The organism is Pseudomonas sp. LBUM1673 (assembly GCF_059695645.1).
The window spans coordinates 1540279-1770964 of sequence record NZ_CP166780.1; the positions used below are offsets into that span (position 1 = coordinate 1540279).

Annotated in this window: 190 protein-coding genes, 5 tRNA genes and 4 pseudogenes (2 of these 199 running past the window's edge); 122 read left to right on the plus strand and 77 right to left on the minus strand. The window is 58.9% G+C overall.

What is annotated here, in order from left to right:
- On the minus strand, positions 1 to 435 hold the start of the coding sequence (gene nadB, locus ACA044_RS07015; protein WP_497445721.1) for an L-aspartate oxidase. 1182 nt of this gene lie to the left of the window's left edge; the window shows 435 of its 1617 coding nt (coding positions 1–435); it begins with the start codon at positions 433 to 435; the stop codon falls past the left edge of the window.
- Positions 436 to 993: 558 nt separating this feature from the next.
- On the opposite strand from nadB, the gene rpoE reads away from it, so the two are divergent.
- From rpoE to ACA044_RS07035, 4 genes are all read left to right on the plus strand, one after another.
- Positions 994 to 1575: an RNA polymerase sigma factor RpoE/AlgU gene (rpoE, locus tag ACA044_RS07020; protein WP_003172477.1), complete on the plus strand. Its 582-nt coding sequence runs from the start codon at positions 994 to 996 to the stop codon at positions 1573 to 1575.
- Between the two features lie 30 nt (positions 1576 to 1605).
- The gene (locus ACA044_RS07025) at positions 1606 to 2193 is read left to right on the plus strand and encodes a sigma-E factor negative regulatory protein (protein ID WP_497445722.1); all 588 of its coding nucleotides are present in this window, start codon (positions 1606 to 1608) and stop codon (positions 2191 to 2193) included.
- A gap of 8 nt (positions 2194 to 2201) precedes the next feature.
- Positions 2202 to 3164 (plus strand): MucB/RseB C-terminal domain-containing protein, encoded by a 963-nt coding sequence (locus tag ACA044_RS07030; protein ID WP_497445723.1) that lies wholly within the window; start codon positions 2202 to 2204, stop codon positions 3162 to 3164.
- A gap of 248 nt (positions 3165 to 3412) precedes the next feature.
- On the plus strand, positions 3413 to 4843 hold the full coding sequence (locus ACA044_RS07035) for a DegQ family serine endoprotease (protein ID WP_497445724.1): 1431 nt from the start codon (positions 3413 to 3415) through the stop codon (positions 4841 to 4843).
- Between the two features lie 75 nt (positions 4844 to 4918).
- On the opposite strand, the gene ACA044_RS07040 is transcribed toward ACA044_RS07035, so the two are convergent.
- Complete coding sequence (locus ACA044_RS07040; RefSeq protein ID WP_048394060.1) at positions 4919 to 6352, minus strand: M48 family metalloprotease; 1434 nt, start codon at positions 6350 to 6352, stop codon at positions 4919 to 4921.
- A 98-nt stretch (positions 6353 to 6450) separates the two neighbouring features.
- Here ACA044_RS07040 and ACA044_RS07045 point away from each other — a divergent pair, with 98 nt between their 5' ends.
- Entirely contained in the window at positions 6451 to 6690 is a 240-nt protein-coding gene (locus tag ACA044_RS07045) for a sulfurtransferase TusA family protein (protein WP_007898654.1), read from the plus strand.
- 31 nt (positions 6691 to 6721) lie between these two features.
- Entirely contained in the window at positions 6722 to 7792 is a 1071-nt protein-coding gene (locus tag ACA044_RS07050; RefSeq protein WP_497445725.1) for an AI-2E family transporter, read from the plus strand.
- Between the two features lie 143 nt (positions 7793 to 7935).
- Here ACA044_RS07050 and ACA044_RS07055 read toward each other — a convergent pair whose 3' ends face one another.
- Both ACA044_RS07055 and ACA044_RS07060 read right to left on the minus strand, forming a co-directional pair.
- Positions 7936 to 8409, minus strand: coding sequence for a peroxiredoxin (locus ACA044_RS07055; RefSeq protein ID WP_497445726.1), 474 nt, complete (start codon positions 8407 to 8409; stop codon positions 7936 to 7938).
- A 10-nt stretch (positions 8410 to 8419) separates the two neighbouring features.
- Complete coding sequence (locus ACA044_RS07060) at positions 8420 to 8980, minus strand: glycine cleavage system transcriptional repressor (RefSeq protein ID WP_253551533.1); 561 nt, start codon at positions 8978 to 8980, stop codon at positions 8420 to 8422.
- 328 nt (positions 8981 to 9308) lie between these two features.
- Between ACA044_RS07060 and dapA the strand changes: the two genes are divergently transcribed.
- The 8 genes from dapA to ACA044_RS07100 all read left to right on the plus strand — a co-directional run bounded on the left by dapA (position 9309) and on the right by ACA044_RS07100 (position 15048).
- Positions 9309 to 10187, plus strand: a complete 879-nt coding sequence (gene dapA / locus ACA044_RS07065) for a 4-hydroxy-tetrahydrodipicolinate synthase (RefSeq protein WP_497445727.1) — start codon at positions 9309 to 9311, stop codon at positions 10185 to 10187.
- A gap of 17 nt (positions 10188 to 10204) precedes the next feature.
- A complete protein-coding gene (gene bamC / locus ACA044_RS07070) occupies positions 10205 to 11320 on the plus strand; it encodes an NlpB/DapX family lipoprotein (protein ID WP_497445728.1) in 1116 nt (371 codons plus the stop codon).
- Between the two features lie 2 nt (positions 11321 to 11322).
- Positions 11323 to 12081 carry an MBL fold metallo-hydrolase gene (locus ACA044_RS07075; protein ID WP_497445729.1) on the plus strand — a complete coding sequence of 253 codons (759 nt, stop codon included), beginning with the start codon at positions 11323 to 11325 and terminating at the stop codon, positions 12079 to 12081.
- Between the two features lie 28 nt (positions 12082 to 12109).
- Positions 12110 to 12823, plus strand: a complete 714-nt coding sequence (gene purC / locus ACA044_RS07080; protein WP_497445730.1) for a phosphoribosylaminoimidazolesuccinocarboxamide synthase — start codon at positions 12110 to 12112, stop codon at positions 12821 to 12823.
- Positions 12824 to 12907: 84 nt separating this feature from the next.
- A tRNA-Ser gene (locus ACA044_RS07085) sits at positions 12908 to 12997 on the plus strand.
- 343 nt (positions 12998 to 13340) lie between these two features.
- A complete protein-coding gene (locus tag ACA044_RS07090) occupies positions 13341 to 13532 on the plus strand; it encodes a YegP family protein (RefSeq protein WP_095630958.1) in 192 nt (63 codons plus the stop codon).
- Positions 13533 to 13698: 166 nt separating this feature from the next.
- Positions 13699 to 14625, plus strand: a complete 927-nt coding sequence (locus ACA044_RS07095) for a LysR substrate-binding domain-containing protein (RefSeq protein WP_497445731.1) — start codon at positions 13699 to 13701, stop codon at positions 14623 to 14625.
- A gap of 57 nt (positions 14626 to 14682) precedes the next feature.
- Entirely contained in the window at positions 14683 to 15048 is a 366-nt protein-coding gene (locus ACA044_RS07100; RefSeq protein ID WP_497445732.1) for a 5-carboxymethyl-2-hydroxymuconate Delta-isomerase, read from the plus strand.
- A gap of 3 nt (positions 15049 to 15051) precedes the next feature.
- On the opposite strand, the gene ACA044_RS07105 is transcribed toward ACA044_RS07100, so the two are convergent.
- From ACA044_RS07105 to ACA044_RS07115, 3 genes are all read right to left on the minus strand, one after another.
- A complete protein-coding gene (locus ACA044_RS07105) occupies positions 15052 to 15987 on the minus strand; it encodes a LysR family transcriptional regulator (RefSeq protein ID WP_497445733.1) in 936 nt (311 codons plus the stop codon).
- Positions 15988 to 16135: 148 nt separating this feature from the next.
- Positions 16136 to 17071, minus strand: coding sequence for a DMT family transporter (locus tag ACA044_RS07110; protein ID WP_497445734.1), 936 nt, complete (start codon positions 17069 to 17071; stop codon positions 16136 to 16138).
- Between the two features lie 14 nt (positions 17072 to 17085).
- Entirely contained in the window at positions 17086 to 18270 is a 1185-nt protein-coding gene (locus ACA044_RS07115) for a cyanate transporter (RefSeq protein ID WP_497445735.1), read from the minus strand.
- 421 nt (positions 18271 to 18691) lie between these two features.
- Between ACA044_RS07115 and ACA044_RS07120 the strand changes: the two genes are divergently transcribed.
- The 5 genes from ACA044_RS07120 (at position 18692) to ACA044_RS07140 (ending at position 23677) form a co-directional block, all read left to right on the plus strand.
- The gene (locus ACA044_RS07120; RefSeq protein WP_497445736.1) at positions 18692 to 20341 is read left to right on the plus strand and encodes a phosphoethanolamine transferase; all 1650 of its coding nucleotides are present in this window, start codon (positions 18692 to 18694) and stop codon (positions 20339 to 20341) included.
- A 73-nt stretch (positions 20342 to 20414) separates the two neighbouring features.
- Positions 20415 to 21077, plus strand: coding sequence for a class I SAM-dependent methyltransferase (locus ACA044_RS07125; RefSeq protein WP_497445737.1), 663 nt, complete (start codon positions 20415 to 20417; stop codon positions 21075 to 21077).
- A gap of 123 nt (positions 21078 to 21200) precedes the next feature.
- Entirely contained in the window at positions 21201 to 22334 is a 1134-nt protein-coding gene (gene rnd / locus ACA044_RS07130) for a ribonuclease D (protein ID WP_497445738.1), read from the plus strand.
- Entirely contained in the window at positions 22331 to 22624 is a 294-nt protein-coding gene (locus ACA044_RS07135) for a YcgL domain-containing protein (protein ID WP_008036150.1), read from the plus strand. Before rnd ends, ACA044_RS07135 begins: the two co-directional genes overlap by 4 nt.
- A gap of 120 nt (positions 22625 to 22744) precedes the next feature.
- Complete coding sequence (locus ACA044_RS07140; RefSeq protein WP_497445739.1) at positions 22745 to 23677, plus strand: D-2-hydroxyacid dehydrogenase; 933 nt, start codon at positions 22745 to 22747, stop codon at positions 23675 to 23677.
- Positions 23678 to 23873: 196 nt separating this feature from the next.
- Here the strand turns inward: ACA044_RS07140 and ACA044_RS07145 are convergent, their stop codons facing one another.
- Entirely contained in the window at positions 23874 to 24467 is a 594-nt protein-coding gene (locus ACA044_RS07145; protein ID WP_497445740.1) for a nitroreductase family protein, read from the minus strand.
- Positions 24468 to 24747: 280 nt separating this feature from the next.
- Between ACA044_RS07145 and ACA044_RS07150 the strand changes: the two genes are divergently transcribed.
- Together ACA044_RS07150 and ACA044_RS07155 are read left to right on the plus strand one after the other, a co-directional pair.
- Positions 24748 to 25197: a YcgN family cysteine cluster protein gene (locus ACA044_RS07150; protein ID WP_497445741.1), complete on the plus strand. Its 450-nt coding sequence runs from the start codon at positions 24748 to 24750 to the stop codon at positions 25195 to 25197.
- 143 nt (positions 25198 to 25340) lie between these two features.
- Positions 25341 to 26570, plus strand: coding sequence for a hypothetical protein (locus ACA044_RS07155; RefSeq protein WP_497445742.1), 1230 nt, complete (start codon positions 25341 to 25343; stop codon positions 26568 to 26570).
- 128 nt (positions 26571 to 26698) lie between these two features.
- On the opposite strand, the gene ACA044_RS07160 is transcribed toward ACA044_RS07155, so the two are convergent.
- From ACA044_RS07160 to ACA044_RS07175, 4 genes are all read right to left on the minus strand, one after another.
- Positions 26699 to 27076 carry a YgaP family membrane protein gene (locus ACA044_RS07160; protein WP_497445743.1) on the minus strand — a complete coding sequence of 126 codons (378 nt, stop codon included), beginning with the start codon at positions 27074 to 27076 and terminating at the stop codon, positions 26699 to 26701.
- 93 nt (positions 27077 to 27169) lie between these two features.
- Complete coding sequence (locus ACA044_RS07165) at positions 27170 to 27640, minus strand: RNA methyltransferase (RefSeq protein ID WP_032830521.1); 471 nt, start codon at positions 27638 to 27640, stop codon at positions 27170 to 27172.
- A gap of 212 nt (positions 27641 to 27852) precedes the next feature.
- Positions 27853 to 28227 carry a YajD family HNH nuclease gene (locus ACA044_RS07170; RefSeq protein WP_123360399.1) on the minus strand — a complete coding sequence of 125 codons (375 nt, stop codon included), beginning with the start codon at positions 28225 to 28227 and terminating at the stop codon, positions 27853 to 27855.
- A gap of 224 nt (positions 28228 to 28451) precedes the next feature.
- Positions 28452 to 29138 carry a spermidine synthase gene (locus ACA044_RS07175; RefSeq protein WP_007898703.1) on the minus strand — a complete coding sequence of 229 codons (687 nt, stop codon included), beginning with the start codon at positions 29136 to 29138 and terminating at the stop codon, positions 28452 to 28454.
- Between the two features lie 96 nt (positions 29139 to 29234).
- Here ACA044_RS07175 and ACA044_RS07180 point away from each other — a divergent pair, with 96 nt between their 5' ends.
- Positions 29235 to 29525 carry a hypothetical protein gene (locus tag ACA044_RS07180; RefSeq protein WP_497445744.1) on the plus strand — a complete coding sequence of 97 codons (291 nt, stop codon included), beginning with the start codon at positions 29235 to 29237 and terminating at the stop codon, positions 29523 to 29525.
- Here the strand turns inward: ACA044_RS07180 and ACA044_RS07185 are convergent.
- Positions 29522 to 29995 (minus strand): cyclic nucleotide-binding domain-containing protein, encoded by a 474-nt coding sequence (locus ACA044_RS07185; RefSeq protein WP_497445745.1) that lies wholly within the window; start codon positions 29993 to 29995, stop codon positions 29522 to 29524. The genes ACA044_RS07180 and ACA044_RS07185 overlap by 4 nt on opposite strands.
- 215 nt (positions 29996 to 30210) lie before the next feature.
- A complete protein-coding gene (locus ACA044_RS07190) occupies positions 30211 to 32265 on the minus strand; it encodes a S9 family peptidase (RefSeq protein ID WP_497445746.1) in 2055 nt (684 codons plus the stop codon).
- Between the two features lie 288 nt (positions 32266 to 32553).
- On the opposite strand from ACA044_RS07190, the gene ACA044_RS07195 reads away from it, so the two are divergent.
- From ACA044_RS07195 to ACA044_RS07205, 3 genes are read left to right on the plus strand one after another with little or no spacing between them, the layout of a single operon-like run.
- Positions 32554 to 33051: an MFS transporter gene (locus ACA044_RS07195; RefSeq protein ID WP_497445747.1), complete on the plus strand. Its 498-nt coding sequence runs from the start codon at positions 32554 to 32556 to the stop codon at positions 33049 to 33051.
- Positions 33052 to 33083: 32 nt separating this feature from the next.
- The gene (locus tag ACA044_RS07200) at positions 33084 to 33860 is read left to right on the plus strand and encodes a class II glutamine amidotransferase (protein WP_497445748.1); all 777 of its coding nucleotides are present in this window, start codon (positions 33084 to 33086) and stop codon (positions 33858 to 33860) included.
- Between the two features lie 13 nt (positions 33861 to 33873).
- Positions 33874 to 34416, plus strand: a complete 543-nt coding sequence (locus tag ACA044_RS07205) for a DUF2937 family protein (RefSeq protein WP_497445749.1) — start codon at positions 33874 to 33876, stop codon at positions 34414 to 34416.
- A gap of 153 nt (positions 34417 to 34569) precedes the next feature.
- Here the strand turns inward: ACA044_RS07205 and ACA044_RS07210 are convergent.
- A pseudogene (locus ACA044_RS07210) lies at positions 34570 to 34731 on the minus strand (LysR family transcriptional regulator); the annotation flags it as partial.
- A gap of 220 nt (positions 34732 to 34951) precedes the next feature.
- Between ACA044_RS07210 and ACA044_RS07215 the strand changes: the two are divergent.
- The 4 genes from ACA044_RS07215 (at position 34952) to ACA044_RS07230 (ending at position 38681) form a co-directional block, all read left to right on the plus strand.
- Positions 34952 to 36229, plus strand: coding sequence for an MFS transporter (locus tag ACA044_RS07215; RefSeq protein ID WP_497445750.1), 1278 nt, complete (start codon positions 34952 to 34954; stop codon positions 36227 to 36229).
- A gap of 75 nt (positions 36230 to 36304) precedes the next feature.
- Complete coding sequence (locus tag ACA044_RS07220; protein ID WP_497445751.1) at positions 36305 to 37057, plus strand: 5-oxoprolinase subunit PxpA; 753 nt, start codon at positions 36305 to 36307, stop codon at positions 37055 to 37057.
- Positions 37054 to 37758 carry a 5-oxoprolinase subunit PxpB gene (gene pxpB / locus ACA044_RS07225; RefSeq protein ID WP_497445752.1) on the plus strand — a complete coding sequence of 235 codons (705 nt, stop codon included), beginning with the start codon at positions 37054 to 37056 and terminating at the stop codon, positions 37756 to 37758. The genes ACA044_RS07220 and pxpB overlap by 4 nt, the downstream gene beginning before the upstream one ends.
- On the plus strand, positions 37755 to 38681 hold the full coding sequence (locus ACA044_RS07230; protein WP_497445753.1) for a 5-oxoprolinase subunit C family protein: 927 nt from the start codon (positions 37755 to 37757) through the stop codon (positions 38679 to 38681). The genes pxpB and ACA044_RS07230 overlap by 4 nt, the downstream gene beginning before the upstream one ends.
- Before the next feature lie 47 nt (positions 38682 to 38728).
- Here the strand turns inward: ACA044_RS07230 and ACA044_RS07235 are convergent, their stop codons facing one another.
- Together ACA044_RS07235 and ACA044_RS07240 are read right to left on the minus strand one after the other, a co-directional pair.
- Positions 38729 to 39907, minus strand: a complete 1179-nt coding sequence (locus tag ACA044_RS07235; RefSeq protein ID WP_030132618.1) for a vWA domain-containing protein — start codon at positions 39905 to 39907, stop codon at positions 38729 to 38731.
- Positions 39908 to 39932: 25 nt separating this feature from the next.
- On the minus strand, positions 39933 to 40778 hold the full coding sequence (locus tag ACA044_RS07240; RefSeq protein ID WP_038979370.1) for an AAA family ATPase: 846 nt from the start codon (positions 40776 to 40778) through the stop codon (positions 39933 to 39935).
- Positions 40779 to 40980: 202 nt separating this feature from the next.
- Between ACA044_RS07240 and ACA044_RS07245 the strand changes: the two genes are divergently transcribed.
- Positions 40981 to 41211 (plus strand): DUF4160 domain-containing protein, encoded by a 231-nt coding sequence (locus ACA044_RS07245; protein ID WP_497445754.1) that lies wholly within the window; start codon positions 40981 to 40983, stop codon positions 41209 to 41211.
- A complete protein-coding gene (locus tag ACA044_RS07250) occupies positions 41199 to 41702 on the plus strand; it encodes a DUF2442 domain-containing protein (protein WP_497445755.1) in 504 nt (167 codons plus the stop codon). The genes ACA044_RS07245 and ACA044_RS07250 overlap by 13 nt, the downstream gene beginning before the upstream one ends.
- On the opposite strand, the gene ACA044_RS07255 is transcribed toward ACA044_RS07250, so the two are convergent.
- Positions 41699 to 42775, minus strand: coding sequence for a DUF748 domain-containing protein (locus ACA044_RS07255; RefSeq protein WP_497445756.1), 1077 nt, complete (start codon positions 42773 to 42775; stop codon positions 41699 to 41701). The genes ACA044_RS07250 and ACA044_RS07255 overlap by 4 nt on opposite strands.
- 126 nt (positions 42776 to 42901) lie before the next feature.
- Between ACA044_RS07255 and cysK the strand changes: the two genes are divergently transcribed.
- The 4 genes from cysK (at position 42902) to ACA044_RS07275 (ending at position 46618) form a co-directional block, all read left to right on the plus strand.
- Positions 42902 to 43879 carry a cysteine synthase A gene (cysK, locus tag ACA044_RS07260; RefSeq protein ID WP_497445757.1) on the plus strand — a complete coding sequence of 326 codons (978 nt, stop codon included), beginning with the start codon at positions 42902 to 42904 and terminating at the stop codon, positions 43877 to 43879.
- Positions 43880 to 44256: 377 nt separating this feature from the next.
- Complete coding sequence (locus ACA044_RS07265) at positions 44257 to 45195, plus strand: aspartyl/asparaginyl beta-hydroxylase domain-containing protein (protein ID WP_497445758.1); 939 nt, start codon at positions 44257 to 44259, stop codon at positions 45193 to 45195.
- A 296-nt stretch (positions 45196 to 45491) separates the two neighbouring features.
- Entirely contained in the window at positions 45492 to 45641 is a 150-nt protein-coding gene (locus ACA044_RS07270; protein WP_497445759.1) for a hypothetical protein, read from the plus strand.
- A 113-nt stretch (positions 45642 to 45754) separates the two neighbouring features.
- The gene (locus ACA044_RS07275) at positions 45755 to 46618 is read left to right on the plus strand and encodes a DMT family transporter (protein ID WP_497445760.1); all 864 of its coding nucleotides are present in this window, start codon (positions 45755 to 45757) and stop codon (positions 46616 to 46618) included.
- Positions 46619 to 46732: 114 nt separating this feature from the next.
- Here ACA044_RS07275 and ACA044_RS07280 read toward each other — a convergent pair whose 3' ends face one another.
- The gene (locus ACA044_RS07280) at positions 46733 to 47641 is read right to left on the minus strand and encodes a DMT family transporter (RefSeq protein ID WP_497445761.1); all 909 of its coding nucleotides are present in this window, start codon (positions 47639 to 47641) and stop codon (positions 46733 to 46735) included.
- Positions 47642 to 47770: 129 nt separating this feature from the next.
- Here ACA044_RS07280 and aceK point away from each other — a divergent pair, with 129 nt between their 5' ends.
- From aceK to ACA044_RS07315, 7 genes are all read left to right on the plus strand, one after another.
- A complete protein-coding gene (gene aceK / locus ACA044_RS07285; RefSeq protein ID WP_497445762.1) occupies positions 47771 to 49492 on the plus strand; it encodes a bifunctional isocitrate dehydrogenase kinase/phosphatase in 1722 nt (573 codons plus the stop codon).
- Positions 49493 to 49773: 281 nt separating this feature from the next.
- Positions 49774 to 53685 carry an ATP-dependent RNA helicase HrpA gene (gene hrpA / locus ACA044_RS07290; protein WP_497445763.1) on the plus strand — a complete coding sequence of 1304 codons (3912 nt, stop codon included), beginning with the start codon at positions 49774 to 49776 and terminating at the stop codon, positions 53683 to 53685.
- A 383-nt stretch (positions 53686 to 54068) separates the two neighbouring features.
- The gene (locus ACA044_RS07295; RefSeq protein WP_497445764.1) at positions 54069 to 55190 is read left to right on the plus strand and encodes a beta-ketoacyl-ACP synthase III; all 1122 of its coding nucleotides are present in this window, start codon (positions 54069 to 54071) and stop codon (positions 55188 to 55190) included.
- A 154-nt stretch (positions 55191 to 55344) separates the two neighbouring features.
- A complete protein-coding gene (locus ACA044_RS07300) occupies positions 55345 to 55956 on the plus strand; it encodes an RNA polymerase sigma factor (protein WP_497445765.1) in 612 nt (203 codons plus the stop codon).
- Complete coding sequence (locus tag ACA044_RS07305; RefSeq protein WP_123501124.1) at positions 55950 to 56186, plus strand: anti-sigma factor family protein; 237 nt, start codon at positions 55950 to 55952, stop codon at positions 56184 to 56186. Before ACA044_RS07300 ends, ACA044_RS07305 begins: the two co-directional genes overlap by 7 nt.
- Before the next feature lie 235 nt (positions 56187 to 56421).
- A complete protein-coding gene (locus ACA044_RS07310; RefSeq protein WP_497445766.1) occupies positions 56422 to 57765 on the plus strand; it encodes an OprO/OprP family phosphate-selective porin in 1344 nt (447 codons plus the stop codon).
- A 148-nt stretch (positions 57766 to 57913) separates the two neighbouring features.
- Positions 57914 to 59038, plus strand: a complete 1125-nt coding sequence (locus tag ACA044_RS07315) for a GNAT family N-acetyltransferase (protein ID WP_497445767.1) — start codon at positions 57914 to 57916, stop codon at positions 59036 to 59038.
- 177 nt (positions 59039 to 59215) lie between these two features.
- On the opposite strand, the gene ACA044_RS07320 is transcribed toward ACA044_RS07315, so the two are convergent.
- The 4 genes from ACA044_RS07320 to ACA044_RS07335 form a co-directional block, all read right to left on the minus strand.
- Positions 59216 to 61048, minus strand: coding sequence for an ABC transporter ATP-binding protein (locus ACA044_RS07320; protein ID WP_497445768.1), 1833 nt, complete (start codon positions 61046 to 61048; stop codon positions 59216 to 59218).
- 85 nt (positions 61049 to 61133) lie between these two features.
- Entirely contained in the window at positions 61134 to 61685 is a 552-nt protein-coding gene (locus ACA044_RS07325; RefSeq protein WP_497445769.1) for a peptidylprolyl isomerase, read from the minus strand.
- A 3-nt stretch (positions 61686 to 61688) separates the two neighbouring features.
- Positions 61689 to 62492, minus strand: a complete 804-nt coding sequence (locus ACA044_RS07330) for an alpha/beta fold hydrolase (RefSeq protein ID WP_497445770.1) — start codon at positions 62490 to 62492, stop codon at positions 61689 to 61691.
- Positions 62493 to 62506: 14 nt separating this feature from the next.
- On the minus strand, positions 62507 to 63430 hold the full coding sequence (locus ACA044_RS07335) for a PA3225 family LysR-type transcriptional regulator (RefSeq protein ID WP_497445771.1): 924 nt from the start codon (positions 63428 to 63430) through the stop codon (positions 62507 to 62509).
- Between the two features lie 49 nt (positions 63431 to 63479).
- On the opposite strand from ACA044_RS07335, the gene ACA044_RS07340 reads away from it, so the two are divergent.
- The 3 genes from ACA044_RS07340 to ACA044_RS07350 all read left to right on the plus strand — a co-directional run bounded on the left by ACA044_RS07340 (position 63480) and on the right by ACA044_RS07350 (position 65886).
- Positions 63480 to 63794 carry a 3-phosphoglycerate kinase gene (locus tag ACA044_RS07340; protein WP_497445772.1) on the plus strand — a complete coding sequence of 105 codons (315 nt, stop codon included), beginning with the start codon at positions 63480 to 63482 and terminating at the stop codon, positions 63792 to 63794.
- 280 nt (positions 63795 to 64074) lie between these two features.
- Positions 64075 to 64674 carry an FMN-dependent NADH-azoreductase gene (locus tag ACA044_RS07345; RefSeq protein WP_497445773.1) on the plus strand — a complete coding sequence of 200 codons (600 nt, stop codon included), beginning with the start codon at positions 64075 to 64077 and terminating at the stop codon, positions 64672 to 64674.
- A 345-nt stretch (positions 64675 to 65019) separates the two neighbouring features.
- On the plus strand, positions 65020 to 65886 hold the full coding sequence (locus ACA044_RS07350; protein WP_497445774.1) for a carboxylate/amino acid/amine transporter: 867 nt from the start codon (positions 65020 to 65022) through the stop codon (positions 65884 to 65886).
- A 107-nt stretch (positions 65887 to 65993) separates the two neighbouring features.
- On the opposite strand, the gene ACA044_RS07355 is transcribed toward ACA044_RS07350, so the two are convergent.
- On the minus strand, positions 65994 to 67292 hold the full coding sequence (locus ACA044_RS07355) for a mechanosensitive ion channel family protein (protein WP_497445775.1): 1299 nt from the start codon (positions 67290 to 67292) through the stop codon (positions 65994 to 65996).
- A gap of 193 nt (positions 67293 to 67485) precedes the next feature.
- Here ACA044_RS07355 and ACA044_RS07360 point away from each other — a divergent pair, with 193 nt between their 5' ends.
- Positions 67486 to 68832, plus strand: a complete 1347-nt coding sequence (locus ACA044_RS07360) for a DEAD/DEAH box helicase (RefSeq protein ID WP_223484381.1) — start codon at positions 67486 to 67488, stop codon at positions 68830 to 68832.
- 110 nt (positions 68833 to 68942) lie between these two features.
- On the opposite strand, the gene ACA044_RS07365 is transcribed toward ACA044_RS07360, so the two are convergent.
- Positions 68943 to 69221: a hypothetical protein gene (locus ACA044_RS07365; protein WP_497445776.1), complete on the minus strand. Its 279-nt coding sequence runs from the start codon at positions 69219 to 69221 to the stop codon at positions 68943 to 68945.
- A gap of 382 nt (positions 69222 to 69603) precedes the next feature.
- Between ACA044_RS07365 and ACA044_RS07370 the strand changes: the two genes are divergently transcribed.
- The 14 genes from ACA044_RS07370 (at position 69604) to ACA044_RS07435 (ending at position 103742) form a co-directional block, all read left to right on the plus strand.
- Entirely contained in the window at positions 69604 to 81309 is an 11706-nt protein-coding gene (locus ACA044_RS07370) for a two-partner secretion domain-containing protein (protein ID WP_497445777.1), read from the plus strand.
- A 3-nt stretch (positions 81310 to 81312) separates the two neighbouring features.
- Positions 81313 to 81669, plus strand: coding sequence for an immunity 8 family protein (locus ACA044_RS07375; protein WP_497445778.1), 357 nt, complete (start codon positions 81313 to 81315; stop codon positions 81667 to 81669).
- Between the two features lie 175 nt (positions 81670 to 81844).
- A complete protein-coding gene (locus tag ACA044_RS07380; protein WP_497445779.1) occupies positions 81845 to 82387 on the plus strand; it encodes a hypothetical protein in 543 nt (180 codons plus the stop codon).
- A 175-nt stretch (positions 82388 to 82562) separates the two neighbouring features.
- On the plus strand, positions 82563 to 82634 hold the full coding sequence (locus ACA044_RS07385; RefSeq protein ID WP_497447179.1) for a toxin C-terminal domain-containing protein: 72 nt from the start codon (positions 82563 to 82565) through the stop codon (positions 82632 to 82634).
- 427 nt (positions 82635 to 83061) lie between these two features.
- Entirely contained in the window at positions 83062 to 83421 is a 360-nt protein-coding gene (gene cdiI / locus ACA044_RS07390; protein ID WP_497445780.1) for a ribonuclease toxin immunity protein CdiI, read from the plus strand.
- A 417-nt stretch (positions 83422 to 83838) separates the two neighbouring features.
- On the plus strand, positions 83839 to 85014 hold the full coding sequence (locus ACA044_RS07395) for a tetratricopeptide repeat protein (protein ID WP_497445781.1): 1176 nt from the start codon (positions 83839 to 83841) through the stop codon (positions 85012 to 85014).
- Positions 85015 to 85734: 720 nt separating this feature from the next.
- The gene (locus tag ACA044_RS07400) at positions 85735 to 87441 is read left to right on the plus strand and encodes a ShlB/FhaC/HecB family hemolysin secretion/activation protein (RefSeq protein WP_497445782.1); all 1707 of its coding nucleotides are present in this window, start codon (positions 85735 to 85737) and stop codon (positions 87439 to 87441) included.
- Between the two features lie 24 nt (positions 87442 to 87465).
- The gene (locus ACA044_RS07405; RefSeq protein WP_497445783.1) at positions 87466 to 97560 is read left to right on the plus strand and encodes a two-partner secretion domain-containing protein; all 10095 of its coding nucleotides are present in this window, start codon (positions 87466 to 87468) and stop codon (positions 97558 to 97560) included.
- An 8-nt stretch (positions 97561 to 97568) separates the two neighbouring features.
- Positions 97569 to 97949 carry a barstar family protein gene (locus ACA044_RS07410; protein WP_497445784.1) on the plus strand — a complete coding sequence of 127 codons (381 nt, stop codon included), beginning with the start codon at positions 97569 to 97571 and terminating at the stop codon, positions 97947 to 97949.
- Between the two features lie 228 nt (positions 97950 to 98177).
- Positions 98178 to 98738 (plus strand): hypothetical protein, encoded by a 561-nt coding sequence (locus ACA044_RS07415; RefSeq protein WP_497445785.1) that lies wholly within the window; start codon positions 98178 to 98180, stop codon positions 98736 to 98738.
- A 600-nt stretch (positions 98739 to 99338) separates the two neighbouring features.
- Complete coding sequence (locus ACA044_RS07420; RefSeq protein ID WP_497447180.1) at positions 99339 to 102710, plus strand: DUF637 domain-containing protein; 3372 nt, start codon at positions 99339 to 99341, stop codon at positions 102708 to 102710.
- Positions 102707 to 102913, plus strand: coding sequence for a hypothetical protein (locus ACA044_RS07425; protein WP_497445786.1), 207 nt, complete (start codon positions 102707 to 102709; stop codon positions 102911 to 102913). Before ACA044_RS07420 ends, ACA044_RS07425 begins: the two co-directional genes overlap by 4 nt.
- Before the next feature lie 174 nt (positions 102914 to 103087).
- The gene (locus ACA044_RS07430) at positions 103088 to 103297 is read left to right on the plus strand and encodes a hypothetical protein (RefSeq protein ID WP_497445787.1); all 210 of its coding nucleotides are present in this window, start codon (positions 103088 to 103090) and stop codon (positions 103295 to 103297) included.
- Complete coding sequence (locus tag ACA044_RS07435; protein ID WP_497445788.1) at positions 103281 to 103742, plus strand: hypothetical protein; 462 nt, start codon at positions 103281 to 103283, stop codon at positions 103740 to 103742. The genes ACA044_RS07430 and ACA044_RS07435 overlap by 17 nt, the downstream gene beginning before the upstream one ends.
- A gap of 61 nt (positions 103743 to 103803) precedes the next feature.
- Here ACA044_RS07435 and ACA044_RS07440 read toward each other — a convergent pair whose 3' ends face one another.
- The gene (locus tag ACA044_RS07440; protein ID WP_497445789.1) at positions 103804 to 104076 is read right to left on the minus strand and encodes a hypothetical protein; all 273 of its coding nucleotides are present in this window, start codon (positions 104074 to 104076) and stop codon (positions 103804 to 103806) included.
- Between the two features lie 334 nt (positions 104077 to 104410).
- Between ACA044_RS07440 and ACA044_RS07445 the strand changes: the two are divergent.
- Together ACA044_RS07445 and ACA044_RS07450 are read left to right on the plus strand one after the other, a co-directional pair.
- Positions 104411 to 109303: pseudogene (locus tag ACA044_RS07445) on the plus strand (hemagglutinin repeat-containing protein); the annotation flags it as partial.
- Entirely contained in the window at positions 109300 to 109608 is a 309-nt protein-coding gene (locus tag ACA044_RS07450; protein WP_497445790.1) for an immunity protein CdiI family protein, read from the plus strand. The pseudogene ACA044_RS07445 and the gene ACA044_RS07450, both read left to right, overlap by 4 nt.
- Before the next feature lie 863 nt (positions 109609 to 110471).
- Here the strand turns inward: ACA044_RS07450 and ACA044_RS07455 are convergent.
- Positions 110472 to 110744 (minus strand): hypothetical protein, encoded by a 273-nt coding sequence (locus ACA044_RS07455; protein ID WP_497445791.1) that lies wholly within the window; start codon positions 110742 to 110744, stop codon positions 110472 to 110474.
- 731 nt (positions 110745 to 111475) lie between these two features.
- Here ACA044_RS07455 and ACA044_RS07460 point away from each other — a divergent pair.
- The gene (locus ACA044_RS07460) at positions 111476 to 112633 is read left to right on the plus strand and encodes an MFS transporter (protein WP_497445792.1); all 1158 of its coding nucleotides are present in this window, start codon (positions 111476 to 111478) and stop codon (positions 112631 to 112633) included.
- A gap of 74 nt (positions 112634 to 112707) precedes the next feature.
- Here ACA044_RS07460 and ACA044_RS07465 read toward each other — a convergent pair whose 3' ends face one another.
- Entirely contained in the window at positions 112708 to 113442 is a 735-nt protein-coding gene (locus ACA044_RS07465; protein WP_497445793.1) for a DUF899 domain-containing protein, read from the minus strand.
- A 202-nt stretch (positions 113443 to 113644) separates the two neighbouring features.
- Here ACA044_RS07465 and ACA044_RS07470 point away from each other — a divergent pair, with 202 nt between their 5' ends.
- Positions 113645 to 114037: a transcriptional regulator gene (locus tag ACA044_RS07470; RefSeq protein WP_497445794.1), complete on the plus strand. Its 393-nt coding sequence runs from the start codon at positions 113645 to 113647 to the stop codon at positions 114035 to 114037.
- A gap of 120 nt (positions 114038 to 114157) precedes the next feature.
- On the opposite strand, the gene ACA044_RS07475 is transcribed toward ACA044_RS07470, so the two are convergent.
- From ACA044_RS07475 to ACA044_RS07485, 3 genes are all read right to left on the minus strand, one after another.
- Positions 114158 to 115027, minus strand: coding sequence for a DUF6279 family lipoprotein (locus ACA044_RS07475; protein WP_497445795.1), 870 nt, complete (start codon positions 115025 to 115027; stop codon positions 114158 to 114160).
- 78 nt (positions 115028 to 115105) lie between these two features.
- Positions 115106 to 115822, minus strand: a complete 717-nt coding sequence (locus ACA044_RS07480; protein ID WP_497445796.1) for a TorF family putative porin — start codon at positions 115820 to 115822, stop codon at positions 115106 to 115108.
- 221 nt (positions 115823 to 116043) lie between these two features.
- Positions 116044 to 116232: a PFL_1563 family small protein gene (locus ACA044_RS07485; RefSeq protein WP_017337097.1), complete on the minus strand. Its 189-nt coding sequence runs from the start codon at positions 116230 to 116232 to the stop codon at positions 116044 to 116046.
- Positions 116233 to 116583: 351 nt separating this feature from the next.
- Here ACA044_RS07485 and ACA044_RS07490 point away from each other — a divergent pair, with 351 nt between their 5' ends.
- The 3 genes from ACA044_RS07490 (at position 116584) to ACA044_RS07500 (ending at position 120460) form a co-directional block, all read left to right on the plus strand.
- Complete coding sequence (locus ACA044_RS07490) at positions 116584 to 117420, plus strand: CvfB family protein (protein ID WP_030131899.1); 837 nt, start codon at positions 116584 to 116586, stop codon at positions 117418 to 117420.
- Between the two features lie 413 nt (positions 117421 to 117833).
- A complete protein-coding gene (locus ACA044_RS07495; RefSeq protein ID WP_497445797.1) occupies positions 117834 to 119279 on the plus strand; it encodes an NCS1 family nucleobase:cation symporter-1 in 1446 nt (481 codons plus the stop codon).
- Between the two features lie 248 nt (positions 119280 to 119527).
- Complete coding sequence (locus tag ACA044_RS07500; RefSeq protein WP_497445798.1) at positions 119528 to 120460, plus strand: DMT family transporter; 933 nt, start codon at positions 119528 to 119530, stop codon at positions 120458 to 120460.
- On the opposite strand, the gene ACA044_RS07505 is transcribed toward ACA044_RS07500, so the two are convergent.
- Positions 120396 to 121586 (minus strand): MFS transporter, encoded by a 1191-nt coding sequence (locus ACA044_RS07505; RefSeq protein WP_497445799.1) that lies wholly within the window; start codon positions 121584 to 121586, stop codon positions 120396 to 120398. The two genes, ACA044_RS07500 and ACA044_RS07505, sit on opposite strands and share 65 nt — an antisense overlap.
- Before the next feature lie 104 nt (positions 121587 to 121690).
- Here ACA044_RS07505 and ptrR point away from each other — a divergent pair, with 104 nt between their 5' ends.
- Together ptrR and ACA044_RS07515 are read left to right on the plus strand one after the other, a co-directional pair.
- Positions 121691 to 122584, plus strand: a complete 894-nt coding sequence (ptrR, locus tag ACA044_RS07510) for a putrescine utilization regulator PtrR (protein WP_427626030.1) — start codon at positions 121691 to 121693, stop codon at positions 122582 to 122584.
- A gap of 139 nt (positions 122585 to 122723) precedes the next feature.
- On the plus strand, positions 122724 to 122855 hold the full coding sequence (locus tag ACA044_RS07515) for a PA1414 family protein (protein WP_256580670.1): 132 nt from the start codon (positions 122724 to 122726) through the stop codon (positions 122853 to 122855).
- Positions 122856 to 123050: 195 nt separating this feature from the next.
- Here the strand turns inward: ACA044_RS07515 and ACA044_RS07520 are convergent, their stop codons facing one another.
- From ACA044_RS07520 to speB, 6 genes are all read right to left on the minus strand, one after another.
- On the minus strand, positions 123051 to 123302 hold the full coding sequence (locus ACA044_RS07520) for an acyl carrier protein (RefSeq protein ID WP_497445800.1): 252 nt from the start codon (positions 123300 to 123302) through the stop codon (positions 123051 to 123053).
- 55 nt (positions 123303 to 123357) lie between these two features.
- On the minus strand, positions 123358 to 124083 hold the full coding sequence (locus ACA044_RS07525) for an MBL fold metallo-hydrolase (protein WP_497445801.1): 726 nt from the start codon (positions 124081 to 124083) through the stop codon (positions 123358 to 123360).
- Positions 124084 to 124170: 87 nt separating this feature from the next.
- A complete protein-coding gene (locus ACA044_RS07530) occupies positions 124171 to 125550 on the minus strand; it encodes a sodium:solute symporter family protein (protein WP_497445802.1) in 1380 nt (459 codons plus the stop codon).
- Between the two features lie 190 nt (positions 125551 to 125740).
- A complete protein-coding gene (locus ACA044_RS07535) occupies positions 125741 to 127252 on the minus strand; it encodes a purine-cytosine permease family protein (RefSeq protein ID WP_497445803.1) in 1512 nt (503 codons plus the stop codon).
- 54 nt (positions 127253 to 127306) lie between these two features.
- Complete coding sequence (locus tag ACA044_RS07540; protein ID WP_497445804.1) at positions 127307 to 127729, minus strand: YybH family protein; 423 nt, start codon at positions 127727 to 127729, stop codon at positions 127307 to 127309.
- A gap of 9 nt (positions 127730 to 127738) precedes the next feature.
- Complete coding sequence (gene speB / locus ACA044_RS07545; protein ID WP_497445805.1) at positions 127739 to 128689, minus strand: agmatinase; 951 nt, start codon at positions 128687 to 128689, stop codon at positions 127739 to 127741.
- Between the two features lie 355 nt (positions 128690 to 129044).
- Here speB and ACA044_RS07550 point away from each other — a divergent pair, with 355 nt between their 5' ends.
- Entirely contained in the window at positions 129045 to 129938 is an 894-nt protein-coding gene (locus tag ACA044_RS07550) for a LysR family transcriptional regulator (protein WP_258620607.1), read from the plus strand.
- A gap of 13 nt (positions 129939 to 129951) precedes the next feature.
- Positions 129952 to 130548: a tRNA-uridine aminocarboxypropyltransferase gene (locus ACA044_RS07555; RefSeq protein WP_497445806.1), complete on the plus strand. Its 597-nt coding sequence runs from the start codon at positions 129952 to 129954 to the stop codon at positions 130546 to 130548.
- Between the two features lie 148 nt (positions 130549 to 130696).
- Here ACA044_RS07555 and ACA044_RS07560 read toward each other — a convergent pair whose 3' ends face one another.
- The 3 genes from ACA044_RS07560 to ACA044_RS07570 form a co-directional block, all read right to left on the minus strand.
- Positions 130697 to 132061 carry an HlyD family type I secretion periplasmic adaptor subunit gene (locus ACA044_RS07560; RefSeq protein WP_497445807.1) on the minus strand — a complete coding sequence of 455 codons (1365 nt, stop codon included), beginning with the start codon at positions 132059 to 132061 and terminating at the stop codon, positions 130697 to 130699.
- A 233-nt stretch (positions 132062 to 132294) separates the two neighbouring features.
- Entirely contained in the window at positions 132295 to 134454 is a 2160-nt protein-coding gene (locus ACA044_RS07565) for a type I secretion system permease/ATPase (protein ID WP_497445808.1), read from the minus strand.
- Positions 134455 to 134487: 33 nt separating this feature from the next.
- Positions 134488 to 135846, minus strand: a complete 1359-nt coding sequence (locus tag ACA044_RS07570) for a TolC family outer membrane protein (RefSeq protein ID WP_497445809.1) — start codon at positions 135844 to 135846, stop codon at positions 134488 to 134490.
- A 582-nt stretch (positions 135847 to 136428) separates the two neighbouring features.
- Between ACA044_RS07570 and ACA044_RS07575 the strand changes: the two genes are divergently transcribed.
- On the plus strand, positions 136429 to 144285 hold the full coding sequence (locus ACA044_RS07575; protein ID WP_497445810.1) for a retention module-containing protein: 7857 nt from the start codon (positions 136429 to 136431) through the stop codon (positions 144283 to 144285).
- A gap of 317 nt (positions 144286 to 144602) precedes the next feature.
- On the opposite strand, the gene ACA044_RS07580 is transcribed toward ACA044_RS07575, so the two are convergent.
- Positions 144603 to 144962: a DUF6124 family protein gene (locus ACA044_RS07580; RefSeq protein ID WP_497445811.1), complete on the minus strand. Its 360-nt coding sequence runs from the start codon at positions 144960 to 144962 to the stop codon at positions 144603 to 144605.
- A 490-nt stretch (positions 144963 to 145452) separates the two neighbouring features.
- Positions 145453 to 148383: an immunoglobulin-like domain-containing protein gene (locus ACA044_RS07585; RefSeq protein ID WP_497445812.1), complete on the minus strand. Its 2931-nt coding sequence runs from the start codon at positions 148381 to 148383 to the stop codon at positions 145453 to 145455.
- 135 nt (positions 148384 to 148518) lie between these two features.
- Between ACA044_RS07585 and ACA044_RS07590 the strand changes: the two are divergent.
- A pseudogene (locus ACA044_RS07590) lies at positions 148519 to 148623 on the plus strand (helix-turn-helix domain-containing protein); the annotation flags it as partial.
- Positions 148624 to 148768: 145 nt separating this feature from the next.
- Here ACA044_RS07590 and ACA044_RS07595 read toward each other — a convergent pair.
- Both ACA044_RS07595 and ACA044_RS07600 read right to left on the minus strand, forming a co-directional pair.
- Positions 148769 to 149263, minus strand: coding sequence for a SprT family zinc-dependent metalloprotease (locus ACA044_RS07595; RefSeq protein ID WP_123509976.1), 495 nt, complete (start codon positions 149261 to 149263; stop codon positions 148769 to 148771).
- Between the two features lie 159 nt (positions 149264 to 149422).
- Positions 149423 to 150025, minus strand: a complete 603-nt coding sequence (locus ACA044_RS07600) for a Yip1 family protein (protein WP_030131100.1) — start codon at positions 150023 to 150025, stop codon at positions 149423 to 149425.
- A gap of 394 nt (positions 150026 to 150419) precedes the next feature.
- On the opposite strand from ACA044_RS07600, the gene ttcA reads away from it, so the two are divergent.
- A complete protein-coding gene (gene ttcA / locus ACA044_RS07605; RefSeq protein WP_497445813.1) occupies positions 150420 to 151244 on the plus strand; it encodes a tRNA 2-thiocytidine(32) synthetase TtcA in 825 nt (274 codons plus the stop codon).
- A gap of 175 nt (positions 151245 to 151419) precedes the next feature.
- A complete protein-coding gene (locus ACA044_RS07610) occupies positions 151420 to 152094 on the plus strand; it encodes a DNA-3-methyladenine glycosylase I (RefSeq protein WP_497445814.1) in 675 nt (224 codons plus the stop codon).
- A gap of 116 nt (positions 152095 to 152210) precedes the next feature.
- Here the strand turns inward: ACA044_RS07610 and ACA044_RS07615 are convergent, their stop codons facing one another.
- From ACA044_RS07615 to arsC, 3 genes are read right to left on the minus strand one after another with little or no spacing between them, the layout of a single operon-like run.
- Entirely contained in the window at positions 152211 to 152636 is a 426-nt protein-coding gene (locus tag ACA044_RS07615) for a DUF2069 domain-containing protein (protein WP_497445815.1), read from the minus strand.
- A gap of 1 nt (position 152637) precedes the next feature.
- Positions 152638 to 153234 carry an NAD(P)H:quinone oxidoreductase gene (wrbA, locus tag ACA044_RS07620; protein ID WP_476214699.1) on the minus strand — a complete coding sequence of 199 codons (597 nt, stop codon included), beginning with the start codon at positions 153232 to 153234 and terminating at the stop codon, positions 152638 to 152640.
- Positions 153231 to 153584 (minus strand): arsenate reductase (glutaredoxin), encoded by a 354-nt coding sequence (gene arsC / locus ACA044_RS07625; protein ID WP_497445816.1) that lies wholly within the window; start codon positions 153582 to 153584, stop codon positions 153231 to 153233. Before arsC ends, wrbA begins: the two co-directional genes overlap by 4 nt.
- A gap of 114 nt (positions 153585 to 153698) precedes the next feature.
- Between arsC and ACA044_RS07630 the strand changes: the two genes are divergently transcribed.
- The gene (locus ACA044_RS07630; protein ID WP_497445817.1) at positions 153699 to 154166 is read left to right on the plus strand and encodes a TlpA disulfide reductase family protein; all 468 of its coding nucleotides are present in this window, start codon (positions 153699 to 153701) and stop codon (positions 154164 to 154166) included.
- A gap of 172 nt (positions 154167 to 154338) precedes the next feature.
- On the opposite strand, the gene ACA044_RS07635 is transcribed toward ACA044_RS07630, so the two are convergent.
- Positions 154339 to 154743, minus strand: coding sequence for an META domain-containing protein (locus ACA044_RS07635; RefSeq protein ID WP_497445818.1), 405 nt, complete (start codon positions 154741 to 154743; stop codon positions 154339 to 154341).
- A complete protein-coding gene (locus ACA044_RS07640; RefSeq protein WP_497445819.1) occupies positions 154743 to 155177 on the minus strand; it encodes a hypothetical protein in 435 nt (144 codons plus the stop codon). Before ACA044_RS07640 ends, ACA044_RS07635 begins: the two co-directional genes overlap by 1 nt.
- Before the next feature lie 134 nt (positions 155178 to 155311).
- Here ACA044_RS07640 and ACA044_RS07645 point away from each other — a divergent pair, with 134 nt between their 5' ends.
- Complete coding sequence (locus ACA044_RS07645; protein ID WP_497445820.1) at positions 155312 to 155707, plus strand: hypothetical protein; 396 nt, start codon at positions 155312 to 155314, stop codon at positions 155705 to 155707.
- Between the two features lie 5 nt (positions 155708 to 155712).
- Here ACA044_RS07645 and ACA044_RS07650 read toward each other — a convergent pair whose 3' ends face one another.
- The gene (locus ACA044_RS07650; protein ID WP_497445821.1) at positions 155713 to 156702 is read right to left on the minus strand and encodes a 2-hydroxyacid dehydrogenase; all 990 of its coding nucleotides are present in this window, start codon (positions 156700 to 156702) and stop codon (positions 155713 to 155715) included.
- A 179-nt stretch (positions 156703 to 156881) separates the two neighbouring features.
- The gene (locus tag ACA044_RS07655; protein ID WP_497445822.1) at positions 156882 to 159629 is read right to left on the minus strand and encodes a response regulator; all 2748 of its coding nucleotides are present in this window, start codon (positions 159627 to 159629) and stop codon (positions 156882 to 156884) included.
- A gap of 205 nt (positions 159630 to 159834) precedes the next feature.
- On the opposite strand from ACA044_RS07655, the gene ACA044_RS07660 reads away from it, so the two are divergent.
- The 8 genes from ACA044_RS07660 to ACA044_RS07695 all read left to right on the plus strand — a co-directional run bounded on the left by ACA044_RS07660 (position 159835) and on the right by ACA044_RS07695 (position 169439).
- Positions 159835 to 160554, plus strand: a complete 720-nt coding sequence (locus ACA044_RS07660) for a response regulator transcription factor (RefSeq protein WP_497445823.1) — start codon at positions 159835 to 159837, stop codon at positions 160552 to 160554.
- Positions 160541 to 161971, plus strand: a complete 1431-nt coding sequence (locus tag ACA044_RS07665; protein WP_497445824.1) for a sensor histidine kinase — start codon at positions 160541 to 160543, stop codon at positions 161969 to 161971. The genes ACA044_RS07660 and ACA044_RS07665 overlap by 14 nt, the downstream gene beginning before the upstream one ends.
- Before the next feature lie 182 nt (positions 161972 to 162153).
- Positions 162154 to 163197 carry a PDDEXK nuclease domain-containing protein gene (locus tag ACA044_RS07670; RefSeq protein WP_497445825.1) on the plus strand — a complete coding sequence of 348 codons (1044 nt, stop codon included), beginning with the start codon at positions 162154 to 162156 and terminating at the stop codon, positions 163195 to 163197.
- 86 nt (positions 163198 to 163283) lie between these two features.
- Entirely contained in the window at positions 163284 to 164186 is a 903-nt protein-coding gene (gene cysM, locus ACA044_RS07675; protein WP_497445826.1) for a cysteine synthase CysM, read from the plus strand.
- On the plus strand, positions 164186 to 165538 hold the full coding sequence (gene rlmD, locus ACA044_RS07680) for a 23S rRNA (uracil(1939)-C(5))-methyltransferase RlmD (RefSeq protein ID WP_497445827.1): 1353 nt from the start codon (positions 164186 to 164188) through the stop codon (positions 165536 to 165538). Before cysM ends, rlmD begins: the two co-directional genes overlap by 1 nt.
- 128 nt (positions 165539 to 165666) lie before the next feature.
- Positions 165667 to 167910 carry a GTP diphosphokinase gene (gene relA / locus ACA044_RS07685; protein ID WP_497445828.1) on the plus strand — a complete coding sequence of 748 codons (2244 nt, stop codon included), beginning with the start codon at positions 165667 to 165669 and terminating at the stop codon, positions 167908 to 167910.
- A 124-nt stretch (positions 167911 to 168034) separates the two neighbouring features.
- Positions 168035 to 168868 (plus strand): nucleoside triphosphate pyrophosphohydrolase, encoded by an 834-nt coding sequence (gene mazG / locus ACA044_RS07690; RefSeq protein ID WP_497445829.1) that lies wholly within the window; start codon positions 168035 to 168037, stop codon positions 168866 to 168868.
- A 28-nt stretch (positions 168869 to 168896) separates the two neighbouring features.
- Positions 168897 to 169439: a DUF2058 domain-containing protein gene (locus ACA044_RS07695; RefSeq protein ID WP_030130085.1), complete on the plus strand. Its 543-nt coding sequence runs from the start codon at positions 168897 to 168899 to the stop codon at positions 169437 to 169439.
- A 163-nt stretch (positions 169440 to 169602) separates the two neighbouring features.
- Here the strand turns inward: ACA044_RS07695 and ACA044_RS07700 are convergent, their stop codons facing one another.
- The 6 genes from ACA044_RS07700 to ACA044_RS07725 form a co-directional block, all read right to left on the minus strand.
- A complete protein-coding gene (locus ACA044_RS07700; protein WP_030130084.1) occupies positions 169603 to 169791 on the minus strand; it encodes a hypothetical protein in 189 nt (62 codons plus the stop codon).
- A gap of 402 nt (positions 169792 to 170193) precedes the next feature.
- A complete protein-coding gene (fabB, locus tag ACA044_RS07705; RefSeq protein WP_497445830.1) occupies positions 170194 to 171414 on the minus strand; it encodes a beta-ketoacyl-ACP synthase I in 1221 nt (406 codons plus the stop codon).
- A gap of 11 nt (positions 171415 to 171425) precedes the next feature.
- Positions 171426 to 171941 (minus strand): 3-hydroxyacyl-[acyl-carrier-protein] dehydratase FabA, encoded by a 516-nt coding sequence (gene fabA / locus ACA044_RS07710; RefSeq protein ID WP_476214684.1) that lies wholly within the window; start codon positions 171939 to 171941, stop codon positions 171426 to 171428.
- A gap of 246 nt (positions 171942 to 172187) precedes the next feature.
- Positions 172188 to 174089 carry an ATP-binding protein gene (locus tag ACA044_RS07715; protein WP_497445831.1) on the minus strand — a complete coding sequence of 634 codons (1902 nt, stop codon included), beginning with the start codon at positions 174087 to 174089 and terminating at the stop codon, positions 172188 to 172190.
- Positions 174086 to 175018 carry an ABC transporter substrate-binding protein gene (locus ACA044_RS07720; protein ID WP_497445832.1) on the minus strand — a complete coding sequence of 311 codons (933 nt, stop codon included), beginning with the start codon at positions 175016 to 175018 and terminating at the stop codon, positions 174086 to 174088. The genes ACA044_RS07715 and ACA044_RS07720 overlap by 4 nt, the downstream gene beginning before the upstream one ends.
- A gap of 1 nt (position 175019) precedes the next feature.
- Positions 175020 to 177143, minus strand: coding sequence for a TonB-dependent receptor plug domain-containing protein (locus tag ACA044_RS07725; protein WP_497445833.1), 2124 nt, complete (start codon positions 177141 to 177143; stop codon positions 175020 to 175022).
- A gap of 196 nt (positions 177144 to 177339) precedes the next feature.
- Here ACA044_RS07725 and ACA044_RS07730 point away from each other — a divergent pair, with 196 nt between their 5' ends.
- The 10 genes from ACA044_RS07730 to ACA044_RS07775 all read left to right on the plus strand — a co-directional run bounded on the left by ACA044_RS07730 (position 177340) and on the right by ACA044_RS07775 (position 186184).
- Positions 177340 to 178365 carry an NAD(P)H-dependent glycerol-3-phosphate dehydrogenase gene (locus ACA044_RS07730; protein WP_497445834.1) on the plus strand — a complete coding sequence of 342 codons (1026 nt, stop codon included), beginning with the start codon at positions 177340 to 177342 and terminating at the stop codon, positions 178363 to 178365.
- Positions 178366 to 178400: 35 nt separating this feature from the next.
- Positions 178401 to 178748 carry a DUF4389 domain-containing protein gene (locus ACA044_RS07735; RefSeq protein ID WP_497445835.1) on the plus strand — a complete coding sequence of 116 codons (348 nt, stop codon included), beginning with the start codon at positions 178401 to 178403 and terminating at the stop codon, positions 178746 to 178748.
- Entirely contained in the window at positions 178745 to 179197 is a 453-nt protein-coding gene (gene sixA, locus ACA044_RS07740; RefSeq protein ID WP_497445836.1) for a phosphohistidine phosphatase SixA, read from the plus strand. Before ACA044_RS07735 ends, sixA begins: the two co-directional genes overlap by 4 nt.
- A 231-nt stretch (positions 179198 to 179428) precedes the next feature.
- On the plus strand, positions 179429 to 181096 hold the full coding sequence (locus tag ACA044_RS07745) for an AMP-binding protein (protein ID WP_497445837.1): 1668 nt from the start codon (positions 179429 to 179431) through the stop codon (positions 181094 to 181096).
- A gap of 32 nt (positions 181097 to 181128) precedes the next feature.
- Positions 181129 to 181572, plus strand: coding sequence for a hotdog fold thioesterase (locus ACA044_RS07750; RefSeq protein ID WP_497445838.1), 444 nt, complete (start codon positions 181129 to 181131; stop codon positions 181570 to 181572).
- A 301-nt stretch (positions 181573 to 181873) separates the two neighbouring features.
- Entirely contained in the window at positions 181874 to 182680 is an 807-nt protein-coding gene (locus ACA044_RS07755; RefSeq protein WP_497445839.1) for an alpha/beta fold hydrolase, read from the plus strand.
- The gene (locus ACA044_RS07760) at positions 182677 to 183531 is read left to right on the plus strand and encodes an alpha/beta hydrolase (RefSeq protein WP_497445840.1); all 855 of its coding nucleotides are present in this window, start codon (positions 182677 to 182679) and stop codon (positions 183529 to 183531) included. Before ACA044_RS07755 ends, ACA044_RS07760 begins: the two co-directional genes overlap by 4 nt.
- Before the next feature lie 50 nt (positions 183532 to 183581).
- Positions 183582 to 184244 (plus strand): glutathione S-transferase family protein, encoded by a 663-nt coding sequence (locus ACA044_RS07765; RefSeq protein ID WP_497445841.1) that lies wholly within the window; start codon positions 183582 to 183584, stop codon positions 184242 to 184244.
- Between the two features lie 8 nt (positions 184245 to 184252).
- On the plus strand, positions 184253 to 185059 hold the full coding sequence (locus ACA044_RS07770) for a DUF4892 domain-containing protein (protein WP_497445842.1): 807 nt from the start codon (positions 184253 to 184255) through the stop codon (positions 185057 to 185059).
- A gap of 69 nt (positions 185060 to 185128) precedes the next feature.
- Positions 185129 to 186184, plus strand: coding sequence for an AI-2E family transporter (locus ACA044_RS07775; RefSeq protein ID WP_497445843.1), 1056 nt, complete (start codon positions 185129 to 185131; stop codon positions 186182 to 186184).
- A gap of 126 nt (positions 186185 to 186310) precedes the next feature.
- Here the strand turns inward: ACA044_RS07775 and xopAW are convergent, their stop codons facing one another.
- The 3 genes from xopAW to ACA044_RS07790 form a co-directional block, all read right to left on the minus strand.
- On the minus strand, positions 186311 to 187162 hold the full coding sequence (gene xopAW, locus ACA044_RS07780) for a XopAW family type III secretion system calcium-binding effector (protein ID WP_497445844.1): 852 nt from the start codon (positions 187160 to 187162) through the stop codon (positions 186311 to 186313).
- Positions 187163 to 187395: 233 nt separating this feature from the next.
- Positions 187396 to 188448 carry a sensor histidine kinase gene (locus tag ACA044_RS07785; RefSeq protein ID WP_497445845.1) on the minus strand — a complete coding sequence of 351 codons (1053 nt, stop codon included), beginning with the start codon at positions 188446 to 188448 and terminating at the stop codon, positions 187396 to 187398.
- A complete protein-coding gene (locus ACA044_RS07790; protein ID WP_310659789.1) occupies positions 188448 to 189206 on the minus strand; it encodes a response regulator in 759 nt (252 codons plus the stop codon). Before ACA044_RS07790 ends, ACA044_RS07785 begins: the two co-directional genes overlap by 1 nt.
- A 292-nt stretch (positions 189207 to 189498) precedes the next feature.
- Between ACA044_RS07790 and pyrF the strand changes: the two genes are divergently transcribed.
- Complete coding sequence (gene pyrF, locus ACA044_RS07795) at positions 189499 to 190197, plus strand: orotidine-5'-phosphate decarboxylase (RefSeq protein ID WP_027621111.1); 699 nt, start codon at positions 189499 to 189501, stop codon at positions 190195 to 190197.
- Positions 190198 to 190310: 113 nt separating this feature from the next.
- On the opposite strand, the gene ACA044_RS07800 is transcribed toward pyrF, so the two are convergent.
- The gene (locus ACA044_RS07800; protein ID WP_497445846.1) at positions 190311 to 191315 is read right to left on the minus strand and encodes an NADP-dependent oxidoreductase; all 1005 of its coding nucleotides are present in this window, start codon (positions 191313 to 191315) and stop codon (positions 190311 to 190313) included.
- Between the two features lie 236 nt (positions 191316 to 191551).
- Here ACA044_RS07800 and ACA044_RS07805 point away from each other — a divergent pair, with 236 nt between their 5' ends.
- The 4 genes and pseudogenes from ACA044_RS07805 to ACA044_RS07820 all read left to right on the plus strand — a co-directional run bounded on the left by ACA044_RS07805 (position 191552) and on the right by ACA044_RS07820 (position 196096).
- Positions 191552 to 192313 carry an SDR family oxidoreductase gene (locus tag ACA044_RS07805; protein ID WP_497445847.1) on the plus strand — a complete coding sequence of 254 codons (762 nt, stop codon included), beginning with the start codon at positions 191552 to 191554 and terminating at the stop codon, positions 192311 to 192313.
- Between the two features lie 282 nt (positions 192314 to 192595).
- A complete protein-coding gene (locus ACA044_RS07810; protein WP_497445848.1) occupies positions 192596 to 193975 on the plus strand; it encodes an aminotransferase-like domain-containing protein in 1380 nt (459 codons plus the stop codon).
- A 1035-nt stretch (positions 193976 to 195010) separates the two neighbouring features.
- A pseudogene (locus ACA044_RS07815) lies at positions 195011 to 195187 on the plus strand (HAMP domain-containing protein); the annotation flags it as partial.
- Positions 195188 to 195391: 204 nt separating this feature from the next.
- Positions 195392 to 196096 carry a methyl-accepting chemotaxis protein gene (locus ACA044_RS07820; protein ID WP_497447181.1) on the plus strand — a complete coding sequence of 235 codons (705 nt, stop codon included), beginning with the start codon at positions 195392 to 195394 and terminating at the stop codon, positions 196094 to 196096.
- A 231-nt stretch (positions 196097 to 196327) separates the two neighbouring features.
- On the opposite strand, the gene ACA044_RS07825 is transcribed toward ACA044_RS07820, so the two are convergent.
- Positions 196328 to 197086, minus strand: coding sequence for a hypothetical protein (locus ACA044_RS07825; protein ID WP_497445849.1), 759 nt, complete (start codon positions 197084 to 197086; stop codon positions 196328 to 196330).
- 391 nt (positions 197087 to 197477) lie between these two features.
- Between ACA044_RS07825 and ACA044_RS07830 the strand changes: the two genes are divergently transcribed.
- From ACA044_RS07830 to ACA044_RS07845, 4 genes are all read left to right on the plus strand, one after another.
- Positions 197478 to 197553, plus strand: a tRNA-Glu gene (locus ACA044_RS07830).
- 2 nt (positions 197554 to 197555) lie between these two features.
- Positions 197556 to 197631 (plus strand) — tRNA-Gly (locus ACA044_RS07835).
- Positions 197632 to 197736: 105 nt separating this feature from the next.
- Positions 197737 to 197812: transfer RNA gene (locus ACA044_RS07840), tRNA-Glu, on the plus strand.
- Between the two features lie 3 nt (positions 197813 to 197815).
- A tRNA-Gly gene (locus tag ACA044_RS07845) sits at positions 197816 to 197891 on the plus strand.
- Between the two features lie 73 nt (positions 197892 to 197964).
- Here ACA044_RS07845 and ACA044_RS07850 read toward each other — a convergent pair.
- On the minus strand, positions 197965 to 198831 hold the full coding sequence (locus ACA044_RS07850; protein ID WP_497445850.1) for an AraC family transcriptional regulator: 867 nt from the start codon (positions 198829 to 198831) through the stop codon (positions 197965 to 197967).
- Positions 198832 to 199243: 412 nt separating this feature from the next.
- On the opposite strand from ACA044_RS07850, the gene ACA044_RS07855 reads away from it, so the two are divergent.
- From ACA044_RS07855 to ACA044_RS07910, 12 genes are all read left to right on the plus strand, one after another.
- Entirely contained in the window at positions 199244 to 199438 is a 195-nt protein-coding gene (locus ACA044_RS07855; RefSeq protein ID WP_497445851.1) for a Flp family type IVb pilin, read from the plus strand.
- A gap of 149 nt (positions 199439 to 199587) precedes the next feature.
- Entirely contained in the window at positions 199588 to 199782 is a 195-nt protein-coding gene (locus ACA044_RS07860) for a Flp family type IVb pilin (protein WP_497445852.1), read from the plus strand.
- Positions 199783 to 199812: 30 nt separating this feature from the next.
- Positions 199813 to 200343: an A24 family peptidase gene (locus ACA044_RS07865; protein ID WP_497445853.1), complete on the plus strand. Its 531-nt coding sequence runs from the start codon at positions 199813 to 199815 to the stop codon at positions 200341 to 200343.
- A gap of 2 nt (positions 200344 to 200345) precedes the next feature.
- Positions 200346 to 201674: a DUF8689 domain-containing protein gene (locus ACA044_RS07870; protein WP_497445854.1), complete on the plus strand. Its 1329-nt coding sequence runs from the start codon at positions 200346 to 200348 to the stop codon at positions 201672 to 201674.
- A 15-nt stretch (positions 201675 to 201689) separates the two neighbouring features.
- Entirely contained in the window at positions 201690 to 202508 is an 819-nt protein-coding gene (cpaB, locus tag ACA044_RS07875; protein ID WP_497445855.1) for a Flp pilus assembly protein CpaB, read from the plus strand.
- A gap of 76 nt (positions 202509 to 202584) precedes the next feature.
- Positions 202585 to 203925 (plus strand): Tad domain-containing protein, encoded by a 1341-nt coding sequence (locus ACA044_RS07880; protein WP_497445856.1) that lies wholly within the window; start codon positions 202585 to 202587, stop codon positions 203923 to 203925.
- An 8-nt stretch (positions 203926 to 203933) separates the two neighbouring features.
- Positions 203934 to 204413 carry a TadE/TadG family type IV pilus assembly protein gene (locus ACA044_RS07885; RefSeq protein ID WP_497445857.1) on the plus strand — a complete coding sequence of 160 codons (480 nt, stop codon included), beginning with the start codon at positions 203934 to 203936 and terminating at the stop codon, positions 204411 to 204413.
- Entirely contained in the window at positions 204413 to 204907 is a 495-nt protein-coding gene (locus ACA044_RS07890) for a TadE/TadG family type IV pilus assembly protein (RefSeq protein WP_497445858.1), read from the plus strand. Before ACA044_RS07885 ends, ACA044_RS07890 begins: the two co-directional genes overlap by 1 nt.
- Entirely contained in the window at positions 204901 to 206121 is a 1221-nt protein-coding gene (locus tag ACA044_RS07895) for an AAA family ATPase (protein ID WP_497445859.1), read from the plus strand. Before ACA044_RS07890 ends, ACA044_RS07895 begins: the two co-directional genes overlap by 7 nt.
- A 3-nt stretch (positions 206122 to 206124) precedes the next feature.
- On the plus strand, positions 206125 to 207558 hold the full coding sequence (locus ACA044_RS07900; RefSeq protein WP_497445860.1) for a TadA family conjugal transfer-associated ATPase: 1434 nt from the start codon (positions 206125 to 206127) through the stop codon (positions 207556 to 207558).
- Entirely contained in the window at positions 207555 to 208541 is a 987-nt protein-coding gene (locus ACA044_RS07905) for a type II secretion system F family protein (RefSeq protein WP_497445861.1), read from the plus strand. The genes ACA044_RS07900 and ACA044_RS07905 overlap by 4 nt, the downstream gene beginning before the upstream one ends.
- Before the next feature lie 29 nt (positions 208542 to 208570).
- On the plus strand, positions 208571 to 209533 hold the full coding sequence (locus tag ACA044_RS07910; RefSeq protein WP_497445862.1) for a type II secretion system F family protein: 963 nt from the start codon (positions 208571 to 208573) through the stop codon (positions 209531 to 209533).
- A 200-nt stretch (positions 209534 to 209733) separates the two neighbouring features.
- Here the strand turns inward: ACA044_RS07910 and ACA044_RS07915 are convergent, their stop codons facing one another.
- The 8 genes from ACA044_RS07915 to ACA044_RS07950 all read right to left on the minus strand — a co-directional run bounded on the left by ACA044_RS07915 (position 209734) and on the right by ACA044_RS07950 (position 218634).
- Positions 209734 to 210003 carry a hypothetical protein gene (locus tag ACA044_RS07915; RefSeq protein WP_497445863.1) on the minus strand — a complete coding sequence of 90 codons (270 nt, stop codon included), beginning with the start codon at positions 210001 to 210003 and terminating at the stop codon, positions 209734 to 209736.
- 372 nt (positions 210004 to 210375) lie between these two features.
- The gene (locus ACA044_RS07920; protein WP_497445864.1) at positions 210376 to 211080 is read right to left on the minus strand and encodes a DUF2931 family protein; all 705 of its coding nucleotides are present in this window, start codon (positions 211078 to 211080) and stop codon (positions 210376 to 210378) included.
- Entirely contained in the window at positions 211067 to 211774 is a 708-nt protein-coding gene (locus tag ACA044_RS07925) for a DUF2931 family protein (protein WP_497445865.1), read from the minus strand. The genes ACA044_RS07920 and ACA044_RS07925 overlap by 14 nt, the downstream gene beginning before the upstream one ends.
- Entirely contained in the window at positions 211761 to 212432 is a 672-nt protein-coding gene (locus ACA044_RS07930; protein WP_497445866.1) for a DUF2931 family protein, read from the minus strand. The genes ACA044_RS07925 and ACA044_RS07930 overlap by 14 nt, the downstream gene beginning before the upstream one ends.
- Entirely contained in the window at positions 212425 to 215862 is a 3438-nt protein-coding gene (tssI, locus tag ACA044_RS07935) for a type VI secretion system tip protein TssI/VgrG (protein WP_497445867.1), read from the minus strand. The genes ACA044_RS07930 and tssI overlap by 8 nt, the downstream gene beginning before the upstream one ends.
- A 433-nt stretch (positions 215863 to 216295) precedes the next feature.
- Positions 216296 to 216565, minus strand: a complete 270-nt coding sequence (locus ACA044_RS07940) for a DUF3613 domain-containing protein (RefSeq protein WP_497445868.1) — start codon at positions 216563 to 216565, stop codon at positions 216296 to 216298.
- Positions 216566 to 216583: 18 nt separating this feature from the next.
- Positions 216584 to 217291, minus strand: coding sequence for a tetratricopeptide repeat protein (locus ACA044_RS07945; RefSeq protein ID WP_497445869.1), 708 nt, complete (start codon positions 217289 to 217291; stop codon positions 216584 to 216586).
- A gap of 119 nt (positions 217292 to 217410) precedes the next feature.
- Entirely contained in the window at positions 217411 to 218634 is a 1224-nt protein-coding gene (locus ACA044_RS07950; RefSeq protein WP_497445870.1) for a type II and III secretion system protein family protein, read from the minus strand.
- Between the two features lie 691 nt (positions 218635 to 219325).
- On the opposite strand from ACA044_RS07950, the gene ACA044_RS07955 reads away from it, so the two are divergent.
- Positions 219326 to 220849 carry an MATE family efflux transporter gene (locus tag ACA044_RS07955; RefSeq protein WP_497445871.1) on the plus strand — a complete coding sequence of 508 codons (1524 nt, stop codon included), beginning with the start codon at positions 219326 to 219328 and terminating at the stop codon, positions 220847 to 220849.
- A gap of 78 nt (positions 220850 to 220927) precedes the next feature.
- Here the strand turns inward: ACA044_RS07955 and ACA044_RS07960 are convergent, their stop codons facing one another.
- From ACA044_RS07960 to ACA044_RS07970, 3 genes are all read right to left on the minus strand, one after another.
- On the minus strand, positions 220928 to 221566 hold the full coding sequence (locus ACA044_RS07960) for a LysE family translocator (protein ID WP_497445872.1): 639 nt from the start codon (positions 221564 to 221566) through the stop codon (positions 220928 to 220930).
- Position 221567: 1 nt separating this feature from the next.
- Positions 221568 to 222338 (minus strand): 2OG-Fe(II) oxygenase, encoded by a 771-nt coding sequence (locus ACA044_RS07965; protein ID WP_497445873.1) that lies wholly within the window; start codon positions 222336 to 222338, stop codon positions 221568 to 221570.
- Between the two features lie 92 nt (positions 222339 to 222430).
- Positions 222431 to 223057: an alanyl-tRNA editing protein gene (locus ACA044_RS07970; protein WP_497445874.1), complete on the minus strand. Its 627-nt coding sequence runs from the start codon at positions 223055 to 223057 to the stop codon at positions 222431 to 222433.
- Between the two features lie 90 nt (positions 223058 to 223147).
- Between ACA044_RS07970 and ACA044_RS07975 the strand changes: the two genes are divergently transcribed.
- Positions 223148 to 224146 carry a LysR family transcriptional regulator gene (locus ACA044_RS07975; RefSeq protein ID WP_497445875.1) on the plus strand — a complete coding sequence of 333 codons (999 nt, stop codon included), beginning with the start codon at positions 223148 to 223150 and terminating at the stop codon, positions 224144 to 224146.
- Between the two features lie 188 nt (positions 224147 to 224334).
- On the opposite strand, the gene ACA044_RS07980 is transcribed toward ACA044_RS07975, so the two are convergent.
- Positions 224335 to 224742 (minus strand): PA2817 family protein, encoded by a 408-nt coding sequence (locus ACA044_RS07980; protein WP_007905217.1) that lies wholly within the window; start codon positions 224740 to 224742, stop codon positions 224335 to 224337.
- A 118-nt stretch (positions 224743 to 224860) separates the two neighbouring features.
- Positions 224861 to 227308 carry an acyl-CoA dehydrogenase gene (locus ACA044_RS07985; RefSeq protein WP_497445876.1) on the minus strand — a complete coding sequence of 816 codons (2448 nt, stop codon included), beginning with the start codon at positions 227306 to 227308 and terminating at the stop codon, positions 224861 to 224863.
- Between the two features lie 249 nt (positions 227309 to 227557).
- Here ACA044_RS07985 and ACA044_RS07990 point away from each other — a divergent pair, with 249 nt between their 5' ends.
- The 4 genes from ACA044_RS07990 to ACA044_RS08005 form a co-directional block, all read left to right on the plus strand.
- Positions 227558 to 228217 carry a transglutaminase-like domain-containing protein gene (locus tag ACA044_RS07990; protein ID WP_497445877.1) on the plus strand — a complete coding sequence of 220 codons (660 nt, stop codon included), beginning with the start codon at positions 227558 to 227560 and terminating at the stop codon, positions 228215 to 228217.
- Between the two features lie 43 nt (positions 228218 to 228260).
- Positions 228261 to 228884: a glutathione S-transferase family protein gene (locus ACA044_RS07995; RefSeq protein ID WP_497445878.1), complete on the plus strand. Its 624-nt coding sequence runs from the start codon at positions 228261 to 228263 to the stop codon at positions 228882 to 228884.
- 133 nt (positions 228885 to 229017) lie between these two features.
- Positions 229018 to 229950: an ABC transporter ATP-binding protein gene (locus ACA044_RS08000; protein ID WP_123494600.1), complete on the plus strand. Its 933-nt coding sequence runs from the start codon at positions 229018 to 229020 to the stop codon at positions 229948 to 229950.
- Positions 229947 to 230686 carry the 5' portion of an ABC transporter permease gene (locus ACA044_RS08005; RefSeq protein ID WP_497445879.1) on the plus strand. Its footprint extends 40 nt past the window's final position, so the window shows 740 of its 780 coding nt (coding positions 1–740); its start codon is at positions 229947 to 229949; its stop codon lies beyond the right edge, outside the window. The genes ACA044_RS08000 and ACA044_RS08005 overlap by 4 nt, the downstream gene beginning before the upstream one ends.

Sequence of the window (230686 nt, forward strand, 5' to 3'; positions counted from 1 at the left end):
CAAGGTTCTGAAGATCGCCGCGCCCGTCGCATCGGCAGCGTGGATGATGCGCCGATGGCTGTGACCGCCTTCGCGGGTCAGGTGAAACTCGAAACCACCGTCGTCAGTGCCGGACTGTTCATCGCGGGTAAAGGGCACGCCTTGGTCGATCAGCCATTGAATCGCCTCCCTGCTGTGCTCGACAGTAAAGCGCACGGCGTCTTCATGGCACAGGCCACCGCCGGCGTTGAGGGTGTCATCGACGTGGGATTCGACAGTATCGGTGTCATCCAGAACGGCAGCGACACCGCCCTGGGCCCAGAAGGTCGAGCCGTTGGCGAGGTCGCCTTTGCTCAATACGGCGATGCGCAAATGACCGGGCAAGGTCAGCGCAAGGCTCAAGCCGGCAGCACCGCTGCCAATTACCAGAACATCGTGTTGAAACTGTTGGCTCATTTCAGGATTCCGCTCAAAGCGACCCGGGTCGGGGGTGGCGCAAGACAGCTGGATCGGCGAGTCAAGACAGCCACACAGCCCACTAGTATATAGAGGGGGGGAGCGGCACAATAGCCGGGCTCACATGGCATTGTGAAACTACTGTCACGGAAAAGACTGGACGCTTCGTCGGAAGTTTTTTGACTGCTTTGGCAACGAGGCGACTGTATCGTGGATTTAACAGTCTTTTTCTCTTCACGGTTGCACAATGTCGGTTTGGCGCAGCTATAAATATGGAACTTTTGCCAAAGGCTCAAGATCAATAGACGGTTGCCTGAAACAAGGGACAGTGTCGGCTTCGGTGCGGGACTTGCGATATTGGGTCCTTGCAGGCGAATCCGATGACAAGATTATTCGCGCAGCCGGGTCATGCCGCACTGCGCTTTTCGTGCGTGCCAAATCAGAGCCCGCAGGAAACTTGCTTGGAGGGGGAGAACTTTTGCGAAAAGCCCGAGTCTATGTTTGCAAGTCTGGTCGTTCAGTTATGCAAGCCTCCTCCGAGCTTATCGAGGAGTGTTCATGCTAACCCAGGAAGAGGATCAGCAGCTGGTCGAACGCGTTCAACGCGGCGACAAGCGAGCTTTCGATCTGCTAGTGCTGAAATACCAGCACAAAATTCTCGGGTTGATCGTGCGTTTCGTGCACGACACCCATGAAGCCCAGGATGTCGCACAGGAAGCCTTTATCAAGGCATACCGTGCACTTGGTAATTTTCGCGGAGACAGCGCGTTTTATACGTGGCTTTACCGCATCGCCATCAACACGGCGAAAAACTATCTGGTTTCACGCGGCCGCCGGCCGCCGGATAGCGATGTCAGTTCCGAGGATGCAGAGTTCTACGATGGCGATCATGGCCTCAAGGATCTCGAGTCGCCAGAACGTGCATTGCTGCGGGATGAGATCGAAGGCACCGTCCATCGAACCATTCAGCAACTTCCAGAAGATTTGCGTACGGCTTTAACTTTACGTGAATTCGATGGTCTGAGTTACGAGGACATTGCCAGCGTCATGCAGTGTCCGGTGGGTACCGTGCGCTCCCGGATTTTCCGCGCCCGGGAGGCCATCGATAAAGCCCTGCAGCCGTTGTTGCAGGAAAACTGAGACAGCGGCGACAGCCAAGAGAGGAACGCCATGAGTCGTGAAGCCCTGCAGGAATCGCTGTCCGCAGTGATGGATAACGAAGCGGACGAACTGGAATTGCGTCGGGTGTTGAATGCCTTCGACGATGTTGAAACCCGCGAAACCTGGGCTCGTTACCAGATCGCTCGGGCAGTCATGCACAAGGACTTGTTGCTTCCTCGCCTGGACATCGCTGCGGCAGTCTCTGCTGCGCTGGCTGACGAAGCCGTACCGGCAAAAGCCTCTCGCGGTCCATGGCGTAGCCTGGGTCGTCTGGCAGTCGCTGCTTCGGTGACCGTTGCCGTGCTGGCGGGTGTTCGTCTGTACAACCAGGACGAGATCGCCGGTGTCGAGCTGGCCCAGCACTCCAATCAACCGGGTCTGACCGCTCCTCAGGTCAAGGGTCCCGCTGTATTGGCAGGCTACAATGAGAGTTCGGAAGCCACGGGCCCTATGGCCAACGGCGTATTGCAAGGTCAGCCAGGCTGGCACGATCAGCGTTTGCCAGGTTACTTGCGCCAACATGCTCAACAGGCTGCACTGAAAGGTACTGAGAGCGCTCTGCCTTACGCTCGTGCAGCAAGCCTGGAAAACCGTTAAGGAGGATCATGCGCGCCATACCTCTACTTACGCTTCTGCTCAGTGGCTGGTTTGTTGTTCCAGCCCACGCCGATGAAGCCCAGGACTGGCTGAAGCGTCTGGGGCAGGCCGAGCATACGCAGAGCTTTCACGGTACTTTCGTCTACGAGCGTAACGGTAGTTTCTCTACCCATAACATCTGGCATCGCGTCCAGGATGGCCAGGTCCGCGAGCGTTTACTCCAGCTCGACGGCTCGGCTCAGGAAGTCGTGCGCATTGATGGGCATACTCAATGCGTCAGCGGCATCCTGATAGCAGGGCTGGGGGACTCACCCAACTCCACCGCTCGTGCGCTCGATCCACAAAAACTAAAGAATTGGTATGGCCTTGCCGTCATCGGCAAGTCGCGTGTGGCTGGGCGTGCGGCGGTGATCGTGTCATTGACGCCCCGCGATCAGCACCGCTACGGTTTTGAGCTGCATCTGGACAAGGAAACCGGCTTGCCGTTGAAGTCATTGTTGCTCAATGACAAAGGGCAACTGCTGGAGCGGTTCCAGTTCACCCGACTGGACACTGCCGAGGTGCCTTCCGATAGCGATTTGCAGGCAGGTTCCGATTGCAAACCCATTACCCTCGACAGTGACAAGGCTTCCGCCGTCAAGACCGCGCAGGTCTGGCATTCGGACTGGTTACCGCCAGGTTTCGAGCTGACCAGCAGCACCTCTCACAAGGACCCGGAGACCGAAGCCCAGGTCAACAGTCTGATGTTCGACGACGGCCTGGCCCGATTCTCGGTATTCCTTGAGCCATTGAATGGCGCAACAGTCACTGACACGCGCACCCAGCTAGGGCCAACCGTCGCTGTCTCCCGGCGATTGACTACTCCGCAAGGCGAAATGATGGTGACCGTGGTCGGTGAAATACCGATTGGCACCGCCGAACGGATTGCGCTGTCCATGCGCAACGATGCTGCGGCTACCAGCAAGCAATGAGCTGATCAGCGATGCTCATCAATCGGGGGGTTGGATGGTGCGGGAGGTCGACAATGCCTGTCCCGCCGTTGATGCCTCGAAATGTTTTGCCGAGCATTTTCATTTGCAAATATTCCGAAAATTTTTTATAGGTCAGAGCCCCTCGGCTCTGGCCTTGTTTGTTGTTCCCGGAACAAAAATACCGGCGTATCGTTTCCGGTGTTCCTTGCTCCATATCGCTTAACCATGCTCGTCGTAACGGGAGCCGTATGTCGATACCACGCTTGAAATCTTATCTCTCCATTTTTGCCACCGTGCTGGTGCTCGGTCAGGCGGTCGCTGTGCAAGCGGTCGAATTGCCTGACTTCACGCAGTTGGTCGAGCAAGCCTCTCCGGCGGTGGTGAATATCAGCACCACCCAGAAGCTGCCGGACCGCAAGGTGTCCAGCGAGCAAATGCCGGACCTTGAAGGTTTGCCGCCGATGCTGCGCGAGTTCTTCGAGCGGGGCATGCCGCAGCAGCCACGTTCCCCCCGCGGCGATCGTCAGCGTGAGGCTCAATCCCTGGGCTCGGGTTTCATCATTTCGCCTGACGGCTACATCCTGACCAACAACCATGTGATCGCCGATGCCGACGAGATTCTCGTGCGCCTCGCCGATCGCAGTGAGTTGAAGGCCAAGCTGATCGGTACCGATCCGCGTTCCGACGTAGCCTTGTTGAAAATCGAAGGCAAGGACCTGCCGGTTCTGAAGCTTGGCAAGTCGCAGGACCTGAAAGCCGGTCAGTGGGTCGTGGCCATCGGTTCGCCGTTCGGCTTTGACCACACGGTGACCCAAGGTATTGTCAGCGCCATCGGCCGTAGCCTGCCGAACGAAAACTATGTGCCGTTCATCCAGACCGACGTGCCGATCAACCCGGGCAACTCCGGTGGTCCGCTGTTCAACCTGGCCGGCGAAGTGGTCGGCATCAACTCGCAGATCTATACCCGCTCCGGCGGCTTCATGGGCGTGTCGTTCGCAATCCCTATCGATGTGGCGATGGACGTTTCCAATCAGCTGAAAAGCGGCGGTAAAGTCAGTCGTGGCTGGTTGGGCGTAGTGATCCAGGAGGTGAACAAGGATCTGGCCGAGTCGTTCGGTCTCGAGAAGCCGGCCGGTGCGCTGGTGGCTCAGATCCAGGAAGACGGTCCGGCTGCCAAGGGTGGTCTGCAAGTGGGCGATGTGATTCTCAGCATGAATGGTCAACCAATCGTCATGTCCGCCGATTTACCACACTTGGTGGGCGCGCTGAAGGCTGGCTCGAAAGCCGATCTTGAAGTGATCCGCGAAGGCAAACGCAAGAACGTCGAACTGACTGTCGGCGCTATCCCCGAAGAAGGCAAAGAGCTGGACGCCTTGCCTAAATCCAGCGTCGAGCGCAGCAGCAATCGCCTGGGTGTTTCCGTGGCCGAGTTGACCGATGAGCAGAAGAAAACCCTCGACCTCAAAGGTGGCGTAGTGATCAAGGAAGTTCAGGACGGTCCTGCTGCCTTGATCGGCTTGCAGCCGGGGGATGTGATCACTCACCTGAATAATCAGGCGATCGGCTCCTCCAAGGAGTTCACGGACATTGCCAAGGCGCTGCCGAAGAACCGCTCGGTATCGATGCGGGTTCTGCGTCAAGGTCGCGCCAGCTTCATCACCTTCAAACTGGCTGAATAAACCGGTTGTCGGCTGAATAAAAAACCGCCTCGAAAGAGGCGGTTTTTTTGTGTCTGAATTTTTGTCTAGAAAGAATCAGCCCATCATGTCCTTGACCATGCGTTCCTGTTCCATCAACTCACGTTGCCGTGCGTCGATCCGTGATGATAACGGGAAGTTGCTGCCAGCCTTACGCTTGGCGAAGTCCAGTTGCTGGATTGCCTGGCGATAATCACCGACCAGTGCAAAGTACTCCGCGCGAGCCTGATGCAGGCCGATGATGTTGCCCGACAAGCCGCGGGTTTCGGCCACCATGTACCAGACGTCTGGATCATCAGGTCGGCTCTTGAGCAGGTTCTCCAACGCCTTTTCCGCATCGGCTGCTCGATTCTGCTTGAGCAGCAGGTCGACACGCACCTGATTCAGCGGGTAGTTGCCGGGATATTGAGTGAGCATCCGGTCGACCCGTGACTGAGCATCGGGCAGACGATTATTAGTGATGTCCAGATCGACCTGCGCCAGGTTGTAGATGATCTCGTTCGGCGATTTGGCCAGCAGCAGCTTGAGGTTCTCGCGAGCCTCATTCAACTGACCGCCCTTGATCTGGGCAATCGCCAGGCCATAGCGGGCGACGTCGTTTTTCGGGTTTTCATCGAGTTGGGCACGGAAGCGCTTGGCGCCCAGGCCTGGGGTTTCTTCATAGATCAGCTGCACGCGTGCCCGAATCAGCTGATAACGCATGCTGTCTTCGATACCACCCGGCTTGGCCTGTTCGGCGCGGTTGCGGGTGTCGGCGATCCGCGATTCGGTCACCGGGTGAGTCAGCAGGAATTCTGGTGGCTTGGCGTCGAAGCGGTACTGGCGCATCAAGCGTTCGAACATGGTCGGCATCGAGCGCGGATCGTAACCGGCCTTTTCCAGATTCATGATGCCGATACGGTCGGCTTCCTGCTCGTTCTGGCGTGAGAAACGTCGTTGTTCCTGAATAGCCGCCGCTTGAGTGCCGGCAATGGCTGCGATCCCGGCATCGCCTGCGCCGGCTGCGGCAATCACAATGCCGGCCAGCAGCGCAGCCATCATGGGCACTTGCATGCGTTGCGACGCTTCGACGCCACGAGCGAAGTGACGCTGCGACAAGTGAGCCAGTTCGTGGGCCAGTACCGAGGCATATTCGCCCTCGGTCTGGGCATTGAGGAACAAGCCACCGTTGACGCCGACGATCCCGCCCGGCGCGGCAAAAGCGTTGAGCTGCGGGCTGTTGATCAGGATGAACTCCAGGCGCCGGTCATTGACCTGGCTGGTCTCCACCAGTCGGTAGACGCTGGATTCGACGTAATCCTTGAGTTGCGGATCGTTGAGCTGCGACACCTGGCTGCGCAACAGCGCCAGCCACGCGCGGCCCAGTTGGTGTTCCTGTTGCGGCGAGACGATGGCAGAACTGGCGTCACCGAGTGACGGCAAGTCGTCGGCGAAGCCTGGTGAGGCGAGCAGGCAAGCGAGCGTCAGCAGGGTAGGGCGCAAAAAAGTCATGCACAAAGCCTTAGTCGACAAAGACCTTACTGTAGCCGGACACTACGCTTGGGACCAGATATTCTAAGCAGCTTAACCCTCTGCCCCGGAGTGATTCGATGACTGACGCTGTAACCCACGACGCCGAGCTGGACGCCAGCGGTCTGAATTGTCCGTTGCCATTGCTAAAGGCCAAACTGGAACTCAACCGATTGGCCAGCGGTGCGGTACTCAAGGTGATCGCTACCGATGCGGGCTCCCAGCGCGACTTTCGCACCTTTGCCCGATTGGCCGGTCATACGCTGCTTCGTGAAGAAGATGAGGCGGGCGTTTACCGCTACTGGTTGAAAAAAGCCTGAAACCGGCTGTGTTCGTTTCTAAGGATTATTGATGTTCAAAGTGTTACGCGACTGGATTCAGCGCTATTTCTCGGATGAAGAAGCTGTGGTGCTGGCGGTGTTGCTGTTTCTGGCATTTACCGCGGTGCTTACCCTGGGAGGAATGCTTGCGCCAGTACTGGCCGGGATGGTGCTGGCGTACCTGATGCAGGGGCTGGTGGTGACCCTCGAGCGCATGCGTGTGCCAGGTGGCGTAGCGGTGGGGCTGGTCTTTGCGTTGTTCATGGGGTTGTTGCTGGTTTTTATCATCGTCGTGGTGCCATTGCTCTGGCATCAACTGATCACACTGTTCAACGAATTACCCGGCATGCTCGCCAAGTGGCAGTCGCTGCTGTTGTTGCTACCCGAGCGCTATCCGCACCTGGTGTCGGATGAGCAAGTACTGCAGGCCATTGAAGTGGCGCGGGGCGAGATCGGCAAGTTCGGCCAGTGGGCGCTGACATTCTCGCTGTCGAGTCTGCCGCTGCTGGTGAACATCATGATCTACCTGGTGCTGGTGCCGATCCTGGTGTTCTTCTTTCTCAAAGACCGGGAGATGATCGGCCTGTGGGTGCGCGGTTATTTGCCGCGGGAGCGAGCGCTGATCACCCGGGTCGCCCAGGAAATGAACCGGCAGATCGCCAATTATATTCGCGGCAAGGTCATCGAAATTTTCATTTGCGGCGGCGTGACCTATATCGCGTTCGTGGCGCTGGGGCTCAACTACGCGGCGTTGCTGGCGTTGCTGGTGGGTGTGTCGGTGGTGGTGCCCTACGTCGGGGCGGTGGTGGTGACCGTGCCGGTGCTGCTGATTGCGCTGTTCCAATGGGGCTGGAGCGATCAGTTCATCTATTTGATGGCGGTCTACGGGATCATCCAGACGCTGGACGGCAACGTGCTGGTGCCGCTGTTGTTCTCGGAAGCGGTCAACCTGCACCCCGTGGCGATTATCTGCGCGGTGCTGTTGTTTGGCGGGTTGTGGGGCTTTTGGGGGGTGTTCTTTGCGATTCCCCTGGCGACGCTGTTCAAAGCCGTGCTGGATGCCTGGCCACGCAAGGAGCCGGTGGTGGCGCCGTTGCTTTAACGGTCAGTGCGGGTTATGCGGTGGGGCAGAGGGCCTCTTCGCGAGCAAGCCCGCTCCCGCAGTTGACCGAGTTGTCCAGGCAAGCACGGTCTAATGTGGGAGCGGGCTTGCTCGCGAAGGCGTCCGAATAGACGCCGATAAACTCAAGCCTTGTTCAGCGCCTGAGCCGCAGCCAAAACCGCATCCACATGCCCTGGCACTTTCACGCCGCGCCATTCCTGACGCAGCACGCCGTTCTTGTCGATCAGGAAAGTGCTGCGATCCACGCCCATATATTCTTTGCCGTAGAGCTTTTTCAGCTTGATCACGTCGAACAGCTGGCAGAGCGCTTCTTCCTTGTCGCTGATCAGCTCGAAAGTGAACGCCTGCTTGGCCTTGAAGTTTTCATGGGATTTCAGGCTGTCGCGAGAGACGCCGAAGACTTCGGTGTTGGCGGCTTTAAAGGCTTCGAGCTGATCACGAAAACCCTGCCCCTGGGTAGTGCAGCCCGGTGTGCTGTCCTTCGGATAGAAGTAAATCACCACTTGCTTGCCTTTAAGGCCCGCGAGGCTGACGGTCTGCCCGTTGGTGGCTTGGGCTTCGAAGTCGGCAACCGGTTGGTCGATGGCAACGGCCATGAGTGTTTCCTTACATTGGGTTTTGTGGGCGCCACGGCTCGATCAAGGCATCCAGGTTCAGCGCATCGGCGAAATCCAGGAACTGATCGCGCAGCCAGCTGATTTGCACGCCGGCCGGCAAAGTCACGGTAAATGTGGCGTTGAGCATGGTGCCGCCGGTTTGGGGAGCCTGATAGGTGTCGCAGGTCAGGTTTTCCAGTTCGACGTTGTGGTCCATGAAAAACTGGCACAGTTCGTTGATGATGTCCGAGCGATAGGCCGAGCTGACATAGGCGACATACGGTAGGGCCTGGGGACGATTTTCCAGCGCCGCGCTGCGCACCACATTGACGGTGAAGGCGTGCCGTTTGGCCAGCACTGGCAGGCTGCCTTCCAGGCGCGCCAGGGCGTCCCAGCTGCCGGAGATCTCGAGGATCAGCGCGCTGCATTCGCCATGACGCGTCAGGCGAGAGGTGACCACGGCGCAGCGGTTTTCATGGCTGGCGCGGCACAGGACGTTAGTCAGCTCCATGGGGTTGGCGCCGAGGGCACTGATGACAAGGAATTGTTCGCGAACTGTGGGGGTGGACATGCAGCATTCCTAAAGCGATGAGCGGTCGATACTTCTACGGGCTTTTTTTACCGGAGACGAGCCTGCGGATGCGAACTCAGAAAGCCCCAGCCGAAGGTTGCAACCTGCTCCAGTATGGCGGGAGCGAGCGGTGGCAACGCTGGATCAGGGCTTGTGATGCCGAAAATGGAGGCTGGAACCCGGCGTAAGAGCTTATCAGTACCGATCAAAGTCTGAAGGGTAGCGAAAAGCAGCGCCAAGGGGAATGGCAGCAGCGCAGTACTTCGCTTGTACAAGCATCTTGGCGCCAGTACCATTACCGCTCTCTTTTTCCGGCAGGAGCGGTTGCATGATTGCGGGCAGTATGGTGGCACTGGTCACACCCATGGATGCACAGGGACGTCTGGACTGGGACAGCCTGAGCAAACTGGTGGACTTCCACCTGCAAGAGGGCACCAACGCCATCGTGGCGGTCGGCACTACAGGTGAGTCGGCCACGCTTGACGTGAACGAGCACATCGAAGTGATTCGTCGCGTGGTTGCCCAGGTTGCAGGGCGTATTCCGGTGATCGCCGGTACGGGCGCCAATTCGACGCGCGAAGCGATCGAACTGACCACCAACGCGAAGAACGCCGGCGCCGACGCGTGCCTGCTGGTAACCCCTTATTACAACAAGCCGACGCAAGAAGGCCTGTACTTGCACTTCAAGGCAATCGCCGAAGCCGTCGACATCCCGCAGATCCTTTACAACGTACCGGGCCGTACCGCATGCGACATGCAAGCCGAGACGGTGATCCGCCTGTCGACCGTGAAGAACATCATCGGCATCAAGGAAGCCACGGGCGACCTGCAGCGCGCCAAGGACATCCTGGCCGGCGTGAGCAGCGACTTCCTGGTTTATTCCGGTGACGATGCGACCGCGGTCGAGCTGATGCTGCTCGGTGGCAAGGGCAATATTTCGGTGACCGCCAACGTCGCTCCGCGCGCCATGAGCGAGCTGTGCGCCGCGGCCATGGCCGGCGATGCCGCCAAAGCCCGGGCGATCCACGAAAAGCTGATGCCGCTCAATAAAACCCTGTTTATCGAATCCAACCCTATCCCCGTGAAATGGGCACTGCATGAAATGGGCTTGATGCCGGACGGTATCCGTCTGCCGCTCACCTGGCTCAGCGCTGCCTGTCACGAACCGCTGCGGCAGGCCATGCGCCAGTCCGGCGTCCTGGTTTAATTGAGGAAGTACTACGCATGAAGCGATTGGCCGGACTTTCCGCACTTGCCTTGATTATCTCCAGCACCAGTGGCTGCGGATGGATCTGGGGCCCGGAAGGTTACTTCCGTGACCGTGGTAGCGATTACCTGGAAGCGCAACAGACTGCACCGATGCAACTGCCACCGGACGTCAGCACCGCCAAGCGTCTGGATCCGCTGTTGCCGATCCCGCGTAACGTGGCCGACGACACCGCCAAGGGCGAATACATCGTGCCTCGTCCGCAGCCGCTGTCGGCAGCGGCTGATGCCAGTGCCTACTCACTGCAGAAGAGCGGTGATTCACGTTGGATCGTGGCTCAGAATCCGCCGGCCGAAGTCTGGCCAGTGGCCGTGCAGTTCTTCCAGGACAACGGTTTCCGTCTGGACGAGCAACGCCCGCAAACCGGCGAATTCACCACCACCTGGCAGCATTCCGACGAACTGTCCGCAGCAATGGCCAAGCGCCTGAGCGCGGCCGGTGTCGACGCCAACAGCGAAACCCGCGTGCGGGTGCGTATCGAGCCGGGCGTGCAGCGCAACACCAGTGAAGTCTACGTGGTCAGCGCCGAGCGTCCTGCCGGCAGCACCGCCAACGTGGATTTCACCAATCGTTCGGTCAACACTGGCCTGGACGCAGCACTGGTCGACGACATGCTCGCGAGCATGAGCCGCATCTCGGAGAAGGGCGGTTCGGTCTCCATGCTGGCGTCCCGTGATTTCGATACGCCAAGCCGTGTCAGCCTGACCGAAGACGGCAGCGGCAACCCGGTGCTCAACGTCGGTTCCGACCTGGATCGTGCCTGGTCGAGCGTCGGTCGCGCGCTGGAGCAGGGCGAGTGGCGTGTTGAAGACATCAACCGCAGCCTGGGCCTGTACTACATCAACCTTGCCGAAAAAGCCGAGAAAAAGGACGAGAAGCCAGGTTTCTTCAGCGGTCTGTTCGGCAGCAAACCGGACAAGGAAGAAGTTGAAGCCCGCGCCGAGCGTTATCAGGTTCGCCTGAGCAAGGTTGGCGAGAACGTACAAGTCACCGTCGAGAAAAATATCAATACCGTGGCGCCAGCAGACGTGGCGCGCAAAGTGTTGACCGTGATTCAGGACAACCTGGGCTGATCATGCGTTTTGCCGTTCTCGGCAGCGGTAGCCAAGGGAACGGCACGCTGATAGCCAGCGACGACACGTATGTACTGGTGGATTGTGGTTTCTCCCTGCGGGAAACCGAAAAACGCCTGCTGCGACTGGGTGTGAACCCTTCGCAGCTGAGCGCGATACTCGTGACCCACGAACATGCCGACCACGTGCATGGCGTGGGTTTGCTGTCTCGGCGTTACAATCTGCCTGTCTACCTCAGTCGCGGGACCCTGCGCGGGATGCGCAAACCGATTGAACCCGCAGGCCTTTTGGCTGGCGGCGAGCAACTACAAATCGGTAACCTGAGCATTGGTGTCATTGCCGTGGCCCATGATGCGCAGGAGCCGACGCAGTATGTCTTCAGCGACGGTCAGCGACGTTTCGGCCTGCTGACCGACCTGGGTTCGTACTGCAACAAGGTACTGGACGGCTATCGGGACCTCGATGCATTGATGATCGAGTCCAACCATTGCCGAGACATGCTGGCTCGCGGTCACTACCCGTACTTTCTCAAGCAGCGGGTGGGCGGTGAATTGGGACATTTGAACAACCATCAGGCGGCATTCCTGGTGGCCGAGTTGGGCTGGCAAGGCCTGCAACACCTGGTCCTGGCCCATCTGAGCAGCAAGAACAACCTGCCGCAGCTGGCCCGGCAATGTTTTGTCGACACCCTCGGGTGCGACCCGGACTGGCTGCAACTGGCCGATCAAGATTCAGGGCTCGACTGGCGACACATCGCCTAGCCCACCTACTTAGCAAGCGGAGCCCATCATGGAAAAACGTGAAGAACTCTACCGCGGCAAAGCCAAATCGGTTTACAAGACCGACGACGCTGACCGCTTGATCCTGCTGTTTCGCAACGACACCTCGGCGTTCGACGGCAAGCGCATCGAGCAGCTCGACCGCAAAGGCATGGTGAACAACAAGTTCAACGCCTTCATCATGCAGAAACTCGAAGCAGCCGGCGTGCCGACTCAATTCGACAAACTGCTGGGCGACAACGAATGCCTGGTGAAGAAACTCGACATGATCCCGGTCGAATGCGTCGTGCGTAACTACGCTGCCGGCAGCCTGGTCAAGCGCCTGGGCGTCGAAGAAGGCATGAAGCTCAACCCTTACACCTTCGAACTGTTCCTGAAGGACGACGCCAAGGGCGACCCGTTCATCAACGAATCCCACGTCGTGGCATTCGGTTGGGGCAAGGCCGAGCAACTGGTTCGCATGAAAGAACTGTCGCTCAAGGTCAACGAAGTCCTGAGCAAACTGTTCGACGACGCCGGCCTGCTGCTGGTCGACTTCAAACTCGAATTCGGCGTGTTCTCCGACGGCTCCATCGTTCTGGGTGACGAGTTCAGCCCGGACGGCTGCCGTCTGTGGGACAAGGCCACCGGCAAGAAAATGGACAAGGACCGCTTCCGTCAGGGCCTCGGTGACGTCATCGAAGCTTACGAAGAAGTCGCCAACCGTCTGGGCGTACCGCTTTAATCGACGCAAGCATCTGATAGCACGGAAAAAAATCGATCAAGGGGGTTCGCTTCCGGCGATTGTGCTGTTATGATGCGCGCCGTTGGAGAGATGCCAGAGTGGCCGAATGGGACGGATTCGAAATCCGTTGTACCTTCACCGGTACCTAGGGTTCGAATCCCTATCTCTCCGCCATTACATAGAAAAAAGCCCCGTAGATGAAAATCTACGGGGTTTTTTCGTTTGCGCAGCTTTTTCCATTGGGCCATTTTTCGCGCTCACCCGACTTTTACCCCAAGTCTTTGGTGTCGGATAAATCAGGCCAATAGCGTAAGAAAAATATGCCTGTTCACGGGAAAAATAACTCCACTGAGTCGCTTTAATTACCGCCCCCCGTATCTATTGGTCGTCCCGCGAATCAAGGGTTTTTCTTCGAAATATCCCCTGACATTGAAAGACATTGCCTCAAAAAATCCTCATCTATTCTGGTTTCGCAGGTCACAGACCTGTCGTAATCAGCCATCGCAAGGAGCGATCAATGTATTTTGAGATTTACAGGCAAACCCGTGGCACCGCACAGACCGGCAAGGGCCAATGGCGCTGGCGTTTGCGGGCGGGGAATCATGAAACGATTGCCAGCGGGGAGGCGTACGTCAACAAGTCTGATTGCGTGCATGCCATCAGTTTGATCAAAGGGACTCACGATCAGACCCCGGTCAGGGAAATCTAGGCCCCAGGCGGTGAAGCTGCTCAGTCAGAGCAGCTTCGTTTTTACCGGGCGGTCTGGGGTATAAGTGCCCCGGGTTTTTATGGATCAGGTCATTTGCCAGCCTGCATAGACGCCGATTGCGACACCTACCTAAACTGTCGGCAGATTTGGGACCGGGGTGCAACGGATGAATCGCAACGAACTGCGCAAGGCCGACATCAACCTGATGGTGGTGTTCGAGACATTGATGCTCGAACGCAACGTCACACGGGTGGCGGAGAAGCTGTTCCTCGGTCAGCCGACCATCAGTGCGGCGCTGAACCGCTTGCGGACGATGTTCAACGATCCGCTGTTCATTCGGGTCGGCCATCGCATGGAGCCGACGGCGCGGGCCGAGGAGATTATTCTGCACCTGTCGCCGGCATTGGATTCGCTGTCGATGGCGTTGAGCCTGACCCACGATTTCGATCCGCTCAGCAGCACCATGACGTTTCGCATCGGGCTGTCGGACGATGTCGAGTTCGGCCTGTTGCCGCCGCTGCTGCGTGCTTTGCGTCAGGAAGCGCCGAAGGTGGTGTTCGTGGTCCAGCATGTCGACTACTGGCGCATTCCCGACCTGCTGGCGTCTGGCGATATCACCGTTGGCATCAGCCAGACCCGCGGCCTGCCAGCCAACGCCAAGCGCAAATTGCTGCGACACATCCAGCCCAGTATTTTGCGTGCAGACGCATCGGACACGCCGTTGACCCTCGATGAATATTGCGCGCGGCCGCATGTGCTGGTGTCCCACACCGCCAACGTCAGTGGTTACGCCGATGAATGGCTGGCGGAGATCGGTCGTACGCGCCACGTAGTGCTGTCCGTCCCGCAATACAGTTCGTTGCCGGCTTTGCTCGCCGGCACCGATCTGATCGCCAGCCTGCCGGATTACGCGGCCGAGGCGATGGCCGCGTCCGGCCAACTGTTTAACGAGCGGTTTCCGTTCAAGACGCCGACCCTGGACCTGTCCATGGTCTGGCTCAGTCATGTCGACAGCGATCCGGCCGAACGCTGGCTACGTTCGCGCCTGGAGGAGTTCATGAGTGAGCGTCCGATCCTTCCGCTGTCCCAGTGAACAGGCCGGCTCTGTGTTATATGTACGACCTTTCTGCCAATCCTCAGGAGCCCCGTTATGCCTCACCTGCACATGGAATACACCGCCAACTTGCCCGAATTGAATGCCGATGTGGGGTTGATGCGACTCAACAACGCGCTGGTCGCCTCAGGGCAGTTTAGCGCTGAGTTCGACATCAAGGCCCGTGCGGTGAAGGTCGAGACTTTCAGGGTGGGCACTGCATTGGGCGAGCGGGCGTTCGTGCACGTGAAGCTGGCGCTGTTGAGTGGTCGTTCGCCGCAGATCAAGAGCCAGTTGTCTGAAAGCCTGCTGGCAGTGGTGCAGGATCTGTGTGAATGGCCCGCCGGGGTTGAGGTCCAGCTGTGTGTGGAAATCCTCGACATCGATCGAGACTCCTACACCAAGACTGCCATCGGCCACTGAGTTTCAGGCCGTTTCCGGCTCGGCGCAGGCCTTGATCACCTGCTCGCGCAGCCAAGTATTGGCGCTGTCCTGGTCGACGCCTTGACTCCACTGCATGTCCAGGGTGAAACCCGGCAAGCCGTTGGGCGCTTCGCAGTGATTGAAGATCGCCTCGTTGGCCAGCAATCGCTGGATGCGTCGGGGCAGGGTCAGGATGAAGTCGGTGCCGGTGATCATCTTCAGCGCCGCGCTGTAGCTGTTGGAGCGCGCGACAATCTGTCGTTTGTGGGCCTGCTGAGCCAGCCAGCCGTCAACCATGTTGGTGGTGGATGTCCAAGGCGTGGGGAACACATGCCGGCGTTGAATGAACGCTTGCAGGCTCAAGCGCGGTTCCGGCTGCGTGGCGCGTTTGTCGAAGACGCAGACCAGATCATCTTCGAGCAGCATTCTGGAATTGAAATCGGTATGGCTGCGATGAAAGTTTGGGCCGAAACAGATCACCAGGTCGAGGCTGCCGTCGCGCAGTTCTTCGGCTGGAATGTCCGTTTCGAACTTGTGCATGTTGACCATTACCGGCAGGTCGGCGAAATCAAAGCTCTTTAACAGGCGCGGCAGGATCAACTGTTCGAAGTATTCCGGTGCACAGATATTGAAGGTGACCGGTTGCAAGGTCGGATCGAACGTCGGTGCCCCGGAGTGGCACAGGTTGATGCTTTCGAGAATCTTCAGCACATGGGTATACATGGTGCTGGCTTTGTAGGTGGGGCGCATACCCGTGCGGGTGTTGATGAATAAGTCGTCTTCGAAACTGGTGCGCAGTTTTTTCAGGCAGTAACTCACGGTGGACTGGCTGACGCAGAGTGCCTCCGACACACCGGTGACGCTGCTTTGCTCATACACGGCGACAAACACCATGAGGTCCTGCATGTCGAGCTTTCTAAGCAAGTTACTGTTCAGCATCCGTTCTGTCTCGCTGTGCTCCTTGCGCTGACGATGCGCAAACGTGTGCGAACGATGCTAACGGAACGATGGTGCCAAGAGAATGCCCTGTAGGGCGTTTCATGGTCAGTTGTGGGACAGAAAATGTTATGAACACGACCCTATGAGTTCAATCCACCGAAACATGGCCAGAGGCCTTTAACGCAGGCATCGCGTAGCGGCTGGATATTAGCAGCGCCAACATGCCGACGCCCACCAATAATGCGCCGATGATTTCCAGGGCCAGTGGCGACTGGCGTAGCCAGAACCAGTGGAACAGCGTGATGAACAGGGTGCTCAGGTAGATGTAGGAAATGACCGAGGAAGGGGCGATGACGCCAATGGCTCGATGCAGCAGCCAGAAGGTCGCCAGCGTGGCGAACAGTGCCAGGTAGATCAACCACCAAAGATCGCTCGCGGTCAGCCACGACGCCGATCGCCAGCCGCCGCTGAACCCACAGAATGCCAATAGAAACAGCGCGCCGAACAGCATGTTCCAGAAAGTCATGCCCACTGGCCCGCGCCCCTTGAGGCTGTTGGCCTTGAGCCGTTGACTCAGGGGCGAGTAGAGCGCCATTGCCAGACAACCGACCCCATACACCGATACCGCATACAGCGACGGCAGTTTTTCGGGGCCTGCGCCTTTCAACACCAGCAGCACGGCGCCAGCGGCAGCGATCAACATGGGCAATACGCGCTGTTTCAGGCTGCTGCCGGGTATCAGGACGGCTTCGAACAGCAACGTCAGCAACGGCACCAGAGTGAACATCGTCCCGGTATTGACCACCGAGGTGTGGCGCAGCGCTTCGAACAACGAGCCGAAGTACAGCGCCAGCAGCATTCCGAGCACGGCATGACCGAACAGGCCGCGGGCGGTCATGGCGGTATCGCCCTTGAGCAGCAACAGGGGCAAAAACACCAGGGCGCAAAACAGCAGGCGTAATCCGGTCAGCAGAATCGGGTCGATGGCCTGGCTGACCTGGGCTGCCGCGGAAAACGAGACGGCAATCAACAGCGCCCAGAGCAGCATGCCGACGTGAGCGGCAGCAAAACCTATGCGTTTCATAGTGGGGTTCCGGGTCAGTGAATGTGTTTGGCGTAATGCCGCGGATCGAAACGCAGAACCATCAAAATCATCAGCGCCATGACACCGGTCAGTGCCCACCAGGCCCCTTCGAAACTGCCCAGTCGATCGCGAATCATCCCGGCCATCAGCGGCGAGAGGCCGGCGATCAGGTAGCCGATACCTTGTACGAAGGCGGTCAGCCCACCCGCGCGCTGGGGATTGTCCAGATGATCCAGCGACACAATCAGGCTCATCGGGAACAGCCCGCCAATTCCCAGTCCTAGCAGGCACGGCCACAGCAGGCTCAGGTGGTGTGGGCTCAGAATAAGCCCGCAGAAACCGGTCATGATCAACGTCAGCAACACCACCAGCACCAGGCGCCGGTCGCGGCTGCGATTGGCGATAGCGGGTGTCAGTAGTCCCGACAACACTTCCATGGCGGTCAAAAAGCCCAGCAACAAACCGGCCTGTTGTTCGCTCCAGCCTTTTTCCACGTAGTACGGTGCCAGCCACGCCAGTACACAGGTGTAGGACGCTGTGCCCAGGCCAAAGAAAATCGCGAGTAACCAGGCGCGGGCGTTAGTGAAAAAGGATTCTTTGCCTGATGATTGGGTACTCAGCGTCGGCATTCCCGAGCGTTGGGCGCACCAGAACAGCAATGCCACCAGCGCCAGCGCCGCCCAGATCGCCAACCCCACTCGCCAGCTGCCGGTGCGGGTCATCACCAGCGGCGCAAACGACGCCGCGATTGCCGCGCCGCCCATGATCGACGTCACGTAGAGGCCCATGCACATGGAAACGTTATCGCTGAAACGGGACTTGATCAGGGCAGGCATCAACGCCTGAATCAACGCAATGCCGATGCCGGCCAACACGGCACTCAGGATCAGTTCCGCCACCGAATCGAGGAATAGCCGCGACACCGTGGCCAGGCCGATGATCAGCAGCGACAGCACCACGGTGCGCTGCTCGCCCAGGCGCTGACTGACGCCGATACCGAAGAACATCGCCAGCCCCATGGCCATGACTGGCAGCATGGTCAGCAGCGAGGCGAGGCTGAAACTCAGCGGGATGTCACCGCGAATGGCTGACAGCAAAGGACCGACAGCGGCCATGGACGGACGCAGGTTCAGGGCGATGAGAACAATGCTGAACATGAGCCAGAAGGCAGGGCGGGAGGTTGCGCGAACGTTTTCCATAATCGGACCTTCAGGAACAAGGCGCTGATTAGGCGCGCGAGCCCTGAGGGTCGCAAATCAGAAAGTCTGGGGCAGTATTTAAAAATTAAATACCTGTGGTGCGATGGAGGTCCCATGTGGGAGCGGGCTTGCTCGCGAATGCGATCTGACATTCAACATCGATGCTGACTGTTATGGCCCCTTCGCGAGCAAGCCCGCTCCCACATGGGTATGTGGTGTTTGGGTATTTGCATCAAGCCTGAACAGAGCCTGAATCATTCTCAAATAAGTTAAAAATCTTGATTTAGTGCATTGAGCCAACTAACTGTTGGCTTATTTTTCACGAAAAATTGATGGTGGGCTGCTTAAGATTTGTGTTGTCGCGATCAATGAATTTTTCACATTTACCGCGGGCACTTCTTTTCAGGAACAGCCGTTCATCATGTTGAAGTTCAAAGCCGTACGCCCCGAGTGGGTGACGTTGATCGCCAGCGCCTTTTTATTGGCAGGGTTCAATTCAGTTCTCTGGCAACACCTCTTCGATATCACCGCAGCAGACGGTCAAGGCATCGCCATGCGTATTGCGTTCGGGGTGATGATCCTGGCGGCCTTCAACATTGTGTTGACCTTGCTGGCATTGCGGCCCGTGATGAAACCCCTGTTGACCCTGATCTTTTTGATCAGTGCTGGCGTGGCTTATTTCATGAGCCAATACGGTGTACTGATCGACGCGGGTATGTTGCGTAACTTCGCTGAAACCAATGCGACGGAAGTGCGCGATTTACTCTCGTTGAAGTTGTTTGTTTATCTTCTGCTGCTCGGTGTTTTGCCCTCATGGTTGTTGTGGAAGACGCCGGTTAGCTACCGTCGCTGGCACCGTGAGTTATTAAGTAAAGTGCTGGTAAGTGTCGCCTCGATTTCGGTGATTGGCGGTGTCGCATTGGTCAATTATCAAGGCCTGTCGTCGTTGTTTCGTAATCACCATGAATTGCGCCTGATGGTGGTGCCGAGCAACTACATCGGTGCCTCGGTCGGCTATCTGCGCGAGCAAGTGATGTCAGCGCAGCAACCCTTTATCAAACTCGGCGAAGATGCCCGGAGAAATCCTGCCTGGCAGACCCATGGCCGTAAATCCCTGACGGTATTGGTGGTGGGCGAAAGTGCCCGGGCCGAGAACTTCGGCATCCTGGGTTATGACCGCGACACCACCCCCCAACTGGATAAGGAAGCCGGCCTGATTGCTTTCACCGATGTGCATTCCTGCGGTACGGAAACAGCCGTGTCGGTGCCCTGCATGTTCTCCAACATGGGCCGCAAGGATTACAACGCCAGCAAGGCGAAGAACGAGGAAGGTCTGCTGGACGTGCTCAAACATGCCGGTCTTGAGGTGATCTGGCGGGATAACCAGTCGGGCTGCAAAGGCACCTGCGACCGGGTCACTGTCGACGACGTGAGTAACCTCAAAGACCCGGTGCTGTGTGCCAACAGCGAGTGCCGCGATGAAATTCTCCTGCAAGGTTTGCAGCACTTCATCGACACGCTGGATAAAGACACCGTGCTGGTACTGCACCAGATGGGCAGTCACGGGCCGGAGTACTTCAAGCGCTACCCGAAAGAGTACGAGCACTTCACCCCGGTGTGTGAAAGCAATGCACTGAACAATTGCAGCCGCGAAAGTATCGTCAATGGCTACGACAATACGCTGGTGTACACCGACCACGTGCTGTCGACCCTGATCGATCTGTTGCGCAGCAACCAGGACAAAGTCGATACCGCGATGCTTTATCTGTCGGACCACGGCGAATCGCTGGGTGAATACAACCTGTTCCTTCATGGCACGCCTTACATGCTGGCGCCGGAACAACAGAAGCATGTCGCGATGCTGGCGTGGTTCTCCGACAGCTATCAAAAGTCGTTCTCGGTGGACACCCATTGCCTGCAACTGAGTCGCGAAAAGCCCTTGAGCCAGGACAATTTGTTCCATTCGATGCTTGGCCTGCTGGAGGTCAACAGCAAGGTCTACAACCCGGGGCTGGACATGTTTGCCGGTTGCCGCGGTGCGGTGATCGACGGTGTGCTGGCCAAAGAGTGAGTCCGTCGACCTTTTTTTCACGCGCCCGTCGTTAACCTGTCGTCAGTCGATATCCCAACAAGAGCCATTGCACATGTCTGCGCAACCCCCATCCGCCATCGAACTCGAGTTCGCCCGGCGCTACGATCAGGAGCACAGCCGTGTCTGCCTTCAGTCGCGACCGCGTGGCCTGACGAGGCGTTTGACGTTCTGGCGCGAAGAACGATTGGTGCGTAACGCGCTTGAGGTCGCTGGCGAACCAGGATTGATTCTTGATGTGGCCTGCGGTGCCGGGCGCTTCTGGCCGGTGTTGGCCGAGCATGCGAACCGGGTAATTCTTGCGGCCGATCCGTCTCAGGACATGCTCGATCACGCCCGCACCCACCATCCGCAGCACCTGCTGGAGCGGGTCAAGACCTTTCAGAGTTCAACCTTCACCATCGGCTTGTCGGCGAATGCGGTGGACTGCATTTTTTGCATGCAACTGTTTCAACACATCGCCAGTCCCGAGCATCGGTTAGCCATGCTGGGCGAGTTCCACCGGGTCAGCCGCGATACGGTGATTGTGGCGGTGCGAGTAGCTGCACATTTCAAGCTCCGCCGATCGGACGTGGAGGGTGCGCGGGTCCAGCCGCAGGCCAGCAAGGCCGAGCTTGAGGCCGAGTTCAGGCAGGCGGGTTTCCGCTTGCTCAGCCATCAGGACTTCCTGCCGGGTTGTGCGCGGATGCGGGTCTATGTGCTGCGTAAGGGAAGCTAGTCTCCTTCTGTCAGACAATTCTTGCTGTCCGGCAGGCATTTTCGCTAAAGCTCTTGTTCAGTGGATGCGCGGAAATCGCCGGGGGCGATATATACTGCGCGCCATTCTTCAAGGGAGAGCCGTGTGGCCATCGATATTCACTGGATTCGCGACAACGATAGCCTCGGTCAGTTTTGCGCCGAGTGGCAGCAGCTGCCATTCGTTGCCCTCGACACCGAATTCATGCGGGTCGACACCTTTTACCCGATCGCAGGCCTGCTGCAGATCGGCGATGGCGTACGCGCTTACCTGATTGACCCACTGACCATCGACAACTGGCAGCCTCTGGCCGCGTTGCTGGAAAACCCGGCCGTGGTCAAGGTCGTGCATGCGTGCAGCGAAGACCTCGAAGTCTTGCTGCGCCTGACCGGCAGCCTGCCGGCGCCGTTGTTCGATACCCAACTGGCCGCCGCTTATCTGAACCTGGGTTTTTCCATGGGCTATTCGCGGCTGGTGCAGGAAGTGCTCGGCATCGACTTGCCCAAGGGCGAGACCCGTTCTGACTGGCTGCAACGCCCGCTGTCCGACACTCAGATCAGCTACGCCGCCGAAGATGCCTTGCACCTGGCGGAAGTTTTCGTACAGCTACGTCCGCAGCTTTCTGACGACAAGTACGCCTGGGTGCTGGAAGACGGTGCCGAGCTGGTGGCCAACCTGCGCCGCGAAATCGATCCGTATGAGGTCTATCGTGACGCCAAACTGGCCTGGAAGCTGTCCCGTGCCCAACTCGCCGTGTTGCGTGAGCTCTGCGCCTGGCGTGAACGCGAAGCCCGCGCCCGTGATCTGCCGCGCAACCGCATTGTCCGTGAACACTCCCTATGGCCGTTGGCGCGCACGCAACCGGACAACCTCGGCGCACTGGCGAAAATCGACGACATGCACCCGCGTACCGTGCGTCAGGACGGCGAATTTCTGCTTGATCTGATCAAACGCTCTGGCAGTGTGTCGCCTGATCAATGGCCGCCGGCGGTGCCGGAGCCGTTACCGGTGGACGCCGCCGCGCTGGTCAAACAGCTGCGCGCCATCGGCCAGGCTGAAGCCGAGCGCCTGAACATCGCGCCAGAGTTGATGCTGCGCAAGAAAACCCTGGAAGCGCTGCTCAAGAGCGGCTTTCCCAATGGTCCTTACCAATTGCCTGATTCGCTGCGTGGCTGGCGCCGCGAATTGATGGGCCAGGCGCTGCTCGACAGCCTGGCCACCGCCGGAGAACAGCCTTGAAACGTATTTGCTCCATCTATCGAAGCCTGAAGAAAAACGAGATGTACCTCTACGTGCTCAAAAGCGATGCACTGGAGCGCGTCCCGGAAAGTCTGATGGCGGCCTTCGGCAAACCTCACCACGCTTTCGATCTGGTGCTCACGCCCGAGCGCAAGCTGTCGCGCGAAGACATCACCGTTGTGCTGGAGAACCTCGACAAGCAGGGATACCACCTGCAAATGCCGCCGGCCGAAGACGAATACATCGAACACTTGCCGGAAGAATTGCTGCGCCGCAACGACCCGATGTGATCGGCAGACAGGCTCTATTCAGAGCCTTTATGAAACACTGGAATGATTTTGGCGATGGCCAGGGCGATGGGGTGATACTCCGTCGGCGGCCGTCTGCACTGTTTTTGAAAGGTTTGAACCATGCGCGTTCTGATTGCTGAACACGACCACCCTGTGTATGCCCAACTGTTGCGTCAGGCAGCGCCTGATCTGGAAGTACTGACCAGCGGTGACTCCGCCGAACTGGCCCGTCAGGCGGCCGACTGCCAGGTCTGGCTCGGCCAGCCGGACCTTCTTGCGACACTGTTGCGTCAAGGCCACACGCCGGCCTGGCTGCAGTCGACCTGGGCCGGCATCACGCCGTTGCTGGCCGACGGCCTGCCACGGCACTATCGCCTGACTCGCGCGGTAGGGATTTTCGGTCAGGTGATGGCCGAATACATACTGACTTACATGCTCGGCCACGAGCGCGAAGTACTGGCGCGGCTGGTCAGCCAGGTCGAGCGCAAATGGGACAACCGCCAGGGTCAAAGCCTGGCGGGACGTAAGGTGTTGATCGTCGGCACCGGTGACATCGGGCAGACGGTGGCGCAGTTTCTGCTGCCGTTTGGCGTCGAGTTATATGGCATCGCCAGCACCGCCCGGGAGCAGGCGCCCTTTGTTGAAGTCGGCGCGCTGAGCGACTTGCCGCGTCTGGTCGGCGAAGTGGATTACGTGATCAATTTGCTGCCGAACACCCCGAATACTCACGACCTGTACGACGCCGCCCTGTTCAAGCAGTTCAAGCCGACCGGCTTGTTCATCAACGTCGGGCGTGGTGTGGCGGTGGTCGATGCGGACCTGGTGGAAGCCTTGAAAGAAGGGCATCTTGCCGGGGCCGTGATCGATGTCTGCCGTCAGGAGCCGCTGCCGCAACGCCATCCGTTCTGGACCGCGTGGGGGCTGTTGCTGACCGGCCACAGTTCGGCACCGACTTCGCCACCGATGATGGTGAAGTTGTTTATCGAAAATTTGCGGGCGTATCAGGCGGGCGAAGCGTTGCGCGGGGAAGTGGATTTCTCGCGCGGGTATTAAATCCACCACCAACCCAATGTGGGAGCAGGCCTGTGGCGAGGGGGCTTGCCCCCGTTGGGTCGCGAAGCGGCCCCAAAATCGACTACCTTGATGCATCATGTAAACCGCGTTTACCGGTTTTACGACTGCTGCGCAGCCGAACGGGGGCAAGCCCCCTCGCCACAGGCCCGCTCCCACATTAGTTTTATGTTGTTGCTTAGAGGGTGAAATCGCCTTCAGCCGCCAATTCGCTCAACGGACGACGCGGGCTTGGCTCTTCGCGCGCTTGCAGGTAGTCCGCCAGCGTCGCCTTGTCGCCCAGCTTGCCGATCGCCACCGCCGCGTGCAGCGCATAATCCTCAGGAATATTCAGCTCTTTGCGGGTCAGGTCCTGATCGAAACCGGCCATGCCGTGGGTGTGCCAGCCGCTGATGCTTGCTTGCAGGGCCAGGTGGCCCCAGGCCGAACCGGTGTCGAAGGTGTGCGAAAGCGCCGGAGTTTCTTCGGTGGCGCCAGGTATCGCAAAGGTGGTTTTCGAGATCACGATCACCAGCGCCGAGGCGTGCTGCGCCCAGCTGCGGTTGAACTCGTTCAGCAGGCCCAGGTAGCGTTCCCAATTCGGCGTGTCGCGACGAGCATAAAGAAACCGCCAAGGCTGCGAGTTGTACGCCGATGGTGCCCAACGTGCGGCTTCGAAGAAGCTCAGCAGCGTCTCGATGGCAATGGTTTCGCCGGTGAAGGCGCGGGGCGACCAGCGATCGGTGAACTGAGGGTGAATGGCGTAGTCGGCAACGCGTGGATTAGCACTCATCAAGAGATTCCTTTACGTCTGAAAGTGAGGGTCGTCTAAAAACCGGGCGGGCGCAGTTGAGCTGAGCGATGGGGTTTTCCGAGAGCCTGGGCCGTTCACCTGAATGCAACGCGGTTGAGCGTTAATGGCATGTAGGTAGGGCTTTTTGCGACTGGTAACGCTACCGGGCGGCGCAAGAACTGACAAGTGCCGTTGTACCGACAGTCGCCAATGCTTGGCCCGCCGGTGCCTTGGCACTAGACTGGCGGCCTTTTCACCACCTGATGTTGATGCTTGAGCCATGGCCGCCAAAGTCGAACCGTTCTGGATACGCAAAACCCTCGATCAACTCGATCAAGAGGAATGGGAATCGCTGTGCGACGGCTGTGGCCTGTGCTGCCTGCAAAAGCTCGAAGACGAAGATGACAACTCCGTCTACTACACGCGCATCGCCTGCAAACTGCTGGACCTCAAAACCTGTCAGTGCACCGATTACCCCAATCGCCGCGACTTTGTGCCTGACTGCATCCAGCTCACGCCAGGCAAGGCCGATGAATTCAAATGGCTGCCACCGACCTGCGGTTATCGATTGGTCAGCGAAGGCAAAGACCTGCCGCTCTGGCATTATCTGGTGTGCGGTGATCGCGATGCAGTGCATCACGAACGTATTTCCCAGTCCGGGCGCATGCTCGCCGAAGGCAGCGTGGCTGAAGACGATTGGGAAGACCATCTGATTTTTCGCGCGGGTTAATTTGTGGCGAGGGAGCTTGCTCCCGCTTGACCGGGCTGGCGCTCCAGTGCGTAGCACTCACAAAATCGGCAGTGATGACAAGAATTTAGGGGCCGCTACGCAGCCCAGCGCGAGCAAGCTCGCTCGCCACAATAGGAGTGTGTATGGCTGTGGGAGTGCGGCGGGCGTTGGCTGTCGGGCTGCTGGCCCTGAGTTTGCCCGTGTGGGCGGCGAAGAAAGTCGATCTGGATTATCACGTGCGCCTGTTGCCGCAAAGCGATCAGGCCGAAGTGCGCCTGACCCTGGCCCAAGGCTCGGCGGTGCGCAGTCTGGATTTCGACTTGGGTGACAGCAGTCACTACAGCGATTTCAAGGCCGATGGCCAATGGCAGCTCACGCCCGGCAAGCAGGCCCGTGGTGTCTGGCGCCCGGCCGCCGACAAGGCCAGCCTGACCTACCGCGTGCGCATCAGTCATGGGCGCAAGAGCGGCAGCTTCGACACCCGCATGACCCCAAGCTGGGCGCTGATACGTGGGGACGACCTGGTGCCCGCGGCCAGACTCGATCAGCAGGATGGCATCGAGCTGGTTTCACGCCTTGAGTTCGAATTGCCCACTGGCTGGAAAAGCGTCGAAACCGCCTGGCCACGGATCGGCAAAAACAAGTTTCGGATCGATAACGTCTCGCGCCTGTTCGACCGACCCACTGGCTGGATGCTCGCCGGCCACCTCGGCAGCCGTCGCACGCGGCTGGGTGAAACCGAAGTCACCGTCGCCTCGCCTCAGGGGCAGGGCATGCGCCGCATGGATGTGCTGACGCTACTGACCTTTGTCTGGCCGCAAGTGCAGGCAGTTTTTCCGCGTCACCCCAGCAAGCTGCTGATTGTCGGCGCCAATGACCCGATGTGGCGCGGCAGCCTGGCCGCGCGTGAATCGATCTACCTCAATAGCCGCCTGCCGCTGGTCAGCGAAAGCGGCACCAGTGCGCTGGTGCGTGAATTGGCTCAGGTGTTCGGGAGGATCAACGACAGCCGGCGCAGTGACTGGATCAGCGAAGGGTTTGCCGAGTATTACGCCATCGAACTGGTGCGTCGCGCAGGCGGCATGAGTGATGAGCGGTATGAGAGCTTGCACGGCAAGTTGGCCAAAGACAGCCAGAAAGTCACGACTTTGCGTGGTGAGCAGGCCAACCCGGCGCAGGTGGCCAAAGCGGTGGTGTTGCTACAGGAACTGGATCGCGAGATTCGCCTGAAGACCCGCAACAAGCGCTCGCTGGATGATGTGTTGCGTGGGGTGATGCGTTTGGAGAGTGTGGATACGAAGGAATTCGTACAGCTCGCGGAAAGCGTTATTGGCGAGTCGTCCAAAGTGCTCGATACCGAGTTGCTTCAGTAATACGGCCTTCGCGGGCAAGCCTCGCTCCTACAGGATTTGTGGCGTACACAATATGTGTGAACACCGCCAATTACTGTGGGAGCGGGCTTGCCCGCGAAGAGGCCCTAAGCCTCTGCATCGATTCCGGATCAGACCCCAGCCTTCGGCGAGTTCAACGAATCATTACCCGTCACGGTCGCCGTGCTGGTCGCCGCTTCGGCATTGGCTTTCATGCGGGCCAGCTCATCCCCGGCGCGCTCGATTCTCACGCGTGCGTTTTCCATGTCCTGACGATTCTTTTCCAACAGTCTTTTCGCCGAACAATGCCCGGTGATTCCCCGGGCCAGGGCCATGCCGCCGATAGCAATTTCGATCAATCCGAACACGCCGCCGCGTCGCAGACCTTTACTCAGCATGACCACGCCACCCGCCAGCGAGCCGGCGCGTTCCCAACCATGAACGTTCTGTACGGAAGGGCTCTGGAACGGGGTGGTTTCGATACGTTCTACAGGATTGAACTCGCGCATGATCTGTCTCCAGGCAGGGAAGGGGTGCTTTCAGTAATAGATATTTAGCTGACTGCCTGGGCGAGCGGCTTGTTCCATCGAATATGCGGCAATTCAGCGGAATTTCGGCCCAGAGCGGGTGTTATTGCCCTTGGCCATGCGGTCATACAGCACAACGTTGACGGTGGCCGCCAGGTTCATGCAACCGGTGGTCGGGATGTAGACCACGTCTTCGCACCAGTCGCGGATCTCTTTATCCAGCGAGCCGTCTTCCGGGCCAAAGATGTAGAGGGCGCGATCCGGGTGGGTGTATTCCGGCAGCGAACGTGCACCGTCGACCAGTTCGACGGCGACCGGCACACAGCCCAGGGGCAGGATTTTCTTCAGGTCGTCGATGCCGATCAGCGGGATGTCGTAATGGACGCGCTTGGTGTCGGTGACGAAATCGGCGGCGCGTTCATAGCGCTTGCCGGTGTAAAACACCGATGCCACGCCATAGCAACCGGCGGCGCGCATCACCGAACCGACGTTCTCCGGTGATTTGGGGTTATACAAACCAATGCAGCTGTACCGTTTGTCTGCCACGAGCGGGGTGCCTTCGGGGAAAAAACGGCGATTATACGGGGATTGGGGGAGGGGTGTTCAGTTTGGAGATTGGTGGTGTTTGGGCAATAGCAATCGCGAGCAGGCTCGCTCCCACATTGGATCCTGGGTGTTCACAAATACTATTGTGCACAGAAAATCCCCTGTGGGAGCGAGCCTGCTCGCGATGAGGCCAGTTGGGGCACTGAAGATCTTTAATCTTCTTTCTTCATCAACCCGGCCAACGCCGCAAACGGGTTGTGCGTCGCCTTGGCAATCTTCGGCGTACTCAGCGAGCCTTCGTCGAAATACTGCTGATCGGTATAACGCGAGTGTTCGTTGTCATGGCAATACAGGCACAACAGCTCCCAGTTCGAGCCATCCTGAGGGTTGTTGTCGTGGTTGTGGTCGCGGTGGTGCACGGTCAGTTCGCTCAGGCGTTTGCCGGAGAACTCACGGGCGCAGCGGCCGCACACGTGCGGGTACATCTTCAGGGCCTTGTCGCGGTAACCCATTTCCTTGTCGCGCTGATTGTCGGCAAGGATGCGGTCCAGCTTCGACGTGTTGGACGGAGGCGTTGACGAACTCATGGGTTCACCTTTGTAAAAAGACTAATGACGGTTATGAGCCAAGTGTAGGGCCTGTCATCACTTATTTCCTAGGCCGCGCCGGGTCTGCTGTGGTGCAGGGCAAGGCGCGAGAAGCGTGGTTTGGTCATTCCAAACGAGCTCCGAGCAACGCAGCCCTGCGCCACAGCAGGCCCGGCCCTTCAGGCGCAACGCGGCCTAGGAAATAAGTGATGACAGGCCCACGCTCAGCCCTTGAGCTTTTCGGCAATCCAGATGGTGTGGCGGGTGCCCTTGTTGCCGTGGGCGAAGACTTGCACTTCCTCGGCCTTGAAACCGGCTTTTTTCAGCTTGTCGGAAAACTGCCGGTCGGCGCTGGCCGACCATACCGCCAGCACGCCTTTTGGTCGCAGGGCTTTGGCGCAAGCGCTCAGGCCGCCGGCGGAGTAGAGCCAGCTGTTGGCCTTCTGGGTCAAACCTTCGGGGCCGTTGTCGACGTCGAGCATGATCGCATCGAAACCTTGCGGCTCGGCTTGCAGCACCTTGGCCACATCTTCCATACGGATCACCGTGCGCGGGTCGAGCAGCGGGTTTCCGGCTTTTTCCCCCAGCGGTCCACGGTTCCACTCAACCACGCCAGGTACCAGTTCAGCGACCACCACTTCAGCCGTTTTGCCCAAATGCTTGAGTGCCGAGGCGAGGGTGAAGCCCATGCCCAGGCCACCGATCAACACGCGCGAATTCGGCCGGCCGGCGACCTTGCGGCAGGGGATTTCGGCCAGGGCATCTTCGGAGCCGTGCATGCGGGTGTTCATCAACTGCCCGCCGTCACCGCCCTGAATCTTGATGACGAAATCCTCGCCGTATTCGAACAGGCACAGGGCACCGCCGTTTTCAGGAATGGGGGTGGTGTCGAGCAGAACGAAACGTTTCATGGGGCTCTCTTGAGGAGAAATTGACATACGGAGGAAGGCAAACACGCGCAGTTGGGAGTAGCCTGCAAAAAGACAACAAGGCCAACGGAGCCATTGATGAAGCGCACCATTCTAACGGTCATTGCCCTGGCCGCGCTCTCGATAACTGCAGTGCAGGCCCAGGAGCTGCAAACCATCCCCACCAGCCCTGCGCCGATACCCGGTTCGCCCGGCACCGCCACCCCGACGCCGTACCCGCAGATCACCCCGGCCAGCGTGCCCAAGGCCGGTTCCGGCAGTGGCGGGCCACCGCTGTTGCCGCCGATTGAAATGCCCAACCCACCCAAGGATCAGACCTTGCCGGGCCTTGAGCCGAGCACGACGAAAATCAAAACGCCGGGTGGTTAAATTTGTTGTGAGAGCAATTGCCCGTCGGCCATGCGCAAGCGCTTGGAGAGGGAGACGGCGAGGGCGCGGATGATCTTGGCGGCGATTTTCGGCGCGTCGTTGAGCATCTTGTCCAGGGAGTCCTTGCCCAGGTTGAGCAACTGGCAATTGCTCGCGGCCACGCAACTGGCCGAGCGCCGTTCGCCGTCGAGCACGGCCATTTCGCCGAACGCCCGGCCGCTGCGCAAAGTGGCCATGGTCACCCGTTGCCCGTCGCTGTTGGTCTTTTGCACCGCGACCTGGCCGGTGTGGATGATGCACATGAAACTGCCGGCATCGCCCTCATGGAAAATCTCTTCGCCTTCGGCGATGGTGCTGATGCTGAAGTAGCCGGAGGCGGCTGCGAAGTCCGCTGGCAGCAGTTGATCGAACAGGCCGCAGTCCATCAGCCAGTCGCGAATTTCGTTGTTCAGTAAGGTCGGTTCTGACATGTCGTCACGGTCTTTTTCTTGTGTCTGTGTCTGTTCCGGGCTTTCAGTCACCCATCATCCCCTGTGGGAGCGGGCTTGCCCGCGATGACGATGTCACAGCCAATGTTGATATTGAATGTGATGGCCTCATCGCGGGCAAGCCCGCTCCCACAGGGATGTGTGTTGTTTCGGGCCCCGGTGTCTGGTGTTAAGACCGGCACACCGGGCCAAGTTCCTCAGGCGATGCCCAAAACCTTGAAAACAAATGCGTATTCGAGGGCTACGTCACGTAATCCCTGATAGCGACCGCTCATCCCGCCATGCCCGGCGCCCAATTCGGTCTTGAGCAGCAGGGGATTGGTATCGGTTTTGGTTGCACGCAATTTCGCCACCCACTTGGCCGCTTCCCAGTACTGCACGCGACTGTCGTTGTAACCGGCAATCACCAGCGTCGCCGGATACGCTTGCGCGCTGACGTTTTCGTACGGGGCGTAAGCTTTGATCCGATCATAGACGTCCGGCTCATCAGGGTTGCCCCACTCGTCGTATTCCGTGATGGTCAGCGGCAGTTCCGGATCGAGCATGGTGTTGAGCACGTCGACGAACGGCACTTCGGCAATCGCCGCACCGAACAGCTCCGGCCGCTGATTGAGTACCGCGCCGATCAGCAAGCCACCGGCGCTGCCACCGCTGATCGCCAGCTGCGATGGGGTCGTGAAGCCGTTGGCGATCAGGTGTTCGGCACAAGCGATGAAGTCGCTGAAGGTTTTGTGCTTGTGTTCCTGCTTGCCGGCGCGGTACCAGGCTTCGCCCAGCTCACCGCCACCGCGTACATGAGCGATGGCAAACGCCATGCCGCGATCCAGCAGGCTCAGGCGCGCGTGGGAGAACCACGGGTCGAGGCTTTCGCCATAGGCGCCGTAGCCGTACAGATAAAGCGGCGTTGGCTTACCGAGGAACTCGCGTTTGACCACAAGACTGATCGGCACTTGCGTACCGTCCGGTGCCGTTGCCCAAAGTCGCTGACTGACGTACGCATCGGCATCGAACGGGCCGAGCACCGGGGTTTCCTTGAGAACTTTCTGCTCGCCGGTGGCCAGAACCAGTTGGCGGATCTGCGCCGGACGGTTCAAGGCTTCGTAGCGCAGACGGATCCTGTCGCTGACAAATTCCAGGCTGTTCTGCACATGCAGGCTGTAGGCCGCGTCCGGTAGTTGCACGCGATACGGCACCAAGTCCCGTGGGCGGACTTCGATGATCGGCAGGCCACCTTCACGCAGGCTCAGGGTCATGGCCTCGGCGTTCAGGCTTATGCCTTCGAGCATCACCGTGTCGCTGTGGGGAATCAGGTTCTGCCAGTCGGCTTCGGTCGGCGCGACGCCGGTATCGACGGCCTGGTACAGGGCGAAGTTGATACCGTCGCGGTTGGTGCGGATCAGCCACGTCCACTCACCATCGAGTTTGCCGTGGTCGACATCGTACTCATGCTCTTCGACCCTCGGCGCCAGGCAGGTAAAGGCCTGATGTGGCAGCGAGGCGTCGAGCACCCAGACTTCGCTGGTGGTCTTGCTGCCCAGCGACAACAGCAGTTGCCGTTCGGAGCTCGAGCGGTAGCAATGCAGGAAGAATCGGCCGTCCGGCTCATGGAACACTTCATCGGCCGCGGTGCCGTCCAGCCGATAGCGGAACAGTTTATGCGGGCGATGAGTCTCGTCGAGTTCGCCGAAGAACAGCGTCAGGCTGTCGTTGGCCCAGGTCATGCTGCCGTCGCAGTCCTGGAATTCCAGTTCGCTGACGCGTCCGTCGGATAATTCCTTCACGAACAGCGTGTAAATCTCCTCGCCCGAGGAATCGATGCTGTAGGCCAGACGCTGGTGGTCCGGGCTGATGCTGAACGCGCCCAGGGAAAAGAAGCCGCCCTTGGCCAGCACGTTTGGATCAAGCAGCAGGAGTTCCTGGCTTTCGTCGATGTGCAGACTGCCATCGGCCGGGCGCGGGCAGCGGTAGTGGCGGGCGTATTCGTCACCGGCGGTGGTGCGGGTGTAATACAGGTAGGGGCCCCAGGGCGAGGGCAGCGACAGGTCGGTTTCGAGGATCCGGCCCTTGATCTCTTCGAACAGGCTTTCGCGCAGCCCGGCCTGATCGGCGGTTTGCGCCTCTTGATAGCGGTTTTCAGCTTTCAGGTAATCGAGCACCGCGTCGGTGTCGCGTTCCTGCAGCCAGGCATACGGGTCAGAGCCGTCGGCCTTGTGGGCAATCGGGGCGCTGGTGACGTTGGCGGATAGGGGCATGAATGGCTCTCGGACGATGTACGGAATAGGGGCTTCGCAACCTCTGGAAGCGGGCTTATGTGGCGAGGGGGCTTGCCCCCGTTGGGTCGCAAAGCGACCCTGAAACCAGTCACCGCATTTTTAGCCAACAACGCGGTGTCTGGTTTACGACTGCTTCGCAGCCGAACGGGGGCAAGCCCCCTCGCCACAAAAGCCCGCACACAGGGTCTGTGTCTTGCCCGACTGGTATTGGGGCAAGCCTGACGTGCGAAAAGTCGTTACTATAAGCGCCTCTTTGCCTGCCTTGCCATGGACACCATGACCGAGAACGACTATCTGATCGCTTGGGGCCTCTACGCCTTCGCCGCTTTAGGCTGCCTGTTGGTGTGGATGCGCATGACCCGCTGGATGTGGCGCTGGCTGCGTGAGCCGTTGCGCCTGCTGGTTGCAGTGTTGCTATTCACCCCGACCATCATCGACCCGGTGAAGGAAAAGGTCGCCCCGGCCATCGCCATTACCGCCCTCGATCTGCTGTTCAAGGTCGGCAACAACGCCTGGCGGGCGGTTTCCGATCTGTTCATGTACGGCATGATTGCCTTCGGTATTTACCTGGTTTTTGTGGCGATCCGTTTTCCCATCGAGCGCGCCTCCAACGCTCGCAAGGAACAGGCGGCTGCCGCCAAGGCTGCGGCGCAGGCCGACGAACCTGATGACGATCAGCCTTTCGGCGGTGCTGGCGATGATCGTTACGGCCGGCCACCGGTGCCGAGCAACCCTCAGCGTTTGCGGGTTGAACCGCGTCTATAACCGTGCCCCTGTATTGAATCGAGAGTCCGAGCATGTGTGAGCTATTGGGCATGAGCGCCAATGTCCCGACCGATATCGTGTTCAGCTTCACCGGGCTGATGCAGCGCGGCGGTCGCACCGGGCCGCACCGTGATGGTTGGGGCATCGCATTCTATGAAGGCCGTGGCCTGCGGCTGTTCCAGGACCCGGCGGCGAGCAGCGAGTCGGAAGTGGCAAACCTGGTGCAACGCTATCCGATCAAGAGCGAAGTGGTGATCGGGCACATCCGTCAGGCCAACGTCGGCAAGGTCTGCCTGTCCAACACCCACCCGTTCGTGCGTGAGTTGTGGGGGCGTAACTGGTGTTTCGCCCACAACGGCCAGCTCGCGGACTTTCAGCCGATCACCAGCTTTTACCGCCCCGTCGGCGATACCGACAGCGAAGCGGCATTCTGCGATTTGCTCAACCGGGTGCGCGCTGCGTTCCCTGAACCGGTAGAGATCGAAGCGTTGCTGCCAGACCTGGTGGCCGCCTGCGCCGAGTACCGCAGCAAAGGCGTGTTCAACTGCTTGCTCAGCGACGGTGACTGGCTGTTCTGCTATTGCTCGAGCAAACTGGCGCAGATCACCCGCCGCGCCCCGTTCGGCCCGGCACGCTTGAAGGATGTCGATGTGATCGTCGACTTCCAGGCCGAAACCACGCCCAACGACGTGGTCACGGTGATCGCCACCGAACCCTTGACCGAAAACGAAACCTGGACCCGCTACGAACCGGGCCAATGGAGCCTCTGGCGACGCGGTGAATGCGTCAGTCAGGGCAAGACCGAATAAGGATCTCTCCCCCATGTTGCTCAGTTATCTACGGCTGGTGTTGTTTGCGGCAGGCCTGTTGATCGGTGTCCAGGTGCCTGGGTTCATCAATGACTATGCCAAACGGGTCGAGGCGCATCTGATCGAGGCTCAGACCGGTTTGAGCGGTTTTCAGGGCACTGCCAATCAGTTTTTCAAGGGTGACATGCAAGCGCTCGTGGCCCATTACCGTGCCAGCGAAGACCCGATCTTTCGTAGCGATGCCGACAGCCTGAGCACCTTGCTCAACCGTCAATTGGCCCTCGATAAACAGTTCCAGGCCATGCAGGGCCCGTGGTACATCCGCTTCCTGCAAGTGGTGCTGGCGGCCGACCCGGATATTCGCAAGGAAACCTGGAACGGCTACAGCTACCAGATTCTGCTGACACCGGAAGCGATGATCTGGGGCATGAGCGGCGCGTTGCTGCTGTCGTTCGGCATCGAATGCCTGTTCCGACTGATCGACTGGGTAGTGCTGGGCGGCAAACGCCTGCGCCAGAGCCGGCCGATCGAAGAGCGGGATTTGCGGGGACTATAAGATTCTGGATGAATGAGTTTCTGTGGCGAGGGAGCTTGCTCCCGCTCGGCTGCGCAGCAGTCGTAAATCCGGCAACCGCGGTTTACCTGGCCATTTGGGGCTGCTGCGCAGTCCAGCGGGAGCAAGCTCCCTCGCCACAGGATTTACGGTGTATCAGGCTTTGAGGGTTGGCTTGCTGAGTTCGATGTAATCCTCACCCACCTTGCGCGCATACCTCCCCAGCATCTGCTGACACACCGCAATACTCTCCTCGACCCACTCCACGCCCAACCGCCACGACACTATCTGCAAATTCAGCGGCCGTTGATCGATGGAGCCTGCCTGCCGCCAGGCGAAAATTCTTGAGTCGGGCGACCCAGACAGACGCCCCATGAACCTTCAGGTTCATGGGATCAAGTTTTTCTTATGTCTGGGTCGGGGTTTTATTAGTTGGACGTAGCAGGGCCGGGCGCCCAAAAATCAGGCTACCTGGTTCCCACGATAGGCATCGTCGGGGTTCAGAACAATTCTAATAAAACTCGCGCGGAGATTTGCCATGAGTGCGCTCGACATCCCCAAGGCCCAGGCTCGTCCGGGACCTTTCGACTGGTACCACAACATCAATAAGCAGGAGCGTCGCACGTTCTGGAGCTGCAAGATCGGCTATGCCCTGGACGGTATGGACACCCAGATGCTCAGCTTCGTGGTGCCGACCCTGATTGCCATGTGGGGCATCACCACCGGCGAGGCCGGGCTGATTCACACCAGCACCCTGATCGCCTCGGCCATCGGTGGTTGGGTGGCGGGGATTCTCTCTGACCGCATCGGCCGTGTGCGCACGTTGCAACTGACTGTTTTGTGGTTCGCCTTCTTCACCTTCCTCTGCGGCTTCGCCCAAAACTATGAGCAACTGCTGATCTCCCGCACCTTGATGGGCTTCGGCTTTGGCGGCGAGTGGACTGCCGGCGCGGTGCTGATAGGCGAGGTGATCCGCGCCAAGGATCGCGGCAAAGCGGTTGGCATGGTGCAATCGGGCTGGGCACTGGGTTGGGGGGCGACCGCGATTTTGTACGCGCTGCTGTTCTCGTGGTTACCACCAGAAGATGCCTGGCGTGCGCTGTTCCTGCTGGGGATCGTGCCGGCAATTTTCGTGATTTTCGTCCGTCGACTGGTCAAGGACCCGGAAATCTACCGTGAAGCCAAGGCCCGGCAGGAACAGAGCAATCCGGCAAAGTTCTACGAGATCTTTGCTCCGGGCGTCCTCAGCACTACCTTGCGTGCCTCGATGCTGACCACCGGCGCTCTGGGCGGTTACTACGCAATCACCTCGTGGCTACCGACCTTCCTCAAGAATGAGCGCGGTTTAAGCGTACTGGGCACCGGCGGTTATCTGGCGATGGTGATAGTCGGTTCCTACATAGGGTATGTGATCAGTGCCTACCTGACCGACATTCTCGGTCGCAAAAAGAACTTCATTCTATTCGCGGTCGGCTCCTTCACCATCGTCCTGCTTTACACCCAACTGCAGGTCAGCAATAACGTGATGCTTTGGCTGGGCTTCCCGCTGGGGTTCTTCGCCTCGGGGATTTTCAGCGGCATGGGTTCGTTCCTGACCGAGTTGTTCCCGACGCGGATTCGTGGCTCGGGCCAGGGCTTCTGCTACAACATCGGCCGGGCGCTGGCGGCATTCTTCCCGCTGCTGATTGGTCTGCTCAGCCAGAAAGTGCCGTTGAGCATGGGGATCGGAGCCTTTGCGGCGGTCTCTTACGGTGTGGTGATTCTGGCAGCCTTGAGCCTGCCGGAAACTCGCGGCAAGCAACTCGAAGCCGAGTAACTGATAATCTGCGGGGCTGTCCTTACAGATATGTCCCGCAGCTAAAACGATAAAGAGCCTACAGGAGTGTTCAGCGTGAACCGCCTGCTATTGAACTGCGACATCGGCGAGAGTTTCGGCCACTGGACCATGGGTCTGGACGCCGAGGTCATGCCTTTCATCGATTGCGCCAACATCGCCTGCGGCTTCCATGCAGGCGACCCGAGCATCATGCGCAAGACCGTCAGCCTGGCCTTGAGCCACGGCGTGCAGATCGGTGCGCACCCGGCCTATCAGGATCTGGTGGGGTTCGGTCGTCGATCCATGGCTTATACCGCTCAGGAACTGCAGGACCTGTTGCATTATCAGATCGGCGCCCTCGACGGCATTTGCCGGGCTCAGGGCGGGCGGGTGAGTTACGTCAAACCCCACGGCGCGATGTACAACGACATGATGGCCAACCCGGCGCAATTGCGTGCGGTAATTCAGGCCGTGGCGGCCTACGACCGGACACTGCCGCTGATGCTGATGGCCACCCGCGACAACAGCGCCGCCCAGCAATTGGGCGATGAGTATGGTGTGACGTTGTGGTTCGAAGCTTTCGCCGATCGCGCTTACGACAGCGCAGGCATGCTCGTTTCGCGGCAACTGCCGGGAGCCGTGCATCACGACCCCGAGAAAATCATCGAACAGGCACTGATCATTGCCCGCGGTGACAACCTCACGGCCAGTGACGGCAGCATCTTGTATTTGCAGGCCAACACCCTGTGTGTACACGGCGACAACACCAGTTCGGTGGCTGCCGTGAAACGCATTCGCGAGGCCTTGAATCAGCGGAGCGCGTCATGAATCCACGGGTGGAAGTGGTGGCGCTGGATTGTCTGATGGTGCGTCTGTTCGATGAAATCAGCGAAGCCAACATGCCGTGGATGCTCGCGGCCAGCGAGCGTCTGCGAGAGGCGTTCGCTCGCCATTTGATCGATCTGGTGCCGTCCTACACGACGTTGATGGTGCATTACGATCTGACAGCGCTGAGCCCGGCCCAGGCCCGGGAGTTGATCGCTGAAGCCTTGATCGATCTGTCGCCCAACGCTCGTGCCAGCGGCAAATGCCATGTGCTGCCGGTCTGGTATGACCTGAGCGTCGGCCCGGAACTGAGCTTGCTTTCCCGGCGCAGTGGATTAGCCGTGGAAGAGGTGATCCGTCGTCACAGCGAACACGAGTATCAGGTGTTCGCGTTGGGCTTCGCTCCGGGGTTTGCCTTCATGGGATTGGTGGAAGAAGTGCTGGCATCGCCGCGCCTGAGTACTCCGCGCAAAAAAGTGCCTGCTGGCAGTGTCGGTATCGCCGAACGCCAGACGGCGGCTTATCCGGTGGTGTCCCCCGGTGGCTGGAACCTGATCGGCCGCACCCCGGCCAAATTATTCGACCGCGAGCGCGACGGTTATAGCTTGATGCAACCAGGCGACACGGTGCGCTTTGAAGCGGTCAGCCATGCCGAGTTCATCAACCTGGGCGGTGACGATACGCCGTTGGAGACCTTGGCATGAGCCGACTGACGATTGAAGCAAGTACGCCGCTGTGTCTGTTGCAGGATGCCGGGCGATTTGGCGTGCGGCATCTGGGCGTGACCCAGGGCGGGGCAGCGGATTGGCGATCGATGTCGTGGGCCAACTGGCTGTTGGGCAATGGGTTGGATGCGCCGGTGATCGAAATCACCCTCGGTGGGTTCAGCGTGGTGGCCGAAGAGGATTGTGTGCTGGCACTGGGCGGAGCGGATCTGGGGGCGCAAATCGATGGCGAGGTGTTGGCGCCGTGGCGCAGTTTCAGGCTGCACAAAGGTCAGCAACTGCAATTCACTCAGCCGTTACTCGGGGCGCGGGCCTATCTGGCGGTGCCGGGCGGATTCGATGCGCCCAAGGTGCTGGGCAGCCGGGCGACGGTGGTGCGCGAGGAACTTGGCGGTCTCGATGGCATGGGCCATCCGTTGGCCAAGGGGCAGTCGTTGAGCTATTCGGGCAACTCGGTGATGCTGCTGCGGGAGTTGCCGGCGGACCTGCGACCGGACCTGGGTCTCGCTGCACCGCTGGACCTGGTGATCGGTGCACAGATCGGTGAATTCAGCGGGCAGAGTCTGTTCGACGCGTTCAACAGCGCCTGGACCCTCGACAGCCGCGCCGATCGCATGGGGATTCGCTTGCTGGGAACGGCGCTGGAGTACCAGGGCAAGCCGATGATTTCCGAAGGCATTCCGCTGGGCGCGGTTCAGGTGCCACCGGATGGGCAGCCAATTGTGCTGCTCAATGATCGGCAGACCATTGGCGGTTATCCGCGACTGGGGGCGTTGACGCCGTTGGCGCTGGCTCGGTTGGCGCAGTGTTTGCCGGGGGCGAAGGTGCGGTTGAAGCCGGTGGTGCAGGACGTGGCACATCGGGAGCAGGTCGAGTATTTGCGCCGGTTTTTAGGCTGCTAAAAGCATCGCGGGCAAGCCCGCGATGGCGTCAGTCCAGACAACAGAGATTACTTGGAAAGAAACCGCATCCCTTCCTCCAACCCCCGCAAGGTCAGCGGATACATCTGGTCGTCGATCAAATCCCGCACGATGTTGGTCGACGAGGTATAGCCCCAGGTGTCTTTCGGGTATGGGTTGATCCAGATGAGCTTCTTGTACTTTTCCTTGAAGCGCTGCATCCACACGTAACCGGCTTCTTCGTTCCAGTGCTCGACGCTGCCGCCGGCCTGGGTGATTTCATAGGGCGCCATGGCGGCGTCGCCGATGAAGATCACTTTGTAGTCGGCGCCGTACTTGTGCAGCAGGTCCTGGGTGGCTGTGCGCTCGGAGGTACGGCGCATGTTGTTCTTCCACACTGATTCATAAATGAAGTTGTGGAAGTAGAAGTACTCCAGATGCTTGAACTCGGTCTTGCAGGCCGAGAACAGTTCTTCGCAGATCTTCACATGGGCGTCCATCGAGCCGCCGATGTCGAACAACAGCAACAACTTGACGGTGTTGCGCCGCTCCGGACGCATCTGGATGTTCAGCAACCCGGCGTCGCGCGCGGTGTGGTCGATGGTGCCGTCGATGTCCAGTTCTTCCGCCGCACCCTGACGGGCGAATTTACGCAGGCGACGCAGGGCGACCTTGATGTTGCGTGTACCCAGCTCGACCGAATCGTCGAGGTTCTTGTACTCGCGCTGATCCCAGACTTTCACTGCTTTGCCCTGGCGCTTGCCGGCATCGCCGACCCGAATGCCTTCCGGGTTGAAGCCACCGGAGCCGAACGGGCTGGTGCCGCCGGTGCCGATCCATTTGTTGCCGCCGGCGTGGCGTTCCTTCTGTTCTTCCAGGCGTTTCTTGAACTCTTCGATCAGCTTGTCCAGGCCACCCAGGGACTGGATCGCGGCCCGTTCTTCATCGGTCAGGGAGCGTTCGAACTCCTTGCGCAGCCAGTCTTCGGGGATCAACGCCTGAAGGTGATCGTCGAGCTTTTCCAGGCCATTGAAGTAGGCACCGAACGCCCGGTCGAACTTGTCGAAATGCTTTTCGTCCTTCACCAGAATCGCCCGGGACAAGTAATAGAACTCGTCCATGTCGGCGAAGGTCACACGCTGTTTCAGCGCGTTGATCAGGTCCAGCAACTCACGTACCGAAACCGGCACCTTGGCGGCACGCATTTCATTGAACAGGTTGAGCAGCATGGCGATCGCCTCTCTCTATCGGGGCTTAGCGAGAGCCGCGACGGCTCATGAACGCCAGGCGCTCAAGCAATTGCACGTCTTGTTCGTTCTTCACCAGGGCGCCTGCCAGTGGCGGAATGGCCTTGGTCGGATCGCGCTCACGAAGCACCGCTTCGCCGATGTTGTCGGCCATCAGCAGCTTCAGCCAGTCCACCAGTTCCGAGGTCGATGGCTTCTTCTTCAGACCCGGCACTTTGCGCACATCGAAGAACACGTCCAACGCTTCGCTGACCAGGTCTTTCTTGATGTTCGGATAATGCACGTCGACGATCCGTTGCATCGTGACGCGATCCGGGAAGGCGATGTAGTGGAAGAAGCAACGGCGCAGGAAGGCGTCCGGCAGCTCTTTCTCGTTGTTGGAGGTAATGATGATGATCGGGCGCTTCTTGGCCTTGATGGTCTCGTCGATTTCGTAAACGTAGAACTCCATCTTGTCGAGTTCTTGCAGCAGGTCGTTAGGAAACTCGATGTCGGCCTTGTCGATTTCGTCGATCAGCAGGATCACCCGCTCTTCGGACTCGAAAGCCTCCCAGAGCTTGCCCTTTTTCAGGTAGTTGCGAACGTCGTGGACCTTCTCTGTACCCAGCTGCGAGTCCCGCAGGCGGCTGACCGCGTCGTACTCGTACAGGCCTTGATGCGCCTTGGTGGTGGACTTGATGTGCCAGGTGATCAACTTGGCGCCGAAGGATTCGGCCAGTTGCTCGGCGAGCATGGTCTTGCCGGTGCCTGGCTCGCCCTTGACCAGCAGTGGCCGTTCCAGAGTGATGGCGGCGTTGACCGCCAGCTTCAGGTCATCGGTGGCGACGTAGGCCTGGGTGCCTTCGAACTTCATCTGCTAATCCTCGAACGGTAACGCCGACCTGAACGAGGCAGGGCGGGGCGCAATAATGGTCAGGCTCGACTATAACGCGCTGCCCGGTCGACTGTGAACGCAGACGGCTTATTCAGTCTCTGAATGGGGCGTCACATCTTGACTCAGTCTCGGCCGCTAGCCAGTATTGAGCTATCGCCATTTTGGCGATAGCTTGCTGGGCATGTCTACTAAATATCGATTTCGCGATACATACCGCATTCAGTTGCGCGAGAAGGATCATCCGCCGCCCCATGTACATCTGGCAGGTGGCGGGCTGGATGTGATGCTCAGCCTGGAAACCGTCGAAGTGATGGTCGGCAAGGCGCCGCCGCTGATTATCAAGGAAGCGCTGGAGTGGGTCAGGGCCCATCAGGTGCAATTGCTGGAGGATTGGAAACAATGTTACCCATGAAACGACCTCGGCTGTCGGTCGTGCAGGTACTGCCGGATTACAGGCTGGCGCTGACTTTTATCGATGGGCAGCAGCTGAGCCTCGATTTAAGTCGCGACCTGCGTTCATACCCGGGGCTGCAACCATTGCTGGAGGACCGAGCTTTTGAAGGAGCGGCTTTGGGTGACGATGGCTGGAGCGTGGAGTGGCCGGAGCTGGATATCCAGATTGGCGCAGATACGCTGTATCTGGATGCCCTTGCACAAAACGCGGTAGATGAAAACACCCGTATTTTCATCGATTGGCGTGCGCGCACCGGGTTACCGCTGAATCAGGCGGCCGAGGCGCTGGGAGTCAGTGCCCGCAGTATCAGTCGCTACAGCAGTGGTCGTGAAGCAGTCCCGCGGTCGTTGGCCCTGGCCTGCCTGGGTTGGGACTTTCTGCAGCAGCAATCAACCCCGGCGCGGGCGGCGGAAGAAACCGGTCGTTACACCGTCACACGCAAGTTTTAGTCGGTATCCGGCTTGGGCCGTTCGTACTGGGCATTGAACGCCTGAATGAAACCGTTGCGTAAAATCTGCCAAAACGCCTGAAACGCGCTGATATCTCGCTGATGCACGTTGCCCCTGAGCTCGACGCGAGTGGCGAACTGGTTTTTCGGCTGGTTCTTCAGCACGTTCTCGGTGCCTCCGACGAGTGCTTCCCAGATCGAGCGAAAAAGCCCTTTGTTCTTGCTCTCCACGTCCTGTTGCCAATTGAACACATCGACGTCCCGCAACAGTGGCTTGATGTAGCCGGTGAGTTGACCCTTGTTGGCTTTGGCTTCGATAACCACATCGCCATGGCCGGCATTGAAGTCGAACTTGCCGTAGGCTGAGGCGAAGTCGTTCATGCGTTTGAGTTCCAGGTCCTTGACCCGCAGGCGGAATTCGAAGTCCTGGAAGTCACTCAGGGGATCGAAGGTTGCCGTTGTTTCCAGCGGTGCATGCCCCAGCAACAGCGCCTTGCCGTCGAACCGGGCATCGCGTTTGCCTTTGGTGTCGACCACGTTGGTCAGGTTGTAAATGCTGGCATTGACCTGAGTGGCATTCATGTTCACGGGCGGTTTTGAATTGAAGTTTCGAAAGGTGACCCGGCCGTCGTTGATCCGCACTTCGTTCAGGGTAATCGGCAGCAATTTGTTTAATTGTGCCCGCCAGTCGGTGCCCTGACCGGTCTGGGAGTTTTTCTTGTTGGCGCCGCCATCGACGAAGTTCACCTCGGGTTTGTCGAACTGCACCTCGGCCACCACGGCGTGGTCGTACCAGAGCGAGTGCCAACTGACGGACAGGTCGATCAATGGTGCGTTGACGAAAGGCACCGGGACCTTACCGTCGACCTTGACGATTTTCAGTCCGTTGATTTTGTAGGCGCCGCGCCACAGGGCCAGGTCTACGTCGGTAATCTGCCCGTGGTAGTCACCCATGTTCGCCAATCTTTCGTTGAGGTAATCGCGCACCACGTAGGGCAGGGCAATGTGCAGGGCAACGAGCAGCAGAACGAGGCCGGCGAGGGTCCACAAGGGCCAACTGTATCGACGCTTCATGGCGGCAAATCTCTGGCGGTATAAAGCGATTGACTGCTGGGGTACGCGGACGTTCGACTGACTGGACGACCACGGGTAACAGGCATACCTTGGAGCGCTAATTCAACGCTGTATAAGGACTCAGCCATGAGCCGTATTTTCGCTGACAACGCCCATTCCATAGGCAATACGCCGCTGGTGCAGATCAACCGTATCGCCCCGCGCGGTGTGACCATTCTGGCCAAGATCGAAGGGCGCAATCCCGGTTATTCGGTCAAGTGCCGGATCGGCGCGAACATGATCTGGGAGGCCGAAAGCACTGGTAAACTCAAGCCCGGCATGACCATCATCGAACCGACCTCGGGCAATACCGGTATTGGCCTGGCGTTCGTTGCCGCCGCCCGCGGTTACCGGCTGGTGCTGACCATGCCGGCGTCCATGAGCATAGAGCGCCGCAAGGTGCTCAAGGCCCTTGGCGCCGAACTGGTGTTGACGGAACCGGCCAAAGGCATGAAAGGCGCGATCGAGAAGGCCGCCGAAATCCTCGCCAGTGATCCATCCACCTACTTCATGCCGGGGCAGTTCGATAACCCGGCCAACCCGGCCATCCACGAAAAAACCACCGGGCCGGAAATCTGGAACGATACCGACGGCGCGGTTGATGTGCTGGTAGCGGGCGTCGGGACGGGAGGAACCATTACCGGGGTTTCGCGGTATATCAAGAATACCCAGGGCAAACCGATTATCTCGGTGGCTGTAGAGCCGGTGTTGTCACCAGTCATCACCCAGGCGAGGGCCGGGGACGAGATCAAGCCCATTGCCCCCCACAAAATCCAGGGCATTGGCGCTGGTTTTGTGCCGAAGAACCTGGACCTGTCGATGGTCGATCGGGTGGAGCTGGTCAGCGATGACGAATCCAAGGCGATGGCCCTGCGCCTGATGCAGGAAGAAGGGATTTTGAGCGGTATCTCGTGCGGCGCTGCCATGGCGGTGGCTGTGCGGTTGGCCGAAACCCCGGAAATGCAGGGCAAGACCATCGTGGTGATCCTGCCCGACTCCGGTGAACGCTACTTATCGAGCATGCTGTTCAGTGATCTGTTTACCGAACAGGAGAATCAGCAATAACATTTTTCGACTGCTTTGCAGCCGAACGGGGGCAAGTCCCAATGCCGGCAAGTCAAGAAATTTGAGTGACGAAAGTCCTGTGGGAGCGTGGCTTGCCCGCGAAGAATGCACCGCGGTTTTTCAGGTATTACGCGTCATCGTTCTTCGCGGGCAAGCCTCGCTCCTACAGGTATTGGGGCAAGCCTCCTTGTCATAGGGGTTGATTCAGGTCAGCCCCCGTTCAGGAACCTTGTGTTAATAAGTGTTTATTGCGTAATCCTTAACACTGAATGTTGAGTTATGCGGGTTTTTCCCGAGGCCGGTAGTGTTTATCATGGCCGATTGCCACGTCGGGTAAATGGCGTTGTGCGGAGTTACCTACTATCAAGGAGTTGTAGATGAGCTTTTCCTTTGTCGCGAAGGCTTCGGTGTTGTTGCTGTTCCTGGGCAGCACGCTCTATGTGCACTTGCGTGGCAAGGCGCGTTTGCCGGTCCTGCGTCAGTTCGTCAACCACTCGGCTCTGTTTGCACCCTATAACGCCTTGATGTACCTGTTCTCCGGCGTGCCCTCCAAACCCTACCTGGACCGCAGCCAGTTCCCGGAACTGGACGTGCTCAGGGACAACTGGGAAGTTATCCGCGATGAAGCCATGCACTTGTTCGACGAGGGCTATATTCGCGCCGCGGAAAAGAACAACGATGCCGGTTTCGGTTCATTCTTCAAGAAGGGCTGGAAGCGTTTCTACCTCAAGTGGTATGACAAACCCCTGCCGTCGGCCGAAACCTTGTGCCCTAAAACCGTGGCGTTGGTCAGCGGTATTCCCAACGTCAAGGGCGCCATGTTTGCGCTGCTGCCCGGTGGCAGCCACCTCAACCCGCATCGCGATCCGTTCGCCGGCTCTTTGCGTTATCACTTGGGGCTGTCGACGCCGAACTCCGACGATTGCCGCATCTTCGTCGACGGTCAGGTCTACGCCTGGCGTGACGGTGAAGATGTGATGTTCGATGAAACCTACGTGCACTGGGTCAAGAACGAAACCGGGCAAACCCGGGTCATCCTGTTCTGCGACATCGAGCGACCGCTGAGCAATCGCTTCATGACCCGTATCAACCGCTGGATCAGCGGTTTGCTGGGGCGCGCCACGGCACCACAGAACCTTGATGATGAGCGCGTTGGCGGGATCAACCAGGCCTATGCCTGGAGCAAGAACTCCAGCGACAAAATCAGCGGTGTCGTCAAACAGTGGAAACGCCGCAACCCCAAGGCCTACCGCGTACTGCGGCCGGTGCTGGCGGTGGTGGTGTTGACGCTGCTGGGGTACTGGTTGTTTGGTTGAGGCCGGTTTCTGCACAAAAAAGCCATCCCCAGTCAGTTAAGCCGTAATGCGATCTGTAGCAGCTGGCGAAGCCTGCGTTCGGCTGCGAAGCAGTCGTAAATCAGCCAATGCGGTGTTTCAGGTAAACCAAGGTGATCGGATTAACGACTGCTTCGCAGCTGAACGCAGCCTCGCTGGAGCTCGACAGCTGCTACAGCCCTTTGTCCAAGTCATTGCAATCGATGTCATGTGCTGGTTATAGTCGGCGCTCGGTGGTTTCCTGAGCCACCCTTTCACCCATCAAAAAAGATCAGCCCATGCCAGCTTCCCTCATCAACGCGGTAGTCGATTCAGCGATCAGCGCTGGCGTCGTGCCGTGCGGGAATCAGCAGCCTGCGCAGATCAGTCATTACCCCCCACCTGTCAGTAGCACGCCGGTGTGCGCAGTCGTTGGCTTCTCGGGCTGATCAGCTTTTTTCTGCTGTTCCCATGCCCGTCTGAAAAAGCGCCCGCCTGAAAAAACTACTGAATTTCAGCTTCGGCTGAGTTGGCTTTTTTTGCCTGACTACAGGTGGTATTCATGTTTGTCCTTTCGAAAAAAACCGCGCTCGCGGCGGCGTCCACGTGCCTGTTCGTTCTGCTGTGGAGCAGCGGGGCGATCTTCTCCAAATGGGGCCTGGCCCACGCGTCACCGTTTGCCTTTCTGCTGGTGCGCTTCGCCATCGCCTTGTGCGGGTTGGTGCTGCTGATGCCGTTGCTCAAGTTGAAACTGCCCAAGGGCGGCAAGCCAATGTTGTATGCGATGGCCACGGGTGTGGTGTTGCTGGGGGCTTATCAGATTTTCTATCTGCTGGCCCTCGACCTGAAGGTCACCCCCGGAGTGATGGCAACCATCATGGGGGTTCAACCGATTCTCACTGTGGTGCTGATGGAACGTCAGCGTTCCTGGAGCCGGCTGTTCGGTCTGGCGCTGGGCTTGGCCGGGTTGATCATGGTGGTCTATCAGGGCATCGGGTTGGCTGGCATGTCATTGGCCGGAATGCTCTGCGGCCTGTTGGCGCTGGCGAGCATGACATTCGGTTCGATCATGCAAAAACGCATCACCGACAATCCCCTGGGCACACTGCCGGTGCAGTACCTGGCCGGGCTGTTGTTGTGCGGGGTGTTTGTGCCGTTCCAGCCGTTTCACATCGAACACAGTACCGGGTTCATCGTGCCGGTGTTGTGGATGGGGTTGGTGGTGTCGGTGCTGGCGACGCTGCTGCTGTATCGACTGATCGCCCGGGGCAATCTGGTGAATGTCACCAGCCTTTTCTACCTGGTGCCGGCGGTGACGGCGGTGATGGATTACCTGTTTTTCGGCAACCGACTGGCGGCGTTGAGCTTGCTGGGCATGGGGCTAATCATCGTCGGCCTGGTGTTTGTGTTTCGTAAGACCGCTTGAAACCGAAAGGCCTGGCGCATTGCTCCAGGCCCCGCTTCCACATTGGATTTTCGTCGTAACACCAACCCAATGTGGGAGCGGGCTCGCGAAGGCATTAGCAGCCGCACCACAACACTATCTGGCAACCACCTCTGCCGTCTTCAACACCGCCGGCTTCAACACCAGCCACAACGCCACCGCAATCAACACCCCGCCATAGAGGTGCGCCAACGACAGCGGCTCATCCAGCAACAGCGCCCCCCACAACACCCCGAATGGCGGAATCATGAAGGTCACGGTCATGGATTTCACCGGGCCGATCGAGCTGAGCAAACGGAAGTAAATAATGTAGGCAAACGCGGTGCACCCCAAACCCAACCCCAGCAACGACAACCAGACACTCCAGCCGCCCCAGCTCGCCGGAGGCTGGCTGATCACGCTGTAGCCGAACAGCGGCAGCAAAAACAAGGTCGCGCCGAGCATGCTGCCCAGGGCCGAAAGGCGACTGTCGAGGCCGCCGGCCTGGTCGAGCCAGCGGCGGGCGAGGAACCCGGCAAAGCCATAGCAGGTGGTGGCCATCAGGCACGCCAGTGCGCCCATCAGCAGTTCCATGTCGAACGCCACTGGACCTGCGCGGGTGAGGATGCCGACGCCGAACAGTCCGAGAAACACCCCGCAGACCTTCGCCCCGGTGAGTTTTTCACTGAAGAACAGGCCGCCGATCAACACTCCCATCAACGGCGTGGTGGCGTTGAAAATCGCTGAGTAACCGGCCGGCAGTACCTGGGCGGCCACGCAATAGAGGGTTGCTGGAATCCCGGAGTTGATCAGCCCGAGCAGCATCACTGTCTTGAGCTTGCCTTTGAAATCCCAGCTGATACGCATCAGCCCGAGGATCACCAGCAGGCCGACAGCGGCAATCGATACGCGGAAAAAAGCAGTGGGGATTGTGCCAATCACTGGGGCAATAATGCGCATGAACAGAAAGCTCGCGCCCCAAATGGCGGCAAGTGACAACAAACGCAGGATATCGACGGGGTTCACAGCACTTTCCTTCCTTGATTGGCGCGCAAGTGTCGCGCCAGTCGGGGCACAAGGCAATGGCTTGCGTTGCGTAACACAGGGCCACTAAGCTCAGGCTCCAACGATAAGAACAGCCGCAGAGGTCTCACCATGCCGCAGCAATGGCCAGCCGCCGACATCGCCCGATTGATCCTCGATGGCTTTGACGATTACCGCGAGCATTTCCGTCAGATCACCGACGGCGCCCGAGCCCGCTTCGAGCAGGCCCGGTGGCAGGAAACGCAAGTTGCGTCGGCAGCGCGGATCAACCTCTACGAAGAAAAAGTCGGCGAAACGGTGGGGCGCTTGCATGCGTCGTTCGCGACCGATGTGTTGATGGATGTCAGTTGCTGGCCGCTGGTCAAAAGCGCTTACATCAGCCTGATCGACCTGCGTTTTGACGATGAACTCTCCGAGACCTGGTACAACTCGATTTTCTGCGGGCTGTTCAGCCACGACCTGATCAGCGACGGCTGCATGTTCATCCACACCACCAGGCCGAGTCTGCGCCGCGCCCGGGCCGCGCAGACCCGCACCTACAAGCCGCAGGGTCAACTGTCTGGCATGCTCACGAGCATCTTTGCCGACTACCGCTTCAGCGAGGACTACGCCGATTTGCCTGGCGACCTGCGCCGCCTCGAAGCACAATTGCGCGAGAACCTGCCGGACTGGGTCTGCAAGGACCCGGAATTGAGTGTCGAGCTGTTTTCCTCGGTGCTTTACCGCAACAAGGGCGCCTACCTGGTGGGGCGCATTTACACCCAGGACGAGCAGTGGCCACTGGTGATTCCGCTGCTGCACCGCGAAGGTCGGGGCATCCAGATCGATGCACTGATCACCGACGAGGCGGAGGTGTCGATCATCTTCTCCTTCACCCGTTCGTACTTCATGGTCGATGTACCGGTTCCGGCGGAATTCATCGGCTTTCTCAAGCGCATTCTGCCGGGCAAGCACATCGCCGAGCTGTACACCTCGATTGGCTTCTACAAACATGGCAAGTCCGAGTTCTATCGGGCGCTGATCAATCATCTGGCCCACACCGACGATCAGTTCATCGTGGCCCCCGGCGTACGCGGGATGGTCATGAGCGTGTTTACGCTGCCGGGCTTCAACACCGTGTTCAAGATCATCAAGGACCGCTTCTCACCGTCGAAAAACGTCGACCGCGCCACGGTGATCGAAAAGTATCGCCTGGTGAAAAGCGTCGACCGGGTCGGGCGCATGGCCGACACCCAGGAGTTCGCCGACTTTCGTTTCCCGTTGAGCAAATTCGATCCGGCATGCCTGGAAGAACTGCTTGAGGTGGCAGCCTCCACGGTGTCGGTAGAAGACGATACGGTGCTGATCCGCCACTGCTGGACCGAACGCCGGATGACGCCGCTGAACCTCTATCTGGAGCATGCCAACGAAGCGCAGGTGCGCGAGGCGCTGGAGGATTACGGCCTGGCGATCAAGCAACTGGCGGCGGCGAACATTTTCCCCGGCGACATGTTGCTGAAAAACTTTGGCGTCACCCGTCACGGTCGTGTGGTGTTTTATGACTATGACGAGATTTGCTTCCTGACCGAAGCCAACTTCCGCCACATCCCGCAACCGCGTACGCCGGAAGACGAAATGGCCTCCGAGCCGTGGTACTCGATCGGGCCGCTGGATGTGTTCCCCGAGGAGTTTCCACCGTTCCTGTTTGCCGATTCGGGGCAACGCAAGTTGTTCGATCAATTGCACGGTGAGCTGTACAACGCCGATTACTGGAAGAGTTTGCAGGAGGCGATTCGGGCGGGGAAGGTGATTGATGTGTTTCCATATCGGCGCAAGGGCCTCGATAACGAATAAGGCCCCGAGTGACCCCTGTGGCGAGGGGCTTACTGTGGCGAGGGGGCTTGCCCCCGTTGGGTGGCGAAGCCGCCCCAAAATCAGCCAGCGCGGTGATTCAGACAAACCGCGAGTACCGGGTTTACGACTGCTGCGCAGCCGAACGGGGGCAAGCCCCCTCGCCACAAAAGCCTCTTGGCTACAGTAACCCTCTGGCCACAAAAGCAGGTTGCATTCGTCGCCATGCGCCCAAATCTGCGACAATCGCGCCCCTGCGCCACTAGACGACTTTTGCGTACCTGATGACTGACGAATCGCCCTCCATCGACAAACTGCTGAAAAACCTCGATCACGCCATGCTCGCCGACCGCCACCGGCTGCGGCGGCAGTTGCTTGAGCTGCGCAAGAAACCTGACGAGGCCAAACTGGCCCAGTGGGTGACGCGCACGCAGGCGTCCTGCGATCAGGTGTTGGCGCGGCGGGCCAGCCTGCCGGTGATTCGTTACGACGACAGCCTGCCGATCGCCGCCAAGCGCGATGAAATCAAAGCAGCGCTGCTCAAGCATCAGGTGCTGATCATTGCCGGCGAAACCGGGTCGGGTAAAACCACTCAGTTGCCGAAGATCTGCCTGGAAATCGGTCGCGGCCAGCACGGCCTGATCGGCCACACCCAGCCCCGTCGAATCGCCGCTCGCAGCGTGGCGAGCCGGGTCGCCGAAGAGCTGGCGACGCCGTTGGGCGCGCTGGTCGGCTATCAGGTGCGGTTCGAGGATCAGAGCGATGCCAACACCCTGATCAAACTGATGACCGACGGCATCCTGCTGGCAGAAACCCAGAACGACCGCTACCTCGAACGCTACGACACGATCATCGTCGACGAAGCCCACGAACGCAGCCTGAACATCGACTTCCTGCTCGGTTACCTGAAAACCCTGCTGCCGCGCCGCCCGGACCTGAAAGTCATCATCACTTCGGCGACCATCGACCTGGAGCGTTTCTCCAAACACTTCGATGATGCGCCGATTGTCGAGGTCTCCGGACGTACCTTCCCGGTAGAAACCTGGTATCGCCCGCTGACCCTGGAGCAGGATGAAGAGGGCAACCGCGTCGAGGATGACTTGACCGTGGATCAGGCGATCCTCGCCACCCTCGATGAAATCGCCGCGTTCGAACGCAGTGAGCGCAAGAGCCCCGGCGATGTGTTGGTGTTCCTGCCCGGCGAACGCGAGATTCGCGACGCGGCGGACATGCTGCGCAAGGCGCAACTGAAACACACCGAAATTCTGCCGTTGTATGCACGGTTGTCACCGGCCGAGCAACAGCGGATTTTCCAGTCGCACCCAGGGCGCAGAGTCGTACTGGCGACCAACGTTGCCGAAACCTCGCTGACGGTGCCGGGCATTCGTTACGTGATCGACAGCGGCACCGCGCGCATCAGCCGTTACAGCTACCGCGCCAAGGTCCAGCGCCTGCCCATCGAAGCGATTTCCCAGGCCAGTGCCAATCAGCGTAAAGGTCGCTGCGGGCGGGTCGAGCCGGGCATTTGCGTGCGCTTGTACAGCGAAGAAGATTTCATCGGTCGGCCGGAATTTACCGACCCGGAAATTCTGCGAACCAACCTCGCGGCGGTCATTCTGCAGATGCTCCATCTGCGTTTGGGCGAGATCACCGATTTCCCGTTCATCGAGCCGCCGGACGGCAAAGCCATCAGCGACGGTTTCAACCTGCTGCAAGAACTCTCGGCGGTGGATCGCAACAGCCAGTTGACCCCGCTCGGTCGCCAGTTGGCGCGGCTGCCGGTGGACCCACGCATGGGCCGTATGCTGCTGGAAGCGGCCAAACTCGGCAGCTTGCAGGAAGTGCTGATTGTCGCCAGTGCCATGTCGATTCAGGACCCGCGCGAACGTCCGCCGGAGCGTCAGCAAGCCGCCGATCAGGCCCACGCGCAATGGAAAGACGTGGACTCGGACTTCGCCGGGCTGGTCAATCTGTGGCGCGGTTTTGAAGAACAACGTCAGGCCCTGACGGCCAGTCCGCTGCGTAACTGGTGCCGCAAGAATTTCCTGAATTACCTGCGTCTGCGCGAGTGGCGCGACTCCCATCGCCAGTTGAGCCTGATCTGCCGCGACATGCAGCTCGGCCTCAATAAAGAGCCGGCGGATTACCCGAAACTGCACAAAGCCGTACTCTCGGGCCTGCTCAGCCAGATCGGCCAGAAAACCGAAGACGGCGATTACCTCGGCGCCCGTCAGCGGCGCTTCTGGATTCACCCATCGTCGGGCCTGGGCAAGAAGCGTCCGCAATGGCTGATGACCGCCGAACTGGTGGAAACCACCAAGCTTTACGCGCGGATGGTCGCCAAGATCGACGCCGACTGGATCGAGCCACTGGCCGGGCACCTGATCAAGAAAAACCACTTCGAACCCCATTGGGAGAAGAAGCGCGGTCAGGTCGTGGCTTTCGAACAGATCACCCTGTTCGGGCTGATCGTGGTCGGACGCCGGCCAGTGCATTACGGGCCGGTTGACCCGGTGGTGTCCCGCGAGTTGTTTATCCGCGAAGCTTTGGTGCGCGGTGAGATTCAATCCAAAGCCAAGTGTTTGTCTGCTAATGCACAGTTGTTGGAACAGCTCGACGAACTGGAAGCCAAGGCGCGCCGCCGCGACATCCTCGCCGACGAAGAAACCCTGTTCGCCTTCTACGATGCGCGGTTGCCGGCAGAGATTCACCAGACCGCGACCTTCGACAGCTGGTATCGGGTCAACAGCCAGAAAGACCCGCAGCTGCTGATCATGCGCGAAGAAGACGTGCTGGCCCGCGAAGCCAGCGAAGTCACCGCCACGCATTACCCGGACACCCTGCACATCGGCGATCTGGAACTGGCGCTGAGTTATCACTTCGAACCCAACCATCCTCGCGATGGCGTGACCTTGCGCGTGCCGGCGCCGCTGTTGCCGATGCTGCCGCCGGAACGCCTGGAGTGGCTGGTGCCGGGGGTGATCGAGGCCAAGTGCATCGCGCTGGTGCGCAACCTGCCCAAGGCCTTGCGCAAGAACTTCGTGCCGGTGCCGGACTTCGTCAAAGCCGCGTTGCAGCGCATCACGTTTGCCGAGGGCTCGTTGCCTCAGGCGCTGGGCCGTGAGTTGCTGCGCATGACTGGCGCGCGGGTCAGCGATGAGGCGTGGGCCGAAGCCTCGCAGCAGGTCGAAAGCCATTTGCGGATGAACCTGGAAATCGTCGACGGTCAGGGCAAGTTCCTCGGCGAAGGCCGTGACTTGGCCGAGCTGACCGCACGCTTTGCCGAGGCCAGTCAGGCTGCTTTGGCGGTGCCGCAGACTGCGAAAAGCCAGCAACCGGTGGAGGCGAAAGTCTTTGCCGCCGTCGCCGAGAAAACCCAGCAGAAAATCGCCGGGCTGTCGATGACGGTGTATCCGGCGTTGGTGGAAGAGGCCGGCACGGTCAAGGAAGGACGTTTCTCGACCCCAGCCGAAGCCGAATTCCAGCATCGCCGGGCTTTGCAGCGTTTGTTGATGCAGCAATTGGCGGAACCGGCGAAGTTCCTGCGCAGCAAGTTGCCGGGGCTGACCGAGTTGGGCCTGATGTACCGCGAACTGGGGCGCATCGACAGCCTGGTGGAAGACATTCTGCTGGCCAGTCTCGACAGTTGCATCCTCGACGGCGAAGACCCGTTGCCGCGCGATGGCGCCGGGCTGGCATCGCTGGCCGAGCGCAAACGCGGCGGCTGGACCGAGCACGCTGAACGGCTGGCCAGGCTGACCCTGGAAATTCTCAAGCTATGGCACGGCCTGCAAAAGCGCTTCAAGGGCAAGATCGACCTGGCGCAAGCCGTGGCCTTGAACGACATCAAGCAGCAGCTCAGCCATCTGGTGTATCCAGGGTTCGTGCGTGAAACGCCGATGCCGTGGCTCAAGGAACTGCCGCGTTACCTCAAGGCCGTCGAGCAACGTTTCGAAAAACTCGGCGCTCAGGTGCAGAAAGACCGGGTCTGGAGCGGCGAATTGTCCGGCCTCTGGGCTCAATACCAGACCCGCGCCAACAAACATGCCCAGGAAGGCAAGCGCGATCCGCAGCTGGAGCTCTATCGCTGGTGGCTGGAGGAATACCGGGTCTCGCTGTTCGCGCAGCAATTGGGAACCAAGGTGCCGATCTCCGACAAACGCCTGAACAAGCAATGGAGCCAGGTCGAGCCATAACCCCTGTGGGAGCGGGCTTGTGTGGCGAGGGGGCTTGCCCCCGTTCGGCTGCGTAGCAGTCGTAAAACCAGCGCACTCGGTATATCTGATACACCGAGGCTGCAGGTTTTGGGGCGGCTTCGCCACCCAACGGGGGCAAGCCCCCTCGCCACACCGGCTCCCACGTTAGGTACGCTGTTGCTCTCGCAAAAGGGGCCAAAAGCCGGCGTTTATGGCAAACTTCGCGCCTATAAACGCCGGCCCCGCGGTTTTGAGCCTCCAAGGGCCTGGGCGGATCGGAATAAAGCGATGCCAGGTTTGCGTCAGGAACCTGGAGTAGACCCTTTGTGTGTTGGTACGTCGGTGCCAGCGCTTTCTGCCTGAACAGGATTAGAGAAACGACCATGCATAACGTCGTCATCAGCGGCACCGGCCTGTACACCCCGGCCAACAGCATCTCCAACGAAGAGCTGGTGCAGTCTTTCAATACCTATGTGGCGCAGTTCAACGCCGACAATGCCGAGGCCATCGCCCGCGGCGAAATCCAGGCATTGACCGAGTCCAGCGCAGCGTTTATCGAAAAAGCGTCCGGCATCAAAAGCCGCTTTGTCATGGACAAGGACGGCATCCTTGACCCGCAGCGCCTGGCGCCACGCTTGCCCGAGCGCTCCAACGACGAGTGGTCGGTGCTTTGCCAGATGGCCATCGGTGCAGCCGAGCAAGCCTTGCAACGCGCCGGCAAGACCGCCGCAGACATCGACGGTGTGATCGTTGCCTGCTCCAACCTGCAACGCGCCTACCCGGCCATCGCCATCGAAGTTCAGGAAGCGCTGGGCATTCAGGGTTTCGGTTTCGACATGAACGTGGCCTGCTCTTCGGCGACCTTCGGCATCCAGGCCGCCGCCAACAGCGTGCAACTGGGCCAGGCCCGGGCGATCCTGATGGTCAACCCGGAAGTCTGCACCGGTCACCTGAACTTCCGCGACCGCGACAGCCACTTCATTTTCGGCGACGCCGCCACCGCGGTGATTATCGAACGTGCGGATCTGGCGACGTCCAAGTACCAGTTCGACGTGGTCAGCACCAAACTGCTGACCAAGTTCTCCAACAACATCCGCAACAACTTCGGTTTCCTCAACCGCGCCGCGGAAGAGGGCATCGGTGCCCTCGACAAACTGTTCGTCCAGGAAGGCCGCAAGGTGTTCCGCGATGTCTGCCCGATGGTCGCCGAGCTGATCGCTACGCACCTGGAAGAAAACCAGCTCAACGTCAGCGACGTGAAGCGCTTCTGGTTGCACCAGGCCAACCTCAGCATGAACCACCTGATTGTCAAAAAGCTGCTGGGCCGCGAAGCCACCGAAGCAGAAGCCCCGGTGATTCTCGACACCTATGCCAACACCAGTTCTGCCGGTTCGGTGATTTCGTTTCACAAGAATCAGGACGATCTGGTCAGCGGTTCGCTGGCTGTACTCAGCTCGTTCGGCGCCGGTTACTCGATCGGTAGTGTGATTCTGCGCAAGCGTTGATCTGGGCTGCTGTCGTTCTTTCCTGCTACTTGTGAGGAATGTTCCTACATTCGAAATAGCCAGGACGCTGTAATTTTCGGAAATGCCAGCAGGACGACGCCTACGGCGAAGTCCTGCTGTATTCATTTTCGAGGTCAGGACAAGGGGTTTGTTAATGGCGGCTGACGATGCGCAACTGCTCGAGCGCCTGCTGGCGGGCGAACAAAAGGCTTTCAAAGAGTTGGTCAGCACCTATCAGAGCGCCATGCGTGCGGTGGCTTATGCGATCGTCGGCAACCGGCATGCCGACGAAATCGTTCAAGATGCCTGGCTGTCGGTTGTGCGTAACCTCGGCGGGTTCGAGGGGCGTTCAAGCCTCAAGACCTGGCTGTTGACCATCACCGCCAACTCGGCCAAAAGCCGCTACAAGCAAAACCGCCGGGAAGTACTGCTCGATGACCTGCCGTCGCCTCACGGCACGGTCGATGACGATCGTTTTTCATCGAGTGATGGTCATTGGCTGGTGGCGCCGTTCGCCTGGCATCAGGACACGCCAGAGGCCCTGTTGACCGAAAACGAGCTGCGCGAATGCCTGGAGCACACATTGCTCAGCCTGTCGGAACTGCAAAGCAGTGTTTTGCTGTTGCGCGAGCGACAAGGGATGGAGTTGGAGGAGATCTGTAATCTTCTGGAGATCTCGCTCTCCAATGTTCGTGTGCTGCTGCATCGGGCACGGTTGAAGGTCTTTGCGACCGTAGAACATTTTGAGGAAACCGGCGAATGCTGACCTGTAAGGAACAAGTGGCGCGCTCCAGTGATTATCTCGATGGCCAGTTGAGTTTTCGTGAGCGCCTGATGATGCGGCATCATTTGATGTTTTGCCCCAATTGCCGACGGTTCATTCGGCAGATGCGGTTGATGCAGGCCACCCTGAAAGTGATGCCCGAGCCGCCTGTGCCTGATCTGGATGCGCTGGCTGAACGGCTTGCCAACGAACATCTGAAGAACAAACCGTAGTTTTCCCGCCCGTAACACACCCCTTCATCCGCTCTGGTTTGCCGCCTTGCAGCTCATCTCCTGCGGCGGCAGTTCTGTTATTTCAATTCGAAGTAAAAAAGTTCCCCTGTCATAAAATCTTTATCTATCAGCAACCCGGCTGAAATACCCCATCGCCAAGATCCCCTCCCAACACCAGCGGGCCAGTTCCGCGTGTTTTCTTACGCCAAAGACCACCAATTAGGGGAACTCTTCGATGATCCGTAAGCACTTCGCCGGTTTTGCCGCCAGCGCATTGGCCATGGCAGTAACCGCCCAGGCTTTCGCTGGCACCGTCACCACTGACGGTGCCGATATCGTAGTCAAAACCAAGGGCGGCCTTGAAGTCGCCACCACCGATAAAGAATTCAGCTTCAAACTCGGCGGTCGCTTGCAGGCTGACTACAGCCAGTTCGATGGTGTCTACACCAGAAACGGCGATACCGCCGACGCTGCCTACATCCGTCGTGGGTTCCTGGAACTGTCTGGTGTGCTGTACACGGATTGGGCTTACACCCTCAACTACGACTTCTCCCACAACAGCGGTGACTCCGACAACGGTTACTTCGACGAAGCGTCGCTGGCCTACAACGGCTTCAAACCGGTCTCGATCAAAGTCGGTCGTTTCGACCCGGACTTCGGCCTGGAAAAAGCCACCAGTTCCAAGTGGGTCACCGCGCCAGAGCGCAACATGGCGTACGACATGGTCGATTGGGCGAACAGCCACCAGAATGGCCTGGGCCTGCAAGCCTCCAGTACCTTCGCCGATTCGTTCTACGCTTCCGCCGGCGTGTTCAGCAAAGACACCGACGATACCGATGGCAACAGCGTCAAACAGGTCAACGGCCGCTTTGTATTCGCCCCAATGCATGACGCCGGTAACGTGCTGCACTTCGGTGTGAACGTGGCTTCCCGTGATGTCTCCGACACCGCCTTCGATTCGCGTTATCGCACCCGCATGGGCATGCGTGGCGTCGAAACCCTCGGCGGCAACGATGCCGGTACCAATGGCAACCGTCCGGTGCTGGGCGGCAGTTCCTCTTCGGCTGCGGGCTCCTATGACCGTGACGACGCTTACGGTCTGGAAGCCGCATTCGCCATGGGCCCGGCCTCGATCCAAGGTGAATACATCGCCCGCAAAACCAAGGCCGATGCCAGCAACCTTGAAGACATCAAAGGGCACGGCTTCTACGTTCAGGGTGCCTACACCCTCACCGGCGAAGCCCGTGGCTATAAAGTCGGCAAGTTCGACGCGATCAAGCCAGCCAACAAGTCCATCGGTGCCTGGGAGCTGTTCTATCGTTACGACAGCCTGACCGTCGAAGACGACAACATCACCACCGCCAGCCTGACCCGCGATGTCGGCGATGCCGAAGCCCAAGTGCACACCCTGGGTGTCAACTGGTACGCCAACGAAGCGGTGAAAATCACTGGCGCCTACCTCAAGGCCAAGACGGACAACGTGACCAATGCCACGGCTGCCAGCGGTACTACCCCGGCACGTCGTACCGGTGATGACAGCGGTGACGGCTTCGTGGTCCGCGCTCAATACGTGTTCTAAATCGCAGTAAACGCTGTAAGAGCTCTTTCTTCATCCGTTAAAGCTCCTCTCGTTTAACCCCGCTTCGGCGGGGTTTTTTTGTTTCGGGTTAGGCAATCAGATAAGCGATACTCGCCCCATCTGTAGAAAATGATGGTCGGGGATACTGATGCCGCTGCAACGTCTGGAAAGCCTGTCCGAAATTGCGCCGCACACCTGGGACGCGCTGGTGCCGGAAACTCAGCCGTTTCTGCGCCATGCCTTTCTGAGCGCGCTGGAAGACAGCGGCAGCCTCGGCCCGCATTCAGGCTGGCAGCCCGAGCATTTGCTGCATGTCGAAGGCGATCGCCTGATCGCCGCGCTGCCCAGTTACCGCAAATGGCATTCCTACGGCGAGTACGTGTTCGACCATGCCTGGGCCGATGCCTGTGAGCGTGCCGGCATTGATTACTACCCCAAGCTGTTGACGGCAGTGCCGTTCAGCCCGGTCAGCGGGCCGCGATTGCTGGCTGCCACGATCAAGGACGGTTTCGAATTACTCAAGAGCCTGCCGGGCTATCTTGAGATCGAAGAACTCTCCAGCGCCCACATCAACTTCACCGATCCGTTCACCGACGCGGCATTGGCCGAACAGCCAGGCTGGTTGCAGCGTATTGGCTGTCAGTACCACTGGCATAACCGCGGTTATCGGGATTTTCAGGATTTCCTCGACGCCCTCAGTTCGCGCAAACGCAAGCAGATGCGCAAGGAGCGTGAGCAAGTGGCCGGGCAGGGCATCGACTTCGAATGGCTGGAAGGACGGCAACTGGACCAGGTGCAGTGGGATTTTGTGTATGCCTGCTACGCCAATACCTACGCAGTACGTCGGCAAACGCCGTATCTGACCCGGGAATTTTTCGGTCTGCTGGCAGAACGCATGCCGGAGTCAATTCGCGTGGTGCTGGCCAAACAAGGCTCACGGCCGGTGGCCATGGCCTTCAGTCTGGTCGGTGGCGACAGCTTTTATGGCCGTTACTGGGGTTGTCTGGCGGAATTCGATCGCCTGCACTTCGAGACCTGTTTCTATCAGGGGATGGATTACGCGATTGCCAACGGCTTCCAGCGTTTTGACGCTGGCGCTCAGGGCGAGCACAAATTGATTCGTGGCTTTGAGCCTGTGATCACCCATTCCTGGCATTACCTGCGCCATCCGGGCTTGAAGTCGGCGGTGAAAGATTTCCTTGAGCGGGAACGTGTCGGGGTATTGGGGTATGCCGAAGACGCGAAAACCGCCTTGCCTTATCGGCAAGCCTGAACCGTGTGGTTAAAGGTTACGGCTGTTTTGTGTTGGACGAAATCTTTCGGATATCGTCGATCAAAGGTGTAAGCGGGCTTGCTCGCGAAGGCGGTTTAACATTCAACAATGATGTTGACTGAAAGTCCGCTTTCGCGAGCAAGCCCGCTCCCACAGGGTCGGTGTTGATCGCAAGGCTCAATCGATCCCGACAAACCCGCCGGTCTGGTGCTGCCACAACCGCGCATACAAGCCGCCATGGGCCAGCAGTTCGGCGTGGCTGCCGGTTTCGGCGATCTTGCCGTTTTCCAGCACCACCAGCCGGTCCATCCGGGCGATGGTCGAGAGGCGGTGGGCGATGGCGATCACGGTTTTGCCCTGCATCAAGGTTTCGAGGCTTTCCTGGATCGCGGCTTCGACTTCCGAGTCCAGCGCCGAGGTGGCTTCGTCCATGATCAGGATCGGCGCGTCCTTGAGTAGCACCCGGGCGATGGCAATCCGCTGACGCTGGCCACCGGAGAGTTTCACTCCGCGTTCTCCGACATGCGCATCGAAACCGGTGCGGCCTTCGGCGTCCGACAGCAGCGGGATGAACTCGTCGGCGCGGGCCTTGTGCGCCGCTTCCCAGAGTTCTGCGTCGGTGGCGTCGGGTTTGCCATACAGCAAGTTATCGCGGATCGAGCGGTGCAGTAACGAGGTGTCCTGGGTGATCATGCCGATGCGTTCACGCAGGCTTTCCTGGCCGACTTCGGCAATGTTCTGGCCGTCGATGAGGATCCGCCCGCCTTGCACGTCATACAGGCGCAGCAGCAGGTTGACCAGCGTCGATTTGCCGGCACCGGACGGGCCGATCAAGCCGATTTTTTCACCGGGTTTGATGGTCAGGTTGAGGCCGCCGATGATCCCGCTCTTCTTGCCGTAGTGGAAATCGACGTGCTCGAAACGCACCTCGCCACGGGCCACCGCCAAGGGTTTTGCCTGTTCGCGGTCGGTGACGCTGACGGGTTGAGCGATGGTCTGCAAACCATCTTGCACCATGCCGATGTTTTCGAAGATGCCGTTGACCACCCACATGATCCAGCCGGACATGTTGACGATGCGGATCACCAGCCCGGTGGCCAAGGCAATTGCGCCCACCGTGATCAGCGACTGCGTCCACAGCCACAGGGCCAGCCCGGTGGTGCCGACGATCAGCAGGCCGTTCATGCTGGTGATGACCACGTCCATGCTGGTGACCACGCGACCGGCCAGTTGAGCCTTTTCGGTCTGGTCTTCGATGGCTTCACGGGCGTACTGCTGTTCGAAGTTGGTGTGGGCGAACAGCTTGAGGGTGGTGATGTTGGTGTAGCCGTCGACGATTCGCCCCATGAGTTTGGAACGCGCATCGGAGGACACCACCGAACGTTCCTTCACCCGCGGCACGAAGTAGCAGAGCGCGCCGATGTAGGCGGCGATCCAGATCAGCAGCGGGATCATCAGGCGCCAGTCGGCTTCGGCGAACAGCACCAGTGAGCTGATCGCATAGATCAGCACGTGCCACAGCGCATCCACCGCTTGTACGGCAGAGTCGCGCAGGGAATTGCCGGTCTGCATGATGCGTTGGGCGATGCGCCCGGCGAAGTCGTTCTGGAAAAAATTCAGGCTCTGTTTGAGCACGTAACTGTGGTTCTGCCAGCGGATCAGGCTGGTCATGCCGGGGCTCAGGGTCTGGTGCACCAGCATGTCATGCAGGGCGAGGAACAGCGGCCGCAAGATCAGCGCTACCGCCGCCATCCAGGCCAATTCCACGCCGTGGATCTTGAAGAAATCGACGTTGGGTGTGCCCTGGGTCAAGTCGATGATGCGACTCAGGTAACTGAACAACGCCACTTCGATCAGGGCGCCAAACAGGCCGACGACCAACAAAACGGCGAAGATCGGCCAGACTTGCTTCAGGTAATAGGTATAGAAGGATAGAACCCGGCTCGGTGGAGCCGCCGTCGGGGCGTCGCGGAAAATGTCGATCAGTTTTTCGAAACGGCGATAAAGCATCAGTTCTCCGCCCGCGCACGGGCTCTCCTTTAAACGATATGAGCGGTACCGGATACCGGCAGCCGCTCAAGCACTCCTGTGCAGATTAGTCGATGCGCTTGGCCGACTTGATGAAGACAGGATCGGCCGGCACGTCTTTCATGCCGCTTTTGGTGGTGGTCTGGGAGTTGACGATGATATCGACGATGTCCATCCCTTTAACGACTTTACCGAACACGGCATAGCCGTCGCCCTGGTCCAGGAAGTCGTTGTCTTTGACGTTGATGAAGAACTGGCTGGTGGCCGAGTCCGGCACGGAAGTACGGGCCATGGACAGCGTGCCACGCACATTATGCAGACCGTTTTTGGATTCGTTCTTGATCGGCGCCTTGGTTTCTTTTTGCTGCATTTGTTGAGTGAAACCACCGCCCTGGACCATGAATCCAGGAATTACACGGTGAAAAATCGTGTTGTTGTAGAAGCCGCTGTCGACGTACTCAAGGAAGTTCTTGGTACTGATGGGCGCCTTGACCGGGTCCAGTTCGATTTCGATCTGGCCATTGGTGGTTTCCAGCAACACGTGCGGCGCCGGCGTGGCGGCCATCAGGTTGGCGGCAAACAGAACGGAGCCGGCGACGAGGGCGATTTTTTTCAGCATGGGTCAGTGATCCTGATTGGTGGTGTCGACTGCGGTGAGAAACTCGAGCAGCGTTTGGTTGAAGCGTTCGGGTTGATCCAGCGGGGTGGCGTGGCGCGAATCGGCGATCACCACCAGCCGCGCATCGGGCAGCAGTTTTACATAGGTTTCTTTCAGCGCGACCGGGGTGTAGTCACGGTCGGCACTGACGATGAGGGTTGGACAGGACACCCTGGAAAGTCGTTCCTGAACCCCCCAGCCAACAATGGCATCGAAGCTGGCGAGATAAGCATGTTTGTCGTTTTTTGCCCAGCGCGCAGCAATTTTTTGTCGTAACGAAGCTTGTTCCGGCTTGGGGAACAGTTTGGCGCCCAAGGCCTTGCCGATGGTGCCCATGCTCAGCACGCGCATCAGGCTCCAGCGTTTGAACCACTGCCAGTCGTCGTTGCGGCTGCGCCGTTTGACCTCGGGCGCGCTGTTGACGATGCACAGGCTCTTGAGCAGTTGTGGCTGGTCCACCGCCAGTTGAAAGGCGATCATGCCGCCCATCGAAAGTCCCACAAGATGTGCAGGGCCGAGGTTCAAGTGCTCGATCAGCGCGATCAGGTCGGCGCTGAACCCGGCGATGCTGTAACGCTCGCGGGGCTTGTCGGAGCGCCCGTGGCCGCGCACATCCGGGACGATCACCCGGTGGTGGGCCGAGAGCGCCGGGATCTGCATTTCCCAGTCCAGGGTGCTGGAACCCAACCCGTGAACCAGCAGCAACGGTGTGCCGTGGCCATATTCCTCATAGTGCAGGTTACAACCTTCATGTTCGAAATAGGCCATGGGTACACTCCGTGTCAGGCTTGTTCGGGGGCGGCGAAGGGCGCATCCAGCGGCGCGGTATCAAAGGTGCGCAGCAGTTCGATGAGAATCTGCGTGGCCGGGCCCAAGGGTTTGTCCTTGTTCGAATACAGATAGAAGCTGGGGTTGCGGCTGCCGCCCTGATCCAACGGTAGCACTTTGAGCGTACCTTCCTTGAGTTCGCGCTCGATCATGTGCCGGGGCAGCCAGGCGAAACCCAGGCCGCTGCTGACGAAGGTCGCGGCGGTGGCCAGGCTGCCGACGGTCCAGCGCTGTTCGGCACCCAGCCAGCCGACGTCGCGCGGTTGCTGGCGGCCGGAGTCGCGGATCACCACTTGCATCTGGCTTTCCAGGTCCTGGAAGCTCAGTTCGCGGTTCAGCCGATGCAGGGCATGCTCGGGGTGGGCGACCGCGACGAACTCGACGTCGCTCAATTCCGCGCCCAGATACCCGGGAATGCTGAAACCGGTAATGGCCAGATCGGCCACGCCTTCGAGCAGCACTTCCTCGACCCCCGACAACACCTCTTCGCGCAGGCGCACCCGGCAGCCGCGGCTTTGTGGCATGAACGCGGTCAAGGCGCGGACGAGGCGGGCGCTGGGGTAGGCGGCATCGACCACCAGCCGCACTTCTGCTTCCCAGCCTTGTTCCATGTGATGGGCCAGGTCTTCCAGTTGGCTGGCCTGTTTCACCAATTGCCGGGAACGGCGCAGCAGTACGCCGCCGGCTTCGGTGAGCACCGCTTTGCGGCCGTCGATGCGTAACAGCGGCACGCCGAGCTGGTCCTGCATGCGCGCTACGGTGTAGCTGACCGACGATTGCGAACGGTGCAGCGCTTCGGCGGCCTGGGCGAAACCGCCGTGATCGACCACGGCCTGTAACGTTCGCCATTGATCAAGGGTCACGCGGGGCGCTTTCATGTTGAGCTCCTCTTGTCCTAAGCTGGCAGTCCTTATTGGAGACTGCCGAATGAAAAAATTCTGTTGTGTGGTGCTGGCGCTGCTGCCGCTGACGGCGTTTGCGTATCCGATCGATGTACAGAAAGAGCTGAACGGCTTGAGCATCGATTACAACGCATTCGACACAGATGCCGATATCGCCTCGATTCAGGTGAACAACTACGGCACCACCGATGCGATCTGTAAGGTAGTTTTCAACAATGGCCCGGAAGCGCCCCGGACCCGCAACATCGAAGTGGCCGCCGGAAAACACAAAAATGCTACCGCCAAGTTCAACCGGACCATTATCAAGATGCGTATCAACCTGAGTTGCTCGTCTAAATAGATCCCACCCCTGTGGGAGCGGCCTGTGGCGAGGGGGCTTGCCCCCGTTGGGCTGCGAAGCAGCCCAAAAATCTGATATACCAAAAATCTTGTGAGTGCTATGCACTCAAACGGGGGCAAGCCCCCTTGCCACAGCCCGCTCCCACAGGTACAGGGCATGCTCTGCTTATAAACGAATTTATCGATGCTTTGTAGCAGTTATTTGCGCTTTTTCATCGATATGACTCTGTTTAACCTTCACTCCATCGACCTACAGCATTCTCAGATGGAGGCTACATCCCATGTCCCGCGTTCTGATCATCGAAAGCAGCGCCCGTCAGCAAGACTCGGTTTCCCGCCAGCTGACCCAGACCTTCATCAGCCAATGGAAAGCTGCACACCCGGCTGATCAGATCACCGTCCGAGACCTGGCCACCACACCGGTGCCGCACCTGGACATCAACTTGCTGGGCGGCTGGATGAAACCTGCCGAACAACGCAATGAGATCGAACAGGCTTCCCTGGAACGTTCCAACCTGCTGACCGACGAACTGCTGGCCGCCGACGTGCTGGTGATGGCAGCTCCCATGTACAACTTCGCCATTCCGAGCACCCTCAAAGCCTGGCTCGACCACGTGTTGCGGGCTGGCGTGACCTTCAAGTACACCGAAACCGGCCCGCAAGGTTTGCTCAACGGCAAGCGCGCCTATGTGCTGACCGCTCGCGGCGGGATTTACGCCGGCAGCACCGCGGATCACCAGGAACCCTACCTGCGTCAGGTCATGGGCTTCATCGGCATCCACGACGTAACGTTCATTCACGCCGAAGGCATGAACCTGGGCGGTGACTTCCAGGAAAAGGGCTTGAACCAGGCCAACGCCAAGCTTTCCCAGGTCGCCTGACACGTTAATCGCCAGATAATCGCTGGGTGGTCTAGTGACCTGGCGCAACCCTTCAAGCCTGTACGCGCATCGAACCTCCCTTTGCACTTGTTGCTCCTGAGTGCTCTAGCCCGATTGAACGCATTAGCGAGATCGGGCTTTTTTTTGCCTGGGATTTGCTGAGCGCAACATAAACCTGTGGGAGCGAGCCTGCTCGCGATAGCGATGTGTCAGCCAACATCAATGTTGAATGTAACGCCGTCATCGCGAGCAGGCTCGCTCCCACAGGGGATTTGTGTGTGGCCTGACTGTTCGCGATGAAAGGCAAAAAACGCTATCGTCGCCGCCATTCGAAATGAGGCGACCATGGGCTATCTACTTTTTGTCACGCTGATCCAGGCGTTTTCCTTCAGCTTGATCGGCGAATACCTCGCCGGGCATGTCGACAGTTACTTCGCGGTGTTGGTGCGGGTGCTGCTGGCGGGGCTGGTGTTCATTCCGCTGACGCGCTGGCGTCAGGTCGAGCCGGCGTTCATGCGTGGGATGTTGCTGATCGGCGCGTTGCAGTTTGGGGTGACTTACGTTTGTTTGTATCTGAGCTTCCGGGTGCTGACGGTGCCGGAAGTGTTGCTGTTCACCATCCTCACGCCGCTGCACGTGACCCTGATCGAAGACGCGCTGAACCGGCGCTTCAATCCGTGGGCCTTGATTGCTGCGCTGGTGGCGGTGGCGGGTGCGGCGGTGATTCGCTATGACCGGGTCAACCCGGATTTCTTCATGGGCTTTTTGCTGCTGCAACTGGCCAACTTCACCTACGCCGCCGGGCAGGTGCTCTACAAACATCTGGTGGCCCGCCATCCGAGTGATCTGCCGCATTACCGGCGTTTCGGCTATTTCTACCTGGGCGCGTTGGCGGTGGCATTGCCAGCGTTTCTGCTGTTCGGCAAACAAAACTTCCTGCCCGAAGCACCGCTGCAATGGGGCGTGCTGCTGTTCCTCGGCCTGGTCTCGACTGCATTGGGGTTGTACTGGTGGAATAAAGGCGCGTGCCTGGTGAACGGCGGGACGTTGGCGGTGATGAACAATTTGCATGTGCCGGTGGGGTTGCTGATCAATTTGCTGATCTGGAATCAGCATGAGGAGTTGGGGCGGTTGTTGTTTGGCGCGATGGTGATTCTGATGGCGGTGTGGATCAGTCGGTTGGGTGTACGCCAACCAGCAGTCGCACACTGAACCTGTGGGAGCGAGCCTGCTCGCGATAGCGGTGGTTCAGACAAATCAATGTTGACTGACACGCCGCCATCGCGAGCAGGCTCGCTCCCACATTTGATTTGCGGGGGTTACATGACGTGTTTTTCGGGCTCGGGAATGTGGCTCGCGCCCAACACCGCCGGGAGCAACCCGGACCGCAGATCACCACCGCTTGGCTGCTGATAAAGGCTCAAGCCAAACTCCGGCAGCACCGCCAGCAGGTAATCGAAAATATCCCCCTGAATCCGCTCGTAATCGGCCCACACGGTGGTGCGGGTGAAGCAGTAGATTTCCAGCGGGATGCCTTGGGCGGTGGTTTGCATCTGGCGAACCATGCAGGTCATGTTCGGCTGAACCTCCGGATGGCTCTTCAAATACGCCAGCGCATAGGCGCGGAAGGTGCCGATGTTGGTCATCCGCCGACGGTTGGCTGCCATTGCCGCGACGTTGCCCTGGGCTTCGTTCCAGGCCTTGAGTTCGGCTGTCTTGCGGCTCATGTAGTCGGTCAGCAGATGCACCTGGGACAGTTTTTGCTCTTCATCATCGCGAATAAACCGCACGCCGCTGGCGTCGATGAACAGGCTGCGCTTGATCCGGCGTCCACCGGACTGCTGCATGCCGCGCCAGTTCTTGAACGACTCGGACATCAGGCGCCAGGTCGGGATCGACACAATCGTCTTGTCGAAATTCTGCACCTTGACCGTGTGCAAGGTGATGTCCACCACGTCACCGTCGGCACCGACTTGCGGCATTTCGATCCAGTCGCCGACCCGCAGCATGTCGTTGCTGGTCAGTTGCACGCTGGCGACGAACGACAGCAGGGTGTCTTTGTAGACCAACAGAATCACCGCCGACATGGCGCCCAGGCCCGACAGCAGCAACAGTGGCGAACGGTCGATCAGCGTGGCGACGATGATGATCGCGCCAAACACGAACAACACCATTTTCGCCAGTTGCACGTAACCCTTGATCGAGCGGGTGCGGGCGTGTTCGGTGCGGGCATAGATGTCCAGCAGGGCATTGAGCAATGCGCTGACGGCCAGCACCAGGAACAGAATGGTGAACGCCAGCGCCACGTTGCCGAGGAAGTTCAGGCTGGTCTTGCTCAACTCCGGCACCAGGTGCAGGCCGAACTGAATCACCAGCGATGGCGTCATCTGCGCCAGGCGATGAAACACCTTGTTGTGGCGAAAGTCGTTGATCCAGTGCAACGCCGGCTGGCGGCCGAGCATTTTGGTCGCATGAAGAATGAGGTAGCGCGCCACTCGTCCGAGCACCAGCGCCACCACCAGCAGTAACATCAGCGCGAGCGTGGAATGCAGGAACGGGTGCTGATCGAGGGCACCCCAGAGGTCTTGGGCGTTGAGCCAGAGCTGTTTGATATCCATGGGGGAAAACGGTTCTTCTGTAGGATGCGACGGGGCGATTAGAGCATTTAAGACGTTGCCGATGACGTTTGGTGACAAATCAGGCAACAAAAAAACCACTGTTTGCAGCCGTTTGTATAAAGAAACTCGGCCTTCGCGCTCGAAACCGTTACCCTATGCAGCTGTTTTTTTGTATTTCTTCGAGGTAGCACCCGTGTTTTCCCAATTCGCCCTGCACGAACGCCTGCTCAAAGCCGTGGCCGAGCTTAAATTTGTCGAGCCAACGCCTGTGCAAGCAGCGGCTATTCCGCTGGCGCTCCAGGGGCGTGACCTGCGGGTGACAGCGCAAACCGGCAGCGGCAAAACCGCGGCTTTCGTTTTGCCAATCCTCAACCGTCTGATCGGCCCGGCCAAAGTCCGCGTCAGCATCAAGACCCTGATCCTGCTGCCGACCCGCGAACTGGCCCAGCAGACCATCAAGGAAGTCGAGCGCTTCGCTCAGTTCACGTTCATCAAGTCCGGCCTGATCACCGGCGGTGAAGACTTCAAGGTCCAGGCCGCCATGCTGCGCAAGGTGCCGGACATCCTGATCGGTACGCCGGGCCGGATGATCGAGCAACTGAACGCCGGCAACCTCGACCTCAAAGAAGTCGAAGTGCTGGTGCTCGACGAAGCCGACCGCATGCTCGACATGGGCTTTGCCGAAGACGTGCAGCGTCTGGTGGAAGAGTGCACCAACCGTCAGCAGACCATGCTGTTCTCCGCCACCACTGGCGGCTCGGGCCTGCGCGAGATGGTCGCCAAGGTCCTGAACAACCCTGAGCACTTGCAGCTGAACAACGTCAGCGATCTGAACGCCACCACTCGTCAGCAGATCATCACCGCTGACCACAACCAGCACAAAGAACAGATCGTCAACTGGCTGCTGGCCAACGAGACCTACCAGAAGGCCATCGTGTTCACCAACACCCGGGCCATGGCCGACCGTATTTACGGCCGTCTGGTGGCGCAGGAATACAAAGCGTTCGTGCTGCACGGTGACAAAGACCAGAAAGACCGCAAACTGGCCATCGACCGTCTGAAGCAGGGCGGCGTGAAGATCCTCGTGGCCACCGACGTCGCCGCTCGCGGCCTGGACGTGGACGGCCTGGACCTGGTGATCAACTTCGACATGCCGCGCAGCGGCGACGAATACGTTCACCGTATCGGTCGCACCGGCCGCGCCGGCAACGATGGCCTGGCCATCTCGCTGATCTGCCACGGCGACTGGAACCTGATGTCGAGCATCGAGCGCTACCTCAAGCAGAGCTTCGAGCGCCGTACCATCAAAGAAGTCAAAGGCACCTACGGCGGACCGAAAAAGGTCAAGGCCTCGGGCAAAGCCGTTGGCGTGAAGAAGAAAAAGGTCGACGCCAAGGGCGACAAGAAGAAAACCGGCGCCAAGGCCCCGACCAAGCGCAAGATCGCCAACCGCCCGAAGACCGACGCCCTGTCGCTGGTCAGCAAGGACGGCATGGCCCCGCTCAAGCGCCGCAAGCCAGAAGCGCCGGCTGCTGAATAAGGCGCGGTAGCGATCCAATAAAAACCCGGACAGCGTCCGGGTTATTTATTCCGTAAAAAAAGATCGCAGCCTTCGGCTGCTCGGCAATTGCGATCTTTTGATCTTGCCGTTTAGCTCTCGGCTTTTTTCTCTGCTGATTGCAACTCCTTGAGACGCTGATCGATCAACTGGCACTTGTCCGGCAAATCCTTGCTGGCCGTCTCCAGGTCCATTTTCTGCAACTCGTCATTGATCTCCTTGGCCTTGGCCGGGTTCTGCTCAGTGATCTTGGCGACTTCCTTGGCCAATTGTTCGCGCTTGATGGTGGCTTCCTCGGGAGGGCAGGCCCAAACGGGGAGGGCGCAGGCGAGGGTGGCGGCGAAGAAGAGTTTCAGCAGGGTGGTTTTCATGAGTGGGGCCTCATTGATCAATGTCCACGACGTTATTGAGTTGAGGGTTCCTCGATCCAGAAAGTTCAGGCAATGGACCCAAACCTGCGCGCTAGAGCGTTCGCCAAAAACATCCAGAACGGCTTATTGACGTCAGAATGATGGCAACTTAACATCGCGCCATCAAATTGATATCACTTTGCCGTTTCGAGGGATCGAACAGACCATCCGTATGCTGATGTGATGGTTGTTTACGCCACGCTTTGGACCTTCTGACCCAAGCGCGCAAGTCTCCCCTTATGACGTATTCGCTCTGCAAACGCCCCTGCGTCTGCCGTGTCGGGACGGCTGTGCCTTTGAATTGCTCATTCCATTCTTGCCGTTCGCAACGAGACTTTTTGACATGGACGTTCGCCACTACGCCTTCCTCGCCGGCCAGCCTTCTGCTGCGGTCAAAAACCGCGAGCACTTCTGGGGCATGCCCAAGCGCGGGTTGGCGTTCCTGTTGGCCAACGTCATGTTCTGGCAGCCGATGTGGGCCCAGGCCGACGGAATTGTGGTGGCCTCGCCGGGCACCAGCCTCGGGCAGGCCGGCAATGGTGTGCCGATCGTCAACATCGCCACGCCCAACGGCACGGGGCTGTCGCATAACCAATTCCATGATTACAACGTCGGCACCCAGGGCGTGATCCTCAACAACGTTGCCAACCAGACCGGCGCGACGCAACTGGGCGGGATCATCGTCGGCAACCCCAACCTGACCAACCGGGTCGCGGCACAAACCATCCTCAACGAAGTGGTCGGCGGCAGTCCGAGCCAGTTGCGCGGTTACACCGAAGTGGCGGGGCAGTCGGCGCGGGTCATTGTGGCCAACCCCTACGGCATCAGCTGCAATGGCTGCGGTTTCATCAACACCCCACGCGTGACGTTGACCACCGGCAAACCGGTGTTGGACAACGGTCGTCTGGATCGCTTCCAGGTCGATCAGGGCAGCGTTGCCATCGACGGTGCCGGGCTCAACGCCAGCAACGTCGACCGCTTCGAAATCATCACCCGTAGCGCGAAGATCAACGCCGAGATTCAAGCGAAGAACCTGACCATCGTCGCCGGTCGCAACGACGTCAACGCCGACAGCCTCAACGCCACCGCCCGCGCCGATGACGGCAGCGGCAAACCGGGGTTGGCCATCGACAGTTCGGCCCTCGGCGGCATGTACGCCGGGGCGATCAAACTGGTGGGCACCGAAGCCGGGGTCGGGGTGAAACTCGACGGCAAACTGATCGCCAGTGGTGGCGATATCCAGCTCGATGCCAACGGACATCTCAGCCTCGTGCAGGCGTCGGCCACGGGCTCGGTCAACGTCAAAGCGGCCAGCCTCGATGCACGCGGCCCGGTCTACGCCGGCACTTCGATGAACGTGCAAACCCAGGGCAACCTGACCAACCAGCAAACCCTCGCCGCCCGGGACAGCATCACCCTGACGGCCGGTGGTGTGCTGAGCAACAACGGCATCATCGAAGCCGGGGTCAACGCCGACACCAGCCGCAACACCAACGGCGATGTGAGCCTGAGCGCGCAGAACCTCACCAACACCGGCAAGAGTGTGGTCGCCAGCCGCAACCTGACGGTCAATACCCGCCAGACCCTGGGCAACCAGAACGGCACGCTGAGCGCCGGGCAAACCGCCAACATCACCGCCGCAACCCTGGATAACCAGAACAACGGCCGGGTCTTGAGCAGCGGTGCGCTGAACGTGACGGCCAATCAGGTGCTCAACAACAACGGTGAGATTTCCAGTGCCGGCATCACTCGGCTTGACGCAACCGCACTGAACAACCGCAGTGGCCAGGTCCTGGGCGACCTGGGGTTGAACATTGACCTCAGCGGCGCCCTGGATAACCGCGACGGTGTATTGGGTTCGGGCAAGAGCGTGGATCTCAAAGCCGCCAGCCTCGACAACCGCGACGCCGGTGTGGTGGTCAGCGACGGCAGCCTCACCGCGCGCATCAGCGGTGTGCTGGATAACCAGAACGCGGGTGAAATCAGCGCCAAGGGCGCCATCGATGTGCGCGCCGGCAGCCTCGACAATCGGGGTGGCAAAGTCAGCGGGAAAGATACGCTGACCGTCAGCAGCCATTCTGCCGATAACCGCGGCGGGGTGATCCAGGCCGACAAACATTTGAAACTGCAGATTGGCCAACTGGACAGCCGCGACAAAGGCTTGATCAGCGGCAAGGCCGGTATCGCCTATGACGGTACTCGCCTGGACAACAGTGGCGGCTTGCTCAGTGCCATCGGCCCGGTCACCCTCAACGCCGATGAAGTGCAAAACGCGGCGGGGCGGATCTCCAGCCAAAGTGACCTCACCGCCACCATTGGCCTGTTGCAACAACAAGGCGGGGCATTGGTCGCCCAAGGCAATCTGAGCCTGACCGGCACGACCCTCGATAACCGCAATGGCGGCCTGGTCGGCACCACTAAAGCGCTGACGCTGAAAGTCGACGACATCGACAACCGTGCAGGCGAGCTCTCCAGCAGCCTGTTGCTGAACATCAAAGGTCAGCGCCTGGACAACAGCGATGGCGGGAAAGTGCTGGCCGCGACCGATCTGGAAATGGTCGTTGCCAACCTGATCAACCAGAATAAAGGCCTGATCGTCGCCAAAGGCGCAACGACGCTGACTGGCACCACGCTGGATAATACCGGCGGCACCTTCGACAGCCTCAATGGTTTGGTGATCACCCTCGACGATGCCTTGCTCAATGGTCAGGGGCTGATCAGCAGTGAAGGAACGTTGACCGTCGACGCGGCCAGCCTCGACAACAGCGCCGGCAGCCTGGGCAGTGCCGGTGCGTTGTCCGTGACCAGTCGTGGCGCCTTGCTCAATCTGGGCGGCTCGATCAGCACCGACAACACCTTGATCCTTGACAGTGCCAGCCTGGATAACAGCCAGAAAGGCCTGATATCCGGTAAAGAGGCCACCCAGGTCATCAGCGGCAACGTTGATAACAGCCAGGGCGGTCGTCTCATCAGCGGCACCACCCTGGAGCTCATCGCCAAGCAGGTCAACAACGCCGCCGGGCGAATTGCCAGCCAGCAAGCGTTGACCGCTTCGGTCACCGGGCTCGATCAACAGGGCGGTGAACTGTTCAGCCAAACCAGCCTGAGCCTGGACCTGAACAACGGCCAACTGAACAACCAGAACGGTCTGATCAACGCGCCGTTGCTGGTGTTGAAAAACCTCAAGGACGTCAACAACCAGCACGGTGAAATCTCCAGCGCCCAAGCCTTCACACTCGCCGCTCAGAGCCTGGACAACAGCAACGGCAAATTGCTGAGCAATCAGGGCCTGACCCTGCGCATCGCGCAAGCCCTGAACAACCTCAAAGGTGTGATTTCCGCCGCGTCCCTGGATAGCCACAGCGACAGCCTCAACAACAGCGAAGGCTTGATCAGCAGCCACGACCGGCTGGAACTCACCACCGACAACACACTGGATAACCAGCAAGGTGCGGTCATCGCCGACGGTGAACTGCTGCTCACCGCCGACACCCTGGACAACCGTGGCGGCGATATTGCCGGCAAGGCCGACGCCACCGTTCAGGTCAAAACCCTGGACAACCAGAAAGGCCAATTGATCACCACCGGTGTGCTCAAGCTGACCGCCGACACCCTCGACAACCGCCAAAAAGGCCTGCTCGGTTCCACCAGCGCCATGACCCTGACGGTCGATGACCTCGATAACCAAGGGGGTGAAATCAGCACCAACGCCGACTTGTCGGTCACCGGCACAAAACTCGACAACAGCGATGGCGGTCAGGTTTTCACCGGTCAGGCGCTGACCCTCACCGTGGACCAGTTGCTCAACCGCAACCAAGGCCTGCTCAGCGCCACCACCGCGCTGAACCTGCAAGGGCGTTTGCTGGATAACAGCGGCGGTCATCTGCTCAGCGTGCAAAACATGCACTTGAACCTGACCGGCGCCTTCGACAACAGCCAGGGCCAGGCCAGCAGCGAAGGTGCGTTGACCGTCAAAACCACGCAGCTGACCAACACTGAGGGCAGCCTTTCCAGCGCAGCGAATTTGACGCTCACCAGCGACGGCAGCGTCAGCAACCAGGGCGGCGCAGTGGTCACCGATGGCGCGCTCACCCTCACCAGTGCCAGTCTTGACAACCGCCAGCAGGGCATCATCAGCGGCAAAGGCGCGCTGACGGTCACCACCGGCGCATTCGATAACAGCCAAGGCGGCCGCCTCAACAGCGCCAGTACCCTGAACCTCGTCGCGGGCCAGGTCACCAACCAGGACGACGGCCGTATCGGCAGCCAAGGCGCCTTGACCGCTTCGGTCACCGGGCTGGATCAGCAGGGCGGCAAACTGTTCAGCAACACCCGCCTCAGCCTGGACCTGAACAACGGCCAACTGAATAACCAGAACGGTCTGATCAATGCTCCCGGTGCCTTGCTGCTCAAACAACTCAAGGGCGTAAACAACCAGGGCGGTGAAATCTCCAGCGCCGAAGCCTTCACGCTGACCGCGCAAAGCCTGGACAACAGCAACGGCAAATTGCTGAGCAATCAGGGCCTGACCCTGCGCATCGCCAACGCGCTGGACAACGTCAAAGGCCTGATCGGCGCTGCGTCCCTCGACGTGCGCGCCGCCAGCCTGAACAACAGCGGCGGCAGCCTGACCAGCCGCGGCGATCTCGAACTGACCGTCGATGGTTTGTTGCGCAACGATGCCAAGGGCCTGATCAACGCGGCTCAACTGCTCAAAGTCGGTAGCGCCGAATTCAATAACCAGAGCGGCACGGTGCTCGGCGCCAGCGCCGTCATCCTCAACGCCATGGCGCTGAACAACCGCGATAGCGGGTTGATCAACAGCCAGGGCAAGCTGACCCTGACGGCCACCAACCTGGACTCCAGCAACGATGGCGAAGTCTCGGCCAAGGGCGATATCGACCTGACCCTGACGTCCCTGACCCAGGACGGTGGCCGCCTGCTCGGCGAAAAAGCCGTCACCGTGGAACTGGCCAACGGCGACCTGGACAATCGCAACGGCCTGCTCACGGCCAAGGGACCACTGACCCTCAAGCACCTGCGCGATCTCAACAACCAGAGCGGCGAAATCTCCAGCAACCTCGGTTTCGATGTGATTGCCCGCGCCGTGGATAACAGCGCTGGCAAACTGATCAGCAGTCAGTTACTGACGGTCAACGGCACCACTCTGGACAACCAGAAGGGACTGATCTCCGGCTTGCAGGGCCTGACCGTCAACGGCGACAGCCTCGATAACCGCGACAGCGGCACACTCTCGAGCAGCAACGGTGATGTGGCCGTGGACCTCAAGGGCGCCTTGCTCAACAGCGATGCCGGGGCATTGGTTAGCAAGGGCAGCCTGAGCGTCAAATCAAAGAGTTTGGACAACAGTAACAAAGGCATTCTCAGCAGCGCGGCGGGGCAGACCCTGACCCTGAGCGAGGCCCTCAACAACAATCAGGGCGGCCTGATCGACAGCGGCGCCGCACTGGACATCACCGCCGGCGCATTGACCAACGCGGGCGGTACGATCAACGCGCAACAGGCGATCAACGTCACGGCCACCGGCCTGGATAACACGGCCGGGAGCATCGCCGGCAATGGCGCGGTGACGCTGGATCTGCTCGGTGCATTGACCAACACCAGCGGCAAACTGGTCGGCGCCGGCCCTGTGCTGATCACGGGCGTTACCGACCTCGCTAACCAGAACGGTCAACTCGCCAGCCAAAGCACGCTGACCCTCCTGACCGGCTCGCTGGACAACAGCAACAACGGCACCCTCGCCGCCAGGGACGCCTTGCAGATCACCGCCAGCGGCGCGGTACGCAACGACGCCAACGGCTTGATCTACAGCCAGAACGCCGGCCTGAACGTGCAAGCCGCCAGCCTGGCCAACGGCAAAGGCGCGATCCAGAGCCAGAACGGCCTGACCCTCGACGTCAGCGGCGACCTCGATAACCAGAGCGGCAAAGTCATTGCCCAGAACGGTGTCGCGACCGTCAAAGCCGCCAACATCGACAACCGCGGTGGCGTGCTGTCGAGCATCAAAGGCGCCCTTGAAGCGCGAACGGTCGGCGTGTTGCGCAACGGCTACGACCTCAACAACAGCCGCCAGGGCGGGATCATTCAAGCCCAGGGCCTGACACTGTCGGCACTGGCCGGTCTGGACAACAACGGCGGACGGATCTCGGCGCAAGCCGCTGACGCGAGCATCACCACCGCCGCGTTCGACAACCGCAATGGCGTGCTCTACGCCAAGGGGCTGGCCGGTGTAACTGGCTCCAGTCTGGACAACAGCGACGGTCGGATTGCTGGTAACCGCATCGACCTCAGCCTCAGCGGGGCCCTGAACAACCGCTCCGGTATCGTTGAAAGCAATACCACGCTGACGGTCAAAGCCGCCAGTCTCGATAACCAGACTGGCAAATTGCGTGCGCTGGGTGTCACCGGGAAAACCAACTTCCAGATCGGCAGCCTGTTCGATAACCGCAATGGTTTGCTGGAAACGGCCAACACTGACCTGACCCTCGCGACGCCAAGCTTCTTGAACGCTGGCGGTACCGTGACTCATGTCGGTGTTGGCGAGTTCGACATTTCGACGGGTAACGTCATGAATGCCGGCGGTTCGCTGGTGACGCGTGGCGGGCTGACGTTGAACGCCGACAGCTGGACTAACAGCAGTGTGATTCAGGCGGGGCGGTTGAAAGTTAACGTCAACAATTTCGTGCAAACCGCGAGCGGGCAACTGTTGGCTTCGGACCACCTCGAAGGTCGGGGCGTGAATTGGACCAATGATGGGTTGATTGCCAGTGATGGCGGGTTGAGTTTGCAGTTGACCGGGCGCTATAGCGGGAATGGGCGGGTCTCCAGCTTGGGCGACATGGCGGTGGATGCCGCTACGATCGACTTGAACGGCGTGGCAAGTATTGCCGGTGGCGGAACCACAACCATTGGTGGGCGTGGTGGCCTGACCAGCCTGAACAACTATGGGCGGCTGACATCGGCCGGTGCGTTGAATATCAATGCTGCCACCGTCAATAACTACGGGACGGTGGCCGGTGCCGATGGGCTGAAAGTGACGGCTTCGACATTGCGGAACGACCAGGGCGGATTTTTGTTCAGCGGCGCCGATATGAAATTGCGGGTGGGGCGTTTTACCAACCGTAAGTCTGATGTTTATGGTTTGGGTAATATTGATATAGCACTCAATGATCTGGGTGGGCGATCAGCGTTGATGGAGAATGATTCCGGAACCATGGAAAGTGGGCAGGATTTCTCTATTAATGCGGATTCGATTATTAATAAGCGTGGGGATTTCAAGACCGAGGCTGAGTTGTATTCTTCGGCGATAGGGTTTGGTTGCTATAGCTGTGATTCGCTTCCTGGTTACGGGGTCGAGCGGCAACCCGCCTCGTATTACGTGTATGAACAGAAATATCGGGTATCGGTTTCGGGAGATAGCACTTCCAATGCGGCTTCGTTGAGTTCTTCTGGGAATTTGACTGTTAGAGGTGGCTCATTTTTAAATTCAAACTCAACGGTTGCTGCTGCAGGAAATATAGATATTTCCGTGAGCAATTTTGAAAATTCGGGTTCTGCTTTAGGTGATTATGTCAGTAGGGAGTATTTCTCATATGACAGGCCTAGTTATAATGATATGGCTGAGCTTGTAAAATACAATATATATAATGATGCCGATTATAATGGTGGTATGCATTTTTGGAATGCGTCAGGCGTCGAGTCGACTACCTATACACAAATAAGTCGGGACGCAGCCAAGCCGTTTGAAACAGAATATTATCAACGGTTCGGTCCGGTTGTTATAAATATTGGCATGCTTGCGGAAAGGGTCCGTACAGAAATAAAGTTTACAGACTCTCAATATTCGACCGGCACCCGTATGGAGTTGCCTGATTTCATAGAAAACTCAACCCCGTTCAATCAAATAGTTGTCTCATCTACTTCATCCGACAACTTGGTGCCCGCGATCATCCAGGCCGGCGGCAACGTATCCATTTCCGCAACAAACACAATCACCAACGGCGTCGAGCGCCCGTTCTCCGCTGGCCTATCAAACTCATCGCGTAGCGCCACAACCACGGCTTCAGGAGCAGGTAAAACCACGGTCGTCACACTTAACAGCCAACTTCCACCGGACCTGGCCCAGCAGCAAGTCAACCCGCTGACATTGCCGGGCTTTAGCCTTCCCACCGGGGAGAACGGCCTGTTTCGTCTGAGCACTCAGGACACGAGTGACCTGACGCCGCTTGCAGGCACACTGAATCCGCCGGGTTGGACGGTGGGTGGTGAAAACGTCAGCACCCAGGGACACGTGGTCGCCGCTAGCAGCGGTGGCCCGCGCATCTTGCTGGTAGACACCCCGGCGGTCCTCTCCAGCAGTGATCACGCCGTAATCCCCGTCGGACATCTACCAACGGTGGCAACGGACGTCGCCAGCACAGTCGACGCTTCCGTGACGTCGGTCACTCCTCGCAGAGGCGGGCTCGGCAACGACACCAGGTCGACGATCAGCATTCTTCCTGTGACTCGCGTCACCGGCCTGCCGGACGTGAAAGCGCCGGCCAACGGCCACAAATACCTGATCGAAACCAATCCGGTACTCACCAACCTCAAGCAGTTCATGAGTTCGGATTACCTGCTGAGCAACCTCGGCTACGACCCGGACACCAGCGCGAAACGCCTGGGTGACGGCCTCTACGAACAGCGCCTGATCCAGCAAGCAGTCGTCGCTCGCACCGGCCAACGCTACATCGACGGCCAGACCACCGACGAAGGCCTGTTCAAGTACCTGATGAACAACGCCATCGCCAGCAAGGACGCACTCAATCTGTCGATGGGTGTCAGCCTGACCTCGCAACAAGTCGCGGCGCTGACCCACGACATCGTCTGGCTCGAAGAGCATGAAGTGAACGGCGAAAAAGTCCTGGTGCCGGTGCTGTATCTGGCACAAGCCGAAGGCCGCCTCGGCCCGACCGGGGCGCTGATTGCAGGTAAGGACGTAACGCTGATCGCCGGTCAGAACCTCGATAACGTCGGTACGTTGCGCGCCACCAATAACCTGTCGGCGACGGCGGGCAAGGACTTGGTCAACAGCGGGCTGATTCAGGCGGGTAACCGTCTGGATGTGCTGGCGGGTAATGACGTCATCAACAAGTCGGGTGGCATCCTTGCCGGTCGTGACGTGAACGTGAACGCGATCATGGGGGACGTGCTCAACGAGCGCACCATTACTTCACAAGACAACAACACTCGCTTTAGTACGCAACATCACGATTTCGCTGACAGTGCCGCGCGCATCGAAGCCGCCAATGATCTCAGTGTATCGGCGGGGCAGGACATCAACAATATTGGTGGTGTACTGCAAAGCGGCCGTGACATGGATCTGAATGCCGAACGGGACCTCAACGTGTCCTCGGCGCAGGTCATCAACAGCGTGGTCCGCGACAGTAAACACAACAGCAGCGACATCACCCAACTGGGGGCCAGCATCAGCGCGGGACGTGACCTGACGGCCCAGGCGGGCCGCGATATCAGCGTCATCGCCAGCCAGGTCGATGCCAAGCGCGACATCGCCATGACGGCGACCGAAAACCTGATCATCAGCTCTGCGGCGGATGAGGAACACTCCCTGTCCAAGAGCAAAAAACTCACCGTGCAGGAAGATCACGTCAGCCAGGTCATGTCGGGTATCACGGCGGGCGGCGATGTGGCGTTGAGTGCCGGTGATAATCTCGCCGTGGTCTCCAGCCGCATCACCGCAGGCGACGAAGCGTACCTGGTAGCGGGCGACAGACTCGACATCCTCGCGGCGCAAGACACTGACTACTCGCTATACGACAAAAAGAAAAAAGGCTCCTTCGGCTCGAAGTACACCAAGCGTGATGAAGTCACCGATGTGAAAAACATCGGCAGCGAAATCACCTCCGGCGGCAACATGATGCTCGTCAGCGGCGGCGATCAACATTACCAGGTTGCCAAGCTCGACAGCGGCAACGACTTGATCATTAGCAGTGGCGGGGCCATCACGTTTGAAGGCGTGAAGGACCTGCATCAGGAGAGCCACGAGAAAAGTGATACCAGCCTGTCCTGGAACTCAATATCGGGCAAAGGCAATACCGATGAAACCCTGCGGCAAAGTCAATTGGTGGCTCAGGGGCAATTGGTGATCAAGGCGGTTGATGGCCTGAACATCGATATCAAACAGATTAACCAGAAATCGGTTAGCCAGACCATTGATGCAATGGTCCAGGCGGATCCACAACTCGCGTGGCTCAAAGACGCTGAGAAGCGCGGTGATGTGGACTGGCGTCTGATCAAGGAAACCCACGAGTCGTTCAAATACAGCAGTTCGAGCCTCGGTCAGGGCGCGATGTTGGCGATCATTATCATTGTCACCGTGTTGACGGCCGGGGCTGCAAGCGCTGCGGTAGGTGCCGCAGCAGGTGCCGGTGCCGGCTCCGGTACTGCAATGGCAGCGGCGGGCAGTACGGCAATGGTGTCGGCGGGAACGGCTGTGGGTACCGCGGCGGCAGGGATCGGCAACATCGCCGCCTCCGCCGTTTTGACCTCCATGGCGAGCACAGCGGCAGTCAGCACGATCAACAACAAAGGCAATGTGGGAGCAGCTTTCAAAGACGTCTTCTCTTCTGAGAACCTCAAAGGTTATGTGCTCGCAGGTGTCACCGCAGGCATAGCTGCACAGTTCGGCTTTAACCCTACAGAGTTGACGTTCGATGCGGCCGGTGCCAAGGCCGTGGCGATTAAGGTCGCAGCCGATACGGTGGCTAAAACGGCAATTATGGGCGGTAGCCTGACGGATAATCTGGTCGACGCAACGTTGGGAGCCGGGATCAGTATTGGCGGGGCACTCGGGGCCAGCAAGATCGGTGATGTAACCCTGTTTGAAAACGGCAAATTGACGAAACTCGCGATGCACGCCGCTCTCGGCGGCCTGATGGCTGAGGCCATGGGGGGGGACTTCCGTACAGGGGCTCTGGCTGCGGGGGTGAATGAAGCGGTTGTGGACTTCCTGGCTGACAAGTTGTTACCGGTAGGGGTCGACAGAAATAGCCTCGAGTACCAACAAGGAATTAATAAGCTGCTGGCGGCCTCTCAACTGGTCGGCGTGTTGACGGCGGCCGTTACGGGGGGCGATGCGTCATCCGCCGCTGCAGTGACGGCAAACGCAACGCAATACAACAACCTCGACCACCCTTCTGCTGAACGGCTACTCAAAGAGCTTCAGGGTTGTCGGGCCACTGAGGGCTGCAGTGCGCAGAACATTCGCGAGATTGTTGCGCAATACGAAGACTTGTCCACCCAGCGTTCAATGGCCATCAATGCCTGTGACAGCAGGGCTTGTGTAGAGTCGATCCAGAAAAGTGCGGTTTCACTGGAAGCACCGGTGGCCAAGGATTTGATGGATTTCCTGCGGCGTAATATTTCCTACGATATGGCCGGACTCCTCACTGGGAATCCAGGGTCCATTGCGGTTCCCTCACAAGGCATCGATGGTTGGGGAGCGCTGTTCACCTCAGATAAGCAAATGGCCTATGCGAAGAATCTCTCCGAAGGCTGGTTGACGCCAAGCGAGCTGGCGAGTGCTGATCAGTGGGTCAAAGAGACCAGTTGGCTTGATCAGCAGGCTGGACGGCCATTGTCCCTGAAAGAGCGGGCAACGTTGTTGACTGAGCTTCAGATGACAGCGGGTATGATGCTTCTGGGTAAAGGTTCCGTAGGTGCAAGCACTGCTAGTGACTGGGCTAAATTAAGCGGACAGCTCCGTGAGGCGGCAAAAGGTAAAGGTAACTTCGGTATCGGTTCAGGTACGAGAGAGCAAGCTGATGTTATGGGAAAAGCTTGGGTCGGTGCTGGATATAAAATTGCTAGCGACGGGAAAACTCTAGTTAGTCAGGATGGCTTAAGGCAGTATAGACCACCAACCTATAAGCCAAATCAGCAGGGGACCCAGGCTAACTTTGAGCAAAGGTATCCTGGGCAAGAGACAAAAAAGTGGCAGTCAAATGGTCATCTGAATATTACGGATTAAACTATGGAAGCAAAGCTAAAGCGGCTGCATAGCCCTGATATTTATAATTTGGAAAATTATCAGCCAGATGTTCAGGATGATTTTGGCTTTCTTCTTCAAGCCATGATTGGGCCTGCAGGGGAGGATGGTGAAGAGTCATTTGATATAGAAGTTTGTACTCCGAAGTGGATCGAGAAAAGGCATGGGGTAGATGAAGTTGTTATTGGGCTGCATTACCTGATTGTTCGTGAATACAATTACCAGAAAATTGTTAAAGCTATTGAAAAATTTTTACAGGGCTGTTCGGGTAAAGATTGGAGCGAGGTTTCAAAGAAAGTATCGAGATTAGGTTTGTGGGAGTTCGAGGGGTACGAAGAGTGAGCATAAAATGTGTGGGGGAGCACAAGCTAAAACGGAAGCTTCATAAAAAGAGAAAAGGGGACGGGTTTATTTATTGTTTGACTAAGTTTTCGAGTAAATAAATCTGTCCCTTTATGTACTAGCTATCTCCGGAGTTAAAAAACCATAGTCAAAATCAGGCTAAAAGGAAAGTGGTATGACCGTGCATAAGCTTGAGTCAGAAGGCTCTCGTCGTATAACGCAAGACTTATCAAGTGTTGTTAATTTTGCGACAGATCTACCAGCCATGATTTTTTGTGCGAGCGATTTTGAATTTTGGTTTTTTGAAAGACCATTAGTCAGTTTTTCAGATGTTTTGACTGAACTGATTTCTGCGAGTTATGAAGGTTTTTCATCAGCTGTGTTTATAAGGTTTGGTGGAGGCTCGGAAAACACATGTTTTTTGCTGGAAGGTGTTGATGTCGAGGGGGATGTGAAGTTCATAAATAAAGGGTTTCGTGATTTTTTTGCAGGGTCGGTTGATTACCCAATGATCATTGGGGATCTAGAATTTGACTGGCTAGCATTTGAGAGCGCGCACGAAGAGTTTGGTGTGTTGGCCGTGAAATCCAGTCTTAATGTTTCATCGTTTTCCAAAACGCTTAAGAAAAACTTTATAAGATCAACAGATTTTCAGAAGCTTGCGGGTCAGCATGAGGTGATGGATAAGATAGTTAAAGCATTTCACGGGTATTTTTGAAGGCGGTGGTGGGCAATTTTGTAACGGAGAAGTGACGCCCATTAATCGGCCTGAGGTGCAACTTAAAGCCCACTCGTTCTGTGGTTTTTAACTGTAGAGTAAACGAAAGCAACAAGGGGGTTGATTTATTTGTTGCTTGGCTAAATTGTCGAGTAAATAAATCCGTCCCCCTTTGTTGAAGGCCCTTGGTCGTAAAGAGACACGATCAGGGACCTTTGATGCAAACTTAAATCGCATTGGAGATTGAGATGAGCGATAAAAAAATCCCGACTGGGTTGATCGGGGGAAAACCATAAAGCAGCTTATCTCTGAGCTGCAGTCTTTCGAAAATCAAAATTTGTTGGTTGAAATATCAACTGATGATGGTGTGACTAAAAAACCAATTAGCTTGGTTGTGAAGTCTGGTGATACTTGCGTATTATTAAATTGCGGGCAGTAGAATAAGGGAGCGGCTTTATATGCCTGGTACTTTAGAGGCAAAAATGAGTATATCCATTGGTCTTTGAATGAGTGGTTGAGTCGGCTGATTGGCTGTATGGTTTAAGGACAATAGGGGTAAAAATGGACAGGCCACGTTTTTCTAGGAAGGGCTAGTGCTCCTTCGATTTAAATGTGGTCTGTTTTCGTTTTTTCGGTCCGTAACTTCAACCTGATATGAATAAGAGGGTAATGGTGTGAACGAATTGTTTGGTCAGCCATATGATCGTCGGGATTCACATTGGGTTATAAAAGCTTACTTTGACAGGATGTACGATGACGGTAGGTTTGTTGAAGCAATAGAGTATCTTGTTAAGCAGTGGGGTTTTAGTACGGATGGCGCGTACTGTAATTTTCCCGATATGAACAGTTACTTTGAGGAAGATCATTTTGAAGGGGTCAGGTTTTCCAGTGGGTATCTTCTGGAAGAGGATGTGTCGGTAATTTTAAGTGACGAAACGTTTCGTGAGTATCTGAGGCTTGCTTGCAATAAGTACCTCAAACGTCATCCGGGGGATGCAGTAAAAATAAGTAATTTGTTGAGTTGTTTATATTGAAATTCGAGAGAGAACGGGGTAGACCACGTTTTTTATGAAAATTAAGTAGTGTCCCTTCGATTTAAACATGATCTGTCCCCGTTTTTCTCCGATTTTCTATCTGTACTTGGCGGTTCGCGATTTGCTGCCGAAATTGAAGCTTTGATTGGGCGACAAGCTCGGCGGGGATGCCCGGGCAGACCGAAAAAGAATTCTATTTCTTAGATAGGAAATCTGGTTTCCCCCCATTTTTACTAGGGGTTTCACTTGTTGTTAAGTCTTGTTCCTACGCACTTCCCTGGTTTTTTCAGCGATTCCCTTAGTGAACAAATTTCCTATGCGATTGTCGGGCGTCGGACGCAAAAACTGTGTATGGTTCGCGCCAAAATCTGTAGGACATTTCGCTATGTCCGTTACTCTCACTTAAAGGAATTAAGTATGCGATTTTTTCGCGTGGCTTCAGTGTTGTCGTTGTGGGCGGCGGCGTTTTCGGTGCAGGCTGAGCAACTGCCGATCGAAGTGCTGAGTGCGGTGGTCAAGGACCAGAAGATCGCCGACGCCGAGCTGCTATTGCAGCGCAACGGCGCGCAAAACGTGGTGGGTCGCACCAATGCTCAGGGCCAGGTCAGCCTGACCACCGAGTTTGCCGATGATGCCGGCAACCTGCTGATCATCAAGAAGCCTGGCTACTCCAATCTGGTGGTCAAGTGCCCGTGCAAGGGCATGACCTATGCCATCAGCCCGGTGATGCAGAACCTCGATGGTCTGCGCGTGGTGCTGACCTGGGGTGCGACCCCGTCGGACCTCGACTCCCACATGATCTTCCCCGGCAACAACATCTATTTCGAAAACCAGCACGGTGACGATGCCAATCTGGATGTCGACGACACCACCAGTTATGGCCCGGAAACCATCACCCTGGAGAAGAAGCACTTCGGCGAAAGTTACGTCTACGCCGTGCATGACTACAGCAATGGCAGCGAGTCGGGTTCGCGCGATCTCTCCAACAGCCAGGCCAAGGTGTTCGTGTACATGGGCCAGTCACTGGTGCGCACCTACTATGTGCCGCAGAACCGCAGCGGCAACCTGTGGACCGTGTTCCGCATGACCGGCAGTGGCGACTTCCAGGACATCAACAACATTACGGGTGCCAGGGTCGATGCGGCAAACGTGTTGAACGAAGTGTCGCCGTTGCTGGATGACAGCGTTGCCCTGACGGCGGTGGCGGTCAGCGCTTCGGCACAGGCCGATGCGAAAGGCCTGAACACCAAAGGCGAGGCGGCCTACAAAACCGGTAATCTGCCGCTGGCAATCGACTTCTTCCGTCAGGCGATCGATCTGAATAACAGCTACGGTCAGGCCTACGGCAACCTGGGCCTGGCGTATCAGAAGGCCGGTAACACCGCCGAGTCGATCTGGGCCAACCGCAAGGCCATTGCCTTGGCCAGCGGCAATTCGGCTGCCACCGTGCGTGCCGGTTCCTACTACAACATTGCCCGTATCTATGAAGCGGCCGGTCAGTTCCCCGACGCCCTGCGTCATTACCAGTTAGCCAAAACGCAGAAGGCCAACCCGGTATATGACACGGCCATCGAGCGCGTACAAAACCGCTGATCGCTTGGTGTTGATCTGACCCCCACAACGCGCCGCACTCCGGCGCGTTGTGCATTCATGGGGAGGTGAATCCAGGCCGGCTCCATCTCCCTGTATCAACCCGGGCGGTAAACGGGGACAGACCATGTTTTTCTTGAAGACGGAGCAGTGCTCCCGCCGCAAGCACCGACTGCTGAATAAAGCGCGGTAGCGATCCAATAAAGCCCGGACAGCGTCCGTAATGCTGTTCACTTAAGCGCAATCCATGTGGGAGCGGGCTTGCTCGCGAAGACGGTAGCACCGTCAACATTGATGTCGCCTGACACACCGCTTTCGCGAGCAAGCCCGCTCCCACAGGTTCCGCTCCTCAACTGACCAGCATTACGGACAGCGTTCGGGTTTTTTATTACGTAAAAAAGATCGCAGCCTTCGGAGCTCCTACGGTAATTGCGCAAATCTTGAATAATGCGCAATCCCTGAGCTGCCGAAGGCTGCGATCTTTTGATCGCCGTTTAGCTCTAGGCTTTTTTCTCTGCTGTGGCAGCGCCTTCGCCTTGGCGTTATGAGCATTTTTCTACATCACATCAGGAAATGTCCTGCGCTCTCATCGGAAGCGCCCGATTTAGCCATTACAAGTCGTCCCTTAACCTTCTCGAACGGATCCATTTGTTGACGCCAAAATAGTGGCCATCTAATATCGCGCCACTATTGTGCTACTACTCTCCATTCGAGGGATCGAACATGTACCCACCCGCCCTCGTGGCGAGGTTGTGCCTGGCTTTGCTGTGCCTTTCTCCGCTAAATCTTGCTCACGCCGCCCCCACCCCCGGTGAAACCGATCTGATCCGCGAACGTCAGGATCGCTTGCTCGAAGAGCAGCGTCGGCGTCTTGAAGAGCTTAAGGAATTACCCGGCAAGGAAGCCAAACCCACGCCACCGACGGCCCCGGCCGATGCCCGTTGTTTTCCCATCAAGGACATCGAGCTCAAAGGCGCCGACAGTCTCTCGGACAGCGAGAAAAATCGCCTGCTCAAGCCTTATATCGGCCAGTGCCTGGGTGTCACGCAGCTCAACGAGCTGCTGAAAGTCATCACCGATCACTACATCGAAAAAGGCCTGGTCACCAGCCGTGCCTACTTGCCGCAGCAGGATTTGTCTGGCGGGCATCTGACGGTGCTGGTGGTCGAGGGCAGGCTGGAAGGGTTGAAAGGCGCGGAGGGCAGCAAGCTGTCGGACCGCGAACTGGGTATGGCGTTTCCCGGCAAGAGCGGTGATCTGGTCAATCTGCGGGATATCGAGCAGATGGTGGATCAGTTGAACCGCTTGCCGTCGAATCAGGCGCAGATGGATTTGTCCCCGGGCAAGAACGTCGGTGGCAGTGAAGTGCTGGTCAAGAACACGCCGCAGAAGCCGTGGCGTGCCGGGTTGTCCCGCAGTAATGACGGCCAGCGCAGCACCGGCGAGCAGCAGTGGGGCACGACGTTCGATTGGGACAGCCCGCTGGGCCTGGCCGATCAGTTGATGCTGCGCGGCGGTCACGATGCGATGACCGATCACCAGCACACCTCCAACAACGCCATGCTCTATTACAACCTGCCGTGGGGCTGGTGGAACTTCAGTTACACCTACAGCCAGAGCGAGTACCGCTCGCAAGCGCAGGCCAACGGTTTCAATTTCAAGCAGACCGGCGACAGCGAAAACCATCAGTTGCGTGCCGAGCGGGTGATCCATCGCGATGCCCTGAGCAAGACGTCCCTCAGCACCGGTCTCTCGTATCTGCGCACCAACAACTTCATTGAAGACAGCAAACTCAAGCTGAGCAGCAACCGCCTCAGCGAAGCGCAGTTCGGCATCAACCACGGTCGGCGGATCGGCACTGCGTTCGTCAACCTTGACCTGGGCATGCAGGAAGGCATCGGCATTCTGGACGCCCAGAGTAACGGTGATCCAGGTCCCGGTGAGCCGGATGCGCGTTACCGCAAATACACCGCCACCGCGAGTTATTTGCAGCCGTTCAAGCTGTGGGGCGAGTCCTTTAGTTTCAGCAGCCTGATGGCCGGCCAGCGCAGCGAAGATGTGTTGTTCAGCCCGCAGCGCACCAGCCTTGGCGGGCAGTCGTCGATCCGTGGTTACAAGGATCAATCCTTGTCCGGTGACAGCGGCGGTTACTGGCGCAACGACCTGCGCTGGAGCCATCCGATCACCCTGGAATGGTTGCGCCCGGTGTTCGCCGAATACGGCACCAGCCTCGGTTACGACCAGGGCGTGATCCGTGGCGACCGCTACAACGGCGATCAGCACGGGCGCATGTCCAGCAGTTCCGTGGAGCTGTTCGCCCGTGGTCAGCATGTGGCGGCCAGCGTCACCTTTGCCCATTCGCTGGAACGCCCTGACGCGCTGACCGAGCGCGAAGCGCCGATCTATTTTCGAGTGGACTTCTTCCTCTAATTACACCTCTTCGAGAACACAGACATGGACGTTCGCCACTACGCCTTCCTCGCCGGCCAGCCTTCTGCTGCCGTCAAAAACCGCGAGCACTTCTGGGGCATGCCCAAGCGCGGGTTGGCGTTCCTGTTGGCCAACGTCATGTTCTGGCAGCCGATGTGGGTCCAGGCCGACGGAATTGTGGTGGCCTCGCCGGGCACCAGCCTCGGGCAGGCCGGCAATGGCGTGCCGATCGTCAACATCGCCACGCCCAACGGCACGGGCCTGTCGCATAACCAGTTCCACGACTACAACGTCGGCACCCAAGGCGTGATTCTCAACAACGTCGCCAACCAGACCGGCGCGACGCAACTGGGCGGGATCATCGTTGGCAACCCGAACCTGACCAACCGGGTCGCCGCACAAACCATCCTCAACGAAGTGGTCGGTGGCAGCCCCAGCCAGTTGCGCGGTTACACCGAAGTGGCGGGGCAGTCGGCGCGGGTCATTGTGGCCAACCCCTACGGCATCAGCTGCAATGGCTGCGGTTTCATCAACACCCCACGCGTGACGCTGACCACCGGCAAACCGGTGCTGGACAACGGGCGTCTGGATCGCTTCCAGGTCGATCAGGGCAGCGTTGCCATCGACGGTGCAGGGCTCAATGCCAACAACATCGACCGCTTCGAAATCATCACCCGCAGCGCGAAGATCAACGCCGAGATTCAGGCGAACAACCTGACCATCGTCGCCGGTCGCAACGACGTCAACGCCGACAGCCTCAACGCCACCGCCCGCGCCGATGACGGCAGCGGCAAACCGGGGCTGGCTATCGATTCCTCGGCGTTGGGCGGCATGTACGCCGGGGCGATCAAACTGGTGGGCACGGAAGCCGGGGTCGGGGTGAAACTCGACGGCAACCTGGCGGCCAGTGGCGGTGATATTCAGCTCGATGCCAACGGACATCTCAGCCTCGCGCAGGCGTCGGCCACGGGCTCGGTCAACGTCAAAGCGGCGAGCCTCGACGCTCGCGGCCCGGTCTACGCCGGCACTTCGCTGAACGTGCAAACCCAAGGCAGCCTGACCAACCAGCAAACCCTCGCCGCCCGGGACAGCATCACCCTGAGCGCCGGCGGTGTACTGAGCAACAACGGCATCATCGAAGCCGGGGTTAACGCCGACACCAGCCGCAACGCCAACGGCGATGTGAGCCTGAGCGCGCAGAACCTCACCAACACCGGCAAGAGTGTGGTCGCCAGTCGCAACCTGACGGTCAATACCAGCCAGACCCTGAGCAACCAGAACGGCACGCTGAGCGCCGGGCAAACCGCCAACATCACCGCCGGGACCCTGGATAACCAGAACAACGGCCGGGTCTTGAGCAGCGGTGCGCTGAACGTGACGGCCAATCAGGTGCTCAACGGGAACGGTCTGATCACCAGTACCGGCCATCTCAGCGCAACCCTTGGCCACCTGAACAATCGCAATGGCGAACTCTCGAGCCTGGCGACCGCGACGTTGCGCATGGCCACGCTGGATAACGTGGCGGGACTGGTGAACGCCGGTCAGGCTTTGAGCATCACCGCCACGGGTTTGGTGAACAACCAGGGCGGCAAACTGACCAGCCTCGACAGCCTGAGCGTCAACGCCGGCAAGGTCGATAACAGCAACAAGGGCCGGATCGCCAGCAACAAGGCCCTGACGGCCACCGTCAGTGGCCTCGACCAACACGATGGCGGGCAACTCACCAGTGGCACGTTGCTGACCCTGGATCTGAATCACGGCGAGCTGAACAACCAGAACGGTTTGATCAACGCCCCAGTGCTGGTGCTGAAAAACCTCGCGCAGGTGGACAACCGCAACGGCGAAATTTCCAGTGCCCAGGCTTTCACGCTGGCGGCCGACAGCCTCGACAACAGCAACGGCAAACTGCTCGGTAATCAAGCGGTGATCCTGCGCGTGCAGCAGGCGCTGACCAACATCAAAGGCCTGATCGCGGCGGCAAGCGTCGATGTACAGGCCGGTAGCCTGAACAACAACGGCGGCACCCTCACCAGTCGTGCCGGCCTCGAACTTCGGGTTAACGGCCAACTCGACAATCAGGACCAAGGGCTGATCAACGCCACCGACAACCTGACCATCAACACCGCGAGTTTGAACAACCAGAATGGCGGCTCGTTGCTTGGCAGCGCCATTGCCATCGACTTCAGCGGCGCCATGGGTGACCTGAACAACGCCAACGGCCTGATCACTACCACCGGGCAACTGAGCCTGCGCAACCTGCGGGACTTGAACAACCAGAGTGGTGAAATCTCCAGCAGCCAAAGCTACACGCTGACGGGCCGCCACCTGGACAACAGCGATGGCACACTCTTCAGCCGTCAGCAACTGGACCTTACTGCCGATGCCACCACTAACCTCGATGGTCTGATTTCCGGCTGGCAAAGCCTGAGCCTTTTGGGCGGCAGCCTCGACAACCGTAATCTAGGCACCTTGTCGAGCCGCGACGGTGACGTGCTGGTGGACCTCACCGGCGCCGTGCGCAACAGCAACGCCGGCGCTCTGGTCAGTAACGGCACGTTGAAGGTCACGGCGGCCAGCCTCGACAACAGCGACAACGGCATTCTTTCCAGTGCCGGCGCGCAAACCTTCGTCATCGCCGGAACACTGAATAACGCCCAAGGTGGTTTGATCGACAGCGGCGCCGCTTTGGATATCCAGGCCAAAGCGCTCGACAACACCAACGCAACGATCAACGCGCAACAGGACATCAGCTTCACCGGCACCGACCTGAACAACAGCGCCGGTACCTTGGCCGGCAATGGCGCGATCACCCTCGATCTGCTCGGCACCTTGACCAATACCAGCGGCAAACTGGCGAGCAAAGGCCCGTTGGTCATTCAGCGCGCGGTGCAGATCAACAACCAGGGCGGCCAACTGACCAGCCAGGGTTTGCTGAGCCTGTTGACCGGCGGATTCGATAACCGTAATAGCGGCATTGTCGCGGCCAACGATCTACTGACGCTCACGGCCAGTGGCGTGGTGCAGAACAGCGCGAACGGTCAGGTCTTCAGCAGCAACGCTGGCCTGACGCTCAATGCCGCCAGCCTCGACAACGCCAAGGGCTCCCTGCAAAGCGAGGGCGACCTGACGGTAAAAACCAGCGGCGCCATCGATAACCAGAGCGGGCGCATCGTCGCCAAGGCCGGCAACCTCGACATCACCGCCGCCAGCCTCGACAGCCGCGGTGGTGTGCTCTCCAGCCTGCAAGGCGCCTTCAGCAGCCGCATCACGGGTGTATTGCGCAACGGCTATGACCTGAACAACAACCGTCAGGTCGGGATCATTCAAGCCCAGAGCCTGGACCTCAAGGCACTGGCCGGCATCGACAACTACGGCGGGCGGATAACCGCGCAAACCGGTGACGCCATCGTCGATACCGGCACCAACGGCAACTTCGACAACCGCAATGGCGGCCTCTACGCCAAGGGGTTGGTCAGCGTCACGGCTAAAGACTTCGACAACAGTGGCGACAACGACGGGCAGATCGGCGGGCAGCAGATCGACCTGAGTCTGCGTGGCGCATTGAACAACCGCCTGGGCATCATCGAAAGCAAAAGCACCCTGACCATCTCCGCCGCCAGCCTCGACAACCAGACCGGTCAACTTCGCGCACTAGGCGACAATGGCAAAACCGCGTTCACCCTCGGCGGCCTGTTCGACAACCGCAATGGCACCGTGGAATCCGCCAACAGCAACCTGGCCCTCGCTGCCGGTAGCTTGCTGAACGCCGGCGGCAACGTGCTGCACGTCGGCACCGGTATCTTCGATATTGCCACCGGACAACTGGGCAGCGCTGGCGGCACCTTCGTCACCCGTGGTGGCCTGACCCTCACCGCCGCCAGCTGGACCAACAGCAGCCTGATCCAGGCCGATCGCCTGACCGTCAACATCAACAGCCTCAACCAGACGGCCAGCGGTCAACTGCTGGCCGTCAGCACACTGACCGGTAACGGCGGTAACTGGAATAACGAAGGCCTGATCGCCAGCGACGACAGCCTAAACCTGACTCTCACTGGCAACTACACCGGCAACGGTCGTACCAGCAGCCTCGGCGACCTGACCCTCAAAGCCAATCAACTCACCTTGAACGCGGCGACTAGCATCGCCGGTGGCGGCAACACCACCATTTCCGTGGGTGGGCAGTTAAGCAACGCAGGTCGCCTGACGTCGGCTGCCGACCTGACCCTGACGGCCGGTAGCGTAAACAACACCGGCACCGTGGGCGCCGGCGAGAACCTGACGTTGACCACAGACGTGTTACGCAACGACCGCGGATTGATCTTCAGTGGCGCAGACATGCAGCTCCTGAGCCCCAGCTTCACCAACTACTACGGGCAGGTCTACAGCCTGGGCAGCACGCTCATCGCCAGGGACAAAAACAAGACCAAGGCTGATCTGCTGGACAACAGGTCTGGAGGGATTGAGAGCACCGGCGACCTGACGATCGCCGCCACGACGGTTAACAACGTCATGGATGTGTTGCAGTACACCGAGCATGAAAAAAGTGTCGCGACCATCACTGAGTTGCCGTGCGAACAGATCGCCGGTGGATGTGACCGCCGTGGCGGTGATCGCAGAAACGGTCTTTGGGAAATTGCAGAAACCGATCGCTTGAAGATCACGCTTCATTCTGAAGCCGCCTCGATCAACAGCGGCGCGGACCTGACGATTAACGCCGGCGAAGTGAACAACACCAGCAGCAGCATGACCGCCGCCGGGGATTTAAAGATCACGGCATCGACGATCAACAACAAAGGTGTGCAAGAGCAGGACATCGAAACCACCCGACGATTCGTGAGCTGGGTCAACGAAACCGCCTCGGCCATTGGCATGGCCGACCTCTTCACCCAACGAAACAACCCGACACCTTCGGCCACCGTCGAACAGGACATGAGTAACTTTCTGGCCTGGATGGGCGAAACACTGCCGACCAGCAACCGCGTCATCAGCGGCGAGTCTCTGGATGCAATCATCCAGGCGGGTGGAAACGTCACCCTCGATGCCACCCAGAACATCAACAACAGCGTGGTCCGCCCGTTCTACGCCTATGTGGCGGCGGGTCGCACCACAACCGACACCGGCGCGGGCAGTGGCTACTCGACGCCGATCCAGATCAACCAGCAACTCGCCCCCGATCTGGCCCAGCAACAAGTCAACCCGCTCACGCTTCCCGGCTTCAGCCTGCCCACCAGCCAGAACGGCCTGTTCCGTCTGAGCCAGGAAGGCAGCACCAGCCCAACCGGCACCGGCCCGCAAAGCTGGACCCTCACCGGCGCCAGCGTCACCTCGTCTACCAGTACGCCGGTCACTATCAACCGCGTGCAAGGCCTGCCGAACAGCGCCGGCAAATCCCAACCGCACAAATACCTGATCGAAACCAACCCGGCACTCACCAACCTCAAGCAATTCATGAGCTCGGACTACCTGCTGTCTGGCCTCGGCTACGACCCCGACCAGAGCGCCAAGCGCCTGGGCGACGGCCTCTACGAGCAGAAACTGGTCCAGCAAGCCGTGGTCGCCCGCACCGGCCAACGCTTCATCGACGGCCAGACCTCGGACGAAGCCCTCTACAAGTACCTGATGAACAACGCCATCGCCAGCAAGGAGCAACTCAACCTGAGCCTCGGCGTGACCCTCACTTCACAACAAGTCGCGGCCCTGACCCACGACATCGTCTGGCTCGAAGAGCACGAAGTGAACGGCGAAAAAGTGTTGGTGCCGGTGCTGTACCTGGCCAACGCCAACAATCGCCTCGCGGCCAACGGCGCCCTGATCCAGGGCAGCGACGTCACCCTCATCGCCGGCAAAGACCTGAACAACGCCGGCACCCTGCGCGCCAGCCAGAACCTTGATGCAACGGCCAAGAATGATCTGGTCAGCAGTGGGTTGCTGGAAGCCGGCAATCGCCTCGACTTGCAGGCAGGCAACAACATAGTCAACAAGGCCGGCGGCATCATCGCCGGTCGTGACGTCACGCTCACCGCCACCCGTGGCGACGTGATCAACGAACGCACCGTCACCACTCATGAAAGTGGTACGGGCTATACCAACGAGCGCACGGACTTCGTCAACAGCGCCGCCCGCATCGAAGCCGCCAACGCGCTGACCCTCAACGCCGGGCGCGACGTCAACAACACCGGTGGCGTGCTGAAAAGCGGAGCCGACACCACGATCAGCGCCGGTCGTGACGTCAATATCGCCTCCGCCGAACAGATCGTCAGTCATGAGGTGGGCACACATCGTGATCAAACCATCACTCAATATGGTTCAAGCGTTGATGTAGGGCAGGACCTGAAGGTCAATGCCGGTCGCGACATCACCGCTATCGCCAGCCAAATCGACGCCAAACGCGACATAAACATGAGCGCCATCGGCGACCTGACATTGGCCTCTGCTGCGGATGAACAGCACTCCTTTAGTCAAAACAAAAAATTCACCAGTCAGGAAGACCATGTCAGGCAGGTGTCTACGACTGTTGATGCAGGGGGCAGCATTACCCTCAGCGCGGGTAAGGACTTGGGGCTGATCGCCAGCCGGGTGAGTGCCGGGGACGAGGCGTATCTGGTTGCCGGTGGTGATCTGTCTTTGGGGGCGGCTCAAGACGAAGACTACAGTTTCTACAGCAAGACCAAGAAAAGTTCGTCGGGTAAAAAGAGCCTCCTTCAGGAGACTTCCAGTACGACGAACATTGGCAGTGCGGTCACTTCTCAGGGCAAGAGCGTCCTGGTGGCTGGTAAAGACTTGCTGATCGAAGGCAGCAACGTGGTTTCCGAGACCAGCAGCGTCGGTCTGGGTGCTGGCAATGATGTGAAAATTGTGGCCGTCACCGATTCATCAAGTGCTCGCCATGAGAGCAGCTCCAGCAAAAGCAGCTGGGGTGGTTTGAAATCGAGCAAAGTCCAAGACAACGTTTCGGAGACTCAAACCACTGCAGTGGGTAGCCTGATCTCGGGTAACACCGTTGCGGTGAGCGCCAAGCGCGATGTCGACATCACAGGCTCGGCCGTGGTCAGCACTGAGGATCTGACAGTGCGCGCGGGGCGTGACTTGACAATCAACGCTGCCGAAAACACCTTCACCCGCACCGAAGTGCATAAGGAGAAGAACCGCGATCTTACTGGTGTACTGACGGCCAACAATCTTGGTGTCGATGACATCACTGGCAACCAGCACCTGTCGGTTGGTGGCCAAAAACACAATGGCACGATGTCGCAAACCACGCTGACCGGTAGCACCATTGGCTCAAGCGCGGGCAATGTCAGCCTCGTCGCGGGAGGTGATCTGGATGTTATCGCCAGCGATCTGTTCAGCATCAAAAACATGACCCTAATGGGGTCGAATGTCACCATTGCGGCAGGCATGGAAAGCTCGAACCAAAGCACTACAGACAAAAGCAACAACTTGGGTGTGGGACGAGTTCTCGGTGGTGCGATCATCGACACCGTCAACACCATTCGCACAGCCGTCAAGACGGCCAATGACGCTGAAGATCCACGACTCAAAGCCGTGAAGTTGGCACAAGCCGCATTGGCGGCCTACAACCTGAGCGGTATGGGGTCCCAAGCCGACGACGCGACCACGGCTTATAAAGACAAGCAGGGCGGCTCTGCCAGTAACGGCTCGTTGATAAAAATCGGCACCGAGCTTGCCAATACCCACAACAAAAGCACGAGTGAATACAACAGTCAGACAGCCAAGCAAAGCACGGTCAACGCGGGGACCGGCCTCACCATCATTGCAAATGGTAGCGCGGTAGGCTCTCAGGGTGACATTCACGTCATTGGCAGTAGCCTGAGTACGGGCGGCATCGCTGTATTGGATGCCAAACACAACGTTGTTCTGGAGAGCGCCCAAAACACTGCTGAATGGGCCAATAACAACTCCAGCAACAAAACTGCCATCGGTGCCAGTTTCAACATTGGCCAACAAAACGGCTTTACCCTGGATCTCGGTGCTTCGGGCGCGAAAGGTACCGGGACCGGCAGCTCGATCACCCAAGTTAACACCACGCTGAATGCGGGAACGCTGGTGCTACGGAGCGGTGGCGATACCACATTGGCGGGGGCTCAGGTTAACGCTGACAGCATCAATGCGGAGATTGAAGGGAATCTCAACATCATTTCCCGCCAGGATGTCGAAATCCAGGAAAACAAACAGAACAGCGGCGGATTCGGTGCGAGCATTTGTATCCCGCCTTTCTGTTATGGCACGCCGGTGGCTGCTTCGGGAAGCCTGGCCTTCGGCAACATGGACAGTGAGTATCGAGCGGTCACGGAGCAGACTGGCCTGTTTGCCGGGGCGGGCGGTTACAACCTGGATGTTGGCAAAAATACGACCTTGCAAGGCGGCGTGATCGCCAGCGACGCCTCCGCTGATAAGAACTTGCTGAGCACTGATCGTCTGATCGTCAGCGACATAAAAAATGTCAGTGAGATCAGCGCGCAATCGGGAGGCGTGAGTGTTTCCAGTAGCTATGGCGGCGGGGCAGCAAGCGCTTCCGTAGGTGGGTTGTACGGTGTCGCACTAACAGACTCGGATCAAAGCAAAACCCGCAGCGCGGTCAGTGAAGGCACGATCATCGTGCGTAACCCTGAAGGCGCCAACGATCTTGTGGGGTTGAACCGGGACACAGCGAACGCCAATCAGCAACTCGACAAGCCCGACACAGAGGCAATGAAAGAGCGCGTCGAGCTTGTAAAAAGCGCCATCGAACTGACCAAGGGCATCAGTGACGCAATCGCTGCAGCGAAAATGAAAGAGGCCGAGGACCCGAACAGCGAGACCTCGAAGGTTGCAATCCAAAAACTGAAAGATCAAGGGTTTGTCAATCCAACGGCCGAACAGATCAGCCGACAAATCCAGCGCGACTACGGCATGGGCAGCAGTTTCCAAAAGGCCGCTCAGGCCGTGACTTCGATCGTGCAAGGCGTGCTCAGTGGCAACATCGCCGGCGCTTTTGCCGGGGCCGCTGCGCCATACGTTGCTCAGGCCATCAGAGATGCAACTGAGGGAGATAAAACGGCCAATCTGATGGCTCACGCCGTGTTGGGGGCGCTGGTTGCCAAAGCTAATGGTGGCTCAGCCCTTGCGGGTGCGGTGGGTGCTGTTGCTGCGGAAGAGATTGCTCGGATCATCAAGGAAGAACTCTACGGTGACATGAGTAACGACAGGCTGACCGCCGAGCAGAAACAGACCATTTCTAGTTTGGCTACGCTGGTTGCTGGCATTGGCGGTGCGTTCACGGGGACTGATTCGCTGGATGCCGTTACGGCGGCTCTTGTTGGGAAAAATGCGGTAGAAAATAACGGGCTTAGTGCCCAAGACGTGAGTAATTGGGCTAGAGAGCTGATAGCCGCAAATAAGAAAGGCGAATCTACAGAGGGGATCTGGGAAAAGTACAAGGGGCTGAGCGCGCAAAAGCGTGCAGAAATGCTCGCGGACTGTGCCGGTACCGGTGGGGCATGTACGATTTACTACCAGGCTGATTTGGAGGGTGGGGTAAGCGCGGCTGACGGGGTCAGTGCATTGACTTGGTTCTTTAACTTGTCAAATGAAGATGCCAATCGGATTCGTCAGTATGTCACTGATGAAAACCAGAATGACATGGCCCTGTTGTACAACGCATTGCCTACTTGGGAAAAGGTCGCGCTGGTAGCAAAGGATGCCGCTGACACGTTAGCTACTGGTGGTCTGACAGGGCGAAGCAAAACCTCTGTTTTTGCGGTCATTGGAAGAACTTCCGGTAAAAAAATCCCTAATATAAAGGTAGAGACACGCTTTATTGACGGTGTGACAGTCGTTGAGCAGAAAACCGGAAAAACATTTACGGGGACTGTCGATATAGGCTCGACATTGGACCGAATAAAGACAGGAGGCGTGTATCCACATCGAAATGATGGCACCGAATTCAGGAATAAAGCTGGAGATCTGCCAATGAAAGCATCAGGCTACTATACGGAATACGTGGTTCCTACCCCTGGGTTTCAGGGGCCGGGTCCTCAGCGAGTAGTCGTAGGAAATGGCGGGGAAGTTTACTATACGGCTGATCATTACAAAACGTTCATCCCTGTTACGAAGTGAGGTTGGATATGTTGCCGTTTAAATTTTTAGATGAACTTCCTGGTTGTGGGGTTGCTGATACTTTTTGTGTGCGTATTGATCCGGGTATTGGTTTGTCTGATGAGTTATTAAAGGCGCTTTATTATCAGCTTTGGTTTCCTGGCTATTTTGGCTTTAATTGGGATGCTTTGTATGATTGTCTGCGAGATCTTGAGTGGATAAAAAATTACAAAGTTGTATTGATTCATGAAGTCTTGCCTGCTATTCCGGAGCGGGACTTGCGCATATATTTGGAGATACTTCGGGATTCGGTACTTGACTGGGTGGGAGATACCAGGCATGAACTTGAGGTTGTTTTTAGAGTTTCAGATAAGATGCTGATAGAATCTGTATTGAATGTCCCGTCCTAATAAGATTTACACCTTCTGATCTATTTTTAGGAGGGCGTAATGGACGCAGGAAGAAATAATAAGGGACGAATTTATTTTCGTTTGGTGTCGTGTGTAGTGACCGGAAAATAAATATATTAATTTTTTTCTGCTGAAAGGTCTGCCTACGGTGAGTTCAGTATTTATGATGCGCCGTTTTGAAAAGTATTTTCTCATCAGCCAAATATACATTTATAAGGGTTTTCCTACGTGAAGAGAACCACACTGCTAACACTGACCCTGATTCTGGCATTACCAGGTTGCCACTCCAACGTCAGAGACTCTTCACCCAGCCTGCTGAAGGACGGTGTCCAGCTGCGTCAGAACACGGTGACAGTCGATGCGCAACACTCCAAAGTCATCATGAAAGCCTCGGGTAACACTTATCCGGTAGAGTTCTCGATCCGCCGCGCAGCGGATCCTGACCAGCGTATGGAGGTGCTGGGAACTGTGGTGGATTCAGGCCAGGGCAAGGTATTTGGCTGGATCGCCAAACTCAATGAAGCGGCCAATAGCGCCACGCTTAAACGCTTCCCACAGTTGGAAGTACAGGCCGATGCAGATCTACCGTTTCAGGTATCGGGTTATTCGAATGGTGGAGGCGTTGGGAGTACCTATCGCTGCGGTCCGCTCAAAACCACTTTCACACCGGAAAGAAGCAAGGTCTATTTGGTGGAATTCCAGTTTGTTGGTGGCCAGTGTGAGCAGCATGTTTACGATGTTACCCAGCCTCAGCAACGTATTCCCGTGACGAGCATACCGTCAGTGTAAAGTGGCAAATTTAATTATTTGGTTTGGCTGAGGTAAACAAATACAAAACACGTTTTTTCTTGAGAGTGGGGGTAGTGCTCCTTCGGTTTCTTTCTGGCCTGGATGGGCGAAACCCTGCCCACCAGCAGCCGCGTCATCAGCGGCGAATCTCTGGATGCCATCATCCAGGCAGGTGGAAACGTCACCCTCGATGCCACCCAGAACATCAACAACAGCGTGGTCCGCCCGTTCTATGCCTATGTGGCGGCGGGTCGCACCACAACCGACACCGGCGCGGGCAGTGGCTACTCGACGCGGATCCAGATCAACCAGCAACTCGCCCCCGATCTGGCCCAGCAACAAGTCAACCCGCTGACGCTCCCCGGCTTCAGCCTGCCCACCAGCCAGAACGGCCTGTTCCGTCTGAGCCAGGAAGGCAGCACCAACCCGACCGGCACCGGCCCGCAAAGCTGGACCCTCACCGGCGCCACCGTCACCTCGTCCACCAGTACGCCGGTCACGATCAACCGCGTGCAAGGCCTGCCGAGCAACGCCGGCAAATCCCAACCGCACAAATACCTGATCGAAACCAACCCGGCACTCACCGACCTCAAGCAATTCATGAGTTCGGACTACCTGCTGTCCGGCCTCGGCTACGATCCCGACCAGAGCGCCAAGCGCCTGGGCGACGGCCTCTACGAGCAGAAACTGGTCCAGCAAGCCGTGGTCGCCCGCACCGGCCAACGCTTCATCGACGGCCAGACCTCGGACGAAGCGCTCTACAAGTACCTGATGAACAACGCCATCGCCAGCAAGGACCAGCTCAACCTGAGCCTCGGCGTGACCCTCACTTCACAACAAGTCGCGGCCCTGACCCACGACATCGTCTGGCTCGAAGAGCACGAAGTGAACGGCGAAAAAGTCCTGGTGCCGGTGCTGTACCTGGCCAACGCCAACAATCGCCTCGCAGCCAACGGCGCGCTGATCCAGGGCAGCGACGTCACCCTCATCGCCGGCAAAGACCTGAACAACGCCGGCACCCTGCGCGCCAGCCAGAACCTTGATGCAACGGCCAAGAATGATCTGGTCAGCAGTGGGTTGCTGGAGGCAGGGGACCAGTTGAAGGTGCTCGCCACTAATAACCTGACCAACAAGGCAGGGGGCATCATTGCCGGGCGGGACGTGACGCTCACGACCACGAACGGTGACGTGATCAACGAACGCACGGTGACCTCCCACGACAGCAGCGTTGGCGACTACAGCCACGCACGAGACTTCGTGGACAACGCCGCCCGCATCGAAGCCGCCAACAACCTGGTGATCAACGCCGGGCGCGACGTGCTCAACACCGGAGGTGTGTTGAAAAGCGGCGGCGACATGGAGATCGATGCCAAGCGCGACGTCATTATCACCTCGGTGGAGGAGCGCCACTCCGAAAGCCGTACCAACTTCCTCGACTCAACCCTCACCCAGCACGGCGCCGAGGTCAGTTCCGGTGCCGGCCTGACGATCGATGCCGGCCGCGATATGGCGGCGGTCGCCAGCAAGATCGACGCCAAGGGCGACGTGACCATCGAGGCCAAGCGCGATGTGTTCTTCGGTGCCGCTGCCGACGAAGAGCATTCCTATTTCAAGGACAAAAAGGAAACCCGTCAGGAAGACCACATCAGTCAGATCGGCACTTCACTGGAGGCCGGCGGCAAACTCACGCTCAAGTCTGGCAATGACATGACCCTGATCGCCAGCGACATCAGCGCCGGCAAAGAAGCCTACCTGCACGCCGACGGCGATCTGCAACTGCTGGCCGCGCAAGACAGTGATTACTCGCTGTATGACATGAAGAAAAAGGGCGGCTTTGGCGCCGAGAAAACCCAGCGCGATGAGGTGACGCAGATCACCCACATTGGTACGCAGATCAAGTCCGGTGGCGACCTGACGTTGTCCAGCGGTGGGGATCAGCGGTATCAGGTGGCGAATCTAGACAGTGGCAAGGACATCATCCTCGACAGTGGTGGGGCGATCATTTTTGAAGGGGTGAAGGACTTTCATGATGAGAGTCATACCAAAAGCGATGGTGATGCTTTCTGGACCTCATCAAAGGGCAAGGGCAATACCGACGAGACACTGCGCCAGACCCAGATGATTGCCAAAGGCAACATCGTGATCAAGGCTGTGGATGGCCTGAAAATCGACATCAAACAGGTCGATCAGCAAACCGTCAGTCAATCCATTGATGCGATGGTCCAGGCCGATCCGCAATTGGCCTGGCTGAAGCAAGCCGAAGCACGGGGCGATGTCGATTGGCAGTTGGTCAAGGAAATCCACGAGTCGTTCAAGTATGAGACTTCGGGGCTTGGTCCGGCTTCTCAGCTCATCATTGCGATTGTCATGGCGGCCTTTGTCGGCCCAGCAGCGCTGAGTGCTTTTGCCAGTATGGGGACCATCGGAGCCGCAGGCCTTTCCGCAGTGGCTACGGGTGCGGCGACGAATGCGACGACCAGCTTTATCAACAATGGAGGAAATCTTGGAGCGGTGTTCCAGGACGTGACCTCCTCGGATGCGCTCAAAGGGTATGTGATTTCGGGTGTGACGGCTGGTTTAACGGCTGGTGTCCTTGACGGCATTGTGAAAACAACGACCAACCCGATTACAGGCAAGGTAACCGTTGACCTCAGCAGCCTGGAAGGGATTGGTCGGTTTGCCGGTAATCAGGTATTGCAAGGCGGAACGTCCGCATTGCTGGGCAAGGCGTTGGGGGAAGACGTCAACGTTAGTGATGTGTTGAAAACTGCCTTGTTCAACACATTGGCGGCAGCCAGCTTCAACGCCGTGGGTGATTACACCAAAGGAATAGCCGACGGCTCCCCGACTAAAGTCGCCATTCACGCGATGGTGGGCGGGCTTCTTTCAGAGGTTACAGGCGGTGATTTTGCAACCGGAGCCTTGGCGGCGGGAGCGAATGAAGCGCTCATCGTAGACCTGAATAAGCTGGTTGGTGGCAACCCTGACTTGCTCTCGATGGCGTCGCAGATCGTTGGGGTGCTAGCGGCGTCGACGCAAGGGGATGTTGATGCGGACACTTTGCAAACTGGGGCGTGGGTGGCCAACAACGCGACTCAGTACAACTACCTGAATCATCCAGATCTTGAGCGGGCAGCCAACGAGTTGGTGGGTTGCGGGAATGACTCGGAATGCATAAACAAGGCCTATGCTTCGTATCGCGAGTTGAGCCAGAAACAGGAAATAGAGGCGCTGGTCCAGTGTGGGGAGAATCCAGCAAACTGTGCCAGCATCTCGAATCTTGTGGCCAAGGCGGAAGCGGATACTGAGCGTTTCCGGGATCTGATCGGTGGAGCATCCCCCGAAGCTAGTCGGATTTACAACCTGCTGATTGCGGAAAACAATGGCTTCCAGAATCTACTGGCGGGCGCTACCACTGAGCATTCGGCAAGTGCAGTTGCGGATATCCTTGTTGAAAAATGGGGGATGAGCCCCGAGCATGCTGCCGATGTTGTTGCTGGTGCAATGACGATTGCAACTGGATTGGCCGGTGGTCGGGCGGTGCGCACCGGCAATGAGTCGACCAAGGGTGTTGCTTCGGCCACACCGGAGGACTCTAATACCTCTGGTAATGGAGGTGCAAAAGGCAGCTCAGGGGCTGAGAGTGCTATCAATCAGGGCAGGCTCAACTCTCAGCTCTTAGCTGAAGAGGTAGCTAGTGGGCATGCCTTCCAGAAGCATGTGGTCGAGCGGCAAGAGTTCGCTGATCTTGGTATCAGTACAAAAAGCCAGTTTCAGAGTTTTGTTGAGAAAATTGTTTCTAATCCAGCCATTGAGCGTCGCCAGTCCGTTGATGGAACGATGTACTATCTCGATAGCTCAACGAAGACTATTGTTATTAGAGGGCAGAGAGGCGAGGCCACTGCATTCAGACCTGACCAAGGTGGTGTCGGTTGGGATAACTACATAAAATCTCAGGTTCCAAAGAAATGAGTGAGCAAATTAAAGAAATCAGCTTGATTGACTTGAAAGTTACACCTCGGGAATTGAGGTATTTTGTATCATGCGGATTAGCTCTGATTCAAAACGTTCCAGAGAGCTCGCTGCCGACGTATTGCGGTTTAAGCAAGGATGAAATCATTGATGTCTCTATGCGGCTGCGGGAAGTAGCGGATAAATTGGGCGTGGATATGTAGCTTGAGAGGAAGGTAGTCGCGTTAGTCACTTACCTTTGGTGCAAAAACTAATGTGGATGCGCCCAAAGGTGGATTTGGGCCTACTTATCGGCCAGCAGACAGCGACCAATTTGAAAAAAATCTGACTCGTATTACGGTGCGGATAAAACTGGTAGCAGGGTCGGAAACGGCGGATTGACTGACGCTGTGCGTTATGAAAAAGCTACAGGCGACATGTTATCTCCTGCTGGGCATGAGCAAAAAGCCATTGAGGTCAGTAATAGACTAAGTGATCTAGTTCGCAATGCCTACAATCAGCCACCCGGCAAATACCCTTACAGTCAACGGGATATTGATTTTGCTAAACAGCTAATAAAGGATATCGACAATGCTCTTGGCCGATGAGTGTTTCAGAAGGTTTGTTCTGTGGTTGGTTTCTTTGCCTTTATTTTCCACTGAAGCTCTGGAGGCTGCATTGCACGAGTTAGGCGGGGTGGACGGCATTGTTGAGAGCTCGTACTACATATCAGCGTACGAGTCTTTAGGGTGCGCTTTAGTGCAGGAAAATTCATCCGAATGCATACTGGAATTTCTTCGAGGTTCCGAGTTGGAATTGAGTGAAAATCCTGAGCGTCTGTACTATTTTGTTGAATCGATAGTCGACCATTCTCTTGTTCGTGGTGATGATCTCGAAAGTTTAATAAGTGCGGCACCTGATAACTACAAAGTATTTTTGCGTAGGCGGTTTTTGCCGAGAAAAAATTGGTTAATTGGTGCAAAAACAACTGCAAATGTGAGAGCGGCTAGTTTTGCTGATTGTCCCGTCCTGAATAAGGTTTACACCTTCTGATCTATTTTCAGGACTAGACACACTATGTAAATCGGGCGACCCACAGGTCGCCCGTTTTCATTCACCCTGCAGCCTGCGCCCGCAACCGTCTACCAATCACATCCATCAAATCACAACCATCACGCAACGGTATGGCCAGCAGTTTGGAAAAGTCAGAAAGCACCACCGTGTCGCAACCAATCTCGGCACGAAAGGCGATGTTTTCCAGCACCTGAGTGACAGTGCGAATGCGGTAATCCGCCATGGCGTGCAGGACGTCGAGTGGTGCTTGGGTATCAATAAGCAGAGAAGCCGGGACCAGGTCGATTCCGGTGAGGGGCATGTATCTATCCATAGTTGAAGCCTCGTTTAGTTTGCTGAGACTGCCAGCAGATCGTCGCCAAACGAAATGGGGTGGCAGCTGTACGCAGGTTGGCGAACCGGAAACGAGTAACCGGCAGACCCGAAGGTCTCCCGCGCACAACTGCCATAAAAAGCAGTTTTGCGGATGCGTAGGCGCCTGCAAATAAGCAGACAGCTCTCGCACTCGTTAGTCAGGTCGCCAAACCCGGTCGCCATGTGGACGACGGGCGGACTATAAGCTTCATCGTTCCAGCGGTGCAAGGTGCCTGATTCCGAGGTTGGCGTAGGACTTTTACGATCAACCGCGTACAAGGCCTATCGATAAATCCCAACCGCACAAATACCTGATCGAAACCAACCCGGCACTCACCGACCTCAAGCAATTCATGAGTTCGGACTACCTGCTGTCCGGCCTCGGCTACGACCCCGACCAGAGCGCCAAGCGCCTGGGCGACGGTCTCTACGAGCAGAAACTGGTCCAGCAAGCCGTGGTCGCCCGCACCGGCCAACGCTTCATCGACGGCCAAACCTCGGACGAAGCGCTCTACAAGTACCTGATGAACAACGCCATCGCCAGCAAGGACCAGCTCAACCTGAGCCTCGGCGTGACCCTCACTTCACAACAAGTCGCGGCCCTGACCCACGACATCGTCTGGCTCGAAGAGCACGAAGTGAACGGCGAAAAAGTCCTGGTGCCGGTGCTGTACCTGGCCAACGCCAACAATCGCCTCGCAGCCAACGGCGCGCTGATCCAGGGCAGCGACGTCACCCTCATCGCCGGCAAAGACCTGAACAACGCCGGCACCCTGCGCGCCAGCCAGAACCTTGATGCAACGGCCAAGAATGATCTGGTCAGCAGTGGGTTGCTGGAGGCAGGGGACCAGTTGAAGGTGCTCGCCACCAATAATCTGACCAACAAGGCGGGGGGTATCATTGCCGGGCGGGATGTGACGCTGACCGCGACCCGGGGCGACGTGATCAACGAACGCACCGTCACCACCCACGAAAGTGGTACGGGTTACACCAAGGAGCGCACGGACTTCGTCAACAGCGCCGCCCGCATCGAAGCCGCCAACGCACTGACCCTCAACGCTGGCCGCGACGTCAACAACACCGGTGGCGTGCTGAAAAGCGGTGCCGACACCACGATCAGCGCCGGTCGTGACGTCAACATCGCTTCCGCCGAACAGATCGTCGGTCATGAGGTGGGTACACACCATGATCAAACCATCACCCAATATGGTTCAGACGTTGATGTGGGGCGGGATCTGAAGGTCAATGCCGGTCGGGATCTCACCGTTATCGCCAGTCAGATCGACGCCAAACGTGACGTCAGCATGAGCGCTGTTGGTGACCTGACATTGGCCTCGGCGGCGGATGAACAGCACTCCTTTAGTCAAAACAAAAAGTTCACCAGTCAGGAAGACCATGTCAGGCAGGTGTCTACCACTGTTAATGCGGGGGGCAGCATTACCCTCAACGCGGACAAGGATCTGAACCTGATTGCCAGCCGAGTGAGCGCCGGGGATGAGGCGTATCTGGTTGCCGGCGGTGATCTATTGGTAGGAGCAGCACAAGACGAGGACTACAGCTTCTACAGCAAGACCAAGAAAAGCTCGTCAGGCAAAAAGAGCCAGCTTCAGGAGTTTTCCAGCACGACCAATGTCGGGAGTTCGGTGACTGCCCAGGGTAAAACCGTACTGTCCGCCGGCAACGATTTGCTGATCGAAGGGAGCAATGTGATCTCTGAGAAAGGTGGTATCGGTCTGGCTGCTGGCAACGATGTGAAGATTGTTGCCGTCACCGATTCAACCAGCGCACGCAATGAAAGCAGCTCAAGCAAAAGCCGCTGGGGTGGTTTGAAATCGAGCAAAGTCCAAGACAACGTTTCGGAGACTCAAACCACTGCGGTGGGTAGCCTGATATCGGGTAACACCATCGCAGTGAGCGCGAAACGAGACGTGGCAATTACCGGATCTGCCTTGGTCAGTACTGACGATTTGGCGGTTCGCGCAGGCCGTGACCTGAACATCACCGCCGCTGAAAACACCTACACCCGCACCGAATCGCATAAGGAAAAGAACCGTGATCTGACCGGTGTACTCACGGCCAACAACCTTGGCGTCGATGACATCACCGGAAACCAGCACCTGTCCATCAGTGGTCAGCGCCACAACGGCACGATGTCGCAAACGACCCTGACCGGCAGCACCATTGGCTCCAGCAACGGCAATGTAAGCCTCGTGGCCGGGGGGGATCTGAGTGTTATCGCCAGCGATTTGATCAGTACCAAAAACATGAGCTTGCGCGGTACTAACGTCACTATTGCGGCGGGCATGGAAAGCTCAAGCCAAAGCACCGCCGACCAATCCAACAGTCTGGCGGTAGGACGTGTTGTCGGCGGGGCGATCATTGACACCGTTAACACCATTCGTACGGCGGTCAAAGCCGCAAACGATGCGGACGATCCTCGTCTTAAAGCGGTGAAGTTTGCCCAGGCTGCATTGGCTGCTTACAACCTCAATGGCATGGCGGGTGATGCGGAGGCGAACAGCACCGGTTTCAAAGATAAGACTGGTGGTACGTCCAGCAATGGGTCGCTGATTAAAATTGGTACCGTGCTTGCCAATAATCACAACAAAAGCACCAGTGAATACAACAGTCAAACGGCGAGACAGAGCTCCGTCAATGCTGGCGGCACGCTTTCGATCATCGCCACGGGGAACGCGGAGGGTGAGTCCGGCGACATACATGTCATCGGGAGTACTTTAAGAGCCGCTGACACTGCCTTGATCGCAAAAAACGACATCATTCTGGAAAGTGCGCAGAACACTGCTGAATGGGCCAATAACAACTCCAGCAACAAAACTGCCATCGGTGCCAGTTTCAACATTGGTCAACAAAACGGCTTTACCCTGGATCTCGGTGCGTCGGGCGCGAAAGGCACCGGTACCGGCAGCTCCATCACCCAGGTCAATAGCACACTGAACACAGGTTCGCTCCTGTTGCGTAGCGGAGGCGACACCACCCTTGCGGGCGCTCAAGTCCATGCCGACAGCATCAATGCATTGATCGACGGCAACCTGAACATCATTTCCCGTCAGGACGTAGAGATCCAGGGGAACAAGCAAGGTAGCGGTGGTTTCGGCGCGAGCATTTGCATTCCTCCGTTTTGCTATGGCGTACCGGTGTCCGGCTCGGCAAATCTTGCCGCTGGCAATATGAACAGCGAGTACAGGGCTGTAACTGACCAAACCGGGCTGTTTGCCGGTTCGGGCGGGTACACCATTGATGTTGGCAAGAACACCACTCTGACCGGTGGGGTTATTGCCAGTGACGCGACGCCGGATAAAAACCTGCTGATCACCGACCGACTCATTGTCAGCGACATCAAGAACGTCAGTGAAATCGAGGCTCAGTCCGCAGGCATTTCGGCCAGTTTCAGCAGTGCAGGTGGCGGGAGTGGTTCTGCCGGTGGTTTGTATGGCATCGCACTTAATGACTCAGACCAAAGCAAAACCCGTAGCGCCGTCAGTGAAGGCACCATCATCGTACGCAACCCCGAAGGTGCGAACGATCTGGTTGGCCTGAATCGCGACACCGCCAATGCCAATGAACAGCTCGACAAGCCAGACCAGCACGCAATGGACGAACGCATCGAGCTTGTAAAAAGCGCGATGCAGTTAGCACAGGGCATTGGTGATGCAATCGCTGCTGCAAAAATCGACGAAGCCAAGGATCTGAATAGCGACGTATCCAACGCTGCAAGGCAGAAGCTTAACGACAAGGGCATTGCCGCCCCGACTCCTGAACAAATTGCGCAGCAAGTTCAGCAAGATTACGGCATCGGCAGCAGCTTCCAAAAAGCCTCGAAGGCGGTTAGCGCCATCGTGCAAGGAGTGTTGAGCGGCAACATTCTCGGTGCCTTGGCCGGTGCATCTGCGCCTTACCTGGCTCAAGCTGTGAAGCAAATGACGGAGGGTGATGACGCGGCCAACTTGATGGCGCATGCCTTGTTGGGGGCGGTGCTTGCGAAAGCGCAAGGTGGTTCGGCATTAGCCGGTGCAGCGGGCGCGAGCATTGGTGAGCTGATTGCCAAACAGCTTTATCCGGACAAGACCAGCGAGCAGTTGACTGAGTCGGAAAAGCAAACGGTTTCGGCACTGTCGACGCTGGCTGGTGGGTTGGCTGGGGCTATGGTTACCGGGAGTTCCGCAGGAGCGGCGTCAGGTGCCTGGACTGCGAAGAATGCGGTAGAAAACAACCATCTGAGCGTGATTGAAAAAGTCTCGCTTAGGATGAAGCAGAAAGAGTACGACGAGTCGTGCAACGGCTCTACATCAAGCTATTGTCAGGGGCTGTCCAGCGACATTGCTGATCTTATCGCCAAGGGCTTCAGCGTGCTCAAGGACGAAAGAATCGTAGAGGATAGTGATTTCACGCGTGCTTTTGTTTTCAGTACCAGCCCTGGAGATATCGTTTCCTGCGCTACGTCAGCGAATGGATATTGCGTCGCCACTGATAAGTCGATCACAACGGATCAGGGCGAGGAGTGGATCCTGCAACCAGCTTCTTATGAGCAATCGATCAGAGGGAAAGCACAAAACACACTGAACAACGCAACTATGCAAGCTCAGCTTCAGGGACTATCCAATGAGCTTTTCATCTCAGGTTGCGGCGGGATGGGCATTGTAGGAATAGGTTGCCAAGGTTACATGGCCGCCGGAGGAACGAACCCCATTACTGGCGATACTCCGACGAGTACTGAACGGGTAATGTGGGGTGTTCAGGCTCTGATGAATGGATGGGGCTTGTTTGGAGCCATATATGGTGGCGCTGCGAGTGCTGCTTCAAATGCATCACTTTTTAAAGAAATGGCGGCCAATGGTGTTAAATTCACTCCAGAGAATGTCATTCAAGTTACAAAGATAGCCGACGGGCGTATTATTTTTTTGGAGAAGGGAACCTCGGCATCTGGTTTGCAACACATACTGGAGCGGCATGCTCTTGATTTTGTTGGCAAGGGAATTGCGCTTGCCGATATACCCTCAGTGGTGATGCAAGCAGTGAGTAAAGGTAAAATTGTTGGGACAAATGGCTCTGCACCGGTCTATGAAATACTTTACGGTGGCAAGCCAAAATATATTTCCGTAGGAGTGGGTTCCAATGGATATATTGTTCGATCCAATCCAGTGTCTGAGTGGAAGCCGCTACAATGAAAAAAATTAGATTCGGAGTGTCATACTGTGCTCCTCCATTTTTTTGTGGAGATATGGATAAGATGGGGTACGTTGGTATCGAAGATATGAATATCCCGGAGGAGTTGATTTCAGATATACGCATCTGGGATTCTGAGTATCAGAAGACGTTTTCGGAGGAGTATCCACCGGACTCTGGATTTAAAACCGAACAAGAAGTGATTCAGCACAATCTGCGTGGGGCGGTACTTTTCGAGAGATTAAAGGAATCTCTAGGCTTCGATATGGATGTTGAATTCTTGCCGTTGATACGAGGGGTGACGTGACTTGGTTGAATGGGTAGCGGGATAGGAGAAAAGGGGACAGGAGAAAAGGCAGGAGAAAAGGGGACGGATTTATTTGTTTGGTTTATGTGATGATCAAAAAATAAATCTGTCCAATTTTTTGATGGGGCTGGGTTGCTTTAATGTTCAATAGAAAAGCGGTGTTCATCTGCCCTGTATGCATGTATCCCGATCTTGATGAGGCGCCCTATGATAGTTTCGGATGTGCTTCATACAATATTTGCCCGTGTTGCGGTACGGAGTTTGGTTATGATGATTCCTCCGTTACGCATCTTGCTTTACGTCAGAAATGGAGGGAGAGCGGTATGAGGTGGTGGAGTAGTAGTCAATGTCCCCCGCAGGGATGGAGTGCAGAGCTACAATTGAAAGGTATGCGCTCGGCGGAAGAGTGAGCATAGAAAAAAGGAAAAAAGGGACTGAAAAAAGGGGACGGATTTATTTATTTTTTGTTGGTTTGGTGAGTAAATAAATCTGTCCCCTTTTGTTCTCCTTTTGTTCTCGATAAAGGTGGGATATGGATAAGAAAATTTTTCAGTTCAGTGATATGGAGATATGGGCTCGCGGGGATCGATTTTTCGTACGATACGATGCCGGATCATCAAGTTGCTATGCGCGAGGATGAGATATCAGAGCAGGAAGCTCGGGAGGCTTCGCTGAGTACCGAAGCTGCTATGAAAATTTTGTTCGCTTTACAAAAGCGGTTGATACAGGGGGGTATCGATCCTTATGTGTCGAATACGAAGTAGGTTTAATAAGGGAAGTAAGTTGTACTGGTTAGTGGATGTGGTTGATTTACTTGTATGCACTGTATGAAACGGGCGCCCCATCGGCCGCCCGTTTTTCATTCACTCCGAAGCCTGTGCCCGCAGCCGTCTACCAATCACATCCATCAAATCACAACCATCACGCAACGGTATGGCCAGCAGTTTTGAAAAGTCGGAAAGCACCACCGTGTCGCAACCGATCTCGGCGCGAAAGGCGATGTTTTCCAGCACCTGAGTGACCGTGCGAATGCGGTAGTCGGCCATGGCGTGCAGGACGTCGAGTGGGGCTTGGGTGTCGATGAGCAGGGAGGCCGGGATCAGGTCGATTCCGGTGAGGGGCATGTATCTATCCATGGGTGGAGCCTCTTGTGATTGATGAGGACTCTCTGTGGTCAGGTCGCCAAACCCGGTCGCTTTTTGGGCGACGAGCGGGCTATAAGCTTCATCGTTCCAGCGGTGCAAGGCACCTGATTCCGAGGTTGTTGTAGGGCGTTTGCCCAAGTGCGGTCAGGCAACCGGATGCAATCTACAGAGCAGCATGGAACCTGCGGATTTGCTTCGCAAGGTTGACGCCTGGGGATTGATTTCTGATAAACGGCTAACGTAGGCTGCTTCCGTTGATCGTGTCAGTTATTTTTCAAGATTGAGTGAATGACGACACATCAGTACCAGATCAGGACGCTTCAATTTTACAAGGGGGGGGCGATAGGACCGTGTTGTTGCCTGCCTGTAATCGAACACTGCGAGTGCGTTGGTAAAGCGTTTGCGAATATCTGGTTATTGATACCTCCATGTCTCCCATCGTGTTGAGCTCACGTCAATTCACTGTGCATGTCCGCCCGGACGTCGCCCTTTTCTATAGCCATGTTGCGAACAGTCGTCGTCGCAGCATTTTATTTGCCTTTACCTTTTCTCCCCCTTCTCCAAAACGCTAAGTCGTTATTGAACCTATTGCTTGCCTGATCGTTGGCCGGGTGCTTTGCCCTGTCTGTTAGCGATTGCCTGAGCCTTTTTAACGGGACGTTCTCTTGGGTGGGGCGGGTCTATTGATGGATCAAACAGGCAGTGAGCCTGAGGTGTGGTGGATGAATAAATTATTGTTGGCGGCACTGATACTCGGCGTTTCCATTGTCGGGTTAAGTATCGGTTCGACCGTGCCAGTGGTCGCGTTGCGCTTGTACGAGGCCGGCGCTTCGAATGTGCACATCGGCGTGATGTCTGCACTACCGGCGGCCGGCATGATGCTGTCGGCCTTTCTGGTGGACTGGATCTGCCAGCGGTTGAGCCGCCGACATATCTATTTGGGTTGTTTCGCGCTGTCGGCCCTGAGTATTGCCGCCGTCGAGGTCTTCGCCTCGACGTTGTACAGCCTGGCCCTGGCCAGGTTGGTGATGGGGGTGGCTGCGGGGATCATCATTATTCTGGGGGAGTCCTGGGTGAATGAAATCGCCGAGGACTCCCACAGGGGGCGGGTCGTTGCGATCTACACCACCTGCTTCACGATTTTCCAGCTGCTCGGGCCGGGGATGGTGGCCCTGTTCGGCACCGCTGGGCCACAGGTGATCGGTGTGGTGATTGCCGGGCATCTTTTGGCGCTAGGGGTGATCGGGTTCACCTTGCCCAAGCAGATGAGCTATCACGGGCACTCGCAAAGCAAGACGTTCTCGGTGCTGGGCTTCATTCAAGTGGCGCCGGCGCTGTGCATGGGCATCATCTTCTTCTCGTTCTTTGATAGCGTGATTCTGTCGATGTTTCCGGTTTACGCCGCCGATCACGGCTACGCCATCAAGTTCGCTGCGCTCATGGTGACGGTGATCCTGCTGGGTGACGCGGCCCTGCAGTTTCCGTTGGGCTGGCTCTCGGACAAAGTCGCCAGGCCGATAATCTACCTGGGGTGCGGTGTGCTTTCTCTGGTAATTGGTGTGTGCCTGCCGTGGCTGATGAACTATCCCTTCTTGCTCTGGCCAAGCCTGGTGGTGCTCGGGGCGGTCGCCGGCGGGGTCTACACCCTGGCGATCATTCTGATCGGCGAAGGGTTCAAAGGCCCGGACCTGGTCACAGCGAATGCCAGCGCCGGGTTTTTATGGGGGGTAGGCAGCTTGCTCGGGCCGCTGGTCAGCGGCGCGGCAATGACAACCAGCGCCCACGGCCTGCCGTTGGCGCTGTCTGCTGCGGCTGCGCTGTTTGTGTTGTTTGCGTTGCCGCTGTTCAGGAGGACGGTCAGGGTGAAGGCGCTGGATTGAACGGCGGAGTCCCCCTTCAAGCCGAAACATGCAAGCGGGCTTGCTCGCGAAGGCCGCCCCCCGGGCTCTGAGCGCTATCCCCCATGGCAGCAGCCCGTTGAGGCCTTGTCCTCATACCGATCGTGATGCCGCACCCAATCCATGATTTCCTCTTCGTTGCGCCCCTTGGGCGTGAGGTCGAGGTAGTTGTAGGCGCCGACCAGCAGGTCCAGACCTCTCGCATAGGTGGAGTAGGTGTGGAAAATCTCGCCGGCGTCGTTGCGATAAAACACGCTGAGGCCGGGGAGTTCTTCTTCGGCGCCATCGGTTTTTTCGTAGTTGTAGGTGGCTTTTCCTGCGGCGACGTCTTCGGCCCGGGCGCAGACGCCAAAGTCGTAGTTGAAGTCGCAGCCTTCAGACGAAACCCAGTCGAATTTCCAGCCCATGCGCCGTTTGAATGGCTGGAATTCAGCGTACGGTGCGTGGGAAACCGCCACTACGGCCACGTCGTGGTGGGCCAGGTGTTGGTTGGCGCCGTCGAAGTGGTCGGAGAGGAACGAGCAACCGGGGCAGCCTTCGTCCCAGCCAGCGGCGAACATGAAGTGATAGATGATCAATTGGCTGCGGCCGCCGAACAGGTCGGCCAGGCTCAGCTCGCCGTTGGAGCCCTGGAAGCGGTAGGGTTTGTCGATTTTCACCCAGGGCAGGGCGCGGCGTTCGGCGCTGAGTTTGTCTCGTTCCCTGGTGAAGGCTTTTTCGTGGGTCAGGTGTTGTTTGCGGGCGGTGAGCCATTCTTCTCGGGACACGACCGGATGATTCTGAATGTTCATGGTGATTTCTCCTGCATGCTGTGGCGAAAGTCGATTCGCGCTGCGGGTTAAACCTTCTTACACAGCCTAGTCGTTTGGCCTGCGCTCAAATCGACAGGCCGCTGGTCGGTAGGGGGGGAAAACCTAGGCTGAACGGCTGCCCTCCCGATCGGTCACACCCTATGAAGGACATTTCACTCTCGGGCTTGGAGGTTGAATCAGGATGACGACTTATAACTGGGATTTGATTGAACGCTTGCTGCATGAAGTGCAGAACGGCGCTGGCCACAGTTTCACCCCTCGGCCCTATGCCGAGCAGCATGCGGCGGAAAAAGCATCAGAAGGCGAGCCGATCGAGAACCTGGATCACCTGAAAACGGTGGCGGGCGAGTACGAAAAATTACTGTTGGGACGGGGTTACATCGAGCCTCGGCCAGAGGACCAGGGTGGCAATGGCGCGAACTACATTTTGACGCCTCGGGGCTCGAGTTTGTTGAGCCTGATCGACAGCAGCATTCCGGGTAATGAGCATCCGCGCCAAGTGCTGGATGAGCAGGAAGATGCGCTGGATGAGTTGACGTTTGATGAAGTGGCGTCGAAGGCGCAGATTGCCTGATACCGTAAAAAGCTTCGCGGGCAAGCCTCGCTCCTACGGGTTTTGTGCCGTTCACAAAATGTATGAACGACGCTTATCTGTAGGAGCGAGGCTTGCCCGCGAAGTCTTTATCTTTAGAACCTATACCTGCCGCGCCGCTTTCAGGCATTTCAAATCAGTGAAATCCTTGCGCACGCCTTCAATTTTCTTCAGCAACCGTTCACGCTGAACCGGCGTGCTCTCGGCCATCAAGTCCACCAGCAGCGCCCGAGCCTGGGCTTCGGTGTTGGCGTAGGCCTCACGGTAAGCGGGTGTCCACAAACTCTCGCGATTCACCAGAAGTGCCTCGATTCGCTGTGGGAATTGTGGAGTCTGCCGTTGCGCGACTGCCGCGCTGAATTGCTGTTGCCAATGGGCGCGGTTGGCGATCCATTGTTTGTTCTGATCACCCAAGGCATTCGACCACGCTATTACCCGTTGTTGTTGGCTTGGGCTGAGCGGGCCGATCCAGTCATTCAGGCGTTTCTCCATGCGCTTGCTCCGCGCTTTGATCTGTTGTTCAAGAGACGGCTTGAGGTAGTCCTCCTGGCGTTTGCGCTGGTCCTTGGCGAAGGCGTCGTTCATTTCCGCGACTTGCTTGTCATCCAGGCCCTGCAACAGCTCGATGGTCGACGGGGTGATTTCCCGGGCGGTTTGGGCGATGGCCTGTTTGGCTTCCTGGGTGCGGGTTTGCAGTGCGGCGTCGGTGATCTGGTTGGCTTCGACCATGGCCTGTAAACGATCCAGCCAGTCGAGGTAGCCGGGTAATTGCGTTGTGCAGTGCCAGCTCAGGTGTTCATTGAGGCGCTCGTTGAACCAGTCTTTTTGCTCGTGGTTCATCTCCAGATAGTCGCTGAGCGTCCAGGGAATGATCACGTCGAGGTTGCGGTAAGCCAGGCCCACGCGGCTGCACGCGGCGACAGTGAGGCTGAGGGTGATGATGACGCCGATCTGTTTCCACCAGTGCGACATGGCAAGTCCTTGCGAAGACCTGGTTTCTTTAAGGGGTTCTTTTATGTGATCGCAGGATGAGCCCGGCAGTTCAGCCGACTAATAGAAGGCGCGTGCAGCCTTGAGCGTGACCAGGCCATCGCACTCGCTATTGTGGCCGGAATAGGCGGAGCAATCGCTGCCGCTCAGGCTTGAGTCACTGTAGATCAAGTCCAGATCGATGCCCATGAATGGCCGGGACAATTTCACTGACCAGTCGGTAAAACTGCCTACATACCCATCGTCGACGGACACCGGTGTGTTGAGTTGGTGGGTGGTGTATTTCAAGCTGATCCCGATGCCGAACGGCTGATTGCCACTGAGGTCGGCGAAGAGGGTGCTGTTCTGTTTGTCCGGGTCGTTGCTGAAGGCTGCGCCGAAGCGGCTGCCCAGCAGCGTCAGGCCGCCGAAAAGCTCCTGGCTGTCGGAGGTGTCCACTTTCGGGTAGCTGTAATGGATCATGCCCACTTCGTAACCGAGGGATTGATCGAAGGGCTGTTTAAAACCCATGTAGGAATCGACTTCAAGGTTGCTCGACGGGCTCAGTCCCATGCTGGGGGACCATTGACCCACATAGAAGCCGCTGTCGTGGCTCAGGTCGAGGCCACCGTGAAACGAGCCGGTTGTCGAGGGTTTGACCAGCCCTTGGGCCATGCTACGGCTGGGGGTGGTGGCGAGTTTGAGATCGAAGTCGCCCAGTTCGCGCTGGAAGACTTGCGCATCGGCGACCGAACTCGACAGCAGGCTGCCGAGCAGGAAAAGAAAGGGCTTGAGCATGCGTCACTCCATGAACAGCGAGGAGCAGGTCCTGAAAACCTGCTGAAACGCTTGATCCAGACACGTGCAAGCATACCGGCGAATGTTCGGCATCGAGGGCCGTTCGTCGATTTTTGAAATATTGATTTGTTTGATGGGGTATTGCGGGAGGGTTCCAGTCCAAGCGCTTCGAAGCTCAAAGCGCTTAGGGACCAGGTGACGCGGCGGATCTTTGGGGGATGTTACTTCTTGCCCAAAGTGATCTGCTTGGACGGGCCGAACGTCTGGCCGCTGACGCCTTTGGCAATTTGCTGGATCTCGCCACCGGACTTGAGGAACGCAGCGATCTGGTTGTTGATCGATTCGCTGGTTTCAACGGCTGGGGCTGGCTTTGCTTTGCTGTTGGATGCTTTTACACGCATGGCGGCCATTAACCTGTAGAAATTAACTTGGCCAGGCATCGTACAGGAAATACTTGACAATTGCTTGGTAAATATCCTCCCGAAATACACATTGCAGGAGCGCGAACAATCGCAAGTTATTATTTTGAATAGTCCCCTAAGCTGCTGTTTTAACTAAGAACCTCGGTGGAGAAATAGCGCTTTCCGGATGGGCTGGCCAGGGCGTGGAGCACCCGAACGGCCTGACGAGCGGCCAAACGCACGGGGCAAACCCCAGGAAAATTAAGGCCTGCCACGGATTTTCTCGCGCCACCGGGCCGGCCGCCGAACGCCGCCCGCAAAACCGGGTAGAATGCCGCCCACGCAATGAGGGTATTGGACATGGCTTTAGTCGGGCGCTACAACAGTTTACAAGTGGTTAAACACACTAACTTCGGTTTATATCTGGACGGTGGGGCGGACGGTGAAATACTCCTGCCTAATCGTTATATCCCCAAAGATATTCCCAGCGAAGATGAAGATTGGCTCAACGTTTTTATTTATCTGGACAGCGATGACAAACTTATCGCCACGACCGAAAAGCCGAAAGTTCAGGTCGGTGAATTCGCCAGTTTGAAAGTCGTTGAAGTCAACAGCATCGGCGTGTTCCTGGATTGGGGGTTGCCGAAGGATCTGCTGCTGCCGTATTCCGAAGAAAAGCGTCAGATGACCGCCGGTGAGTATGTCGTGGTGCATGTCTATCTCGACAAACACACGCGGCGCATCACCGCCACTGCGCGTCTGGACCGTTACCTGGACAAGACCCCGGCCAATTACACCCCGGGCCAGGAAGTTGATTTGCTGGTGGCCGAAGCGACCGATATGGGTTTCAAGGCAATCATCAACAACAAGCACTGGGGCCTGATCCACAAGAACGAAATCTTCAAGTTCATGCGCGCCGGTAAAGAAGAAAAGGGCTTTATCAAAGAAGTCCGCGCCGACGGCAAGATCAGCCTGAGCCTGCAACCGGTAGGCGAAGAAGCCGCCACCAGTCTGAACTCGAAGATTCTCGCCAAGTTGCGCGATAACAACGGCACCCTGCCGGTGAGCGACAAGAGCGACCCGACGCTGATCAGCAGCATGTTCGGCGTCAGCAAGGGCAACTTCAAAAAGGCCATCGGTGCGTTGTACAAGAATGGCCAGATCGTCATTCATGCTGATCGCATTGAACTGAGCTGACCTGACCTTACGCCGGCCCCTGTAGGCGCTGCCGCAGGCTGCGATATTTTGACTCGCAGCCTGCGGCAGCTCCTACGATAGGCGTTGGGCGCAAAATCCCCGATTCACCACAAATCCAATGTGGGAGTGAGCTTGCTCGCGATCGGCTGCGCAGCAGTCACCCCTCTCTGTTGTATACATAAAATCCTGCACCGTTTGCAGGCGCGTACGCCCTGTTCATGGGCATTACTGCCAACTCTACGCCTTAAAAGCTTTGCACTGAACAGGGTTGAAAGCCCGAGTTGTCACACCTTTAGTTCGTATGGCACGCATTCTGCGTAGTAACTCGTATACAAACCATGCCGGCTCCCGTACGCAGTGTGGTCGCCGCATCAATCTCGGGGGCCGCGCCTGTACTTTCGAGGAGCCCTGCGATGACCGAGCAATTGCCCAACGGCTACAGCCCACGCCTGTATAACCAGGACCTGGGGCCGCTGCCGCAGAAATGGAATTGGTACAACATCTTCGCCTTCTGGATGAGCGACGTGCACAGCGTCGGCGGCTATGTGTTTGCTGCCAGCCTGTTTGCACTTGGGTTGGCCAGTTGGCAGGTGTTGATTGCCTTGCTGGGCGGTATTTGCATCGTGCAATTGATTGCCAATCTTGTGGCCAAGCCCAGTCAGCAGGCGGCGGTGCCGTACCCGGTGATCTGCCGACTGGCGTTCGGGGTGTTCGGGGCGAATATTCCTGCGGTCATCCGCGGCCTGATCGCGGTGGCTTGGTACGGAATTCAGACGTACCTGGCGTCCAGTGCGCTGATCATCGTCGTGTTGCGCTTTTTTCCTTCAATGGCGGCCTACGCCGAACCGCACTTTGCCGGTTTGTCCTACCTCGGGTGGTTCGGTTTCCTCAGCCTGTGGTTCGTTCAGGCGCTGGTGTTCTGGACCGGCATGGAGTCTATCCGCCGCTTCATCGACTGGGCCGGCCCCGTGGTGTACGGCGTGATGTTCATGCTCGCCGGCTGGATCGTCTGGCAGGCCGGCTGGAGCAACATCAGCTTCACTCTGGCGGAAAAGTCCCTGTCTGGCTGGGAAGCTTTCGGCCAAGTGATTGTGGCAACGGCGTTGGTGGTGTCGTACTTTTCCGGTCCGACCCTGAACTTCGGCGATTTCAGTCGCTACTGCCGCAGCATGAACGACGTGCGGCGCGGCAACTTCTGGGGCCTGCCGGTGAATTTTCTGGCGTTCTCCCTGGTGACCGTGGTGATCGTTTCCGGCACTTTGCCGGTGTTCGGTGAAATGCTTCACGACCCGATCGCCACCGTGGCGCGCATCGACAACAGCGTAGCGGTGCTGCTCGGTGCCTTTGCCTTCGTCACGGCGACCATTGGCATCAATATCGTCGCCAACTTCGTGTCCCCGGCGTTCGACTTCGCCAACGTTGCCCCGAGCAAGATCAGTTGGCGTGCCGGCGGCATGATCGCCGCCGTGGCTTCGATCTTCATCACCCCGTGGAACCTGTTCAACAACCCCGAAGTGATTCACTACACCCTCGACGTGCTGGCGGCATTCATCGGCCCGCTGTTCGGGATTCTGCTGGTGGATTACTACCTGATCAAAAAACAGCAGATCGACGTCGATGCGCTGTTTAACGATGGCCCGAGCGGACGTTATTACTACAGCGGCGGGGTTAATTGGACGGCGGTCAAGGCGTTGATTCCGGCCACCCTGATGGGCGTTGCGATTACCTTCATCCCGGTCTTGCAGCCGATGGCCAACTTCGCCTGGTTCACCGGCTGCTTCCTTGGCGGCGTCCTGTACTTCGCGCTGGCCAAACGCGAGCAGGCACAGCAGTCGGCGGCGCTGGTCGTGGCGGGATGACGCAAGCGGCGATTTAAAGGTCTTTGCGGATCGGTAGCAGCTGGCGAAGCCTGCCTTCGGCAGCTGCTACCAAGAGTGTGTCGCGGCTGAAGTTGCGGGTATTAGTCTTTTGCAGACACCTTTTTCTGTCCATCTGGTTAATAATCGACAGCATAATTTTTCGCCCCGGCACTCTGCTCAGCCAGAAGGCCGGGGCTTTGCTTTTACTGTCGAGTCCCTGCCATGGATTGTGTTATCGAGGTGTTCCGGTGAGCGCCAGCCGGCGTAGCGCCGATGGGTTTGCCCTGCAAGTGATGGTCGGGTTGTGCCTGATCTGGGGCGTGCAGCAGGTGATGATCAAATGGGCCGCGCCCGACATCGCGCCGGTCATGCAGGCGGCGGGGCGGTCGGGTATTTCCGCGTTGCTCGTAGGACTGTTGATTTGCTGGAAGGGTGGCTGGGATCAGGTCGGTAACACCTGGCGTGGTGGGTTGCTGGCCGGTGCGTTATTTGGCCTGGAGTTCTTCTTCATTGCCGAAGGCTTGCAACTGACCACGGCGGCGCACATGTCGGTGTTTCTCTACACCGCGCCGATCTTCACCGCGTTGGGCGTGCATTGGTTGCTGCCGAGTGAGCGTTTAAGACCGGTGCAGTGGCTGGGGATTTTTCTAGCCTTCGTCGGCATTGCCATTGCGTTCGCCGGTGGCGTGTCCTGGGACAACCTCGACCGCCGCATGTTGTTGGGTGATGCGTTGGGCGTGCTGGCCGGCGCGTCGTGGGGCGCGACCACCGTGGTGGTGCGCGCTTCACGTCTGTCGGAAGCGCCGGTGACTCTGACGCTGTTTTATCAATTGATCGTCGGCTTCGTCGGCCTGTTGTTGATCGCGATCCTCAGCGGTCAGGTCACCCATGTCAGCCTGACCACGGTGGCAGTGGCCAGCGTGCTGTTTCAGGGGTTGGTGGTGTCGTTCTTCAGTTACCTGACCTGGTTCTGGCTGCTGCGCCGTTATCTGGCGGCGAACCTGGCGGTGTTTTCGTTCATGACGCCGCTGTTCGGCGTCACGTTCGGCGTGGTGCTGCTGGGCGAAGAATTGAGCCTGAACTTTGTGATCGGCGCGGTGCTGGTTCTGCTGGGGATCACTTTTGTGAGCGCAGAACAGTGGGTCCGCCGTCGTTTACGCAAAGCACTTGGGCAACCCTGACCGGATTCAGCAGCAAACCGCCGGCAATGAGCAAGCCGCTACCGGCGATCACCAGCGCGGGTTGCAAGCCACCGCTGAAATGACTGCTCAGCGCCGCCAGCAACGGCCCGCTGAGCTGACCCACGGCGAAGCACGCAGTCAGCAGCCCGGCGTTGCGCTGGGTGGCGTGGGGCGCCAGTTCCCGGGAGCGCTGCATCACCAGTTGCATGCAAGCCAGGAAGGGCCCACCACACAGGATCACCCCTAGCGCCAGGCCGGCACCGCTGCCCAACAGGCAAGCAAACACGCCAGCGGCTTGCAGCCACAGCGTCGTCATCAGCCAGTGACGGGTGGCGTTCGGGTTGTGTCGACGCAGGCTGACCAACACCACCCCGGTCGCCGCCGCGAGGCCGAAGCACGGCCAGAACAGATCGGCTTGCCATTGCCCACGAAACTGCGCGCTGGCCATTTGCGAGAGGAAAGTGGCCGGGATGATGTAGCCCAAACCGTACAGACCATAAATCACCGGTAAACGTCCGACGCCTTGGGCGCCCGACGTTGCGGCAGACGGTGTCGCCGTAGAAGGGGCGGCCGGCTGCGGCAGGAATGGCACAATCCCCAGCAGCATCACCAGCCCGACGCCGGCATACACCAGCCACAAGGTCGCGGACGTCTGACCCAGCAGGTTCGAGCCCAAGGCCAACAACCCCGTCAGAAAAATCCCCAGACCCGGCCCGGCAAAGACCAGGGCGCCGAGCCGCGGACGACCGGCCGCCGCGGCCAGCGGTTGGCTCAACGCGGTAATCATCACCAGCACCCAGGCGCTGGCCACACCCGTACCGAAACGCAGCGCCAGATGCGACCAGTACCCGTTGGCCCAGAACGAGGCCAGGGTGAGCAGCACACAGAGCCACAAACCACCGAGCAGGCGCCGACGAACCTGATCGGGGCGACGGGCAAACATCGCGTCCACCGCGCCGACGAAGTAGCCGAGGTAGTTGGCGGCGGCAATCAGACCGGCGGCGGTCAGGTCGACCTGGCCTTCGCTGAGCAAGTGCGGCAGTTGCGGCGTCAGGGCGAAACGCCCGATGCCCATGGCCATCATCAGGGCGATGAAGCTGGCGGTTAAGCGAATCAGAGGGGACATGGTCTGAGTTCCGTTTCGAGGATCAATGACCGTCAGGCTAGGACTGATTGACTTTCTTTAAAAATGAATAATAGTGAGAAACTTGTTCTGATTTGGAGAATGGCGTGGAATTCAGCCAATTGCGGATCTTCCAGGCGGTGGCAGAGGAGGGCTCCATTACCCGCGCTGCTGAACGCCTGCATCGCGTGCCGTCCAACCTGTCGACCCGGCTCAAGCAGCTTGAAGAGCAACTCGGTGTCGAACTGTTCGTACGCGAGCGTCAGCGTTTGCAGTTGTCGCCTGCGGGAAAAGTCCTGCTGGACTACACCGCCAAGCTGTTCGCCCTGCACGACGAAGCCCACGCGGCGGTGCAGGGCGGGCAACCGGCCGGGGATTTCGTGCTGGGCACCATGTACAGCACCGCCGCGATTCATCTGCCAGAGCTGTTGGCGCGATATCACCGCAGCTATCCGGCGGTAAACCTGCAGGTGCAATCGGGGCCCAGCGGCGAATTGCTCGAAGGTCTACTCACCGGGCGTCTCGATGCGGCGCTGGTGGACGGTCCGCTGGAACTGGCCGGGCTCGATGGCGTGCCATTGTGCGACGAACGGCTGGTGTTGATCAGCGAGGCCGATCATCCACCAGTACGCAGCGCGCTGGATGTCGAAGGGCGTTCGGTGTTCACGTTTCGTCAGGGCTGCTCCTATCGGATGCGCCTGGAAGCCTGGTTCGCCCATGATCACGCGGCCATGGGCCGGGCCATGGAGATCGAGTCTTATCCGGGGATGCTGGCCTGCGTGATTGCCGGCTCCGGCGTGGCGCTGATGTCGGAGTCGATGCTCGCCAGCCTGCCGGGGCGCGAAAGCGTGGCGGTGCATCCCTTGGCCGAGCCGTTCGCCAGCGCGACCACCTGGCTGATGTGGCGCAAGGGCATGGTCGGCGCCAACCTGAATGCATGGATCGAGCAGCAGCAGGCGGTGTATCCGTCGGCTGCGATTCAGGCCCAGGCAATTGCTTGAACGAACGTCCAGGGATTTGGATCAATTCAGTAACAGATCATTGCGATGTTGGACGAGCATTGCGTAGGACTTCGGACTATTATCAGTGCGAAGGGGCTACAGAACTTCGGCCGCTCGGCACTACCCTGAAGGGGGCACCATGAAAGAGAAAATCCAAAACTGGCTGCATGACCTGGGTGTCGCACTCGGTTTGATTGAACCGCCTCTGCAACCCGTGCCTATTCGCACTGACGACGAACAACGTCGCCGCCAGCAGCAACGCCGCCGGTAAGCCTGGACTGGGGGCATGCCTGTGGCGAGGGAGCTTGCTCCCGCTGGGCTGCACAGCAGCCCCCATCGATCACCACCGAGGTGTATCAGGCAGCATGCGGATCCTGTTTCTGCGACTGCTGCGCAGTCGAGCGGGAGCAAGCTCCCTCGCCACAAAAGTCTGCAGTTTTGCCTCAGAGGTGCATTTCAACCCGTCTCAATACCGCCCGATCTCAATCAAAAACCGGCTCAAGTCGTCGACGGTCGTCGCGTTCTTGAGCATCCGGTCTTCTTCGGCGGTAAACGCCGTCAAGCCCAGCTGATCTTCCAGATGGAAGAGCAGCTCTTCGATATCTTCTTTATCCAACCCCAACTGCACCAGACGGGTGTTGTCGTCAAAGTCATCCTGATTTTCCAGCAGGCGGCTGATGAAGCGATGCACGGCGGCACGAACGGCGTCTTTTGTCATGATTGTTCTTCGAGGGCGTCATTGTTGTTGTCCCTGGTGCTGAGTACAGCAGGCTTCAGGCGTGTCGGCGCTGCCATTCGTCAATCATCGTGCGTAAATACTCCCCGGAAAAACTCCCGAAATGCCCGCCGTGCACCGTGCGCACCGGCAGCGCTCGCAAGCGTTGCAGGCTGCGGGCATAGTCGTCGAGGTTGGAGTGATAGGCGTTTTCGATCAGCGGCCCGTCGTAGATGATGTCGCCGCTGAACAGGGTTTCGGTCGCTGCTTCAAACAGGCTGATGCCGCCCGGTGAATGTCCTGGCGTGTGCAGCACTTGCAAGACCCGATCACCGAGGTCGAGCACGTCGCCTTCTTCGATCAAACCTGTGGCCGGTGCGGCTTTGACCCGGTATTCGGCGTAGCACAACGGGCAGTCGGGGTGAGCCTCGAACATCTCATCACCGACGAAAAGCTTGCTCAGGGTGTTGTCGCCGTCGGGCTCGGCGAGGATCTGTGCTTCGGCCGGGTGCACCAGCCGTTCGGGGAATTCGTGATGGCCGGCGATGTGGTCGAAATGGCAATGACTGGCCACCGCCACCAGTGGTCGTTCGGTGATCCACGGCAATTGTTCGCGCAGGCTGACCAGGCCGGAACCGCTGTCCAGCAGCAAATCCTTGTCACGCCCCTGAATGTGCCAGAGATTGCAGCGGTAAAAGGGCCGAATGTAGGGCTCGTGAATCAGGCGTATGCCGTCGCTGAACTGTTTGACCTCGAACCACTGATCGCGGCTGACGATCTTCATGGGCAGATTCCTTCAGGCGAAAAAAAACGGGTGTGGCAACCGACGCCACACCCGTCGAAGAAAAAGTGAAGCCGTATAACGTAAAGATTAGATCGCGCTCGCCACCACTGCCGGGCGACGGGACAGCAAGCTGACCACAACGAAACTCACCAGACCCACGCCGAGGCTGTAGTAGATCGGGGTGTTGGCGTCCATGCCGTCCTTGATCATGAACAGCAGCGCGGTGGCAAAGCCCAGGCCCATGCTGGCGATGGCGCCGGCGGTGGTTGCGCGTTTCCAGAAAATCGCACCGATCAGCGGGATCAGCATGCCGCCCACCAACAGGTTGTAAGCCAGGGTCAGGGCGCTGATCACGTCGTTGACCACCAGTGCGATCCCCAGCACGGCAATACCGGTCAGCAGGGTGAACAAGCGGTTGATCCTCAGGCTCGACTGTTTACCGCCGCGCAGTTTTGGCAGCAGGTCTTCGGTCAGGGTGGTGGAGGCGGCCAGCAAACCGGCGCTGGCGGTGGACATCATGGCGGCCAGTGCCGCAGCGATCACCAGGCCACGAATGCCGTCCGGCAGGGACAGTTTGACGATGGCGGCGAAGGCGTTGTTGACGTTGTCCAGGTCCGGGATCAGCACGTGTGCCGCCATGCCGATCAGGGCGCAGGCCAGACCGTAGAGGATGCAGTAGATACCCGCGAAGGTACCGGCGTACTGAGCGACTTTGGCGGTCTTGACGGTGAACACCCGTTGCCAGATGTCTTGACCGATCAGGATGCCGAAGAAGTAGATCATGAAGTAGGTGATGATGGTGTCCCAACCGATGGTGGTGAAGCTGAAGGCGGCTGCCGGCAGTTTCATCACCAACTCATCCCAGCCGCCGACGCGGTACAGGCAGATTGGCAACAGGATGAACATCAGGCCTACGGTCTTGATCACGAATTGCACGATGTCGGTCAGGGTCAGGGACCACATGCCACCGATGGCCGAGTAGACCACCACCACGCCACCGCCGAGCAGTACCGAGATCCAGAATGGCAGGCCGAACAGTACTTGCAGCACCGTGCCGATGGCCAGGATCGAGGTCACGCCGATCATCAGCGCATAGGCCAGCATGATCGCCGCGCTCGCCGAGCGGGCCATCGGGTTGTAGCGTTTTTCCAGCACCTGGGTGACGGTGTAGATTTTCAGCTTCAGCAGCGGTTTGGCGAGGAACAGGTTCAGCGCCACGATCCCGCAACCCAGTGCGGCGCACAGCCAGAAACCGGAAATGCCATGGACGTAGCCCAGACGCACAGTGCCGACGGTGGATGCGCCACCCAGAACCGTAGCGGCCATGGTGCCCATGTACAGGGTCGGGCCGAGGTTACGACCGGCGACCAGGTAGTCTTCGTTGGTCTTGGCCTTGCGCATGCCAAAGTAGCCGAGCACCAGCATCGCGGCGGCGTAAATGAGAACGACGAATAAATCCAAAGCCATGATGGCGTGTCTCCGATTGTCTTTTTTATGGTGAGGCGAAAATCAATCTTTGTGGGAATACCAATTCCTGTAGGAGCGAGGCTTGCCCGCGAAGGGAGCACCGCGGTCCGCCAGGCAGACCGCGTCATCGTTCTTCGCGGGCAAGCCTCGCTCCCACAGGTAATGCGTTGACCACAGGTAATGTGTTGAATCAGGCGGCTTGTCGCATCGCCGGTTTACCGAGCGAGTCCTTGCCCTTGCTGCGTGCATCGGTCGGGCCAAATACTTCCCGCGATTCCGGGAACAGGCTCAGCAACGTCAGGTACACCAGCGACGCCAGACCGAGGGTCACCGGCAGGCTGATGTCGATCCCGCCGGCCAGATTGCCCAGCGGCCCGACAAACTGCCCCGGCAGATTCACGAAGCACAAACCCACCAGCGCGCTCGGGATCCAGGCCCCCAGGCCACGCCAGTTCCAGCCGTGGGTGAACCAGTAACGGCCACCTTTTTCGCCACGGGTGAACACTTGCAGGTCATCCGGGCAGTAGAAGCCGCGACGCATCAGCAGGCCGATGATCATGATCACCATCCACGGGGTGGTGCAGGTGATGATCAGCACGGCGAAGGTCGACACGCTCTGCACCAGGTTCGCCGCAAAGCGCCCGATGAAGATGAAGGCAATCGACATCACGCCGATCAGCAGCGTGGCCTTGACCCGCGACAGCACCCGTGGGAACACGCTGGACATGTCCAGCCCGGTGCCATACAGCGAAGTGGTGCCGGTGGACATGCCGCCGATCACTGCAATCAGGCACACCGGCAGGAAGAACCAGCTCGGCGACACCGCCAGCAGACCGCCGACGTAGTTGTTGGCCGCGATGTAGTCCGGTGCCTTGATCGCCACGATGGTGGCGGTGGCGAGCCCGAACAGGAACGGGATGAAGGTGGCGATCTGCGAGATCACCACGGCAGCCATGATCCGGCGCTTGGAGGTGTCACGCGGGATATAGCGCGACCAGTCGCCGAGGAACGCCCCGAAGGAGATCGGGTTGCTCATCGCTACCAGTGCAGCGCCGATGAAGGCCGCCCAGAAACCCGGTTGACCGAGGCTGACGCTGCCGGCGTAATTCACATCGAAAGGACCGGCGAAAGCGAAGACGCCCAACAGGAACAACAGGCTGGCGCTCCACACGGCGATCTTGTTGACCCACAGCAGGAAGCGGAAACCGTAGATGCACACTGTCAGCACCAGGATTGCGAACAGACCGTAGGCCAGGCCCAGGGTCAGGTCGGTTTCCGGCAGGCCGATCAGGCGTTTCGCGCCACCGATCAGCGCATCACCCGAGCTCCACACCGAGAGTGAGAAGAAGGCGATGGCGGTCAGCAGCGACAGAAACGAGCCGACGATTCGCCCGTGCACGCCGAAGTGCGCACCGGAAGACACCGCGTTGTTGGTGCCATTGAGCGGACCGAACAGGCCCATTGGTGCAAGGATCAGCGAACCCAGCAACACACCCAGCACAATCGCCCAGACGCCCGCCTGAAAAGACAGGCCGAACAGTACCGGGAAACTGCCGAGCACGGCGGTGGCAAAGGTGTTGGAACCGCCGAAGATCATCCGGAACAAGTCCGTCGGGCCTGCGGTGCGTTCGTTGTCCGGGATCTGTTCGACCCCGTAGGTTTCGATTTGCGTAAGGCTTTGGTCTTTGTTGTTGTTATTCATGATCTGCTCCGATCATAAAGGCGCGCTCATCGTGTGTGAGCGTCACCTGTTTGGCTAAGGGGGTGGCAGCCCTTCCGGCATGGCGGACAAATGTTCGTGGCAGGCCAGCCATAGGCCTTGTTGTTTTTGGCCAGACGCCTGTTTCTTGAAAACAATCGTCTCGCGCTCCTGGCTGAAGTGTTGCTCCCCTTGCATGCGCAGCTCGGTGGCTACGTCATGGATGAAAATCGCCACGTCACCCTGCAGGCTGACGAAGGCGTTGCTCGAGGTGCATGACAGCACCTCGAAGCCGTCCTCGGCGCGCCAGGTGTCCCACAACGCCTGATAGGCATCGCGCGACAGCAGGGGCTGCTCGAGGGTGTAGAACACGAAGCTGGCATCAACGCTGAATGCGCCGAAGTAAGCTTCGCGATCGTTACGGGCAAAGGCCGACACCAGCTCGGCGGCGGCGTTGAGTACCTGATCACGTTCGCTCATGACCGATCCTCAGCGATGCGCCACGCCCGGCAGTACGCAGAGCATTTCGTACAGCAGGTTGGCGCCCAGCAGCGAGGTGTTGCCGGTGGTGTCGTACGCTGGCGAGACTTCTACCAAATCGCAGCCGACCAGGTCGAGGCCTTGGCAACCGCGAACGATCTCGATCGCCTGAATGGTCGTCAGACCGCCGATTTCCGGGGTGCCGGTACCGGGTGCCCAAGCCGGGTCGATACCGTCGATATCGAAACTCAGGTACACCGGACCGCCACCGACTTTCTCGCGCACTTCAGCCATCAGCGGGGCCAGGGATTTGTGCCAGCATTCTTCAGCCTGAACCACACGGAAGCCTTGATTGCGGCTCCAGTTGAAGTCATCAGCGGTGTAACCCTGAGCGCGCAGGCCAATTTGCACCACGCGGTCGCAATCCAGAAGACCTTCTTCTACAGCGCGACGGAAGGTGGTGCCGTGGGCGATTTTCTCGCCGAACATATGATCGTTCACATCGGCGTGAGCGTCGATGTGAACCAGGCCGACCTTGCCGTGCTTTTTATGGATGGCACGCAGGATCGGCAGGGTGATGGTGTGGTCGCCGCCCAGGGTCAGAGGGATCACATCGTGTTCGAGGATGTTGTCGTAGGCCTCTTCGATGATCCGTACGGCGTCGAGCAGGTTGAAGGTGTTGATCGCCACGTCACCGATGTCGGCCACCGACAGCGAGTCGAACGGTGCAGCACCGGTGGCCATGTTGTACGGGCGGATCATGACCGATTCAGCGCGGATTTCACGCGGCCCGAAACGGGTGCCGGGGCGCAGGGAAGTGCCGATGTCCAGCGGGATGCCGATAAAGGCAGCGTCCAGGCCGGCAGCAGATGGCAAATGGGGGAGTCGCAGCATGGTGGCGATGCCGCCGAAGCGCGGCATTTCGTTGCCGCCCAGTGGTTGGTGAAGAATCTTGTCCACGGGTAAGGCCTCATCGTCGTTGTTTTATTTATGCAGGTAAGCCGCTCGGGGAGAGACGGGCACCGCTGTGGGCCGATTCTGCGAAATGCAGTGGCCGGGAAGAATCGCTACGGGCAAATACTTAGTTCAGATTTTTCTAAACTAATGAAGACGGTAGCGATAGACTTCTGACCACACGCAGAACCCCTGTGGCGAGGGAGCTTGCTCCCGCTGGGCTGCGAAGCGGCCCCAAAACCATTCACTTCGTTGTGTCTGGTGGATCGCATTGCCAAGTTTACGACTGCTGCGCAGCCGAGCGGGAGCAAGCTCCCTCGCCACAAAAGCAACATGCACTACCTTGCAACCGGAGCCCCCCATGGCCAATGCTTTACCCGACCTGAAACTATTGCGCATCTTCGTCAGCGTGGTCCGCCATCAGGGGTTCGCCAACGCCCAACACGAGCTCAACCTGTCGACCTCGGCCATCAGCACTTACATGAGCCAACTCGAAGCGGCCCTCGGTCTGGTGCTTTGCCATCGCGGGCGCGGTGGTTTCAGCCTGACCAGCAAGGGCGAGCTGTTCCATCAGGAAACCCTGCGTCTATTGGCCGAACTCGAAGGTTTCGAACAATACGCCGCCGCCCTCAAAGGCGAGTTGCGTGGCACTCTGAACCTGGGCGTGATCGACTCCACCGTCAGCGACAAGGCCTTGCCGTTCGCCGAAGCCATTGGCGCCTACAGTCAGGAACACCCGGCGGTGCATTTGCATCTGTCGGTCATGAGCCCCTACGAACTGCAACTCGGCGTACAAGACAACCGCCTCGACCTAGCCATCGGTGCCTTTTCCACACGCATGAGCGGTCTGGTCTACATGCCGCTCTACCGCGAGCAACACTGGTTGTATTGCAGCAGTCGCCACCCGCTGTTCACCGAGCGGCGCATCCCCGAGCAAGTCATCACCCAGCAGCGCATGGTCGGTCGCGGTTATTGGAGCCAGGCAGAGCTGGCCCGCCACGGTTTCAAACACAGCGCGGCGACCGTGGAAAGTATGGAGGCCCAGCTGATTCTGGTGCTGTCCGGCGCCTACATCGGTTACCTGCCGGAGCACTACGCCCAGGCCTGGGCCGACAAGGGTGATTTGCGCGTGCTGCTGCCGGCGACGTTCGGTTATCAGGCGCCGTTCTCGATGATCGTGCGCCGTGGCCGCAGCCGCGAACCGCTGATCCAGACCTTCCGCGACCTGCTCAAAGCGCAGCTCAATCAGGCCTGAGGGAGAAAAACCGATGTCCAGAATCCAGTGCCCGCGCTGCTTGCGCCCTCAAACTCACTGCCTGTGCCCGCTGATCCCGAGCCTCGACAGCCGCACTCGAGTGTTGCTGCTTCAGCATCCAAGCGAAGTGAACCATGCGCTGAACACCGCGCGGTTGGCGGCGTTGGGGTTGAAGAATGCCGAGTTGAGGGTGGGCGAGGTGTTCGAGGATTTGCCGGTGCTGTTGAATCAGCCGGGCTATCAGGCGCGGTTGCTGTTTCCCGGTGAGGAGGCGCAGCCGATGCAGGCCTACACCGCGAATGATGAGCCGCTGCTGCTGGTGGTTCCGGATGGCACCTGGCGCAAGGCGCGCAAGATGCTGCACCTCAATCCGTTGTTGGCGGCGTTGCCCAGAGTGACCCTGGCCGAGGGCGGGGTGTCGCGTTATCGATTGCGCAAGGCTCCGGGGCCAGGGGCGTTGTCGACGGTGGAGGCGATTGTTCAGGCGTTGCAGACGCTCGAGTCGCCCGTCAGTTTTGAGCCGTTGTTGAAGCCATTCGAGGCGTTGATCGAGGGGCAGATAGTGGCGATGGGGGAGGAGGTTTTTCAGCGCAATCACGGGCCGAAATAGTCGCTGTTCGTGCCGGCCCTATCGCGAGCAGGCTCGCTCCCACAGGGATATGCAATGGTCACAAACTTTGTGTTCACTGGAGATCAACTGTGGGAGCGAGCCTGCTCGCGATAGCGGGAGAACAATCACAGAAAATTCCCGCCGCAGACTACCGCTCCCGCATCGCCTCAGTCCGCGCTTTCAACACCGGTTTAAGCAAATAATCCAGCACGCTTTTCTCCCCGGTAATAATGTCCACCGTCGCCACCATCCCCGGAATGATCAGCAGCGGTTTCAGATCTCCGCCCAAGTGATTTTTGTCGGTCCGCACCTGAATCAGATAAAAGCTGTTGCCCTTGTCATCGGTGATGGTGTCCGCCCCGATCAGTTCCAGCTTCGCACTCAACCCCCCGTAAATCGTGTAGTCGTAAGCGCTGAACTTGACCATGGCTTTCTGGCCCGGATGCAGGAACGCCACGTCTTGAGGGCGGACCTTGGCTTCGATCAGCAGGTTGTCTTCCAGCGGCACGATTTCCACCATGTCGTTGCCCGGCTGGACCACGCCACCGATGGTGTTGACCTTCAGCACTTTGATAATGCCGTGAACCGGCGACATCACGGTGGTGCGCGTCACGCGGTCGTCGATGGCAATGCTCGAGGCGGTGATTTTCGACAGGTCGGTACGTTTTTCATTCAGTTCTTTCGCTGCTTCCGAACGGAAGGATTGTTCGGACTCGTCGATTTTGCTTTTGATCTCATTGATCGCCGATTCCGCCCGGGGAATCGCCAGGGTCGTGGCGTTCAGCGAGCCGCGGATTTCCACTGCGCTGCGTTTGAGCCGCAGGATTTCCACCGGCGAAACCGCCCCGGTGCCCACCAGTGGCGCAGACATGTTCATCTCTTGCTGCAGCAGCGCCAGGCTGGAACTGAACTGCCCCTGCTTGGAGCGGAATTCCGCCAGTTCCTGGGTTTTCTGCCGAAGTTGTTCGGTCAGCGTGCGCTGCTCGCTGGCCAGCCGGCGCTGACGTTGTTCGTACAGCGAGCGTTCGTCCTCGGCCACTTGCGGGGCTTTGGCGATGACTTCCTCGGACAGCTTGAACGGCCGACCTTCCGCTTCGGCGGACAGCCGTTCGACTTGCGCGGTCAGCGCATAGCGGTCCGCTTCGCTTTCACCCTTGTTCGACAGGAATCGCGTGTCATCCAGGCGCAGCAAGGTGTCACCTTTGTTTACCATTTGCCCTTCGCGAACGAGGATCTCTGTGACGATGCCGCCCTCCAGGTTCTGGATCACCTGAACCTTGCTCGACGGAATCGCCTTGCCTTCGCCCGTGGTGACTTCCTGCAATACGGCGAACTTGGCCCAGACCAGCGCGGTGATCAGCAGTGTTGCCGCCAGCCACACGGTGATCCGCGACCAGCGCGGCGAATCCTGCAACGAGGCGCCGGCGGTTTCCGGCATGAACTCGCTTTCGGCGCTTTTGTTGAAACTGCCGAAGTAGCCTCGGGCCGCTGAATCCGGTGTTTGAACAGACATGGGGCGATACCCGTCAGTTAAGAGAAATAAAGCCGAACACAAACCTGTGGCGAGGGAGCTTGCTCCCGCTCCTGTGGCGAGGGGGCTTGCCCCCGTTCGGCTGCGAAGCAGTCGTAAACCTGCCAGCTCGATCTGTCTGATACAACGGGGTGAATGGCTTTGGGGCTGCTTCGCAACCCAGCGGGAGCAAGCTCCCTCGCCACAGGTTATGTACCAGCATCGAGTGGGCGCCCCTAGACCGCCGCAGAGCCGACACGGCCCTTGCGCAATGCATCGATGACCGCTTCTTTCGGGCCGTCGGCGACGATCCGGCCGTTGTCCAGCACCACCAACCGGTCCACCAGGCTGAGCATCGAGGTGCGGTGAGTGACCAGCAGCAGGGTTTTGCCCTGAATCCAGCCGTGGAGTTTCTGCCGCAGAACGTCTTCGCTGCTGTTGTCCATGGCGCTGGTGGGTTCGTCGAGCAACATGATCGGCGGGTCGAGCAGCAAGGCCCGCGCCAGTAACACCGCTTGGCGTTGCCCACCCGACAGCAACTGACCGCGTTCACCCACCGGCCGGTCGAAGCCCTGGGGATGCTGGCGAGCCAGTTCAGTGACGCCGGTCAATTCGGCGACTTCGAGCATTCGGGCATCGCTGATGTAGCGCGCGCCGAGGGTCAGGTTGTCGCGCAGGCTGCCGGCCAGTAACGGCAGGTCGTGGGCGACGTAGCCGATCTGTTGACGCAGGTCGGCGACGTCCAGTTGCCGCAGGTCCAGGCCATCGAGCAGCAACTGGCCTTCTTCCGGCGCATAGAAACCCATCACCAGCCGCGCCAACGTGCTTTTGCCCGACCCGCTGCGGCCGATGATGCCGATCCGTTCGCCCGGTTTCATGCTGAAGCTGACATTGGCCAGGGCCGGAGCATTCTGGCCGTTGTAGTGGAACGTCACCCCGCTGACGTCGAGTGCGCCTTGCAATTGCGTGCGCTCCAACGGCCGCTGTTTGGCGTCACGTTCTTGCGGCAACGACATCAGCGCATCGGTGCTTTTCATGGTCAGTTGCGCTTGCTGATAACGAGTGATCAGCCCGGCGATCTGCCCCAACGGCGCGAGCACGCGGCTGCCGAGCATATAGGTCGCCACCAGCGCGCCGACGCTGAGGTTGCCGGCAATGATGCTATAGACCCCGGCGACGATGGTCGCCATGCCGGAGAACTGCTGAATGAACAGCGTGCCGTTGGTGGCCAGCGCCGAGAGGTTACGCGCATGGCTGTCGAGGCGGGTGAGGGCGCCGTGGGTGCTTTCCCATTTGTGCTGGCGTTCGCTTTCGGCGCTGCACGCCTTGAGGGTTTCCAGGCCGCCGAGGGTTTCGATCAGCAGGGCCTGGCGTTCGGCGCCGAGGCTCAAACTCTTCTGCACGGTGTCGCGCAGGCGTACCTGAATCACCATGGCGAAGATGATTGTGATGGGGAACGCCAACAGCGGAATCACCACCAGCCAGCCGCCGAGCAGGCCGATCACCACCAGCATCAGCAGGGCGAAGGGCAGGTCGATCAGGCTGGTCAGCGTGACGGCGGTGAGAAACTCCCGCAGCCCCTGAAAATCATGAATGCTTTGGGCGAAACCGCCAATGGTCGCCGGCCGCGCTTTCATCGCCATGCCGGTGATGCGTTCGAACAAAGTCGCCGAAAGAATCACATCGGTTTTCTTCCCCGCGGTGTCCAGCAAGTGCGCGCGAACCACTCGCAGCACCAATTCGAACCCGGTGCCGATCAGCAAGCCGATCGACAGCACCCACAAGGTTGAAGTGGCCTGGTTCGGCACCACCCGGTCGTAGGTCTGCATCACGAACAGCGGCACCATCAGGCCCAGCAAGTTGATCAGAAAACTCGCCAGAATCGCATCGCTGTACAGCCACTTCGACAACTTCAACGTGTCGCGAAACCACGCCTCCACTCGCGGCACCAGCGGCGATCGCAGATCTTCGAGTTCATGCCGCGGCCGGGCGAACAAGGCCTGGCCACTGTAGTTGGCGGCCAGCTCGTCCGTGCTGACCCATTGTTCTCCACCGTCGGCTTCGCTCGGCAGAATCAGCGCCTGACCGTCCTCGCCGAAGCGACGCAAGACCGCGCAGCGGCCATGGTTGAGGATCAGCATCACAGGCAGGTTGAGCGCGGAAATCTCCCCCAGCTCACGGCGCAACACACGCGCCTGCAAACTGGCGCGGGCCGCTGCACGGGGCAGCAGGTCCAGGCTCAAACGTTGGTGTGCCATTGGCAGCCCGGCACTCAGGCTGGCGCGACTGACCGTCGCACCGTGGAGTTTGCAGAGAATCAACAGACCGTCCAGAAGCGGGTCATCGAAGCTCAGGCGCGGATCGACCCCCGTGTTGCCGGTTTCCATGCTGGTCACAGTGAACGCTCCCCTTGAGCTACTTCATTTGAGCTACTTCAGTTCAGGCAAGCGAGCTTCGTTTTTTACTTCGGTGGAGGCGATCGCATCGGCGGGCAGCACCACCCGTTGTTTACTCAACAACTGGCCCATGTTCGCCAGCACGCGGTACATCGAAAACTCCTCGGTGTAGCGCACTTCGGTGTAGCGGCGGTTGGCGTTGTAGAGCTCGTTTTCACTGTCGAGTACGTCGAGCAGGGTCCGTTGACCGAGACCGAACTGATCCTGATACGCGGCCCGCACACGAGTAGTGGTTTCTGCGTATTCACGGGCAGTCGGGGTTTGTTTCTTGGCGTTGAGCATGGCGTTCCAGGCCAGGTGGACGTTCTCGTTGAGCTGGCGCAGGGCGTTGTTGCGGATGTCCAGCGCCTGGTTGATCTGGTGCGCATTGGAGGCCAGCCGGGCCTTGTCGCTGCCGCCCCGGAACAGGTTGTAGTTCATCACCACACCCACTCGCCATTCGTTGTCGTGGCCTTCGTCGCCCTGAACATTGTTATTGGCGCCCACCGCCGCTTCCGCGTCAAAGCGCGGGTAGAACGGCGACTTGGCGACTTCGTACTGGCTCTCGGCCGATTGCACGTCGGCCTGGGCGGATTTCAGGTACGGGTTGTTTTCCACCATGCTCTGCTGGGCTTCCGGCAGGGTGGCGGGCAATTCGCCACGGGTTGAGGGCGGCGCTTCCAGTTCATCGGGCATGCGCCCCACGACACTGAAGAAATTCGTCTCGGCATCGGCCAGATCGACTTCGGCGGTGTCGAGGTTGTTTTGCGCCAGCGCCCGGCGAGCGGTGGACTGGTCAGAGTCGGCGTTGCTGCCGACCCCACGCTGGGTACGCAGGCCGATCTGATCGTTGACCCGCATGTGCGCTTGCAGGTTGTTCTTGGCCAGGGTCACCAGTTCGCGGCGCTTGAGCACTTCGAGGTATACCTCGATGGTGCGCAGGGCCAGGTCCTGGGCGGTGCCTTGAGCGTAATACGCCCGCGAGTTGGCCACGCCTTTGGTGCGCGCGACCTCGTTGGAGGTGTTGAAACCATCGAACAGCATTTGCCGCAGGCGCAGTTCCGATTGGGTGTAAGTGAGGATTTCGGTGTGGTGGTTGCCCTGCGCCCGAGTGGTGGTGTTATCGCTGTAGCCGCGCCCGTAGGCGGCATTCAAATCCACCGATGGATAAAAGCCCCCTTTGGCGACTTTAATCTGCTCATCGGCCGAGAGCCGGGCGTCGACTCGCGACGCCAGTTCCGGGTGAGTCGCGATGGTGCTCTGGATCGCCTCGGTCAATGACATCGCCTGAGCCTGAGAAGTGCAGGCCATGGCCAGCAAAATCGCGCCGCAGAGGGGGGTTAAAACGCGCATGGATGCCTCTCCCTGATTCCTGATGGTACTTAGCTGGTCGCCAAATATTTGGCGTTATTTTTAAGTGAAACCGTTTCACGCTTGTTACACCAGTAGCTAAGAACATCCTGAAGAGAAGCTAAGAAGGATTTCTCATAAGGCTTATGCCGAAAAAAACTTATGCGCTCTGAAAAATCCAGCACATTGTTCAATCAGAAAGCCTTTGTTTTGTGAGCTCTACGGAGCTTCGAGGGGTTTTGGGAAGGTTCTATTCATTTTTCGACATAGGGCGAAGAAGTGCTGGAGGGGAGGGAAGCGAGACGGTTTTGAGGCGACAATTTTCTGTCACTCTGGTGATTCAAAACCGTTACGCATTGTTCGCAGGGCGGTTGTTTTGAAAATGGATCCCGATGCGATTGATTGCAGAGGGTTTTATCCCGTTTCAGACAATTCCTTGCGAGCGACACGTCTGGCGAGGGTGTTGGGAGACAGCGGTTTACTTTCAGGTAAACGCGTCCCGGCAGCCAGGCAGCCTGCTTGAACCATGAGCACTTCTTCGCGCAAACAGGATGCCGACAACAGTTGGCAGCGGAGGAAATGCACATGGCAACGCTCATCGGTATCGTCAGTAAGGTCATCGGTCAGGTGTACGCAGTGGCGGGTGATGGCACCCGACGCACGCTGGTCGAGGGTGATCGGCTGTTTGCCGGCGAGCAACTGGTCACCGGGGCTGAAGGCGCGGTGGCGGTGCAGCTGCAAAATGGCCAGGAGTTGACCCTGGGACGTGACAGCAGTCTGCAAATGACGGCCCAGTTACTCACCCATCAGGCGCCGCATGTGGAGACCGCCGATGCAGTGGCGCCAAGCCAGGCGCAACTGACCGATGTCGAGCAACTGCAAAAAGCCATTGCTGCCGGCGCCGACCCGACCCAGGCCGGTGAAGCCACCGCGGCCGGACCGGGCGCAACGGGGGCACCGGGTGGAGCACTGGGCGGCGGCCACAGTTTTGTGCTGCTGGAGGAAGTGGCGGGTCGGGTCGATCCCATCATTGGTTTCCCCACCGCGGGCTTCAACGGTATTCCCGAATTCCCCCTGGAGCGTCGAGACCCGGACAACGGCGACAACGGTGCAGGAGGTGCAGGAGGTACAGGCGCGCCGAATAACCCGGTCACCCTCATCGGCCTGTCGGTGGCGGGGGGCGAATTGACCCTCAATGAATCCAACCTGGCGGACGGTTCGGCCAGCAATCCGGGGGCGCTTATCCAGAGCGGCACCTTCACGGTGTCTGCACCCGACGGGCTGACCAGCCTGAGCATCGGCGGGATCAACGTGATCAGCGGCGGGGTGGCCGCCGGTTTTCCGCAGTCGATCACCACTCAACTGGGCAATACCCTGACGATCACCGGCTACAACCCGGCCACCGGCGTGGTGAGTTACAGCTACACTCTGGTCGGCAACGAAACTCACTCTGCCGGGGATGGCGCCAACAGCCTCAGTGAACAATTCACCGTGGTCGCGGGCGACAGCAACGGCGATACCGCGACCGGTTCGCTGGACGTCACCATCACCGACGATGTGCCCAAAGCGATCGACGACACCAATGCCAATACCGCCTCGGAAACCCTGCTGACCCTGACCGGCAGCGTGCTGCCCAACGACCTCCAGGGCGCTGACCGCATTCCCACCGGCCCCGACAGCGGGCCGATCATTGGCGGCACGTTCAACGGGACTTACGGCACGCTGGTGCTCAACCCCAACGGCACGTACACCTACACCCTGAACACCAGCGATGCCGACTTCAAAGCCTTGCATGGCGACGGCAGTGTCACGGAAACGTTCACCTACACCCTGACGGACGCCGATGGCGATACCAGCACCGCGAACCTGGTGCTGGAGATTCACAACAACGATGACCCGGTGATCATCAATGGCCTGAATGTCGAAGGCGGAGAACTCACCGTTTACGAGAAAAACCTCAGCGACGGCACCAGCCCCAACACACCCGCCTTGACCCAAAGCGGCACCTTCACTGTCACCGCGCTCGACGGTTTGCAAACCCTGACGGTGGGCGGCATCGCGGTGGTCACCGGTGGTGTGGCCGCCGGCTTCCCGCAATCGATCGTCACGCCCCTCGGCAGTACGCTGACCATCACCGGTTTCGACAGCGCGACCGGCGTGGTCAGCTACAGCTACACCCTGGTGGATAACGAAACCCACCCGAACGCCAACGGCACCAACAGCATCACCGAGAACCTCAACGTCGTCGCCACCGATGTCGATGGCAGCACGGCATTGGGTCAGATCAACGTCAACATCGTCGATGACGTGCCCACCGCCCACCCCGATCTCGCCACGGTGGCCGAGGGCGCGACGGGCTCGGGCAACGTGCTCAATAACGACATCGGCGGTGCCGACGGTCCGGCGCCCAGTGGTGCAGTAGTGGGTGTGCGCGCTGGCAGCGACACCTCGACGTCGGCCATCGGTGGCTTGAACACGCAAATCAACGGCAGCTATGGCTACCTGACCCTGGATGCGAGCGGCAACGCCGTGTACCACAGCAACCCGAACTCGGTCAGCGCGCCGGGTGCCACGGATGTGTTCACCTATACCGTGCGCGATGCCGACGGCGATGAAAGCACCACGACCATCACCATCAACGTGGCCGACTGCACCCTCGTATCGACCACCGATACCGACGTGACAGTTCACGAAAAAGCCCTGGATTTGACCAAGGATGGCCAGGACCTCGCAGCGGGCACGGTCACCGGCAGCGAGCCTGGCAACACCGGTGAAACCGCCAGCGGCACGCTGGCCGGCTCCGTCACTGGCGCCACTGGCGTGATCACTTACACCTTGGTCGGTAGCGCCACCGGAACCTACGGACAAATCCTGCTTAACCCGGACGGCGGATACACCTACACCCTGACGTCCGCACCCACGACCACGCCTCACGCCAACGACGGGCCGAACACCCTGAGCGAAAGTTTCACCTATCAGGCCACCGACCCTCTGGGCAACAGTGTCACCAATACCATCGTGATCAACATTGTCGATGATGTGCCCACCGCCCACGTCGATGCAGCCTCAGTGGTGGAGGGCGGTACGGTCAGCGGTAATGTCTTGGGCAACGATGTGCTTGGTGCTGACGGTCCTGCGGCGGGTGGTGCCGTGGTCGGCGTGCGCGCCGGCAGCGACACCTCGACGTCGGCCATCGGAGGCTTGAACGCGCCAATCAACGGCACCTACGGCTACCTGACTCTGGATGCCAGCGGCAACGCCGTGTATCACAGCAACCCGAACTCGGTCGGCGCGCCGGGTGCCACGGACGTGTTCACCTACACCGTACGCGATGCCGACGGCGATGAAAGCACCACCACGATCACCATCGACGTTTACAACAGTTGCCTCGTCGCGGTCACCGATACCGACGTGACGGTTCACGAAAAAGCCCTGGATCTGACCAAGGATGGCCAGGACCTGGCGGCAGGCACGGTCACCGGCAGTGACCCCGGTAACACCGGTGAAACCGGCTCCGGTACGTTGGCCGGCTCTGTCACCGGCGCCACCGGTGCGATCACTTACACCTTGGTCGGCAGCGCCACCGGAACCTACGGGCAAATCCTGATCAACCCGGACGGCACCTACACCTACACCCTGACCTCACCACCGGCAACCACGCCTCACGCCAACGACGGGCCGAACACCCTGAGCGAAAGTTTCACCTATCAGGCGACCGACTCTCTGGGCAACATTGTCACCAATACCATCGTGATCAACATCGTCGATGATGTGCCCACCGCCCACGTCGATGCAGCCTCAGTGGCGGAAGGCGGTACGGTCAGCGGTAATGTCTTGGGCAACGATGTGCCCGGTGCTGACGGCCCAGCCGTGGGTGGGGCAGTGGTCGGCGTGCGCGCCGGCAGCGACACCTCGACGTCGGCCATCGGCGGTTTGAACACGCAAGTCAACGGCAGCTATGGCTACCTGACCCTGGATGCCAACGGCAACGCCGTGTACCACAGCAACCCGAACTCGGTCGGCGCGCCGGGTGCCACGGATGTGTTCACCTACACCGTACGCGATGCCGACGGCGATGAAAGCACCACCACGATCACCATCGACGTTTACAACGGTAGCCTCGTAGCAGCCCCCGAAACCGATGTGGTGGTTCACGAAAAAGCCCTGGATCTGACCAAGGATGGCCAGGACCTGGCAGCAGGCACGGTCACCGGCAGCGAGCCAGGCAACACCGGTGAAACCGCCAGCGGCACCTTGGCCGGCTCCGTCACCGGCGCCACCGGTGCGATCACTTACGCCCTGGTCGGCAGCGCCACCGGAACCTACGGGCAAATCCTGATCAACCCGGACGGCACCTACACCTACACCCTGACTTCGCCAGCGAGCACCACGCCTCACGCCGACGACGGCGCCAACACCCTGACCGAAACCTTCACCTATCAGGCCACCGATTCGCTCGGCAACATCGTCACCAGCACGATCGTGGTGAACATCGTCGATGACGTGCCGATGGCCGTGAGCGACAGCAACGCCAGCACTGCGTCGGAGTCCTTGCTGACCCTCAACGGCAACGTACTGACCAACGACGTGCAGGGGGCCGACGTTGTAGCGACTGGCCCCAACAGCGGGCCGATCACCCCCGGCACCTTCGTCGGCACTTACGGCACGTTGGTGCTCAATGCCAATGGCACCTATACCTACACGCTGAGCACCAGCGATGCGGATTTCAAAGCATTGCACGGTGGTGGTGACGGCACCGAAACCTTCACCTACACCTTGACCGATGCCGACGGCGACACCAGCACCGCCAACCTGGTGCTGAACATCCAGAACAACAACGATCCGGTGAGCCTCAACGGGCTCGATGTGTACGGCGGCGAACTCACCGTCTACGAGAAAAACCTCAGCGACGGCACTAGCCCCAATGCCCCGGCCCTGACCCAAAGCGGGACCTTCACCGTCACTGCGCTTGATGGCTTGCAATCGCTCACCGTGGGCGGCATCACCCTGGTCAGCGGTGGAGTGGCGGCGGGCGTTCCGCAGTCGGTCGTCACCCCGCTCGGCAGTACGCTGACCATTACCGGCTACAACCCGGCGACGGGCGTGGTCAGCTACAGCTACACACTGGTGGATAACGAAACTCACCCCAACGCCAACGGCGCCAACGGCATCACCGAGAACTTCAACGTGGTGGCCACCGACACCGATGGCAGCACCGATACCGGGCAGATCAACGTCAACATCGTCGATGACCTGCCCACCGCCACACCTGACTCGGCGTCGGTGGTGGAGGGCGGTACCGTCAACGCCAATGTGCTGGGCAATGACGTCAGCGGCGCCGATGGCCCGGCTGCTGTGGTCGGCGTGCGCGCCGGCAGCAATACCTCGACCTCGGCCGTTGGTGGTTTGAATACGCAGATCAACGGCACCTACGGCTACCTGACGCTGGATGCCAGTGGCAACGCGGTCTATCACAGCAACCCGAACTCGGTCGGTGCACCGGGGGCCACTGACACGTTCACCTATACCGTGCGCGATGCCGACGGTGACGAAAGTACCACTGTCCTCACCATTGACGTCGCCAACAACAATATCAAAGCGATCACAGACACTGACGTTACGGTCTACGAAAAAGCGCTGGACTTGAGCCAGGGCGGCCAGGATCTGGCCGCCGGCACCGTCACTGGCAGTGAACCGGGCAACACTGGTGAAACTGGCTCTGGTACGTTGGTCGGCTCCGTCACCGGCGCCAGCGGTGCGATCACCTACACCCTGGTTGGCAGCGCCGCTGGAACCTATGGGCAGATCCTGCTCAACCCTGACGGTTCTTACACTTACACACTGACCTCGGCGCCGAAAACTTCGCCGAACGCCAACGACGGCGCCAACACCCTGAGCGAAACCTTCACCTACAAAGCCACCGACGCGATGGGCAACAGCACCACCAGCACCATCGTGGTGAACATCGTCGATGACGTGCCCACAGCCGTCGCCTCGGACCGTTCGGTGCCCGCGGTGCAGATCGACTCCAACCTGTTGCTGGTGATCGACGTGTCCGGGAGCATGGACGACCCCTCCGGTGTATCGGGCCTGTCGCGACTGGAACTGGCCAAGCAGGCGATCAGTGCACTGCTCGACAAGTACGACAATCTGGGCGACGTGAAAGTGCAGATCGTCACCTTCAGCAGCAGCGCTACCGACAAGACCTCGGTGTGGGTCGATGTGGCGACGGCCAAGTCGATCATCGCTACGCTGACGGCGGGCGGTGGCACCAACTACGACGCGGCCGTGGCGACCATGCAAACCGCGTTCGGCACCTCGGGCAAACTCACCGGGGCGCAGAACGTCGGCTACTTCTTCTCCGATGGCAAACCCAACGAAGGCGACATCGGCACTGCGGACGAGACCGCGCTCAAAGCCTTCCTCGACGCCAATGGCATCAAGAACTACGCCATCGGCCTGGGCAGCGGCGTCAGTGACGACAGCCTCGATCCAGTGGCCTATGACGGCAGCATGCACACCAACACCAACGCCGTGATAGTGACCGACCTCAATCAACTCAACTCGGTACTCTCGGGCACCGTGCAAGGTGCGCCGGTCACCGGTTCGCTACTGGGCGAGGGCGGTACGTTCGGCGCTGATGGAGGCTTCATCAAATCCCTCACGGTCGACGGCACCACGTATACCTACGACCCGAAAGCCAACGGCAATCAGGGTTCGCTGAGCTTCAGCGGCGGCGCTAACCACGGCACGTTCAACACCGCCAACAACACCGTGAGCATCGCCACCAACAACAGCGGCACCCTGGTGGTGAACCTCGACACCGGCGAGTACACCTACCTCTCGCAGAAAACCACGGCTGTGGTGATCACCGAAAACATCGGCTTCACCGTCAGCGACAACGACGGCGACCTCACCAGCTCAACACTGACGGTCAACGTGATTCCGAACACGCCACCGGTGGCGGTCGATGATCACGTCATCACCAACGTGCTGTCGGGCAGCATTGTGGTGCCGGGCGAACTGCTGCTGGCCAACGACACCGACGTCAATGGCGATCCGCTGACTGCGGCGCCGACCACCTTCAACACCGGGTGGACGACCAAAGGCGCGGACTTCACCGGCACCAACCCGAACTTCAGTTTCACCGGCAACAACGTTCAGGCAGTCACCATCGCTCGCAGCGCATTTGTCGCCAACACCGCGGCCATGACGGCCGTGTTGGTGGTCAGCGGGGCACTGGGGGCGGTCAGTACCAACAATACCAATGATGAGGACCGCATCACCGTCAACCTCAAGCAGGGTGAAACCCTCAACCTGGACCACAACCTGGCGGCTGGCCACGTCACCATGGAGTACTCGCTCAACGGCGGTGCCTACATTGCCATCGCCGATGGCCAGACCATCACTGCCACGGCGGACGGCACGTACCAGATCCACATCACCAACATCGACGACGGTGGCCCTGGCAGCAGCGGGAAGGGGGCAGAAAACTACCAACTGACCATGACCGTCAACTACGCCGGAGCCCAGGAGAGCACGCCGGACTTCCATGGCACCTATACCGCCAACGACAACCATGGCGGCAGCGACAGCGCGGCGGTGAACATCACCTACCAGGACGGCCATACGCTGACGGGTACCTCGGGCGATGACGTATTGGTGGCCGGTACCGGCAACAACGTCATCAATGCCGGCGACGGCAATGACGTGCTCACCGCCGGCTCAGGCAACAACGAAATGCACGGTGGTGCCGGCAATGACTTGTTGTTCAGCGGCGCGGGCAACGATTTGCTCGACGGCGGCACCGGCAACGACACCGCGAGCTACGCCCATGCCACCGCCGGGGTCACTGTCGACCTCAGCCAGCTTACCGCGCAAAACACCCTTGGCGCCGGCACCGACACCCTGACCGGCATCGAAAACCTCACCGGCTCAAACTTCAACGACAGCCTCACGGGCGACAACAACAGCAACATCATCAACGGCGGTTTGGGTAACGACGTGCTCAACGGCGGGGGAGGCGATGACTTCCTGATCGGCGGCCTGGGCAACAACACCCTCACCGGCGGCAACGGCGCCGACACCTTCCAGTGGCTCAAAGGCAACAGCGGCCATGACGTCATCACTGACTTCACCCCAGGTGCCGACAAACTCGACTTGTCGCAACTGCTGCAAGGCGAGAACGGCACCGCGGCGTCGCTGGATGACTACCTGCACTTCAAAGTCACCGGCAGCGGCGCCTCACTGGTCACCAGCATCGACGTCAGCGCCATGGCCGGCGCCACGCCAAACCAGACCATCGATCTGGCCGGTGTGAACCTGGCCAGCCACTATGGCGTCACGCCGGGGGCGGGTGGCGTGGTTGCGGGTGGCCACGACACGGCGACCATCATCAATGGCATGCTCAATGATCATTCGTTGAAGGTGGATACCGTGTGAACTGAAGGCTGAAACGACAAAACCCGTCGCTCCGGTTGAAGGGGGCGGCGGGTTTTTTGTGTCTGAAGAAATTGCGTTGTCAGTGAATCAGCCTTCGCGGGCTTGCCCGCGAAGACGGCCTCACGAACACCACAACACTCACTACCGGTCACACATCCCGTGGCGAGGGAGCTTGCTCCCGCTGGGTTGCGAAGCAGCCCCCATCCCGGCGATCACGGTTGTTCAGACATACCGCATGCTCAGGCTTTGCGACTGCTGCGCAGCCGAGCGGGAGCAAGCTCCCTCGCCACAAAAGCCCTGTGGCCTCAGATCAATGGTCAGGACGGTGGATCGAGATTATCCAGCACTCGGTTGACCGCCAGCTCCCCGAGCATGACCACCTGTTGAATCCCCAGCATCGTGTTGCGATGCGTTCCCTCCATCAACCCGGCGAAATCACTGAGCATCACGCTTGCCGACGCCAGGGACTCGCAGGCATTGACCAGCAGAGTTTCGTTATCGACCTTGGAGCCAACGTGGTAAATGGTGCTGGGTTTGCGTGGGGTGTCTTTGGGGGTAGGCGGTTTGAGGTAGTGGTCGAGGGCGCGGTTGGCGGCTTCGTTGAGTTTTTTTGAATCGGTTTTTTCGTACGGGGAAACGTCATCGGTTTCAGGGGGATTGGGTGTGGCCTTGAACATGGTAATGCTCCTTGATTAGTGGAGCCGCCACGGATCGCTGCGAAACGAAGATAGGTGGCAGCTGTACGCAGGTTCGCAGACCGGGAATCAAGGAACCCGGCAGACCCGAAGATCTCCCGCGCACAGCCGCCGTAACGCAATTCAGCGAACGAAAAAAACGTTATCTGAAACGGAACGGTGGCGCTGTGCGCCTTGATTAACCTGGGCTGCGAAACCCGATCGCTGATTCGTCAGCGACCCGGAAACGATAGAGCCCGGCCCCAAGGCACACAAGCCGGCGGATTCTGGCGCAGCTGTAGGCAGCGGCGCAAGGATGTGTAGCCTGAGTGAGTGTCTGGAGATGTCGATTAAACATCGCTGTTTATTGAACATTCCGGCTCGGTTAAAAAGACGGGGACGGATAAATAAATGCGCCCCCCTTTTCTTGTCATTGCGAAACAGCTATCGCGAGCAAACCCGCACACACTAGGCCTACGACGTACCCAATGGTTCAACCAATCAGACACAACGCCGGTCGTCTATAGCCGTCCCCATGGAGGCCATATAGCAAGTTATTGTGGGACGGGGTTCCGGTAAGGTTGAAAAAATAATGTGAGCCTCCACTCCCATCCGCCATCCAAGCCCCAAACAACGCACTGTGGTGATATTGCATGAGCGGCCAGCCCAGTAACGCTGCGACATTCCCTCCTTCTCTGGCATAGAGGTTATAGAACGCCTGCATTTCGTTCAGTGTGGCTAAGCGGCCGCCCGTGGCTTGGCAGTAGTTATAGGCTTCTGGCCATGTGCGCCAGGTAGCGTCATTTCTAAGCATGGTTTTGATTCCGCGAACTTGCACAGTGTAACTTGCTGTGGCATTGGCGGAATCCGTGACGGTAATGATCGCAGTTCCATTGGCTTTGCAGGTGACGGTACCTTGGTTTGTCACACTGGCGACGCTCGGATTGTTCGAGGTGTAACTTTTGTAAGGGAGTAGGCCGCCACTTGCATTTTGCGTAAAAATAGCTGCTGGTGGGAAGTTTCTTGGTGCACGATCTTGGGCAACAATGAAGCCGGAAAGAGCAAGCGTTCTATTATTACCGGCAGACAGTCTTTCCACCACCTTCAACGTCCGGGCCGCTGATTCCGGCAATGCCCCGTAAGTCGCTTTAACCGTGTAGCTGTGATCCCCCTGCGCCTGGCCGGTGAGGGTACGCGAGTAATCGCCTGTCGGGCCAACGGTGATCGTGGCTTTCACAGCGCCCTTGTCACGCAGTTCGATCTTCTGATTGGCACTTGCCTTGCCAGTGAATACGAACGTGGTCGCGGTGGTGGAGGTGCCATTGGGAATCTCGGGGCCGCTGGCGGAGCCGCCCTTCACCGAGGTGATGGTCGGCGAGACGGCGGCGACCACCGTGAGCAGGCGCACATTGGAGTAGGTCGCGGTGGGGTGATACAGCGATTTGGCGTACAAGCGGCGGCTGCCCTGCGCTACGGTGATCGTGCGCTCCCAGTCCCCCGTCGTCGCATGGGCAGTCGCCGTACCCTTGGACACGGCGCTCGAACCGCTGCCGTCGAAGATCTCGACGGGCTGCCCCTTGCTTGCCTTGCCCTTGAGTTTCAATGTGGTGCTGATGGTACTGGTGCCCTCCGGCACTTCGACGTTGTTGGCGTCCAGCACATTGGCCAGCGTCGGCACGATCACGGCCACCACCGTCAGGTTGCGCACGTTGGAGTAAACGGGGGTGGGGTGATACAGCGACTGGGCATACAAGCGACGACCGCCCACCGGCACGGTGATCGTGTGTTCCCAGATGCCCGTCGTCGCGTTGGCAGTCGCCGTGCCCTTGGACACCGCGCTCGAGCCGCTACCGTCGAAGATCTCGACGGGCTGCCCCTTGCTGGCGGTGCCCTTGAGCTTCAGCGTGGTGCTCACGGTGAGCCCACCCTCCAGCACTTCCTCGTTGCCGGCGTCCAATATGTTGTCGAGGGTCGGTACCACCAGCTCCACCGCCTTGATGGTATAGGTGCGATCCGGAAACACCGTGGCCGTGGCCGGGTTGTTACTCTTGTCCAGCGACGCCTTGAACTTGATCGTCAGCGTGGTGCCGTGCCCGAGTTGCTTGAGGTAGTTGTTGACCAACACCTGCGGCCAGAACCCCTGGTTGATCCAAGTGGCATTGACCTGTGCCGGCAGACCATTCCACAGCGGTAAGTTATGCGTCGTACTGTCCGCCTTTTTGCCTTCCAGACTCAGCCAGCACGGCTGGCCCGCTTCAATCAGCGTCCAAAGCAACGCATGGATTGTGGCGTTTGCAGTGCCGAGCGCGGTCACGTCCAGCATGTTGTTGGCATCGGCCTCAAGAATCCTGGGTGGAATCAAGGCTGTCGGCGGCAGCGCAAGAATGTTCAGATTCAGGGGCAGTGAGGTGGAGAGTTTGCCGTCGCGTTCGATGACATAGGTGACGGTGACGGTTTTGATCAGGCTGTAGGCCAGCACCGAACGGGGCACCGCAATTTCCAGCCCGGCACTGACCAGCCGTTGCGGGCTGGTGTACGACCCCGCCGGTACATCGGTGGCACCTTTCCAGATCACGCTCAGCTTGTCGCTGGGCAACAATGAGCCTTTAGGCACCAGCACCCGGACTTCCGGCTGGGTCGGGCTGAAGTCGGTACCGGTCTGGCCCTTGACGGTCGGGGCCGGCAGGTCAAGTCGGTCGAGATGAATGTCCAGCCGCTTCTCCGGGGATTTGACCCGGTTGCCCAACTGGTCGACAACATAGAACTCGACCACCGCACTCGGGTTGTCGCCCGCCTTCTGGAACGTGTCGGTGAACAGTGTATGGGTGATCGGCGCCGTGCCGTCGGGGACGTCGAACCTGACCTGGGTGTCGCCCAACAGAAATTCGATGCGGTCATGGTTGCGCCGGTTGGCATAGGTGAACCCTAACTCCACCCCTTGCGCCGCCCGTGCGGCGCTGACGCCGTCCTTGAGCACGTCAGCCGGGATCGCCAGATCCAGGCTGCCCGCAGGCCGCAAGTGGTACAGCACCAACAGATCCCGAGAGGGTTCGGAGTTCCCCCCGACACGGGTAACCACGTAATGCAGACGGTTGACGCCATGCATCAGGTAACCGTGTGGCAGGTACAGACGCTGGCGCAGGTGTTCCTCCCCCGGCTTGACGATCTGGCCTGCTCCTGGGACGAGATCGCCGTTGCAATACAAATCCACGCGATCATCGGCCGCCATAACCCAGGATCGCAGCTGCAGCTCGGTCCAGGGATCGACCAGGCATTCAAGGCCCTGGGCCTGGCCATCGTAAAGGGCTTTGGGAATGCCGCCGTGGGCGATGTCGGCAGGTTTCACCGGGAACACCCAGCCCTGGATGATCACGGGATACAGCACAAACAATTCGTTCAACGCGGCAGACTGGATATCCATCATGCTCTCCTGGAAGGTGACAAGTCCTGAGTCCTCTCGGGACGCGGGTTATCACACACCAGGCCGGGAAGACTGGCTACTGTCAGATCTGACAGGTCGGCGTAATTTCCAGATGGCCGGCCAGTTTTACCGTCGACAGATAATTGCGAGCAGTTGGGGTTCTCCGAGCCTTCGGCGTTTCACCGGGCGTTCAAGAAATGGACGGGGTTGATGCCTGGTGCCTATCGCGCTCAAGAGAAGTGATTTTCGGGTTGAATTCACTGGCCCCTTCGCGAGCAAGCCCGCTCCCACAATGGATCTTTGTCGTTCACAAATACTGTGTTCGCAACAGATCCCCCGTGGGAGCGGGCTTGCTCGCGAAGGGGCCGGCCCAAACACCACAAATCCATTATTCGACCCGCATCTCGCCACTGAACACCAACGTGCTGCGACAACGCCGGCACAAATACCGCCGTCCCTGCCGCACCAAACTATGGCGCTGGGCCGAAAACGGAAAATCGCTGTCGGCGCACGGGCATTTGTAGATGTAGCGGGTCACGCTGCGGCGTTTGACGTCGTAGGTGTGGCAGCGGTTGGGCGGCAGTTCGTAGACGCCGCGCATGATCAGTTGCCACTCTTCGCCGTGGGGCTGGATACGGTCGCCGAACAGTTGATGGGCGATCAGGTGCGCGACTTCGTGAGCCACGGTCTGCTTGAGGAAGTCTTCGGCGTTTTCCCGGTACAGCTGCGGATTGAAGCGCAGCAGATTCTCGTGCAAATGCGCGACACCGGCTTTTTGCCCGCGCAGCTTGAGGCTCACCACGGGGCGTTTGAAAGGTCGTTTGAAAAAGGATTCGGCTTGTTGGAAGCAGTCTTCTACGCGGGTATTGAGTTGCTCGGGCATGCTTGATGGATCTCCAGAGACGTCGAGTATGCCGCAACCCCGTGGACTTGCGAATCGCCGAGGCGCCGAATGGTCGTCGCCGTTTTTATTGCTGCAAACGTTAGAAGGCCGCCTTGCGGCGGCCTGTATTGGCAGATCTGGTTATTAGGTGGTGTGTTGCTAATTAGTGTAGACCGGCCCCACGCCGAGTCCCCAGACAATTACCGTGAACGCCATGATGGCCACCAGCACCACCAGGCCTACGGCGAGCACCGAACTTGAAAACAGGAATCCCTCGTCCGATGGAATGTTCATGAACGTTGGCAGGCCTACATACAGCAGGTACACCGTGTAGCAAATGGCCGCGGTGCCGACGATCATCCCCAACCACATGTGCGGGTACAGCGCCGCCAGACCACCGATGAACAGTGGGGTTGCGGTATACGTGGCGAACGCGACACAGCGCGCCAGGCTCGGGTTGGCGTCATAGGTGCGCGCCATCCAGTGGATGAAGGCGCCCATTACCGCAACACCGCCGAGCATCGCCAGGTACGACATGATGGTCATCCACAGCGCGCTTTCCATGGTCAGCATCACCGGTGCCCGGTTACCAATGACCCAGCCGACCTGCGTGGTGCCGATAAACGCCGACACGGCGGGGATCGCCGCCAGAATCAGGGTGTGCGTCAGGTACATGTGGCTGATGCTTTCCTCCTGGTCGCCACGGATTTCTTTCCATTCCTGGTCAGGGTGGGTGAAGAGCCCCACTACGTGATGGATCATGCCAGTCACTCCTCTTGTTGTTGCCATCGCCCCCCAGCGGAGCGCTTACGGGCCAAAGTGGCCAGGTAAGTACAGGTCTGAATACGTGTGCGACCTTATGTCGCAGTATAGAAAGGAGTTACCGGCAATAGTGCGAGGGGCTTAGAGCAAATCGCGCTGTAAATGTTATGGGTAATCGCCGATGGGTCTGTGTCTGTTAAACCCTGTGGCGAGGGGGCTTGCCCCCGTTGGGCCACGAAGTGGCCCCAAATCAGTCAACTATATTTTCCAAGAGGTATCGCAGTGTTTGTTTTACGACTGCTGCGCAGCCGAACGGGGGCAAGCCCCCTCGCCACAAGTGCGATGTTTTTGCGTAAAATGCCGGCCTTTCGTCACACCTCACGGATTTCGCGTCATGGGCACTCTTACGGTCAACCAGAACAAACTGCAAAAGCGCCTTCGCCGCCAGGCCGGTGAGGCTGTCGCCGATTTCAACATGATTGAAGACGGCGACAAGGTCATGGTCTGCCTGTCCGGTGGCAAGGACAGCTACACCATGCTCGACGTGCTGATGCACTTGCAGAAGGTCGCTCCGATCAAGTTCGAGATCGTGGCCGTGAACATGGACCAGAAGCAACCAGGCTTTCCCGAGCACGTGCTGCCGGCTTACCTCAAAGAACTGGGCATCGAGTACCACATCGTCGAGAAAGACACCTATTCGGTGGTCAAGGAGCTTATTCCTGAGGGAAAAACCACCTGCTCGCTATGCTCGCGCCTGCGTCGCGGCACGCTGTACACCTTTGCCGATGAAATCGGCGCGACCAAAATGGCCCTCGGTCATCACCGCGACGACATCGTCGAGACGTTCTTCCTGAACATGTTCTTCAACGGTTCGCTCAAGGCCATGCCGCCGAAGCTGCGGGCCGACGACGGTCGCAACGTAGTGATCCGTCCGCTGGCTTACTGCAACGAAAAAGACATTCAGGCCTACTCGGACTTCAAGCAATTCCCGATCATCCCGTGCAACCTCTGTGGCTCTCAGGAAAACCTGCAGCGCCAGGTGGTCAAGGACATGCTCCAGGAGTGGGAACGCAAGACCCCGGGCCGTACCGAAAGCATTTTCCGCAGCTTGCAGAACGTGATCCCGTCGCAACTGGCGGACCGCAACCTGTTCGACTTCACCAATCTGCGTATCGATGAAACCGCCGCTTCACGGTTCGTCAACGTAGTGAACCTCTGAACAAAATTGTGGGAGCGGGCCTGTGGTGAGGGGGCTTGCCCCCGTTTGAGTGCGTAGCACTCACAAAATCTTTGGTACATCAGAGATTTTGGGGCCGCTTCGCAGCCCAACGGGGGCAAGCCCCCTCGCCACAGGCGCTCCCACAGGTTTTCCGTTTCAATCCCCAGGAGAGGGCATGCGCGACTACAAGTGGCTGCACGAATACTGTCTGAACCGCTTCGGTTCGGCGGCTGAACTGGAAGCCCATCTGCCCGTTCCCAAGACCCCGGCGCAATTGCGCAAGATCAGCGATGACCGCTACCTCTCGACTATGGCGTTGCGGGTGTTCCGCGCAGGGCTCAAGCACAGCCTGGTGGATGCCAAGTGGCCGGCGTTCGAAGAGGTGTTCTTCAAGTTCGACCCGGAAAAAGTCGTGCTGATGAGCGCCGAGCATCTGGAGCGCTTGATGCAGGACGCGCGGATCATCCGCCACCTGGGCAAACTCAAGAGCGTGCCGCGCAATGCGCAGTTCATTCTGGACGTGGCCCATGAGAAGGGCAGCTTTGGCGCCTTGATCGCCGAGTGGCCGGTGACCGATATCGTCGGCTTGTGGACCTACCTGAAAAAACACGGGCATCAGTTGGGAGGGTTATCGGCACCGCGATTCTTGCGCATGGTCGGCAAGGATACCTTCGTGCCGAGCTACGACGTGGTGGCGGCGCTGAGTGCGCAGAAGATCGTCGACAAAGTGCCGAGCAGTTTGCGGGATCTGGCCACGGTGCAGAATGCGTTCAACCAGTGGCATGAAGAGAGCGGCGGGCGGCCGATGAGCCAGATTTCGATGATGCTGGCGTATACCGTCAATCATTGAGACCGCGTCGATCCCTTCGCGAGCAAGCCCGCTCCCACAGGGTTTTTGAGTGTTCACAAATGATGTGACCACTGAAGATCCAATGTGGGAGCGGGCTTGCTCGCGAAGGCGTCAGTTCAGGCGACGCCGATCTCGCCTTCCCCCGCCAACTTGCGGTTCAACTGAAACCGCCACCGCACATACAGCAGCGCCGAGCAGAACACCGCCAGGCTCGCGCCCATCTCCAGCAAACCGAACAGCTGCCGGTTCGGGTCATAGGCGGCCAATGCGCCCTTCATGAAATACAGGTTCACTACAAAACACATCCACGAATGCCCGCGGGCGCTGCCAACGATCATCCCTGGCGCCAGCAACAGCAGCGGCACCAGTTCGATCAACAGAATCACCCACGGCCGCGCGCCATGCAGGTCGGCGAACACCAGGTAGTAGGCACAGAGCAGTCCCACCAGGCCGAAAAAGCACAGTAGGCTGATGACGCGCATCGCCCGTACTCGCGGTTCGAGCCATTCGATGGAAGGCAAGATCTTCGGCTTCTTGGCCACGTTAGCGCTCCAGTTTCTGCGCGGTTTTCGCCAGACGCAGGCCCAAGGCCCGGCACAGTGCGACTTCATGTTCATTCAAGCCGCTTTTGCCATCGGCACCGGCATGATGGCTGGCGCCGTAAGGCGTACCGCCGCCGCGGGTTTCCAGCAGCGCCGATTCGCTGTAAGGCAGGCCGGTGATCAACATGCCGTGGTGCAGCAACGGCAACATCATCGACAGCAGGGTGGTTTCCTGGCCACCGTGCAGGCTCGCGGTCGAGGTGAAGACCCCGGCCGGTTTGCCCACCAGGGCGCCAGTCAGCCACAGATTGCTGGTGCCATCGAGGAAGTATTTGAGCGGTGCGGCCATGTTGCCGAAGCGGGTCGGGCTGCCGAGGGCCAGGCCGGCGCAGTTCTTCAAGTCGTCGAGGCTGGCGTACAGCGCGCCTTCATCGGGAATGTCCGGCGACACGGCTTCGCATTCGGTGGAGATCGCCGGCACCGTGCGCAACCGGGCTTCAAGGCCGGCTTGCTCTACACCACGGGCAATCTGCCGGGCCATTTCATTGGTCGAGCCGCTGCGGCTGTAATACAGCACCAGAATGTACGGCGCACTCACGGCAGCAACTCCAGCACATTCTCCGGCGGACGGCCGATGATGGCTTTGTCGCCGGCTTCGAGAATCGGTCGCTCCATGAGTTTGGGGTGCGCGGCGATGGCGGCGATCAATTGCGCCTCGCTCAAACTGCTGTCGGCCAGGTTGAGGGTTTTGTACTCGTCCTCGCCAGTGCGCAGCAATTGCCGGGCGCTGATGCCGAGTTTGCTCAGCAGGCTCTGGATTTGCGCGGCGTCCAGCGGGGTTTCCAGGTAGCGGACCACGGTCGGGGTGAGGCCACGGGCTTCGAGCAGTTCGAGCGCACCGCGGGATTTCGAGCAGCGCGGGTTGTGATAAAGCGTCAGATCGGTCATGTGCGGGTCGCATCTTGCGTAAGGTGGCGGCTATTCTAACTGTGCGGCGCGTAATCCAGAACCTTGGGAGGCGATGGGTCGCAGGTGCATTCCATTTTTGACAAGGATTGAGACATGACAAGGCGACTGGCAGCGGCATTCGCGATCATGAGTACATTATTGCTGGGGGGTTGTGGCAACGACTATGGCATCGACCAGAACGGCCACCAAGTCGCCGCCGAGCGTCTGGATAAACAATGGCTGGTGCTCAATTACTGGGCCGAATGGTGCGGCCCGTGCCGTACCGAGATTCCCGAGTTGAACGTGCTGGCCGAGCAGCTCAAGGACAAGAAGATCGGAGTGTTCGGGGTCAACTTCGACAATGTGCAGGGTGAAGAACTGAAAAGCGCCAGTGAGAAACTGGGCATCGCGTTCACCGTACTGGCCCAGGACCCGGCCGACCTTTTCGAATTGCCGCGCAGTGAAGCGCTGCCGGTGACTTACATCATCGATGACAAGGGCAAGGTGCGGGAGCAGTTGATGGGCGAGCAGACGGCGGCGGGGGTGATGGCCAAGCTTGAGGCGTTGCAGGCGACTAACTGATCGAGCGCCGACCTGTGGCGAGGGAGCTTGCTCCCGCTCGGCTGCGCAGCAGTCGTAAACCGGTCCATACGGTATATCTGAAGAACCGAGGTGACGGGTTTAGGGCTGCTTCGCAGCCCAGCGGGAGCAAGCTCCCTCGCCACAGTTATTCAGTTGGCTACAACCGTGGTGATCAACCCTCTTCAAGCCACCAACGCAACGGCTTGCCTTGCGCCGGCCAGAAGCGCATCTGGTCGATCGGCGAAACATCCCAGCGCTGGACGTTTTCCAGCGCCTGCATGAAGCGTTTTTCCTGCTCCATCAACGCTGGCGCACACATTTTGCGGGTACTGCCGATCTTGCCGAAGCTCAGCTTGTCGCCTTCCAGGGCATACGGCGCGAACCAGTGGTTGCAGCCGCCGTTGCCGTAGGCCCGACCGTCGTCACCGAGGGTGATGGTCAGGTGGCTGTAGTCCATCAGCGGACGTTCGCCGATCCATTCCAGAATGTAGCTGCGGTTGTGCTGCAGTTGCACCGGCGTAGCGGCGCAGCCCAGCAGGCTGGCGCCGACCATCGCGGTCAGAGCAAGGCGTTTCATCACGCAGGCTCCTGGCATTTCGGGCACAGGTGCTTCTCGGCGGCAGCGGTCCAGCCCAGTTCGGCAATGCGTGCGGTGGCCGCCGGTTTTTCGGCCTTGTTGCCCAGCTTGGCATCGACCGCAAACTCAAAGCTCAGCTCTTTGGCGCAGCTGTCGCAGTTGACTTTCCAGGTGTGGATCGCCAATTCGCCGAACACCGGGCCACTGGCCACCGCGACCCATTGGCCCGGCGGGTTGATCAGGTGGCGAACGGTTTCGACGGTCAGGCGCATGGACAAGTCCTTGCTGCCTTTGAGGGTCACTACCAGCACGTCGTTATTACGAATCGAGCCACCGTTGCCGGTGACTTGATAACGCCCCGGCACCAGGGCGCGGCATTCGGTGAGGGTGTGTTGCGGGTTCATCAGGCTGTAGCGGAAATCGTGTTCGACCATGGGTCCTCCAAATATGCGCGATATGCTAGCACGGGCATGAACGCAGCATGGCGCGGGCATGTGACCTTCGATCTGGTTCAAATGACCTACCGACTCATGGCACACTGCCGCTTTTGCATCTCTAAGGAACAGAAATGGCGTTGATCGAATGTTTTGAGTGCAAGCAACGCATCAGCTCCACGGCGCCTGCTTGCATTCATTGCGGTGCACCTGCGGCAACGGTGCAAGCGGCCACTTCGACGGCAGCGCCTGCGCAAGCACCGCTTTCTTTCGGGCGTTTGCCGAGCAATGAGAGTGTGCCGCGGGTAACCCCGGCCGCGTTCGGGCGTAAACGAAAGACCGAAGTCCAGGCCGAGGTCCCGGCACCGGTGCTCAATGGGCCGCGTCCGGTGGAACTCTGGCTGAAACTGATGATTTTCTTTCTGCCACCGTTTTTTGTCTGGTTCCTGCTGCGTCGCGGGCATTCACTGGGGCAGCGCTTGCTGGGCTTCGGCTGGCTGGGCCTGATGATCGTCTTGTCCAAGGCCTGAACCGCTCAGCTCCCGACCTGATTCTGTGGCGAGCCGGCCGCCCAGGCCGCGATGTTTTGCAGGGTGATCGCGGCAATCGCGCCCAGGGCTTCGTGGGTCAGGAACGCCTGGTGCGCGGTGACGATCACGTTCGGAAAGGTCAGCAGGCGCGCCAAAACATCGTCTTGAAGGGGCAGGTCGGAGCGGTCCTCGAAGAACAGCTGCGCCTCCTCCTCATAGACATCCAGCCCCAGATACCCCAATTGGCCGTCCTTCAACGCATCGATCAGCGCTGGGGTGTCCACCAGACCGCCGCGCCCGGTGTTGATCAACATGGCACCGGGCTGCATGTGCGCCAATGACTCACTGTTGATCAAGTGTTTGCTTTGCTCGTTGAGCGGGCAGTGCAGGCTGATGATCTGCGACTCGGCCAGCAGTTGCGGCAAGCTGAGGTAGCGGGCGCCGAGGGCTTCGACTTGCGGGTTCGGGTAGGGATCACAGGCCAGCAAGCGGCAGCCGAAGCCGTTCATGATGTTCGCGAAGGTCGCGCCGATCTGCCCGGTGCCCACCACTCCGACGGTTTTGCCCACGAGGTCGAAACCGGTCAAGCCGTGCAGGCTGAAATCCCCCTCGCGAGTGCGGTTATAGGCGCGGTGCAGGCGACGGTTGAGCGCCAGGATCAACGCCACCGCATGTTCGGCCACGGCGTGGGGCGAGTAGGCCGGAACCCGCACAATCGCCAATCCCAGGCGCTTCGCCACCGCCAGATCGATATGGTTGTAACCGGCCGAGCGCAAGGCGATCAGGCGTGTGCCGCCTGCTGCCAGGCGTTCGAGCACCGGAGCGCTGAGGTCATCATTGATAAAGGCACAGACCACTTCGTGATGCTCCGCCAGCGCCACCGTGTCGAGGCTCAGTCGCGCCGGCTGGAAATACAGCTCGATGCCGGTGGGCAGGTCGGTACTCAGAAAACTGTCGCGGTCGTAGGCCTGACTGCTGAAAAGAATCGTGCGCATGCTGTCCTCCTGGAGGTTTCAATCCCTTGTAGCAGCTGCCGAAGGCTGCGTTCGGCGGCGAAGCCGTCGTGAAATCAGGCACTGTGGTCTTTCAGGTAAACCGCGGATGCAGGTTTTACGACGGCTGCGCCGCCGAACGCCCAGCTGCTACAGGGCTTGAGCTTAGCCTTCAAGGCGCATCAGGCATTGATGCGCGCCTGGGCCGCCAGGCGATTGATGGCGCGTTCGAGTTCTTCCAGCGCGCCGGGGGCTTTCGGGTCCTGTTGCTTGAGCAGGGTTTCGCTGCGCTGGCAGGCGGCGCGCAGTTGCGGTACGCCGCAATAACGGGTCGCCCCATGCAGGCGATGGACCCGCTCGATCAGGGCAGTCTGGTCGTTGGTTTCACGGGCGGCGCGGATGGCCTCGCGGTCGGCTTCCAGGGAGGCCAACAGCATTGCCAGCATGTCTGCCGCCAGATCGGCCTTGCCCGCGGCCAGGCGCAGGCCTTCGTCGTGATCGAGCACCTGCAGTTCATTGCCGCCGCTTTCGCTGGAGCGCTCCGGCCCTTGATTGCGTAACGCCAGGCCCGTCCACTTCAACACTACCTGCGCCAGTTGCCGTTCGCTGATGGGTTTGGTCAGGTAATCATCCATGCCACTTTGCAGCAACGCGCGTTTTTCGTTGGCCATCGCGTGGGCGGTGAGGGCGACGATCGGCAGTGGCGTGCAATGCCGCTCGCTTTCCCACTGGCGAATGGCTTCGGTGCTTTGGCGCCCATCCATGCCGGGCATCTGCACGTCCATCAGCACCAGGTCGAAGGTCTCGTTCTGCACGGCCTTGATCGCGGCGTAACCACTTTCCACTGCGAGCACCTTGGCGCCCATGTCTTCGAGCAAGGTTTGCACCAGCAGCAGGTTGGCCGGGTTGTCGTCGACGCAAAGGACCTTCGGCGCGCGGCTGGAGACTGGCTCGCCGGGGGCGCTGCGTTGCTGGCGCGGGTTGACCAGATCGGACAAGGCCCGACGCAGCTTGCGGGTGCAGGCCGGTTTGGACTGGAGCTGGCTGTGGGGGTTGGGCACCGAGAGGTGGAACAGCGTCAGTTCGGTGGTCGGGCACAGCACCAACACTCTGCAGCCCAGATGTTCGAGGTCCCAGATATGCTGGTTGAGGCGCTCCGGCGGCATGTCGTTGCTGGTGATGCCGAGCACCGCCAGATCGATCGCCTGATCGGTTTGATGAGCGCTGGTCACGCCATTGGCCAGGCTTTCCAGGGTGTTGAACGGCGTGACTGCCAGGCCGCAATCTTCCAGTTGATGTTGCAACGCCTGACGGGCCAGTTCATGGTTTTCGAGGACCGCCACCCGTTGTCCGAGCAGCGGTGGGCCGGGCAGGTCTTCGGCGTCGTCGCGGGTTTTGGGCAGGCTCAGGCTGATCCAGAATTCCGAGCCTTCGCCCGGCGTGCTGTCGACGCCGATCTCGCCGCCCATCTGTTCGATCAGGCGTTTTGAAATCACCAGCCCGAGGCCGGTGCCGCCAGGTTGCCGGGACAGCGAATTATCAGCCTGGCTGAAGGCCTGGAACAAGGCGCGCACGTCCTGATTCGACAGACCGATGCCGGTGTCCTGAATGCTGATGCGCAGTTGCACGCTGTCTTCATGCTCTTCTTCGAGCATGGCCCGGGCGACGATGGTGCCTTCGCGGGTGAACTTGATCGCGTTACTCACAAGGTTGGTGAGGATCTGCTTGAGTCGCAGTGGATCGCCCACCAGCGACAGTGGCGTATCGCGATAAACCAGGCTCACCAGCTCAAGCTGCTTGGCGTGGGCGGCTGGGGCAAGGATGGTCAACGTGTCCTGCAGCAGGTCGCGCAGGTTGAACGGAATATGGTCGAGCACCAGTTTGCCGGCCTCGATTTTCGAGAAGTCGAGAATTTCGTTGATGATCCCCAGCAGGCTGTCGGCGGATTTTTCGATGGTGCCCAGGTAATCGAGCTGGCGTGGGGTCAACTCACTTTTTTGCAGCAGGTGCGTGAAGCCGAGAATGCCATTGAGTGGCGTGCGGATTTCATGGCTCATATTGGCCAGGAACTCGGATTTGATCCGGCTCGCCTCCAGGGCTTCCTTGCGTGCCAGGTCCAGCTCGATGTTCTGGATTTCGATGGTTTCCAGGTTCTGACGCACGTCTTCGGTGGCCTGGTCGACGCTGTGTTGCAATTCTTCCTGAGCGTTCTGCAGGGTGCCGGCCATGCGGTTGATGCCGGACGCCAGTGCATCCAGCTCCTGACTGCCGAGGGGCGGCAGGCGGGTTTCCAGATGACCTTCCTTGAGCTGCGCCACGGCTTGTTTGATCTGGCTCAACGGCCGGTTGATGGTCCGGCCCATGCGCAATGCCAGCAGCGCCGTGCCGGCCAGACCCGCGCCGATCAGCATCAGGCTGGCGAACAGGCTGCGGTAACCGCGCAGCAACATGCCGTTGTGGGACAGTTCGAGTTCGACCCAGCCCAGCAAACGCTCAGCTTCCGCGGGGATCAGGTCGCCCGCCAGATTGCGGTGCCTGCCGAACACCGGCAGCAAGTAACGAGTGGCATCATTGCCACTGCGACGCAGCAGCTGTGAACCGTTGCCCAAAGGGGCCTGATTGAGCATGGTCGGGCCGGCATGGGCCAGCGGTGTGCGGTCGGGGGCGAGGAAGGTCACCGCACGCACGTCGGTTTGTTCCAGGGACTGGGTGGCGATGCGCTCCAGCAGATCGTTGTCTTTGCGACCCATGGCGGGGGCCACCAGCGGCGCCAGCTGTTCGGCAATCATTTCGCCGCGTTGCATGAGTTGAGATTGCAGGTCCGACAGCTGCATCCAGGTGAAATAGCCGCCCAGCACCAACGCCATCAGAGTGGTCGGCAACAGGGTCAGCAACAGCACGCGGCCTTTTATTCCCAGTTTCTTGAGCACGCATTTCTCCTGCATCCAGCTGTTTATTGACCTGCACATGCGTCCGGCACGCGCCACCTGCGCAGTGTAGCGATTTGCATGCGGGCAATCTTCGTAAAATTGATGTCGTCATTCGTCGGCCAGTTCAGCGCTTTGATCTCGCAAGCGTTGCCCCTGGCGAAGCAATCTTGAATAATCGGCAACTGAGAATTATTTGCAGATACTCATGACTCCCATCTCTATTGGCCATCCTCGAATCCTCTCCATCGAAGACGATCTGGTGCTCGGTGCTTATGTCCATGAACACCTGGGACGCTGCGGTTTTCAGGTGACCTGGTGCCAGGACGGGCGGGAAGGCCTGGCCATTGCGCGCCAACAAGTCTTTGATGTGGTGCTGATGGATATTCTGCTGCCAGGGCTCGATGGTCTGGAGGTGTTGACCCAATTGCGCCAGAGCCATTCCACGCCGGTGGTGCTGATGTCGGCCCTGGGCGCCGAGGCGGATCGCATCAGTGGCTTTAGCCTCGGGGCCGACGATTACTTGCCCAAACCCTTCAGCATGGCCGAGTTGCGAGTGCGCATCGAAGCGATCCTGCGGCGGGTGGCGCTTGATCGTCGGCCGGCGCCAGCACCGATTGCCCCTTCGGACAGCCTGCGTTTCGACGATGAGCGGTGCGAAGTCTTTTTGGCCGGGCACGCTGCCGGCCTGACTCGCAGCGAGTACCGGTTGCTGGACACGCTGAACCGTAACAGCGATGAAGTGCTGAGCAAGGCGTTCCTTTATCAGCAGGTATTGCAGCGCGGTTACGCCCCCCATGACCGCAGCCTCGACATGCACATCAGCCAGATTCGCCGCAAGCTCAAGACCATCGGTTACACCGAGCGGGAAGTGCGCACCGTCTGGGGCAAGGGGTACGTATTGAGTGCGGCCGATGAAATGGTCTGACGTGCCGGGCAGGCATTCACTGTTCTGGAAACTGGCGTGCTTGTTGGTAGCGTTCTGTCTGCTGATGATCTGGTTGAGCTGGTCCTGGGGCCGCTACATGGAAAAGCAGAATCGGTTCCTCTCCGACGAGGCCCGGGGCACCCTGACGCGCTACGCCGCCGAGGCAGAGCGGGCGTGGAATGAACAGCAGAGTGCAGGCGTTGATGCCTGGTTGCAGCATGTCGGCCATCACGAGACGACCTGGGTCGGCGTCATCGGCGGCGATTTGCAATCCTTGAGCAGCTACCCGCTGGCAAGCCAGGAAATCCAGCGCCTGACCTTGCTGCGCGGGCTGGATTGGCCGGTGAGTCGGCGCAACCAGGGCCTGCCGTGGCTGAAAATCCCGTTTCCCAACGATCCGGCCGCCGGCAGTCTGGTGATCGAGCTGCCTCAGCGTTTCATGCCCGGGCACTACCGGGTGTTTTGGCGGGTGATCACCAATGGGGTGATTCCCGGGCTGTTCACCTTGCTGCTGTGCGTGGGGCTGTATCGATTGCTGGTCATCCCGCTGAACAGCCTGCGCGAACAGGCCAACGCCTGGCGCGCTGATCAGCTGACTGTGCGCTTGTCGAGCCGCACCACCAACCGCACGGATGAATTGGGTGAACTGGGCAGGGCCTTCGATCACATGGCCGAACGCCTGCAAAGCACGGTGGCCCTGCAACAGCAACTGTTGCGCGACCTGTCCCACGAATTGCGCACGCCGCTGAGCCGACTGCGGGTGGCCAGCGAAAGCGAGCAAGACCTGAGGCAATTGCGCGAACGCATTGGCCGGGAAGTCGACGGCATGCAGCGACTGGTAGAGGACACCCTGCAACTCGCCTGGCTCGACACCGAGCGCGCGCCATTGCCCGACGAAGCGATCCAGATCCAGGCCTTGTGGGAAATGCTCACGGAAAACGCCTGCTATGAAAGTGGCTGGCCAGCGAGCCAATTGCACTGTGCGGTGGAGGCATCCTGCTGGGTGCGCGGCCATCTCAATACCCTGGCTCAGGCGCTGGAAAACATTCTGCGCAATGCCATTCGTCATTCACCCAAGGGCGGTGTTGTGACGCTCGGTGGCCGGCGTGATGGCGACTTCTGGCACCTGTGGCTGGAGGACGAGGGCGCAGGGGTGGCTGACGAGGATCTTGAACGGATCTTCTCGCCGTTCATTCGGCTCGATGGTTCGCGGCCGGGGGACGGCGGCTTCGGGCTTGGGTTGAGCATCGCCAGGAATGCGGTGCAGCGCCAGGGCGGGCGGCTTTGGGCGGAGAATGCCGGGGCAGGGTTGCGGCTGAATATGCGGTTGGTGGCGGATGATGGTGGTGTCTGTCAGAGCGCTTTCGCGAGCAAGCCCGCTCCCACATTGGAGCTGTGTCGAACACAAAATGTGTGATCACCGTGATCTCATGTGGGAGCGGGCTTGCCCGCGATGAGGCCCTTCCAGCCACCACCGTTCTGATCTTGCCGGAGTGTTCCGGAGTTTTTGTACGATATTTCCTAAAGCGTGTCGCCGACCCCTTAAGGCTGCCTTGACGGTTTAGAGTCTCGCTTTTCCTCGTTCTCAAGGAGTTGGGTATGAATGCACCCAACGTTGCCGGCAATACAGTAGATGTCCGTTTCGATGAGGTACTTGCACTGATTCACAGTGCCAGGCAGCAGGCCATGCAGGTGGTTAATACCCAGCTGATCGAACTGTACTGGCAGGTCGGTGCTTACATCAGTCGCAAGCTTGAGCTGGCCGAGTGGGGCGATGCCGTGGTCAGTCAGCTGGCCGAACATCTGGCTCAGACTCAACCAGGGTTGCGAGGCTTTACCCGCTCGAATTTGTTCCGCATGCGCCAGTTCTATGAGACTTATCGTGCCGAAGAGAAAGTCGCACCACTGGCGCGACAATTATCCTGGTCGCACAACCTGATCATCTTCAGTCAGAGTAAACGCCCGCAAGAGCGGGAATTCTATCTGCGTCTAGCGGTTCAGGAAAAATGGTCAAAGCGCGAACTGGAGCGTCAGTTCAAGGCGGCACTGTTCGAGCGTAGCATCACCCAGCCGGCAAAAACCTCGGCAGCGCTTAAACAAACCCACCCCGATGCGCTGGTGGTGTTTCGTGATGCCTACATGGTTGAGTTTCTCGACCTGCCCGGCGGTCATGCCGAGGTTGATCTGCATCATGGACTGCTGGCGCGCCTCAAGGAATTCCTGATCGAGTTGGGCCGCGACTTCTGCTTTGTCGGCTCCGAATACCCGTTGCAAGTCGGCGGGCGTGATTTTGCCCTGGATCTGTTGTTCTTCCACCGAGGGCTCAACTGCCTGGTGGCGATTGAGCTTAAGGTCGGTCGTTTTGAGCCGGAGTATTTGGGCAAGCTGGGTTTCTATCTGGAAGCGCTGGATCGCGATGAACGCAAACCCCACGAAAACCCGGCCATTGGTGTGTTGCTCTGCGCCAGCAAGGATGACGAAGTGGTCGAGTACGCCCTTAACCGCAGCCTGTCGCCAGCGTTGATCGCTGAATACCAGGTCCAGCTTCCGGACAAACAGCTGTTGCAGGCCAAGTTGCATGAGTTTTATGAATTGAATATTGCGCAGGAGAAGAGTACTGAATCACCCGCTTATTCCCATTAGCCATAAGCCCCTTACTTTGCGTGATATGGCCTGCGCACGTTTGCCGGTATGATAGGCGCCCCCGCAGTCTGGATTGCGAATACGCCATGACCTTGCAGTACCCAACCATCGCCGATTGCGTCGGCAACACTCCGCTGGTCCGTTTGCAGCGCCTGCCTGGCGCTACCAGCAACACCCTTTTGCTCAAGCTCGAAGGGAACAACCCGGCGGGTTCGGTCAAGGACCGTCCGGCGCTGTCGATGATCACCCGCGCCGAATTGCGCGGGCAGATCCACGCCGGCGATACGCTGATCGAAGCGACCTCGGGCAACACCGGGATCGCCCTGGCCATGGCCGCCGCGATCAAGGGTTACAAGATGATCCTGATCATGCCGGACAACTCCAGCGCCGAGCGCAAGGCCGCCATGACCGCCTATGGCGCCGAGCTGATTCTGGTCAGCCAGGAAGAAGGCATGGAAGGTGCTCGCGACCTTGCTCAGCGAATGGAAGACGAAGGCCGCGGCAAGGTGCTGGATCAGTTCGCCAACGGTGACAACCCCGAGGCGCACTACACCACCACCGGTCCGGAAATCTGGCGTCAGACCGAAGGCACCATCACTCATTTCGTCAGCTCGATGGGCACCACCGGTACCATCATGGGCGTCTCGCGCTACCTGAAAGAACAGAACGACAACGTGCAAATCATCGGGCTGCAACCGATGGAAGGCTCGGCCATTCCGGGCATCCGTCGCTGGCCGCAGGAATACCTGCCGAAGATTTATCAGGCCGATCGCGTGGACCGGATCGTCGACATGGCGCAAAGCGAAGCCGAAGACGTGACCCGTCGTCTGGCGCGTGAAGAAGGTATCTTCTGTGGCGTGTCCTCGGGTGGTGCCGTGGCGGCGATGCTGCGCTTGTCCAAAGAAGTTGAAAACGCGGTGATCGTCGCGATCATCTGCGACCGTGGCGACCGTTACTTGTCGACCGGCATTTTCGACGCGCCCAACTGATGGCCAAGCAAGAGAGAGGCCTGCGTTTCCAGCCCACGGGCGGCAGCAAGGCCCCGCAAGTCCCGACCGGCAAAAAGCAGCGCTTGACCATCGAGCGCCTGGCCAATGACGGTCGCGGTATCGCGTTTTTCGAAGGCCGCACCTGGTTCGTCATCGGCGCATTGGCCGGTGAAGACGTCGAAGCGCGCGTTCTCGGCGCCCACGGCAAAGTCGTTGAGGCGCGTACCGAACACGTGTTCCTGGCCAGTGAACTGCGCCGCCCGGCGCCGTGCGCTCATGCCGCTCGCTGCGGCGGTTGCAGCGTGCAGCATCTGCCCCACGATGAACAACTTGCCCTGAAACAGCGCATGCTCGCCGAGCAGTTGTCGCGGGTCGCCGGCGTCGAACCCGAAGCGTGGGCCGCGCCGTTGAGCGGTCCGGAATTCGGCTACCGTCGTCGCGCCCGAGTGGCGGTGCGCTGGGACATGAAGGCGAAAAAACTCGAAGTCGGTTTCCGCGCCGCCGGCAGTCAGGACATCGTTGCGATCAACGAATGCCCGGTGCTGGTACAACCCTTGCAGCCGATCATGACCCGCTTGCCGGACATGCTCAGGCGCTTGAGCAAACCTCAGGCGCTGGGGCATGTGGAGTTGTTCAGCGGTTCGTCATTGGCGGTATTGCTGCGGCACATGGCGCCGTTGTCCGAAGCCGACATGACCATCCTCAAGGATTTCTGCGCGTTCCATCAAGCCCAGTTGTGGCTGCATGGCGAAGGCGAGCCGCAACCGGTCGAGGCCAATCAGTCTTTGGGCTATCGCCTTGAGCAGTGGGATTTGAACCTGGCGTATCGGCCGGGCGATTTCATCCAGGTCAACGCCGGGGTCAACGAAGCGATGGTCGCTCAGGCGCTGGAATGGTTGGCGCCGAAATCTGATGAACGGGTTCTGGACTTGTTCTGTGGGTTGGGCAACTTTGCCTTGCCGCTGGCCAAAATCGTTCGCGAAGTGGTGGCGGTGGAAGGCGTGCAGGCCATGGTCGAGCGGGCGGCCGCGAACGCTGCTAGCAACAATTTGCATAATGCGAAGTTTTTTCAGGCCGATTTATCCCAGCCTTTGACCGCTGCCGAATGGGCCAGCGAAGGCTTTTGTGCGGTACTCTTGGACCCACCTCGCGACGGTGCTTTGGAGGTGGTGCGCAAGCTTGCGTCCCTGGGTGCCAAACGGTTGGTGTATGTGTCGTGCAACCCCGCAACGCTGGCGCGCGACACGGTCGAATTGATCAAGCAGGGCTACCGGTTAAAACGTGCCGGGATTCTCGATATGTTTCCTCAGACGGCACATGTCGAGGCCATGGCGTTATTTGAAGCGAGCTAGGATGGCTCGTCTGGTCCGATTGACCTGCTTGTGCAAAACGCATTCGTCTTAGCCCCGCGAGTGCACACGGGCAGCGAAGGTCAGCGAATTGACGCATTGAATCTGCGTCGTAGGGAAGGTAAAGCAAGATGGTACAGGTGAGAGCACACCAGCCGATCAACACTGACGGCAGTATCAATCTCGAGGCTTGGCTCGATCATGCGGTCAGTGTCGATCTGGCACTGGATCGCGAAGCCTTGAAAGAAGCCTGCGAGTTCGCTCGCGAGGCCGAACAACAAGCCAATGCGGCGAAGAATCTGTGGTCCGAAGGGACCTCGAGTTTCCGCACGGGCCTTGAGATCGCCGAGATTCTCGCCGACCTCAAACTCGATCAGGATTCGTTGGTCGCGGCGGTTCTGTATCGCGGCGTGCGCGAAGGCCAGATCCAGTTGCCGGCGGTCAGCCAGCGTTTCGGTCCGGTGGTCGCCAAGCTCGTCGACGGCGTGTTGCGCATGGCGGCGATCAGCGCCAGCCTGAGCCCCCGTCAATCCCTGGTGCTGGGCACTCAGGGGCAGGTCGAAAACCTGCGCAAAATGCTGGTGGCCATGGTCGACGACGTGCGCGTCGCGCTGATCAAACTGGCCGAGCGCACCTGTGCGATCCGCGCGGTGAAAACCGCCGACGACGAGAAGCGCAACCGCGTGGCCCGTGAAGTCTTCGACATTTACGCGCCGCTCGCCCACCGCCTCGGTATCGGTCATATCAAGTGGGAACTGGAGGACTTGTCCTTCCGCTATCTTGAGCCCGACCAGTACAAGCAGATCGCCAAGTTGCTCCACGAGCGACGGCTGGATCGCGAGCGCTTCATCGCCGACGTGATGACCCAACTCAAAGACGAGTTGCAGGCCACTGGCGTCGATGCCGACATCAGCGGTCGGGCCAAACACATCTACTCGATCTGGCGCAAAATGCAGCGCAAGGGTCTGGAGTTCAGCCAGATCTACGACGTGCGTGCTGTTCGTGTGCTGGTGCCGGAAATGCGCGACTGCTACACCGCGCTCGGCATCGTCCACACCCTGTGGCGGCACATCCCGAAAGAGTTCGACGACTACATCGCCAACCCGAAGGAGAACGGCTACCGCTCGCTGCACACCGCGGTAATCGGCCCTGAAGGCAAGGTGCTGGAAGTGCAGATCCGCACCCACGCGATGCACGAAGAAGCCGAACTGGGGGTTTGCGCGCACTGGCGTTACAAAGGTACCGACGTCAAATCCGGCTCGAACCACTACGAAGAGAAAATCTCCTGGCTGCGTCAGGTTCTCGAGTGGCACGAAGAGCTGGGCGATATTGGTGGCCTTGCCGAACAACTGCGGGTCGACATCGAGCCGGACCGGGTCTACATCTTTACCCCGGACGGTCACGCCATCGACTTGCCGAAGGGCGCGACACCGCTGGACTTCGCCTACCGCGTGCACACCGAAATCGGTCACAACTGCCGCGGCGCCAAGATCAACGGACGGATCGTGCCGCTCAACTACAGCCTGCAAACCGGTGAACAGGTCGAGATCATCACCAGCAAGCACGGCACTCCGAGCCGTGACTGGCTGAACCCGAACCTGGGTTACATCACCACCTCGCGGGCGCGGGCGAAGATCGTTCACTGGTTCAAATTGCAGGCCCGCGATCAGAACGTCGCGGCCGGTAAAACCTTGCTCGAACGCGAGCTCAATCGCCTCGGCCTGCCGCAGGTGGACTTCGACAAACTGGCCGAGAAGGCCAACATGAAGACCGCCGAGGACATGTTTGCCGCATTGGGCGCAGGCGATTTGCGCCTGGCGCAACTGGTGAACCTGGCGCAGCAACTGGTCGAGCCGGAACGCGGTAACGAACAGCTGGAGCTGATCCCTCGCAAAGCCACCGGCTACAAACCAGGCAAGCGCGGCGACATTCAGATCCAGGGCGTCGGCAACCTGATGACCCAGATGGCCGGCTGCTGCCAGCCGTTGCCGGGGGATGCGATCGTCGGTTACATCACCCAGGGCCGTGGCGTGAGCATCCACCGTCAGGACTGCGCCTCGGTGCTGCAACTGGCCGGGCGCGAGCCGGAGCGGATCATCCAGGTCAGCTGGGGGCCGGTGCCGGTGCTCACTTATCCGGTGGACATCATCATCCGTGCCTACGACCGTTCCGGTCTGCTGCGTGATGTGTCGCAGGTGCTGCTCAACGAGCGGATCAACGTGCTGGCGGTCAACACCCGCTCGAACAAAGAGGACAACACGGCGTTGATGTCCCTGACCATCGAGATTCCGGGGCTGGATGCACTGGGGCGGTTGCTGGGGCGGATTTCCCAGTTGCCGAACATCATCGAAACCCGCCGTAACCGCACGCCGTGATGATGACTAATGTGGGAGCGGGCTTGCTCGCGAAAGCGGTGTGTCAGACAACATTAATGTCGACTGACACTCCCTCTTCGCGAGCAAGCCCGCTCCCACAAGGTTTTTGCAGTGAGAGTGATTGATGTACAGCCTTGAAGACTTGCTGCACCTGATGAACCGTCTGCGCGACCCGCAATACGGCTGCCCGTGGGACATCAAGCAAACCTACGCGACCATCGTCCCGCACACCCTGGAAGAAGCCTACGAAGTCGCCGATGCGATCGAGCGCGGGGACTTCGATCATTTGCAGGGTGAGTTGGGCGACTTGCTGTTCCAGGTGGTTTATTACAGCCAGCTGGCTCGGGAAGAAGGGCGCTTCGAGTTCGCTGGCGTGGTCGACAGCATCACGCGCAAGCTGATCCGCCGTCATCCTCACGTGTTCCCCACCGGTGATCTGTATGCGCCGCTGGACATCCCGCGTCTGAATGAAGAGCAGGTCAAGCAACGCTGGGAAGAGATCAAGGCTGAAGAGCGCGCCGAGAAGTCTTCGGCACCGGAGCAGTTGTCCTTGCTCGACGACGTGCCTGCCGCGTTGCCGGCGCTGTCCCGTTCGGCAAAACTGCAGAAACGCGCAGGGCAGGTCGGTTTCGACTGGCCGGACGCCTTGCCGGTGCTCGACAAGGTTCGCGAAGAGCTCGATGAAGTGCTCGAAGCCATGGCCGACAACGACTCGGCCGCGATTACCGATGAAGTCGGTGATCTGCTGTTTTCGGTGGTCAATCTGGCGCGACACCTCAAGGTCGATCCGGAAACCGCACTGCGCGGCGCGAACTCAAAGTTTGAAAGACGCTTCCGATTTATCGAACAGGCATTGCGCGACACCCACCGTCCCATAGAAGATTGCACCCTCGAAGAGTTGGACGCCTTGTGGGGCGAAGCCAAACGTCAGGAAAAGAATTTGCCCAGCTGCGGTTGAGCAGTTGCCTAAGTGAGTAATAAGCACCATGAGCATTTCCCTTCGCGACCAGTTGCTCAAAGCAGGGCTGGTCAACCAGAAGCAGGCCAAACAGGTCGGCAAAGAGAAGCAGAAGCAGCAGCGTCTGGCCCATAAAGGTCAGATCGAACTCGATGACTCCCAGCAGCGTGCGGCTCAGGAAGCCATGGCCGAGAAGGTCAAGCGCGACCAGGAGCTGAACCGCCAGCAGCAGGAGAAGGCCGAAGCGAAGGCCCGCGCCGCCCAGGTCAAGCAATTGATCGAAGTCTCGCGCCTGCCCAAGCTGACCACCGAGGACTACTACAACTTCGTTGATGACAAGAAGGTCAAGCGCATCTCCGTCAACACGCTGATGCGCAACAAGCTCAGCAGCGGATCGCTGGCGATCGTGCATCACGCCGGCGGTTATGAAGTGATCCCTCGTGAAGCGGCCCTGAAGATTCAGGAGCGCGATCCACAGCGCATCGTGCAGCTGAATGTACAGACAGAAGAAGTCAGTGCCGAAGACGATCCGTACGCGGCCTATCAGATCCCTGACGATCTGATGTGGTAAGCCTTTGTGGCGAGCGAGCTTGCTCGCGCTGGGCTGCGTAGCGGCCCTGAAAATCTGGCAGCAATTGCCGATTTTTGTGAGTGCTACGCACTCAAGCGGGAGCAAGCTCCCTCGCCACAAGTTCTCACTGATTCAAGGGGTTTGTCGTTTTCAATGCGGTCATTTATGCAGAGCGTGCTTCGCGTTGCTGCTCCAGTGTTTCCAGTTCGGCCTTGTATTGGTGGGCTTCGGTCTCGGAGTGGAACATCCCGACCAGCAGGTCTTGTTGATGTACATCCCAGATGCGGATACCGGCGGCGATGCCTTCGTGGGACATATGTGAATCGTCGCGTTCAGTTACTTTTACAGTCATCTGCTAGCTCCAATCTCTGTTGTCTGCAGCAAGGCGTGTGCAGGCCTTTGTTATATATTTTGTTAGCTGACTAAGTAAATGGCAGAGTTCGGCAACCCATTTTTGCAGAATCGGCAAAAGTCCTGCAGCCCGCGAAATACGCGACATTCAGTCGCAGGCCATTGAGTTTCATGACAAAAGCTTCATGTTCGTAACGACCAAAACCGCGGAGTTAGCGCAGAACCTGTGGGAGCGAGCCTGCTCGCGATGACGGTCTAACATTCGGCATGGATGTCGCCTGACACACCGCTATCGCGAGCAGGCTCGCTCCCACAGGAATCGCGGCGTTCCACATTTTTCAGGCACAAAAAAAACGCCCCGAACCAGTCGGGGCGTTTTTGTGTGCTGCGGAACGGCGAGGTATTACTTACCTGCCCAACGCTTCAGTACCAGCGTGGCGTTGGTGCCACCGAAGCCGAAGCTGTTGCTCATCACGGTGTTGATGGTGGCGTCTTCGCGAGTCTTGGTCAGAATCGGCATGTCTGCCACTTCCGGGTCAAGCTCGTCGATGTTGGCGGAACCGGCCATGAAGTTGCCTTCCATCATCAGCAGGCAGTAGATCGCTTCGTGAACGCCGGCGGCGCCCAGGGAGTGACCCGACAGGCTCTTGGTGGAGCTGATGGCCGGGGCCTTGTCACCGAACACTTCACGCACACCTTTCATTTCCATGGCATCGCCGACCGGAGTCGAGGTGCCGTGGGTGTTCAGGTAGTCGATCGGAGTGTCGACAGTGGCCATGGCCATCTGCATGCAGCGGATGGCGCCTTCGCCGCTTGGAGCGACCATGTCGTAGCCATCGGAGGTCGCGCCGTAGCCAACGATTTCCGCGTAGATCTTCGCGCCGCGGGCCAGAGCGTGTTCCAGCTCTTCGACCACGACCATGCCGCCACCGCCGGCGATGACGAAACCGTCACGCTTGGCGTCGTAGGCACGGGAAGCTTTTTCCGGGGTTTCGTTGTACTGGCTGGACAGTGCGCCCATGGCGTCGAACAGGAACGATTGGCTCCAGTGTTCTTCTTCACCACCACCGGCGAACACGATGTCCTGTTTGCCCAACTGGATCTGCTCCACAGCGTTACCGATGCAGTGAGCACTGGTGGCGCAAGCGGAGGAGATCGAGTAGTTCACTCCCTTGATCTTGAACGGGGTGGCCAGGCAAGCCGAAACGGTGCTGCCCATGGTCCGCGTGACGCGGTACGGGCCGACGCGTTTGACGCCTTTCTCGCGCAGGATGTCCAGCGCTTCCATCTGGTTCAAGGTCGACGCGCCACCGGAACCGGCGATCAGGCCGGTACGCACGTTGGAAACCTGCTCTTCGGTCAGACCGGAGTCTGCGATGGCATCTTTCATGGCCAGGTAGGCGTAAGCCGCCGCGTGGCCGACGAAGCGAAAGATCTTGCGATCGATCAGCTCTTCGAGGGGAAGGTCAATGGAGCCGGAAACCTGGCTACGCAGACCCATTTCGGCATATTCCGGGTTGAACCGGATGCCAGGGCGGCTTGCACGCAGGTTAGCGGAGACGGTCTCTTTGTCATTGCCCAGGCACGAAACGATGCCCAGACCAGTGATAACGACGCGGCGCATGCGGATAACCCTTAGAAGTTGTCAGTGGAGGTGAAAACGCCGACCCGAAGGCCTTCGGCGGTGTAGATTTCGCGACCGTCGACGGTCACGGAACCATCGGCAATGGCCAGGTTCAGCTTGCCTTTGAGGATGCGTTTGATTTGGATGTTATAGGTGACTTTCTTGGCGGTCGGCAGTACCTGGCCAAAGAATTTTACTTCGCCCGAACCCAGAGCGCGACCGCGCCCCGGCAGACCTTGCCAGCCGAGGAAGAAACCGACCAGTTGCCACATGGCATCGAGGCCCAGGCAGCCCGGCATCACCGGATCACCTTCGAAGTGGCAGGCGAAGAACCACAGGTCTGGAGTGATATCCAGCTCGGCGACCAATTCACCTTTGCCGTACTTGCCACCCTCTTCGCTGATCAGGGTGATGCGATCGACCATCAGCATGTTCGGGGCGGGCAGTTGCGCGTTACCTGGGCCAAACAGCTCACCGCGACTGCAGCGCAGCAGGTCTTCCCGAGTAAAGGCGTTTTGTTTGGTCATGCGAGCTCCTCAATAGTCCATGCGGCAGGGTGGGGCGAATCTCCCGGCCGATCGAAGCGTTCATGCCTCGAGTCAGCAGCCTACTCATAGACTATTGCGTTGTGGTGAAAGTCACAGCACCAAGGACATGAATGTACACTTGTGCACTGAAATTATTATTCAAGCCCCTTTTCGGGCCTGTTCGGGTGCCTAAGACTGCCGCACTTTCGTCGTTCACGCCAGTCGCAGATAGCCGAAAGGCCTGTACTACTGCACCCATCGTTGCAGAACTTGCTGCAGATCAGTGCGTTTGAAGGGCTTGGCCAGGTAATCGTTCATTCCCGCTGACAAACAGGCTTCGCGGTCGCCCTGCAAGGCATTGGCCGTCAGGGCGATGATCGGCACGTCGGCGCAGCCGGGCAGTTGGCGTATCTGTCGGGTGGCCTCGTAGCCGTCGACGACCGGCAGTCGGCAGTCCATCAGAATCGCTTCGAAAATCAGGCTCTCGGCACTGCGCACCGCTTGTGCTCCATCGGTGACGACGCTGACAGTAAAGCCCAGACTGCGCAACATTGCTTCGACAACGGTGCGGTTGACCGGATTGTCCTCCACCAGCAGCACATTACGACCTTCGCCGTCACCGTTGCCGGTGTGTACTCGCGGCGTCAGTGCTGGCAACGCCTGTTTGTGGAGCGCCAGAGGAATTTCCAGGGTGAACACCGAGCCAATGCCTTCTTCGCTCTGAGCACGCAAGGTGCCGCCCATCCGCTCAGCCAGGGTGCGGGCAATCGGCAGCCCCAGCCCGGTGCCGCCATAACGTCTTGAGATAGAGCTGTCGGCCTGCTGGAATGCGTTGAACATCAATTCCAGGCTTTCGGCCGGGATACCGATCCCGCTGTCACGCACCGTGCAGGTGAACCACAGCAGTTCATGATCCAGGGATTGCCACTGCGGTTCGATCGTGATGTGACCCTGTTCGGTGAACTTCAACGCATTGCCGACCAGATTGACCAATATCTGCCGGATCCGCGTCGGATCGCCCTGAACCTGCAGCGCGAGCATGTCCTCGGGGATCAGCAGCTGCAGGTCGAGCCCGCGTTGCGCCGCGCTATGCTGGAACGACTGGGCGCAACTGCTGATCAAGTCCGCGAGGTTGAACGCAATGTGCTCCAGTTCCAGTTCCGAGCGCTCGATGCGGGAGAAATCGAGGATGTCGTTGATCACTTTGAGCAGGTGTTCGGTGGACTCCGAAGCCAGTGCCGCGTACTCGATCTGTTCCTCGGTCATCTGCGTGGTTTCCAGCAGTTGCAGCATGCCCAACACGCCATTCATCGGCGTGCGCAATTCGTGGCTCATCATGGCCAGGAAATCGGATTTGGCGTTGTTGGCTTTTTCCGCTTCTTCGCGGGTCTGGATCAATTGCGCCATGGCCAGGTGTTGTTCGCGGCTGGCTTGTTCAAGGCCTTGGGCAAGGTTGTTGATGTGTTGCGACAGGGCGCCCAGTTCGGTGTCGTCGACAATCGGCAGGGGCGTCTTGTAGTCACCTTCCTGGATTGCCTTGACGGCGTTGCCGATGTCGTGGATCGGTTGCGACAGGCTGCCGGCCAGGCGCCGAGCCAGCAAAAAAGTAAACAACAGCGCGAACAACGCCAGGATCCCGGCCTTGAAGAGGATTTCCTGCTGGCGCTGGTTGAAGGCGTCATTGGACAGGCCGACGATCACCCGGCCCAGATAGTCCTCGCCAGGTGCACTGGCGGCGGTACGGCTGTTCTGGAAGAAGTCATTGTTGAGCGCGATGCGTTGCAGTCGCACCGGTGCCTGGAATACTTCGACCTGGTGCGAGCGGTTGTGGGTGTGCGACGGTTGTTCGACGTACACCAGAATCCGGTTGGTGCTGTCCTGTACTTCCAGAAAGCGCACATTGGGCGTGGCCAGGGTGGCCTTGAGCAAACTTTCGAGTACGTCGTTATTGCCCGAGATCACCCCGTACTCGGTGGCCGGCGCCAGCTGGTTGGCGATCAGCTGGCCGGTGTGATTGAGTTCCTGGCGCAGGTCCTGGATTCGCACGAAGGTGAAGAAACTGATCAGCAGCAACGTCAGCAGCAGCGCCGGGCCGAGGCTGATGATCTGGGTGCGGGTATTGATGTCCCAACCGCGACGGAAGGTCATGGGCGGCGTTCTCCTTCGGCCAGCTGTGTTGCGACAGACGCTTCATGCATCGGTTCAATACTTAATGAACGAGCCACTTGCGGGTTGCTCAAGACCTTGAAGTGTTGCGGATAAAGTGCACGCGGCCAGTTGCTCGTGGGTAGGTCGAGCAGATCGTCGAGAATCTTCAGCCAATCGCTCTGGTCGCTGTAAGTGCTGGCCAGGCTACCGGCCCTGACGAAGGCTGCGTTGGGACCGATCAGCGCCAGTTGCCGTGCATAGCTGCTGAGTAGCAGGTTTTTCACGGTTTTCGGGTTATACAGGTCAGGGTCATCCAGGCCCAGCAGCACATCACTGTTTTTCAGCAGGGCCTGCAAGGGGCGACTGTCATTGGTGTTTTCCCAACGCTCGGTGACCACTTCAAGGCCCAGGGGCAGGGCGGCCTGATGCAGTTCCTTCAAAAGAAATTCACTGTGGGTGTCGAAAAGCACGCCGACCCGCCGGGCCCCAGGCAGAACGAGTCGGGTCAGGCGCAACTGTCGATCCGGCGGCGGATCGCTCCAGAGCAGGCTGAGGTGCGGGGGCAAGTCATTGCCCAGACGTTGGTGGGCTTGTAGGCGGCTGATGCGCAGCACCAGCGTCGCCGGGCCCTGGGCGTCTTGCAGGCGCCAGTCGAGGCTGGGCAAATCGAGCAGAATCAGGCGGGTGCCGATGGGCAGTTGGCCTGGCGCCGGCAGGCTGGCGACAGGCTGGAAACGCACGCTGTCGGTGGGGCGCAGCTTGCTCAGGGCCTGGACGAAAGACTGCACGCCGGAGCTGTCCTCGGCGCCGGCCAGCAGAATGTCGGCGGCTCGTGCCGGCAGGTTGCACATCAGCCCGGTAAACACCAGGCACAACCCGGCCAGCAGGCGGCCAAGGGTTGGCGTCTTGCGTGACGGGCGATGTTGCATCTTAAAACTCCAGCTCCGCGCTGAAGTAGAGCACCCGGCGCTCGTCGTAGTTGTTGTCGACGAAGGTGGTGGGCTGATGATCGAGGCGTTGCTGGAGGACCCCGGCCAGTTCCAGATTGGCCTTGCCCAAAGCAATGCGTTTGGCGATGCGGGTATCGATTCGTTCGAAGCGATAACCGTTGAGGGCGTCGGCGCCATAGTAGAAGAGCGCGCTGTTCCAGCCGTAGCCCCAGTTTCGCAGCCAACCGGCGGAGCCGCTGTTGCGCGCCGTCTGTTGTGCATCCAGCGGGTTGCTCGCCTCGGCATCGACGTAGGCATAAGTCAGGCGCAGACGATCGGCACTGCTGACGCGCCAGTCCAGCTGGGTTTCTGTCCCGGTGAAGCGCGAGCTGTTCGAGTTGCTGGCAATGTACTGATTGTTGCGCAGCGGTTCGCTGATCATGCCGGTGATTTCGTCGTAGAACAGCTTCACGTCGACCGCCAGCCCCCACTCTGCGAAGTAGCCGTTGTAGCCCAATTCCCGGGAGCGCATGCGTTCCTGTTCGAGGTCGCCCGGACCACGGGTCTTGACGAAATAGCGGGCACTGGTCTGGCCGTAGGCACTGGGCTGCAGGTTGGTCACCTGATAACTCCAGTTGACGTTGTTCTCGAACATGTCCGGCGAGCGGATGGCTTCTGAATGCACCGCTCGCAAGCCGTGGCGCGGGTTGATCAGATAATTGACCGCCACCCGCGGAGTCAGTGAGTGGCCGGTCAATTGCGTGTCTTCGAACATCGCACCGCCCTGCAGCAGCCAGTGCTCGGTGGCGCGCCATTCGAGTTGGCCGAACGCCCGCCAGGTGGTGTCGTCAAGCGTGCCATTGAAGTAGGTTTCGGAATCTGCCCGGTCGTAACGATAGTTCATGCCGCTGACCAGCCGCAGACTGTCGGACAGGCTGAGCGTGTCTTGCAGCTCGAGGTCGTAGCGCGATTCCCGGGCGCTCTGATCAATATCGCCGCAGATGGTTTGCCGGGCGCCGTTTTGCCATTGCCTCAGTACCTGATTGCCCAGCGCGCGTTCAGCCGCAGTCCCTGCCGGTGCGCCCGAACCGGTGTAGCGTTGCATGTTGCGCGCCAGGCGTTCGGCGTAGTTCGGATTGAGTTGCCAGAGCTCGGTCAGTTCCGGGCTGAACGAGACCTCGGCATCGCAGGCACGCCAGGTCTGCTGGCGATCCCAGTGTTGCGCCGAGCCCTGAATATAAAGGCTGTGATCGGGGTTGATGTCCAGATTCCAGCGCAGTGAGCCGGCATAGTCCTTGGCGATAACGTCGGAATTGTTCCCGGCGGCGGTAATCCCTGAAAACACCGGGCGGTAGGTATAGGGCCGCTGGTTGGTCCCGTCCTTGGCATTCAGTTGCCAGTCGATGCTCTGGTTTTCATTGAGCGTCTGGCTGACGGCGAGGCTGAAACGGTTCAAGCGACGGCTGTCTCGGTAATCGGCGCTGGTGCGGTCCGAGTCGAAGCCATCGTCTTGTTGGCCGGACAACGACAGGCGCAGGTCGCCGCTGTCCCAACCCAGGCCCTGGCTGGCGTAGAAGTCGTTGATACCGCGCTGGCCACGGGTGACTTTCAGCCGCGTGCCGTGGCTGTCGACCGGTTTGCGGGTGATGATATTAACCACCGCCATCAGCGCATTCGCGCCGTAGCTGACGGTGTTCGGGCCACGGAAAACCTCGATGCGCTCGATGTCTTCCAGGGTCACCGGAATATCACTCCAGTCCACCGTGGCCAGGCCTGCGCGGTACACCGAGCGACCGTCGATCAACACTTGCATGCGCCGCGCTTCGCTGGCGTTGGTGCCGTGGTAGTTCACCGCCGCCTGATTACCGCTGATATTGCCGACCATCATCCCCGGCACCAGCCGCAGCAATTCGCTGATGTCCCGCGCGCCGCTGGCGTTGATCAGTTCGCTGTCGATCACCGTCATGCTCCCCGGCACGGCCGCCGGCGACTGCTTCAGGCGCGTCGCTGTCAGCACTTGCGGCAACGGATCGTTGTCAAGGAACAGGTCGTCGGCCAGTAATGGCGAGCTGAAGATCAGTGCCAGTACCAGCGGCGAGCGAGGATAGGGGGAGCCAAAAGACACGGCACGGCCTTGATAGCGATTAGTTGGCGCGCATGTTAACCGAGCACAACGACTTTTCCAGTCACGATGTGGGCATTTTCCTCGGTTTTCTTGGTCTTCTTCCTACAAGTGTCGGTAATTGATGCTGGGGCTGGCCGCGACCGGGCCGCTCCGTATAATGCCGGCATCGCCACTGGTATGGATTAACGGATTGCATATGACTGAACAGCGCCCAATTGCGGTCCTGGGAGGCGGAAGTTTTGGTACCGCCGTGGCTAATCTGCTGGCCGAGAATGGGCATCAGGTCCGGCTGTGGATGCGCGACCCCGAACAGGCCGAGGCCATTCGGGTCAATCGCGAGAACCCGCGTTACCTCAAAGGCATCAAGATTCTTCCGGCGGTGGAGGCGGTCACGGACCTGCAAGCCACCCTGGAGGCCTGCGACCTGTGCTTCGTCGCGCTGCCATCCAGCGCGCTGCGCTCGGTATTGGTCCCTCACGCCGAACGTTTGAGCGGCAAACTGCTGGTGAGCCTGACCAAAGGCATCGAAGCCCATACGTTCAAGCTGATGAGCGAGATCCTCGAAGAGATTGCCCCGCAAGCGCGCATCGGTGTGCTGTCTGGCCCGAATCTGGCCCGTGAAATTGCCGAACACGCGCTGACCGCCACGGTGGTCGCCAGCGAAGACGAAGCGCTTTGCCAACAGGTTCAGGAAGCGCTGCATGGCCGGACCTTTCGCGTGTATGCCAGCGCCGACCGCTTTGGCGTGGAGCTGGGTGGGGCGCTGAAAAACGTCTACGCCATCATCGCCGGCATGGCGGTGGCGATGGGCATGGGTGAAAACACCAAGAGCATGCTGATCACCCGGGCACTGGCGGAAATGACCCGCTTTGCGGTGAATCAGGGCGCCAACCCGATGACTTTCCTGGGCCTGGCGGGGGTCGGCGATTTGATCGTCACCTGCTCGTCGCCCAAAAGTCGTAACTATCAGGTCGGGTTTGCCCTCGGCCAGGGCTTGAGCCTGGAGGACGCGGTGACACGCCTGGGCGAAGTGGCCGAAGGCGTGAACACCCTCAAGGTGCTCAAGGCCAAGGCTCAGGACGTGGGCGTGTATATGCCGTTGGTCGCCGGATTGCATGCGATTCTGTTCGAAGGGCGCACGCTGAATCAGGTGATTGAGTTGTTGATGCGTGGTGAACCGAAAACCGACGTGGACTTTATCTCCACCAGTGGTTTCAACTGAGCACTTAAACGATACGAGCAGGGAGCGAGACAGACATGAACGATCCGAAACTGGAAGCCAAGTACGAATCCATCCTGCTGCGGGTGCTGTGGATGATTGTCTATGTGCTGGTCTGGCAAGTGGCGCAATTGATCCTCGGTGCAGTGGTGCTGGTGCAACTGATCTATCGTTTGATTTATGGCGCACCGAGCGCCAGCTTGATGAACTTCGGCGACAGCCTGAGCCAGTTTCTGGCGCAGATCGGTCGTTTCGGCAGCTTTCACAGCGACCAGAAGCCTTGGCCGTTCGCCGACTGGCCGACGCCGCGTACACCGGAAGGTGAAGCTCCGCACGTTGTGGCGTCAGCACCGCATCCGGCCCAAGATGAGGAACCGAAGCTATGAAACTCTGGGTATTGCGTCATGGTGAAGCCGAACCTCACGGTACTCGCCCCGACTCCGAGCGGACATTGACCGTCAAGGGGCGTGAAGAGGTGTTGCGCACTGCCGCTCAATTGATCGGCAAACCCCTCACCGCCATTTATGCCAGTCCTTTCCTGCGAGCGCAGGAGACGGCAGAAATTGTGCGTACGACGCTGGGTTTCGCGCCGGAAATTCGCACGGTCGACTGGCTCAAGCCCGACAACTATCCGCAAGCGGTGGCAGAGCAGTTGGTGTCCGTGGATCACGCACTGCTGGTCAGCCATAACCCGCTGGTCGGTAACCTGCTGGGCTATTTGCAGCATGGTCATGTGCAGGACCCGGAGAAAGTCGGCACAGCCGGGCTGGCGGAGCTTGAGGGCGACGAACTGCTGGTCGGGGCGATGAAGCTTAACGGCATCAAACACCCTTAACCGGCTTCTGCTCTGGCTGGGGCTTTGCTTCTGCTTTTGTAGGAGCGAGGCTTGCCCGCGAAGCTTTTAGCGTTTTCGAAGGCCCCTTCGCGGGCAAGCCTCGCTCCTACAAGGGCGGTGGCGTTCCGTTTTTTAAAGGCGGCGTTCTTTGGTTTTTGTATGAAATAGTCAACCAAGCACTTGCTTGGTTGACTACGCTTGCTCCAGACAAAAAATAAAGGAGCAAGTCGCATGTCTGCTGCTTTTCGTTTGCCGCTGGACGCCTTCTACGAACGTGAAGCCCGGCATCCCCGCCAGCGCTTTCTGGTCCAGCCGACAGTGGACGGCCGGGTCGAGACGCTGACCTGGGCTGACGTTGGCCACCAGGCGCGCTGTGCCGCCCACTGGCTGCGGGCTCGCGAATTGCCGCAAGGCAGCCACATCGCGTTGATCTCGAAGAACTGCGCCCACTGGATCATCGCCGACCTGGCGATCTGGATGGCCGGGCATGTCTCGGTGCCGCTTTATCCCAATCTGACCGCCGATTCCGTGGCCCAAGTGCTCGATCATTCCGAAGCCGCGCTGGCCTTCATCGGCAAGCTGGATGACTGGCCGGGCATGTCCGCCGGGGTCAGCTCCGACCTGCCAACCATCAGCCTGCCGCTGTGTCCGGCCGGCATCTTCGATTTCAGCTGGGCCGATCTGCAACGCAGCTCGCCGATTCAGGACGACCCCAAACCCGCCGCCCATCAACTGGCGACCGTTATTTACACCTCCGGCACCACGGGCCAGCCCAAAGGCGTGATGCACAGTTTCGGCACGCTGGGATTTGCCACCACCCGTGGCACGCAGTTGTTTGGCCTGAATGAGTCGGATCGCCTGCTGTCCTACCTGCCACTGTGCCACGTGGCTGAGCGGATGTTTGTCGAGCTGGCGTCGATCTACACCGGGCAGACGGTGTTTTTTGCCGAGAGCCTCGACACTTTTCTCACCGATTTAAAGCGTGCCCGGCCGACCGCGCTGTTCGGCGTGCCGCGGATCTGGACCAAATTCCAGATGGGCGTCTACAGCAAGATTGCGGCGAAACGCCTCGATTTTTTGCTCGGACTGCCCTTCATCGGCCAACGGGTAGGGCACAAAGTCCTCGCCGGGCTGGGGCTGGACGCCTTGCGCATCGCCTTGTCCGGCGCGGCGCCAGTGCCGCAGGCCTTGTTGCTCTGGTACCAAAAACTGGGGCTGGATGTGCTGGAGGTGTACGGCATGACCGAAAGCTGCGGTTATTCCCACATCGGCCTGCCCGGCCAGAACAAACCCGGCTGGATTGGCAAGCCGTGCCCGGAGGTCGACGTGCGCGTCGAGTCGTCCGGCGAAGTGCTGGTGCGCAGTGGCGCGACCATGCTCGGCTATTTCAAGGAGCCTGAGAAAACCGCCGAAGCCATCACCGAGGACGGCTTCCTGCGCACCGGTGACAAGGGCGAGGAAGACGCCGAAGGCAACCTGCGCCTGACCGGGCGCCTGAAGGAAATCTTCAAAACCAGCAAAGGCAAATACGTGGCCCCGGCCCCGATCGAAAATCGCCTGGCGGTGCATTCGCGGATCGAGCAAGTGTGCGTGGTTGGCGATGGGCTGAGCGCACCACTGGGGTTGTGCGTGCTGTCGGCGGTCGGTCAGCAGGACGCGAATGGATCGGCCCGGGCGAGTTTGCATTCAAGCCTGGAAAAACTGCTGGAGGAGGTCAACGGCGTTCTCGACAGGCATGAGCGCTTGCGTCGGCTGGTGGTGGTCAAGGACAGTTGGGCGGTGGAAAACGGCTTCCTGACACCGACCCTGAAGATCAAACGCAACATGATCGAAGCGGCTTACGGTGCACGCTTGGAGGAATGGAGCGAGCGCAGCGAAGCGGTGCTGTGGCAGGATTGAGCCACGAACAACTCCAACAAAGGAACGTAACGATGAGTCTGTGGCGCACCACTCCCAACGTCGAGCAGTTGAACGCAATCCAGAAAAACACCATCGGCGAAGTGCTGGATATTCGTTTCGAAGCCTTCGACGACGAGTCCCTGACGGCGAGTATGGTGATCGATCACCGCACTCACCAGCCTTACGGTTTACTCCACGGCGGTGCTTCGGTGGTGCTGGCCGAAACCGTCGGCTCGATGGCCAGCTTCCTGTGCATCGACACCAGCAAGTTTTATTGCGTGGGCCTGGAGATCAACGCCAACCATTTGCGCGGGCTGCGCAGTGGACGAGTGACGGCGGTGGCCAGGGCGATTCACATCGGTCGCACCACCCATGTTTGGGATATCCGTTTGAGCAGCGATGAGGGCAAGGCCAGTTGCGTGTCGCGACTGACCATGGCGGTGGTGCCGTTGGGGGAGAACCCGCCGGCGCGTTGATTCCTGATCGAGCCAAAGATTCACGGCCGACGAATTTTTGTGGCGAGGGAGCTTGCTCCCGCTGGGTCGCGAAGCGGCCCCAACCCGCAATGCACCGTTCTCTGGTCATACCGCATTCGCCGGTTTTGCGGCTGCTGCGCAGCCGAACGCGAGCAAGCTCGCTCGCCACAAGGTTTTCAGTGAATTCTGAATGGTCATAGCCCTGACCCGACTGTCATCATTCCTGTCAGTTACGGTCATTGCTGTAGGACGTTGTCTTACGGACAATCAACCTCTGTTTTTTGCACATGGATCTGCCGGTATGTCGCAACAGATATTTTTCGCCCACGCCAATGGCTTTCCTTCGGGGACCTACGGCAAGTTGTTCGCGGCGCTGGCGCCCGAGTATCAGGTGACGCATCTGGAGCAGCACGCCCATGACCCGCGTTTTCCGGCGGACGACAACTGGAACAATCTGGTGGATGAGCTGATTCATCACCTCAAGCAGCAGCCCGAGCCGGTTTGGGGCGTTGGTCACTCCTTCGGCGGCGTGCTGCATCTGCACGCCGCGTTGCGTTGCCCTGAGCTGTATCGCGGTGTGGTCATGCTCGATTCGCCGGTGCTGACCCGCGCCGATCAATGGGTGATCCGTGCCGCCAAACGATTCGGTTTCATCGATCGCCTGACCCCGGCCGGCCGTACCTTGGGACGACGGGAAGAGTTCGCCGATCTGGACGCGGCCCGCCTGTATTTCGCCGGTAAAACCCTGTTTCGTGGCTTCGATCCGGAATGCTTCGAGGCCTACCTTCAACATGGTTTGCAAAGGGTCGGCGACAAGCTGCGCCTACGTTTCGACCCGGCTACGGAAATCAGCATCTACCGCGGTGTGCCCCACACCAGCCCCGGCCGTGCACGGCAGCTCAAAGTGCCGCTGGCGGTGGTTCGCGGGCACAAGAGCCGCGTGGTGATGCGCCATCACGCCCGTTCCGTCGGGCGCATGCCTTTAGGCGAGTCCTTGACCATGCCCGGCGGCCACATGTTCCCACTCGAACGTCCACAGGACACGGCCACGCTGCTGAAGAATCTGTTCAGTCGCTGGGAAGGTCGCAGCCAACGGGATTGCGCATGAGTAGCGTCGTTGAAGAAGTTCGCCTGAGCCTGCCGCATATCGAGTTGGCGGCGCACCTGTTCGGGCCCGAGGATGGCTTGCCGGTGATCGCCTTGCACGGGTGGCTGGACAACGCCAACAGCTTTGCCCGGCTGGCGCCGAAGCTTGAGGGCTTGCGCATCATCGCGCTGGACATGGCCGGGCACGGTCACTCGGGGCATCGACCGAACGGCGCCGGTTATGCGCTGTGGGACTATGCCCACGACGTTCTGCAAGTGGCCGAGCAGTTGGGATGGAAGCGTTTTGCACTGCTGGGGCATTCCCTGGGGGCGATCGTCTCGCTGGTGCTGGCCGGATCGTTGCCGGAGCGGGTGACCCATCTGGCCTTGATCGACGGCATCATTCCTCCTACAGACAAAGGCGAAAACGCCGCCGAGCGCATGGGCATGGCCCTGCAAGCGCAGCTGGACCTGCGGGAAAAACGCAAGCCGGTCTACAGTACCCTCGACCGGGCCATCGAAGCGCGAATGAAAGGCTTGGTGGCGGTCAGTCGCGAAGCTGCCGAACTGCTGGCCCAGCGAGGCTTGATGCCGGTGCCGGGCGGTTATACCTGGCGCACCGACAACCGCCTGACGCTTCCTTCGCCGCTACGCCTGACCACCGAACAGGCGATGGCTTTCGTCCAGCGTGTCAGTTGTCCTGCCCACCTGGTGGTCGCGGCTGACGGCATGCTCGCCAAACATCCAGAGCTGCTGGAACGTCTACCCTTTAGCCGTGAACAGTTGCCTGGCGGCCATCATTTGCACCTGAATGACGAACCCGGTGCCGACCTTGTCGCAGACTGTTTCAATCGGTTCTTCGCCGTTCCTTGACTTGCGCCGGGCAACTGTCGAGGCTGGGCGGGTTGAAATGGGAGACAACCATGATAGATCTGTACACCGCTGCGACCCCGAATGGCCACAAGGTCTCTATCGTGCTCGAGGAACTCGGCCTGCCCTACACGGTGCACGCTTTGAGTTTCGACAAAAAGGAACAGAAGTCTCCGGACTTCCTCAAGATCAATCCCAATGGCCGGATTCCGGCGATTGTCGACCGCGCCAACGGCGATTTCGCCGTATTCGAATCCGGTGCGATCCTGATTTACCTCGCCGAGATGACCGGCAAGCTGCTGCCGCGGGATCCGAAAGGGCGCTCGGTGGTGTTGCAGTGGCTGATGTTCCAGATGGGCGGCGTCGGCCCGATGCAGGGCCAGGCCAACGTGTTTTTCCGCTATTTTCCGGAAAAGCTCCAGGGTGCCATCGACCGCTATCAACATGAAACCCGACGCCTGTATGAAGTGCTCGACACGCGTCTGCAAGCCGTAGAGTTTCTGGCGGGCGAGTACAGCATTGCCGATATCGCGACTTTTCCGTGGGTCCGTGGTCACGACTGGTCCGGTGTCGCGGTGGACGGCTTGCCGGCCTTGCAACGCTGGATGGCAGCCATGGAGGCGCGCCCCGCGGTGCAGCGCGGCTTGTTGGTGCCCGAGCGCATCGATGATGACGCCAGTGTCATCAAGGGTGCCCAGGCCATGTTGATTCGATGAGTCTATCCATGCGTTCACTCACTCTGATGGCGCTGTGTTGTTTCAGTCCCCTGTTGTTTGCCGCCGATATCCCGGGCAGTCAGGACCTGCCGATCATGCCGCGCATAGCCGATGCACAGATCGTCGACTATCGTCCCATGGCTGAGCTCGAACGGATCTACCCACTGGGTTCTATCCGCAAGATCAGCGGCCAGTTGCGCTTCGACGGCCAAGTCACCGCTCGGGGTCAAACCACCTCGGTCACCTACGAATTGCCACCGGAGCATTCCTCCACCGATGCCTTCACCGCCGCTCGCGAAGCCTTGCAGAAGCAGGGGGCCGAGTTGTTGTTCTGGTGCCAGGCCCGGGATTGCGGCGAAAGCAGCCTGTGGGCCAATGAAGTCTTCGGCAACGCCAAGCTGTATGGCGCCGATAATCAGCAGGCTTATTTGCTGCTGCGTTTGGCGGCCCCTCAAGACAACACACTGGTGGCGCTTTACAGCATCACTCGCGGCAATCGCAGGGCTTATCTGCACGTCGAACAGTTCGACGCCACGGCACCGCTGGGTGATTTGCTGCCGACGTCCGCGACCTTGCTGCGGCAGCTCAAAAGCACCGGAAAACTCGATTTCCCCACCCTCGATGGCGACCCTGACGACACCTGGCTGCGTTTGATTTCCCGAGGCCTGAACCTGGACACCACACTGCGCGTCAGCGTTTCCGGGCTCAATGCCGAGGCCTGGCGTCAGGCGCTGATCGGCCAGGGCGTACGGGCGGCGCGGATGGAAACCGGTAACGTCGAAGGGTCTGGGCTGCACTTCGAACTGCTGCGATAAGCTTCATCAGGCGAACGCGTTCTGCGCGTTCGCCTACTCTTTGCTGACTGACTTTTTTCAGGATCTTACATGCTCAATAACGATCGGCTGTTGGTGCAGATCCTGCTCCTGGTGCTGTTTGGCGCGAGTTTATGGGTGATGGCGCCGTTCTGGTCGGCGCTGTTCTGGGGGGCGGTGCTGGCGTTTGCCAGTTGGCCGCTGATGCGTCTGCTGACCCGTTGGCTCAATGGTCGTGAATCCCTGGCGGCGCTGTTGCTGACGCTCGGTTGGATGGTATTGGTGGCAGCGCCGCTGGTATGGCTGGGGTTCAACCTGGCGGATCATGTGCGCGATGCCACGGCGTTCATCAAGGATGTACAGGTTGATGGTCTGCCTGAAGCCCCGACCTGGCTGGGCAGTATTCCCTTGGTCGGCGAGCGGTTGGTGGGGATCTGGAACAGCATCGATCAGCAGGGCGCCGCGATGATGCTGGCGATCAAACCTTATCTGGGGCAGGTCGGTAACTGGTTGCTGGCGCGCAGTGCGCAGATTGGCGGCGGGATTCTCGAGCTGACGTTGAGTATTGTTTTCGTGTTCTTTTTCTACCGGGACGGGCCGCGGTTGGCGGTGTTTGTCCATGGGTTGCTGGAACGGCTGATTGGCGACCGCGCCGGGTATTACATCGAACTGGTGGCGGGAACGGTGCAGCGGGTGGTCAATGGGGTGATCGGTACGGCGGCGGCTCAGGCAGTACTGGCGTTGATCGGCTTCCTGATTGCCGGCGTGCCCGGGGCGTTGGTGCTGGGGATTGTGACGTTTTTGCTGAGCCTGATTCCGATGGGGCCGCCGTTGGTATGGATTCCGGCCACGGCCTGGTTGGCCTGGAAGGGGGAGTACGGGATGGCGGTGTTCCTCGGGATTTGGGGGATGTTCATCATCAGCGGGGTCGACAACGTGCTTAAGCCGTACCTGATCAGTCGGGGTGGGAATTTGCCCTTGGTGATTGTGTTGCTTGGCGTGTTTGGCGGGTTGATTGCGTTTGGGTTTATCGGTTTGTTCATCGGCCCGACGTTGCTGGCCGTGGCTTACAGCCTGCTGACCGATTGGAGCAAGAGTCAGGCTCGGGTTGAGGATCGCCGGCCCTGAGATTTTTTGTTGGGGCTTGCGGCCTTTTCGCGGGCAAGCCTCGCTCTTACAGGTCATATGCCGGACGCATTGTCCGTGCACAACATCAAACCCGTAGGAGCGAGGCTTGCCCGCGAAGCTTCTGACTTAAGTGGCCACGTTCAGGTGTTTGCCCACGGTCGCCACGTTGTCGAGCGAATACTGCTTGCTCAGGTTGGCGATCATTTTGTTCAGGGCTTCGGTCACGTTGAACTGGTCGGTGGAGCTGTCGGTGCTTTGCCCGCTACTGGCTTGCAGGGCGGCTTTCAGTTCATCGCTGCTGACGCCACCGCTGCTGTCGCTATCCAGTGCCTTGAGCAACGCGGCGCTGGTGTCGGTGCTGGTCGACGAGGTGCTGTCGCTGGCCAGGGCGCTGCTCAGTTCGGCGGCTGTGACACTGCCATCGCTGTCGGCATCGAGCTGGCTGAACAGCTCTTCGCTGGACACCTGCTGAGGTGGTGGCGGCGGTGGCGGGGTCAGGCTGGCGACAAGCTCGTCCTGGCTGACGGTGCCATCTTCGTTCTTGTCCAGGGCCGAGAAGATTTCCGCGCTGTCGGCGGTACTGCCGGCGTTGGTCAGGCCGCTGCTCAGTTCATCGCTGCTGATGGCGCCGTCACCGTCTGTGTCCAATGCGCTGATCAGCGCATCGGCCAGTTCGGTGTTTGGTGCCTGATCGCTTGGCGGTGGCGGCGGAGGGGCCATCGCGGCCATTTCTTCGCTGCTCAGGCTACCGCTGTCGTCGCTGTCCAGGTCGCTGAAGTTCTTGCTCAGGGTGACCAGCAGACCGTCGTCGGTTTTTTGCGACAGGGCGCTCTTGAGCTCCTCCTGATCCACCGCTCCGTCACTGTTGCTGTCGAGTTTGGCGAGCAGATCCTTCTGGAATTGCTGGCTGCGGGCGCTGTTGGTGGAGGTGCTGCTGGTGCTGGTATAGCTCGTGTAGTTGCTGACACTACCGATCATTGTGCTCACTCCTTGGAATGGGAAACCGGTGGGTGCACCGGCTTATGCAGCCTCAAGGGGCAAGTTGTCGTGGGTATGTGGGATTTGTATCGTTCGGTACACACAAGCATCAGGCAAGACCCGGACCCTGTGGGAGCGGGCTTGCTCGCGAAGAGGGAGTGTCAGTCGACATCAATGTTGCCTGATACACCGCTTTCGCGAGCAAGCCCGCACACATTGGATTTGTGTGTGGCTCAGAGTCGCGGCAGGCGGATGACGGCGGTCAAACCACCACCGGAGGTTTCTTCCAGGCCCAATTGCCCGCCCAAACGCTCCGCTGCTTCCTTGGCGATGGTCATGCCCAGACCGACGCCACCTGAATTGCGATTACGCGAACCTTCCAGACGAAAGAACGGTTCAAACACCGCTTCACGTTTATCCGCGGCAATACCCGGACCATGGTCGATGACCCGGATCACCAGTTCCTCGCGGCTGTCTTCAAGCGTGATCAGCGCGTCCCCGGCATAACGCAGGGCGTTATCCAGCAGGTTGTTGATGCACGAACGCAAGGCCATCGGCTGAACCTGCAACGGAGCGCAATGGCCGCTGGCCTGGACGTTGGCGCCCTGGTCCTGGGCGTTTTCGCTCAGGGACTCCACCAGCGCCTGCACGTCCATCCATTGTGGCGCCTCGCTGGTGCGCTGCTCGTGCAGGTAGGTGAGGGTGGAATCGAGCATGCTGATCATGTCGTCCAGGTCCTGACGCATCTGACCTTGCAGCTTGTCGTCGTCGATCTGTTCCAGCCGCAGCTTGAGCCGCGACAGCGGTGTGCGCAGGTCATGGGACACCGCGCCAAGCATCCGCGAGCGCTGCTGCACTTGTTGAAGAATGCGTTGCTGCATCAGATTGAACGTGTGCGCCGCTTGCCGCGCTTCCCGTGGGCCAGACTCATCCAGCGGCGGGCTGTCGAGATTTTCACTCAGGCGCTCGGCGGCGTCGCTCAGGCGCTGAATCGGGCGGGTCAATAGCTTGGCGCCGTACCAGGCAGCGATGATCAGCGAGACAAACTGAAAGGTCAGCGGCACCAGTGGCCCGCCGAACCACGGCCGCGGCGGCCGGACGTCGAAGCGCGGGTCCATCGGTGGGCGTTGTCCGTCGAAGCGTTCGGAAAACTCCGGCGGCGGAGGAGGGGGAGGCGGTGGACCGTAATACTTGAACCAGAAGAACGCCAACAGGTGCGCCAGTACGATCGCCAGCAGCAGCACGCCAAACAGGCGGCCGAACAGCGTATCGAAGCGTGCACGCATCAGCCGATGTCTCGTGCGTCGAACAGATAACCCTCGCCACGAACGGTCTTGATCAGCTGTGGGGCTTTCGGGTCGTCGCCCAGTTTTTGGCGCAGGCGCGACACCAGCAAATCGATGCTGCGATCAAAGGCTTCGATCGAGCGACCACGGGCGGCGTCCAGCAGTTGTTCGCGGCTGAGTACCCGGCGCGGACGTTCGATGAACACCCAAAGCAAACGGAATTCGGCATTGGACAGCGGCACCACCAGACCATCAGCGGCAATCAGCTGGCGCAGTACGCTGTTCAGGCGCCAGTTGTCGAAGCGAATATTTGCACGCTGTTCGGTACGGTCGTCGCGCACCCGACGCAGAATGGTCTGAATCCGTGCGACCAGTTCCCGTGGCTCGAACGGCTTGGCCATGTAGTCGTCGGCGCCCAGTTCCAGACCGATAATCCGGTCGGTGGGTTCGCAGCGGGCGGTGAGCATCAGGATCGGGATGTCCGATTCGGCGCGCAACCAGCGGCACAGCGACAAACCGTCTTCGCCGGGCAGCATCAGGTCGAGCACCACCACGTCGAAATGCTCGGCTTGCAGCACCTGACGCATGGCAGCGCCATCGGTGACGCCGCTGGCGTGGATACTGAACCGGGCCAGGTAGTCGATCATCAGTTCGCGGATCGGGACGTCATCGTCGACGATCAGGGCGCGAATGCTCCAGCGTTTATCGTCAGCCGGCGCTTTTTGATCGTCGTTCAGAGGTGCTGGGGAGTTGTGCATGCGTGCGTTCATCTGCCAGATAGGCTGCCAACCACAAAGATAGGCTGCGAGGTTGTGGCTTCAGCATAGGCGTCCGGCCGTGAGGCGGGAAGTGCTGTAGGACCTGTTGCGGCTGCCGAGGGTAGCGTTGAAGGGTGTTGCAGGCGTGTCGTGTGTGTACCGAACTCGACACAATTGCCGCAGGAGCTAGTCTTGTCTGAGCCGCGACGACGAATTACCGATCATCGGGTCCCGCAGCGGCGCTGGTTCCGCTACAATACGCGCCGATTTCGACTTGCCTGAGAGCCCACTCATGTCCGCCTGCCAGACGCCTATCATCGTCGCCCTGGATTTCCCTACCCGTGACGCCGCACTGAAGCTGGCCGATCAGCTGGACCCGAAGCTGTGCCGGGTCAAAGTCGGTAAAGAACTGTTCACCAGTTGCGCCTCGGAAATCGTCGGCACCTTGCGCGACAAAGGCTTCGAAGTGTTCCTGGACCTCAAGTTCCACGACATCCCGAACACCACTGCCATGGCCGTGAAGGCGGCTGCGGAAATGGGCGTGTGGATGGTCAACGTGCACTGCTCCGGTGGCCTGCGCATGATGGCCGCCTGCCGTGAAGTGCTCGATCAGCGCAGCGGCCCGAAACCGCTGTTGATCGGCGTGACCGTGCTGACCAGCATGGAGCGTGAGGATCTGGCGGGTATCGGTCTGGACATCGAGCCGCAGGAGCAGGTGCTGCGCCTGGCCGCGCTGGCGGAAAAGGCCGGGATGGACGGTCTGGTCTGTTCGGCCCTGGAAGCCCAGGCCTTGAAAGCCGCTCACCCGTCGCTGCAACTGGTGACCCCGGGGATTCGCCCGGCGGGCAGCGCCCAGGACGATCAGCGCCGCATCCTGACCCCGCGTCAGGCGCTGGATGCCGGTTCCGACTACCTGGTGATCGGCCGTCCGATCAGCCAGGCGGCGGATCCGGCCAAGGCGTTGGCTGATGTTGTTGCAGAGCTGGCTTAAGCAGCGCCTGCAAAACCATTCGCAGGCAAGCCTCGCTCCTACAGGTCATGTGTCGGTCGCATAATCCGTGCATGACACATAACCTGTAGGAGCGAGGCTTGCCCGCGAAGCTTTTATACCTTCAACACCAACTTCCCGAAATTCTCGCCGCTGAACAGCTTCATCAGCGTTTCCGGGAATGTTTCCAGTCCTTCGACGATGTCTTCCTTGCTCTTGAGCTGCCCCTTGGCCATCCAGCCGGCCATTTCCTGCCCGGCAGCGGCGAACTGCGCGGCGTAATCCATCACCACGAAGCCTTCCATCCGTGCACGGTTGACCAGCAGCGACAGGTAGTTGGCCGGGCCTTTGACCGCTTCCTTGTTGTTGTACTGGCTGATGGCACCGCAAATCACCACCCGCGCCTTCAGGTTCAGACGGCTCAGCACGGCATCGAGAATATCGCCGCCGACGTTATCGAAATACACGTCGACGCCTTTCGGGCATTCGCGCTTGAGGCCGGCCTGCACGTCTTCGTTTTTGTAGTCGATGGCACCGTCAAAACCCAGCTCATCGATCAGGAACTTGCACTTGTCCGCGCCGCCGGCAATGCCGACTACCCGGCAGCCTTTGATCTTGGCGATCTGCCCGGCAATGCTGCCCACCGCACCGGCCGCGCCCGACAACACCACGGTGTCACCGGCTTTCGGCGCGCCGACATCGAGCAGGGCGAAGTAGGCGGTCATTCCGGTCATGCCCAACGCGGATAAATAGCGCGGCAGCGGTGCCAGTTTTGGATCGACCTTGTAGAAACCTCGTGGTTCGCCGAGGAAGTAGTCCTGCACACCCAAGGCACCGTTGACGTAGTCCCCCACCGCAAAGCCTGGATTGTTCGAGGCGATGACTTTGCCTACGCCCAATGCACGCATGACTTCGCCAATGCCAACCGGAGGGATGTAGGACTTGCCCTCGTTCATCCAGCCACGCATGGCCGGGTCCAGGGACAGGTATTCGTTTTTGACCAGGATCTGACCCGTCGCCGGCTCGCCGACCGGTACTTCTTGATAGGTGAAAGTCTCACGGGTAGCGGCCCCCACGGGACGTTTGGCGAGCAGGAACTGGCGATTGGTCTGGGTAGTCATGACAGGCACTCAAGATGAATGAAGCCTTGTTGATAGACCTTCATTGGCGATGCTGCAAGGTGGGCTGACGCTGCGAATGCACATCGATCCAGTGCAGTGATAGTCAGGGCGATAGCTCTATCACTACAACTCATGGGCGCCCAACCGGCCTTCTGATAGTGCTGCCGTGCCATAGGCCCCTGTGGCTAGACTGGGAATACACGATTCCCCGCATTTTTCCCTTCGAGGACATAACAATGAGCATGACGTTTTCCGGCCAGGTCGCCGTTGTGACGGGCGCGGCCAATGGCATTGGCCGCGCAACCGCTTTGGCGTTCGCCGCCGAAGGTTTGAAAGTCGTGGTTGCCGATCTGGACGCGGCCGGTGGTGAAGGCACTGTGGCGTTGATACGTACCGCCGGCGGGGAAGCGACCTTCGTGCGTTGTAATGTCACTGTGGAAAGCGATGTAAAAAATCTGATGGACGAGGTAGTGAATACCTACGGCCGTCTCGACTATGCCTTCAACAACGCCGGCATCGAGATCGAGAAAGGCAAACTGGCCGAAGGCACGGTCGATGAGTTCGACGCGATCATGAGCGTCAACGTCAAAGGTGTCTGGCTTTGCATGAAGTATCAGTTGCCATTGCTGCTGGCTCAGGGCAGCGGCGCGATCGTCAACACCGCTTCGGTCGCCGGCCTGGGCGCTGCGCCGAAGATGAGCATCTACGCCGCCTCGAAACACGCGGTGATCGGCCTGACCAAATCGGCGGCCATCGAATACGCCAAGAAAAAGATTCGCGTGAATGCGGTGTGCCCGGCGGTGATCGACACCGACATGTTCCGTCGAGCCTATGAAGCGGACCCGAAGAAGGGCGAGTTCGCCAACGCCATGCACCCGGTCGGGCGTATCGGCAAGGTCGAAGAAATTGCCAGCGCGGTGCTGTACCTGTGCAGCGACGGGGCGGCGTTCACCACCGGTCATTCGCTGGCGGTGGATGGTGGGGTCACGGCGTTTTGATGTTTCAGGCTGCGTAATGCCTGTCAAAGCGCAACCCATGTGGGAGCGGGCTTGCCCGCGAAGACGGCGGCACAGTCAGCATCGATGTCGCCTGACATAACGCCTTCGCGGGCAAGTCCGCTCCCACAGGTTTTTTTATTGTTCGGCGCCGGTTCCCTGGTGACGCCGATCAATGTGTTTCAAATGGTTAGAACCGAGGGTTTTGGCGGCGTTGTCGCACATCCCGTCGCGCGCTCCTGTGATTAACTGTTTCCCGCAAAACGGACAGGAGTTTGCTTGCTCATGGAGTTGAGAATCGATCGACAGGCAATGGTGCCGGTCGTGCAGCAAATCGTCGACGCGTTAGGCGACTGGCTCCGTCGCGGTGAAGTGCCGCCGGGGACGCGTTTGCCCTCCGTGCGGCAAATAGCGCGGATCAATCTGCTCAGCCAGTCCAGCGTTGTTGAAGCCTGTGAACGGTTAGTGGCTCAAGGGGTCCTGGCGACGCGTAGTGGGGCGGGCTTCGTTGTCGCGGCAACAGCGCTGGCCACTCAGGGGCAATGGGGTTTGCCCAGGTTCGAGGGGGCAGAGGAGAAACCGAGCGGCCTTGTGGGCGAACTGAAGCTGGGCTGCGGCGGCTTACCCGAAAGCTGGCGCGAGACTGACGACCTGAGCTATGCAATACGCCAGGTCAGCCGCACCGACATGGCCGGATTGTTCAACTACAGCACGCCGTTGGGCCTGCTTGCCCTGCGCCAGCAGATCCTCAAGCGGCTGAAACTGCTGAATATCACGGTGGATGAAAGTCGAATCCTGACCACGGCGGGCGCCAGTCATGGGCTCGACCTGATCGTGCGCACTTTGTTCGAGCCGGGCGATTGCGTGGTGGTGGAGAGTCCCGGGTATTCGACGCTGTTCGATCTGCTCAGGCTGCACGGGGTCAGCATGATCGAGGTGCCACGAACCCCTCGCGGGCCAGACACGGAAGCACTCAAGGCCTTGTTGCTCAAGTACAAGCCCCGTGGGATGTTCATCAACAGCTTCTATCACAACCCGACCGGCAGCAGTTTGACTCCAGAGGTGGCTCAGCAGGTTCTGCAACTGGCCAAAAAACATGGCGTGCTGGTGATCGAAGACGACGTCTACGCGGATTTGCACAGCGGCCCGGGTACGCGCCTCGCGGCGTTGGGTATCGATGACAACGTGATCTACGTCGGCAGCTACTCCAAAACCCTCAGCAGTTCCTTACGGGTCGGTTTTGTCGTGGCCGGTGCCGACGTTATTTCGCGATTGGCCGAGGTCAAGATGATCAGCAGCATGGGCGCTTCACGGTTTTGCGAGTCGGTGCTGGCTTGTCTGTTGGCCAGTGGTGCCTATCGCAAACTGGTGCAGCGTCAGCGCCAGCGGTTGAGCACGGATAGGGAGGCGGCCTTGCAAGTGCTCGAAGACGCGGAATGGGAGGTTTTCGGCAAACCTGTGGGTGGTCTGTTCATTTGGGCGCGATCGCGCAGGTCCGATTACGCTCAGGTGCGAACTCAGGCGCGGCGCTTCGGTGTCCTGCTGTCTTGCCCGACGGCGTTCAGCCCGACCGGCCAGGCTCATGACTGGCAGCGCATCAACGTTGCCTATGCCTGTGATCCGCGCGCCCGGGCATTTTTTCAGGCCACCGCCAGGGTCTGTTGACGTTTGGTGACGCCAACAGACCCTGGGGATCGACCTCAAGCGTTCTGAAAACGACGCGGGCGTAGCTTTTGGCCATTATTCCGACGCCAGAGACTTGTGTTGGCACAAGCCCGTTGCGAATCTGCATCAACAGATAATGGCAGGGGACTAAGCGCAATGATTTCGGCCGTGCAAGGACGTTTTGCCAACCTCGGTATGGCGAAAAAACTGGGTATAGGGTTTGTACTGGTGCTGCTGTTGACAGCCCTGGTGGCGGCCATCGGCGTATGGTCCCTGCAAACCATCAGTCATCGCTTCGACGGGCTCAAACAGATGTCGTCGCTCAACAGCGGTTTGCTCAAGGTGCGCTTGCTCGAGCAGGAATACGCTTTGCACGGCAGCCCGAAAACCGCGGATGCCCTGCGCGCGGGGGTGGACGCTCTGATCGCTCTGGCGGCCCAGCTCAAGGCGCAGTCGGCGGCCAATGTGCCGGTCATGAACGACGTCGAGCAGTCTCTGGGGGCTTATCGCAAGGCCTTTGATGAGTTCGTCTCGCTGAGTCAGGCCAAGGACCTGGCGCTGGAAATGGCCAGTTGGTCGGTGTCCAGCGTGGCCAATAACCTGGATGTGCTGCAGGCCGGGCTTGCCGACGATGGCGCCTATACCTTGAAGGAATCCGAGGGTAAGGACGGTGCGCAATTCATCGAGCAGGCCAATCAGGTCAGCCAGGTATCGCGGCTGATGTTGCAGGCCATGAACGAAGCGCGCGTACGCCTGGACCAGAGCCGCAAAGGCGACGACAGCGCCGGGCAGGGCAAGATCGAGCAGGCCGACCAGGCGCTGACTCAGGCCGGGGAGCTGAAAACCACGGTCAAGGATGAGGGCTACCAGACTGTCCTCAATGAAGTGGCGGGTCACATTGCCAGTTTCAGTGAAAAACTCGCTGAGTACACCGGCCTGTTGGCACAGGAAAAGACCGTCTACGAGCAACTCCACCAGCGCGCCGCTCAAGTGGTGGAGCGAGTGGATCAGGCCTACGTTGCCGAGGACCAGTCGATGCAGGCGGAGCTGAAAAAGAACTCGCTGTTGATCATCGGCTCCTCGGCACTGGCCTTGCTGGTGGGGTTGATTGCTGCGTGGGTGATTACCCGGTTGATCGTCGCACCGCTACGCAGCGTGATCCGTGTCGCTCAGCAGATCGCCGCGGGCGATTTGAGTGCGACGATTGAAGTGACCCGCCGTGATGAGATCGGCCAGTTGATGCAAGCCATGCAGCAAATGGGCGCGGGGCTCAGCAGTATCGTCAGTGGTTTGCAGGCCGGTATCGAACAGTTGGCAAGCTCTGCTCAATCGCTGTCGGCGGTGACGGAGCAGACCAATCTTGAAGTCAGCAGCCAGAAGGAAGAAACCGAGCAGGTCGCCACCGCGATGAACCAGATGACCGCCACAGTACACGACGTTGCACGCAATGCAGAGGAGGCCGCCCAAGCGGCGCAGACCGCGGACGGGAAGGTGGAAAGCGGTCAACAGGTGGTGCGCCAGAGCATGGCGCGGATCGAGCAATTGGCGGACTCAGCCACCTCGGCCAGCTCCAGCATCGAAAGCCTCAGTGCAGAAATCCAGAACATCGGCACGGTGCTTGGCGTGATCAAAAGCGTTGCCGAGCAGACCAACCTGTTGGCGCTCAATGCGGCCATCGAGGCAGCACGGGCCGGCGAGCAGGGCAGGGGGTTTGCGGTGGTGGCCGATGAGGTTCGGGCACTGGCCAGGCGAACTCAGCAATCGACCGAGGAAATCGAGCGTCTGGTCAGCGCCTTGCGCTCGGCGGCGCAGTCGTCGGTGCAGCAGATTCAGAACAGTGGCGAGTTGGTGAAGCTGGCGGTGAGCGATGCGTTGCAGACCGAGAGTGCGTTGGGGAGTATTGCGGCAGCGGTGTCGTTGATTCAGCAGATGAACCAGCAGATTGCGGCGGCGGCCGAGGAGCAGAGTTCGGTGGCCGAAGAGATCAATCGCAGTGTCACCAGTATTCGCGCCAGTGCGGATCAGTCGTCATTGGCGATGCGGGGCAATGCGGCTTCCAGTATTGAGTTGGCGCAGCTGGGGGTTGAGTTGAAGGGGATGGTGGGGCATTTCAGGCTCTAGAAGCTGCCGAAGCATCCATCAATCCCAACGCAAAAAAAAGCCACCTGACCTGGTTAATGCCAGTCGGTTAAGCACAATCCATGTGGGAGCGGGCTTGCTCGCGAAAGCGGAGTGTCATTCAACATTGATGTTGGCTGACCTGACGCCTTCGCGAGCAAGCCCGCTCCCACAGGTTTCGTTCTTAACTGACAGACATAAACCTGACCCGGTGGCTTTTCAGCATGTGCATGATCAGTCGTAGATCGCCTTTTTCTTCCAGTCGGCATCAGCCTCAACGTCTTTGAGACCTTCAGTCAGTTGGTTGATCTCGCCTTCAACCGGAGCGATCTTGTCCATGACCTGGGCATTGGCGCGGGCCAGGAGTTTTTCCAGGTATTCGAGTTGTTCGCTGTAGACCTGGGGTTCCGGTTGTTTGCGCAGGTATTGCACGCCGCGTTCGAAGGCCAGGCGTGCCTGGCCTGGCTGGTTCTGTTGCAGGGAATGCTGGCCGAGGTTGTTGAAGAACTCGATGTGCAGCAGGACCAGGATGTGGCGCACTTCGCGGATCCAGTGCTTGGCTTCGTTGGGCGGCAGGAAACCGTCCTGTGCGGCGCGGGTGATCTGGCCGTGCAGGGCTTCAAGCAGGAAGCGCACGTCTTTGGCTTTGGCTTCGGTCTGGATCGGTGCCGGCGGGTTGTTGACCGGGATCGATTCACCTTGGGCGACCAGGGCATTGAGCTCGGTAATCCGTGCCTTTAATGTTGCATTGGATTTTTCCAGGTTCAGCAGGCGCTGGCAGACGTTCAGTTCCAGACGGGTCAACAGCCGCTTGAGCGCGGGAGTCATGAACTGCCCGGGGAAGGTCTCGGTGATTTCGCCGCAGCGACGCAAGCGGTCGTTGAGTTCAACCTTGGTGCGGGCCTTTTCCAGCTTGTTGTTTTCCACCACATGGTTCATGTAGCCAATGGCGATCAATAGTGCGACCCCGGCTACGACTAGCAGGGTGATCATGAGTGGTGTCACCGGTAAGACCTCTTTATAGGGTTCGCGTGCGAGTCGAGTGTAGTGGCTTGGCATTTGGGTGCAAGGGCCGCTCGACGAGTGAATCGGTTATGGCTCTACTTATATCGGCCGTAAAGCTGCAGATATAAGTAATAATGAGCTAGGTGCACATTGCCATCATCTCGGCGTGGACTATAGCGCCTCAGTGGATGCCAGAATATAGGCGCCAAAGGTCAGGCGACGGAAAAGCCTGAATCCCGGCCGAAAGCAGGGCGAAGTCATTGATTTAAATAAATTTATATCTGGGGGTTGACGACCCCTCAATCCATCCATAGAATGCGCGCCACTTACAGCGTAAAGCACACAGCGAAACGCGGTAGGGAGTGAATGTTGTACGTGTGTCCCCTTCGTCTAGTGGCCTAGGACACCGCCCTTTCACGGCGGTAACAGGGGTTCGAGTCCCCTAGGGGACGCCAATGCGGGAATAGCTCAGTTGGTAGAGCACGACCTTGCCAAGGTCGGGGTCGCGAGTTCGAGTCTCGTTTCCCGCTCCAGTTTTAAACGGCTTTGCTTTAGGGCAGGGCTGAGTGAAACCAGAACCCAATCTTCGGATTGCGGATCTGGGCACCGAAACACACACCATGTGTTCCGGGCAGCGTGTCCCCTTCGTCTAGTGGCCTAGGACACCGCCCTTTCACGGCGGTAACAGGGGTTCGAGTCCCCTAGGGGACGCCATTTGCGGGAATAGCTCAGTTGGTAGAGCACGACCTTGCCAAGGTCGGGGTCGCGAGTTCGAGTCTCGTTTCCCGCTCCAAATTCAAAAAAAACGCCGCTCAATGAGCGGCGTTTTTTTGTGCGCGTAATTTGTCACGCGCCTAAAAACTGCCTCAACTTCCGAGGCTCTGCACCAGGCTTTCGAGTACTTCCGCGGTTGTATCCTCCAACGCCGGTTGTGCTGCCACTGCTCTGAGTTGGCATGTCAAACGGTATTCGCTGGGCGTGCAGTTGACGAACTGCTTGAAAGCGCGAGCGAAGTAGGACGGATCCTTGAAGCCGGCCTCATAGCCGATACTGGTAATAGGCATCTGGCTGTTGTCGAGCAGTTGTTTGGCGAAGATCATGCGCTTGTTCAAGATGTAATCCGTGAAGCCAATTCCATTGGCCTCCTTGAACAGGCGGCTGAAGCGAAATGTCGTCATGCCGCAGCGCTTCGCCAAATCCCTTTGATCGATGCTGTCCCGAAAGTGCTGATCGATGTACAGCATGACATTGCTCAGCGCCTGGTGTTTTTGGTGCCCCGAGGTCAACCGGATGCTGTCCGGCAGGGTCGGGGAGTGATCGATCAGCGATGTCTGGCCCTGACCGTTGGCATTTCGGCGCAACTCGCACAGCTGCACCACCGCCGTCAGGTAGCGCTTCTTCTCGGTGGCCGAGAGCGGGAGCACCATGTATTCCCAGACACTGGAGCGCATGGCCCAGACGGCCAGTTCTTCCGAGTGCTGCACGGTGAACATGGTAATCGGGATAGTGGGGGTGGTGCGTTTGATCTCCAGCAACAGCCTCAAGCCTGGTGTGTCGGGGCGATCAAAATGGATGCAGATCATGTCTGCCTGTTCCCCGTGGGGCAACACGGAGTTTTTCGCCAATTTGCAGTCGCAGGTGCCCTCGAACTGCGCGATGAGTTCCTTCGTGGAACGATCGTGGGTCAGATCGAACCACAGTAGCGATGGCCTTCTGGTCAAATCGGACGTCATGTCTCTACTCTGCGGTTCTTAGTGCCCCTCTTCGCTGAGTAGTATTGCTAACGTGCTATCACTTTGCAGACTAAATGCTGATAAGAAAGACGAAAGTTAGTTCTATTCGCTCTATGTGATGCCTGGAATAAGCGCTGGGCGATTGTTTGTTAGTTTATTTCGACGTCCCAGGCATCAACCGCCCGTCGCTTGTGAATTAACGACAGTCACCTTGGCAATGCCTGCCTTGTTTTATCCCCTCCTGTTACCTCTGCAAAGTCCAATAACCCGGTACTTGGCAGCGTCCGCAAAAAAGTCCTAGTGATGTGCAAAATCTTCCTAACGCCTATGCCTGCCCCCTGACTAGGGTTGCATCAGGCAGCACAGAACGTACTGCCTTCCGAAAAAACAACATTCGAGTGAGGTGGGCAAAATGATCCTGCAAACAATCAAGGCTTCGGTAATGAAGTTCGTCAAAGACGAAGATGGTCTGACCATTGTGGAGTACGCAGTGGCCGGTGGGCTGATTACGGTGGCTGTCGCCGCAGCGTTCGTAACGCTTGGGGGCCAGGTGAATACCAAAATCGAAGCGCTGTGCACCGCGGTCAACGGTGGGGCCGCTTGCTGATAACGATAATTCCTACTCGGGGACGCGGCGATGCCCATAGAACCGGTTTGTCACTATTTCTGATAGGGCGCCGGGCAACTTTCTTAATGGGCTTCGCGCTGTCCCTGCCAACTTACGTAATGAGCGGCATGGCCGCTGGAGTGATCGAAATGACTCTGCAAACAATCAAGGCTTCGGTAGTGAAGTTCGTCAAAGACGAGGATGGCCTGACCATTGTGGAATACGCGGTGGCGGGTGGGCTGATTACCGTGGCTGTCGCCGCAGCGTTCGTAACGCTTGGGGGCCAGGTGAATACCAAAATCGAAGGGCTTTGTGCCGCGGTCAACGGTGGGGCCGCTTGCTGATAACAATAAGTCGCACTCGGGAGACGCGCCATGTCCATGGAATTGCTGGTGTCGACAGTCGTACTGCTAGGACTGCTGGGCGTCGCGGTGGTGAGCGATCTGCTTCGCCACCGTATTCCCAATATGCTGGTCTTGTTGGGCCTTGCCCTGGGATTGGCCGGTCAGGCTTATTCAGGTGGTGTCAGCGGATTGGGTGACAGCCTGTTGGGTATGCTGATCTGTTTTGGGCTGTTTCTGCCGATGTACGCCGTGGGGGGCATGGCCGCCGGTGATGTCAAGTTGATGGCCATGGTCGGCAGTTTTTTACCGGTTCATTTCGCGTTGTGGGCTGCCTTGTTCAGCCTGATGGCCGGCGGCGTATGCGGTTTTCTGATCGTGCTGTTCCGCGGTCAATTGCTGCAGACCCTGGGCCGTTATCGGCTGATTCTGAGGGCGCAGTCCTATCTGGCGCCGACTTCAGATGAAGTAGCCGGCAAGCCTTTCCCCTATTCGATTGCAATCTTGATAGGCACTTTGAACAGCGTCTACTGGCAACTCGTTGCCGGTGGATTGGGAGGTTAGTCATGCACGTCATCGTCGAAAGTGGTGCCTACTCCAGCGACCGGGATGCGGTGCAACGACTGGCGCCTCAGCCGTGCACAATCAGCGATACCGGTCTGACAGACAGTTTTCTCGGTGAGTTGGTGTGCAAGCATTTGCATGACGCCGGCGTGCTCGACATGTCGCGGCTGGTGGAACGCCTGGCGTTGACCGGCGCCGTACTTGAAGAGGTCCTGGCGTTTCTGCGCAAGGACGGCCGTGTCGAAGTGCTTGGCCAGATGGGGCAATCCGGTGGGCAGATGCTGCGTTATGGCTTGACCGAACGCGGACGCAGTGCCGCCCGCGATGCCCTGTCGCGCAGTGGCTATATCGGTGCGGCACCGTTCCCGGTGAGTACCTACCGGTCTCTGATCAAACTACAGACTATTCACCATGGTCGCATCAACGCCAACGATATGCGCAATGCCCTTGCTGGCGTGGTGCTCACGGAGGGGATGCTCGATCAACTGGGGGTGGCACTGAACTCCGGCCGCGCGATCATGATTTATGGCCCGGCGGGTACCGGCAAGACCTATGTCAGCAGCCGGCTGATTCGTCTGTTCGCCGAGGCCATCTGGGTGCCTCATGCCATCGTGATCAACGAGTCGGTGATCGAGATTTATGACCCGCAGGTGCATCAGCGCCTGGATGACAACAGTCAACCGAACAATCTGATGCTCAACGAAGGGATCGACCGTCGACTGCTGCGCTGCAAACGCCCGATCGTCATTACGGGCGGTGAGTTGAGCATGGAACAGCTGGACGTTCGCTATGACCCCTACACCCGTCAGTACCAGGCCGCCTTGCAGCTCAAGGCCAGCAATGGCCTGTTCATCATCGACGACATGGGACGCCAGCGCATGGCCCCCGCCGAGTTGTTGAACCGCTGGATCGTACCCATGGAAGAGAAACGTGACTTCCTCAACTTGGGCGGCGGTCGGCATTGCGAGCTGCCGTTCGATCTGATTCTGGTGTTCTCCACCAACCTCAATCCCCTGGAGCTGGCCGATGAGGCCTTCCTGCGCCGGATTGGCTACAAGCTGCAGTTCGGTTACCTGAAGCCTGAGGAATACGAAAAGATCTGGCGTCAGGAATGCGAGCGCCTGGGCATTCCTTTTGACCCGCTGCTGCTGCGATATGTACTGCAAAGGCTTTATGCAAGTGAAGGCATGCCTCTGGTGCCTTGCCATCCCCGCGATCTCCTGAACATGGCACTCGACCGTCAGCGTTACCTGGGCGGCTCCGGGGCTCTGTCGCCACAGGAACTGGAATGGGCCTGGCACAACTATTTCGTCCAGCTCGACTTTCTTTGATACGGAGATACTGACATGAGCTCTCGTACTCTTTCCCTGATAGGCGTTTCCCTGGTCATGGGCCTTGGTGCTGCATGGATGGCCGACTCCTGGCTGAGCGCACGGCTCAATGCCAGCCCGGATGACCACCTTCGAAGCGTGGTGGTTGCCACAGTAGAGATTCCATTCGGGCAGATGGTCGAGGCTCAACAGGTCACGACCCTGCGCATGCCCATGGACACGATCCCGGACGATGCCTTCGATTCCACCGAAAAAGCAGTAGGCAAGATCGCAACGTTCGACATCCTGAAGGGCGACATCATGCGCGGCGCGCGGCTGAGTGAACATTTGGGTGGCAGCACCCTGGCCTCTCTGATTGCAACCGACAAACGTGCCATCTCGGTACGCGTGGACGATGTGGTTGGCGTGGGTGGGTTCCTTCTGCCAGGTAACCGGGTCGATGTGCTGGCGACCAAAACCACCAGTGCCGGCAGTAACAATGCCGTGTCCAGGACCATCCTCGAGAACTTGCGGGTATTGGCGGTGGACCAGACCGCAGGTACCGACAAGACCCAACCGGTAGTGGTGCGTGCGGTAACGCTGGAGATGACGACTGCAGAGGCTGAAACCCTGGTCACGGCGCAAACGGAAGGGAAACTGCAACTGACCCTGCGCAATCCGCTGAACTCCGAGAAAAAAATCGCGGCCGTTGCGCCTGTTGCGCCTGCCGCACCGGTCATGGCTGTAGCCACTGCCACGGTGCCAAAACGCGTGGTGCGGCGCAGCGGCGGCGAGGGGGGCGGGTCCATCACCGTTATCCGCGGGATCGAAACTAATGTAGTCAAGATTCGCTGACAGGGGCGCAACCGGTGCCTGGGCACCATGGCATTGGCGGAGCCGATCCGGATCAGTATCGGCAAATGAGGGCTTGATGATGAATCTTCGTATTCGGCAGCCGTTCACTGCGACGCCAAGGCGCCAGGAAGGAGCGGTGAGTGTACTGATGGTGATGGCGTTGGCGGCGATGGCCATGATGGCGGCGTTGGCTTTGGACGGCGGACACCTGTTGCTGAACAAAACGCGTCTGCAGAATGCGGTGGACGCCGCCGCCCTGAGTGGCGCCAAAACCCTGAGTCAGGTGGCAGGGGGAATCAACAGTGCCAGCGCAACGCAAGCTGCCGCGCTCAACACGCTGACGCAAAATGCCAATGCCACGGGCAACAACGAATTGGCCACGGCGGTCGCCGGCAACCCAGGCGCATTCGCGGTGGTGGAACTGTCCAGCAGCGTCTATGGCCCGTTCTCTTTTCCCGGGCCTTCGGATGCCAAATACGTTCGGGTATCGGTCCCCGGCTATAGCCTGACAGGATTTTTCTGGAACTTCGCCCAGTCATTGGGCGTTCTGGGGAACAAAACGGTGGCGGCGATCGCCACCGCTGGCCCCAGCACTACCAGCCCGTGTGATCTCGCACCTTTGATGGTCTGTGGTGACGCGACTCAATACGATCCGGACGCTGGCATGTTCTGGGGCTTCCAATTTGGTGATTTGCAAGTATTGAAGTCGGCTGCTGGCAATTCGTCCCCCATTGGTCCAGGCAACTTTCAGTTGCTCGATTTCGGCTCGGGCGGCAGTGCGGTCAGGGCCGACCTGGCCGGAGGTGGCTCTGTCTGCCGCAACGTGGGGGAGAATGTCCAGACCGCGCCTGGCAACAAGGTCGGCCCTGCGTCTCAAGGCCTCAATACACGTTTCGGTATTTACAACGGCCCGGTCAGTGCCTCGAACTATCCGCCGGACCTGGTGACGACGTCCAGCAACCCTGCGATCTCTTATGACGACTCAGTTACCCCGCCACAAGCCAAGTATCAGGGGCAACCCGTCACATCGAGTGGTGGCAACCTCACCGCGGGCGGCAACACGATATATGACTACAACGACTGGCGTGCGAGCGTTGCCGCGTGTGTGGCAGGGGGCGGCAGTGGCTGTGAAAGCAATGGGGTGTTCGAGCGCCGGATGCTGAAAATCGTGGTGGGTGACTGCACTGGCAAACAGGGCGGCTCAACCACGGTCCCGGTCCTGGGATTCGGTTGCTATTACGTGGTTCAGCCAATGAATGGCGGCGGCACGGAGGCGCAAATCTTCGGCCAGTTTGTGCAGGAGTGCGAAGGCGACAATGTGCCCAGTCCTACACCGATGAACGATTCCGGCCCGCAGATCATTCAGCTCTACAAAACCTATCTCAACGGCAGCGGCACTCCGAGCACTGACTCGTAGGAGGCGTCATGAGACTTCACGCATTTAAACGAGCACAGGCCCAGCGGGGCGTGGCACTGGTGGAGTTCACCCTGGTCCTGCCGGTGTTGCTGCTGCTGTTGCTGGCCTTCGGTGAGTTCGGCCGAATGCTCTATCAGTACAACATCCTGCTGCAGGCCAGCCGTGATGCCGACCGTTTCGTCGCCGGCCAGGCCTGGAACTCGACGCTCGGCGAGGTTTCTCTGAGCAGTGCGCTGCTGACCCAGACGAAAAACGTGGCGGTCTATGGCGTGCCCAGCCAGACCGGCAGCCCTGTGGTATCAGGGTTGACGACCGGCATGGTGGAGGTCGCTGCTGTGGGTACCGACCATGTGCGGGTCACCATTACCTATAACTTCTGCCCGGTGATTGGCAGTGGCAATTGTGCCGGCTCGATTCCGGGTTTTTTTGGCAGTCAGATTGCGCTGAATATTCCGCTGGTCGCCACGACTGTCATGAGGGCACTGTGATGAATCGCAAACGCATGCGCGGCACTTATGTCGTGGAGTTCGCCATCATTGGCATGCTGGTATTCACGCTGTTGTTCGCCGTATTGGAAATGGGCCGCCTGTACTTCACGGTCAATGCATTGGATGAAGCAGCCCGTCGCGGTGCACGCCTGGCGGCCGTGTGCAATATCAGTGATCCGGTGATCCTGCAGCGAGCGATTTTCAATGCCGCAGGGGATGCCGGTACGAGCCAGCTGATCACCGATCTGACCACCAGCAACCTGGTACTGACTTATCTGGATGCAAACGGCGTTCTAGTGGCCAACCCTGGCGACACGACTGGGGTCAATGGATTCCGTGCCATCCGCTACGTCCAGTTGAGTCTGCAAAACTTCGTTTTCAATCTGTTTATTCCCGGGTTCGGCGTGCCCATTACCCTGCCTACATTCAGGGCAACCTTGCCACGCGAAAGCCTCGGGCGTCATTCCGATTCCGGGGAGATCACACCATGCTGAATATGAAGGAAACGCCGGTGTCCAGCTCGACTGGCAAAACCGGACTCCGGTTGCTGATCAGCAGCCGTGATGCCACCTCTTTGCGCGATCTGCAGAGCGTCTGCCAACGCATGCCCAACCTGGAGGTGAGCACTCGCCTGGTGAGCAACGGGCATGTCGACCCGCTCTACGGTCTGGACCGGATGCCCGATCTGTTGCTGTTGCGTGTCAGCCACCTGTGGCGCGAGGAGCTGGCGGCGCTGTTGCTGCATCCGGCCCATGAGCGTCCGCCGATGTTGGTCTGCGGTCTGCTGAGCGAACAGGAAGGCATGCGTATGGCGATGCAGGCCGGCGCCCGTGACGTGCTGCCCGAGCCCATCGCCGAGACGGAACTGGTTGCCGCTTTGAATCGGCTGGTCATGGAGGTTCGGACCGGCAGTGGGGCAGAAGGGAAATTGATCGCCGTGATGAGCGCCAAGGGCGGCTCCGGCGGAACCCTGGTGGCCTGCAACCTGGCTCAGCAACTCAGTGCCAGGGGCGGCAGTACCCTGTTGCTGGATATGGACCTGCAATTTGGCAGCGTGACGCATTACCTGGATGTGGCGCAGACGCACAGCCATCTGGAGGTGTTGCATCAGATCGACGGCATGGACAGTGTCGCGCTACGCGGTTTTTGCAGTCACTTCAGCCCCACCTTGCATGTGCTGGGTGGTCGGGCCGGTGAGTTGTGTCTGCCGCAGGATGCCCAACCCGAGCAACTTGACACCCTGTTGAAGTTGGCCCGCGCCAGCTATGACTGGGTGGTGATCGACCTGCCGCGGCAAATCGACCACCTCACCGGCTCTGTGCTGGAGCAGGTGGATCGGGTGTACGTGGTGGTGCAGCAGAGCGTCAGTCATCTGCGGGATGCCAGCTCCCTGGTGCGGATCCTTCGCGATGACCTGGGTGTGCGCGGGGATCAATTGCAGATAGTGGTCAACCGCTATGACAAGGCGGGAGCGATCAGCCTTAAAGATATCGGCGAGGCACTGCGCTGCACGAATCTGTCGAAGTTACCCAACGACTTCAACCTGGTCAGCCAGAGTCAGAACACTGGCGTGCCGTTGGGGCTGCATGCGCCGAGGGCAGCGATCACTGCCGCACTGCGCGACATGACCGAGGACCTGGTCGGTCAACAGGTGGCCGGGAACAAAGGCTTACTCAAACGCGCCTTCAACCGTTTTTTCGGGGGATGACCCATGATCAGCGACTTTCGTAACCGCTTGCGCAAACAGTCCGGTAAACCCGCCGCTGCCCAACTGGGTGACGACCTGCTGGATCCGGCAGAGGAAATAATGGCGTGGGAGCGTATAACACCGGACGTTCTTTACGAAACCAGAAGCCAGGTCACCCCGGTGGAGGCCGAGTGGCGGGAAAAGATCTACCAGCAGTTGCTCAAGGTCATGGACCTGTCCTTGCTGGACTCCCTTGAACAGGCCGAGGCCACGCGGCAGATTCGCGATATTTGCCAGCGCCTGCTCGATGAGCATTCGGCGCCGGTGAGTACCACCAGCCGCCAGTTGATCATCAAACAGATCACTGACGAAGTGCTTGGCTTGGGTCCCCTGGAACCGTTACTGGCCGATCACAGCGTGTCCGACATTCTGGTCAACGGCCATGCCTCGGTCTATGTCGAACGCTTCGGCAAACTGCAACGGACCGATGTGCGTTTTCGCGATGATCAGCATTTGCTCAACATCATCGACCGCATCGTATCCAGCCTGGGTCGGCGTATCGACGAGTCCTCGCCATTGGTGGATGCCCGGCTCAAGGACGGTTCGCGGGTCAACGCGATTATCCCGCCGTTGGCCATCGACGGCCCGAGCATGTCGATTCGCCGCTTTGCGGTGGACCTGCTTAATACTGACAGCCTGATCTCGGTGGGCACGTTGACCCCGGCCATTGCCCTGCTGCTCAAGGCGATTGTCCGTGGACGCTTGAACGTGCTGATTTCCGGCGGTACCGGCAGCGGCAAGACCACCATGCTCAATGTGCTGTCCAGTTTCATTCCGCAAAACGAGCGGATCGTCACCATCGAAGACTCCGCCGAACTGCAGTTGCAGCAGCCCCACGTGGTGCGCCTGGAAACCCGGCCTTCGAATATCGAGGGGCGTGGCGAGGTGAGCCAGCGCGAATTGGTGCGCAACAGTTTGCGGATGCGCCCAGACCGCATCGTCATCGGCGAAGTGCGCGGCGCCGAGGCGCTGGACATGCTGACGGCCATGAACACTGGTCACGATGGCTCCTTGACCACGATCCACGCCAACACCGCGCGCGATGCGTTGGGGCGTATCGAGAACATGGTGTCGATGACCGGGGCGACCTTCCCGATCAAAGCCATGCGGCAGCAGATCGCTTCGGCCATCGATGTGGTGATCCAGCTGGAACGTCAGGAGGACGGCAAGCGCCGGTTGGTCAGCGTGCAAGAGATCAACGGCATGGAAGGCGAGATCATCACCATGACCGAAATTTTCTCCTTTGCGCGCCAGGGCATGGGCGAAAACGGCGAAGTGCTCGGCGATTATCGCCCCAGCGGCATGATCCCGGCCTTCCGCGATGTACTGGCCAAGCGCGGCATCGAGTTGCCGCTGACGATGTTCAGGCCTGAGTGGATGGAGGCACGGCAGTCATGAACAATATTCCTGGTGAATTCATTCTGATGTTCCTCGGCATGGTGTTTATCGCCGTGTTCCTCCTGTCCCAGGGCGTGGTGGTGCCGGTGTTCGGCGAGGCCGGCAAGATGCGCAAGCGCATCCGCGGCCGTTTGCATGTGCTGGAGAAGGCCAACAATCTGCCCAACATGCAGACGGTGTTGCGGCAGAAATACCTGACGCGCTTGTCGCCACTGGAGTCCATGCTTGAGCAGTTGCCTTTTATGGCGAACCTGACACAGGTGATCGAGCAGGGCGGACACGAATACCGGGCGTATCGGGTGCTGTTGCTCGGGCTGTTCCTGGGCGTCTGCGCGGGCATTTCGATCTGGATGATCTCGTCAGTCTGGTGGATGGCGCTGCTGGTGGGCTTCGGGGTGTTCTGGTTACCCGTGCTGAAAATTTTTCGTGACCGTGGCAAACGTTTCGCTGAGTTCGAGGAAGGCCTGCCGGATGCGCTGGATGCCATGTGCCGGGCCCTGCGCGCCGGGCACCCGTTCAATGAAACCCTGCGTCTGGTCGCCGAGGAGCACAAAGGGGCGGTCGCTCATGAGTTCGGCCTGACCTTCGCCGATATCAACTATGGCAATGATGTGCGCCGGGCCATGCTGGGCCTGCTCGAGCGTATGCCGAGCATGACAGTGATGATGCTGGTGACCTCGATCCTCATCCATCGCGAGACCGGCGGCAATCTGACCGAAGTGCTGGAGCGTTTGAGTCGGCTGATCCGCGGACGTTTCCGCTTCCAGCGCAAGATCAAAACCCTGTCGGCGGAAGGGCGTATGTCCGCCTGGATACTGGTGGCGATTCCCTTTGTACTGGCGATCGCGATCATCGTTACAAGCCCCACTTACCTCCCTGTGCTGATCAATGATCCCACGGGCCATAAGCTGATCATCGGGGCTTTCTGCGCCATGTTGATCGGGATTCTCTGGATAAAAAAAATCATCCGGATTCAGGTTTAAGCGGTATTCGCTACCGGGAGGTATAGGTCATGGACTTTTTACTCGGGTTGTTCAGTCGGGTCACGGGGAACGAGGAGATGGGGCGCCTGTTGTTCCTAGGCGCGATCGGTTTGAGTACGGTGCTTGCGGTCGTCGCCGTGATTTTGCTGATGCTGGGCCTTCAGGACCCGGTACAGCGCCGTCTGGCGCTGATCAAGCGTGGTCATTTAGGCAACACAACCGGGCAGGAGGCTCCTGGTAACCTGCAACTGTTGCTGGAGCGGGTCGGCCAGCGTTTTGCCTCGACCGAATCGGCTCAGGCGTCCGTAACCCAGACTTTACTGACACACGCGGGGTACCGTTCCTCTTCGGCGGTGCAGATGTACTGGGCGGTTCGCCTGCTGTTACCTCTGTTGTTGGTCGGCATTGCGTTGTTGCTGTTGCCGATAATTCCCAAGATTTCCCTGATCACCGGGCTGCTGTTGTTGGTCATGGTGGCCGCTATCGGGTGGCTGGTGCCAGCGCTGTATGTCGGTAAGCGCAAGCAGGCACGTCAAGGCCGGCTGCGTGCTGCATTTCCAGATGCGCTGGACTTGATGGTGGTATGCGTGGAGTCGGGTCTGGCCCTGCCCACGACCATCGAGCGTGTGGCTGAAGAGATGTCGGTCAGTCAGGTTGAGCTGGCTGAGGAACTGGCCCTGGTCAATGCGCAAATCCGCGCGGGCATCACCAGTACCGAAGCGCTCAAACAACTGGCTGTGCGCACCGGTCTGGATGACGTACAAGGGTTGGTCAGCCTGTTGGCGCAGAGTATCCGCTTTGGTACCAGCGTAGCCGATACTTTGCGCATCTATGCTGATGAGTTCCGTGACCGGCGTATGCAGGCCGCCGAAGAGGCGGGGGCGAAAATCGGTACCAAACTGATCTTTCCTCTGATTTTCTGCCTGTGGCCGAGCTTCTTTCTGGTCGCCATCGGCCCTGCCCTGATCGGTGTGATGAAAGCATTCGGGTGAGGTAAACGGGCAGAGGCTGTCGAGCACGATGGCCTTGCCACCCGAGCCTGATCTGCACTTTCCTGCCATAGGTTTACACATCCCCTGTAGCGCTGCCGAAGGCTGCGATCTTTTGATTTTTCTGGCAGGCAATTCGTTGCCCAGGCCTATGAATCAAAGGATCGCAGCCTTCGGCATCTCCACGGGGCCAGTCTGAGTTTTCAACGCGCAGTTACATTAAGCTTCCAGCCCAATGCATCCAGGGCATCACAACCGTCCTGAATCAATATATGCGCAGCATTGGCGAAGTGTTCCAGATCATGACCTTCGGCATCCTTTACACACAGGCAAGTGACGCTGTTGAGTAGGTTGCGGGCGGCTTTGATGCGGTGCGTGGCAGTTTCAAGAAGATCCGGGACGCGGGCTTCAGTGTCGATGTAGAGCGTGGGGCCGACGCTGAAGTTACCTTGGAGAGGGTGGAATTGGGGCATGGTCTTAATCTCATCTGATTGGGAGAAGCTCCCACCCTTTCGCGGCTAAACGAATTGGGGTGGTAGCTGTACGCGGGTTAGCCGACCGGACAGATGAATCCGGCACACCCGGAGGTGTCCCACGCACAGCCACCATAGACATGCGGATGTCAGGCAGCAAAAAGCGCCGCGATTATACGGGCGCTTGTGCATCATCTGTTACGACCGGCTAAAGTCGATCACCGATTTTTCGGTGACGGACGAACTATAGGCAGGCAGCAAAACGGAATACAACCCGGTTTAGGTGCTTCAGAGCCGTCCTACGCCAATCTGCGAAGAAGGTGACGAGGTCGCCATTTCCAACGCGGGAGGAAGTTGCTCCTACAAGTATTTCTACCAGGATCCGTAGGGAATCCCGAATTTTTCTATGTAAGCCTTGGATGTTTCGGACAAGGGTCGATGCTTGCCACCGGATTTGCCTTCATAAGGGCCTCTTGGGTTGATGGTTCCTACTACCCGAGCAATCTCGACCGACTTCAGGCAGGGGCCGCCCAGCCAGACCTTGGCAATGCCGCCCGGCGCCAGACCGATGCCGATGTCGTCGCGGTAGTCGGTGATCCACTTACCGTCCGCTCTGCAAAAGGCTTTTTCGGGTTTGCGCATGATCTCCCGTGCGGATTCTGGAATGACGATGTAGGCCTCATAGGTTTGCGGTTCGGCCAGTGACTGCCATCGCACGTAGATCAGTCGGGGCAGATCGGCGCCAGTGACATGCCGGCCTTTTCCACCACCATTACTGCTGGCCCATCCTCTGGCTATGCCTTGATTGTTCGGGGGCTTGGGCACAGAGGCGATACCACCTCCGGCACCTCGAAACACTCGTTCCTGGATATCCACCACATCCGCTGTTTCGATCCAGACCTCCATATAGGCCGGTGCTGAAAAGCCCAGGAACCAGGGCAACTTGTTAGCGGGTTGGGCGAAACTTTGCGAGCAGCCAGCCAACAGCACCCCAACCAGCAGGCCTGCGCATTTTTTGATTGGGCGGGATAGCTTGATTATTGGCGTGGCCGTGGGATTGCTGTCACCAGGAATCATAAGGAATCCCGAATTTCTCGATGTAGGCTTTTGACTCCGGCGATAGGGGTAAGGCATAACGGCCCTCATTTTTTCCCTGAGACGGTCCTTGTTTATTAACGGTGGCCACGACTCGGGCAATCTCGACCGACTTCAGGCAAGGGCCGCCCAGCCAGACCTTGGCTATACCACCCGGCGCCAGACCGATGCCGATGTCATCGCGATAGTCAGTGATCCACTTGCCGTCAGCCCTGCAAAAGGCTTTTTCAGGTTTGCGCATGATCTCTCGGGCGGATTCGGGAATGACGATGTAGGCCTCATAGGTTTGCGGTTCTGCCAGCGATTGCCAACGCACATAGATCAACCGTGGCAGATCGGCACCAATGACGTCACGACCGGCACCCCTACCGGGACTTTTGGGCCAGCCTGCAGGCTTTCCCTTGTTGTCGCTGGGGGTTAGTACCGATGCGATCCCGGAACCGGCTCGACGAACGACGCGCTCCCGGATATCCACAACGTCTGCTGTTTCAATCCAGACTTCCATGTAATCCGGGGCTCCGAAGCCCAATGACCAAGTTTCGTCGTAGCTTGATTGCGCGAAACTTTGCGAGCAGCCAGCCAACAGCAACCCAACCAGCAGGCCTACGTATTTTGTGATTGGGCGGGATAGCTTGATGATTGGCGTGGCCGTGGGATTGCTGTCACCAGGAATCATAAGGAATCCCGAACTTTTCGATGTAGGCTTTGGATTCCGGCGATAGGGGTAAGGCATAACGGCCCTCATTTTTTCCCTGAGACGGTCCTTGTTTATTGATGGTGCCCACTACCCGAGCAATCTCGACCGACTTCAGGCAGGGGCCGCCCAGCCAGACCTTGGCTATTCCACCCGGCGCCAGACCGATACCCATGTCGTCGCGGTAGTCGGTGATCCACTTGCCGTCCGCTCTGCAAAAGGCTTTTTCAGGTTTGCGCATGATCTCCCGGGCGGATTCGGGAATGACGATGTAGGCCTCATAGGTTTGCGGTTCTGCCAAGGATTGCCAGCGCACGTAAATCAACCGGGGCAGGTCAACCCGACTGATATGACGGCCCTTGCCTCTGCCGGGGCTCTCCGGCCAGCCTGCGGGCTTTCCTTTGTTGTTGGCGGGGGTGTGTACCGAAGCAATCCCGGAGCCGGCTCTTCGTAAAACGCGCTCGTGGATATCCACCACATCGGCTGTTTCAATCCACACCTCCATGTAATCCGGTGCTCCAAAGCCCAAGAACCATTCCTTGTGATCAGGTGATTGAGCGAAGCTTTGCGTGCAGCCAGCCAACAGCAATCCAACCAGTAGGCCTGCGCATCTTGTGAACAGGCGGGCGGAATTATTCATTGGGGTGCACCACGCGTTGGTTTTTTCCGGCTGGTCGGTTGATAAAAACAATGTTCATGTCGCTGCTGTTCAGACCTTTGGCTGCGTTCCAGTTAGCGGAAAGGTGGATATAACGACGACGTAACAATGCCCTTTCTTCAATCGTCAGCCCTTCGACCGTTGTTTCTCCGAGCGCATAAGCCTGGAGCTTTTCGTGGATTGGCTCTAATTCTTCGGGTAATCGCAGGGCTGGGGTATCAGGGATAAGTTCGAATGGAACATCGTGTCTGACGGCAAGCTCACGCATGATGCGCAAATACACCAGCGACAGTTCGCCGTGCACCGGGCGCTCAATGGTGGCAGCCGCAAAAACCTCCTTCTGAGGGCCGAGATTGGACCCACCTCGCTCTCTTGATTGGGTCAATGGTCGCTCCCAGAGCGCCACTTGAAGTTCGTTGCCCGGACCGTCGAACTCGATGACGCCTTTTTCATACCAAGCGTACATTTCCTTTTCGGCGGCAAGGTAAGCGGCGCTGCGGGTCGGGGCCATGCTTTGGCTGATGGTGCTGGTAACGGGTTTGCCCAGCAGGAGTTTTTCCTTGGCTCGTGGCAAGTAGCCGCCGCCGAGGTCCGAGTGCGCACCGGGCAAGACCAGGTCTATGTGGCCGAGGCTGTTGAGGGCGAAGTTGTCCCGGATTTCGTCTCGGGCAACCAGATGCACCACCTTATTGGCGCGGCCGTCTGGCAGTTTCAGATTGACGCTGGGGTTTCTGCTGTTGGCGCCACTGAAGTCGAACAATCCAGGGTTGGCAATCGCTGCGACGGTATCGAACAGGCCGATAAAGTTGATGGTGACATCGGTTGTAAAGCGCCAAATAAAGCTGCTGGACAAGACTGCAGAGCCGGCTGGCAGTGCTGCCGCCAGAAGGCTGTGCTCGCCCTTGAGCATTTCGTTCGCAAAGTGCCGTGCGGCTGCCGCACCCCGACTAAAACCGAAAATGTCGAACTCGATTTTCTCGACCATCACTCCGGGGTTTTCCTCTTGGAGCAACCGCAGTTGCTTCAGAATCTTTGCCGGACTCTGTTCAACACGGGCGACCACACCTGTTTCGCCCCTACCTGTCGCTTGTGAGTAGAGCGAGTCTTCGCCGTTGCTTTTAGTACCGATGCCTTCGATGTAGACGCGCAAAGAAGCCTTTTTCGCGTTTTCAGGCATAGGCTTGTATGAGTGATCGGCGTACAAGTCATACAGCCTCGCGATATTGCTCACATCATTCCCATAACTATTGTCCGGCGAGCTCCCGTTCCCGTCGTACCCGTAAGCAGCGCAATGCTTTTGTATTTCCTCGGCGGCGTCAGCCAGCTTGGCGTCCGGGGCGTAACAGGCCGCCACGGTTTCGCTGTTGGCTTTGTTGTTCCCGGTGCCATCGAAGAACATCCCGATCCGCAAGGTAATTCCTTCCACCTCGACTTCTTCCTCCTCTTCCTCCAGTTCGCCTGACTCTTCGTCTTCTGGTGGCGCCGGCGCGACAGAGGCCAACAAGCCCGCCACGGTCCCCGGCAGCAAGGCTTGAGCGGCCACGCCCGCCACCGGTGAACCACCGACCTCAATCTCGCTACTGCTGAAAACCCCGTCAGCGTTGATCACGATGTGCTGACCACCCACTTTCAACGTGATGCTCTCGCCCCCATCCAGCACAAGGTGTGTCCCCGCCTTGATGTGCAGCTGCTGCCCGGTCTCGACCACCAGCGCTTCGCCGATCCGGGTGTGGCTGCTTCCGGCAATTTGCAGATAGTCACTGGCCTTGAGCTGCACCTTGCGATCCGCCGTGACCGTGCGATGTTCTTCCGCTTCCAGCACCGAGATGCTGTGGCCCTTGATGGTTTCCCGGCGCTCGTTGCCCACTTCCAGCCGGCTGTCGTGTTCGACCTTTTGCTCCATATCCCGCTGGGCGCGCAGGTAGATCAGTTCCTGCCCGGCGCGGTCTTCAATCGACAGTTCGTTGTAACCGCCCGTGCGGGGGGAGCTGTGGCTGCGCAGTACGGTTCTGGTTTTGTTCGCGGGCAAGGGATAGGGCACGGACGTGACCCTGTTCGGCACACACCCGGTAATGAGCGGATGGTCGGGGTTGCCTTCCAGGTAGGTGACCACCACTTCCATGCCGATGCGCGGGACGGTCACCGCGCCGAAACCTTCCCCCGCCCAACTGGACGACACCCGCAGCCAGCAACTGCTGTGCTCGCTGTTACGCTCAGCCCGGTCCCAGTGGAACTCGACTTTGACCCGACCATATTCATCGCAATAGATCTCTTCGCCGACCGGGCCGGTGACGCGGGCGGTCTGGCAGACCAGCGCCGCTCTTGGGGCAGGCATCGGTGGCCGATAAAACACGTCCCACGGGATCGCGCTGAAGCGGTTGCGGTAGCCCTGGGTAAAACCGTCCTCGGATTTGGCGTCGCTGGTAACCGACTCCTCCAGCACCTGGGGTTGCTTTCCAAAGTGCGTAACCCCGAGCAGCAGCCACAGATCGTTGTACGTTTTGCGTGGATGTTCGGTCAGGTCGAAAAAGTGGCCGCTGCGCAGGGTCGGCTGATCGCTTGCGCCCTCGGCCAATTGGTAATCGACTCGGTGCCGTTCCAGCGCCTGCCGGGCGAGCTGTTTACCGTGTTTTTCACGCTCGAAAAACAGCGGGGAGCGATAGTCTTCAAGCTCAGGGCTGAACTCGGCGGTACAGCGACTTTCCAGTAACAGGCTGGGGCGTTTCAGGTCATAGGCCCGGCGCGTGACCTTGCTCGGGCGGGTGTTGAACCCCAGGGAGAACTGGCTGACCACCGAATGCTCCGCCGCCATGCCGGAGTCTTGCTGATACGGGGTTTCGCCCAGTTTGGGGAAAAAGGTCTGATCGTCGGTGAATACCAGCAGATGGCCTTCCCGGGAATGCTGGTGATGCCAGGCGATGCCGTCCTCGGCGCACAGCCGCTGGACGAACTCGAAATCACTTTCCCCGTATTGGGTGCAGTACTCGCGCTCGGGACTTGTTCTGACGTGGAAGGTGAACGCATCGGCCTGGATGCCATGCCCCTTGAGGACCTGAGCGATGATGTGCGGCACCGTCAGGCTCTGGAAAATCCGCTGATCGTGGCTGAACTGCAAGAAGTGCAGCGCCGGTACCAGGGTCAGGTGATAACGGGTCAGGCGCTTACCGATATCACCCGCGGATACCCCGGCGATAAAGCCATGGATGCCTTCGCCGTTCAGGCCGAACTGGAGAAAGGCCGGTTGGCTGAGCAGGCTCTCCAGATCGAAATCCGGGTATTCGCTGACCAGTTCAACCTGGATCGAATACAAGGTGCTGATGACTTCAGTGCTTGCAAAGGCCAGCACTTTAAAGTCGTTGCGAACCGTTGGGATCAATAGCGTGAACTGGGCAGCATTGGCCGGTGCGAACATGCGCTTATCCTTTTGCTTTTCCGCAGCTCGTCCTTGAGCCGAATAAGAAAACAGAGTGCGATGCCCAAGCCAAACCTGGCCCGGACAGGTGTTAATGGCTGAACACGCTAACAAGGCATGAGTGGGATTGATGTAGGAAGGGGTCGTGACGCCCGGCCAGAAACTTCCCAAGTTCAGAATGTTTCGTCAGAGGATGGGCGTAAGCGTCAAAAAACGGCGTGGTGGCGGCCGTGGCCTGCGATCAGGAACGGGCGATGGCAATGCTCGCTGAACGGTTGAAACAGCCGCAGCCTTCGGCAGCGCCTACAGGGTAATCCGGTCAGGCTTTGGATAATGTGCAGATACCAATACTTTCCTGCACACGACGTCTAGCCCGGCTTTGCAGCCAGGCTACTCTGGACGATGCCAGAGGCTGATCACCCATTGACGAGCCTCAGTTGCCGGTGGTCATTTTTCCCGCTGCATCCTGGTCAAAAAACTCCGGAATCGGGTAGCTGAAGCTGTTTAGCCAACGCTGCATGGCCAGGTCACGTTCGGTGGCCGAAGCGGTTTGCAGTTTGGGTGAAGCAAATACGTTGCGATTCTGTAACACCAACCACTGTTCGGTGCCTTTTTGCTCCTTCGAAGAGGGGCCCGGTTCGATAGCCCAGGCACTGGTGGACAGGCAAACCATGCACACGATCAACAGCCTCTTGGTATTCATCTCGACTCCTCGTACGTTTTACTTTGTCGCAGCGGATGAGGCATCCGCTACCTCAGTCCTGCGATTCCCCTCCGAAGCCGCCACTTTTTTTGCGGAGGCCTTGAGTTTTTCCGCGCGACTTTGAGCCTCGGCGACTTGCTGGGGACTCAAGCTGGCACGGTTCGCGAGTTCGGCAGCCGCCTTCCAGTTATCCTGATAGATCAGCAGCGTCACCAAATTGAGTGCCGCCAATGAATTGGACTGTTTGAGCTCCATGGCGGTCATAAACTCGAAGCGTGCTTCAGGGATGCGTCGTTGATTGAGGTAGACGACCCCCAGGTCATTGCGCATCCTGTCGTCGGTGGGGGCCATTTTCACCGCACGCTCAAGGTGAGTGGTCGCGGTGGCGTAATCATTTTTGGCCGCGGCCAACTGGCCCAGGCCATGTTCCCCGTCGGCGGCCAGACAGGTGCCGAGCAAGCTTTGATACAACGGCCCCGCCTCGTTACGCCCCATCAAGCGCAGCACCCGAGCCTTGCGCAGGCGAACCTGAACCAGGTTCTCGGGCAAACCTTCAAGATTCGCCAGGCTGGCATACAAACGGCCATCGTTGGCCATGTTGTCGGCCAGACTCAGGGCCAACTCTTGATCCGAATCGGGCTTGGCACAGATAGCCGGTCGCGACAAACCATTAGTGGCACAACCTGCGAGCATTAATGTCGCCATTATTGCAATGACTGCTTTCATCGAATGTCCTTTGGCTACAACACGTTGAACGCCTGGCCAATGGCAAGAAAGCTGGCCCGGCAAGCGCTCAAGGTCACCGTTACGAAAGAGGGCCAGGCAAGTCTGATTCAGGCTCTGGCTCATTGCGAAAGCCCGGAGCGACTGTCGAAATCGCCATTTTCGAGGAAGAACATGCGGTAGAAGTTCGGGTCGTAATTGCGCAGCTGTTCGCCAGGCAATGACGGTAGTTGTGCGTTGGCAGCCAGTGGCTGGACCAGGTGTGGAGTGACGATCATCAGCAGTTCGCGCTCTTCACGGTTGATGCTGTTGTCGCGGAAGAACGCGCCCAGAATCGGGATATCGCCCAGCCCCGGAAACTTGTTCACCTGGGAATTGTTGCGGGTGCTGATCAGGCCGCTGATGACGAAGCTTTCGCCGTCGGCCAGGGAGATGCTGGTGTCGGTACGGCGTATGGTCAGCGCTGGAACAATGGTGCCGGCGATGCTCACGGCGTTGGTGAAGTCCAGTTCACTGACTTCCGGTGCCACCTTCAGCGCGATACGGTTTTTCCCGATGATGGTCGGCGTCAGGGTCAGGCGGATACCGAATTCCTTGTACTCGATAGACACGTTATCGCTGCCTGAACTGGGCACTGGAATCGGCACTTCACCACCGGCCAGGAAGCTCGCACTCTGCCCGCTGAGCGCTACCAGGCTTGGCCGTGCCAGGGTGTAGGCGAAACCGCTGCCTTCCAGCGCGTTGATCGACAACAGAGTATCGCTGGACACAAAAGAGAGGTTGAACATGTCGTTTCTCACCGGCACCGACGGCGTGACAATGCCGTCGATGGTGGGCAAGGTTCTCGGCGAGCCGAACAGGAAGTTGCCCTGGCGGCCAAAAATCGAGACATTGGCCTCCTTGAGTTTGGTCCGGCTGACTTCAACGAAGCGGATGTCGGTTTGCACCTGGATCGGCAACATCGGGTCTTCGGAAGGCACTGTCGAGACGCTGGTCAGCGCCGCGGTGGCCTTGCCCTTGACGAACACCATGCTTTGGCGCGGCGTCTTCGAACAGGCGGTCCAGACCATCAGGCTGGTGGCCCCCGGCGCGAGGCCCGTGAGTATGAAGGCGTTGCTGCCGCTGGGCTGCACGTCGGCAATTTTCGGGTCGCCTACCGCCAGTTGCGTCACTGGGACGGGGACGCGCAGTTCGTTCTGAAGTCCCTGACCGACCTCGAACGTTGCCGGTAAATTGTCCAGTTGCGAACAATTGGCCGGAGCGGCCTGAGCCGCATCCACGCTGAGGCCTATCCAGAACAGGCCATGGATAATTCGCTTGAAAGCGGGCGCGGTACGATAGCTCATTAAGTGCATCCTCGCTGAATAGGCCATCTTTGAGGCTAACTGGGTTGCCTCGGATCACTACAAGGGGCCTGGGTCGGCCCTCTACCTCGCCAGACCCCTAATGGCTCCGGCAATATTCCTTGGTACAAGCGGGTGCAATACGCTGATCTGAATGAACAGCGAGTGACCTTCGCTAAAACGGTTTTTAGTGATCCAGATACCTGAGCTGTCGCCCCGAGCGATATGCACAGGCTCGACAGCAATAGCGGCTAAAGACGGCACTGTCCGCCGACCTGACTCCCCTAAAAAGCAACCGGCAACAAGAGCACAGAGCCGGAAAACGCTTGCCAGGACCATAGTGAGGTAATTCCCTTTTGCCACTTCGCTATCTGATCGCTGAACCTAACGTGAACATTCAAACCGTTATGTCTTCTACTTGTTTGAAAGGTAGTTCAACCAAGGCAAAGCGCCATTCTTTAAAAGAAAACTTTCGATACCAATGCGGGTTTTTTTTCTGAAAACCACGGTCAGGCCACGCAATCATTGGTATTGCGCAGGATGCTGATGAAATAAGGGGTGCTCCACGGTCCCGCGAGTTTTTCTTTGGGTTTTGCGCTGCCTATTTCACAAAATCGCCACTCAATGAGTGGCGTTTTTGTAAGCATCCCGGTTTGTACTTTCGAATGCCTGTCCAGCTCGTGAGACTTCGGGATTGGCTGCAATTGATACAAATTTCCTACAAGAAAACAGCAAAAACCAGAAACGTCTGACTGTCATGGGAGGATTTTTTTGCGATAAAGATGTGCTTGCCGGTCAGCACTCTTGCAGGTACCCGGGCCTGAAAAAATCTCTTTATTCTCAAGGATGCTCTCCGATGCCGAGCGATTTGCCGCCACGTTCATTTATTCAGGAGACCCGGTCTACCGCTTTTCTGGTTCTGCCATTGGTGATGGGGCACGTGTCAACCGGGTTAATTGCCTTCGTGGATAACATCATTGCTGGGCAGCATGGGACCGATACGCTGGCAGCCGTGACCGTAGGCACGGCATTGTTGTGGTTGCCGATGTTGGTGCCGATTGGCACCTTGATCGCCTTGACTGCTTCCGTGGCTCGTTTGCACGGTGCCGGCCATCACGACCAGGTTGGCCCCCTATTTCGCCAGGCACTCTGGCTGGCGCTGGGTCTTGGCCTGATTATGTTCGTGTTCCTCAGCGTGGTACCGATGCTGCTTGGCGTTGCGGGCATTGCAGGGGAGATCATTCCGGGGGCTCAGGCATTTTTGTATGCGGTCCGTTGGGGCAGCCCGGCGCTGGCGTTGTTCTTTTGCATGCGTTACCTGTGCGAGGGTATGCACTGGATGCGGCCCACCATGCTCTTCGGTTTCGGTGGCCTGCTGGTGCTGGCGCCGTTGGGGTATGTCTTGACCAATGGCAAGCTGGGTTTTCCTGAACTCGGCGCACAAGGGCTGGGTATCGCTTCGGCAGTCATGATGTGGCTGCAGGCGGTGGTTTTTGCACTTTATCTTTGGCAAACACCCCGCATGGCGCATTTGCAGTTGTTCGCCAGTTTCGAATTGCCGAGCCGGGCCGCCATTGGTGATTTGCTGAGGGTAGGGCTGCCAATTGGAATCGCGATTTTGATGCAGGGTAGTCTATTTATTGTCACGTCCTTGCTTATCGGGCGCCTGGGCTCGGCTTCTCTGGCTGCGCATCAGATTGCAGTCAATGTGGCGCAGTTGTGTTTCATGATCCCGGTTGCCGTTGCGGAAGCAACCACCGTGCGTGTCGGTCATGCATTGGGTCGTGGTGATCCGCATGGAGTGAGGCGTGCTGCATGGGCGGGGTATGTTCTGGTCATCTTCACTCAGGCGTTGTCGACTCTGGCATTGCTGCTGGGGCATGAAGCGATCGCCAGTCTTTACAGTCGGGATCTGGCCGTGACGGCATTGGCCTCGACGCTTCTGCTGTACGCCGCCGCGCTGCAATTTCCTGACGGCTTGCAGATGCTTTCGGCGGGGGCATTGCGCGGTTTGCAAGATACCCGCGTACCGATGTTACTGGCGATATTTTCCTACTGGGTGATAGGCCTGCCGCTGGGTGTCAGTTTGGGGTTTGGCCTGGGGTGGGGGCCGCAGGGGGTGTGGCTGGGGTTAATCACGGCATTGACGGTGGCCACCCTGTTGATGGGTTGGCGTTTTATTCACAGCAGCCAGATCAGGACGACCACCATGGAATAAGAAGGTCTGCCCCGATCATGGCGCCCCACGAAATGAATCCTGCGCAAAGGATCGAGGCTGTATCTGAACGGGCATGGTTCACATGGACAGAATCAGGCGTCCAGCGAACAGAATCAGGACCACCCCCATGGTTCGTTCGAACCAGTGCCCCATGCGCATGAACAGCAACCGCACCCGGGCGCTGGAAAAAAACAACGCCACGATCACGAACCACAAGGCGTTCACGAAACACATCCACAGCCCGTACATCGCTTGAATCTGCAGCGGTGTCGAGGCGCTGATGATGGTTGTGAAGATCGCCAGAAAGAACAGGGTGGCCTTGGGGTTGGTGGCGTTGGTCAGAAACCCCGTGCTGAAGGCCTTGAACAAAGTTTGCCGTTCAGCTGACGCTTGTGCCCCCTTGTCGCTTTCCATTGCCGATTTGGGTTTGCTGCGTATCAGGCTTACGCCCAGGTACAAAATGTAGGCCCCCCCCACGACCTTGGCCACCGTCAACAACCAGGGCGTGGTGTGCATCAACGCGCCGACGCCGAGCAAGGTGTAAAGCACATGCACGGAAATGCCCGTGCCGATGCCCAGTGCCGTGCAGATACCCACCAGCCGGCCGAAACGCACGCTTTGGCGGATGGTCACGGCGAAGTCCGGCCCGGGTGCGACCACGGCCAGAAAGTGGATGGTTGCCAGTGCCAGAAACTCGCCCAGGTAATTGGAAAACATCTCAACTCCAGAAAGTAAGGGGGGAAGCATTGCCGCGATAGCCGACAAAGAAAGAAAGACTCAATCGCGGATCGTCCACACCCGGCGTCACCGAGTGCATGCGGCGTGAATTGAACATGATGAAATCCCCCGGCTCAGGGCGAATCTCCAAGGTCGGAGGGCCGAGCAAGGCCGGGTCGATGCCGTAACTGTCGCCACGCATTTCGTCGAACTGATCCGGGGAAATGTCGTGGTCCCACATCTGCAATGCGCCGCCCTCGGTCGGCATGTTCAGGTAGACGTTGCAGGCGAACTGCGCTTCCAGGCTTTTGGCCTGGAAGCTGTCCGGGGCATCCTTGGCGAAAATGTCGTGATGGGCGAGGAAGCACACCCCGGGTTTGACGACCCGGGATAGCCCCACATACATCTTGCGGCCATAGAGATTTTCCAGATGCGCCCCCGCCGGCCAGGACTCGTCGAGCATGCAGCGCAACGTGTCGACAGGAGAGGAGTAGGGCGCACAACGGCTGCGCAATTCGGCGATATTGCTGGTGGCGCGCTCGAAATAGTCTTCGATCAGCAGCGGCTGGTTTTCCGCTTCATAAAACGCCATGCCAATGCGGCCGATGCTCGGCGCGTTGATGTAGCCTTCGAAGCCGGGGGCGAGGATCTTGTCGCCGATCTGGATCGCCAACGGCTGAGGCAACAAGCCTTTGACGCGGATGGCGAGGACTTCTTCGTTGGCCAGTTTTTTTATGCACGTCTCATCGAGACGCTCGACGTCAAGCATCATGTCTTAGGTCCATCTATCAGATAGTCAACAGAGCCCGCGAACGCAGGCTCCCCCGGCGTCAGGCGATGACGGGGTCGACATCGCCCAAATGCTCAGTCCACGCTGTAGTGGACTGACAGCGTTCCCTTTTTCTGCGAAAGGGAAGCAATCGTGACCGTGCCCAGATCCTTCAGGCTCCGTACATGGGTGCCGCCACAGCCGTAGGCGGGCAGTTCGCCGAAACCGATTTCCCGGGCACCTTCGCGCAACGACGTCAGGCGTGGCAGGTCATGGGCGATCCATTGCTTGATGCCATATTGAATCGTCTGGGCATCAACCTCCTGCGCGCCATCGCCCGGTTTGAATTGCACGCGTCCTTCATCCGGCCAGTGATGAGCCTTGGTCGGCATCCAGCCCATCGCCTGGACGAAGTGACCAATCAGGTGCCCCGCCGAATGCATGCGCGTATTGAACCGGCGGCGTTGCTCGTCGACCCGAATCTGGGTCATGCCGAGCTTTACCGGGTGGTCGACGAAATGGATGATCCGGTCCGGATCCTGAACCACGCGCAGCACCTGGCTTTCGCCGATCCAGCCGGTATCACAGGGCTGCCCGCCACCCTGGGGGTGAAACAGCGTGGCGCGCAGCACCACGGCAAATTCGTTCTCGTGGGGTGTACAACCCAGGACTTCCACATTGGCCTTGAGGTCATCACTATGGAAAAAGAGGCGAAGCGTCATATTCCATGCCCTTATTAAAGTTTCTATTTTTATTATATGAACCGTGGAATTGCGTGATAATCCGTTCAATCATCAAAGGACTGTTGCGCTGTGAGCATAAATCTTCCCCTGCCGCTGCTCGGTGAAATGGCGATTTTCGTCAAGGTTGTCGAGACCGGCAGTTTCTCCGAAGCGGCGCGCCAGCTAGGTTCTTCACCCTCGGCGGTGAGTCGCAGCATTTCGCGGCTGGAGAAGGCGCTCGCCACGCGTCTGCTGCAACGAACCACGCGCAAACTGCGCCTGAGTGACGGTGGCGAAGAGGTGTTCAAGCGTTGCCAGGAGATGGTCAGCGCAGCGAAATCGGTGATGGAAATCAGCGGTCAGTTCACCCAGGAAGCGGAAGGACTGGTACGCGTCAGCGTGCCCAAGGCCGTCGGGCGATTCGTGATTCACCCGCATATGCCGGAATTTCTGCGACGTTATCCCAAAGTGAATGTGGAGTTGTTGCTCGAGGATCGTCAGGTGGATTTGATCGACGACAACGTCGACCTGGCGATCCGTATTACCGACCGCCCCCCCGCAGGGCTGGTGGGACGGCAGTTGCTGACCATCGATCATTTGCTCTGTGCAACGCCGCAGTACCTGGCCGAACACGGCACGCCGACTCATCCCCACGACTTGCTCAACCACAGCTGCATCTATCTGGGCGAAACCCCGAGCGATGCGCGCTGGAAATTCAAGAAAGGCAGCAAAGCCGTGACCGTCGGCGTGCGCGGACGTTATGCCGCCAATCACACGGGAGTGCGACTGGGCGCGGTATTGCAACACATCGGAATCGGCAGCCTGCCGTACTTCACCGCCCGCTATGCTCTGGAGCAGGGGCTGATTGTGCAGGTACTGCCCGACTGGACGTTTCTGGCCTCCTACCACGGAGGTGCCTGGCTCCTGCATTCGCCAACCCGCTATTTACCACCCAAGTTACGGGTGTTTATCGACTACCTGGTGGAATGCCTGGAGAAAGAGCCGACCTTGAGCCGGCCGGGCAAGCCAAGTGCATTGGGCAAGGTCGCGGCAGAGTATGAGTTGCCCGAGAGTGATGGGTTGCTCTGACGGGCCTCTTCGCGGGCAAGCCTCGCTCCTACAGGTTTATGTCGTTCACGCCATTACATATGACACCAACCTGTAGGAGCGAGGCTTGCCCGCGAAGACTGACTTCGAACCACCACATCACTCGGCAATGCCACAAAAAAGGCCCGCATGAATAACCATGCGGGCCTTTGCATTTGCTGACCGTGGGATCAGTGCTTGCTGTCCTGGTTCGACATCGCCAGCAGCTGTTTTTCCTGATTCCAGTCGAACGGTTCGTCGTTCTGTTCGGCTTCGAAGCGACGCTCTTCAAGGGCCTGGTACAGGTCGATTTCATCATCGGGCATGTAATGCAGGCAGTCGCCGGCGAAGTACCACAGCAGGTCGCGCGGGACCAGATGGGCGATCTGCGGATAGCGAGTAATCACCTGGCACAGAATGTCCTGGCCCAGGTATTGGCTTTCGATCGGGTCGACCGGCAGCAATGCACGCAGTTCGTCGAAGCGCTCCAGGAACAAGGCATGGCTTTCTTCGGGAACCTGTTCGGCCTCACCTACGGCGACCAGGATGCTGCGCAGGTGGTCGAGCAAGACGAGATGATCGGCAACGACGTTGGACACGAGATAAGTCCTCAAGAGCAAAACGGGCGCGGGAGTATAAAGCTCCTGCGCCCCTTTTTCACAGGGTAAAGAGCCCCATGATAGAGCACTCAGGGTAGAGGACATAAGGTCGACTGGATCAGCGGACCTTGCCTTTGGCCAATACCAGCTCCTTTGGGTCGAAATCATCGACATCAATCACCTTGCGTCGTGCCACTTCTGCCTCGCGCAAGGTCTGGGCTTCAACCGGTTGCAAGACGCCAGCCTCCAAGGCGGCATCGATGGCAGATTCTCCGACAGTGGGTTTGACCTGGCGACTTCTCAGTGCCGTATTGAGTTTTTTCTGTAACGGTTTGGCGGCGTTCAGCAAATCGCAAGCGTGCTGCAGGGCGCCGACCGAATCCTCTGGCGATTGCGGGCGATAGCAGCCCCCCAGTAACTCCTCAAGCGTTGGATCGCCCTTGGCGCGGCCGATGACGGCTGCGACGTTGGCCGCCAATCTGTCCGACGGGCCTCTGTGGCGACGACCGAACGGGAACACCATCACCCGCAGCAGGCATCCGAGTACCTTGTTCGGGAAATTGGTCAGCAGTTCGTCCAGCGCACGTTCGGACTGGCCGAGGCTCTCCTCCATGGCCCAGGCGAACAGCGGGTGCATATGCTCCGGCGAATCGAGATCGTGATAACGCTTGAGCGCGGCAGAAGCCAGATACAGATGGCTGAGCACATCGCCCAGACGTGCGGACAGCCGTTCGCGACGTTTCAGTTCGCCGCCCAGCAGCATCATGCTCAGGTCTGCAAGCAGCGCAAAGGCCGCAGCCTGACGGTTGAGGGCGCGGAAGTAGCCTTGGCTGAGCTTGTCCCCGGGCACGTGTTCGAAATGCCCGAGGCCGAGGTTCAGCACCAGGGTGCTGGCGGCGTTGCACACGGCAAAACCAATGTGGTCGAGCAGCAGTGCATCGAACTCGATCAGTGCCTGTTGTTTGTCTTCGCGGTGGGCGAGGGACATTTCCTTGAGCACGAACGGATGGCAGCGAATTGCACCCTGACCGAAGATCATCAAGTTGCGTGTCAGGATGTTCGCACCTTCGACTGTGACGGCAATGGGCGCACCTTGCCAGTTACGCGCCAGGTAGTTGTTTGGTCCCATCATGATGGCCCTGCCGCCGTGAACATCCATGGCGTGGCTGATGCACTCGCGACCGCGTTCGGAGAGGTGGTATTTGATAATGGCCGAGGGCACCGACGGTTTTTCGCCGAGGTCGACCGCGTTGGCGGTGAGCATCCGTGCGCTGTCCATCAACCAGGTACTGCCGCCGATCCGCGCCAGTGCTTCCTGAATGCCCTCGAAGGCTGACAGCGGTGCGTTGAATTGTTCGCGAACCTGGGCATATTGGCCTGTCACCAGGCTGCTGAACTTGCCCGCAGCGGTACCGATGGCAGGCAGCGAAATGGAACGCCCGACCGACAGGCAGTTCATCAGCATCATCCAGCCTTCGCCGAGCATCTCCTGACCGCCGATGATGAATTCCAACGGCACGAACACGTCCTTGCCAGCGTTCGGACCGTTCATGAAGGCAGCGCCCAACGGCAGATGACGGCGACCGATTTCTACACCGGGGGTCTGGGTTGGGACCAAGGCGAGGCTGATCCCCAGGTCGACTTTGTCGCCCAGTAGATGATCCGGGTCATAGGCCTTGAAGGCCAGGCCGATCAAGGTCGCCACCGGGCCGAGGGTGATGTAGCGTTTTTCCCAGTTCAGACACAGGCCGAGGGTTTCCTTGCCTTCCCATTCACCCTTGCAGATCACCCCGGTGTCGGTCATCCCGCCGACGTTGGAGCCCGCCATCGGACCCGTCAGGGCAAAGCAGGGGATATCGTCGCCGCGTGCCAGCCGTGGCAGGTAATGATTGCGCTGTTCGTCGGTGCCGTAATGCAGCAGCAGTTCCGCCGGGCCGAGGGAATTGGGCACCATGACGGTCGACGCCAGGTCGCCACTGCGGGTGGCCAGTTTCATCGCCACTTGGGAGTGGGCATAAGCCGAGAAGCCTTTGCCACCGTATTCTTTGGGAATGATCAGGGCAAAAAAACCATGTTGTTTAATATGATCCCAAGCCTGGGGCGGCAGATCCATCAACTGGGCGATCTGCCAATCGCTGACCATGGCGCAGAGCTCTTCGGTCGGGCCATCGATGAACGCTTGTTCCTCTTCGCTCAGTTGCGCTTTTGGATAGGCCAGCAGTTTGTTCCAGTCCGGGCGACCGTTGAACAGCTCGCCGTCCCACCAGACCGTGCCGGCTTCAATGGCTTCACGCTCGGTTTGCGACATCGGCGGCAAGTTTTTTTGAAACCAGCTGAACATCGGTGCCGTGAAGAGTTTTCGGCGCAGATCCGGCAGCAACAGGAAAGCGGCCACGGCTGCGAGCATTACCCAGAAAATCAGCATCAGCCAGACGGGGGCATGGCTGAAGATGCCCATCGCCAGCAGATAGACAGCGATGATGCCCAAGGCGGGCAGAGGTGCAGTGCGCCGATGTGCCAGGTAGGCAATCCCGACCACCAGAACCAGTATCCACAACAGCAACATATTCAATTCTCCATGAAGCCAGGGGCAAAACCACTTTCAGAGCTTAGACGGCATCCATAAAAGTGGGTGGTCAGAGCGATGGGTTTGAGTTCGTAGGAAGCAACGGTTGAAATTCGTCAGTTATTTCGTTGGCGGACGGTTGAACGCTTTCGTCGACAGGGCGGCAAACGCTGATATTTGGCCGAAACGTCGTTATCTCTGTGCTGAAGGTGTCGCTAGACTCGTGGCTTCCCCCAGGAGATTGTTCCCATGCACGCATGTCTGAGCCCCGGCCGCTTCATCGACAGTGACCATCCCTCGGTGGTGGAGTTCGCCGAAAAACATCGTGGCGCCGGGCGCGATCCGCTTGAACAGGCGATCAATCTCTATTACGCGGTGCGCGAGACCGTGCGCTACAACCCTTACACCTTCAGCCGCGATCCAGAGACCTTGCGCGGCAGCTATGCGCTGGCGGCAGGGGAGAGTTACTGCGTGCCCAAGGCCACGCTGCTGGCAGGTGCAGCCCGGCATTGCGGGATCCCGGCGCGTATCGGTCTGGCAGATGTGCGCAATCATCTGTCGACGCCACGTCTGCTCGAATTGCTCAAAAGCGATGTGTTCGCCATGCATGGCTACACCGAGTTGTACCTGAACGATCGTTGGGTCAAAGCCACTCCAGCCTTCAATCAACAACTCTGCGAACTGTTCAATGTCGCGCCGCTGGAGTTTGATGGGATCAACGACAGCGTGTTCCACCCCTTCAACCGTGACGGCGAGCAGTTGATGGAATATCTGATCGATCACGGCCAGTTCACTGATGTGCCGGAAGCGTTCTTTTTCGAACACCTGGAAAAGTGCTATCCGCATCTGTTCGGCGAGCAATTGCCGGTGCTGCTGGGTGACATGCAGGGCGATTTGAGTCGCGCCTGATCCGGCGTATGCTGCCTGCGCATTCATCCAAAAAGGGGCGGTCATGCTGAAGATCTGGGGGCGGAAAAACTCGTCGAATGTCAGGAAGCCGTTGTGGGCAGCCGAAGAACTGGGCCTGGCCTATGAAGCCATCGACGCCGGCGGGGCCTTTGGCGTGGTCGACACACCTGAGTACCGCGCGATGAATCCCAACGGCCGCGTGCCGGTGATCGAAGACGATGGTTTCGTGCTGTGGGAATCCAACACCATTGTCCGCTACCTGATGGCCCGCCATGCCAGTGGCACTGCCTGGTATCCGACGGATACGCAAGCCCGCGCCTCGGCGGAAAAGTGGATGGACTGGACCACCTCAAGTTTTGCCGCGCCGTTCCGCACGGTGTTCTGGGGAGTGTTGCGCACCCCGGAAGACCAGCAGGACTGGCCGGCAATCAAAGCCGCGATCAAGGAGTGCGACGACTTGCTGTCGATGGCCGATCAAGCGCTGGCGGCTAAACCGTACCTGTCGGGCGATGAGATCGGCATGGGTGACATTCCTTTGGGCAGTTTCATTTATGCCTGGTTCGAGATGCCGATCGAGCGCGCGCCGCTGCCTCATTTGCAGGCCTGGTACGAGCGCCTGAAACAGCGTCCGGCGTATCGCAAAGCCGTCATGACCGCGTTGACTTAATACTCACTATCGACACGCTTGACTGTACTTGTGCGGCAGCGACAAGCACCATTGCGCTCATGCGCCGCGGTTGCATTGCTCGCCGCCCGCCCTTATTTATTCCTTTCTTCCCTTCTTGGTGCATAAATCCGATATGAGTTCCGCTCTGTCCATCCGGCAGCTAACCAAAACCTACGGCAACGGTTTCCAGGCCTTGAGTGGTATCGATCTGGACGTCGCCGAAGGTGACTTTTTCGCCTTGCTCGGCCCTAACGGCGCCGGCAAATCCACGACCATCGGCATTCTCTCGACCCTGGTGAACAAAACCAGCGGTACGGTGAATATCTTCGGTCACGACCTGGACAAGGAGCCGGCTGCGCTCAAGCGCTGCATTGGTGTGGTGCCCCAGGAATTCAACTTCAACCAGTTCGAAAAGACGTTCGACATTGTCGTGACCCAGGCCGGTTACTACGGCATCCCGGCGAAAATCGCCAAGGAGCGCGCCGAGCAGTACCTGACCCAACTGGGCCTGTGGGACAAGCGCGATGTGCCGTCGCGCTCCCTGTCCGGCGGCATGAAGCGCCGACTGATGATCGCCCGTGCGCTGGTTCACGAACCGCGCCTGCTGATCCTCGACGAACCGACGGCGGGGGTGGACATCGAGTTGCGTCGCTCGATGTGGACCTTCCTCACCGAACTGAACAAGAAAGGCATCACCATCATCCTCACCACCCACTACCTGGAAGAGGCTGAGCAGTTGTGCCGCAACATCGGCATCATCGACCACGGCACCATTGTCGAGAACACCAGCATGAAACAGTTGCTCAGCCAACTGCATGTCGAAACCTTCCTGCTGGACATGAAGAACACGTTGCAAGTGGCGCCGCAGTTACTCGGTTACCCGGCCAAACTGATCGACAGCCATACCCTGGAAGTCCAGGTCGACAAGGCCATGGGCATTACCGCGCTATTTACTCAATTGGCGCAGCAGAACATCGAAGTGTTGAGCCTGCGTAACAAAACCAATCGCCTCGAGGAGTTGTTCGTGTCCCTGGTGGAGAAGAATCTGTCGAAGGTGGCGGTATGAGTTCCGAGCTGCAACCCAACCTCGTTGCCCTCAATACCATCGTCTACCGTGAGGTCAAACGCTTCACCCGGATCTGGCCGCAGACTCTGCTGCCGCCGGCCATCACCATGGTTTTGTACTTTGTGATCTTCGGCAATCTGATCGGTCGGCAGATCGGCGACATGGGTGGCTTCACTTATATGGAGTACATCGTGCCGGGGCTGATCATGATGTCGGTGATCACCAACTCCTACGGTAACGTGGTGTCGAGTTTCTTTGGCAGCAAGTTCCAGCGCTCCATCGAAGAGTTGATGGTGTCGCCGGTGTCGCCGCATACGATTCTGATCGGCTACACCTTGGGTGGCGTGTTGCGCGGGTTGATGGTCGGGATCATCGTGACCCTGCTGTCGCTGTTCTTCACGCAGTTGCAGGTGCATCACCTGGGCGTGACCGTCCTGGTGGTGGTGCTGACGGCGACGATCTTCTCGCTGCTGGGCTTCATCAACGCGGTATTTGCGCGCAACTTCGATGACATCTCGATCATCCCGACCTTCGTGCTGACACCGCTGACTTACCTGGGCGGGGTGTTTTATTCGATCAGCCTGCTGCCACCGTTCTGGCAGACCGTGTCGCTGGCCAACCCGGTGCTGCACATGGTCAACGCCTTCCGTTACGGCATCCTCGGCGTATCGGACATCAAGATCAGCGTGGCGATCACCTTCATGTTGGTGGCGACTGTTGTGCTGTATATCGGTTG

Excerpts from the sequence above, each read along its gene's own strand:
- rpoE (WP_003172477.1), top strand. The coding sequence starts at position 994 with ATGCTAACCCAGGAAGAGGATCAGCAGCTGGTCGAACGCGTTCAACGC.
- ACA044_RS07025 (WP_497445722.1), top strand. The coding sequence starts at position 1,606 with ATGAGTCGTGAAGCCCTGCAGGAATCGCTGTCCGCAGTGATGGATAAC.
- ACA044_RS07030 (WP_497445723.1), top strand. The coding sequence starts at position 2,202 with ATGCGCGCCATACCTCTACTTACGCTTCTGCTCAGTGGCTGGTTTGTT.
- ACA044_RS07035 (WP_497445724.1), top strand. The coding sequence starts at position 3,413 with ATGTCGATACCACGCTTGAAATCTTATCTCTCCATTTTTGCCACCGTG.
- ACA044_RS07040 (WP_048394060.1), bottom strand. The coding sequence starts at position 6,352 with ATGACTTTTTTGCGCCCTACCCTGCTGACGCTCGCTTGCCTGCTCGCC.
- ACA044_RS07045 (WP_007898654.1), top strand. The coding sequence starts at position 6,451 with ATGACTGACGCTGTAACCCACGACGCCGAGCTGGACGCCAGCGGTCTG.
- ACA044_RS07050 (WP_497445725.1), top strand. The coding sequence starts at position 6,722 with ATGTTCAAAGTGTTACGCGACTGGATTCAGCGCTATTTCTCGGATGAA.
- ACA044_RS07055 (WP_497445726.1), bottom strand. The coding sequence starts at position 8,409 with ATGGCCGTTGCCATCGACCAACCGGTTGCCGACTTCGAAGCCCAAGCC.
- ACA044_RS07060 (WP_253551533.1), bottom strand. The coding sequence starts at position 8,980 with ATGTCCACCCCCACAGTTCGCGAACAATTCCTTGTCATCAGTGCCCTC.
- dapA (WP_497445727.1), top strand. The coding sequence starts at position 9,309 with ATGATTGCGGGCAGTATGGTGGCACTGGTCACACCCATGGATGCACAG.
- bamC (WP_497445728.1), top strand. The coding sequence starts at position 10,205 with ATGAAGCGATTGGCCGGACTTTCCGCACTTGCCTTGATTATCTCCAGC.
- ACA044_RS07075 (WP_497445729.1), top strand. The coding sequence starts at position 11,323 with ATGCGTTTTGCCGTTCTCGGCAGCGGTAGCCAAGGGAACGGCACGCTG.
- purC (WP_497445730.1), top strand. The coding sequence starts at position 12,110 with ATGGAAAAACGTGAAGAACTCTACCGCGGCAAAGCCAAATCGGTTTAC.
- ACA044_RS07090 (WP_095630958.1), top strand. The coding sequence starts at position 13,341 with ATGTATTTTGAGATTTACAGGCAAACCCGTGGCACCGCACAGACCGGC.
- ACA044_RS07095 (WP_497445731.1), top strand. The coding sequence starts at position 13,699 with ATGAATCGCAACGAACTGCGCAAGGCCGACATCAACCTGATGGTGGTG.
- ACA044_RS07100 (WP_497445732.1), top strand. The coding sequence starts at position 14,683 with ATGCCTCACCTGCACATGGAATACACCGCCAACTTGCCCGAATTGAAT.
- ACA044_RS07105 (WP_497445733.1), bottom strand. The coding sequence starts at position 15,987 with ATGCTGAACAGTAACTTGCTTAGAAAGCTCGACATGCAGGACCTCATG.
- ACA044_RS07110 (WP_497445734.1), bottom strand. The coding sequence starts at position 17,071 with ATGAAACGCATAGGTTTTGCTGCCGCTCACGTCGGCATGCTGCTCTGG.
- ACA044_RS07115 (WP_497445735.1), bottom strand. The coding sequence starts at position 18,270 with ATGGAAAACGTTCGCGCAACCTCCCGCCCTGCCTTCTGGCTCATGTTC.
- ACA044_RS07120 (WP_497445736.1), top strand. The coding sequence starts at position 18,692 with ATGTTGAAGTTCAAAGCCGTACGCCCCGAGTGGGTGACGTTGATCGCC.
- ACA044_RS07125 (WP_497445737.1), top strand. The coding sequence starts at position 20,415 with ATGTCTGCGCAACCCCCATCCGCCATCGAACTCGAGTTCGCCCGGCGC.
- ACA044_RS07140 (WP_497445739.1), top strand. The coding sequence starts at position 22,745 with ATGCGCGTTCTGATTGCTGAACACGACCACCCTGTGTATGCCCAACTG.
- ACA044_RS07145 (WP_497445740.1), bottom strand. The coding sequence starts at position 24,467 with ATGAGTGCTAATCCACGCGTTGCCGACTACGCCATTCACCCTCAGTTC.
- ACA044_RS07150 (WP_497445741.1), top strand. The coding sequence starts at position 24,748 with ATGGCCGCCAAAGTCGAACCGTTCTGGATACGCAAAACCCTCGATCAA.
- ACA044_RS07155 (WP_497445742.1), top strand. The coding sequence starts at position 25,341 with ATGGCTGTGGGAGTGCGGCGGGCGTTGGCTGTCGGGCTGCTGGCCCTG.
- ACA044_RS07160 (WP_497445743.1), bottom strand. The coding sequence starts at position 27,076 with ATGCGCGAGTTCAATCCTGTAGAACGTATCGAAACCACCCCGTTCCAG.
- ACA044_RS07170 (WP_123360399.1), bottom strand. The coding sequence starts at position 28,227 with ATGAGTTCGTCAACGCCTCCGTCCAACACGTCGAAGCTGGACCGCATC.
- ACA044_RS07175 (WP_007898703.1), bottom strand. The coding sequence starts at position 29,138 with ATGAAACGTTTCGTTCTGCTCGACACCACCCCCATTCCTGAAAACGGC.
- ACA044_RS07180 (WP_497445744.1), top strand. The coding sequence starts at position 29,235 with ATGAAGCGCACCATTCTAACGGTCATTGCCCTGGCCGCGCTCTCGATA.
- ACA044_RS07185 (WP_497445745.1), bottom strand. The coding sequence starts at position 29,995 with ATGTCAGAACCGACCTTACTGAACAACGAAATTCGCGACTGGCTGATG.
- ACA044_RS07190 (WP_497445746.1), bottom strand. The coding sequence starts at position 32,265 with ATGCCCCTATCCGCCAACGTCACCAGCGCCCCGATTGCCCACAAGGCC.
- ACA044_RS07195 (WP_497445747.1), top strand. The coding sequence starts at position 32,554 with ATGGACACCATGACCGAGAACGACTATCTGATCGCTTGGGGCCTCTAC.
- ACA044_RS07200 (WP_497445748.1), top strand. The coding sequence starts at position 33,084 with ATGTGTGAGCTATTGGGCATGAGCGCCAATGTCCCGACCGATATCGTG.
- ACA044_RS07205 (WP_497445749.1), top strand. The coding sequence starts at position 33,874 with ATGTTGCTCAGTTATCTACGGCTGGTGTTGTTTGCGGCAGGCCTGTTG.
- ACA044_RS07215 (WP_497445750.1), top strand. The coding sequence starts at position 34,952 with ATGAGTGCGCTCGACATCCCCAAGGCCCAGGCTCGTCCGGGACCTTTC.
- pxpB (WP_497445752.1), top strand. The coding sequence starts at position 37,054 with ATGAATCCACGGGTGGAAGTGGTGGCGCTGGATTGTCTGATGGTGCGT.
- ACA044_RS07230 (WP_497445753.1), top strand. The coding sequence starts at position 37,755 with ATGAGCCGACTGACGATTGAAGCAAGTACGCCGCTGTGTCTGTTGCAG.
- ACA044_RS07235 (WP_030132618.1), bottom strand. The coding sequence starts at position 39,907 with ATGCTGCTCAACCTGTTCAATGAAATGCGTGCCGCCAAGGTGCCGGTT.
- ACA044_RS07240 (WP_038979370.1), bottom strand. The coding sequence starts at position 40,778 with ATGAAGTTCGAAGGCACCCAGGCCTACGTCGCCACCGATGACCTGAAG.
- ACA044_RS07245 (WP_497445754.1), top strand. The coding sequence starts at position 40,981 with ATGTCTACTAAATATCGATTTCGCGATACATACCGCATTCAGTTGCGC.
- ACA044_RS07250 (WP_497445755.1), top strand. The coding sequence starts at position 41,199 with ATGTTACCCATGAAACGACCTCGGCTGTCGGTCGTGCAGGTACTGCCG.
- ACA044_RS07255 (WP_497445756.1), bottom strand. The coding sequence starts at position 42,775 with ATGAAGCGTCGATACAGTTGGCCCTTGTGGACCCTCGCCGGCCTCGTT.
- cysK (WP_497445757.1), top strand. The coding sequence starts at position 42,902 with ATGAGCCGTATTTTCGCTGACAACGCCCATTCCATAGGCAATACGCCG.
- ACA044_RS07265 (WP_497445758.1), top strand. The coding sequence starts at position 44,257 with ATGAGCTTTTCCTTTGTCGCGAAGGCTTCGGTGTTGTTGCTGTTCCTG.
- ACA044_RS07270 (WP_497445759.1), top strand. The coding sequence starts at position 45,492 with ATGCCAGCTTCCCTCATCAACGCGGTAGTCGATTCAGCGATCAGCGCT.
- ACA044_RS07275 (WP_497445760.1), top strand. The coding sequence starts at position 45,755 with ATGTTTGTCCTTTCGAAAAAAACCGCGCTCGCGGCGGCGTCCACGTGC.
- aceK (WP_497445762.1), top strand. The coding sequence starts at position 47,771 with ATGCCGCAGCAATGGCCAGCCGCCGACATCGCCCGATTGATCCTCGAT.
- hrpA (WP_497445763.1), top strand. The coding sequence starts at position 49,774 with ATGACTGACGAATCGCCCTCCATCGACAAACTGCTGAAAAACCTCGAT.
- ACA044_RS07295 (WP_497445764.1), top strand. The coding sequence starts at position 54,069 with ATGCATAACGTCGTCATCAGCGGCACCGGCCTGTACACCCCGGCCAAC.
- ACA044_RS07300 (WP_497445765.1), top strand. The coding sequence starts at position 55,345 with ATGGCGGCTGACGATGCGCAACTGCTCGAGCGCCTGCTGGCGGGCGAA.
- ACA044_RS07305 (WP_123501124.1), top strand. The coding sequence starts at position 55,950 with ATGCTGACCTGTAAGGAACAAGTGGCGCGCTCCAGTGATTATCTCGAT.
- ACA044_RS07310 (WP_497445766.1), top strand. The coding sequence starts at position 56,422 with ATGATCCGTAAGCACTTCGCCGGTTTTGCCGCCAGCGCATTGGCCATG.
- ACA044_RS07315 (WP_497445767.1), top strand. The coding sequence starts at position 57,914 with ATGCCGCTGCAACGTCTGGAAAGCCTGTCCGAAATTGCGCCGCACACC.
- ACA044_RS07320 (WP_497445768.1), bottom strand. The coding sequence starts at position 61,048 with ATGCTTTATCGCCGTTTCGAAAAACTGATCGACATTTTCCGCGACGCC.
- ACA044_RS07325 (WP_497445769.1), bottom strand. The coding sequence starts at position 61,685 with ATGCTGAAAAAAATCGCCCTCGTCGCCGGCTCCGTTCTGTTTGCCGCC.
- ACA044_RS07330 (WP_497445770.1), bottom strand. The coding sequence starts at position 62,492 with ATGGCCTATTTCGAACATGAAGGTTGTAACCTGCACTATGAGGAATAT.
- ACA044_RS07335 (WP_497445771.1), bottom strand. The coding sequence starts at position 63,430 with ATGAAAGCGCCCCGCGTGACCCTTGATCAATGGCGAACGTTACAGGCC.
- ACA044_RS07340 (WP_497445772.1), top strand. The coding sequence starts at position 63,480 with ATGAAAAAATTCTGTTGTGTGGTGCTGGCGCTGCTGCCGCTGACGGCG.
- ACA044_RS07345 (WP_497445773.1), top strand. The coding sequence starts at position 64,075 with ATGTCCCGCGTTCTGATCATCGAAAGCAGCGCCCGTCAGCAAGACTCG.
- ACA044_RS07350 (WP_497445774.1), top strand. The coding sequence starts at position 65,020 with ATGGGCTATCTACTTTTTGTCACGCTGATCCAGGCGTTTTCCTTCAGC.
- ACA044_RS07355 (WP_497445775.1), bottom strand. The coding sequence starts at position 67,292 with ATGGATATCAAACAGCTCTGGCTCAACGCCCAAGACCTCTGGGGTGCC.
- ACA044_RS07365 (WP_497445776.1), bottom strand. The coding sequence starts at position 69,221 with ATGAAAACCACCCTGCTGAAACTCTTCTTCGCCGCCACCCTCGCCTGC.
- ACA044_RS07370 (WP_497445777.1), top strand. The coding sequence starts at position 69,604 with ATGGACGTTCGCCACTACGCCTTCCTCGCCGGCCAGCCTTCTGCTGCG.
- ACA044_RS07375 (WP_497445778.1), top strand. The coding sequence starts at position 81,313 with ATGGAAGCAAAGCTAAAGCGGCTGCATAGCCCTGATATTTATAATTTG.
- ACA044_RS07380 (WP_497445779.1), top strand. The coding sequence starts at position 81,845 with ATGACCGTGCATAAGCTTGAGTCAGAAGGCTCTCGTCGTATAACGCAA.
- ACA044_RS07395 (WP_497445781.1), top strand. The coding sequence starts at position 83,839 with ATGCGATTTTTTCGCGTGGCTTCAGTGTTGTCGTTGTGGGCGGCGGCG.
- ACA044_RS07400 (WP_497445782.1), top strand. The coding sequence starts at position 85,735 with ATGTACCCACCCGCCCTCGTGGCGAGGTTGTGCCTGGCTTTGCTGTGC.
- ACA044_RS07405 (WP_497445783.1), top strand. The coding sequence starts at position 87,466 with ATGGACGTTCGCCACTACGCCTTCCTCGCCGGCCAGCCTTCTGCTGCC.
- ACA044_RS07410 (WP_497445784.1), top strand. The coding sequence starts at position 97,569 with ATGTTGCCGTTTAAATTTTTAGATGAACTTCCTGGTTGTGGGGTTGCT.
- ACA044_RS07420 (WP_497447180.1), top strand. The coding sequence starts at position 99,339 with ATGAGTTCGGACTACCTGCTGTCCGGCCTCGGCTACGATCCCGACCAG.
- ACA044_RS07425 (WP_497445786.1), top strand. The coding sequence starts at position 102,707 with ATGAGTGAGCAAATTAAAGAAATCAGCTTGATTGACTTGAAAGTTACA.
- ACA044_RS07435 (WP_497445788.1), top strand. The coding sequence starts at position 103,281 with ATGCTCTTGGCCGATGAGTGTTTCAGAAGGTTTGTTCTGTGGTTGGTT.
- ACA044_RS07440 (WP_497445789.1), bottom strand. The coding sequence starts at position 104,076 with ATGGATAGATACATGCCCCTCACCGGAATCGACCTGGTCCCGGCTTCT.
- ACA044_RS07450 (WP_497445790.1), top strand. The coding sequence starts at position 109,300 with ATGAAAAAAATTAGATTCGGAGTGTCATACTGTGCTCCTCCATTTTTT.
- ACA044_RS07455 (WP_497445791.1), bottom strand. The coding sequence starts at position 110,744 with ATGGATAGATACATGCCCCTCACCGGAATCGACCTGATCCCGGCCTCC.
- ACA044_RS07460 (WP_497445792.1), top strand. The coding sequence starts at position 111,476 with ATGAATAAATTATTGTTGGCGGCACTGATACTCGGCGTTTCCATTGTC.
- ACA044_RS07465 (WP_497445793.1), bottom strand. The coding sequence starts at position 113,442 with ATGAACATTCAGAATCATCCGGTCGTGTCCCGAGAAGAATGGCTCACC.
- ACA044_RS07470 (WP_497445794.1), top strand. The coding sequence starts at position 113,645 with ATGACGACTTATAACTGGGATTTGATTGAACGCTTGCTGCATGAAGTG.
- ACA044_RS07475 (WP_497445795.1), bottom strand. The coding sequence starts at position 115,027 with ATGTCGCACTGGTGGAAACAGATCGGCGTCATCATCACCCTCAGCCTC.
- ACA044_RS07480 (WP_497445796.1), bottom strand. The coding sequence starts at position 115,822 with ATGCTCAAGCCCTTTCTTTTCCTGCTCGGCAGCCTGCTGTCGAGTTCG.
- ACA044_RS07485 (WP_017337097.1), bottom strand. The coding sequence starts at position 116,232 with ATGGCCGCCATGCGTGTAAAAGCATCCAACAGCAAAGCAAAGCCAGCC.
- ACA044_RS07490 (WP_030131899.1), top strand. The coding sequence starts at position 116,584 with ATGGCTTTAGTCGGGCGCTACAACAGTTTACAAGTGGTTAAACACACT.
- ACA044_RS07495 (WP_497445797.1), top strand. The coding sequence starts at position 117,834 with ATGACCGAGCAATTGCCCAACGGCTACAGCCCACGCCTGTATAACCAG.
- ACA044_RS07505 (WP_497445799.1), bottom strand. The coding sequence starts at position 121,586 with ATGTCCCCTCTGATTCGCTTAACCGCCAGCTTCATCGCCCTGATGATG.
- ACA044_RS07515 (WP_256580670.1), top strand. The coding sequence starts at position 122,724 with ATGAAAGAGAAAATCCAAAACTGGCTGCATGACCTGGGTGTCGCACTC.
- ACA044_RS07520 (WP_497445800.1), bottom strand. The coding sequence starts at position 123,302 with ATGACAAAAGACGCCGTTCGTGCCGCCGTGCATCGCTTCATCAGCCGC.
- ACA044_RS07525 (WP_497445801.1), bottom strand. The coding sequence starts at position 124,083 with ATGAAGATCGTCAGCCGCGATCAGTGGTTCGAGGTCAAACAGTTCAGC.
- ACA044_RS07530 (WP_497445802.1), bottom strand. The coding sequence starts at position 125,550 with ATGGCTTTGGATTTATTCGTCGTTCTCATTTACGCCGCCGCGATGCTG.
- ACA044_RS07535 (WP_497445803.1), bottom strand. The coding sequence starts at position 127,252 with ATGAATAACAACAACAAAGACCAAAGCCTTACGCAAATCGAAACCTAC.
- ACA044_RS07540 (WP_497445804.1), bottom strand. The coding sequence starts at position 127,729 with ATGAGCGAACGTGATCAGGTACTCAACGCCGCCGCCGAGCTGGTGTCG.
- ACA044_RS07550 (WP_258620607.1), top strand. The coding sequence starts at position 129,045 with ATGGCCAATGCTTTACCCGACCTGAAACTATTGCGCATCTTCGTCAGC.
- ACA044_RS07555 (WP_497445806.1), top strand. The coding sequence starts at position 129,952 with ATGTCCAGAATCCAGTGCCCGCGCTGCTTGCGCCCTCAAACTCACTGC.
- ACA044_RS07560 (WP_497445807.1), bottom strand. The coding sequence starts at position 132,061 with ATGTCTGTTCAAACACCGGATTCAGCGGCCCGAGGCTACTTCGGCAGT.
- ACA044_RS07570 (WP_497445809.1), bottom strand. The coding sequence starts at position 135,846 with ATGCGCGTTTTAACCCCCCTCTGCGGCGCGATTTTGCTGGCCATGGCC.
- ACA044_RS07575 (WP_497445810.1), top strand. The coding sequence starts at position 136,429 with ATGGCAACGCTCATCGGTATCGTCAGTAAGGTCATCGGTCAGGTGTAC.
- ACA044_RS07580 (WP_497445811.1), bottom strand. The coding sequence starts at position 144,962 with ATGTTCAAGGCCACACCCAATCCCCCTGAAACCGATGACGTTTCCCCG.
- ACA044_RS07585 (WP_497445812.1), bottom strand. The coding sequence starts at position 148,383 with ATGATGGATATCCAGTCTGCCGCGTTGAACGAATTGTTTGTGCTGTAT.
- ACA044_RS07595 (WP_123509976.1), bottom strand. The coding sequence starts at position 149,263 with ATGCCCGAGCAACTCAATACCCGCGTAGAAGACTGCTTCCAACAAGCC.
- ACA044_RS07600 (WP_030131100.1), bottom strand. The coding sequence starts at position 150,025 with ATGATCCATCACGTAGTGGGGCTCTTCACCCACCCTGACCAGGAATGG.
- ttcA (WP_497445813.1), top strand. The coding sequence starts at position 150,420 with ATGGGCACTCTTACGGTCAACCAGAACAAACTGCAAAAGCGCCTTCGC.
- ACA044_RS07610 (WP_497445814.1), top strand. The coding sequence starts at position 151,420 with ATGCGCGACTACAAGTGGCTGCACGAATACTGTCTGAACCGCTTCGGT.
- arsC (WP_497445816.1), bottom strand. The coding sequence starts at position 153,584 with ATGACCGATCTGACGCTTTATCACAACCCGCGCTGCTCGAAATCCCGC.
- ACA044_RS07630 (WP_497445817.1), top strand. The coding sequence starts at position 153,699 with ATGACAAGGCGACTGGCAGCGGCATTCGCGATCATGAGTACATTATTG.
- ACA044_RS07635 (WP_497445818.1), bottom strand. The coding sequence starts at position 154,743 with ATGAAACGCCTTGCTCTGACCGCGATGGTCGGCGCCAGCCTGCTGGGC.
- ACA044_RS07640 (WP_497445819.1), bottom strand. The coding sequence starts at position 155,177 with ATGGTCGAACACGATTTCCGCTACAGCCTGATGAACCCGCAACACACC.
- ACA044_RS07645 (WP_497445820.1), top strand. The coding sequence starts at position 155,312 with ATGGCGTTGATCGAATGTTTTGAGTGCAAGCAACGCATCAGCTCCACG.
- ACA044_RS07650 (WP_497445821.1), bottom strand. The coding sequence starts at position 156,702 with ATGCGCACGATTCTTTTCAGCAGTCAGGCCTACGACCGCGACAGTTTT.
- ACA044_RS07660 (WP_497445823.1), top strand. The coding sequence starts at position 159,835 with ATGACTCCCATCTCTATTGGCCATCCTCGAATCCTCTCCATCGAAGAC.
- ACA044_RS07665 (WP_497445824.1), top strand. The coding sequence starts at position 160,541 with ATGAAATGGTCTGACGTGCCGGGCAGGCATTCACTGTTCTGGAAACTG.
- ACA044_RS07670 (WP_497445825.1), top strand. The coding sequence starts at position 162,154 with ATGAATGCACCCAACGTTGCCGGCAATACAGTAGATGTCCGTTTCGAT.
- cysM (WP_497445826.1), top strand. The coding sequence starts at position 163,284 with ATGACCTTGCAGTACCCAACCATCGCCGATTGCGTCGGCAACACTCCG.
- rlmD (WP_497445827.1), top strand. The coding sequence starts at position 164,186 with ATGGCCAAGCAAGAGAGAGGCCTGCGTTTCCAGCCCACGGGCGGCAGC.
- relA (WP_497445828.1), top strand. The coding sequence starts at position 165,667 with ATGGTACAGGTGAGAGCACACCAGCCGATCAACACTGACGGCAGTATC.
- mazG (WP_497445829.1), top strand. The coding sequence starts at position 168,035 with ATGTACAGCCTTGAAGACTTGCTGCACCTGATGAACCGTCTGCGCGAC.
- ACA044_RS07695 (WP_030130085.1), top strand. The coding sequence starts at position 168,897 with ATGAGCATTTCCCTTCGCGACCAGTTGCTCAAAGCAGGGCTGGTCAAC.
- ACA044_RS07700 (WP_030130084.1), bottom strand. The coding sequence starts at position 169,791 with ATGACTGTAAAAGTAACTGAACGCGACGATTCACATATGTCCCACGAA.
- fabB (WP_497445830.1), bottom strand. The coding sequence starts at position 171,414 with ATGCGCCGCGTCGTTATCACTGGTCTGGGCATCGTTTCGTGCCTGGGC.
- fabA (WP_476214684.1), bottom strand. The coding sequence starts at position 171,941 with ATGACCAAACAAAACGCCTTTACTCGGGAAGACCTGCTGCGCTGCAGT.
- ACA044_RS07715 (WP_497445831.1), bottom strand. The coding sequence starts at position 174,089 with ATGACCTTCCGTCGCGGTTGGGACATCAATACCCGCACCCAGATCATC.
- ACA044_RS07720 (WP_497445832.1), bottom strand. The coding sequence starts at position 175,018 with ATGCAACATCGCCCGTCACGCAAGACGCCAACCCTTGGCCGCCTGCTG.
- ACA044_RS07730 (WP_497445834.1), top strand. The coding sequence starts at position 177,340 with ATGACTGAACAGCGCCCAATTGCGGTCCTGGGAGGCGGAAGTTTTGGT.
- ACA044_RS07735 (WP_497445835.1), top strand. The coding sequence starts at position 178,401 with ATGAACGATCCGAAACTGGAAGCCAAGTACGAATCCATCCTGCTGCGG.
- sixA (WP_497445836.1), top strand. The coding sequence starts at position 178,745 with ATGAAACTCTGGGTATTGCGTCATGGTGAAGCCGAACCTCACGGTACT.
- ACA044_RS07745 (WP_497445837.1), top strand. The coding sequence starts at position 179,429 with ATGTCTGCTGCTTTTCGTTTGCCGCTGGACGCCTTCTACGAACGTGAA.
- ACA044_RS07750 (WP_497445838.1), top strand. The coding sequence starts at position 181,129 with ATGAGTCTGTGGCGCACCACTCCCAACGTCGAGCAGTTGAACGCAATC.
- ACA044_RS07755 (WP_497445839.1), top strand. The coding sequence starts at position 181,874 with ATGTCGCAACAGATATTTTTCGCCCACGCCAATGGCTTTCCTTCGGGG.
- ACA044_RS07760 (WP_497445840.1), top strand. The coding sequence starts at position 182,677 with ATGAGTAGCGTCGTTGAAGAAGTTCGCCTGAGCCTGCCGCATATCGAG.
- ACA044_RS07765 (WP_497445841.1), top strand. The coding sequence starts at position 183,582 with ATGATAGATCTGTACACCGCTGCGACCCCGAATGGCCACAAGGTCTCT.
- ACA044_RS07770 (WP_497445842.1), top strand. The coding sequence starts at position 184,253 with ATGCGTTCACTCACTCTGATGGCGCTGTGTTGTTTCAGTCCCCTGTTG.
- ACA044_RS07775 (WP_497445843.1), top strand. The coding sequence starts at position 185,129 with ATGCTCAATAACGATCGGCTGTTGGTGCAGATCCTGCTCCTGGTGCTG.
- xopAW (WP_497445844.1), bottom strand. The coding sequence starts at position 187,162 with ATGATCGGTAGTGTCAGCAACTACACGAGCTATACCAGCACCAGCAGC.
- ACA044_RS07785 (WP_497445845.1), bottom strand. The coding sequence starts at position 188,448 with ATGCGTGCACGCTTCGATACGCTGTTCGGCCGCCTGTTTGGCGTGCTG.
- ACA044_RS07790 (WP_310659789.1), bottom strand. The coding sequence starts at position 189,206 with ATGCACAACTCCCCAGCACCTCTGAACGACGATCAAAAAGCGCCGGCT.
- pyrF (WP_027621111.1), top strand. The coding sequence starts at position 189,499 with ATGTCCGCCTGCCAGACGCCTATCATCGTCGCCCTGGATTTCCCTACC.
- ACA044_RS07800 (WP_497445846.1), bottom strand. The coding sequence starts at position 191,315 with ATGACTACCCAGACCAATCGCCAGTTCCTGCTCGCCAAACGTCCCGTG.
- ACA044_RS07805 (WP_497445847.1), top strand. The coding sequence starts at position 191,552 with ATGAGCATGACGTTTTCCGGCCAGGTCGCCGTTGTGACGGGCGCGGCC.
- ACA044_RS07810 (WP_497445848.1), top strand. The coding sequence starts at position 192,596 with ATGGAGTTGAGAATCGATCGACAGGCAATGGTGCCGGTCGTGCAGCAA.
- ACA044_RS07820 (WP_497447181.1), top strand. The coding sequence starts at position 195,392 with ATGACCGCCACAGTACACGACGTTGCACGCAATGCAGAGGAGGCCGCC.
- ACA044_RS07825 (WP_497445849.1), bottom strand. The coding sequence starts at position 197,086 with ATGATCACCCTGCTAGTCGTAGCCGGGGTCGCACTATTGATCGCCATT.
- ACA044_RS07850 (WP_497445850.1), bottom strand. The coding sequence starts at position 198,831 with ATGACGTCCGATTTGACCAGAAGGCCATCGCTACTGTGGTTCGATCTG.
- ACA044_RS07855 (WP_497445851.1), top strand. The coding sequence starts at position 199,244 with ATGATCCTGCAAACAATCAAGGCTTCGGTAATGAAGTTCGTCAAAGAC.
- ACA044_RS07860 (WP_497445852.1), top strand. The coding sequence starts at position 199,588 with ATGACTCTGCAAACAATCAAGGCTTCGGTAGTGAAGTTCGTCAAAGAC.
- ACA044_RS07865 (WP_497445853.1), top strand. The coding sequence starts at position 199,813 with ATGTCCATGGAATTGCTGGTGTCGACAGTCGTACTGCTAGGACTGCTG.
- ACA044_RS07870 (WP_497445854.1), top strand. The coding sequence starts at position 200,346 with ATGCACGTCATCGTCGAAAGTGGTGCCTACTCCAGCGACCGGGATGCG.
- cpaB (WP_497445855.1), top strand. The coding sequence starts at position 201,690 with ATGAGCTCTCGTACTCTTTCCCTGATAGGCGTTTCCCTGGTCATGGGC.
- ACA044_RS07880 (WP_497445856.1), top strand. The coding sequence starts at position 202,585 with ATGATGAATCTTCGTATTCGGCAGCCGTTCACTGCGACGCCAAGGCGC.
- ACA044_RS07885 (WP_497445857.1), top strand. The coding sequence starts at position 203,934 with ATGAGACTTCACGCATTTAAACGAGCACAGGCCCAGCGGGGCGTGGCA.
- ACA044_RS07890 (WP_497445858.1), top strand. The coding sequence starts at position 204,413 with ATGAATCGCAAACGCATGCGCGGCACTTATGTCGTGGAGTTCGCCATC.
- ACA044_RS07895 (WP_497445859.1), top strand. The coding sequence starts at position 204,901 with ATGCTGAATATGAAGGAAACGCCGGTGTCCAGCTCGACTGGCAAAACC.
- ACA044_RS07900 (WP_497445860.1), top strand. The coding sequence starts at position 206,125 with ATGATCAGCGACTTTCGTAACCGCTTGCGCAAACAGTCCGGTAAACCC.
- ACA044_RS07905 (WP_497445861.1), top strand. The coding sequence starts at position 207,555 with ATGAACAATATTCCTGGTGAATTCATTCTGATGTTCCTCGGCATGGTG.
- ACA044_RS07910 (WP_497445862.1), top strand. The coding sequence starts at position 208,571 with ATGGACTTTTTACTCGGGTTGTTCAGTCGGGTCACGGGGAACGAGGAG.
- ACA044_RS07915 (WP_497445863.1), bottom strand. The coding sequence starts at position 210,003 with ATGCCCCAATTCCACCCTCTCCAAGGTAACTTCAGCGTCGGCCCCACG.
- ACA044_RS07920 (WP_497445864.1), bottom strand. The coding sequence starts at position 211,080 with ATGATTCCTGGTGACAGCAATCCCACGGCCACGCCAATAATCAAGCTA.
- ACA044_RS07925 (WP_497445865.1), bottom strand. The coding sequence starts at position 211,774 with ATGATTCCTGGTGACAGCAATCCCACGGCCACGCCAATCATCAAGCTA.
- ACA044_RS07930 (WP_497445866.1), bottom strand. The coding sequence starts at position 212,432 with ATGAATAATTCCGCCCGCCTGTTCACAAGATGCGCAGGCCTACTGGTT.
- tssI (WP_497445867.1), bottom strand. The coding sequence starts at position 215,862 with ATGTTCGCACCGGCCAATGCTGCCCAGTTCACGCTATTGATCCCAACG.
- ACA044_RS07940 (WP_497445868.1), bottom strand. The coding sequence starts at position 216,565 with ATGAATACCAAGAGGCTGTTGATCGTGTGCATGGTTTGCCTGTCCACC.
- ACA044_RS07945 (WP_497445869.1), bottom strand. The coding sequence starts at position 217,291 with ATGAAAGCAGTCATTGCAATAATGGCGACATTAATGCTCGCAGGTTGT.
- ACA044_RS07950 (WP_497445870.1), bottom strand. The coding sequence starts at position 218,634 with ATGAGCTATCGTACCGCGCCCGCTTTCAAGCGAATTATCCATGGCCTG.
- ACA044_RS07960 (WP_497445872.1), bottom strand. The coding sequence starts at position 221,566 with ATGTTTTCCAATTACCTGGGCGAGTTTCTGGCACTGGCAACCATCCAC.
- ACA044_RS07965 (WP_497445873.1), bottom strand. The coding sequence starts at position 222,338 with ATGATGCTTGACGTCGAGCGTCTCGATGAGACGTGCATAAAAAAACTG.
- ACA044_RS07970 (WP_497445874.1), bottom strand. The coding sequence starts at position 223,057 with ATGACGCTTCGCCTCTTTTTCCATAGTGATGACCTCAAGGCCAATGTG.
- ACA044_RS07985 (WP_497445876.1), bottom strand. The coding sequence starts at position 227,308 with ATGTTGCTGTTGTGGATACTGGTTCTGGTGGTCGGGATTGCCTACCTG.
- ACA044_RS07990 (WP_497445877.1), top strand. The coding sequence starts at position 227,558 with ATGCACGCATGTCTGAGCCCCGGCCGCTTCATCGACAGTGACCATCCC.
- ACA044_RS07995 (WP_497445878.1), top strand. The coding sequence starts at position 228,261 with ATGCTGAAGATCTGGGGGCGGAAAAACTCGTCGAATGTCAGGAAGCCG.
- ACA044_RS08000 (WP_123494600.1), top strand. The coding sequence starts at position 229,018 with ATGAGTTCCGCTCTGTCCATCCGGCAGCTAACCAAAACCTACGGCAAC.